Below are 228339 nucleotides of genomic sequence, written 5' to 3' on the forward strand. Positions count from 1 at the left end.
AAGCCGGTAACCGGTGTTCTGCCGCCTTTGACCGAGGCGCAATGGACGGTCGAGTTCGACAAGTACAAGCAGATCCCGCAATACCGTGAGGTCAACCGCGGGATGTCCCTGTCCGAGTTCAAGACCATCTTCTGGTGGGAATGGGCGCACCGGTTGCTGGGCCGGACCATTGGCGTCGTCTTTGCGTTGCCGTTTCTGTTCTTCCTGTGGCGTGGCTGGGTCGGCCCCGGCTTGCGCGGCCGATTGTGGCTGCTGTTCTTTCTTGGCGGCGCGCAGGGCGCGGTCGGATGGTGGATGGTGTCGTCGGGCCTCGCCGAGCGAGTCAGCGTGTCGCAATATCGTCTGGCCTTTCACATGACGCTCGCCTGCGTGATTTATGCGGCCATCATCTGGACAGTGACGCGCTTGAAGCCGATCACACCCGTGACCGCGCCCGCACGCCTGCGCACAAGCGCCGGCTTCCTCGTCGTTCTGACACTGATCCAGATTTATCTTGGTGCGCTGGTCGCCGGTCTTGATGCCGGCATGACCTACAACACATGGCCGCTGATTGACGGCGCGTTTGTTCCCGCGGCAGATCGGCTGTGGTTCGAGACACCGCTCTGGCGCAATCTGTTCGAAAACACGCTGACGGTGCAGTTCAATCATCGCATGATGGCATACCTGCTGCTGGCCTTCGGCATCTGGCATGCGATTGACGTCACGCGGGGAACGAAGGATCGCGCTGCGAAGGGGCTTGCTCATGCCTTTGCGTTTCTGCTCGTCGTACAGGCCGGGATCGGCATCATGACGTTGCTGCTGCTCGTGCCGATGTCGCTGGCTCTTTTGCATCAGGCGATGGCTATTGTGCTGCTGACCATCGCCACCATTCATGCATCGCGATTGCTTGCGCATACACAAGCCGCTGTGCCGCTTGTCTCCGTGAAAGCGGGGACGCAGGGTTAGGGTCAGGACTCATTGATTGATCCAGAAATTACGGATTCTACGATGCAGATTGCTGACATGTAGGTGTGGGCGCAACGGTCATATCCGGTTGCGATAGGTCGCGAGCCTTTCAACTTTGCGAACATGGTCTCGATTTTGTGACGTTGTTTATACAAGGCTTTGGAGTAACGCTTCAGTGCGTTCTCTTCTGCGGCCCATAAACTTCCGGCGCCCCAGTCGTTGCCGTTGGACATGCTAAAAGTCATACTGTCAGCATGACGAAGAAGGATAACCATGACGCCTATATAGCCGCCGCACCGGAGCAGTTTCGCGCCATGTTGGGCCGACTGCGCGCACAGCTATCGCGGGCACTCCCAGACGCCGAAGAAGTCATGAAGTATGATATGCCCGGATTTCAGATCGAAGAAACGATCATCGCGGGCTATGCTGCCTTTAGTAAACAATGTGGTCTCTATGTTGACCCGGGTGCGATTGCTGCCCATGCCGACGAGATCGCTTCTTTGAAACTTAAGGCAACCAAGACCGGAGTTACATTCTCGGTGAGTAAGCCGATCACTGATGAACTGGTTGAGAAATTGGCAGTTAGTTCGCGCAGCAAAAAGGGGTTTTAGCGACTGTCTTCGGCAATCCAAAGTTCGGGTTACAAACCGGTGCGAACTCGAAGCGTTCGTCCAAAGCGGACATTAGCTAATCACATTTCGGATGCAGTTTGCGCTCATTGCGTCATTCGATGCTATCGGAATTCATGGGTCCTGACCCGGCGCTGGGTGATCGTGCAATTCGTGCAGCATCTTGCACATCCGCCGGCCAAATTGCAGGCATGGCCGAGTGCCGATCGCGTCGGCTGGCTTGTCTTCATCGCCCGCAACATCGGCGAACAACGCTTTAACACCCTGTCGCTCCCAAAAAGGGGAGGTGGCGATAGAGGATGGGATATATCAGCGTGATACTGCAGTGAGAACTCCGCTCCGCGCCAGAGGATGCGCACTTCTACGAGCATGACAGCGTCGATCCAGGGCACGTATTAGGAATATTTTCACGTGAAACGCGAAGGCAAAGGACTGCATTTTCAATCGTTTTTTGCGCCCTTCGCCCACCCGCAACGACCAAAGCAAAAAGGCCCGGCGGATCGCGCGGGCCTTTTTTCAATCTTTCAGGGCTTTATCCCCACGTCAGAGCGTTTTTGAGCGACGTGAGTGCGGTATGCGGAAAGACAAACGCGTCAAAAAACGAGAGCCCCGGCCTTGATTTCATCGAGGCCGGAAAAGCTTTAGTTATTCAGCGCCTGTTCCAGATCAGCGATGATGTCTTCCTTGTCCTCGAGGCCGATCGAGAGCCGCACCACGTCCGGCCCCGCGCCGGCCTGAACCTTCTGCGCATCGCTCAATTGCCGGTGCGTCGTCGACGCGGGATGGATGATCAAGGAGCGCGTATCGCCGATATTGGCGAGGTGCGAGAACAATTGCACATTCGACACCAGCTTCACGCCGGCTTCGTAACCGCCCTTGAGCCCGAAGGTGAACACCGCGCCGGCGCCTTTCGGGCAATATTTCTGCGCCAGCGAATAATACTTGTCGCTGGCAAGACCCGGATAGCTGACCCAGGCGACTCCTGGTTGCTTTGACAGCCATTCCGCCACTGCCTTCGCATTGTCGCTGTGACGCTGCATGCGCAGCGGCAGGGTTTCAACGCCGGTCAGGATCAAAAACGCATTGAACGGCGACAGGGCAGGGCCGAGATCGCGCAAGCCGAGCACGCGGCAGGCAATCGCAAAAGCGAAATTGCCGAATGTCTCGTGCAGCACGATGCCCTGATATTCCGGTCGCGGTTCCGACAGCATCGGATAACGGCCTTCGCGCGACCAGTTGAACGTGCCGCCATCGACGATCATGCCGCCGACCGAATTGCCGTGACCGCCAAGAAACTTGGTCAGCGAATGCACGATGACGTCGGCACCGTAGTCAAACGGCTTGCAGAGATAGGGCGTTGCCAGCGTGTTATCGACGATCAGCGGTACGCCCGCTTTCTTGGCGATCTTCGACACTGCTTCGATATCGGTGATGACGCCGCCGGGGTTGGCGATCGATTCGATGAAAATCGCCTTGGTCTTCGGCGTGATCGCGCGTTCGAACGAGGGAATATCGTCCGGATCGGCCCACACCACGTTCCAGCCAAAGCTCTTGAAGGAGTGATTGAACTGGTTGATCGAGCCGCCGTAAAGCTTTTTCGAGGCGACGAATTCATCGCCTGGCATCATCAGCGCCTGCATCACCAGCACCTGCGCGGCATGGCCCGAGGCCGTGGCAAGCCCGGCCGTGCCGCCTTCCAGCGCGGCGATACGCTCCTCCAGCACTGCACAGGTCGGATTGCCGATGCGGGTGTAGATGTTGCCGAAGGTCTGCAGACCGAACAGCGAGGCGGCATGATCGACGTCTTCGAACACATAGGATGTGGTCTGGTAAATCGGCGTCGCGCGCGCGCCCGTGGTCGGGTCCGGCTGCGCACCGGCATGGATGGCCAGGGTGTTGAAGCCGGGACTGCGTTCGGTCATCGCAATATCCTTGAGGGTTGGCAGAACGACAGATTGCAGCGCAAAATTCGCGCCTGATTCAAAACTGCCGCTGGTTTATCGAAGGAGCGGGCAGGGTCAAGAAGCGCCGAACGGCGGCTGCTAATGAAGATGGTTTTCCTGCAAAACGTCAATCAGGCAGTCATTCATTCCAAACCAGCCCGGAACTACGCAGGTATTGTTCTTATTGAGAATCGCTGCGCTCGGCCTTTTGTGTTGCGTCGGTCGATCCGCCTGACATCGTCCGGCGCTGCAACGACATGCGCTGGATACCCTTGCCGAGCGGCGCACGTCTGGACGACAGGGTGCGCGAATTCACGCCCATCCACGAAATTTCGGACGACAGCCGGCCATATTCGATCTTCGGGCAGCGGTTCATCACCACCTTCATGCCGCTGGCTTCGGCCAAAGCTGCGGCCTCGTCATTGCGGACGCCAAGCTGCATCCAGATGACCTGCGGCCTTGGCGACAGCGCGACCGCCTCCTGCACGACGCCGAGCGCATGCTCCGAATTGCGGAAGATATCGACCATGTCCACGGGCTCGGGGATGTCCGAAAGCTTCGCGTAAACGAGCTGGCCCAACAGTTCCTTGCCGGCCTGGCCGGGATTGACCGGGATCATGCGATAGCCGCGTTCCAGCAGATATTTGAACGCGAAATAGCTCGGCCGGTTGGTTTTTGGCGACACCCCGACCATCGCAATGGTCTTCACGGTATTGAGGATGCCGCGAATATAGGTGTCGTTGTAAGTGTCGTGGTTCATTGAAAGGACTTTCCTGAAATCCCTATTTAGGAATTTCGCGTCGGACTGCAAAGCTCAAAGGACGGGAATGGCGGCGCGATGGCGGGTCAGCGATCTTCCCACTTGGGTTCGCGCTTTTCGATGAAGGCACAGATGCCCTCGCTGGCGTCGCGGGTCATCATGTTCTGCGTCATGACTTCGGCGGCGTAAGCGTAGGCCTCGGCGAGGCCGAGCTCGGCCTGCCGGTAGAAAGCGCTCTTGCCGATCTTCACTGTGGCTTTCGATTTTGTGGCGAGCTTTCTTGCCAGGGCAAAGGCTTCATCGCGCTCTGTGCCAGCCGGGACGACGCGATTGACGAGACCGATGCGCGCGGCTTCGTCGGCCGAGACCGGATCGCCCGTCAGCAACATATGCATCGCATTCTTTCGCGGTACATTGCGGGTGAGGGCAACCATCGGGGTCGAACAGAACAGCCCGATATCGACGCCGGGAGTCGCAAATCGTGCGTCGGCCGACGCGATGGCGAGATCGCAGGTCGCGACCAGCTGGCACCCCGCGGCCGTCGCTACGCCGGAAACGACAGCGATCACCGGCTGCGGCAATGCAACGATCTTCTGCATCATCGCGCTGCAGATTGTCATGATGTGCTTGAAGTAAGCCTTGCCACCATCGGCATCCGCCCGGCGCGCCGTCAGCTCCTTGAGATCGTGTCCCGCACTGAAAGCAGGTCCATTCGCCGCGATGACCACCACGCGAATGGCGCCGTCCTGCGCGATGGAATCGAAAGCGTCGCTCAGCGCCTTGATCAGATTCTCGGAAAGACTGTTGCGTGCCGCCGGCCGGTTGAGGGTCAGCACGGCGATGTTGTCCCGATCCTCGCGCAGCAGGATGTCAGCCGCTGATGGCGTGTCGGGTTTGGCGTGAACATTCATCACGAATGCGCCTTTGCACCTTTGCATCATTTCATCCGCATTGTATCCGTCCATCGCCGGCATGCGAAGGGCGGGGGGCAGGTAACACCCATGACAAAACCCATCACGGTACTGCAAATGACCAAGGAGGATCTGGAAGGATTCCTTGCAAAAGAGTTTCCGCAAGCCTTCCATGCTGGCAGCGGGCTCTCTATCGAGCGCGTCGATTACGGCGATTGTCGTGTGCGGCTCGCCTATAGCGACAGGTATATAAGGCCTGGTGGCACCATTTCCGGCCCGACGATGATGATGCTCGCCGATTTCGCGCTTTACGTAGCAATCCTGTCGGCGATCGGTCCGGTGGCACTGGCTGTTACTACCAATTTCAACATCAACTTTCTCCGCCGGCCGGAACAGCGAGACATTCTGGCTGACGCGCGGATCATGAAACTCGGCAAACGGCTGGCGGTGATGGAGGTGACACTCTATTCGGACGGGGTGGATGAGCCCATCGCCCATGTCACCTCGACTTACTCAATTCCCCCGATTTCCGCCACTTAAATGAAGGTAATATAAAACCTATTTTATAAGATGCTGTTTCTATTGGGCTATTTCTCCTTCAAGTGCATTGACCAAAAATAGGTGCTCCTTTAGAAGCGCGCCAACGCAACTCTCCGGACAATTCGTCATGAGCACCTTCTCGGCGACACCCGCCGACATCGAAAAGAAATGGATCGTCATTGACGCCACCGGCCTCGTGGTCGGGCGTCTGGCCACGATCGTCGCGATGCGCCTGCGCGGCAAGCACAAGCCGACCTTCACCCCGCACATGGACGACGGCGACAACGTCATCGTCATCAATGCGGCGAAGGTCGTGTTCACCGGCCGCAAGCGCGATCAGAAAATGTATTACCACCACACCGGTTTCATCGGCGGCATCAAGGAACGCTCGGCGAAGTCGATTTTCGAAGGCCGCTTTCCGGAGCGCATCGTCGAGAAGGCGGTTGAGCGCATGATCCCGCGTGGCCCGCTTGGCCGCCAGCAGATGAGCAATCTGCGCGTCTATCCGGGTGCGGAACATCCGCATGAAGCCCAGAAGCCCGAGGCGCTCGATGTCGGCGCTATGAACCGCAAGAACAAGGCAGCCTGATCATGGCCGAATCCGTTCAATCCCTCGAAGGCTTGTCCTCGCTCAAGGCGCAGGCGGTTGCCGAACAGCCCAAGCACGTTCAGAAGCTCGATGCCCAGGGCCGTGCTTATGCCACTGGCAAGCGCAAGAACGCCGTGGCGCGCGTATGGATCAAGCCGGGCTCCGGCAAGATCGTCGTCAACACGCGTCCGGTGGAAGTATTCTTCGCTCGTCCGGTTCTGCGCATGCTGATCCAGCAGCCAATCGTCGCCGCCAATCGCAGCGGACAATATGACGTCATCTGCACTGTTTCCGGCGGCGGTCTGTCGGGGCAGGCGGGTGCCGTTCGTCACGGTATCTCGAAGGCACTGACCTATTTCGAACCGGATCTGCGTTCGCCGCTGAAGCGCGGCGGCTTCCTTACACGCGATCCGCGCGTCGTCGAGCGTAAGAAATACGGCCGCGCAAAAGCCCGTCGTTCGTTCCAGTTCTCGAAGCGCTAATCGCTCACATCGAGACGCTTTTCATTCAAAAGCGAACAAAAGTTGTTTTGAAAAAGGGGCCAAATGGCCCCTTTTTTATTGGCGTTTTTCGAGAAAATGCCGGCGCCTCCAGAAACCATTCCACAACAGGCGCCGATCTATCCTTATGACCGTTCGGTAACACCCCCCGACAACATGGAATAACACATTCTTGTACCGCCGCTTTCGCGGCGGCGGGTTTCTGCGCGCCTGTTGAGGAGCTCTATGTCGATCGACATCCCGACCCTTTTTCTTGTTTCGACGTTTGTCACGAGCCTGCTTGGCATTTTCCTCCTCGTTTTGTGGCTTCAGGATCGCTCTGCGCGTGCGCTCGGTTATTGGGCGGCCGCATATCTGCTCGGCGCTGTCGCCGTGGCTTTGTGGCTCGTGATGCCGAAACAATTGCCGGAACACCGCTTCGATATTGCGAGCGCCTTGCTGTTTCTATGCTGCGGTCTGATCTGGAGTGGCGCACGCACATTCCACGGTCAGACGATAATTCCGATCGCCGCAAGCGCGGGCGCTTTTATATGGCTGATGGTGAGCCAGATACCCGAGATCGTTGAATCAGACAGTGCCCGTGTAATTGTGGCGTCAATCATTATTGCGACTTACGCCGTCTTGACCGCAGGCGAACTTCAACGTGAACGCCGCAAACCAAAGTCGAATATTCGTGCGTTTGTCATTCCGGTTCTGCATGGCGTGATCTTCCTGTCGCCAATCCTCACGACCTCACTTTTTGTCGGCGATTCGTTGGCTCATGCCGGATGGTTTCCGTTGTTCACCCTTCTGATGCTGCTCTATGTCGTCGGCACTGCCTTTATGGTCATGGTGATGACAAAGGAGCACACCGTGCAGCTCCACAAGACGGCAGCCATGACCGATCCCATGACCGGCCTGTTCAACCGCCGCGGATTCTCTGAGGCTGCGGAAACGCTGATCGCGGCACAAAGGAAATCCAGCCAACCGGTCACCGTGATGATGTTCGATCTCGATCATTTCAAATCAATCAATGATCGCTTCGGTCATGATGTGGGCGACGACGCATTGAAAGTCTTTGCCGAAACAGCAAGCAGCAGCATGCGAACGAACGACGTGATCGGCCGACTGGGCGGCGAGGAGTTCGCTGCCATACTCGCAGGCGGTGGCGAGACAGCGCTGATCGTCGGCGAACGCGTGCGCGCAGCGTTCCAGGCGAGGGGCATCGAAATTTCCGGTCATATTTTGAATGCGACGGTCAGCATCGGGGCGATTGAAGCGCCAGCTGAAAATGCCGATGTCTCGGCCATGCTGACGAGGGCCGATGAAGCGCTCTATGCAGCAAAGAAACTGGGACGCAATCGCGTTTGCACCGAAAAGGATATCGTCGAACAAGCGCCACAGGCACGGAAATTATTGCCGATCGCGTTGTTTAGACCGGCGCTGAAAATTCCGAATGCACCGATCCCCGCCATGCCTTGATCGGGCAAAGCAGGGCAAACGAACGTTAACCGTCGGTCGCTATGGTTGCTGCATGGTGCAGGAACGGACTCACCCAGGTTTGGATCATCTATCGCTCCAGGCTGAAATGGCCGGTGCCGCGCTTGGTTGCCATTTTTCATCCTCTGCTGAATACGAAGCCGCACTGATTGCGGAGCGTCGCAAAGCCGGCGCTTACAGGCTGCCCGTATGGCGTCGGGGGGAATTGTGGGTGTTGGTTGCTGTAGCGATCGTTTCCCTTGCGGCGGTTTGGTAGCGAATTCAAAACCGAGGCATCTTCGCCCGAACAGGCATCATTCCGCCCTCGCATTTCCACATCGAACCGTCGAAACAGAAAGCCTGAGGCGCTATCGGCGATGGCCGAGGCCGTCACAACTCAGGTCAGCAAATACCCACCTCTAAGCCGTTTCGTTCGCTTGCGTTGGTGGGGCGCTTCGTATCACTTTGCGCCATTGCGCCGCTGTTGCGGCCCAACTGGAGCAAAGGCTATGTTGAGAATCGCTGTCGCCTGTCTGATGTCCATCGCATTCGCTGCCGGCGCGCAGGCGCAGGACTGGCCGTCCCGTCCGGTCACGATGGTGGTGTCGGCTGCGGCTGGCGGTCCGATCGATGTCTTTGGCCGGGTCATGGCCGAGCGGATGGGGAAAGCGCTCGGGCAGCCGGTCGTGATCGAGAATGTGCCGGGCGCTGGCGGCATGATGGGAGGCCAGCGCGTCGCTAAGGCAGCGCCCGATGGTTACACCGCCATCCTCGGGACGATCGCGACGCATGCACATTCGCAACTGCTGTACAAAAATCCGCTCTACAATGCGGCGACGGATTTCACCCCGGTCAATCTGATCGCCGAAATCCCGCTCGTTCTGATCGTGCGCAAGGACCTGCCGGTAAACTCGCTGGAGGAATTCATCGCCTATGCCAAAGCCAACCAGGGCAAGATGAATTACGGCTCGGCCGGCGCCGGTTCTGCGACCCATCTCGGCTGCATCCTGCTGACCCAAGCCATCGGCACTAACATCCAGCATGTGCCTTACAAGGGCACCGGCCCGGCGATGCAGGATCTGCAGGCCGGGCGCATCGACTTTCTGTGCGAGATCGTCGTGACGGCACTGCCGCAGATCAAGGGCGGTACGGTGAAGGCGCTGGCAACCCTGTCGCGCGATCGCTCGCCGGTGCTTCCCGATCTGCCGACGGCCTACGAGAAGGGCTTCAAGGATATCCAGGCCTACACCTGGACGGCGCTGCTGTTTCCGAAGGACACGCCTGCAACGATCGTGACGAAAATGCACGATGCGGCTTTGCAGAGCATGGCCGATCCAGACATCCGCCGGCAATTGCAGACGCTCGGCGCGACCATCGTGTCGTCTGACAGAACAAGTCCGGATTATCTGCGCCAATTCGTCAAGGACGAGATCACTAAATGGACTGATCCGATCCGCAAGAGCGGAGCCGTGGTCGATTAGTCGAAAGGCTCTTACGGCACGGCATAAGATAGCAAACAAAAGGGCGCCCTTGCGGGGCGCCCTGATAGTTCGCATCGCTTGCGCGATGCCTGCGAGGAACACGTCTTATGCGGAATAGTACATCTCGAATTCCACCGGATGCGGTGTGTGTTCGAAGCGGATGACTTCCGTCATCTTCAGTTCGATATAGGCGTCGATGAAGTCGTCATCGAACACGCCGCCGGCCTTCAGGAACGCGCGATCCTTGTCAAGGCATTCGAGTGCTTCCCGCAGCGAGCCGCACACCGTCGGGATTTCCTTCAACTCCGCCGGAGGCAGATCGTAGAGGTCCTTGTCCATCGCCGGACCGGGGTCCATCTTGTTCTTGATGCCATCGAGACCCGCCATCAGCAGCGCAGCGAAGCCGAGATACGGATTGGCGAGCGGGTCGGGGAAGCGAACCTCGACGCGCTTTGCCTTCGGGTTGGTCGTGTAGGGGATGCGGCACGAGGCCGATCGGTTACGCGCCGAATAGGCGAGCAGTACCGGCGCTTCGTAACCCGGCACCAGACGCTTGTAGGAGTTCGTCGTCGGGTTAGTGAAAGCGTTGATCGCCTTCGCATGTTTGATGACGCCAGCGATGTATTGCAGGCAGGTTTCCGATAGATCGGAATACTTGTTGCCGGCGAAGACAGGCTTGCCGTCTTTCCAGATCGACTGGTGACAATGCATGCCCGAACCGTTGTCGCCATAGACCGGCTTCGGCATGAAGGTCGCGGTCTTGCCGTAGATGTTGGCGACCTGATGGATGCAGTACTTATAGATCTGCAACTGATCGGCCATGTAGGTCATCGGCGAGAATTTGAGGCCGAGCTCGTGCTGGGCCGATGCCACTTCGTGGTGATGCTTTTCAATCTTGGCACCCATCTTTGCCATCGAAGCGAGCATCTCGCCGCGCATGTCCTGTGCGGAGTCCTGCGGCGGAACCGGGAAGTAGCCTTTCTTGGTACCAATGCGATGGCCGAGATTGCCGGCCTCATAATCGGCGTCCGAATTGGTCGGCAATTCAATCGAGTCGAGTTTGAATCCAGTATTGTAGGGGTCGGCGCGGAATTTGACGTCATCGAACACGAAGAACTCGGCTTCCGGTCCGAAATAGACCGTGTCGCCGAGGCCCATCGACTTCACCATGGCCTCGGCCTTCTTGGCGATGCCGCGCGGATCGCGATTATACGGCTCGCCGGTTGTCGGCTCGAGCACGTCGCAGACGAGGACGAGAGTCGTTTCCGCGAAGAAGGGATCGATGCAGGCCGTTGCCGGATCCGGCATCAGGCACATGTCGGATTCGTTGATCGCCTTCCAGCCGGCGATCGATGATCCATCGAACATGACGCCTTCCGCAAAGGTGTCCTCTTCGATCATCGTAATATCGAAGGTTACGTGCTGCCATTTGCCGCGCGGATCTGTGAACCGGAAATCGACGTACTTCACGTCGTTTTCCTTGATCATCTTCATTACGTCTTTAGCGGTCGTCATAAACGCGTTCCCCTTATTTGTACGGGTCGTGAAAACGATAGCGATATCAGATCGCGTCCAATCCGGATTCCCCGGTCCTGATCCGGATGGCTTCTTCGATGGTCGAGACGAAAATCTTACCGTCGCCGATCCGGCCGGTTTGCGCGGCACGGCGGATGGCGTCGACAGCTTTCTCGACCATATCGTCGCCGAGAACGATTTCGATCTTCACTTTCGGAAGAAAATCCACAACGTATTCGGCACCACGATAAAGCTCGGTATGGCCCTTTTGGCGGCCGAAACCCTTGGCTTCGGTGACGGTGATGCCCTGGAGTCCGACTTCCTGAAGCGCCTCCTTCACCTCATCGAGTTTGAACGGCTTGATGATCGCCTCGATCTTTTTCATGCGAATCCTCTCCCGGTCCGCCGGTCAGAATCTGATCGGCGGAGCCCGCCCTTCGTTAGCAGGTCTTATGCCAATCCGTATGAAAACAAAAAGCAGTTCCGCAGCAGCCGTTTGCCCGATTTCGCTTAATTAAGCGGCGAGTGCCAGAGTCATCTCAGATTATAAATTGTGCAATCTGCGCATTTCTTGTTCAGTTTAGGATTGTTCATTGTCCGCAAACGAGGTGCTGCCATAGCTGAAGGTCATGCACGAACTCCTGACCACAAAAGAAATGGCCGAGGCCGATCGGCTGGCAGTCTTGCGCGGCACTCCGTCGATCGAGCTGATGGAGAATGCCGGCCGCGCCGTTGCAGACGCGGTCGGCGCGAATTTTGGCACGATCAGACCGGTTATCGTTATTGCCGGGCCCGGCAATAACGGCGGCGACGGCTTCGTCGCAGCACGATTGCTGGGCGAGCGCGGCTATTCAGTCGATCTCAGGTTGCTGGGCGACATCAGCAAGTTGCGGGGGGGCGCAGCCACAGCAGCCAAACGCTACAGCGGGCCAGTCGGCCCCATGATCGCCGAAATACCGCCTGGAGCTATCGTCGTCGATGCGCTGTTCGGTGCCGGCCTCACACGCAATGTGGACGGGGAGGCCGCCGTAGCGGTTAGCGCGATCAATAATTCCGGTGCCCATGTCGTCGCGGTCGACCTGCCGAGCGGCATCAACGGCGATACCGGAGCGGTTCAGGGCACAGCGATCCGGGCCGCCGAAACGGTGACCTTTTTTCGTAAGAAGCCAGGCCATGTGCTTCTACCCGGGCGGATTTTTTGCGGCATGACGACCATTGCCGATATCGGCATTCCGTCATCGGTTCTGCAGGACATCCGACCGCGGTTAGCACTAAACCAGCCGAGCCGGTGGGCTCATCTTTTCCCGGTGCCTCGGGTGGAAGGTCACAAATATTCGCGCGGGCATACGCTGGTCGTCTCCGGCGGCCTGAGCAGTACCGGTGCAGCCCGGCTGTCCGCGCGCGGCGCATTGCGGGCCGGGGCAGGGCTGGTCACAATCGCAAGCCCGAGAGACGCCTTGGCGGTCAATGCGGCCAGCAATCTGGCGGTCATGGTGCGGGAGGCGGAAGGCGCGGAAGGGCTCTTATCGCTGCTGTCAGATCGGCGGATCAATACCGTTATCCTCGGCCCTGGAGGTGGCATAGGACCGCAAATGCGGGCCACGGTTATGGCTGCCGTCCGCCAGGACCGCACCATGATACTAGATGCTGACGCGCTGACCAGCTTTGGGGAAAAGCCGAATGAACTCTTTACAGAGCTGAAGAATCACCCGGAATCCACAGCGATTCTTACGCCGCATGAGGGGGAATTTTCTAGAATATTCAGTAGAATGTCGAAGATTCCTTCAGTTAAACAAAAACTTGAGGCGACTCAGGCTGCTTCACATGAAACAGGTTCTGTCATCCTCTTAAAAGGCGCTGACAGCATTATTTTTTCGCCTGATGGAAGAGGCGTGATCAGCGAAAACGCGCCACCGTACCTTGCTACCGCCGGCGCGGGTGATGTTCTGGCCGGTATCATCGCTGGTCTCTGTGCACAGGGGATGCCGGCCTTCGAGGCAACTGCCGCCGGTGTCTGGCTGCACGGCGAGGCCGCCAGCGAGGTGGGGCCGGGCTTGATTGCAGAAGACCTTCCCGAGGCACTCCGGCCGGTCTACCGGCGGCTGTATGCGGAACTCGGGGCGGTTCTCAGCTAGGATACCTCGAACCAGGTCAGTGATTCACGGGATGGTTCCGATAAGGACCGGCGTTCGATAGCCCATTTACCGGTGAGGTCGGCGACGAACGCGATCCGCGCCGTCTGCTGCGGACCCACCAAAAGTGTGTCGAGCCAGAACGGTTTCCAGCCGTCGTCCAGATTATCGAGCAATCGGAACGTGTGCCCGTGCACGTGGATCACGTAGGCTTGGTCACCTGGATTGGCGAAGGTCAGTACCACGGGTTGATCTTTCCTGACCGAAAATAGAGGTGCTCCAAGAGAGCTGGAGAGCTGATCCATCGGCATCCAGGAAACGTTGGTTCCTTGGTTGTTCGTCTTTGGGTTTGAGATTTTTTTCCTCTCCACGGAGGGCTTCGCTGGCAGCGGAGCCGCACCGAGCGCAAGCTGGACGCGAAGTGCATTTCGAAGATCGATGCGCGAGGGAAGCGGGTTCTGTGGCAAGGACTTAGGGGCGCCGCGTGATCCATTGCGAGAGGCGCCGCCCTCGATCGCGAACCGTGCAATCTGAACGCTTTGTCCGCCGCCGCTGTCGATCACGATCGGCACGGTGTCGCCTACGTCCTCAGCGATATCAACAAACAGGTCGATCCGATTGCCTGGTGCAATCACGACCTGGCTGTCGCGCGCGATGAAGGGCTCGGCCGGCTGGCCGTCGATTGCCACCACCCAGGCCGTCTGGTTCGACAAACTGACCGGGAGGAGACGGTTCACGGTAGCGTTGATCAGACGAAGGCGTATTCGCTCACCTCGCCGCGCCGGAATGGCAAGGTCACGCAGACCATTGGCGGTGAAGAGGAAGTGCTGTCCTGAGGCTGCAGAACCGCCGATATCACGCAACGATCCATTGTCATCAAGATTCCAGTCGTCGAGCACCAGCAGCACGTCATGGTCGACATCGACCGGTTCGCTCTCATCGACGATCACCGGCCCGTACAAGCCGCGCGCAAGCTGGCCTGCCAGCGCCGCATGATACCAGAAGGTTCCGGCATCCTTCGCGACGAAGCGATAGTCGAAGGATTGAACGGGTGCGACGGGCAGTTGGGTCAGATAGGGCGTCCCATCCATGGCATTCGGCACGCGCAGGCCGTGCCAATGGATCGTGGTCGGTTCAGCTCCATCGTTGATCAGCCGCGCCGTGAACTCCTGGCCGCGTCTGAGGCGTACCGTCGGCCCCGGGACAGTGCCACCATAGCCCATGATATTGGTCGCAGGCTGCTGCGGTCCACGGAGTCTGACTGATCCTGCTTTCGCCCGCAATTCGGCGATAGCCTCGGCTTGGGCCATGGCCTGACTCACGGCGCGTGATCCGCCGAGGATCGTCACCGTGGCCGATAGACTGGCGGCGGACACGAACGCACGGCGGGTGAGAGATTTCTGAAAAAAGGGGACTTTCATCGCCGCTCCTGGATCAACATTGCGAGGGCGGGCATGACCACCCATTTTTCTAGTGCTTGTTTCGACGCACATGTTATAAGCCGCGCCGCTCGGCCCAAACATGACCTGCAGTGCCGCGCGATGCCCTGCGCGCGGGCGTGGCGGAATTGGTAGACGCGCTGGATTTAGGTTCCAGTGACGCAAGTCGTGGGGGTTCAAGTCCCTCCGCCCGCACCAAAGCTGGGAACGGCCGAATTCAACAACATATGCCGCTCCTGCGGCAACGAGGAACGAAGGCGATTACCATGCAAGTGACCGAAACATTGTCCGACGGCTTGCGCCGCGAATTCAGCGTGGTGATTCCCGCCGGCGAGCTCGATAGCAAGGTCAGTGAGCGCCTGGATGCGATGAAGGACAAGGTCCGTATCAACGGCTTTCGTCCGGGCAAAGTGCCGACGGCACATCTGCGCCGCATGTACGGCCGCTCCGCAATGGCGGAGGCGATCGACGCAGCGATGCGCGATGTGAATTCGAAGATTGTTGCCGACAACAATTTCCGTCTGGCGATGCAGCCGAAGGTGAACCTGCCCGAAGACGAGAAGGCGGTCGAGGACGTCATCAACGGCAAATCCGATCTCGCCTACACGGTCGAGATGGAAATTCTCGCGCCGATCGAATTGACGGATTTCAAGTCAATCGATGTTACGCGCCTCGTCACCGCAGTGAACGACGAGGAAGTCGACGAAGGCCTGAAGCGAATCGCAGATCAGAATCGTCCGTTTGCCGCGAAGGCTGAGGGTGCGAAGGCCGAGAAGGATGATCGCGTTACGATCTCGTTCGTGGGATCAATCGATGGCGTGCCGTTCGACGGCGGTTCGGCCGACGATGTTGCCGTGAATATCGGATCGAATACCTTCATCCCAGGCTTCGAAGATCAGCTCGTCGGCATCACGGTTGGCGAGAATCGCAAGATCAACGTGACGTTCCCCGAAAACTATCCAGCCGCTCAATTGGCCGGAAAGGCGGCAGAGTTCGACGTCACTGCAAAGACGCTCGAGGCGCCGAGTGAGGTCAAGATCGACGACGAATTCGCCAAATCCTTAGGGATGGAGTCGCTCGACAAGCTGAAGGATGCCGTGCGCGAACGGATTCAGCGCGAGCACGATTCCGTGTCGAAGCAGCGCGTGAAGCGGGTGTTGTTCGACGCGCTCGACGAGCGTCACAAATTCCCGCTGCCGCCGGCTTTGGTCGAGCAGGAATTCAACAATCTGTGGACAACGGCGACCGAAGAGCTGAAGCAGCAGGGCAGGACCTTCGAAGACGAGAACACGACCGAAGAGAAGGAGCGCGCCGAATATCAGCGCATTGCCGACCGTCGCGTTCGTCTCGGACTGCTCCTTGACGAAATCGCCCGCAGGAACAACATCAACGTGACGGACGAAGAGACGACACGCGCCATCGTGGAGCATGTGCGGCAATATCCGGGGCGCGAGAAAGAACTTTGGGACATGTTCCGCAATAACCCGGAAGCAGTCGCCAGCATTCGTGCGCCGCTGATCGAGAACAAGGTGACGGACTTTATCCTCGCTCTTGCCAAGGTGAGCGACAAGACAGTGTCGCGCGAGGAATTGTACCGCAACGACGAAGAAGCGGCTGCTTGAGTTACGATTGATTAAGTGGGGACGTGCCCTACCTGTTGGGCGAACGTGATCGGAAGATGCGCCGCGATTCGCGGCGCTGGAGATGAAGATGAGAGATCCAGTCAACACTTACATGAACTATCTCGTGCCCATGGTGGTCGAGCAGACCAACCGTGGTGAGCGCTCGTACGACATTTATTCGCGGCTGCTGAAGGAACGCATCATCTTCGTGACCGGTCCGGTTGAAGACGGGATGGCGACGGTGATCGTCGCGCAATTGCTGTTCCTCGAAGCCGAGAATCCGAAGAAGGAAATCTCGATGTACATCAACTCGCCCGGCGGCGTAGTGACATCGGGCATGGCGATCTACGATACGATGCAATTCATCCGCCCGGCTGTCTCGACGCTTTGCATCGGGCAGGCGGCATCGATGGGTTCGCTGTTGCTGGCGGCAGGTGAGAAGGACCTGCGCTTCGCTCTGCCGAATGCACGCATCATGGTTCACCAGCCGTCCGGCGGCTTCCAGGGCCAGGCGACCGACATCATGCTGCACGCTCAGGAGATTCTGAATCTCAAGAAGCGGCTGAACGAGATCTATATGAAGCATACCGGCCAGCCGCTGAAGAAGATCGAGGATGCGCTGGAGCGCGATTACTTCCTGACGGCCGAGGCCTCCAAGGACTTCGGTCTGGTCGACAAGGTCATCGACAAGCGCATCGAGGACCCGCTGGCTGCCCCGGCTCCTAAAAGCTGAGCCGCTGATTTTCCAGGGTTGATCGTTCAGGGTTGAATGACCCGATTAAGCGAATATTTGAGACAGCAGTCCTAGCTTTCAAGCTAAGGCTGGCTTTTGGGACAGTTTCAACACGACAATGGGTTCGGGAGGCGGATCGCGGCTTCCCGAATCGGACCGAAGAGGCCCATCATTTGGCCTCGGAACCGGTTCAAGGGCTCATTATCGTTAATGAATTCTTGATTATCGTGTCGCTAGCATGCTTCGCTAGACTGTCACAGAGGTTCAGGCCGGGGAGGAAGTTTGGGGCGGACTGTGCCCAGGGTGCCACGCTTTGGCCGCCTGACAGGTGTTAGGAAATGTGGGCGCCCGGTCGGTCGTTCACGCGGATGATACGGAGATTGGAATGAGCAAGGTCGGCGGCAGCGATTCCAAGAACACGCTTTACTGTTCGTTCTGCGGGAAGAGCCAGCACGAAGTCCGCAAGTTGATCGCGGGACCGACCGTTTTCATCTGCGACGAGTGCGTTGAACTCTGCATGGATATCATCCGTGAAGAGAACAAATCCTCGCTGGTGAAATCGCGGGACGGCATCCCGACGCCAAAAGAAATCCGCAAGGTTTTGGACGATTACGTGATCGGCCAGGATCACGCGAAAAAGGTGCTCTCGGTCGCAGTCCATAATCACTACAAGCGGCTGAACCATCAGACCAAGCACAACGATGTTGAGCTGGCGAAATCGAACATCCTGCTGATCGGCCCGACTGGTTCGGGCAAGACACTGCTGGCGCAGACGCTGGCGCGCATCCTGGATGTGCCGTTCACAATGGCCGATGCGACGACGCTGACCGAAGCCGGTTATGTCGGCGAGGATGTCGAGAACATCATCCTGAAGCTGTTGCAAGCGGCCGACTACAATGTCGAGCGCGCGCAGCGCGGCATCGTCTATATCGACGAAATCGACAAGATCTCGCGCAAGTCCGACAATCCTTCCATCACGCGCGATGTGTCGGGTGAGGGCGTGCAGCAGGCCTTGCTCAAGATCATGGAAGGCACCGTGGCATCGGTGCCGCCGCAGGGCGGTCGCAAGCATCCGCAGCAGGAATTCCTGCAGGTCGACACCACCAACATCCTGTTCGTGTGCGGCGGCGCCTTTGCCGGCCTCGACAAGATCATCTCGGCGCGCGGCCGTTCGACCTCGATCGGCTTCGGTGCGACCGTGCGCGCTCCGGAAGACCGCCGGGCCGGTGAGATCTTCCGCGAGGTCGAGCCGGAAGACTTGCTGAAATACGGTCTTATCCCCGAGTTCGTCGGCCGCCTGCCGGTTGTGGCGACGCTGGAAGATCTCGACGAAGCGTCATTGAAGAAGATCCTGGTCGAGCCGAAGAATGCGCTGGTGAAACAATACCAGCGTCTGTTCGAGATGGAGAACATCGATCTGACCTTCGCGGAGGAGGCGCTGGGCGCCATCTCCCGCAAGGCGATCGAGCGAAAAACCGGGGCACGCGGCCTGCGGTCGATCATGGAAGGTATCCTGCTGGATACCATGTTCGATCTACCCAGCCTCGAAGGTGTGGAAGAGGTCGTCATTTCCCGCGAAGTGGTGGAGGGCACAGCGCGCCCACTCTACATCTACGCTGACCGCTCCGATCGAGCGGTGGATACGCCAGCGACGGCCTGATTGTTCCAGCCTCGCTGTTGCGATATCCCTTTCAGAATCGCTTAGGCTTGCCGCACGATTGCGACAAGCTGGCGTCTTTCTTGCAAAGTCCGGTGGACGGAGCCGGAACAGCCGCTTCACTTGACACTCCCGCACCGCAGCGCCACCTAATGGAGGCGAACGGATAGCGTACGAAGAGTTCAGACTTTCATTCCGGGCGGGGTTCGTACCCACCCTCGTGTATGGCCAACGTGCCTTGACGGCCATGCTACCCTCCCGGCTCCTCGGCACTCTGGATGGTTGCGCCATGGCGGGCCGTTTGGAGGGGCACAAGAACAAGGAATGACGGGCCATGACGACATCCAACAACAAGCCGCGCCCACCCCTGATCGCCGGAGAGACACGGGCTTATCCCGTGCTGCCTCTGCGTGATATCGTCGTATTTCCGCACATGATCGTTCCGCTCTTCGTCGGCCGTGAAAAGTCGATCAAGGCGCTGGAAGAGGTCATGCGCTCCGACACGTTTATTCTTCTGGCGACGCAGAAGAATGCATCCGATGACGAGCCGGCAACCGACTCGATTTACGAGATCGGGACGCTCGCAAGCGTGCTGCAATTGCTGAAGCTGCCCGACGGCACCGTGAAGGTCCTGGTCGAAGGCGCACAGCGTGCGAAGGTTCTCAAATACACCGACCGCAGCGAATATTTCGAGGCGGACGCGGTCGTGCTCGATGACAACCTCGGCGAGCGCGTGGAAGCCGAAGCGATGGCGCGCTCGGTCGTCACCGAGTTTGAGAATTACGTGAAGCTGAACAAAAAGGTGTCGCCGGAAGTGGTTGGCGTCGTTCAGCAGATCGAGGATCACGCCAAGCTCGCCGATACAATCGCGTCGCATCTGCAGGTGAAGATCGCCGACAAGCAGACGGTCCTCGAAATCATGAGCGTGCCTGAGCGGCTCGAAAAGGTTCTGGGCCTGATGGAGAGCGAAATCTCCGTGCTGCAGGTCGAGAAGCGGATTCGTACGCGCGTGAAGCGTCAAATGGAGAAGACGCAGCGCGAGTATTATCTGAACGAGCAGATGAAGGCGATCCAGAAGGAGCTGGGCGACGAGGACGGCAAGGACGAACTCGCCGAACTCGAAGACAAGATCAAGAAGACCAAGCTCTCGAAGGAAGCCCGAGAGAAGGCACAGCACGAATTGAAGAAGCTGCGGCAGATGTCTCCGATGTCAGCCGAAGCAACGGTCGTGCGCAACTATCTCGACTGGATGCTGTCGATCCCGTGGCAGAAGAAGACCAAGGTCAAGAAGGACCTCAAGGCCGCGCAGGAGATCCTCGATGCCGATCACTATGGCCTGGAGAAGGTCAAGGATCGCATCGTCGAGTATCTTGCCGTGCAGCAGCGGGCCAACAAGCTGACCGGTCCGATCCTGTGCCTCGTCGGGCCTCCCGGTGTCGGCAAGACCTCGCTCGGCAAGTCGATCGCGAAAGCGACGGGTCGCGAATTCGTGCGCGTCTCGCTCGGTGGCGTGCGCGACGAAGCGGAGATCCGCGGTCACCGTCGCACGTATATCGGCTCGATGCCTGGCAAGATCATTCAGTCGATGCGCAAGGCCAAGTCGTCAAATCCGCTGTTCCTCTTGGACGAGATCGACAAGATGGGCGCCGATTTCCGCGGCGATCCGTCATCGGCTTTGCTCGAGGTGCTGGATCCTGAGCAGAACACGACCTTCAACGACCATTACCTCGAGGTCGATTACGATCTCTCGGGTGTGATGTTCGTGACGACGGCCAATACGCTGAATATCCCTGCGCCTCTGATGGACCGCATGGAGCTGATCCGTATTGCCGGCTACACGGAGGAAGAGAAGCTCGAGATCTCGCGCAAGCACTTGATCCCGGCCGCGATTGCCAAGCATGGTCTGACCGCCAAGGAGTGGACGATCGACGATGAAGCTTTGCTTACCGTCATCCGCCGCTACACGCGGGAAGCCGGCGTGCGTAATCTCGAACGCGAGATTTCGACCCTGATCCGCAAGGCTGTGAAGGAACTGACTCTTTCGAAGAAGAAGTCGGTCGCCGTCACCGCCAAGGAGCTGGACGAATATCTCGGCGTGCCGAAGTATCGCTATGGCGAAGTCGAGGACGTGGACCAGATCGGTGTCGTCACCGGCTTGGCCTGGACCGACGTCGGCGGCGAGCTCTTGACCATCGAAGGCGCGATGATGCCCGGCAAGGGCAAGATGACCGTCACCGGCAACCTGCGCGATGTGATGAAGGAATCGATCTCGGCTGCCGCGTCCTACGTGCGGTCGCGGTCCATTGCCTTCGGCATCGAGCCGCCGCTGTTCGACAGGCGTGACATCCACGTGCACGTGCCGGAAGGTGCGACGCCCAAGGATGGCCCCTCAGCGGGCGTCGCAATGGTCACGGCGATCGTTTCGGTGATGACCGGTATCCCGGTTCGCAAGGATGTCGCCATGACCGGCGAGATCACGCTGCGCGGTCGTGTACTGCCGATCGGCGGCCTCAAGGAGAAGCTGTTGGCCGCCTTGCGTGGCGGCATCAAGACGGTGCTGATCCCGGAGGAAAACGCTAAGGACCTCGCGGATATCTCGCAGAACGTGAAGAGCGGACTCGAGATCGTTCCGGTGTCCCGTATGGACGAAGTTCTGGCCCGCGCCCTGGTGCGCAAGCCCGAACCCATCCAGTGGGAAGAGCCCGTGACCAAGCCGGCCGACAAGGTCTCCGAAGACGAAGCTGCGGCCCTCCGAGCTCACTAACTTCGGTTAGCAGGATTTGAGCTACAAACGGCGGCGCCCAAAGCGCCGCCGTTTGATTTTTCTGATCATGCAGCGTATTCAGCCGCTGCGCTGCGCCGGCGAGCCGCCGGACGATAGCTGCCAGGGCGGTTAGCTCAGCTGGCAGAGCATCTCGTTTACACCGAGAGGGTCGGCGGTTCGATCCCGTCACCGCCCACCATTTCCGTTTCACCTCAAAATCTGAACGGCGCTTTTGAGCGGCCTTCCGTCCGAAGGGAATGGCACGCCTGCAACGTAGGGGCCATGCATCTCATATTTGCAACTTTAAATATATGGTGTTAAGGTTTTAACACGCAACAGTTGTGGAGGGATCAAATGACAATTGGCGTTCGTCCAGACCTCGTTACGTCGCTCAGCGTTATCAGGGGCGATGTTGTCCATCACTTAGTGGGAATCAGCCGCTATCGCGCCCTGCGAAGCATTGAACAAACGATGGCGGATATCGCCGAATTTCAGGATCTGGTGACGCCGCTTCGCGACGTCCGGGAAGAGATCGAGCGGCAATTGCAGGAGACCAGGGAATATCGCGCGCTCTGTGCCATCGACAATATCGTCCCCCAACTGGCCGATGTGCTGGCTTTTCTCGATGAAAACTCAAATGTCGACATGCCATCACCCGGCACCGAACAGGTTGTGGCGGAGCCAGATCCCGTAACGTCTTCCGATATACAAATCGTTGCTGCAGACGCGCGCGCTGATGAGTTGGCAGTGGCGGAAGAGATTGTGGAGCTTGTCGATAGCGGACACGTGGTTTCAGAGCCTCAAGGCGTCACCATTAATCCTGTGAGTCGCAATACAGAGCCGTCGGCTGTTCCGCCTGAGGACGTTTCTGAACTGCTGGATGCTCCGTTCCCAATCGCGCGCGACGACATGTCTGAGGATGTCGTGTCTGGGCCGCAGCATGTTCCGGCAACGGCAGACGCCAGCCCGCCAGCTTCGGATCACTCTGCCGAAGAAACGGCATCACCGCCGGTCGCAACGCTCGCCTACAACCTTGCCAATATGCTGGTTCAATCGCTGCCGCCCGCCACAAGCGATGCGAAAACCGCACCGGTTGATACGCAAGCCGGTTTGGCAGCGACAACACATGCCGATCACGCGGTGCAGGAAGGCAGGGCGGCATAAGCCGCCCTGCAGCGCTCGATTGCGTCCGAGTTCACGGATATCAAGAATCGAATTCATGACCTGAAAGCACCGCCAGCGCAGCATGAGTTCAACGAGCCGGCTCCGGCCCCCGACAACGATCGGAATCTGGAGCCGAAATGGCTTGGCGGAATTTTCGGAAACGGGAAGGCTTGATCCTAAGCGATCAAGCAATTGTTGAATGCATCCCGCCGATAGTCGTGGCCTCGCGTATCAATTGAAGCGAATGGCCTGCATGAAGGCGAGGCGTGACTGCGTCACCGCAGCGGGGAAAGCCGGCATGGGCGCTGCACGTGCGATGGTGGCCATCGCTTCGGCATCCACCGCCGAATTGCCGGACGATCGCGCGAGGCTGCGGGAGACCACGCGGCCACTGCGATCGACAACAAAACTGACGACAGCCGTTCCTGAACCAGAAGCAGGGCGCTTGAAGCGGTTGATATGCGCGCTGATCATGCTCTTGTAGGACGGCAAGGCGTTAACCGAGCCGGCATTTCCGGAATTGGGAGCGACAATCTTGCGGGATCGCCGTTGCGTCTTGGGAGCCGCTTGTTGTTTTTTGACTGACTTCTCACTTCGTTCAACCGGCTTCTTCTCGACCGGTTTCGGCTGTGGGGGCGTCGGCTCTTCCTGTTTCTCGACAACTTCTTCTTTCTTCGGCGGGATTACGATCTCCGGCTCGGGCGTTTCCGTCTGTGGAACCTCAATGACCGGCTCCTCTTCGACCTGCTGTTTGACTTCCGGAACCGGTTGCTCCTCGGATTCTCTCGCGTCTTCGCCGGGCGGGAGTTCGTCTTCGGATTCAGGAGCGGCCGCTTCCGGCGCGAAATCGACCAGGATCGGCGGCGTTGTGGCACCGGCCAGTTCGTCCTGCGGCACCACATACAGATAGGCGGCGACAAGGCCGGCATGGGCCGCCACAACGATAGCGCCGGCTGCGATCCAGCGGCGAAGATGCCAATCCTCATCGTGGTCCACGATGCCGGTCCAGGCCGTCACGCTCATTTTTTCTCTTCTCGGGCTTCGAGGCCGACGAGACCAAGCTTGAGATATCCGGCCGAACGAAGGCTATTCATCACTTCCATCACGTCGCCATAGCTGACGGCACGATCGGCCCGCACGAAGATCCGCTCGTCCTTGTTATGGTTTGTTGCGATGTCCAATTTAGAGGCAAAGCCGTCGCGTGACACCATGTCCTCGCCAATTGCAACCTGCATGTCGGCTTTTACGGTCACAAACACGGGCTTGTCGGGCCTGCGCGTTTGCTGGGCGGTTGAAGTCGGCAGATCGACGGGAATATCCACCGTCGCAAGCGGCGCCGCGACCATGAAGATGATCAGCAGAACCAGAATGACGTCGATGAATGGGGTGACATTGATGTCATGGTTCTCGACATCCTCATCGTCTTTGCCGAAGTGGACAGCCATGATCTCACTCCGCTGCTTGCCGCGCGGTATGCTGCAACTTCATGTCGCCACGATCGAGATCGCGCGAGGCCAGCCGCAGAACATTGGCTGATGCGTTGCCGAGAATAAGACGGTACCCACCGATCGAACGCGTAAACATGTTGTAGATGACGACGGCCGGTATCGCGGCCACAAGACCGATGGCCGTTGCAAGCAGCGCTTCGGCGATGCCAGGGGCCACGACAGCAAGACTCGTCGTATGCGCCTTCGAAATTCCGATGAAGCTGTTCATGATACCCCACACGGTGCCGAACAGACCGACGAACGGTGACGTCGCGCCGATGGTTGCCAGGATACCCATGCCGTTGCTGATGCGGCGGCTGGCGCTCGCTTCGACCCGCTCCAATTGCAGAATGATACGCTCTTTCACGCCTTCCGCGGGGAGCGCCTGGGAGAGCTCGACTTCATGCGCGGCGGCGCGCACGAGACGCGCAACCGGGTCCTTCTCCTTGGCGAATGCACGCTCTGCTTCGTCCAATGATTTGGCTGTTTCAAGCCAACGATTTTTCTTCCGGGCGCGGCTCTTTTCAAATCGAATTTCGAAGCTCTTTGCGAGCCAAACCGTCCATGTGACGAGTGACGCAAAAGCAAGTCCAACCATCACCGCCTTCACGACGATGTCCGCCTGCATGAACATGCCCCACGGCGTCAGATCGTGCGGCAGCATGCTTGCGGGGATCGAGCCCGCTTGCTGCGCGACGTCGGGCATGGCTGTCGATGAAGCAGGATCCGGCAGCACGCCGGATGATGGAACCACATCGGAGGGGGTGGCTGCCGGCGCTGCGGAGTCTGCTGACGCCGCGGGTGCGGCGGATTCTGCCGGCGCAGTGCTTGGCGCTTGCTCGGTTGCTGTTTGCGCAAATGCCGTCTGCGTGGACACGAAAACCGATAACGTCAGCGTGGAGAATAGGCCGGATATCGCAGCGAGCGATTTTGAAAGCGAGATCATGGTTCGATCCTTCGCGCGATGCTGCTTCGAAACGCGCGCTTGATGTGAGGCGGCGACAGGCCATCGCCGCAAGAAGAGTCGTGATCGCTTTCAATCGCAAACCACACAGATAAATCAACCGCCATACTTTGGAAATTGTCCAAAGCTTAGCCCGGACTCATTCCAATTCGTGAATTGGCAGCCATGCGGTGACGTAATTGCTCATCGCGCAAGTATTCGAGTAGCTAAGGCACTGAAACACAACAAGTTTTTACTTGTTCTAAGGAATGGGACTTCGGGGGCTGAAATGGTGATTGGTGCAACGGGTGACGTGCGTCTGCGTGAGACTTGTGACGATTTAATCGAGCAAAAATCAGGCGGCCGTATCGGCGTTCGCTCAAGCGCGCGCAAACCGTTGGTGCATGCTGCGATCGGTCTTGCTTCTGTCGCCATGGCAGGCGGTACAGCGGCTCAGGAGGCACTTCCGACCATCGACGTTTCGGGACAGGGGGGGCAGGCCGAAGATACTGGTTATCGCGCGACGTCCACAGGTGTTTCGCGCATTCCTACTCCGTTGCGCGATACGCCACAGACGATCAACGTGGTGACACAGGAAGTCATCCGCGATCAGGGCGCACGCACGATGGAAGATGCGTTGCGCAACGTCCCCGGCATTACATTCTCCGCCGGCGAAGGTGGCACGCAGGGCGATGCGCCGCTTATCCGCGGCTTCAGCGCACGGACCGATATCTTCCGCGACGGCATCCGCGATCCTGGCTGGTATACGCGCGATGTATTCGCCACGGATTCTGTGGAGGTGTTCAAAGGGCCGTCGGCTTTCGCTTTCGGCCGCGGCTCGACCGGCGGCGCCATCAACCTGACCTCCAAGCAGGCCACGGGCGCCAAGTATTTCGAAGGCACTTTGACGGGCTCCACGCCAAAAGGCGTTCGGGCTGAAATCGATGCCAGCGGTCAGATCAATCCCAACATCGATGCCCGTATTGCCGCGCTCTGGCAGGATGTCGATACCCCTGATCGCGACAATATCTGGACCAAGCGCTGGGGTGTCGCGCCGTCGCTGAATGTCCGACTGAACGAACAGGCTCGGGTCAAGCTTGGTTATATCTACCAGGGTGAAGAGGGCGTGCCTGATTATGGACACCCATATTTGCCGCAACCGGCACGTTCCAATGTCACCGGTAATTTGACCAACCCAGGCTATTACGGAAACGGTCAACCGGTTGGACCGGTGCCCGTCAATCGCAGCAATTTTTACGGCGTGACCGGAGGCCCGCTGGCCGATCGCACGACGACGGAAACCCATATTCTGACCGGGCGGTTCGAGTACGATATCACCAATCAGCTGAAGTTCGCGAATACCACGCGCTATTTCGCTGTAGATCGTTCGTCGCGGCCAACCGCGCCGCGTAGTCTGGGGCGAGCTGACAACACGCCCTTTGCGGCTCCAACGCCGTTTGATCAACCCGACTACAACTATCCCGTCGGCGACATGACGGTCGGGCGGCAGCATTTCTGGACCGAGACCAACAACAACCTGCTGGTCAATCAGAGTGAGATCACAGGCAAGATCGACACCGGTCCGCTCCAGCATACAGTCGTGGTGGGCACGGAATACGACAAGGAAAACCGTTGGCAGCATCGCGCGATTGGCATGGGTAATTCCAGTAATCTCTGCAACCCGGCGCTTCCGGAATGTCGTACCGATCTAAACAACCCTCAACAAACGGGCTTTGGTGGAGAATTCCTCGGCTGGAACAAACCCCAGACAACGGTGGCCGACACCTACGCCGTGTACGCATCGGATTCGATCAAGCTCAATCGATACTGGGATATCTTGGGCGCGATCAGGTATGACATGTTCAAAACGAGCTACACCGATTTAACGCAAACCAACCCGGCGAACCGTTTCAGTCAGCGCACAGATAACATGTTGAGCTATCGCTTTGGTGCAGTGTTCCATCCGACGACGAATTCGAGCATCTACGGTGCTTATGGTGTTTCCTATAACCCGTCGGCCGAGGCCGGAACACTGTCATCGAATCCCAACGCAACCAATGGTGTGTTGCTCGCACCGGAGAAGAACACTGTCTGGGAGGTCGGCGCAAAGGTTGACGTGCTCGACAACCGGGTGACGCTGAGTGCCGCCTACTTCAATATTGAGAAGACGAATTTGCGAATTCCGACCGATCCAAACGACTCAACATTGCCACTTATCCTTGATGGCTTGGCTGTATCGAAGGGCGTGGAGTTTGGCCTCGTCGGTCGTATCACCGACAAGTGGCAGATGACGGCAGGTTATTCGTACAACGAGACCGAAATCGTCGAGACGACAAATTTAGGCGAACTCGGTCGGCGTCTGCCCAATACGCCGCTCAACAGCTTTACCTTGTGGACGACCTACGACATCACACCGCAATTGACTGTCGGCGGTGGCGCCCTCTGGCAGTCGGAAGCTTACGTCAACACGGCCAACACCGCATTCGTGCCCGACTTCTGGAAGTTCGACGCGATGATGGCCTACAAGGTCGACAAGAACTGGACGCTGCAGCTCAACGTCTACAACCTGACCAACGAACTTTATTATTCGCAGTATTACGGGGGACATGCCGTGCCGGCGGCCGGCCGCTACGCATCGCTCTCCGTTCGCGCCCGCTGGTAATGCTTCGCGCCAAGCAAACAGATCCCGCCGCAGCGATGCGGCGGGATATTCTTTTGGAGTGCTGCCAATGATGGTTCACATCCCGGGCATCCTTTCGGCAAAGGAAGTCGCCGAATGCCGCCAGATCCTGGAATCATCTGAGTGGGTCGACGGGAAGGATACAGCCGGCGACCAAGCGGCAAAGGCAAAGTACAATCTGCAAATTCCAGAAGGATCGCCGACCGCTATTGAAGCCGGGAGCATCATTCTTCACGCGTTAGGCCGCAGCCCTCTTTTCAGTTCTGCTGCGCTTCCACATCTGGTGTTGCCGCCGTTATTCAATCGCTATGACGCCGGCATGCAGTTCAGTGCCCATGTCGACGGGGCGATCCGCATGGTGCCTGGTTCTGGAGGCGTGCGGATGCGTGCGGACGTTTCGTCGACGTTATTTTTGACCGATCCGGCGGACTATGATGGCGGTGAACTCGTCGTCGAGGACACGTATGGGTCCCATCATGTCAAGCTGCCGGCCGGCGACATGATTCTCTATCCGGCGACCAGCTTGCATCACGTGACACCGATCACTCGCGGCAGTCGCTGGTCGTCGTTCTTCTGGACTCAATCGATGATCAGGGACGATGGCCGGCGAACCATGCTCTACGATCTCGACATGGCGATCATGGAGGTTCGTCGTAGGCTGGGTGATGACGAACGCGCGTCAGTGGCTTTGGTCAGCCACTATCACAATCTTCTGCGTCACTGGGCTGAGCTATGAGGCATGGCCGGATTTCCGATGTGAGGACAGAGCCGGTCTATTACACGTCGCTCCTGAAGCTCTCTGCGGAGGATATCGGCGACAGGCTCGCGGCAGGCGCGGAAGAGGCGGCACGCATTGCCTATGCTGCAGCTGTCGGGGGAAGCAAGGTCGCCCAGGTCGTGTACGGACAAATGCTGCTCGACGGGCATGGTGTCGCACGTGATCTGCAGGCCGCGTGTCGCTGGTTTGGCATCGCCGCCAAGGCGGGCGATATTGATGGGATCAATATGCTGGGCCGCTGCCATGAACTCGGCTGGGGCACGGTGATCGACCTCGATGCAGCAAGAACGTGTTATCAGCGTGCCGCTGCGAAAAACCATCACTGGGCGCAGTTCAATCTCGCGACGCTAATGCTGCGGGACGAGGGGACGCCCGGCGCTGTTGCCACGGCGCTGACATTACTGGTTCGGTCCGCCCGGCAAGGCAACGCCAAGGCCATGAACATGATCGGCCGTTACCGGGAGTTTGGTTGGAGCGGGCCCGTCAATATTCCATCGGCCATTCGCTGGTATCGCCGCGCCGCCGAGCGAGGATGCTTCCGTGGCGCCGCTCATTTTGCGCGCTTCATGCTGGAGCAGAATCGAATCGACGACGCTGTTTCCTGGTATCGCCGGTCAGCTGAATGCGCTCCCGTCGATTTTTGCCGCGACCTCGCGGCTCACTTGTTCAAAAATCGGCGCTCCGACCTGCACGCTGTTGCGCGCCTTGCGCTCAGGCGTGCGGCGGAAGGCGATGCGGCCGAGGATCTGTTCGCTTATGGCCATGCGCTCGCCTGCGGGCGGGGAGGGCCTGCAAACGTCAGCGAAGCTGCGATCTGGCTAGCCCGCGCACAGGCCAAGGGATTTCCGGGTGCGCTCGCGTTGCTTGATGATATCAGCCGACAACATGCCCTATTGTAATCGCTTATCAAAAAGAACAGGTGATCCAAACGAAAAACGCGCCGGTCATGGCCGGCGCGCTTTTCTTACGCAAGAACAGGGCTGATCGCGCCAAAGCGCGATCAGATCGCGTCCTTCAATTCCTTGGCCGGACGAAAGGCGACCTTCTTCGATGCCTTGATCTGAATCTCTTCGCCGGTCGCGGGATTGCGGCCGGTACGGGCCGCGCGCGAGCGGACCTGCAGGATACCGAGACCGCCGATGCGGATCCGATCGCCTTTCTTGAGGTGATCCGTGATCTTGGTCACGAGGTCCCCGAGCATCGCTTCGCTCTGTTTCTTCGACAACTGATGATCCTCGGCCAAACCAGCCGCGAGATGCTTCAGGGTAATGGTGGGAGCTGTCGCCGGCTTTGCATCAGCCATAAGGGGGGCCCTCCTTTTCATCAGGCGCCGTAACGGAACCACAGACTGTGGCGTTTAGACGATTCGGCCCAGGCCGAAAACGCATTGAATATGAGGCTCAAGAGCATTTTTGCGGGCATGACGCAACGGGAAAGGCGGACCGCGCTTGACTTGCCTCCGGCTGAGATTTAAGTCCGCGTCATTCCCTGCATGGGGGCGTAGCTCAGTTGGTTAGAGCGCCGGCCTGTCACGCCGGAGGCCGCGGGTTCGAGTCCCGTCGCTCCCGCCACGCAAGTGGTTGATTTTACTTTGAAAATCCGCAGGTTTGGTGTTTTTGCGCCGCATTCTCACAGCTTTGATCGTCTCTCGAAATTTCAAATCGTCCGATTCCGAAGTCGTTAAGCTTTGCGAGGGCTATTCGCCGCACGGCCATGTCGCGCGTGTGCAGCGGTGGGCAAAAAGCCGCCGGGTGGGCGGCTGATCAACTCCCATTGACCTAATCGATTTTGGCTGCAAGCGCATCACGCTCCTTCTTCAGCCGCTCAAGTTCCTCGGTCTGCTGCGCAATCCGGTCGGACGCCAGCGCTTCGTCTGCCGCCCCTGATTGAGCGGCTGCCTGCTCCATCAGTTGCGTCAGATTGGCTCGGACGATGGCAATACGCCGATCGAGTTCCGCAATTGAATTTGATCCAGCCATTGACCGTCTCCAAATTTTGTCGGCGCGCACGATACTCTGCCGCTAATATAGAAATCATCATAACTCCGGTAATCGGCAAGATCGATCCGTCTGATCTTTTGAAAATACGCAACAGAACAGAATGGTGCGCTTAATCAATTCGGAGCCTCCACCCACATAATTTCTGCATTTCTGCGCAAAATTTCAGATGCGGGTCGAACACCTGCCCACGTTGGACCGAGGCAAGAATGGATGACGTCCAAACCATTCATTACAAGGGGCGTAACCTTCGCCTCGTTTACGACGATGGCTTTCGAGTCGTGGTTTTCCACAACGATAAGGAAATCTACTCGACCTCCGCCAAGTTCGAACATCGCGACGATGCCATTCGCTCGGCGAAAGACCTTGTGGACGTCGAGTTGGACGGTCGAATGGTTACGCCACCCACCGGCGACCGGCTGGGATAGGTAAGAAGGCGCGCTCGGGCAGGTGGCCTTTTGTCGTTCTCAGGTTAGATCGCCGACAACCGATAGGCACTGCCATAGCGCCCGAAATCATGGCTCGTCACGCCGTTTCTGACGCAGCCTTGATATTCCGGCAGGGGTGCCACGGTCGTCACTTTCAGCACGGCCGTTTGTCCGACTTTCAGCAAGCCAGCATGCACGGCAGCGGCTGAAAGTGTCGAATCCCCCGTGTAGATATCGGTACCCCAGAGCGGGCCCTCGGATTCGCCACGCACACGGAAATAATAGGTCGCGCCCACAGTACCGGCCAGTTCGAGCATGTTTGCCGGCGCGTCGGACGCGAGATAACCCTTGTCAAGCAATTGCCGCACCTGCCGCTTCGACAATTGTCCGCGCCGGTCGAAATAGGCAACCAGTTCCTGCACGACTTTCATGGCCGGCTCCCATCCATCGCAATGACACGCCCGTAAGGCGGGTTGAAACGACCGGCTTGGCGCACGGGCAGAACCCACAGCACGCCATAGGGCATTGGATCGGACGGAAACGCGATCTCTCCGTCGGTCACGATCACGGCGGCGGTGACTTGCGGGTCTTCGGCAAGCGCGGCCATCGCAGGCGAAAGATCGCTGCCGCCGAATCCGCTCACGGAAAATACTGCCAGCTCTTCGGGAGAAACGGTCTCGTCAGACGTCACGGCCGTATCGCATTGGATGATGCGGATCTGATCGACACCGGCCGCGTCGCAAAAATCGGCGATTGCGCCAAGGGCCAAAGGTATTTCGTCTGTCATCGAGCCACTGGTATCGAGCACGACATTCAGCATCCATGATTCCCGCTTGCGTCCCGGCAACACGATCTCGCTGCATTCAGCGCCGCGCCGCGATAGCCGCGTGAATGTGCGTTCGCCCGGCGACGATGACTCGATCCATTTCTGCAAGGCGCTTTGCCACGCTGGGCGGAGTTCGCCGCGCAACGCAGTGATCGTGGCATTCATCGTGCCGCCATTGTCACCGCGACCTCTGAACGCTTTCATTGCCTCTGCGAGAGATAGGCCCCGTGCGGTGACCTCATCGATCTTTGCTTTTTGCTGGGCCTGATCTTGCGCGTCTGCGGGAAACATGTCGCGTTCTTTTTTGTCCGCGAGCACGTCGCCGGCATCGTCATCCGGCTGTCTGCTTTCATTACCAGGTTGACCGCCGCCAAAAATCTGGCGAATGGATGCCTGCGCACCTTCGAACACTTGCGTGCGCGATGGCATCAGATCGGCATTGCGCCGCATCTCGATGACGATGTCTTCTGCCGACCGTTCGCGCGCGCCGGGCATGTCGAGACCGCCAGCCGGGATCGACGCAAAGCCCAGTTCGGCCCGCAAGATGTCGTTGATGATGTAATCGTGCGCGTAATTGAACTCGAGGCGGCTGCTGCCCCGCGCGCGATCATGCGTCCGCAAAGCCAGATGCAACAATTCATGGGCCAACACGAAGACGAGTTCGTTGTCTTTCAGACGAGCAGCAAAGCCGGGATTCACCAACAGCCGCCCCGACGCAAAAATGCCCATCGTTGGCACGCGCCAGTCGAGATTGGTCCGCACGGCCGCAGCGAGTCCGGCAAGATGCGGCAATGGCACCGTCACCATGCGCAGACCGTTTTCGATGCGCTTCAATGTCGCGCGGTCGCTGTTCGCCTCATTGGCAACGGCAACGCTCATGATTTCGTCACCGTCTTGAGCAGTTCGAGCATCGCCTTGTCGGCGCCGAGTGCACCCCATTGCTCGACAAGATCGGTTAAGAGTGTGAGTGCGCTTTCCGGCGGCAGGCTGCGCAGGAAGCGATTGACGGCGTGTGGCTTCACGGTCGTCAATCGGCCGGCCTGCACTCTCTGCCGGATGCAGTTGAGGATGAACCAGCGTGCCGTTTCGCCCTTCGGCAAGGTACCCGGTTTTTCGACATAGCTTTCGATCGGCGCCATTGCGCCAAGGGATTCCTCGGCCAGCGCGCAGAACACAGCCGCGTCTTCCGCCGACAACCGGCCAAAGGCGAGGGCACGGCGTGTTTCGCGGCTCAGGATGCCGGCGCTTTCCGCCATGTCGAGCGATTGGGAGAACAATGACCAGGCCCGCGGCGTCGAGAACGGGGTCGGTTCGTTCGGCACATCGCGCATCAGCGCGTCCGGCATGAAGGAGATGTAGCTGCGGATGTCAGCGCGAATGCCGTTGCGGCGAGCCCAGTCCTGCCATTCGTCGGCATCGACCCGCAGATTGAGGATGGTGACACGATTGACGAGAGCCGAACTCATCGCCCGCACAAGCGCACGGTCCTGCTGGCGATTGCCGGCGGCGACGACCCAGGTGCCGGCGGGCAGGGCGTGCTCACCCAGACGGCGCTCCAGCAGTAAGGAGTAAAAGGCTTTCTGCACGTCGGGTGCGCAGGCCGGCAGTTCATCCAGAAACAGACAGAACGTCTGCGCAATTTCGGGCAGAAGAATCCGGGGCGGGCAGAACACCGACCGCTCACCAACGATTTTAGGCACGCCGCTGACGTCTTCCGGGGCGATCTGCGTGCCGAGCAGCGAGCGGCAGGGCAAACCGGCCTCAGCCGCCGCCTGCATTACCATCTCGGATTTGCCGACGCCGGGCGGCGACAATAACAGGAAGCTCTGTTCGTGCGCCATGCACTGAACCAGCTTCTTGGCCTGTTTGAGGGTGATGGTTGGCTGAAGAGCGCTTTGCGCTGCGGCGTCCATGGACGGCTCCTGGGTGAAGAACGCTGCGTTCCCTCACCAGGAACAAGCTCAATGTAGGCCCGTCGCGGGCGCTATTCCACCGGCGCCACAAAGAAAATTTTCATGGGCGCCCGCAACGGGGTCCCGCCCTGCGGCAACGACCGCTCTTGCAGTGACGCTTTTATTACAGAATGATGACAACTTGAGGGACGCCGGGTTCCGGCGTGAAAAAGCGGCCTAACCGGCTATGTTGATTACAGATTTTCTACGTTCGTCCCGCCGGTTTTCGGGCCTGCATGCAGCATCCGGAGGGTTCTGGCCGACTGCCATTCTGACGGCGACCTTCCACCTCATCGCCCTTGCCCGCATAGCCCAGACCGAAACCAACCTTTTCGCGATCAGCCTCTCACTGCTGACCTGGATTTTCCTGAATTGTCTCTGGCTGTTGATCCTGCGCCGGCCGGCGGTCGCAGCGGCTCTGTCGCTGGGAATGGTCGAGCTTTTGATCCTTGTTTCTCAATTCAAGTTCAAGATCACCTGGATGACGGCGACCTTTCTCGACATCATGGTGATCGATCCCGACAGCGTCGCTTTTCTGTTGTCGGTGATGCCAGGTCTGCGTCTTGCGGTCGGTGCCTCTGTGTTGGCCGGCCTTGTTCTGCTGGTTCTGCTCTGGAAATTTGACCGGTTCCGGATCAACCGCCTCGTGTCGGCGATCGCCGGCATTGTGGTCCTCGGCGGTATTGTCGGCCTGTCGAATGCCGTGCCCGAACAGCCGTGGGAGCCGTTCCAGGGCGTCAATCATGTGTCCAGTTTCACGCGCTCGACTGTCGTATCGCTCGCCGAATTCACCAATGGCGGATGGCTGGAGATTGATCGCGCCGTCGCCAGCAAGCTGAAAGCCGTGCCGGCGGACGACACCTGCACACCAGCAGGACGACGACCTCACATCATCATGGTGCTGGACGAATCGAGTTTCGATATCCGCAAGGCGCCCGGCATCAACGTGCCTGACAATTACGGCCGTCATTTCGAATCCATTGACGGCAAGTCTCGCACGCTGATCACGGAAGCGGCGGGCGGACCGACCTGGTACACCGAGTACAATGTGCTGACCGGCCTATCGGCGCGATCCTATGGCCGCATGATGTTCCATGTCACGCGGCTCGCCGCCGGACGTGTAGAGCGCGGCCTGCCGCAGGCCTTGCGGCGCTGCGGCTACAAGACCTTCACGCTTTATCCGGCCTATGGCGCTTTCCTCAGTGCCCGCCGCTTCCAGAAAACCGCCGGCATCGATCGCATGATCGACTCACACGAGATGAAGGCGGGCGATGTCGAGCCGGACAGCTTCTATTATGGCAAAGCCGTAAAGCTGATCGAGAAGGAGCGCGGCAGGGATCCGCTATTCCTGTTCGTCTATACCGCCGCCAATCACTTTCCCTGGGACAAACGCTACCGGCCCGATCTCACGCCGCGATGGAAGCCGCTCAACGTCAATGCCGAAGTGGATGAATATATCCGCCGGCAAAGTATGAGCGCACGCGATTATGAGGCCTTTGTCGCGCGCCTGAAACGCAATTATCCGGACGATGCTTTTCTGATCGTGCGGTTCGGCGATCATCCGCCAGCGATTGCACCGCGCCTGCTCGAACCGAAATGGACCGATGAACAGATCGCCGAGCGGATCATGAACCAGGATCCGCGCTTCTTCTCTGCGTATTACGCGATCGACAGCATCAACTTCAAACCGGTCGATCTGTCGTCGGCCCGCAATAGGCTCGATGCGCCGTATCTGCCGCTCGTGGTGCAGGAGGCGGCGGGCCTGCCGCTCGATTCATCCTTTATCGAACAGAAGAACATCCTGCAGCGGTGCGATGGCATGTTCTATCGCTGCAAGGATGGCGCCGAAGCGCGCCGCTTCAACCGGCTGCTTGTGGATTCCGGCGCGATCAAGGGTTTCTGACGCCACTCACTCTTTCAGGATTGGCTTCAGTATCCGGTCAAATGACCAGATGACAATGCCGGCGAAAGTGGCGATGGCCGCGATCATCATGAAGAAGAGGCTCTTGTCCATCGCGCTCCAGAAGCTGCCGAGCCATCCGCTGATGAAATTGCCGACGAAGCTGGTTGCGAGCCATATCCCCATCAGCATCGAGACCAGCCGCCCTGGCGCGATCTTGGTGACAAGCGACAATCCTATGGGCGAAATGTAAAGCTCGCCAATCGTGATGACCGCAAAGAAGGCGAGCAACCACAACCAACTCGCCTTGTCGGCGCCGGAGTGCCACGCGGCCAGCACCAGGATAAGATTAGCCAGCGCAACACCGAAACAGCCGAGCGCCATCTTCACGATCGTCGACGGCTCGCTGTTGCGTTTCGCCTGCCACGACCACAACGCCACGATGAGCGGCGTGAAAGCAAAGATCATGAAGGGATTGAACGCCTGAAACCATGTGGTCGGGATCTCGCCGCGCCAGACCAGCAGATTGATCGAGCGATCGGTATTGACGTTGGCCCACAGCGCGATCGTGTTGCCCTGCTGCTCATAGGTGGCCCAGAACAGCGTGACCGGCAGGAACAGCATCGCCAGCGCCATGATCGCGCGCCATTCGTCGCGATCGAGCGGCTTTCTTGGCTCATCGCAGCGTAACCGCACGCGGTCATGTGGCAAATTCGGCAAACCAATGAGATAGATGGCGAGTCCGAGCATCATGCCGACGCCAGCGGCGGTGAAGCCGTAATGCCAGCCATAGTTTTCGCCGAGCGTGCCGCAGACGAGCGGTGCCAGGAACGCGCCGAGATTGATGCCGACATAGAAGATCGAAAAGGCGCGGTCGCGCCGGCGATCGCCCGGCGCATAAAGCCCGCCAACTTGCGTCGAGATGTTCGGCTTGAATGCGCCGCTGCCTAGAATGAGAACGACAAGCGCCAGCAGGAACAGCGTTTCGAACGCCATCATGAAATGGCCGATGGCCATCAAGGCAGCACCAAGGATCACGGTCCGCCTTTGGCCGAGCCAGCGATCGGCAATCAGCCCGCCGAGGATTGGCGTCAGATAAACGAAGGCGGAATAGAGCCCGTAAATATGCGAGGAAAACGGCTGCACGCCGAGCGGGCCGAATAATCCTTCCAAAACGCTTTTCAGCGTGGTGTAGCCGACGACGTTCTGCGACCGGTCTTCCAACAAAAGGTAATGGACCATGTAGAGGACGAGCAGCGAGCGCATTCCGTAATAGGAAAAGCGCTCCCACATCTCGGTCGCGAACAGGAATGCAAGTCCCTTGGGATGACCAAGGACGGCTTGTTGTTGGGTAGGGGCCGTTGCACCGGCCGGCGCTGATCTCATGTCGAAATCTCGCGAGATGCGAGAAGTCTAGAACATGATCGGGCAAAGAGGAGACCGGTTTTCCGGCAAGTGCACGGTCCACCGGCGCGCAGATAGGCAGCCGGACTTATGCCTTGTTCTTTTCGGCCTGTTCGGCGCTGCGGATGATGCCGCCAGCAACTTCCGTCAAGGTCGGCCGCGGAAGCGCTGCAAAGGGCAGGGGCCGGGTCACCTCGATCGCGGCGATGCCAAGCCGGGCCGTCAGCAAGCCGTTCAAAACACCTTCGCCCAGCCGCGCCGACAGCTTGGCCGCAAGACCATGGCCGATCACCTGCTGGATCAGGCTGTCGCCCGCCGCCATGCCGCCGGTAATGGTGAGATGCGCAATCACGTGGCGCATCAGCCGGAACAGGCCAAGCGTTCCCGGCCGGCCGCCATACAGCAGTGCAAGCTGCCGGCAGAGCCCCAAGGCGGTGATCAAAACGAAGAAGATATCGATCGCCGCACGCGGCGATACCGCCGTGACGATCGAAACCCGCTTGGCCGCATTGCTGACGAGCTGACGCGCCTCGCGATCGAGCGGTGTCATCAATTCACGTTCGGCAAGGCGGATCAGATCGGCGCCGTCGATGATCTCGCCGAGATGGGCCTGGAGTTTCGTGCGGCTTCGCGCCAGATGCGGCGCCTTGCTCTCGATGGCCAAAAGGTCGCGCATGATCGCCTGACCTTCGGTGCGATTGTCGTTGAGCAGCGTTTGCGTCGCGCGCTCGCGCAGTTTCTCGATGGTCGCGAGGCGCGACAGGCCGGCGAGTTCGCGGATGATGATGGCGAGCAAGGCCAATAATCCAAGCCCGGCCAGCACCAGCGCGACCCAACCCAGCAGTTCGAAACGTGCAAATAGGTCTTCGATCAGCCGGGTGACGGCCAGTCCTATCCCAAGCGAGATCAGGCCGCCGACCGCACCGAACAGGATCTTGCGCCATGGCACCCGACGTTTCGACTTCGTCGCAGATGCCAGCGCCGGCAGTTGCTGATCTGCCTCGGTCCCCGACGCGATATCCAGCAACGGATCGTCCTTCGGCGCTGTCATCACCACATTGGGATCGTCCGGCGAGAAGATGGCTGGCTTGCGCGGGCGTGGTGAACTCATCGCAGACGATCTCCGATCAGGAATTCCAGCGCGCGATCGAGACGGATATGCGGCAGGGCCGGAATGCCAGCTTCGGTGCGTTCCAAGAGCGGCGGGCGAAAGCGCAGGAAACGATAATCGGCATCGTCGGACGAGGCGGATGCAAGGCCGCGGAAGCCGCCATCGCCGCCGTTGAAGATCCTCTCGGGATCGTCCGGCAGGTCGCCCGGATGGATCACAATCTCCGACTGCCCGTCAAACACACGCCCGCCCGCCTGTTCGCCGGCGAGAGGCGTGCCGACAATCGCCTGCAAAGACCCGCCGACATTGGCTTCGCGGGTTGCGCGCACCGAAGCCATGGCGATGGCATCGATCTTTGCGCCGGTAAAATCAGCTCGCTTTGCAGCATCGCTCACCAGCCGCTCCAGAATACGCTCGAGTTTGTCATGCGAGGTGTGATGGAGGAGGTCCGCTTTGGTTGCAGCAAACAGGATCCTGTCAATGCGCGGCGAGAACAGGGCGGACAGGATGCTGTTGCGGCCGATATTGAAGCTGTCGAGAATGGCAATCAATGCGCGTTCGAGATCGTGCACGGCATCCGGCCCGGCATTGAGCGCGGTCAGCGCGTCGACCAGCACCACCTGGCGATCGAGGCGGGCGATGTGATCGCGATAGAATGGACGCACGACGGCGTCCTTGTAGGATTCATAGCGCCGCCGCATCATCGCCCAGAGCGAGCCGGACGGCGCGCTGCCGTCCAGCCGGTCGAGCGGCGCGAAGGTGAGGGCCGGCGAATCCGCCAGCTCACCCGGCATCAGGAAGCGGCCTGGCGGCAGCAAGCTCAATGCGAACCGCTCGTCGCGACAAGATCTAAGATACTGGGTGAAATGCTGCGCCGCAACTTGTGCAGCCAGCTCGTTTTCGGGCGCCAACGGGTCGAGGATGGCGAGATCGCGATGCCAGTCGGCGGCAAGGTGCGCGCGATCCTTTTGCTGCGACAGGTGGATCGTCTGCCGCGACCAGTCCTCGTAGCTCAAATTCAACAGCGGCAGATCGAGCAGCCATTCACCGGGATAGTCGACAATGTCGAGCGTTAGTTCGCGCATCGATCCGCTTTGCGACTGATAATCGATCACAAGGCGCAGTTCGCTGATTTGCTTGGTCGATTCCGGCCACTCACGGCCCTTCAGGAGCGCATCGAGATGCGCCTCATAGGCAAAGCGGGGAATGGTATCATCCGGCTGTGGCGACAATCGCGCGCCGGCGATCCGTCCGGATGCCAGAGCCTCGAAAACGGGAAACCGTCCGCCGCGCAGCAATCCATGCACAAGGGCGGTTATGAAAACCGTCTTGCCCGCGCGGGACAGGCCGGTGACGCCGAGCCGCACCGTCGGCTCGAACAGGTTGTTGCCGTATTCAAGCAAGGCCTGCGAGGTCAGGCGAGCCTGTTCGAGAAAATTGGAAAAAACGTTTGCCATCTGAAGCGCGCCGGCCGCATCCGCAAAGGCCACGCGGCAAAAGCCGCGCGGGCATAACCGGTTACAGATAAGCCGGATTGGCGTCTATGCCAGCATTGCGCTGAGAATCTAGTTTAACTGAAAAACCTTAGATGCCGTCCCTAAGCTGCTGTTCTGCATAGAATCCAGACCATCGGCATGGATTTCGTTGCTAACTAGCTGCCGCGACGCTCCGCCTGCCATATGCCTGAGCATTCGCCCTTGGAGGACTTCCAGCGTCCGGCGCCGACATTGCGGTTGATCCGGCCGCTGCCATTGGCGCTCTGATCGCCCCGCGCGACACTGACCCGCGTGGCGCCGTTGCCGCTGACGCGGCCGTTGATGCGAAAACTGGAATTGGCTGGATCCGCGTGCGTGACTTTGCCGCCCTTGATGCGTATGGCGTATCGATAGCCACGGTCACAGGTGCCTTGTTCGGTAATGATCAACACGCTCCACAGTCCGTCATAGGCGGCTTGTGCTTTCACAGGGGTTGCGATGCCGCTCGACAGAGCGGCGGCCAGCAAAACGCCGGCAAGCCCAGTCTTCACCTTCGTCATAATACCACATTCCCTTCCGGGCCCGGTTCACCGGGCTGCCTTCCTTGGTTGATCCGAGAAGTCCGGCGGTTCACGTAAAAATGGATCGGGGCCGCTGCCTTTGGCAAAACCGGCCTCATAAAGGGTTTTCATATAATCGGTATCGAATGGCCCCCGCGCAGGAGCCGAAAAGCTCTGATCGACGAAGGCGAGATAAAATCCAATGTTGTTGCGCTTCGCTGTCTCGTAGACGCGATCGATGGCGTTGCGGATAACAATCCTGATCGCCGTAGCGACGGTGCGGCCAAGAATGCCGAGTGTGTTGCGCTCGGTGATCTCGAAATCGGAGCCCAGCTTCATGTTGGCAATGACATAGATGTCGCTCGCGCGCAGGCTGGCCGTGCTGGTGCTGACGAGCATGGAATCAGGCGCGACATAGAACTGGGCGCCCAGACCACCATCGACATGCATTTCCTGAAATTTGCGTCCATTCGCCTCGACATCGATGAGCACGGGCGGGAAGGCACCGGGAATGCTGATCGAGGCGAGCATGACCTTGCGGACAAGCGCCACAGCCCGATCGCCACCGTCAGCCGCGATGGCACCGATATCCCAGACCACCGGCCGTCCGGCATCGAGATTGGTGGTCGTGATGAAGAGCTTGCGCCCGCGCGCATGCTCGGCGGCAATGGCCTGGATCAGGTCGGGAGTGACGCGCTTGGCGATCAGGTCTCGCAGCGGCCAGGTATCGAGGAAGCTTTCCCCCTTGCCGCCCACCTCGAAAATGTCGATGGCGCCGATGGTGGTGTAGGCGTCGTGCAACGCGTCGTCATACTTTGGGCCAAGGAAGGCAAATGGTGCAATCAGGGCGCCGGTGCTCGTTCCAGTCACCAATGTAAACTCAGGACGTGTGCCGGCCTTGGTCCAGCCGTTCAGCAGGCCAGCGCCGAAAGCCCCGTCGGACCCGCCGGTGGAGAGAATGAGCCACGGACCACGCGCCTGCGGCAGAGCGCGCAGATATTCCTTTTCGGAATCGGCCCAGAACCGCGCGTCGGGAATGTTCGGGATCGCCGCGGCGTCCTGATCGGTGGCTGTGAAGGGAATGCGGGCTGGCAATCCTTCCGGTTTGGCGGATTTGGCCGGCCTCGCTTTCTTCTTGGCGGCCTTTTTTTTCTTCGACTGGCTGGAGACCGACACGGAATGATCGGCCGCCGCTGGCAACCGTGCCGCTTCGATGATGCCGGAGGATAAAAAAAAGAGAGCCAGCGCAATCGCGCCGGCGAATCGAATCCGGTTTTTTGCGTTTGGATTCATCGCTGTCATTTTGTCGTAGGCCCGGGGTGGTGGCAATTCACAGGCCGGCCGCGATCAATTTGATTCACATAGGAAATTTATGTGACGCGGGTTTCACGCCGATACTGTGCTCAATTCGTGCGCATCCAATCATCGCGTGGGACTCCGGGTTTATGGCTCATGCCCTCCAAATGCGTGTTTGGCACGGCTCACGCGCGAAATTGCGGCAATCGTCCTTATCTGTTCCGTGTCGCGCGGGCGTCGCACAAACCCCAGATATCTCCTTGAGACCGCGATCCCGGGGAGAGTAGAAGGTCTTGTGTTTTCCGACGCTTGCGGGCGCGGAATCCCTGCGCTAAGGCTCCCCGAACTTCTTTCTTGGAACGAATCCGAGCTAGTTTGGGGGCTTGCGGAGGGCATCGGGTGGCGATCACGCCATCAGATGGTCGGGGGACAGGGTTTGACCGGTTCCAACCGGTTCCTTGCCCCGCATGAGGATATGATGAGCGATCTGCTGCAGGACTATCTTCCGCTCGCCGTGTTCATTGCCGTGGCCCTCGGCCTGAGCGCGGTGCTGCTGATCGTGCCCTTCATCGTTGCCTACCAGCAGCCGGATCCGGAGAAGATGTCGGCCTATGAATGCGGCTTCAATGCGTTCGACGATGCGCGCATGAAATTCGACGTCCGCTTTTATCTGGTAGCCATCCTTTTCATTATCTTCGATCTCGAAGTGGCCTTTCTGTTCCCTTGGGCCGTGGCATTCGGCCAGCTCGGCGTCTTCGGCTTCTGGTCGATGATGGTTTTCCTTGCTGTTCTGACCATCGGCTTTATCTACGAGTGGAAGAAGGGGGCGCTCGAATGGGATTAGCGAGCGAACCATGACCGCTGTTACATCACCAGCCGCCACCGGCATTCTCGATCCGCGCACCGGCAAGCCGATCGGTTCGGACGATGCGTTCTATACCGGCCTGAATGCCGAGCTCGCTGACAAGGGCTTCCTCGTCACGACGGCGGACGATCTCATTACCTGGGCGCGCACCGGCTCGCTGATGTGGATGACCTTTGGTCTCGCCTGTTGTGCGGTCGAGATGATGCAGATGTCGATGCCGCGATATGACGCGGAGCGGTTCGGCTTTGCGCCGCGCGCGTCTCCGCGCCAGTCGGATGTGATGATCGTCGCCGGCACGCTGACGAACAAGATGGCGCCCGCGCTCCGCAAGGTCTACGACCAGATGCCGGAGCCGCGTTACGTGATCTCGATGGGTAGCTGCGCCAATGGCGGCGGCTATTATCATTATTCGTATTCTGTGGTGCGCGGCTGCGACCGCATCGTGCCGGTCGACATCTACGTGCCGGGCTGCCCGCCGACAGCGGAAGCGCTGCTCTATGGCGTGATGCTGCTGCAGAAAAAGATCCGCCGCGTTGGAACGATCGAGCGCTGAGCATGAGTGAGAAGCTTCAGGCGATCGGTGAGGCGATCTTGGGCGGGCTGCCGGGCAGCGTCACCGGCTTCGACATCGCTTATGGCGAGTTGAATGTCGCGGGACAGGCCGCAGACATCGTCAAGATCGCGCGTTTCCTGCGTGACGATCCGCGCTGCCAGTTCTGGAATTTCATCGATGTCACCGCGGTCGACTGGCCGCAGCGCGAACAGCGCTTCGACGTCGTTTATCACTTCCTGTCGCCCAAACAGAATGCACGCGTGCGGGTGAAGGTTATGACCGACGAGGCGACGCCGGTGCCCTCGATCATTTCCGAATTTCCAGGCGCCGACTGGTTCGAGCGCGAGACCTATGATCTCTACGGCGTGCTGTTTACGGGCCATCCGGACATGCGCCGTCTGCTGACCGATTACGGTTTCGAGGGCCATCCGCTGCGCAAGGATTTCCCGCTCACCGGTTTTGTCGAAGTGCGCTGGGACGATCAGCAGAAGCGCGTGGTCTATGAACCGGTGCGGCTCAATCAGGAATTCCGCAACTTCGATTTTCTGTCGCCGTGGGAAGGCACCGACTACACGCTGCCCGGCGACGAGAAAGCGAAAGGGTGAGGAGCCGCGTATGGGCCAAGCATCCTCGACCGGCATTGCGGGCGGCTGTCTCTGTGGCGCCGTGCGTTTTACAGCTGCCCCACGCGACAAGAACTTCGGTGTCTGTCACTGCAGCATGTGCCGCCGCTGGACGGCCGGCCCATTCCTTGCGTTGGAGTGCGGCGCGACCGTTGAGATCGACAACACCTCGAACCTTGGCATCTACCGGTCGTCGGAATGGGCGGAGCGCGGCTTCTGCAAGGCTTGCGGCACGCCGCTGTTCTATCGGCTGATCGACAGGGATTTTTACGCCGTTTCGGTGGAAGCCTTTGACGATCGCGGCGGCTTCTCGATGAACAGTCAGATCTTCATCGACGAGCAGCCAAATTATTACGAGTTCGCCAACGATACCAAGATGATGACGGGCGCAGAGGTGTTTGCAGCCTTTGCTCCGCCCGATGCCGGCCAGGCAAAAGAGTGATCATGTCTGACACCGCCGAACGTAATTTTACGATCAATTTTGGGCCGCAGCACCCGGCGGCGCATGGCGTGCTGCGCCTCGTGCTCGAGCTGGATGGCGAAATCGTCGAGCGCGTCGATCCGCATATCGGCTTGCTCCATCGCGGCACCGAAAAGCTGATCGAGCAGAAGACCTATCTGCAGGCGATCCCGTATTTCGATCGGCTCGACTATGTCGCGCCGATGAATCAGGAGCACGCTTTCTGTCTTGCCGCGGAAAAGCTGCTCGGCCTCGAAGTGCCGCGGCGCGCGCAACTCATTCGCGTGCTGTATTCCGAGATCGGCCGCATCCTGTCGCATCTCTTGAACGTGACGACGCAGGCAATGGACGTCGGCGCGCTGACTCCGCCGCTCTGGGGATTCGAGCCGCGCGAACAGCTCATGGTGTTCTATGAGCGCGCGTCCGGCTCGCGCATGCATGCGGCGTATTTCCGCGTCGGCGGCGTGCATCAGGATCTGCCGCAGAAGCTGATCGACGATATCGACAATTGGTGCGACCCGTTCCTGAAGACCGTCGACGACATCGACAAGCTGCTCACCGGCAACCGCATCTTCAAGCAGCGCAACGTCGATATCGGCGTCGTTTCGCTGGAAGATGCCTGGAAATGGGGTTTTTCCGGCGTGATGGTGCGCGGCTCCGGCGCTGTCTGGGATTTGCGCAAGAGCCAGCCCTACGAATGCTATGCCGAGATGGATTTCGACATTCCGATCGGCAAGAACGGCGATTGCTACGACCGTTATCTGATCCGCATGGAAGAGATGCGCCAGTCGGTGCGGATCATGAAGCAATGCATCGACAAGTTGAATGCGCCGGACGGCAAGGGCCGTGTCAGCGTCGACGACCAGAAGATCGTGCCGCCCAAGCGCGGCGAGATGAAGCGTTCGATGGAGGCACTGATCCATCACTTCAAGCTCTACACCGAAGGTTTCCACGTGCCGGCGGGTGAAGTCTATGCCGCCGTCGAAGCGCCGAAGGGCGAGTTCGGTGTCTATCTCGTCGCCGACGGCAGCAACAAACCCTACAAATGCAAAATTCGCGCACCCGGTTTCGCGCACCTTCAGGCCATGGATTTCCTCTGCAAGGGCCACATGCTGGCTGACGTCTCCGCCGTGCTCGGCTCGCTCGATATCGTATTCGGGGAGGTCGATCGCTAATGGCCGTCCGTCGTCTTGCTCCGAAAGAGCTGCAGCCGAAGGAATTCTCCTTCACGCCCGAGAACCTCGCATGGGCGAGGGGGCAGCTCGAAAAATACCCCGACGGCCGTCAGGCCTCGGCGGTGATCCCGCTGCTGTGGAAGGCGCAGGAACAGGCTGGCGGCTGGGTGCCGGAAGCGGCGATCCGTTATGTCGCCGAATTCCTGAGCATGGCGAATATCCGCGTGATGGAGATCGCCACCTTCTACACCATGTTTAATCTCGCGCCGGTCGGCCGCCATCACGTGCAGCTCTGCGGCACGACGCCGTGCCGGCTGCGCGGCGCGGGCGACCTGATCGATGTCTGCGAAAAACGCATCGGCCATCAGTTCGATGTGACGCCCGACGGCGCACTGTCATGGGTGGAAGTCGAATGCCTCGGCGCCTGCGTGAATGCGCCGATGGCGCAGATCAATTACGATTATTATGAGGACCTGACGCCTGAGAGCTTCGCGCGCATTCTTGATGACCTTGCCGCCGGCAAGGAGGTCAAACCGGGCCCGCAGGTGGAGCGTCCATTCTCAGGCCCGGAAGGCGGCTTGACGGCGCTGCGCGAACCGCCGGTGCGCGGGACCCGCGCGCCGAAGGCCGCAGGTCCGGCGCTGACCGACAGCGACGCCAAAAAGCCCGGCGCGGCGGCGAATGTCCGCGAAGCGGCGGTGCCGAAGGCTCCGATTGCCGATTCCTCAGACAAGAGGACAAAGTGATGCTGGCTGACAAGGACCGCATCTTTCAAAACCTCTACGGCCAGCACGACTGGGGCCTGAAAGGCGCGATGGCCCGTGGTGCATGGGATGGCACCAAAGCGATACTGGAACGCGGCCGCGACGGTATCATCAATGAGATGAAGTCATCGGGCCTGCGGGGCCGTGGCGGCGCCGGCTTTCCGACCGGTATGAAATGGTCGTTCATGCCGAAGGAGAGCAAGGACGGACGGCCGAGCTATCTTGTCGTCAATGCCGACGAGTCAGAGCCCGGCACCTGCAAGGACCGCGAGATCATGCGGCACGATCCGCATCTGCTTGTGGAGGGCTGCCTGATCGCCGGTTTCGCGATGGGCGCGGTCGCAGCCTACATCTATGTGCGCGGCGAATTCATCCGTGAGCGCGAACGTCTGCAGGCCGCCGTCGATCAGGCTTACGAAGCCCGGCTGATCGGCAAGAACAACGTCAATGGCTACGACTTCGACATTTACGTGCATCACGGCGCTGGCGCTTACATCTGCGGTGAAGAAACCGCTTTGCTCGAAAGCCTTGAAGGCAAGAAGGGCATGCCGCGGCTGAAGCCGCCATTCCCGGCCAATGTCGGTCTCTATGGTTGCCCGACAACCGTGAACAACGTGGAATCGATTGCGGTTGCACCCGACATCATGCGGCGCGGCGCAGCCTGGTTCTCGTCCTTCGGTGCGCCGAACAATGCCGGCACCAAGCTGTTCTGCATTTCCGGGCACGTGAACCGGCCCTGCAATGTCGAAGAGGCGATGAGCATCCCGTTCCGGGAGCTGATCGAAAAACACGCCGGCGGCATTCGCGGCGGCTGGGACAATCTGAAGGCGGTGATCCCGGGCGGCTCGTCCGTGCGTATGGTGCCGGCCGAGCAGATCATGGACTGCCCGATGGATTTTGACTCTCTATCGAAGTTGCGCTCCGGTCTCGGCACCGCGGCGGTGATCGTGATGGACAAGTCCACCGATCTGATCCGCGCGATCGCGCGTCTGTCCTATTTCTATAAGCACGAAAGCTGCGGCCAGTGCACGCCGTGCCGCGAAGGGACCGGGTGGATGTGGCGGGTCATGACCCGCATGGCTGAAGGGAGAGCGCAGAAGCGCGAGATCGACCAGCTGCTTGAAGTCACCAAGCAGGTCGAAGGTCACACCATCTGCGCGCTTGGCGATGCAGCAGCCTGGCCGATCCAGGGCCTGATCGCGCATTTCCGCCACGAGATCGAAGAGCGGATCGATCAATACGCGGCCAATCCGCATCCCGATCCTGTGCTGGTGGCGGCGGAGTGATGATGACAGGACAAACGATTTTGCAGGAGTGCGCGCGGTGAGCAAAATCATCGTCGACGGCATCGAGGTCGACGTCCCCGCAGAATACACGCTGCTGCAGGCCTGCGAGGCCGCGGGCGCCGAGATTCCGCGTTTCTGTTTCCACGAGCGGCTGTCGATTGCCGGCAATTGCCGCATGTGTCTTGTCGAGTTGAAAGGCTCGCCCAAGCCAGTCGCATCTTGTGCCTGGGCTGTGCGCGACTGCCGTCCGGGCCCCAATGGTGAACCGCCGGTCGTCAATACGCGCACGCCGATGGTGCGCAAGGCGCGCGAAGGCGTGATGGAATTCCTTCTGGTCAACCACCCGCTCGATTGCCCGATCTGCGATCAGGGCGGCGAATGCGACCTGCAGGATCAGGCGATGGCCTATGGCGCCGACACGTCGCGCTATATCGAGAACAAGCGTGCGGTCGAGGACAAGTATATCGGCGCGCTGGTCAAGACCTCGATGAACCGCTGCATTCATTGCACGCGCTGCGTTCGCTTTTCGACCGAAGTGGCCGGCGTGCCGGAGCTTGGCGCGATCGGCCGCGGCGAGGATATGGAGATCACCACCTATCTCGAACAGGCGATGACGTCTGAGCTGCAAAGCAATGTCGTCGATCTCTGTCCGGTCGGCGCGCTCACATCAAAGCCGTATGCATTTGCCGCCCGGCCATGGGAATTGAACAAGACCGAATCCATCGATGTGATGGATGCTGTCGGCTCGGCCATCCGCATCGATACGCGCGGCCGCGAAGTCATGCGCATCCTGCCGCGCACCAATGAAGACGTGAACGAGGAATGGATTTCCGACAAGACGCGCCATGTCGTCGACGGCTTGCGCGCGCAGCGGCTTGATACGCCCTATATCCGCGAAGGTGGACGTCTGCGTCCGGCGAGCTGGAATGAGGCTTTCGCCTTGGTCGCGCAGAAGGTGAAGACGACGTCGCCTGATCGCATCGGCGCCATTGCCGGTGATCTTTGTGCTGTCGAGGACATGTATGCGCTGAAGGACCTGCTGACGCGACTGGGTTCTAAGAACGTCGATGCACGTCAGCGCGGTTCGATGATCGATCCGCGCTGGGGACGGGCGGCCTATCTGTTCAACGCGACCATCCCCGGTATCGAGCAAGCCGATGCGCTGCTGATCATCGGCGCCAACCCGCGCAAGGAAGCTGCGATCATCAATGCGCGCATTCGCAAGCGCTGGCGCGCCGGGCATTTCCCGATCGCGCTGATCGGCGACCACGTCGATCTGACCTATCCGTATCATTATCTCGGCGCCGGCCCGGAGTCGCTGGCTGAACTCGCGGCCGGAAAGGGCGACTATGCCGAGATCCTGCGCAAGGCCGAGCGTCCGCTGGTCTTGGTTGGCGCATCGATCTTTACGCGCAACGACGGCGCACGTGTCGCGGCGCTGGCGGCGCGTGTGGCGATGGAAATCGGCGCTGTGAAAGACGGCTGGAACGGCTTTTCGGTTTTGCATTATGCGGCCTCGCGCGTTGGGGCGCTCGATATCGGCTTCGTGCCGGGCGAGGGCGGGCGCACCGCGCTGCAGATGGCCGCTGGCGATATCGACGTGCTGTTCTCGCTTGGTGCCGACGAGATCGATGTCGAACGCGGGCCTTTCGTCGTTTACATCGGCACGCATGGTGATGCCGGCGCGCACCGTGCCGACGTGATCCTACCGGGCGCGGCCTATCCGGAAAAATCCGGCATCTACGTCAACACCGAAGGCCGCGTGCAGATGGCGGCCCGTGCGTCCTTCCCGCCCGGCGATGCCCGCGAAGACTGGGCGATCATGCGTGCATTGTCGGACGTCTTGGGTGCGCGTCTGCCTTACGACTCTCTGGCGCAATTGCGGCAGGCGTTGTTCGCGGCCTATCCGCATCTGCAGCGGATCGGCGAAATCACGCCAGCCGATCCGTCAGATTTGAGGCGGCTCGCGCAATTGTCCGGCACGCCGGACAAAGCGCCGTTCACATCGGTGATCGATGACTTCTATCTGACAAACCCGATCGCGCGCGCCAGCGCGGTGATGGCGGAATGTTCGGCACTGGCCGAGCAGCGTGCCATCATGACAGCGGCGGAGTAAGGCGTAATGGTCGAGTTTTTCTGGAGCTGGATTTGGCCGTTGATCATCATGGTGGCGCAGAGCCTCCTGCTGATGGTGATCCTGCTCGTTGCTATCGCCTATGTGCTCTATGCCGACCGCAAGATCTGGGCGGCGGTGCAAATCCGGCGTGGTCCAAACGTCGTTGGTCCTTACGGCCTCCTTCAATCCTTCGCGGACCTGCTCAAATTTGCATTGAAAGAGCCGGTGATCCCGGCCGGCTCGAACAAGGGGATCTTCCTGCTGGCGCCGCTGGTGACTTGCGTGCTCTCGCTCGCAGCCTGGGCGGTGATCCCGGTCAATGCCGGATGGGTGATCGCCGACATCAATGTCGGCATCCTCTATATCTTCGCGATCTCCTCGCTCAGCGTCTATGGCATCATCATGGGCGGCTGGGCCTCGAACTCGAAATATCCGTTCCTTGCTGCGCTTCGCTCCGCCGCGCAGATGGTGTCCTACGAAGTCTCGATCGGCTTCGTGATCATCACCGTGCTGCTTTGCGTCGGTTCGCTGAATCTGACCGACATCGTCGATGCGCAGAATGGCAAATACGGCTTCCTCAACTGGTTCTGGTTGCCGCTCTTGCCGATGTTCGTTGTGTTCTTCGTGTCGGCGCTGGCGGAAACCAACCGCCCGCCGTTCGATCTGGTCGAAGCGGAATCGGAACTCGTCGCCGGCTTCATGGTGGAATACGGTTCAACGCCGTACATGATGTTCATGCTGGGCGAATATGTCGCCATCGCCACCATGTGTGCGATGGGCACGATCCTGTTCCTCGGCGGTTGGCTGCCGCCGGTGAATGTCGCGCCCTTTACCTGGGTGCCGGGCGTGATCTGGTTCACGCTCAAGTGCCTGTTCATGTTCTTCCTGTTCGCAATGGTCAAGGCGATCGTCCCGCGCTATCGCTACGACCAACTGATGCGGCTCGGCTGGAAAGTGTTCCTGCCGATCTCGCTGGCGATGGTCGTGATCGTCGCCGCCGTTCTCCAATTCGGGGGGCTGGCGCCACAATGAGATATGTGAGGCCGCTATGAGACTCGATCAGGCCGCACGGTCGGTTTTCCTCGCCGAATTCGTTCAGGCGTTCTTCCTTGGCATGCGCTATTTCTTCAAGCCCAAGCCGACCATCAACTATCCTTTCGAGAAGAATCCGATCTCGCCGCGCTTCCGTGGCGAGCACGCGCTACGCCGCTATCCCAATGGGGAAGAGCGCTGCATCGCCTGCAAGCTCTGCGAGGCCATCTGCCCGGCCCAGGCGATCACCATCGAGGCCGGCCCGCGCCGCAACGATGGTACACGCCGCACCACGCGTTATGACATCGACATGGTGAAGTGCATCTATTGCGGCCTGTGCCAGGAAGCCTGTCCGGTGGATGCGATCGTCGAGGGACCGAATTTCGAATTCGCCACCGAGACCCGCGAAGAATTGTATTACGACAAGGAGCGGCTGCTCGCGAACGGCGATCGCTGGGAGCGGGAAATCGCCCAGAACATCCGGCTGGACGCCCCTTACCGGTAACACCCATGATCCTGCCTGCGCTCTTCTTCTATCTCTTTGCGGCGGTGTGTATCGCCTCGGCGCTGATGGTGATTGCGTCGCGCAATCCCGTGCATTCGGTGCTGTACCTGATCCTGGCCTTCGTCAATGCGGCCGGCCTGTTCCTTTTGCTCGGCGCCGAGTTCCTGGCGATGATCCTCGTCGTCGTCTATGTCGGCGCGGTCGCGGTCCTGTTCCTGTTCGTGGTCATGATGCTGGACGTCGACTTCGCCGAATTGCGCGAGGGCTTTCTGCAATATCTTCCGGTCGGCGCGCTGATCGGGGTGATCCTGCTGGCGGAAATCCTGATGGTGGTCGGCGCCTGGACCATCGGCGGCGGCACGCCGCGCGTCATCGCCGCGCCGACACCGACCGACATCTCGAACACCGAAGCCATCGGCCTCGTGCTCTATACGAAGTATCTCTACTTCTTCCAGGCGGCGGGGCTCGTGCTGCTGGTGGCGATGATCGGCGCGATCGTCCTGACGCTGCGGCACAAGGAAGGCGTCAAGCGCCAGAACATTTCCGATCAGGTTGCGCGCACGCCGGCGACCGCCATCGAAATCCGCAAAGTGAAATCGGGGCAGGGGCTCGAAGTATGATCATTGGGCTGGGCCATTACCTCTCGGTCGCTGCGATCCTGTTCACGCTCGGGATCTTCGGCATCTTCCTCAACAGGAAGAACGTCATCATCATCCTGATGTCGATCGAACTCATTCTGCTGGCGGTCAACATCAACCTGGTCGCATTTTCCAGCTTCCTCGGCGACATTTCTGGGCAAATCTTCGCGCTGTTCGTGTTGACTGTGGCCGCAGCGGAAGCCGCCATCGGCCTTGCCATCCTCGTTGTCTATTTCCGCAACCGTGGCTCGATCGCGGTCGAAGACGTCAATCTGATGAAGGGCTGACGCATGATTCCGAAAAGTGGCATCCGGTTTTCGGATCAGATCATGCGTTGGAAGAGATAACCAATGTATCAGGCCATCGTCTTCCTTCCGCTCATTGGCTGTCTGATCGCCGGCCTGTTCGGCCGCATCATCGGCGCGCGCCCGGCCGAGCTCGTCACCACGCTGCTGCTGTTCGCGTCGGCGGCGTTGTCCTGGTACGCCTTCGCCCGCGTCGGCTTCGGCCATATCGACGAACGCATCGTGCTGTTCCCCTGGATCCAGTCCGGTGACTTCAAGGTCGACTGGGTGATCCGGGTCGACACGCTGACCGCCGTGATGCTGGTCGTGGTGACGACGGTGTCGTCGCTCGTGCATCTCTATTCGATCGGTTACATGCACGAGGATCCGCACCGCCAGCGGTTCTTCGCCTATCTGTCGCTGTTCACCTTCGCGATGCTGGCGCTGGTCACCGCCGACAATCTCGCTCAGCTCTTCTTCGGCTGGGAGGGCGTCGGTCTCGCCAGTTATCTCCTGATCGGCTTCTGGTACCAGAAGCCGGAAGCCAATGCTGCCGCCATCAAGGCCTTCGTCGTCAACCGCGTTGGCGATTTCGGCTTCGCGCTCGGCATCTTCGCGCTATTCATGATGACCGGCGCGATCGATTTCGACACCATCTTCGCGCAGGCGCCCGCCCTGACCGGCAAGACCATCGATTTCTTCGGCTGGCATGCCGATGCGCTGACGCTGATCTGCCTGATGCTGTTCATGGGCGCGATGGGCAAGTCGGCGCAATTCCTGCTGCACACCTGGCTGCCCGATGCGATGGAGGGCCCGACCCCGGTCTCCGCGCTGATCCATGCCGCGACCATGGTGACCGCCGGCGTGTTCATGGTGGCGCGCCTGTCGCCGCTGTTCGAATTGGCGCCGGTGGCGCTGATGGTGGTGACGCTGATCGGCGCGACGACGGCGATGTTCGCCGCCACCGTAGGTCTCGTCCAGAACGACATCAAACGCATCATTGCTTACTCGACCTGCTCGCAGCTCGGCTACATGTTCGTCGCCATGGGTGTCGGCGCCTGGTCGGTCGGCATGTACCACCTGTTCACGCATGCCTTCTTCAAGGCGCTGCTATTCCTTGGCTCAGGCTCGGTGATCCATGCCATGCACCATGAGCAGGACATCCGGCATATGGGCGGGCTGAAAAACAAGATTCCGCTGACCTATTGGCTGATGATCATCGGCACCCTGGCCTTGACCGGCTTTCCGTTTACCGCCGGCTATTTCTCCAAGGACGCCATCATCGAGGCCGCCTATGCCGGGAAAAATCCATTCGCCGTCTATGGCTTTGCCTGCACCGTGCTCGCGGCCGCGCTGACGTCCTTCTATTCATGGCGCCTGATCTTCAAGACCTTCCATGGCGAGCCGCACGACCGCCATCATTACGAAGAGGCGCATGAAAGCCCCATGGTGATGCTGGTGCCGCTGATGGTGCTTGCGGCGGGCTCGATCCTCGCTGGCTATCCGTTCTATGAGTATTTTGCCGGCCATCACGTCGAGGAATTTTTCCGCAATTCGCTGGCTTTCTCCAAGACCAACACCATCCTCGAAGACATGCATCACGTGCCGGCGCTGGTCGTCTGGACCCCGACCGTCATGATGGTGCTCGGCTTTGCGATTGCCTACCTGTTCTATATTCGCGATCCGCGCATTCCGGTCGAGATGGCGCGCAACCATCAGCTCCTGTACCGCTTCCTGCTCAACAAGTGGTATTTCGACGAGCTGTATGACCTGATCTTCGTGCGTCCGGCCAAGTGGCTCGGCACGACGCTGTGGAAGCGCGGCGACGGCTGGCTGATCGACGGCTTCGGGCCTGACGGGGTCTCAGCCCGCGTGCTCGATGTGACGCGCAATGTCGTCCGCTTGCAGACCGGTTATCTCTATCACTATGCGTTCGCCATGCTGATCGGCGCCGCCGCGCTCATCACCTGGTTCATGTTCGCAGGGGCGCACTGAACATGACCACCTGGCCCATCCTGTCCGTCACGACGTTCCTGCCGCTGGTCGGCGCGCTGTTCATCATGCTGCTGCGCGGCGACAACGATGCCGTGAAGCGCAATGCCCGCTGGGTGGCGCTGTGGACCACGCTCGTCACCTTTGCGGTGTCTCTGGTCCTCGTCTGGCGCTTCGATGCCTCGACGGCGGATTTCCAGTTCGTCGAGAAGATGCGCTGGCTGTCAGGCTATGCCTCCTATTCAATGGGTGTCGACGGCATTTCGCTGCCGCTGGTGATCCTGACGACCGCGATCATGCCGATCTGCATCATCGCGAGCTGGGATTCGATCCAGAACCGCGTGAAGGAATACATGATCGCCTTCCTCGTCCTCGAGACGATGATGGTCGGCACCTTCTGCGCGCTCGATCTCGTGGTGTTCTATCTGTTCTTCGAGGCCGGCCTGATCCCGATGTTCCTGATCATCGGCATCTGGGGAGGCCCGCGCCGGGTCTATGCCAGCTTCAAGTTCTTCCTCTACACGCTGCTCGGCTCGGTGCTGATGCTGCTGGCCATCATGGCGATGTACTGGAGCGCCGGCACAACCGACATCCCGACGCTGCTCAAGCATTCTTTCCCGCGCGAATTGCAGACCTGGGCCTGGTTGGCCTTCTTCGCATCCTTCGCCGTGAAGATGCCGATGTGGCCGGTCCATACCTGGCTGCCCGACGCGCACGTGGAAGCGCCGACGGCCGGCTCCGTCGTGCTGGCGGCGATCCTTCTGAAGATGGGCGGCTACGGGTTCCTGCGGTTCTCCATCCCGATGTTCCCGCTGGCTTCGGCCGATTTTGCGCCGCTCATCTTCGCGCTGTCGGTCATCGCGATCGTCTATACGTCGCTGGTCGCGATGATGCAGGAGGACGTGAAGAAACTGATCGCCTATTCGTCGGTCGCCCATATGGGCTTCGTGACCATGGGCATCTTCGCCATGACCGCGCAGGGTGTCGGCGGCGCCGTGTTCCAGATGATCTCGCACGGCATCGTCTCCGGCGCGCTGTTCCTTTGCGTCGGCGTCGTCTACGACCGCATTCATACCCGCGAGATCAAGGCGTATGGCGGCTTGGTCGAGCGAATGCCGCTCTATGCAGCGATCTTCATGCTGTTCACGATGGCCAATGTCGGCTTGCCCGGCACGTCCGGATTCGTGGGTGAATTCCTGACGCTGCTCGGCACCTTCAAGGTCAATGTGGCGGTGGCGACGCTGGCGACGCTCGGCGTCATCCTGTCGGCCTGTTATGCGCTGTGGCTCTACCGGAAAATGATCTTCGGCAAGTTGGACAAGCCGAAGCTGCAATCGATTCAGGACGTCAACTATCGCGAAATCCTGATTTTCACGCCGCTGGTGATCCTGACGCTGTTGTTCGGCTTCTATCCAAAGCCCGTGCTCGATATGTCGTCGACATCGGTCAACGCGCTGGTGTCGCAGTATCAGCAGGCTGTGAACGATAAAAATCCCGGCGCGAAAAAGGCTGCCTCGATCGATCAGCGCATGACGGGCGAAAGCAAATGACAATTCCGATGCCCGATCTCATTCCGGCGATCCCTGAACTCATCCTTGCCACGGGCGCGCTGGCGCTGCTGATGGTCGGCGCCTATGGCGGCGAGCGCTCGAATTTCATCGTCAGCGTGCTGTCGATCATCCTGCTGGTCGCGGCCAGCGCTGCGGTCGTGTTGTTGCCGGCCGGCAGGCTGTCGACTTTTAACGGCAGTTTCGTCGTCGACGATTTCGCGCGCTTTGTGAAAGTGCTGGCGTTTGGCGGCACGGCAGCCGCGATCCTGATGTCGTTCGACTATGTCAAACGCGCCGGGATGCGGAAATTCGAATATCCGGTGCTGATGCTGCTGTCGGCCGTCGGCATGGGCATGCTGATCTCGGCGACAGATCTGATCGCGCTGTATCTCGGCCTCGAACTGATGAGCCTGTCGCTCTACGTGATCGCGGCGATCGACCGCGATTCCGCGAAGTCGACGGAAGCGGGCCTGAAATATTTCGTCCTCGGTGCGCTGTCGTCCGGCATGCTGCTCTACGGCGCCTCGCTGATCTATGGCGCGACCGGGCAGATCAGCTTCGCCGGCATCGCCCAGGCGGCGCCGCAGGGCGGCCTGCCGCTGACCTTCGGTCTCGTCTTCCTGCTCGCAGGCCTTTGCTTCAAGGTTTCGGCGGTGCCGTTCCACATGTGGACGCCGGACGTCTATGAAGGATCGCCGACGCCGGTGACAGCGTTCTTTGCCGGTGCCGCGAAGGTTGCCGCGATGGCCATCTTTGTGCGCGCGACCATGACGGCGTTCCCGACCATCGTGCTGCAATGGCAGCAGATCCTCGTCTTCGTCGCCATCGCCTCGATGGCGCTCGGCTCCTTCGCGGCGATCGGCCAGACCAACATCAAGCGCCTGTTGGCCTATTCGTCGATCGGTCACATGGGTTTTGCGCTGGTCGGTCTCGCCGCTGGAACGGAAGAGGGCGTGCAGGGCGTCCTCATCTATGTCGCCATCTATATCGCGATGACACTCGGCACCTTCGCTTGCGTCCTGTCGATGAAGCGCGACGGCCGCTTTGTGGAGTCGATCTCCGACCTCGCCGGGCTGGCGCGGACCTCGCCGATGATGGCCTTCCTGTTCGCGATGCTGCTGTTCTCGCTTGCCGGCATTCCGCCGCTCGCCGGGTTCTTTGCGAAGTTCTATGTGTTCCTGGCGGCCATCAAGGCCGGGCTCTATGCGCTGGCGGTGATCGGCGTTCTCACCAGCGTGATCGGCGCCTATTACTATCTCGCCATCGTCAAGACGATGTATTTCGACGAACCGCACAAGAGCTTCGAGCCGATGTCCGGTGAGCAGGTCCTGGTGCTGGGCCTTGCGGGCTTGTTCAACCTGTTGTTCTTCGTCTATCCCGCGCCGCTGCTCGATGCTGCGACGGTCGCGGCCAAGTCGCTGTTCTGATGGTGTTTGCGGTCGGGCCGCGGGCGAAAGAGGCTGGCTATCGCGTTCGCAGCTTCGACCGGCTCGATTCCACCAATAGCGAAGCCATGCGCCTGGCCCAGAACGGCGAGCGCGGCCCGTTGTGGGTCGTTACGGAAGAACAAACTGCGGGGCGAGGTCGGCAGGGCCGCGAATGGCAATCGTTTATCGGCAACCTTGCGGCCAGCCTGCTGATTACCAACGATCTCAAGCTGTCCGATGCCGCCACGCTCGGCTTCGTCGCGGGCCTTGCCGCGCATGAGGCCTGCGCCGTCGCGGCGCCGGGCCTGTCGCTCTCGTTGAAATGGCCAAACGATCTTCTCGCCAATGGAGCGTTTTCAAGCGACGTGGATTCCGGTTCGCGTGAGGAAAACGCGCCAAGGCGAAAAAAGACCGGCAAGCTCGCCGGATTGCTTCTGGAGTCGCAGAACCTCGGCGATCGGCTCGCATTGGTGGTTGGGATTGGCGTCAATGTCGCTGCAGCGCCAGAGGGGATGGGCTATCCGGCGGTATCGCTGGCGGGTCTTGGCTACCCGGTACAGGCGTCCAACTTGTTCGCCAGCTTGACCGAGGCCTTCGTCAAATACGATAGCCTATGGAACAGGGGGCGCGGATTCGCCGATATCCGGCGGCTCTGGCTCGAACGGGCGCATGGCGTCGGAAAGTCTGTCTCGGTTCATATGGGCGATCGCATCGAACACGGAATTTTTGAAACCCTGGACGAGCACGGGTGCCTCATCCTGCGCAAGCCGGACGGCACAGCGTGCACGATCGCAGCCGGCGATGTCTATTTCGGCGATGCCCGGACGGTGCAGGCAGGAGTTTCGAAATAGTGGCTTTGCAAGAACAATCGGCGCCAGGGCAACTCGTATTCGGACCACTCGGCGGCATCGGCGAGATCGGCATGAACCTGTCGATTTATGGCCTCGGTGATCAGCGCCGCCGGCAATGGCTGATCGTCGATGTCGGCGTGTCGTTCGCGGCGGAAGAGCATCTGCCTGGCGTCGATCTGATTTTCCCGGACATCCGCTATCTGGTCGAAGAACGAAAGAACCTCGTCGGCATCGTCTTGACGCACGCACACGAAGATCATTTCGGTGCGCTGTTCGACCTGTGGCCGAAACTGAAAGTGCCGGTCTATGCGACGCCGTTCACGGCGGCGCTGATCGAAGCCAAGCGGGCCAGCGAGCCGGGCGCGCCTGAGATCGACGTCAAGATCATCCCGCTTGGCAGCCGCTTCAATGTCGGCCCATTCGACATCGAGCTGGTGTCGATGGCGCATTCGATCCCGGAATCGAATGCGCTGATCCTGCGCACGCCGCACGGCAATGTTGTGCATACCGGCGATTGGAAAATCGATCCAACGCCAGTTGTTGGTTTGCCAACCGATGAAGCCAAGCTCCGCCGGCTGGGCGAGGAGGGCGTTCTCGCCGTCATCGGCGATTCCACCAATGCGGTGCGCGATGGCCGCTCGCCATCGGAAACCGACGTGGCGCGCACGCTTGCGCAATTGATCGCCGCCGCACCGGCGCGCGTTGCGGTGACGACCTTCGCCTCCAACGTGGCGCGCATTCGCGCCGTGGCGGATGCCGCGAGGGCCGTAGGACGCGAGGTCGTGGTGGTTGGGCGCGCCATGGACCGGATGGTCCAGGTGGCGCGCGAGACCGGTTATCTCGACGGGGTGCAGGATTTTCGCGGGCCGGACATGTATGGCTATCTGCCGCCCGACAAGGTGGTGGCGCTTTGTACCGGCAGCCAGGGCGAGCCGCGGGCCGCGCTGTCGCGCATCGCCAATGACGATCATCCCGACATTACTCTTAGTCCGGGAGATCAGGTGATCTTCTCCTCGCGGACTATTCCCGGCAATGAGAAGGCGGTTTCTACGATCATTAACGGGCTGATTGATCAGGGCATCGAGGTCATTACCGACCGCCATCACCTCGTTCATGTGTCCGGCCATCCGCGCGTCGCCGAAGTCGAAGAACTGCTGAATTGGCTGAAACCTCAGATACTTGTGCCGGCCCATGGCGAAGCTATGCACCTGCATGACCACGCTGCGATCGGCCGGCGGCTCGGCATCAAGACCATCGTCAGATGCCGCGATGGCGATCTCGTCCAGCTTGCCCCCGGAGCCCCTGGAATCATTGACGAATTGCCCCACGGCCGCGTCTACAAGGACGGTATTGTCATGGTCGGCGCCGACAGCCGCACCATTGCTGATCGCCGCCGCCTGAGCTTTGTCGGGATGGTGACGGTGGCGCTGGCGGTGACTGAGAAGGGTGCGCTGGCCGCCGATCCCGAGGTCGAATTGTTGGGCATTCCGGAGCTCGGCCGGGACGGAAAATCCCTTGCGGACCACGCCGAGGACGCAGTCCTTGACACGTTCGAAAACCTGCCGCGTCCGAAGCGGCGTGATCCTGACAGCATCGCGGAGTCGGTGAGGCGAGCGGTGCGCAGCGCAATTGCCGCGCAATGGGGCAAGAAACCCATCTGTTACGTCCACGTTCTCACGGTATAGTCGCTCCATGATCGGACGATTGAACCATGTGGCGATCGCCGTTCGCGATATCGCGAAGGCATCGGAAACCTATCGTGCAACGCTTGGCGCGGAAGTATCGGACGCCGTTCCGCAACACGCGCATGGCGTCACGACGGTGTTCATCACGCTGCCCAATACCAAGATCGAATTGCTCGAACCGCTCGGCGCGGATTCTCCGATCGAGAAATTTCTTCAGAAGAATCCCGACGGTGGCATCCATCACATCTGCTATGAGGTGGATGACATCATTGCCGCACGCGATGCTTTGAAAGGGAAGGGCGCCCGCATTCTTGGTGACGGTGAGCCGAAGATCGGCGCCCATGGAAAGCCGGTGCTTTTTCTGCATCCCAAGGACTTCAACGGCACGCTGGTCGAGCTCGAGCAGGCGTGAGGTGAGTTTGTGACTCTCACGACCGCGCTTGCGATCTATTTCCTCGTCTGGTGGCTGACACTGTTTGCTGTGTTGCCTTTCGGTATCCGGTCACAGCACGAGGAAGAAACAACCCCCGGAACTGATCCCGGTGCCCCGGTTCTGCCGCGAATTGCCTCCAAGCTGATTTGGACGACGCTCGTTTCCGCCGCAATCTTCGCGGTCATGTATGTCGCATACGTGTATCGGCTGGTCGATCTGGACACCATTCCAGGCCTGCCGAAGCCCACCTGAGAGCGGTTGTTGGTGTGCCTCTGACCTAGCGTATCTGGCGTATCTTTTTACCTGAAACTGGGGAACTTTGGTGGCGGGTCACCGTTAGTCCGCCGCCTATCGGGAACTTAGGCAAAGACTGGGGAACATAACATGCCGAATTCACGCTATTTCATCGTTCAAAAAGACGACGGCTGGGTGATCCAGTTTGGCGGCGATGATTTCGGACCTTACCAGACGCGCCGAGAGGCCATGCTTTTCGCGGTGGATGCCGCCCAGAAGCTCGGTGAAAAGGGTGAAAACGCGGAAGTTTGTCTGCTTGGTGAAAATGGCCACTTCCTGCCGCAATGGACTTTTGGGCGTGATGCTTACCCACCCCGGCTTTAGGTCAGCAACAAAGCTAAACCCGGATGGCCGCGAATTCTGGGCCGCCCCTGGTGGGGTGGATCGGAAGTCCGCTTCATTGTTGCGGCACTCTCGTCAAGCGGATTTCCGATCCAAACCACAGTAGAATCAATACGTTGCTAGTGTCCCTTGAATCCGAAATTCGCAAAAGAGGTGCGGCATAATCGTGCGAATTTCGGATTCAGGTTAATCGCTTGTACACCTCGTTTTATGCGGTGCTAGCGCCGGACAACTTACGGGCGTCAACAGATGGTCCACAGACGTGGCGTTTACGCTTGCGGAAATAAAAAAGAGCAGGGTAACTGACCCTGCTCAATATTGATGCAAAACGCTTCCGGCGTGCGTTGATCTTGCTTGTATGAAGCGTCGGCGACACCCTTCGGTGTTCGCCCAGTCCTCCCAAGACTTGGACCTGTCAGGCTCCTGCCCAACGTTGAGGCGGAGGCTATATCATCTCGCTGTCACACGGCAAGAGGTTGCGGAAAAAAGGTGACACACCTGCCCACACTTTGGGCTCCTTCTTGACCTCTCCTTGAAATTTCCTCGCCGATCCGGTTTCTCTCATGGTTGAGGCCTTTGCGCCCGATTCTCCTCAAAGAGCGATTACCCAATGCGACTGTCGCGTTATTTCCTGCCGATCCTTCGCGAAACACCGAAGGAAGCGGAGATCATTTCTCACAGATTGATGTTGCGCGCCGGCATGATGCGGCAGGAGGCGGCCGGCATTTATGCCTTTCTGCCGCTTGGCCTGCGCGTGCTCAACAAGATCAATACGATCGTGCGTGAAGAGCAGAATCGCGCCGGCGCTATCGAACTGCTCATGCCGACCGTTCAGTCCGCCGAGCTATGGCGGGAAAGCGGACGCTACGATGCCTATGGCAAGGAAATGCTGCGGATCAAGGACCGTCATGCTCGTGAAATGCTGTATGGTCCGACCAACGAGGAGATGATCACCGATATTTTCCGCGCTTATGTGCGCTCCTATCGCGATCTGCCGCTCAACCTCTATCATATCCAGTGGAAATTCCGCGACGAGGTACGGCCGCGTTTCGGCCTGATGCGCGGGCGCGAATTTCTGATGAAGGATGCCTATTCCTTCGACCTCGACCAGGCCGGCGCGCGGCATTCCTACAACAAGATGTTCGTCGCTTATCTGCGGACTTTCGCGCGCATGGGCCTGAAGGCGATCCCGATGGTCGCCGAGACGGGGCCGATCGGCGGCAATCTCTCGCATGAATTCATTATTCTCGCGTCGACCGGCGAAAGCGAGGTGTTCTGCCATCGCGATTACCTCGAATTCGACGTGCCGGGCGAGGATATCGATTTCGACAACGTCGATGCACTGCAGAGCACAGTCGACAAATGGACATCGCTCTATGCGGCAACGTCCGAGATGCATGACGCAGCCGCCTTCGAAAAATTACCGCAAGGCTCACAGATGTCGGCGCGCGGCATCGAGGTCGGTCACATCTTCTATTTCGGCACCAAATATTCGGAGCCGATGAAGGCTGTCGTGACCGGACCCGACGGCACCGAGAAGCCGGTCCACATGGGCTCGTACGGAATCGGCCCCTCGCGCCTTGTGGCTGCCATTATCGAGGCCTCGCATGACGATGCTGGCATCAAGTGGCCGGAGGCTGTGGCACCGTTCAAGGTCGCGATCCTCAACCTCAAGCAAGGTGATGGCGCAACCGACGCAGCCTCCGAAAAACTGTACGCTGCGCTGCAGGCAAAGGGGGTGGATGTGCTCTACCACGATCTCGACGAGCGGCCGGGCTCCAAATTCGCCACCGCGGATCTGATTGGCATTCCCTGGCAGGTCCTGATCGGTCCGAAAGGACTGGCGGCCGGGCAATTTGAGTTGAAGAAACGGGCCGATGGGAGCCGGGAGATGCTCAGTCCGGATGACGTTTTGGCCCGACTAGTGCCGCGATTTTGAAGGTCCTGAACTATTTGCAGCAACCTCTGTCAGGAACTTCAAAATCAAAAGCGGCACTAGAATCATAGACTTACCCGTGCACTTGGTTTCCGAAGTTCGTGTATGAGATTGCCGCAGATACCGCACGAACTTCGGAAACGGTGCACGAGCGTAGCTTTATGCACCGGTTTTTGCGGAAAGCCGGTGCCATTTCCTCGAAATCCTGCTCAAAACGAAATTATGTGTGTCGTCACCCGCACGGTAATCCGGGATGGCTTGAAATGGCCAGAATCGGGTGAAATCCGGGGCCCGGGAGATTAAATGAGCGAATCAACCGCGACCCGCCCCTTTGCGCCGTTCGAATGGCTGCTTTCGCTGCGCTATCTGCGTGCGCGGCGGAAGGAAGGCTTCATCTCGATCATCGCCGGCTTCTCGTTCCTCGGCATCATGCTGGGCGTGGCAACGCTCATCATTGTCATGGCGGTGATGAATGGGTTCCGCAAAGAATTGCTCGACAAGATCCTCGGCTTGAACGGACACCTGTTGGTGCAGCCGCTGGAGTCCCCGCTCACGGACTGGGATGCGGTGACGCAGCGGATCAGCGGCATTCCCGGCATCCGTCTTGCGACACCGATTGTCGAAGGTCAGGCGCTGGCGTCGTCGCCGTTCCATTCGACCGGCGTCCTCGTGCGTGGCATTCGCGCCGCCGACCTCGAGAAACTGACGTCGATTTCACAGAACCTGAAGCAGGGCAATCTCGACGGCTTCGACGAGGGGCAGGGCATCGTCATCGGCCGCCGGCTTGCGGACGCTTTGTCGGTCAGGGCCGGCGACAACATCACACTCGTTGCGCCACGCGGCGCTGTGACACCGATGGGAACGACGCCGCGGATCAAGGCTTACAAAGTCGCGGCTGTGTTCGAGATCGGCATGTCCGAATATGACAGCGCGTTCGTCTTCATGCCGCTTGTCGAGGCGCAGGCCTATTTCAACCGTTCCGGGGACGTGACGGCGATCGAGGTCTACCTCAACTCCGCCGATAAATATCGCGAGTTCCGCAAGCTGGTCACCGATGCCGCGCAACGGCCGATCTTCATGGTCGACTGGACTCAGCGCAATGCGACCTTCTTCAATGCGCTGCAGGTCGAGCGCAACGTGATGTTCCTGATCCTGACGATGATCGTATTGGTCGCAGCCCTGAATATCGTGTCAGGCCTGATCATGCTGGTGAAAGACAAGGGCAGGGACATCGCGATTTTGCGCACCATGGGCGCGACGCAAGGCGCGATCATGCGCGTGTTCCTGATCACGGGCGCATCGATCGGCGTTGTTGGGACGCTGCTTGGCTTTCTGGTCGGGCTGGTGGTCTGCGCAAATATCGAATCGATACGCCAGTTCGTTTCGTGGATCACCGCGACTGAATTGTTTTCACCCGAATTGTATTTTCTGTCCCGCCTACCGGCCGAGATCGATCCCGGCGAGACCACAGCCGTCGTGGTGATGGCTCTGGCTCTGTCGCTGCTGGCAACACTCTATCCGTCATGGCGCGCTGCCCGTCTCGATCCGGTCGAGGCGCTTCGTTATGAGTGAGCCCGCCATGAACGAGCATGTCAGGACGGACGATCAGATGGCCGCAGCGCAACCCGCGCCCGGACCTGCGCTCTATCTGAATGCGGTCGAGCGACGCTATCGGCAGGGTGACAATACGCTCGAAATCTTGCGCGGGGCCGAGCTTGGCTGCTGGCTTGGCCAGTCGATCGCCCTGATCGCGCCGTCAGGCGCCGGCAAATCGACCTTCCTGCATATTGCCGGATTGCTCGAACATCCCGATGGCGGGGAGGTTTATGTCGACGGCCAGCCGACATCCTCATTGTCGGACGCAGCGCGCACGCAGATCCGCCGCACCGAAATGGGGTTTGTCTACCAGGCGCATCATCTGCTGCCGGAATTCTCGGCGGTCGAGAATGTCATGCTGCCGCAGATGATACGCGGATTGTCGCGTTCGGAATCGCATAGACGCTCGGCGGAATTGCTGACTTATCTTGGTCTGAAGGCGCGGCTCGATCATCGGCCGTCGGAATTATCGGGCGGCGAACAGCAGCGTGTTGCGATTGCCCGGGCGGTCGCCAATGCGCCGCGCATCCTTCTGGCTGACGAGCCCACTGGCAACCTCGATCCGCACACCGCAGACCACGTATTCGACACGCTCAACCAGCTCGTACGTGCGTCGGGACTGGCAGCGATCATTGCCACTCACAATCTTGATCTTGCACGCCGCATGGACCGCCGCGTCACCATTCGCGAGGGTGTGGTCGTCGAACTCGATTGATCTATTACTTTCGTACGCGGTGCCGTGTCGCAGGGCGCAATAAACTTGGTCGCAAAACTGCCATCGAATGCGGCTGAAAGCACGCCTGACTGCACGCGCGATCCTCAAGCCCCTTCCATTCCAACAGCAACATCTGAAATCATCCCATGACCGAGCCCACACCGTCTGTCGATATTGTCGGCAGAGAACTGCGTCCGCTTCCGGCACTGATCTTCGGGTCCCGCTGGCTGCAATTGCCACTTTATCTTGGGCTGATCGTCGCCCAGGGCGTTTATGTTGTCCTGTTTCTGAAAGAGCTATGGCACCTGATTTCTCACGCCACGGATTTTTCCGAGCAGCAGATCATGCTGGTGGTGCTGGGTCTGATCGACGTGGTGATGATTTCAAACCTGCTGGTGATGGTCATTGTCGGCGGCTACGAAACCTTTGTGTCGCGCCTGAAGCTGCAGGGCCATCCCGATCAGCCGGAATGGCTCAGCCACGTCAATGCCAGCGTGCTGAAGATCAAGCTGGCGATGGCGATTATCGGCATTTCCTCCATCCATCTGCTGCGCACATTTATCGAGGCGGGCAATCTCGGCAGCGACAAGGCAAATTACACCGAGGCCGGCGTCATGTGGCAGACGATCATCCACGTCGTTTTTATTCTGTCAGCGATCGGCATCGCCGCGGTCGACAAGATGGGCCAGAATCCGAGCGGACATTCCAAACAACATTAGTCAGGTCCGCCCGGATGGTTACTCGGCGGCTTCAGCGAGCGCAGGATAATCGGTGTAGCCTTCCTGATCCGGCCCATAAAAAGTCGCGCTGTTCCACGCATTGAGCGGCGCGCGTAGTGCAAACCGGCGGGGAAGATCGGGATTGGCGATGAACAGCTTGCCAAAGGCCACCGCATCGGCTTCTCCGGTGGCAAGTATCTTCTCGGCGCTTTCAAACGTGAAGCCTTCATTGGCGATATAGACACCGCCGAACGCCGCTTTCAGTTTCGGGCCCAAACGCGGCTCGGCCAAGGATTCGCGTGCGCAGATAAAAGCGATCTTCCGCTTGCCGAGCTCGCGCGCGACATAGCCGAACGTCGCCGGCAGATCGCTGTCGCTCATGTCATGGGTGTCGGCCCGCGGGGCGAGATGCGCGCCAACGCGTCCCGGACCCCAGACCGAAACTGCAGCATCGATCACTTCAAGCAGAAGCCGCGCACGATTCTCGATCGAGCCGCCATAGCGATCGGTGCGCTTGTTGCTGCCATCCTGCAGGAACTGGTCGAGCAGATAGCCGTTGGCGCCATGCACTTCGACACCGTCGAAGCCTGCCGCCTTCGCATTCTCCGCTCCCTTGCGGAAGGCCGCGACGACGCCGGCGATCTCTTCGGTCTCCAGTGCGCGCGGGGTCACATAGGGGCGCTCGGGACGCAGCAGACTCACGCGGCCCTTCGGTGCGATCGCGCTTGGTGCCTCGGGGAGGGCACCATTCAGAAAACTCGGATCGGAAATGCGGCCGACATGCCAGAGCTGCGACAGTATCCGGCCGCCAGCCTTGTGTACGGCATCGGTGATCATGCGCCAGCCGTCGATCTGTTCCTGCGACCAGATCCCGGGCGTGTGCGGATAGCCGACGCCCATCGAGGTCACCGATGTAGCTTCGCTAATGATCATGCCGGCCGATGAGCGCTGGACGTAGTAATCGCGCATCATCTCGTTCGGGACGCGGCCAGACCCGCTGGAGCGATTGCGAGTTAGCGGCGCCATGAGGATGCGATTGGGCAGCTTCAGATCGCCGATCGCGATCGGATCGAAGAGGGTGACCATAAAGCGAAGTCCGACTGTGATGATAACGAGAACAGTGATTTAGGCGCTGGGTGCAGCGCAGCAAGCGCAGCCGCTGCATTGCTGGCACACGGCTTTAACCCTTTTTATCGCTCCCGCGCGTGCCCATGTTCCGCCGCTTGACATAGAACGAATGCAGAACTATGTTCTCTGTACGTTCTCCACTAGAGAAGACCAAGGGGGTCCGCCATGCTACGCGCTGTTGTTGAAGAGGCCGCCGCCTTGGCTTCGTTATCGCTGTTTCTGGGAATGATCGCCATCTGGGCCCAGGTTCTGGGCGGTTTGTAAGTTGCGTCGGTTGCGTTAGCACGATGTCCATATCGTGTCCCAGTGAGTGTGCGTTTGTAGCGTCCGCGGGACGCAGTTTCGGCCGGGCCGCCGGAAAGTGTGAATGCGTTTCCTGCGCCCGGCTGCTTCTCTCTTGTTACAGAACCCAGCGGCGTGCGGTTGCTGGGGAAAACCGGTGCACATTGTAGGCTTGCCGGCTTAGGGGTAGACATCGGCAAGGGCGGTCCCCACCATCGCGTCTGACCAACAGATTTGCCGACAGATTCGCGAGGCCCTCGGTGTCGGATGCACCCTTTGTGCACCTGCATGTGCATTCTTCCTATTCGCTGCTTGAAGGCGCGCTGAAGATCGGGCGACTGGCCGATCTCGCCAAGGCCGACAAGCAGCCGGCGCTCGCCCTGACCGACACTGACAACATGTTCGGGGCGCTGGAGTTTTCCGAAAAAATGGCGTCGTCCGGCGTGCAGCCGATTGTCGGCACCTGTTTATCGATCGATTTTGGCGACCAACCCCGCGATCCCCGTAATCCCCTGCAAAACAAGACATTGCCGCGCATCGTGCTGCTTGCCGCCCGCCAGGACGGCTACCGCCGGCTGATGCGCCTGTCATCGCGAGCCTTTCTTGAGACACCGTCGAATGAGGCGCCGCATATCCATGTCTCATGGCTGGACCAGGAAACCGACGGCATCATTGCACTCACCGGAGGCGGCCTTGGCGTTCTCGACCAGGCGATTGTTGCGGGGCGTCTCGATCTGGCGCAGCAGCGCAGCGAGCAATTGCGCGTGCTGTTCGGCAACCGGCTTTATGTCGAAATCCAGCGTCACGGCCTGCCTGAGCAACGTCTGACCGAAGGCCATCTTCTGGACATTGCCTATGGACAATCGCTGCCGCTGGTCGCGACCAACGAGCCGTTCTTTGCGACACCCGACGATTACGAATCCCATGACGCGCTGATTTGCATCGCCGAAGGCCGCATCATCGCCGAGAACGAGCGGCGCAAGCTGACGCCCGAGCACTATTTCAAAAGCCGCAAGGAGATGGCGAAGCTGTTCTCCGATCTGCCGGAGGCGATCGCCAATACCGCCGAGATCGCGCAGCGTTGCTCGTACCGTCCGCGCAAGATGAATCCGATCCTGCCGCGCTTTTCGACTGCCGAAGCCGTCGTTGCCGATGAAGCGACCGAACTGCGGCAACAGGCCGAACAGGGGCTGGAGCGGCGCATCGCCGCGCACGGGATGGCGCGCGGTTTTTCACGCGAGGATTACGCCCGCCGGCTCGACATCGAACTCGGCGTCATCGAGCGGATGAAATTCCCCGGCTACTTCCTAATCGTGTCGGACTTCATCAAATGGGCGAAGTCGCAGGACATTCCGGTTGGGCCGGGCCGCGGTTCAGGCGCTGGCTCGCTCGTTGCGTATTCGCTGACCATCACCGATCTCGATCCGATGCGGTTCGGCCTGCTGTTCGAGCGTTTCCTCAACGAGGAACGCATCTCGATGCCGGACTTCGATATCGACTTCTGCCAGGACCGCCGCGACGAGGTGATCCGCTATGTGCAGGAGCGTTACGGTCGCGATCAGGTCGCGCAGATCATCACCTTCGGTACGCTGCAGGCGCGCGGCGTGCTGCGCGACGTCGGCCGTGTGCTGGAAATGCCGTATGGCCAGGTCGACAAGCTGTGCAAGCTGGTGCCGCAGAATCCCGCCAATCCGGTCACGCTGGCGCGCGCGATCGATGACGAGCCAAAACTGCAGGCCGAACGCGACGCCAATCCTACCGTGCGTCGCGCCTTCGACATCGCCCGCAAGCTGGAAGGATTGACGCGCCACGCCTCGACCCACGCCGCCGGCATCGTCATCGGCGACCGGCCGCTGGCCGAACTGGTGCCGCTTTATCGCGATCCGAAATCGGATATGCCGGTTACGCAGTTCAATATGAAATGGGTCGAACCGGCCGGTCTCGTGAAGTTCGACTTCCTCGGCCTGAAGACATTGACGGTGCTGAAGACTGCCGTCGATCTGCTGAAGCGGCGCGGTGTCGAACTCGATCTGGCGGCGATCGCGCTCGACGATAAGAAGACCTATGACTTGCTGGCCAGGGCGGAGGCGGTCGGCATCTTCCAGCTGGAAAGTCAGGGCATGCGCCGGGCGCTGCTCGACATGAAGCCCGACCGGTTCGAGGACATCATTGCGCTTGTGGCGCTCTACCGGCCGGGTCCGATGGCGAATATCCCGACCTATTGCGCGCGCAAACACGGCGACGAGGAGCCGGATTATATCCATCCCAAGCTCGAGGAGGTGCTGAAAGAAACTTTCGGCGTCATCGTCTACCAGGAACAGGTGATGCAGGCCGCCCAGCTTCTGGCCGGCTATACGCTCGGCGAGGCGGACAATCTGCGCCGCGCCATGGGCAAGAAGATCCGCTCGGAAATGCAGGCGCAGCGCGAGCGCTTCGTCACCGGTTGCGTCGCGCGCGACATCGCAAAGTCGCAGGCCGATGCCATCTTCGACCTGCTCGAACGCTTTGCCGAATACGGCTTCAACAAGAGCCACGCGGCCGCTTATGCGCTGGTCGCGTATCAAACGGCCTATATGAAAGCGAATTACCCGGTTGAGTTCCTCGCAGCTTCAATGACGCTTGATATGGGCAATACCGACAAGCTGTCGGAATTCCGCGGCGAGGCCGAGCGGCTCGGCCTCAAACTCGAACCGCCATCGATCAATCGCTCACGCGAATATTTCGATGTTGAGGGCAGCACGATTTTCTATTCGCTTGCGGCCCTGAAGGGCGTCGGCAAGCAGGCTGTGGAATCGATCGTCGCATCGCGTGGCGACAAGCCGTTCCGCGATCTGTCCGACTTCGCCTCTCGCCTCAACCCACGAGCGGTGAACAAGCGCGTTTTGGAAAGCCTTGCGGCGGCCGGCGCCTTCGACAAGCTGGACAGCAATCGCGCCGGCGTGCATGCAGCGGTCGAGACGATGCTGTCGACCGCGACCCGCACGCATGATGCAGCGGTTGTCGGTCAGAACGAATTGTTCGGCGGCCCATCGCATCGCGAAACGCTGCGCATTCCTGCGGTCGAACCGTGGATGCCGTCTGAACGGCTGCAGCGCGAATACGAAGCGATCGGTTTCTTCCTGACGGGACACCCGCTCGACGATTACGCCAACGCGCTCAAGCGCATGAAGGTGCTGAACTGGTCAGAATTCTCAAAGTCTGTACTGGCGGGCGCCAATGCGGGGCGAACGGCCGCGACCGTCGTGTCGCGCATGGAACGCCGCACCAAGACCGGCAACAAAATGGGAATCATCGGCCTGTCGGATCCGACCGGACAATATGAGGCGATCCTGTTCCAGGAAGGGCTGCAGCAATATCGCGACTTGCTGGAGCCGGGCAGTGCGGTGTTGTTGTTCCTGACCGGCGAAGCGCAGGGCGAAGAGGTGCGGGCCCGCATCCAGTCGGTGGAACGGCTCGATCAGGCTGCCGAGAAGGTCCAGAAGAGCCTGCAGATCTTCCTGCGCGATCCGGCACCGCTCGACCACATCACCAACCGGCTGGAGCCAAAGGGCGACGGCGAGGTGCGGTTCGTACTGATGCTGTCCGATGGCGGCGAGGTCGAGATCAAGCTGCCGGGCCGCTACAAGGTCTCACCACAGATCGCTGGCGCCATCAAGGCGGTACCCGGCGTCGTCACGGTAGAGGCGGCCTGAGCGGGTTCTCAGGCTTTCCTTGCCTTTTTGGCGCAACGCGGCTATATGCCGCCCATCTCACACGCGGATATTGGTTTCCGGCCCCGACAATGGGCCATTGAGGCCGTCCGGTAGCGGCAGGCACTTAGGCTTGCCGTTCACGCATCCGCGGAGGACAAACCGGAGAAGTTTACTATGGCGCTGCCCGATTACAGCATGCGTCAGCTCTTGGAAGCTGGCGTTCACTTTGGCCACCAGGCCCACCGCTGGAATCCGAAGATGGGGAATTACATCTTTGGCGTCCGCAACAACATCCACATCATAGATCTCGCCCAGACCGTGCCGATGCTGCATCAGGCGCTGCAGGCGGTGTCCGACACGGTTGCCAAGGGCGGCCGCATTCTCTTCGTCGGCACCAAGCGTCAGGCCCAGGACGGGATCGCCGAAGCCGCCAAGAAGTCGGCTCAGTATTACGTCAATTCCCGCTGGCTCGGCGGCACGCTGACCAACTGGAAGACCATCTCCGGATCGATCCAGCGCCTGCGCAAGCTTGAGGAAATGCTCTCCTCGAATGAAGCGCAGGGCTACACCAAGAAAGAGCGCCTTGACCTGCAGCGCGAGCGCGACAAGCTCGACCGCTCGCTCGGCGGCATCAAGGACATGGGTGGCATCCCGGACATGTTGTTCGTGATCGACACCAACAAGGAAGACATCGCGATCAAGGAAGCGCAGCGTCTGAACATCCCGGTCGCCGCGATCGTCGATACCAATTGCGATCCGAACGGTATTACCTTTGCCGTACCAGGCAACGACGATGCCAGCCGCGCGATTTCGCTGTATTGCGACCTGATCGCCAAGGCCGCCATTGATGGTATCTCGCGGTCGCAAGGCGAACGCGGCGTCGATATCGGCGCTGCCGCCGAGCCTGTCATCGAAGAGCTGCCGGCCAAGACCGACGGCCCTGGCTACGAAGTGCTGCCTGGGCCGCGCGGTGTGGCCGACGACCTGAAGAAGCTGCCGGGCGTATCGCCTGCGATCGAGAAGCAACTCAACGATCTCGGCGTATTCCACTACTGGCAGATCGCAGATCTGTCACATGATGCAGCGCATAAGCTCGGTGAAAGCGTCGGGCTTCCGGGCCGCGCCGATCAATGGGTCGCCAAGGCTAAGAGCTTCACCGCCGAGGCGGAATAATCTCTACGGCGCGGGACAATCCCGCGCCGCCCACACACAGCACGTTCGGAATATTGACATGGCAGAAATCACCGCTTCACTCGTGAAGGACCTGCGCGAGCAGACCGGCGCGGGCATGATGGATTGCAAAGCGGCGTTGACCGAAACCAAGGGCGACGTTGAAGCGGCGATCGATTGGCTGCGCAAGAAGGGCCTCGCCAAAGCCGCGAAGAAGGCCGGCCGCGTCGCGGCAGAAGGCCTCGTTGGGATCAGCACCGCACCGCAGAAAGGCGCCATCGTCGAGGTCAATGCCGAAACCGATTTCGTGGCCCGCAACGATCATTTCCAGGGTTTGGTGAAGTTGATTGCCGACGCCGCGCTGTCTACCGGCGGCGATATCGAAAAGCTGAAGGCGGCCAAAGTCGGCACCATGACGGTGGACGAAGCCATCGCGCATGCCATTGCCACGATTGGCGAGAACATGTCGCTGCGCCGCACTGCCGCGCTGTCGGTCGGGCAGGGCGTGATCGGCACCTACATGCATAATTCGGTATCTGAAGGCCTCGGCAAGATCGGCGTGATGGTTGCGCTGGAATCACCGGGCGATGTTCAGGAGTTGTCGGCATTCGGCCGTCTTGTCGCGATGCATGTCGCAGCAGCGAACCCGATCGCTGTCGATCCTGCCGGCGTTCCGGCCGATGTGATCGAGCGCGAAAAAGCCGTGCTCGCCGACAAAGCCAAGGCGCAGGGCAAGCCGGCCAATGTGGTCGAGAAAATCGTCGAATCCGGGCTGAAGACCTACTTCAAGGAAGTCTGTCTGCTCGATCAGCCGTTCATCCACGAGACCGACAAGACCGTTGCTCAGGCCGTCAAAGCGGCTGAAAGTAAGGCCGGCGGTCCAATCAAGGTTGTTGGCTTCGTGCGCTATGCGCTCGGCGAAGGTATCGAGAAGCAGGAATCTGATTTCGCGGCGGAAGTCGCGGCGGCTGCAGGAACGAACTGAACCGAACGCGTGAACAAGGACGATCGCAGCATGACCGAAGCGGTCTATGGACGTGTGATCGTCAAGCTGTCGGGCGAGGCTTTGGCTGGTTCGGCCGGCTTCGGCGTCGATCAGTCGATTGTCGAAGCGATCGCTGCTGACATCGTTGCCGCGCACCGCATGGGTGTCGAGCTCGGCATCGTTGTCGGTGGCGGCAACATCTTCCGTGGTGTCGAAGTCTCGGGCCGGGGCGTCTCGCGCCCGACCGGCGACACGATGGGCATGCTGGCCACGGTGATGAACAGCCTCGTTCTCGAGGCCGCCATCACCCGCAACGGCGCTCCCGCCAGCACCTTGTCGGCGGTCCCGCTGCCAACCGTCTGTGATCATTTCTCCCGGCAACGAGCGCTCGACCTGATCGCCGGGGGCAGGGTGGTCATCCTCGCCGGAGGCACCGGCAACCCGTATTTCACCACTGACACGACGGCGGTGCTGCGGGCGGCCGAACTCGATTGCCAGGCAGTCCTCAAGGCGACCAACGTCGATGGCGTCTATAGCGCTGACCCAAAGCAGGACAAATCGGCGGTCCGGTACGACCGGTTGAGCCCGCGCGAGGCGATGGAGCGCAACCTGAAGGTGATGGATACCACAGCGTTCGCGCTTGCCCGCGAAAATGCTATGCCTATCATCGTCTTTTCGATCCGCGAACCGGGCGCGATCGAGGCCGTCTTGCGCGGAAAGGGCCGCGCGACCATCGTTGCCGAATGATGCGCCTCGCGGATTCGGCGAGGGTATAACGACAACAAGCGGTTTTGAAATTCCGGCGCATTCAAGAGAGCAGCGAGATGGCAGCAACGACGCATGATATCAATGACCTGAAGCGCCGCATGCAGGGCGCGCTCGGCGTCCTGAAGCACGAATTGTCGGGTCTGCGGACCGGCCGTGCGAGTGCGAATCTCCTCGAGCCGGTTCAGGTCGAAGCCTACGGCACCCATATGCCGCTGTCGCAGGTCGCCACCGTCAGCGTTCCAGAGCCGCGTCTTCTCAGCGTCCAGGTCTGGGACCGGTCGATGGTGCATGCGGTGGAGAAGGCGATCACCGCTTCCAATCTCGGCCTTAATCCTCAGACAGAAGGCCAGGTCATCCGGCTGCGCATTCCGGAGTTGAACGAGGAGCGCCGCAAGGAACTGGTCAAGGTTGCCCATAAATACGCGGAAGCGGCGAAGGTTGCCGTGCGGCACGTACGGCGCGACGGCATCGACGTTATCAAGAAGCTCGAAAAGGACCACGAGATCAGCAAGGACGACCACGAGCGCTATTCGGCCGACATCCAGAAGGCAACCGATCAGATGATCCAGGAAGTCGACCAGATGCTGGCGCATAAGGAAAAAGAAATCTTAACGGTCTAGAATTTGTCCGCCTCAGGCGCGAACGGATCCTTTCGATGTCGATGCCAAAGGTTTCATTGGACGGGACTTCGGGTTTCGAAATCCCCCGCCATGTCGCTATCATCATGGATGGTAACGGCCGATGGGCAGCGGCGCGCAGCTTGCCGCGTGCTGAAGGGCACCGCCGTGGCGTTGAGGCCTTGCGGCGCACCGTGCGCATTGCCGGCGAACTCGGCATCGGCATTCTGACCATATTCGCATTCAGTTCCGAAAACTGGTCGCGTCCGCAATCGGAAATACGCGATCTTTTGGGGCTGTTACGCCTGTTCATCCGCCACGACCTCGCCGATCTGCATCGCAACAACGTCAAGGTCCGCATCATCGGCGACCGCAACGGTCTCGAAGGCGATGTCAGTAGTCTTCTCAATGAAGCCGAGGAGAAGACACGCGACAACGACGGGCTCACCCTTGTCGTCGCATTCAACTACGGTGCACGTCAGGAAATCGCGCGCGCCGCACGGCGTCTTGCCGATGAAGTCGTGGCAGGCCGTCTCGCGGCTACGGACATCACCGCGGAGCGTCTGTCCAATTTTATGGATGCACCCGATCTTCCAGATCCCGATCTGATCATCCGCACCAGCGGCGAACAGCGGCTGTCGAATTTCTTGCTCTGGCAGTCCGCTTACAGCGAGCTCGTTTTCGTTCCGACCTTCTGGCCCGATTTCGATCGCGCGGCTTTTGAACAGGCAATCTCCGAATATTCACGGCGCGAACGCCGGTTTGGCGGTTTGGCTGCGGCAGGGTCATGATCATGCCGAGCCACGATCCCGCCATGCCCGTGTCGGAGACAACGAGCACGCCCTCGGCGCGCAATCTGTGGCTGCGCATCGCGTCGGCGGCGATCCTTGCGCCGCTTGCGGTCGGCGCGGCCTATCTTGGCAGTTGGCCTTTCAGCATTTTCTGGCTGGTCGCTGCTATTGCCGTCTGGTGGGAGTGGGTCGGCCTCGTCGACCCCGCTGGCCGTCACGTCGTGCTGGCAACCGGCGCCTGCGCGCTGATCTTGCAGGCGATCCTGATCGAGACGGGCCACGCTGCCATTGCAATCATGGTGATCGCACTGGGTGTACTCGCTGCCGTTGTTACCGCAGGCCGTCAATCGCCGCTGGTCGCCGGCGGTATCGTCTACGCCAGCGCACTGCTGGTTGCCCCCGTGATCCTGCGCGCGGATGAAGCCTTTGGCTTTGCGGCCATCCTGATGCTCTTCGCCGTTGTCTGGGGAACCGATATTGGTGGTTATTTCTCCGGCCGGACATTTGGCGGACCAAAGCTCGCCGCAGCGATCAGCCCCAAGAAAACATGGTCCGGCGCAATCGGCGGCACGATAGTCGGCATCGCGGCCGCCATCGCGATCTGCCAGCTTTTCGGCATCAAAAACGTCGTGTCGATCGGGCTGATCGCACTGGCCCTGTCGATCGTGTCGCAGGCGGGCGATCTGTTCGAATCCTGGCTAAAGCGCCGCGTTGATGCCAAGGATGCCAGTGGACTGATACCCGGCCATGGCGGTGTCATGGATCGGCTGGATGGTTTCATTTTTGCCGCAACTGTCGCGGCGCTTCTCGGTGTCGTTCGCGGCGGCCTTGAAACGCCGGCAAACGCGCTTCTTATCTGGTAGATCATATTGACCACCACAGCATCACTCAAGCAACGCAAGGCAAAGGCGCCAGCGCCCCGCAGCGTCAGCATTCTCGGCGCGACCGGCTCGATCGGCACAAGCACGATCGATTTGTTGCTGCGTCAGCCTGATCGATACAAGGTTGAAGCGATCACCGCTCAACGCAACGTCGAAGCACTTGCGAAAGCGGCCATCGCGCTCAACGCGAAATTCGCCGCCGTGGCGGAGCCCGACAAACTTTCCGCCCTCAAGGATGCATTGGCCGGCACTGGAATTTCGGCAGGGGCGGGTGAAAGTGCCGTGATCGAGGCCGCCGCACGCCCGGCCGACTGGATCATGGCTTCGATCAGTGGCGCCGCCGGTCTTGCACCAACGATGGCTGCGGTTGAGCGGGGCGCCTCCGTCGCCATCGCCAACAAGGAATGCCTTGTCTGTGCTGGCGGCTTGTTCATGCGCCGCGCCGCGGCCCGCAACACGACAATCCTGCCGGTAGATTCGGAGCACAACGCGCTGTTTCAGGCGATGGCGGCCGGCTTACGCGGCGACGTGCGGCGGCTGATCCTGACGGCCTCCGGCGGACCTTTCCGAACCTGGACCGCCGATGCCATCAACGCGGCTTCACCCGAACAGGCCTTGAAGCACCCGAACTGGTCGATGGGCGCCAAGGTCACGATCGATTCCGCCACGCTCATGAACAAGGGCCTGGAACTGATTGAGGCCCATCACCTGTTCCAGATGCCGGCCGCCAGCATCGATGCCTATGTCCATCCGCAATCTATCGTTCATGGCATCGTCGAATTCCGCGATGGCTCGTTCATCGCCCAGCTCGGGGCGCCTGACATGCGGATTCCGATCTCGCATTGCCTCGGCTGGCCCGACCGGATCGATGAGCCGGCACGCCGCCTGACGCTCGAGGAGATGTCCAGCCTGACCTTCGAGGCGCCCGATCTTGTTCGCTTTCCGGCCCTGCGCCTCGCACGCGAGGTGATTGAGGCGGGCGGAGCCGCGCCCACTATCCTCAATGCCGCCAATGAGGTGGCCGTGGCCGAATTCCTCGATCGCCGCCTCGGATTTGCCGCCATTCCGGCGCTCGTAGAAGCGACACTGAATGAGGCTGCTCGGACCGGCATGGTCAACGAGCCGGCAAGCGTCGAGGAGGCTCTTGCCATCGACAAAACCGCACGATCGATGGCCAGCGCATTGCTGCCGGTCGTTTCAAAAGGTTAGAATCCAGCTCTAACGGGATAGAATTCAATGGGTTTTCTGGAGCATTTCAGCTTGTGGGGCGGCGGTTTTACCGGCGCGCTGCTTCCGTTCCTGTTCGTGCTGACCATTGTGGTATTCTTCCACGAACTGGGGCATTTCCTGGTTGCGCGCCTCTGCGGCGTCCGCGTTCTGACATTCTCGGTGGGCTTCGGGCCGGAAATTGTCGGCTTTAACGATCGGCACGGCACGCGCTGGAAGATTTCAGCCATCCCGCTCGGCGGCTACGTCAAATTCTTCGGCGATGAGGATGCCGCCAGCACACCGGACCAGTCCTCGATTTCAGCCATGACCCCCGCCGAGAAGCGGGAAAGCTTCCATCATCAACCGGTTGGAAAGCGGGCGGCGATCGTCGCGGCGGGCCCGATTGCCAATTTCATCCTGGCGATCCTGATTTTCGCGGCGATCTTCACCTTCTACGGACGGCCATCGACCTCGGCCCGGATCGACGCGATCCAGCCGGAAAGCGCGGCCGCGCAGGCCGGTTTTGCGGCCGGCGACGTCGTCGTGGCCATCAATGGACGGCCGATCGAGACCTTCGCCGAGATGCAGCGCGTGGTCAGCACCAATGCCGGGCAGCAGCTTTCGGTCACCATCGATCGCGGCGGCGCGCAGATGGATCTCAAGGCGACCCCGGCCTTGCGCGAGGTGAAGGACAATTTCGGCAATGTCCACCGCATCGGCGTGCTCGGCATCACCCGTTCGATGGGGGCCGCCGATTCACAGCTTGAGACAGTTTCAGCACCTCGGGCTCTCTGGATGGGCGTCGAGGAGACCTGGTTCGTTATCGATCGGACGCTGTCTTATATCGGCGGCATCGTTGTCGGGCGCGAATCCGCCGATCAGCTCGGCGGCCCCATCCGGATCGCTCAAGTCTCGGGGCAGGTGGCGACCGTCGGCTTTATCGCCATCATGAATCTGGCCGCGATCCTGTCCGTCTCAATCGGGCTTTTGAATCTGTTTCCGGTTCCTCTGCTCGATGGCGGGCACCTTTTGTTCTATGCAATCGAGGCGATCAGAGGACGACCGCTATCCGAGCGGGCGCAGGAAATGGGCTTCCGGATCGGTCTCGCGCTTGTCGTCATGTTGATGATTTTTGCAACTTTTAACGACATCATTCACCTTACGGCCTCATAGCACCGCCTGCCGCGCAAAAAACGTGTGGCGATGAGGCAACGTGCGGGGGTTCGGTTAACGAACGACCATAGTTTCGTTTGCACCCTTGGCTTGAGCCTGTAAAAGCTAATGGTGTTAGACACTTGTTTACGATTCTGACCGCCAAAGGGGCAGGATAAAGGGCGTGGTAGTGGGAATGGCTGGCCGGGTATTGCGGGGAGCAGGACTAGCGGTTCTTCTCCTTGGGGGAATCGTTTCGGGCATCGCCGCTGTTGCGGTGCCGACTGGTTATGCGTTTGCTCAATCTGCGAGTGTCGTCGTCGAGGGTAACCGGCGTGTCGAAGCCGACACCGTCCGTTCCTATTTCAAGGGTACGAGTGCCGCTGCGATCGACGAGGGGCTGAAGGGCCTTTACGCCACCGGCCTGTTCCAGGACGTCAGGATTCGTCAGGCCGGCGGGCGGCTAATCGTGACTGTGGTGGAAAACCCGGTCATCAACCGCATCGCCTTCGAAGGAAATATCAAGGCTAAGGACGAACAGCTTACCGCCGAAATCCAATCGAAGCCGCGCGGGACGCTGTCGCGGCCGATCGTGCAATCGGACACGCAGCGCATCATCGAAACCTATCGCCGCAACGGACGCTATAATGTTCGAGTGGTGCCAAAGATCATCGAGCTCCCCAACAATCGCGTCGATCTGGTTTTTGAGATCACCGAAGGCAAGAAGACCGGCGTCAAACAGATCCGCTTTATCGGTAACCGTTATTACAGCGATTACCGGCTGAAGGACGTCATCAAGACGTCAGAGTCCAACTTCCTGAGCTTTTTGAAGACCTCGGACGTCTACGATCCGGACCGGATTGAAGCGGACCGCGATCTTCTCCGTCGTTTCTATTTGAAGCACGGCTTTGCCGATGTGCGCATTGTGTCGGCGATCAGCGAATTCGATCCGACGCAGGACGCCTTCATCGTCACCTTCACGATCGAAGAGGGCGATCAGTACACATTTGGCCAGGTCGATGTTCAGTCGAATGTCCGCGCCGTCGATGCTGTCACCGTCGCCGACAAGCTGAAAGCCAAACCCGGCGCGACCTATAACGCCGAAGCTGTCGAGAAATCGGTCGAAGCGCTGTCGGTTGAGGTGGCGCGGCGCGGTTATCCGTTTGCCGTGGTTCGCCCGCGAGGCGACCGCGATTTCCAAACGCGCAAGATCAATCTCGTTTTCACGGTCGACGAAGGCCCGCGGGCTTACATTGAGCGCATCCAGATCCGCGGCAATACGCGGACACGTGATTACGTCATCCGCCGTGAGTTCGATCTCGCCGAGGGCGACGCTTACAATCGTGCGCTGATCGACCGCGCCGAACGTCGGCTGAAGAACCTGAACTACTTCAAGAGCGTGAAAATCACCAACGAGCCGGGCTCGTCGCCAGACCGCGTGGTGGTGAATGTCGAAGTTGAAGAAATGTCGACCGGCGAATTCTCGATTTCCGGCGGCTATTCGACCCAGGACGGATGGCTTGGCGAAGTTTCGGTCGGCGAGCGCAATCTGCTCGGCCGCGGCCAGGCTGCTCGCGCGTCGGTTCAGTATGGCCAGCGCGCACGGGGCTTCGAATTGTCTTTCGTCGAGCCCTATTTCCTCGATTACCGCTTGGCTCTCGGTCTCGACTTCTTTGCCAAGGAGACCAACGGTCAGGAATATACGTCATACGACACGCAGACCATCGGTGGCGCCGTGCGCCTCGGCTTCGAGCTGCGCGAGGATTTGACCCTGCAGCTCCGCTATTCGCTCTACCAGCAGGAACTGTCGTTGCAGGACGGCTACTCGAACTGCTTCGCGACCGTGCCGTGGATTCCAAGCGCCAAGCCAAAAGATTGTAATGACATTAACATCGTGCCGTCGCTTCCGGTTCGTCTGAGCCTCGATCAAGGCGCCGTGCTGACATCGCTCGCCGGCTACAGCCTGATCTACAACACGCTCGACAACAACCGTAACCCCACTCAGGGCATCCGCGCCGAGTTGAAGCAGGAGCTGGCCGGTCTCGGCGGTGACGTCAACTTCATCCGCAGCACGGGCGACGTCCGCTTCTACCACGAGGTTGTGCCTGACTATATCGCCCTGCTGCGCTTGCAGGCCGGCAATATCACAGGCTGGGGCGGTAAGGATCTGCGCTTTATCGACATGTTCCAGGGCGGTCCGAACCTCGTTCGCGGCTTCCGCCAGAACGGTTTCGGTCCGCGCGATCTGACGGATTGGACGACGCACGACGCACTCGGCGGCACCAATTACTGGGCGGCAAGCCTTGAGCTGCAGATCCCGCTCTATTTCGTTCCGAAGGATGTCGGCATTCGTGCAGCGATCTTCGCCGATGCCGGTTCGGTCTGGAATTACAAGGGACCGACCGCCGTCCCTGGCGAAACCATGACATTCTCAGATACCAATGCGGTCCGTTCGTCGGTCGGCGCGGGTCTGGTGTGGGATTCACCGTTCGGTCCGCTACGGTTCGACTATGCGATCCCGCTGACCAAGCAGAGCTACGACATCGTTCAGGAATTCCGCTTCGGCGGCGGGACACGGTTCTGATCCGCGCTGCCGATTTCACCAAGTTGTTCACCGCAGTGTCGGCGGGATGACCGATCCGGTATTTTTCAAGCGAGATGGCGATCTCTCCGTTGGCGAGATCGCTGCATTGACCGGTGCGACGCTATCCGACCCGTCGCGGGCCGATCTGCGCATCAACAATGTTGCGCCGATTGATCGGGCCGGTCCGCATGATCTGACCTTTCTTGAAAACCTGCGCTATTCCAGCGGCCTCGCCTCAACCAGAGCCGGCACCTGTCTGATTGCCGAACGCTATGTGAAAGATGCTCCCGCCGGTCTTCTTCTGCTGATCACGCGCGATCCCTATCGCGGCTTCGTCGCGGTCACGCGCAAATTGTTTGCCGATGCGCTGCGTCCATCGTCGCTGTTCGAAGCCGAGGGCATCACCCACGGCGCATCGGTTCATCCCAAGGCCCGCATCGAGGACGATGTCACCATTGAGCCCGGCGCCGTCGTCGGTCCGCGGGCCGAAATCGGCTCCGGCACGTTGATCGGGGCCGGCGCTGTGATCGGGGCCGAAGTCCGCATCGGTCGCAATTGCAATGTCGGGCCACACAGTTCGATCATGCATGCCTTGATCGGCGACCGCGTGATCCTGCATCCGGGCTGCCGGATCGGTCAGGACGGTTTTGGCTTTGTCATGAGCCCGCGCGGCCACACCAAGGTCCCGCAGGTCGGACGGGTTATTATCCAGGACGACGTCGAGATTGGCGCCAACACTGCAATTGACCGTGGCGCCATCCGCGACACGGTGATCGGCGAGGGGACCAAAATCGACAATCTTGTCCAGATTGGCCACAATGTCTTGATTGGCCGGCATTGCATCATTGTCGCTCATTGCGCGATCGCCGGCAGTGTGACGCTCGAAGATTTTGTGGCGCTCGGCGGCCGCGTGACCATCAACAATCACGTCACCATCGGAGAGGGCGCGCAGGTGGCGGGTATGAGCGGGGTGAATAACGATATTCCGCCCGGAGGACGCTACGCAGGTCTTCCGGCCAAGCCGGCCAAGCTCTGGATGCGCGAGGTTGCCTGGCTTGAGCGCGCCGCAAAGAACTATAGCGGTGAAAAGAACAAAGCTGGGACCGAGGGCTAAATCCCATGAACGACATGCCGACCAGACTGGAAACGGCGGATATTGCGAAAATCCTGAAAGCGTTGCCGCACCGTTATCCGTTCCTGATGATCGACCGTGTCGTCGACATGCGGGCGGATGAATTCGCCATCGGCATCAAAAACGTAACCGCCAACGAGCCGCAATTCATGGGGCATTTTCCGGAGAACCCGGTTTTCCCCGGCGTGCTGATGATTGAAGGCATGGCCCAGACCGCAGGCACCTTGTGCATCTGCTCGGGTGCGACAGGTGGTGAAACGAAAAGTGTCTTCTTTCTGACCATCGACAAGGCCAAGTTCCGCAAGCAAGTGCAGCCTGGTGACACGATCGAGTATCACGTCACCAAAATCGCGCGGAAGAAGATGATGTGGTGGTATCGCGGCGAGGCCAAGGTCAACGGCATATTGGTCGCCGAGGCCGAAGTCGGAGCGATGATTGTCAATGCCTGAAATGCCTGAGCCGTCTATCGATCCGACTGCGCGCATTGCTTCCGGCGCGATCATCGGCAAGGGCGTTGCGATCGGTCCGTATTGCGTTGTCGGTCCCCATGTCGTGCTGGGCGATTACTGCCGGCTCATCAGCCATGTCTCTTTGACAGGCCATACGACGGTGGGCGATCGCACGGTGATTTATCCTTTCGCCTCACTCGGTACGCCGCCGCAATCGGTCAAGTATCGTGGCGGCCCGACGCGATTGACGATCGGTGCGGATTGCGAGATCCGCGAACACGTCACCATGAATACCGGTACGGAGGATGACGGAGGTCTCACCGCAGTCGGCAGCAAATGCATGTTCATGGTCGGCTCGCATGTCGGCCACGACTGCAAGGTCGGCAACAACGTCACGATGGCCAACAACGCGGTGCTCGGCGGTCATGTCGTCGTTGAGGATCATGTCTTCATGGGCGGACATTCGGCTGCGCATCAGTTCGTCCGCATCGGCGAAAGCGCGATGATCGCCGGCGTGACGGGTCTTGGCGCCGACGTCATTCCATTCGGCTTTGCCATCGGTCAGCGCGGTGAACTCGACGGCCTTAATGTCATCGGCATGCGCCGTCGCGGTTATTCACGCGCCGATATCCATGGACTTCGTCAAGCCTATCGTGCGCTGTTTCTTGTCCGCGGCCATTTCAAGGAGCGGGTCGATGCGGTCGAGCGCAGCTTTGCCGATGATCCGGTTGTTGCGAAAGTCATTGCCTTCATCCGGGCCGGCGGCTCGCGTCCCCTGATGAAAGCGAGCAAGACCGGACTGGCCGGAGAAGGAAGTCCGGCAACAGAGTCATGACGACGACGGATCTGGCGGCAGGCGAGGGCCCGGTCGCCATCATCTGCGGCGGCGGCACCTTTCCGTTCACGGTTGCGGACGCCTTGCTGCGAAACAACCGTCAGGTCGTTCTGTTCGCCTTGACCGGCTGGGCTGACCCCGAACGCGTCAAGAATTATCGGCATCACTGGGCACATGTCGTGCAGCTTGGCCGCTTCCTGCGGCTGGCACGCCGCGAAGGCTGCCGCGATGTCATTTTCATCGGCACGCTCGTGCGGCCGAGTTTGCGGCAACTGATCAATTTCGATCTTGCGACATTGCGCGTATTGCCCCGTGCGGTCCGCCATTTCTACGGCGGCGACGATCATCTCCTCAGCGGCATGGCCCGCATGCTGGAGGACTATGGCTTCCGCCTGCTCGGCGCACACGAAGTCGCGCCTGAAATTCTGGTGCAGGAAGGCGCGCTCGGGCAATTCGGCCCTTCCGAGAATGATTTAACCGACATCCGCCATGGTTTCGAAGTTCTGCGGGCGATGGGGCCCTTGGACATCGGCCAAGGCGTTGTCGTCGCCAATCGGCACGTCATCGCGGTAGAAGCTGCAGAAGGTACCGATCAGATGCTGGCCCGCGTGGCAGAGCTTCGGCGGAGCAAACGCTTCCGTGCGCCGCTTGGCACCGGCGTCCTCGTCAAGGCGCCCAAGCCCGGACAAGATCGCCGGTTCGACCTGCCGTCCATTGGTCCGCGCACGATCGAGGAAGTGGCTGAGGCTGGGCTCGCGGGCCTCGCCGTGATCGCAGGCGGCACCATCGTTGCCGAACCGCAAATTGTGGTTCAGAAAGCCGACCGGGCGAAGGTGTTCGTGGCCGGGTTTGGCGAAACCGCATGAAGGTCTTTCTGGTTGCGACGGAGGAATCCGGCGACAGGCTTGGCGCCGCATTGATACGGGCCCTGAAAGCAAAGCTTGGCGCGTCGGTCGAATTCCGCGGCGTTGGCGGCTACGAGATGGCTGCCGAAGGGTTGCCGTCGCTCTTTCGCATCGACGATCTCGCCATTGTCGGCATCTCTGGCATCGCCCAGGCGCTGCCGATGATCCTCAGCCGCATTCGCGAGACGGTCCGTGCGGCGCTGCAGGAGCGCCCCGACGTCTTGGTCATCATCGACTCGCCGGACTTCACCCATCGCGTCGCCCGCCGTGTCAGAAAGGCCAACCCCGCCATTCCGATCGTCAATTATGTCTCGCCCTCGGTCTGGGCGTGGCGGCCGGGCCGGGCACGCGCCATGCGCCGTTATGTCGATCATGTGCTGGCGCTGCTGCCGTTCGAACCCAAGGTGCACAAGGAACTGGGTGGTCCGCCTTGCACCTATGTTGGCCATCCGCTGGTTGAACAAATTGACGAACTGCGCCCCAACGCGGCCGAGGCGGAGCAGCGGAATACCGGAACGCCGTTGCTGCTGGTTCTTCCGGGCAGCCGCAAGAACGAGATCAAGCGCCTGATCGAACCGTTCGGACGCGCCGTGGAGCGGCTTGCCAAGACCGTATGGCCGCTGGATATCGTCATTCCGACCACGCCCCATCTCCAGGACACCGTCGTGCGGGAAACCGCCCACTGGCCCTTGCGGCCAAGGATCGTCGTCAAACGCGAGGATCGCCGGGCGGCGTTCCGCCGGGCGCGTGCCGCCCTGGCCAAATCCGGCACGGTGACGCTGGAGCTTGGTATATCGGGCGTCCCCATGATCACGGCCTACAAGGTGTCCAGTCTTGAGGCCGTGATCGCGCGGCGGCTGATCCGCGTGCCGTCCGTGATCCTGACCAATCTGGTGCTGGGCGAGAATGCAGTCCCTGAATTCATACAGACCGACTGCACCCCGGAGAAGCTGTCGGCGGCGCTCGCACCGCTCCTGCGCAATTCCCCCGAACGGCAAAAGCAACTGATCGCCTTGGCCCGCCTCGATGGGCTGATGGAAATAGGCACGGCCCAGCCGGCACGCCGGGCAGCCGATATCGTGGAGCAAGTTGCGAGCAAATCCAGGCTTCCGGCCTGACAAATGTCTCGAAGGCTGGTATCAGCCCCTGAACTGCCTCATTTGCGGCTTCCCCTTGCCGTCCCATCCCACCGGCGAATTTTCATGCGCAACGGCCATCTGAAAACACCAGCAATAACAGGCGTTTGCGGTTACCTTCCCGATTACGTTCTCAGCAATAGCGAACTGGCCCAGATGGTCGATACATCCGACGCCTGGATCATGGAACGCACGGGAATTCGGGAGCGGCGGATCCTCAAGGGCGAGGGCCTCGGCACATCGCATATGGGTGCAGAGGCGGTGCGGGGGCTGCTCAAGCGGACCGGCAACAGGCCGGAAGACATCGATCTTTTGATCTGCGCGACCACGACGCCGGATTTCGTCTTTCCGTCCACGGCCAACCTGATATGCGACATGGTGGGCGTCGGCCCGATCGGGTCGTTCGATGTGCAGGCGGCTTGTTCGGGCTTCATCTATGCGATCACCATCGCCTCGCAATTCGTAGCCAATGGTCAGTGCAAGAAGGTAGTCGTCGTCGGTGCCGACAAGATGTCGGCGATCATCGACTATACCGACCGCGCGACCTGTGTGTTGTTCGGCGACGGTGCAGGCGCCGTGCTCATCGAGCCGAGTCCGAACGGCGAGGGCATTCTTGACACGTTGATCCGGTCGGATGGTTCAGGCATGATCCATCTGCATCAGAAAGCCGGTGGCAGCCGCATGCCGCCCAGCGCAGAAACGGTGGCAAAGCGTTTGCACTATGTGCATCAGGAAGGCGCTGCGGTTTACAAATTTGCCATCGCGAAAATGGCCGAAGTCGCCGGCGAGATCATGACGCGCAACAATCTTCGCGGCGACATGATCCACTGGCTGGTGCCGCATCAGGCCAATCGCCGCATCATCGAATCCACGGCCGAGCGCATGGGCTTGCCGATGGAACGCGTCATGATGACGATCCAGAAATATGGCAACACCACTGCCGCAACTATTCCGCTCTGCTTGTGGGATTATGAGAGCAAGCTGAAGGCCGGCGACCGGCTTGTGCTTGCGGCATTCGGCGGCGGTTTCACCTGGGGCGCAGCTTATGTGACCTGGGCCTATGACGGAGCAAAGCAGGCGGCAGCTTAGCTGTCGCACTGCGCTCCGTATTCAGCGCGATCTAGTGGTCCGATTCTAACGCTCGCATCCTGTTCAGCGGGCACCGTTGCGAACGTCAGAATCAAGGGACCACTAGCAAGTATACTTGCTAGTGGAGTTTTGGATTTGACATTCGCTTTGCGAGTCTGCGGTTAACGGGGTAGCGAATGTCAAATCCACTCCACCAGAGTCATCTCAGTGTGGTTTGCTAAAGGTCTGCCACAGCCACAACGCGATTAGCACGATCAGCGATCCAACCAGCGCGGCAACGATGTCGCGTAGTGAAATTGCGATCTTGTCGAGATCGGGGAACAGCCCAAAAATTCGGAAAAGGAAGCCGCCGACCAGCGCGCCGACAAGGCCAAGACCGATATTGCGCCAGAGTCCGAAGCCCTGGCGATGCCAGGTGATGATCAGACCGGCAAGGCTTCCGCCGATCAGTCCAACAACGATCCATACAACGAATTGAGCGAATGTCGGCATGGCCGTCTTCCATCTCTTTGTTTGAGCTCAAACCTTCGGCTGTGATTCGATCAGGATCATCTCATAGCATATCCAGATACGATATCCCGGCAACATTTCACCAACTGATTGCAGTGCATTGCGGCATCCACAAAAATTGCAAGATGCAAACGCGACGTTCAGCGATGTTGCGCCGCCGCGCAGGCCTTTCTCTTTTTGTCTGTCGTCGTGCTGTCGCACGCTTTCCTTCCTGATTTTTGAGGAATACGATTGTTGAAAATGGCGGCTCGTTCTGTGATTGACCGCTCAATGTGCCTGCGATGCACGTAAACTTTTCAACGCATCGGCCGCCATTTTCGTTACGCCATCGAATTAAAAGAGCACAGTCGGCTTAATCGAAAGCGGAGAGGTCACAGAACACAATCAGTGTGAGATGAGGGAGAGCTGTCATGACGCACAGATGCCTCACAATTCGACTGAGCGTGTTGAGCCTCGCAGACGGGGCCTGTGGTAGGTTTGCTGCCGCGACAATTGTCATCATGATCTATTCGGCATAGCTCGAATCAAGCGAAACCAGTCAGGGGGAAAACACTTCAATGTAATTGCGTTGCGGAGCGCGAGGAAGATTCCTTGATACTCCGTCTGTGCTCACGGAGGGCACCATGACAATTTTGTATTTGCGTATCGCCTTCGTTTCAGTTCTCTTTCTGACGTCGTATCACCCGGCAACAGCCTGCGAATATCGCGCCGAAAACAAAGTAAGTGCCTCGCTCCAACGCTCGGCCGATGTCATATCGGCCCTCCGCGAGGCAACGATCGCAGGCATTCTCCCGACCAATGCTGCTGATCCGAAAAACGGCGACACTGACGACCACAAATCCACAATCGGACGGATGCAGCGTTTCGGTAACGCACTGGCTTCGTCCGGCGCTGAAGCGGCGTCCGGTCTGTCGATGCTCTTGGTCGAAGAGGGGCTCTGGAGCCGCTATCGCGCGATGCAGGACGGCGTCGCCTTCCAGATTCAGACCAGTGGGGCTCAAGCCGATGACACCGTCGTCATCACCGGCGAAGCTGTCCTCGCCGCGATGGAAGAGGGAACTCTCTCGTCCGACGAGGCCATCGCGCGCGGGTTGATTGTGATCGTGCCGGGCGACTCGATTGATGATGGAAAAGTTTTGTCCGCTTTCGCGTCATTCGCAAAAGCGGACAATTTCACTCAACCGATAGCGTTCAAGAAACAACGCGTATTGCGCTGGCGAGAATAATTCCGGCCAGACTGATTTCTGGCCTTAAGCCTTGCGGGTCGAGAGCGGCACGTAATCACGGCGTGTCGCGCCGGTGTAAAGCTGACGTGGACGGCCGATCTTCTGCTGCGGGTCTTCGATCATTTCCTTCCACTGTGCGATCCAGCCGACTGTACGGGCGACGGCGAACAACACTGTGAACATCGAGGTCGGGAAGCCCATCGCCTTCAGGGTGATGCCCGAATAGAAGTCGATATTCGGATACAATTTCTTTTCGATGAAATACTCGTCGCTCAGCGCGATACGCTCGAGCTCAATCGCCACCTGCAGCAGCGGATCGTCGCCATGGCCGACTTCCGCCAGCACTTCATGGCAGGTCTTCTGCATGATCTTCGCGCGTGGATCGTAGTTCTTGTACACGCGATGACCAAAGCCCATCAGGCGGAACGGATCGTTCTTGTCCTTCGCCCGCTTCACATATTCCGGGATGCGGTCAACGGAGCCGATCTCGGCCAGCATCTTCAGCGCCGCTTCGTTGGCGCCGCCATGCGCCGGCCCCCACAGGCAGGCGATGCCGGCAGCAATACAGGCAAACGGATTGGCGCCGGACGAACCGGCGAGGCGCACAGTCGAGGTAGACGCGTTCTGCTCGTGATCGGCATGCAGGATGAAGATGCGGTCCATCGCCCGCGCCATCACCGGATTGGCCTTGTATTCCTCGCAAGGCACCGCGAAGCACATCTTCATGAAGTTCGACGAATAGTCGAGCGCATTGGTCGGATACACGAAGGGCTGGCCGACCGTGTATTTGTAGGCCATGGCGGCCAGCGTCGGCATCTTCGCGATCATGCGGATCGATGCAACGAGCCGCTGATATGGGTCAGAGATATCGGTCGAGTCATGATAGAAGGCGGAGAGTGCGCCGACCGATCCAACCATGACGGCCATCGGATGCGCGTCACGGCGGAAGCCCTGAAAGAAGCGGCTCATCTGCTCGTGAATCATGGTGTGATTGGTCACACGCCGGTCGAAATCGGCCTTCTGCGAAGCGGTCGGCAATTCACCGAATAGCAGCAGATAGCAGGTCTCGAGGAAGTCGCCGTGCTCGGCGAGCTGTTCGATCGGATAGCCGCGGTAAAGCAGGATACCCTCGTCACCATCGATATAGGTGATCTTCGATTCGCAGCTCGCAGTCGACGTGAAGCCGGGATCGTAAGTGAACATCCCGGTTTGTGCGTACAGCTTAGCGATGTCGATCACGCTGGGACCGATGGTCCCGTCTTGTATAGGGAGGTTCCAGCTTTCGTCGCCGATGGAGACCTTTGCGGTCTTGGCATCCGTCTTCGCGTCCATAATCGTTCCTTTGCGCGGGGACGGCCGCCGAGTCCATACCGGTCATTGACCGGCCAACGGTGTTCGGCGACCGACGAATTGGTCCTGTGATTGTGGCGTAACCCATCCCTTTCGGCATCGCAAGATGGGCCGCCTCAGGGGATGAGACCCATGCGAAAGGATAAGAACGTCACCGTAAAATTCGCAAAAAAAGCGACTGGACGGCGAGACTTACGGCGCAACTGGAGCGGACGTTTTGGCCTGGTCGCGCATGCGAGAGAGGGATTCAGACTTCCCGAGCACGGCCAGGACATCGAAAATGCCGGGTGAGGTGACACGCCCGGTCAGCGCCGCACGCAACGGTTGGGCAATCGTGCCGAGTTTTACATTGGCGGTGTCGGCATAGGTCCGGACGGCCGCCTCGGTCGTTTCCGCCGACCAATCTGAGATCGCATCGAAGGCGGGAAGCAGCGCGGCGAGCACCGCTCGCGCCTCCGCGGTCAGGATCGTTTTCGCTCGATCCTCAAGCCGCAGCGGCCGGTCCGCCCAGATGAAACGCGAATGTTCGAGTAACTCCACCAGCGTCTTTGCACGCTCCTTCAAGCCCGGCATCGCTTTCAGCAATTTGCCACGCAGCGTGTCGTCGAGTTTTGATGCAAGTTCACTGCCATGGGCAATAAAGGGCAGGGCCTTTTCCAGTTCGGCCAGCAGCGCGGCGTCATCGGTCTGCCGGATATAATGGCCGTTCAGGCTTTCGAGTTTGACGAAATCAAACCGCGCCGCCGAGCGGCCGATCTGCGGCAAGTCGAATAGCTTGAACATTTCCTCGGTTGAAAAGATTTCCTGATCGCCATGACTCCAGCCGAGCCGCACCAGATAATTGCGCAACGCTTGCGGCAGATAACCGAGCGCGCGATAGGCATCGACGCCGAGCGCACCATGACGCTTCGACAACTTTGATCCGTCCGGACCGTGGATTAGCGGAATATGCGCCATCGTTGGCACCGGCCAGCCGAGCGCATCATAGATCTGTTTCTGCCGGGCAGCGTTGGTCAGATGATCGTCGCCACGAATGATATGCGTCACGCCCATGTCATGATCGTCGACCACAACGGCGAGCATATAGGTGGGATTGCCGTCTGACCGCAGCAGCACGAGATCGTCGAGATCCTCGTTCTGCCAGACCACGCGACCTTGAACCTGATCCTCAATCACCGTCTCGCCGGTGGAGGGCGCTTTCAGCCGGATGACCGGTTTGGCGCCCGCCGGCGCCTCGGACGGATCGCGGTCACGCCAGCGGCCGTCATACATGCGAGCCCGGCCCGCCTTGCGGGCAGCCTCGCGCATCGCGGTGAGTTCCTCCGGCGTCGCATAGCAGCGATAGGCGTTGCCGGAAGCCAGCAATTGCTCGGCCACCTCGCGATGGCGGGCGGCGCGCGCGAATTGATGAACGGCGTCCCCGTCCCAGGTGATGCCGAGCCAGGTTAACCCGTCGAGAATGGCGCTGATTGCAGCCTCGGTCGAGCGCTCGCGGTCGGTGTCCTCGATCCGCAGCAGCATCTTGCCGCCGCGCCCGCGGGCATAGAGCCAGTTGAACAGCGCTGTGCGCGCTCCGCCGATATGGAGGAAGCCGGTCGGGGAAGGCGCAAAGCGGGTGACGACGGGGTCGGACATCCTAGGCTCGGTCAGCGTCAGCGGTTGTTTCGGTCGGAATCAGCCCATCTATCATGTGATAATGCGGGCGGAAACAGCGCATTGCGCGGCAATAAGGCAAGGGCGCGGCAAGGTTTACAGTGTCTGGACCTTGGCGCTCGGGAACGAATTTGGCAGATAGGCGCGTCGCGGACGGCTGCGGCACAGCAGAGGCTAAACGAATGGCGGTTGACGAGACTTCAACGACGGAAGCAGGGCGCGACTTCATTCGCGACATCGTGCAGGCGGACCTTGATTCCGGCCGCCATAAATCGGTCGTCACCCGCTTCCCGCCGGAACCGAACGGCTATCTGCATATCGGCCACGCCAAGTCGATCGGCCTGAATTTCGGGATCGCACAGGAATTCGGCGGCCGCTGCCACCTGCGGTTCGACGACACCAACCCCGCCAAGGAAGAGCAGGAATATATCGACGCCATCAAGACCGACGTGCATTGGCTCGGTTACGATTGGGGCGACAATCTGTTTCACGCGTCGGATTATTTCGAGCAACTCTACGAATGGGCCGAGCTGCTGATCCGCGACGGCAAGGCCTATGTCGACGACCAGACGCCCACACAAATGCGCGAGACCCGCGGCACGTTGACCGAGCCCGGTGTGAACTCACCTTTCCGCGACCGGTCTGTCGAGGAGAATCTGGATCTGTTCCGCCGCATGCGCGCCGGTGAATTCCCGAACGGCGCCCGCGTGCTGCGGGCCAAGATCGACATGGCGTCCGGCAATATCAATCTGCGCGACCCGGTGCTTTACCGTATCCTACACGCGCATCATCCGCGCACCGGCGACGCCTGGAAGATCTATCCGAGCTACGACTTCGCGCATGGGCAGTCGGATGCGATCGAACACATCACGCATTCGATCTGCACGCTGGAATTCGAGGACCATCGTCCACTCTACGACTGGTTCATCGAAAACCTGCCGGTCCCGTCAAAGCCGCACCAATATGAATTCGCACGGCTGAATCTCAGCTACACGATCCTGTCAAAGCGTGTGCTGACGCAGCTGGTGCGCGATGGCCATGTGTCGGGCTGGGACGATCCGCGCATGCCGACGCTGGCCGGTCTGCGCCGGCGCGGCGTGCCGGCGGCGGCTTTGCGCGATTTCATCAAGCGCATCGGCGTCGCCAAGGCCAACAGCGTCGTCGATGTCGCGATGTTCGACTTTGCGATCCGCGAGACGTTGAACAAGACCGCCTTGCGGCGCATGGCCGTGCTGCGCCCGCTGAAAATCGTGATCGAGAATTATCCGGAAGGGCAGAGCGAGGAGCTGGAGGCGGTCAATCATCCGGATGACGAGAATGCCGGCACCCGCCGCATCCGCTTCGGCCGCGAAATCTATATCGAGCAGGAAGACTTCATGGAGAACCCGCCGAAGAAATTCTTTCGGCTATCTCCGGGGTCGGAAGTGCGGCTGCGCTACGCCTATTTCGTCACCTGCCGTGAGGTGGTGAAGAACGATGCCGGCGAGATCATCGAGCTTCGCTGCACCTATGATCCGGCCACCAAAGGCGGCAATGCGCCGGACGGCCGCAAGGTGAAGGCGACCATCCACTGGGTGTCGGCCGCCGACGCCGTGAATGCCGAGGTTCGCATCTACAATCCGCTTTTCACCAAGCCGGATCCGGACGCGTCGAATTTCGCGGCGGAACTCAATCCGCAATCGCTGGAAGTGCTGCCGGACGCCAAGCTGGAGCCGGTCCTGGCCGGCGACAATTCCGACGAGCCGGTGCAGTTCGAGCGCCAGGGCTATTTCGTCCGCGACCGGGACTCCAAGCCTGGCCATTTGGTGTTCAGCCGTACCATCGGCTTGCGCGACACCTGGGCCAAGGTGTCCGCGGGCGGGTAATGGCTTCGTCATTCCAGGACGCTGCGGGGAGCAGCGGACCCGGAATCCAGAGCCCATCCATTGAACTGGATTCCGGGCTCGCTCGCACGCAGCCAAGTTTACGCTGGCTGCGTGCACTTGCCAGCGATGCGAGCGCCCGGAATGACGTGGAGGCGGGCTTTGATGTAACCTGCTACCGCGGTAATGGCCGGGGCGGGGGCTCATGGCGGAGCAGGGCAAGGCGAGGAGCCGGGCGCGGGCGCGCACGTGGCCATTGGGCCACCGCGCGGCTGGCCAAAACCTTTCGCCCGGCTGGCTCGACGATCTCTCGCGTCTATCGCAAACAGCCGGCGCCCGCATCGGCGACTGGATTGCGTCCGACGTCGCACCCGGTCGCCTTGTTCCATGGCTGCCGGTGGCATTCGGGCTTGGGGTCGCGCTTTATTTTTCGGCCGATTACGAGCCGTCTCTTTGGGCTGGAGTCATCGCAACAGCGATTGCCTTGGCCATCTGTATTGCCACGCGAGCAAGACCGGTCGCTTGGCCGTTGATGATCGGCTTCACCGCAATCGCGGCGGGCTTCACGTTCGCGACATGGAAAAGCGTTCGCATCGCGCATCCTGTCCTTACCACGCCAGCTTACAACGTCACACTCACGGGCTTCGTCGAACGTCGTGAAGAACGCGAACGTAACGATCGGATCGTCATCCGCGTTCATAACATGAGTGGTGCGCGCGCGAATGAAAAACTCGAACGTGTCCGCGTCACGGTCCGCAAGGGCCTCGCTCCCGCTGTCGCCTCATTTGTCGAATTGCGCGCGCGGCTCAATCCGCCGCTCACACCGTTGCGTCCAGGCGGTTATGACTTCGCGCGCGATTATTATTTTCAGCAACTCGGCGCAACCGGATTCGTGCTTGGTCAAATCAAGCATGTCAGTGCGCCTGAATCGCCGAGCGTCTGGCTTCGTTATACGGCCGCAATCAGCGGTTTACGCGATGCCATCGACGCGCGCATTCGCGCGGCCGTGCCAGGAGACAAGGGCGCCATCGCATCGGCGCTGATCACCGGAAAACGCGATGCGATTTCCGCTCCCGTCAACGACGCCATGTATATCTCGAGCCTTGCGCATGTGTTGTCGATTTCCGGGTATCACATGGCCGTCGTCGCCGGCGTCGTGTTCTTCGTCGTCCGTGCCGGCCTCGCCTTGTTTCCAATCGTCGCCAGCCGCTATCCTATCAAGAAATGGGCGGCGGGCGCGGCGCTGATCATCGCGGCGTTCTATCTCTTGTTGTCGGGCGCAGAGATCGCGACGCAACGCGCCTTCATTATGACGGCCATTGTGCTGATCGGAGTCATGTTCGATCGGCCGGCGCTCACGTTGCGAACGATCGCGGTTGCCGCGCTGGTGCTGCTGGCGATTGCGCCAGAATCGATCGTCCATCCGAGTTTTCAGATGTCGTTTGCGGCAACACTGGCGCTGATCGCCGTCTATGAGCGCGGGCTGCCGTGGCTGTCCAATGTGCCCGACAAATCCTTGAGCGCACGCACTGCGTTATGGGGAGGCCGGGAGATCGTCGCACTCATTCTCGCATCGCTGGTCGCGGGGCTCGCGACCACCTTGTTCGCCGCTTATCACTTCCATCGCCTCGCACCCTATGGCGTTCTCGCCAATCTCTTGGCCATGCCGGCGGTCTCGATCTGGGTGATGCCCGTGGGTCTTCTGGCACTCGTCGCTTTGCCGTTCGGATTCGACCGGCCGTTCTGGTGGCTGATGGGCGAGGGGATTGAATGGATCATCGTGGCGGCAACCTGGGTCGCCAGCTTGCCTGGCGCTGTTGGCCGCATTCCCGCTTTTGGCATCGGCCCATTGCTGATCGGCACGGCAGGCCTCGTCGTTGTATGCCTCTTGCGTTCCCCGCTGCGCTGGACAGGTGCCGGCTTGGGCGCAGCTTGCATCGGCTTCATTCTAATCACGCCGCGTCCCGACATGTTCGTCTCCGCGGATGCGGGCATGGCAGCGGTGCGTGACGCGGGCGGCGTCTTGCGGATCATTGCGAGCCGACGGGACGAATTCGTGCTTGGCGAATGGCTCGCCGCCGATGGGGATTCACGATCTGCCAAGGATTCGTCGCTTGCGGAAAGCACACGCTGCGATGAAAACGGTTGCGTTGCCCGCCTGGCCGATGGGCGGCCCGTAGCATTGTCGCTTACGGCGGAAGCCGCAGCCGAAGATTGCGAAATCGCAGCCTTCGTCGTGACGAACAGAACGATTCCGCCGCATTGTGCCGCGCCGGCTATTGATCGCAACGTCGCACGGGCCAATGGCGCGAGCAGAGCACGATGGAACGGCTCTTCGTTCGCGATCGATTCAGCGCGACCGACAAACTATCAGCGCCCGTGGACGGCGAAGCCGGTGCAAACGGCAACGTCCGCGCAGCCGCAAGCACCACCGCGTGATGCGACGCCGCGTCTACAGGATCTGGATGTCGAAGATGCCGTGTCAGTACCGGCGGATTAGGCCGATCAGCTTGCCTTGGATGCGCACGCGTGTTGGCGGCAGGATGCGCACTTCGTAGGCCGTATTCGCCGGCTCGAGTGCGATCGACGCGCCTCTACGGCGGAAACGCTTCAGCGTGGCTTCCTCTTCGTCGATCAGTGCAACAACGATGTCGCCGGTATCGGCGCCGTCGGACTTGCGGATCAACGCAACGTCGCCGTCGAGGATGCCGGCTTCGATCATCGAATCGCCGCGGACTTCCAGCGCGAAATGTTCGCCCGATGCCGAGAGCATGTCCGGCGGAATATTGATGGTTTGAGTCTTGGTCTGGATCGCCTCGATCGGCGTACCGGCGGCGATCCGGCCCATCATCGGCACGGCCACGGGGCGATTGCCGCTGCTGCCATTGCCGTCGTCCTCCGAAGAGACGGTCCGGACACGGCCGAGATTGCCTTCGATGACGCTGGGCGTGAAGCCGCGGCGGGCGCCTGGTCCCTGGACGACGGAATCGGGCAGCTTGATCACCTCAATCGCCCGGGCGCGGTTGGGCAGGCGGCGAATGAAGCCGCGCTCCTCCAGAGCCGTGATCAGCCGGTGAATGCCGGACTTGGAGCGCAGGTCGAGCGCGTCCTTCATCTCGTCGAAGGAGGGTGGCACGCCGGCTTCTTTCAGCCGCTCGTTGATGAAGCGCAAAAGCTCGAACTGTTTCCGCGTCAACATCGATCGTCTCCCCCGGCAACCGGCACCTCAAGGGGTGCGAAACAAATCATGAACGGACACTATATGTTCGATATGTGTTCTGCAAGCCCTTAATTTGGAGTGAAGAAAGCGAAGGGATTTCAAAGGGGAAGTTTCAGGATCGTGCAGATCGAGCCAACCGCGCCCCGCGGTGCCAGCGGCTCGCGGAGGACGAGGCAATCGGCATGGGCCAGCACCCGGCCCATCGACGAATCCTGCAGCGGAAACGGCGTCGCCACCAGGGCTCCGCGGACCGACCGCGATATCCGGGCACGCAGATAATCGGCCCGCTCGTCATTCTCCGGCAGGTCGGAGCCCAGCAAAGCCTGCTCGGTCGGGTTCTCGACATCATGCCGCCCGGTCATCTTCCGCAGCAGCGGTCCCAGGAACAGGAAGGCGCAGACATAAGCCGACACGGGATTGCCCGGCAGGCCGAGCACCTGCATTTCGCCCAATTGTCCATGCATCAGCGGGCGGCCCGGTCGCATCGCAATCTTCCAGAACGACAGATCGATGTTTTCGGCCGAGAGCGCCTTCTGCACGAGATCGTAGTCGCCGACCGAGGCGCCGCCCATCGTCACCAGGACATCTACATTTGCATCGCGCGCGCGGCGGATGGCGGAGACTGTGTCTTCAAGACGATCCGCTACAATGCCGAGATCGATGACCTCAGCGCCCAGCCGCCGCGCAAAGGCCATGATCGAAAAGCCGTTCGAATAGATGATCTGGCCGGGCCCCGGCGTCTGCCCCGGCAACACGAGTTCATCGCCGGTCGCCAGCATGGCAACGCGCGGCTTGCGATGGACCGGCACCAGCGGATGGTTCATCGCCGCGGCGAGCGAAAGATCCCGGTCGGTCAGCACGCGGCTACGGACCAGCAGGATATCGTTGTCGAAAAAATCGAGCCCTGCTTTTCGGATATGACGCCCGGCTTGCGGCAATGTCGCGAAGATAATTTTGTCGCCCTCGCGGCGAGTATGTTCCTGCACGACGATGGTGTCGGCGCCGGCAGGCAATTCTCCGCCGGTGAAAATGCGCGCGGTCTGCCCAGCCTCGATCGCGCCGGTGAAGGGACGCCCGGCCGCAACCTCGCCAATCAGCGTCAGTTCGGTCGGCACCGTTGTGATATCTTCCGCGCGCACGGCGTAACCGTCCATCGCCGACACATCGACGGGCGGCTGTGTCCGCAGCGCGCGAAGATCCTCGGCCAGCACACGGCCATACGCTTCGTTCAATGCCACGTGCTCCGCCGGCAAAGGCCTAGCCTTCGCCAGCACGCGTTCGAGGGCGTCAGCAACCGGAAGCAATGACACAACACCTAATCCTTTGCGCGGAATAGACCGGACTTGCCGCCCGATTTCTCGATCAACCGAATGCCTTCGATGCGCATCTCGCGTTCGGCCGCCTTCACCATGTCATAGACGGTGAGACAGGCGACGGAAACAGCCGTCAGCGCTTCCATCTCGACGCCGGTCTGTCCCTGCACCTTGACGGTGGCGCGGACTGCGATGCCAGGCAATTGCGCATCAGGCGCAAGATCGACGGTCACCTGCGAAATCGCCAGCGGATGACAGAGCGGGATCAGGTCATGCGTCCGTTTCGCCGCCATGATGCCGGCAATGCGGGCCGTACTGAGCACGTCGCCCTTCTTGGCATTGCCGGAGACGACCAGATCGAGCGTCGCTTTCGACATGACGACCCGGCCTTCGGCAACGGCGACGCGTTCGGTCGATGCCTTCTCGGACACATCGACCATCCGTGCTTCGCCGGACGCACCAAGATGGGTGAGTTTGCCTGCCATGCGCCGTCAGCTCGCAGCGTCCTGCGGCCGTGCCAGCAGCGTGCGGGTTGCAGCAGCGACGTCATTCGCGCGCATCAGGCTTTCACCGATCAGGAAAGTGGAAATACCGACGTCCGATAATACAGCGAGATCCTCGGGGGTGAAGATACCGCTTTCACCGACGATAATCCTGTCGCGCGGCACTTTCGGGGCAAGTTTGCGGCTGACCTCGATCGAGGTTTCGAAAGTGCGCAGGTTTCGATTGTTGATTCCGATCAGCGACGAACGCAGTCGCAATGCGCGCGCCAGCTCGGCTTCGTCATGGATTTCGATCAGCACATCCATGCCGAGCGCAATAGCCGCGTCTTCAAGATCGCGCGCCAGCGCATCGTCGATCGCCGCCATGATCAGGAGGATACAATCGGCCCCGACACTGCGTGCTTCAGCCACCTGATACACATCGAACATGAAGTCCTTGCGCAAAGCGGGCAGGGTGGTCGCCGCACGGGCCTCGGTCAGATAGGACAGTTGGCCCTGGAAGGACGGCGCGTCGGTCAGGACCGACAGGCAGGTTGCGCCGCCGGCTTCATAAGCTTTGGCGATCGCCACAGGATCGAAATCGGCGCGGATCAATCCCTTCGACGGACTGGCCTTCTTCACTTCGGCGATCAGTGCATATTGCCCCGCCGCAAGCTTGCGTCTGATGGCGTTAGCAAAACCGCGCGTCGGCGCAGCTGCCCGCGCTTCACGTTCAAGCGTCGCAAAAGGCACGCGGCTTTTCGCAGCCGCGATTTCCTCGCGTTTATAGGCCTCGATCGTCTTGAGAATATCGGCCATCATCATTCACGCGTTGGACACGGTGATCAGGCGATCGAGCCTGGCGCGCGCCGCGCCTGACGACAACGCCTTGCCCGCCAGTTCAGCACCGTCCTGCAGCGTTTTTGCGGCGCCGGCGACCACGAGCGCAGCGGCGGCGTTGATCAGGGCTACATCGCGATAGGCGCTCGGTTTGTCATTCAGCACATCCTGCAAGGCGGCGGCATTGTGATCGGCGTCGCCGCCGCGCAGGGCTTCCGGCTTGGCCAGCGCAATGCCGATATCGGCCGGCGAAATCTCGAAGGTGCGCACCTTGCCGTTTTCCAAAGCCGCGACGGCGGTCGGACCGGAGGTTGTGATTTCATCGAGACCGTCAGAACCGTGGACCACCCAGGCGCACTCGGACCCGAGATTTTTCAGCACCAAAGCCAACGGCTCGATCCATTGCCGCGAGAACACGCCGACAAGCTGCCGCTTCACATTGGCCGGATTGGAGAGCGGTCCCAGAAGATTGAAGATCGTGCGCGTGCCAAGCTCGACGCGCGTCGGTCCGACATTCTTCATCGCCGGATGATGCGCGGGAGCGAACATGAAACCGATCCCGGCATCTGAAATGCATCGGCCGACATCGGCTGGCGTGAGGTCAATGTTCACGCCAAGCGACATCAACACATCGGCTGCGCCCGACTTCGACGACAGCGCCCGGTTGCCATGCTTGGCAACGGGAACGCCGGCGCCGGCGACAATGAACGCCGCGCAGGTCGAGATATTGTAGGAGCCGGATGCATCGCCGCCGGTGCCGACAACATCCACCGCATTCGCTGGTGCGTCGACCTTCAGCATCTTTGCGCGCATCGCCGCCACCGCACCCGTGATCTCGTCAACCGTCTCGCCGCGGACACGCAGCGCCATCAGGAGGCCACCCATCTGCGAGGGCGTCGCTTCGCCCGACATCATGCGGTCGAAGGCATGCGCAGCTTCGTCACGTGACAATACGGCACCTGTTGCGGCCTTGCCGATCAACGCCCTTAAATCGTCCGTCATGCCGCCCTCAATGAATGCGTTGTCGCGCCGCACCTTGATTCCAGGCGGCGGCAAGATCGAGAAAATTCTTCAGGATCAGATGCCCGTGTTCGGATGCGATGCTTTCGGGATGAAACTGCACGCCATGGACAGGCAACGTTTTGTGAGACAAACCCATAACGATCTGATCGTCGGTCTCGGCGGTGACCTGAAGCGCATCGGGCATCGTCTCGCGTTTGACCACAAGCGAATGATAGCGCGTCGCCTTGAATGATCCATTGATGCCGCGGAATACGCTGCCGCCGTCATGCCGGATATCACAGGTCTTGCCGTGAACCTGCGAGGGCGCGCGCACGACCTCGCCGCCAAAGGCCTGTCCGATCGCCTGATGACCAAGGCACACGCCGAGGATTGGAATCCGGTTAGACGCCCTGGCGATCAGATCGAGACAGATGCCGGCGTCATCGGGGGTGCGGGGCCCCGGCGAGAGCACGATTGCCTCGGGCTTGGCCGCGATGACATCGTCCACCGAGACCGCATCATTGCGGTGTACGACGATGTCGGCACCCAACCCGCCCAAGTAATGCACGAGGTTGAATGTGAAGCTGTCATAGTTGTCGATCAGAACGATCATGGCGCCCGGCAATCCATGCGCTCCCGGGCGAACGCAAATCCGAATACGCAATCTGCGCAAGCTTTGATTGCGTCGCAAAACCGGTACCGCGCTTGCTGACTGCGCGGCAGCCGCCGCGGGTTTAGACGGGGGTTCCAGGAGGGTCAAGCCGAGCGGCATTGGCCACAGGCGACGAGCCCGGCACGGCTGCGGTCATCGCCGTCGCCGCAGCGACGATGGTGCTCCGCAACCAGATGTGCCGGGGGTCGTGCTGGTGGCGCGCATGCCAGAGAAGGCTCATCGTGAAGCTGCCGAGATCGATAGGCGGGGCCAGCGCCACCAAACGTCCCATGCCAGCCGTCGTCTTGGCCAGGCTGGACGGCAGGGTCATGACGAGGTCCGAGCGTGCCGCAATCTCTACCGCGGCGAAGAAGCTTGGCACACGTACGTTCACCCGTCGTCGGCGGCCGATGGCATTCAGCGCGATGTCCACGGGCGCAGGTCCAATGCCGGTGACGCTCACCACGATATGGCCAAGCCGAAGATAGTCATCGAGCGTCAGTTTTTTGCCGGCATCAGGGTGTTCAGCACGCATCAGCGTGACGAACCCGTCGTCAAAGAGGCGGCGTCGATGAATACCCGCCGGCGCGTCATCGAACACACCGACCACAGCGTCCACGACATCATTCTCCAGCATTTCGATCGCCGTCGCGCTGGGTGGCAGGATGTCGAGGTCGAGCCCGGGCGCCTCATTGGCAAAGCGCTCCAGCAGTAAAGGGACCAGCGAGGCGGCCTCAAGGTCGAGCATCGCCAGCCGCATCTGGCCCGTTGCCGCAGCCGGGTTGAACGGCGTTGCCAACAGCATGTCGCCGACGCCGGCCAGCGTTCTGCGCAGCGCCGGTCGGATCTCCTCGGCGCGGGTGTTGAGAATGTAACCGGCCCGGCTGTCGACCAGCAGCGGGTCTGAAAACAAGGCGCGCAGGCGCGACAAGGCGCGGCTGACGGCGGGCTGGCTCATGTTGAGACGGCGGGCGGCGCGGGTGACGCTTTTTTCCTCCAGCAGCGCGTCGAGCACCACCAGCAGGTTTAAATCGACGCCCCTCAAATCCACTTCACGCATACTGAAAATATAAACCATGCATTGGATGCATGGAAGGGCTCCCTGTATTCCGCTCGACATCGACAGCAGCCAACAATGGAGACAGGTCATGCATGTGGTTTTTGGAGCGAATGGCAGGGCCGGCGGTGAAACCGCGCATGCCCTGATCGAACGCGGCGAAGCGGTGCGTGTCGCCGTACGCCGCCCTGAACAGGGTGAAGCATGGAAGGCGCGCGGCGCAGACGTCGCCGTCGCCAGCATCGACGATGCGAACGCGGTCTCGGCCGCTTTGGAAGGGGCGACAGCCGCGTTCCTGTTCAATCCGCCTCCGGTGGCGGGCGACCCGTTCGCGCAGGCCACACAAGTCGGTTCGGCGTTGGCAGAGGCCGTGCGGCGTACGCACCTACCCAGGGCGGTCGTGCTGTCGTCGGTCGGCGCCCAACACGAAACAGGTACCGGCATTATTGCCACGCTGCACCAGATGGAAGGCGCGCTGGCTGGCGCGGCGTCGGCGACAGTCTTTCTGCGGCCGGGCTATTTTGTCGAAACCTGGTCCGAGGTTGCCGAAGCTGCTGTCGCAGGCGGCACTCTTCCGACGTTTCTGGAGCCTGACCAGAAGATACCCATGGTCAGCACGATCGATGTCGGGCGGACGGCCGCCCAACTGATGTGCGAGAACTGGTCAGGACCGCGCGTGGTGGAATTGGGCGGCCCCGAAGACTGGAGCGCCCGGGATGTGGCGATGGCCTTTGCCGACGTCCTCGGCCGCCCGGTCGCACCGGCATTCGTTCCGCCTGAGCAACGCGCGGCCGTTCTCGCCGAAGTCGGACTTCCGGCAACCGTGGCAACGGCCCTTCTCGGCATGTACGAGGGGATCGCAAGTGGCCGCGTTGCGCGTGCGGACGGCACCGAACACCGGCGCGGGACGACATCGCTCGCCACAGCAGTCGCGCGCATCATCACGAAAATTCAGGCGGCTACCTGATCGCCAAGTCTGGCATTTGATGAGGCCGTGGCCTTACGAAAGGGCTACGGCCGCCCCGGCGGGTTTGCATGTCACTGACCGCGCCGTGAGCCGCTGGCAAAGCGCCGCGCTTCCTCCGCCGCGCGGAACAAAGCCTTGGCTTTGTTGATGCATTCCTGCTGTTCGAACACAGGGTCGCTGTCAGCCACGACACCTGCGCCAGCCTGCACATACATGGTGCCGTCCTTGATCACTGCCGTCCGCAGCACGATGCAGGTATCCATTTCCCCCGCAGCGGAGAAATAGCCGACGCAACCGGCATAGATGCCGCGTTTTTCTTTCTCGAGCTCGTCGATGATCTGCATCGCCCGAACCTTAGGCGCGCCGGACACCGTGCCGGCTGGAAAGCCGGCAATCAGCGCATCGAGAGCATCGCGTCCCGCCGCCAATTCGCCTTCGACATTCGAGACGATATGCATCACCTGACTGTAGCGCTCGATGAAGAATTTGTCGGTGACATCGACACTGCCGATGGTCGAAACTCGCCCAACGTCGTTGCGCCCAAGATCGAGCAGCATCAGATGCTCGGCGCATTCCTTCGGATCAGCGAGCAATTCACGTTCCAGCGCGGCATCTTCGTGCGGCGTTGCGCCGCGCGGCCGCGTGCCGGCAAGCGGACGGATGGTGACACGCCCGTCGCGCACGCGAACAAGAACTTCCGGGCTCGATCCGGCGATCGAGAAGCCGTCGAAATCGAGGAAGTAAAGAAACGGCGCCGGATTGACACGGCGAAGCGCGCGATAGAGCGAGAACGGCGACAAGTCGAATGGTGAAGAAAATCGCTGTGACAGCACCACCTGGAAGATATCGCCGGCGGCGATATATTCCTTGGCGCTGCGGACCATCGACGCATATTCATCTGGCGTCGTGTTCGAGACCTGCGGTGTCGCAATGGCGTCTGGCGCGTCGTGCATCGACTTTGGCAGCGGCGCATCGAGCGCATCGACAATCGCCGTCAGGCGTTCAGTGGCGCGCGCCAACGCCGTCTTTGCCGATACACTTCGTTCGGGGCGGACCGGCGTGATGATGGTGATCGAATCCTTCACCGCATCGAAGACGATCACAATGGTTGGACGGATGAGGATCGCATCCGGCGTGCCGAGCACATCCGGATTGATATCCGGCAACCGCTCCATTTGCCGCACCATGTCATAGCCGAGATAGCCAAACAGACCGGCCGAGGGTGGCGGCAATTCCGGCGGCAGTTCAATCCGGCATTCAGCGATCAGCTCGCGCAAGGCATCGAGCGGAGGGAGCGGGCAGGGTGAAAACTGCTCCGGCGCCCGGATCGCGTTGCGATTGGTCTCGGCATGATTGTCACGCACGCGCCAGACGAGATCGGGCAATAGTCCGATGATGGAATACCGGCCGCGGACGGCACCGCCTTCAACCGACTCGAACAGGAAGCTCATCGGCTTCCCGCTCGCAATCTTCAGAAAAGCGGAAACCGGCGTTTCCAGATCGGCAACGAGCGTCGTCCAGACGACTTGCGCAGCGCCACGGTCATAGCGTTCGGCAAAGGCATCGGCAGTCGGTTCGATGAGCATGGGACATTCACAACAACAAAGTGGCCAAGTCAGTTGAAGCGGATGTCCTATTTCCGTTCGTCCCCGCGAAAGCGGGGACCCAGAGGCTGGATTCCGCGTTCGCGGGACGTGAGCGGAAAGAGTGCTCTCGCGCTAATTCGTGGTGCCGCCGATCACCTGGTTCAGCGCAGCCTCATTGATGGTCGCACCGAGATCGTTCTGAATGCTGGTGATGTATTGCGCGATCAGGTCTTCCGAATAGGCATTCGTGAGATTGCCTTCCAGTCGGCGCGCTTCGGGCGAACCGGGAGCGACAGGCGGCACGGTGACACCGGTCACACGAAATACGATCCACTGTGTCGGCTCATCGCCCTCCGACGATCCGGCCGAATCCTTCGGAGTCTGGAACACGGCTTCGAGCGCGTTCGCGGGGAAATTGCCCTGCGTGCGATCGCGGCGCAGCGACGCGATGAATTGCGGCTTGGTGTTGAAGGCCGCGGCCGTCTCGCTGATGCTCGAGACCTTTAACTTTTCGACCGCTTCCTTGGCCTTTTCCTTCAGCTTCTCGACGACCTGATCATTGCGCCAGCGTTCGACAACACGGTCGCGCACTTCATCGAGCGGACGTTCGCGCGAGGGCGTCACCGACAGCACTTCGAACCAGACATATCCGGCGCCATTTGGAAGCTGGATCGGATCGTTTTCCACGCCGGGCTCGGAGGCAAAGATCGCGGAGGGCAGGTTGGCGCCAGCCGGCAGATCGGCGACAGGATTACCGTCGGGACCACGACCTGCGCGGTCGATCGCATCGATGGTACGAACCGGCAGATTGAGCTTCTTGGCAAGATCGGCAATGGAGCCGCCCGAAATCCGTTCGTCTTCCATCTTGTCGAAGAGCGTACGCACTTCGCGGCGTGCGCGTTCGTTTGCCAGGTCACGTTTGATCTCAGCCATGACCTCGGACATGTCGCGTTTGACCTCGGCTTCGACCTTGCCGACGCGGACCAGCGCCGTGCCGAAGCGACCCTTGACCGGCTCGCTGACTTGGCCCGATTTCAACGAGAAGGCCGCATCGGCAATGGCCGGGTCGAGGATCTGTGACTTGCTGACAAGGCCAAGATTGAAATCGCCATCCTTGAGACCGCGTTCTGAGGCAAGTTGCTCGAAAGTCGTGCCCTGGGTCAGCTTCTGCGCAGCCGCCCGTGCATCGTCCTCATTCGGAAAAACGATCTGCTGCACCTCGCGCCGCTCCGGCGTGGTGTAACGCGTGGGGTCGGCGTCATAAACCTTCTTGGCATCGGCGTCGCTGACCTCGATCGTCTTTGTAACCTCATCGGGGGACAGGACGATCAGATCGGCTTTCCGGAATTCAGGTGCACGGAACAGCGTCTTGCGCTCGTCGAAATACTTGGTGAGCTGCTCTGGCGTAGGCTCAGGGATATCGCCAGCCTGTTCCGGCCCCAGCACGATATAGTCAAGCGAACGCAACTCATTAAGATAGCGGTTCTGCGCATCGACGGTGACGGCGGGCGGTGCGAGATCGCTTACCAGCGCGCGGACGATTTGCTGGCGTAGGAGCTGCTTGCGCTGCTCGGCAACATAACGGCCTTCGGTATAACCGGCCTGGCGAATGATCGCCTCGAACCGTGCGCGATCGAACTGGCCGGTGATGCCGCGGAATGACGGATCGTTGCGGATGCGGTCCGCGATCACCTCATTCGGCAGATTGAGACGGAGCGTGCGGACATTTTCATCGACTGCAGCTTCGGCCAGCATCTGGCCAAGCATCTGCCGGGGCAGGCCGAGTGCGCGTGCCTGGTCGGGCGGAATCGGACGGCCGACCTGGCGGATGAGCTGCTGCAGCCGGTCATTGTAGTTTTGCCGGAATTGCTCGACGCCAATTTCGGTGCTGCCGATTTTCGCAACAGTCGATTGTCCGAAGCCGCGGAAGATATCGCCGACGCCCCAGACCGCGAAACTGACCGCGATCAGGCCGAGGAGTAGGCCGGTAACGAGCCGGCCGAGCCAGTTACGGGTGGCTGTGTGCATTCCTCGAAGCATGGGCGGACAGAATCTCTTTTATGGGGAAGGGGTGTTAAAAGGCCGCGCATCATAGTGATGGCGCCTTTACGCTGCAACTCACTGACGAGTAACGGGAAAGCGTTGGCACGCGGTGGATCGGTTTGGTAACCGCAGAATCACGACGTTTAAAGCAAGAGGAAACCTGATTGATGGCAAACGATCCGCGTCCGCTGGTCGCAGGCAACTGGAAGATGAATGGTCTGCGCGGGTCGATTTCAGAACTCGAAGCGATCATCGCCGATGCTCAGGCCAGACCATGGCCGGTTGACCTGATGATCTGTCCGCCGGCGACGTTGGTCTGTGCTTTCGCCAAGGCTGCCGCAGGAGCGAAGATCGCCATTGGCGCCCAGGACTGCCACGCCGAGGTCTCCGGCGCCTTTACCGGGGATATCTCGGCGGAGATGCTGAAGGATGCGGGCGCAAGCGCTGTTATCGTCGGACATTCCGAGCGGCGGACCTATCACGGCGAAACCGACGACATGGTGAAAGCCAAGGCGAAAGCAGCGAACCGGGCCGGCCTGACCGCCATCGTCTGCATCGGTGAGACCTATGAGGAGCGTGAGGCTGGAGCCACAATTTCAAGGATTGAGAGGCAGTTAGCGGGATCTCTTCCGGAAACGATCGATGCCGTTAAACTGGTTATTGCATATGAGCCGGTCTGGGCGATCGGCACCGGGCTGACACCGACGCCGAAGGATGTCGAACAGGTTCACCAGACGATCCGGAAGCACCTGGTTTCGCTTGATAAATCGTCCGGACCGACGGTGCGGATCCTGTACGGCGGCTCCGTTAAACCGTCGAATGCCAAGGAGCTGATGGCGGTCCCGAACGTCAATGGCGCATTGGTCGGCGGCGCCAGCCTGACCGCCAAGGATTTCCTCGGCATCGCAGCGGCTTATGCCTGACCGCAAAGGGTAGAATTTTCCAACCCGGTCGTGTACAGACGCGGCCGCATTCCCTATATGGCGGCGTGACGCACCGGCCCGGCCCGGCGAACATCAGGTTTTTGACGCATGCATACGGTCCTTATCGTCGTTCATCTGCTCATCGTTCTGGCGTTGATCGGGCTTGTTCTGCTGCAGCGTTCCGAAGGCGGCGGACTTGGCATGGGCGGCGGCGGCGGCGGCTTCATGACCACCCGCGGCACCACCAATATTCTTTCCCGGACAACCGGATTCCTGGCAGCGGCCTTCTTCGCGACCAGCCTCCTGTTGTCGATCATTGCCGGCATGGACCGCGCACCGTCGTCGATCCTGAATACCGGCGCACCGGTGGCCCCGGGCGCGCCGACTGCGCCGCTTGGCACGGGCTCCGGCGGCGTCCTCGACGCGCTGAAGCAGCAGGGGGGCGGGCAGCCGCCCGCGGCGCCGCAGCCATCCGGGCCGCAGGTGCCGCAATCGCAGTAACCCTTAGGGAGGGCCGGGAAACCGGCCCTTCGAATTTGTGGGGGCAGTTATCCAACGCCGAGGGGGCCATAGCCCTCGTCGAATCGAAACCGGGTGTCTAAAGGTTAAGTCCCATGGCGCGGTACATATTCATCACCGGCGGCGTGGTTTCCTCGCTCGGCAAAGGTCTCGCTTCGGCGGCGCTCGGCGCGTTGTTGCAGGCGCGTGGCTACAAGGTCCGGCTGCGCAAGCTTGACCCGTATCTCAATGTCGATCCCGGTACCATGTCGCCCTATCAGCATGGCGAAGTCTTCGTCACCGACGACGGCGCTGAAACCGATCTCGATCTCGGCCACTACGAGCGCTTCACCGGCCGGCCGGCGACCAAGCGCGACAGCATCACCACCGGCAAGATTTACCAGGACATCATCACCAAGGAACGGCGCGGCGACTATCTTGGCGCGACCATCCAGGTCGTCCCGCATGTGACCAACGCGATCAAGGACTTCATCCGCGACGGCAACGAAGACTATGACTTCGTCCTATGCGAGATCGGCGGCACCGTCGGCGATATCGAAGGCCTGCCATTCTTCGAAGCGATCCGCCAGTTCGGCAATGAAGTGCCGCGCGGCCACGCCGTCTATATCCACCTGACGCTGCTGCCGTTCATTCCCAGCGCCGGCGAACTCAAGACCAAGCCCACCCAGCACTCGGTCAAGGAATTGCGCTCGATCGGTATCCAGCCGGATATCCTGTTGTGCCGCACCGACCGCGAGATCCCAGCAGAGGAACGCCGCAAACTCGCCTTGTTCTGTAACGTGCGCGAAAGCGCTGTGATCGAGGCGCGCGACGTCGACAACATTTACGCCGTGCCCGAGGCCTATCATGCCGCCGGTCTTGACCGGGAGTTGCTGGCAGCGTTCGGCATCGACAATGCGCCGGCACCGGATCTTTCGGTGTGGCGCAACATCAACGAGCGCATCCGCAATCCGGAAGGGCAGGTGACAATCGCCATTGTCGGAAAATATACCGGCATGAAGGACGCCTATAAGTCGCTGATCGAGGCGCTCTCGCATGGCGGCATCGCCAACAAGGTGAAGGTCAATCTCGACTGGATCGAAAGCGAAGTGTTCGAGCGCGAGGATCCGGCGCCGTTCCTCGAACACGTCAATGGCATCCTCGTGCCCGGCGGCTTCGGTCAGCGCGGCGCCGAAGGCAAAATCCGTGCGGCACGATTCGCGCGCGAACGGGCCGTCCCTTACTTCGGTATCTGCTTCGGCATGCAGATGGCCGTGGTGGAGGCAGCCCGCAATCTCTGCGGCATCGAAGAGGCGAATTCGACCGAGTTTGGCGAAACAAAAGAGCCGGTTGTCGGTCTGATGACCGAATGGATGCGCGGCAACGAACTGGAACAACGCAAGGCCGGCGGCGATCTTGGCGGCACGATGCGGCTTGGCGCCTACAAGGCGGCGCTCAAGCGCGGCAGCAAGATTTCAGGCATCTATGACGGCGAGACGGAAATCTCCGAACGCCATCGTCATCGCTACGAAGTGAATGCGCGCTACAAGGATCGTCTCGAACAGCACGGCATGCGCTTTGCCGGCATGTCGCCGGACGGCCTGCTGCCGGAGACGATCGAATACGAAAACCATCCCTGGTTCGTCGGCGTGCAATTCCATCCCGAACTGAAGTCGCGCCCCTTCGATCCGCATCCGTTGTTTGCGTCATTCATCGAAGCGGCGGTGGAGCGCAGCCGGCTGGTGTAATGAACCCGCTCGTTCCCGCGAAAGCGGGATCCAAGTCTTCGCGCAGGGGGCCAACCTTGCGTGGATGGGTGGACAATTGGACCTTAAAGCATGTCTCGCGGCCTCGACCATATCGTTCACGCCGTCCGCGATCTTGATGCGGCCGCCGATTTCTATCGGCGGCTCGGCTTCACCATCGGTGCCCGCAACCGCCATCCGTGGGGCACGCACAATCACATCGTTCAGCTACCGGGCGTCTATATCGAGCTCCTGACGGTTGCCGAGCCGGAAAAAATCGAACCACATAATGGGCGCTTTTTTTCTTTCGGCGCCTTTCATCGTGATGTTCTGTTGCACGAACAAGGGCTCGATATGATTCTTCTCGATGGACGAAATGCGGAAGCCGATGCGGCTGCTTTTCGGACGGCAGGAATCGGTGATTTCGAGATTTTCAATTTTGAGCGCGAGGGCAAACAACCCGACGGGAGAATCGTGAAGCTTGCCTTTTCGCTCGTCTATGCGCGCGACCCCAAAGCGCCCGATGTCGGTTTTGTCACCTGCCAGCATCATTTTCCGGAAAATTTCTGGAATCCCGCCTTCCAGCAGCATGCAAACGGCGTGACCGATATTGCCGGTGCCGTCATGATCGCGGACAATCCAAGCGATCATCATATCTTTCTGTCGGCGTTCACCGGCGAGCGCGATCTGCAATCGACATCGACCGGCATTACCGTGACCACACCGCGCGGCGACATTCAGGTCATGACGCCGGCGTCCTATACGGATCATTTCGATCTCGCCGCGCCCGATGTTGCTCGTGGCGCGCGCCTGGGCGCGCTGCGCCTGACCTGTCCGGATCTGTCGGTCGTTGAAGCCTGCCTTTCGGCTGGCAGGGTCGAAGCGAAACACCACATGGGCCGCCTGATCGTGCCGCCCAGTCTTGCGCATGGCGCCGCCATGATCTTTGAAGCGGCAACGGCACGATGACCACGGCAGATGCAGTGACAGCCATTCGTGGGCCGCTGGTTTACTGCCGCGACGATCCGTTTCTCACCGATCCGGCCACCGCCTTCGTGCATGAGCCGGATGGTCTCTTGATCTGCCGTGGCGGCAAGTTTGAAGCGGTCGGGGATTTCCAGACGCTGCGAGATCAAATCCCGGCCGGCAGCACCGTCGCGCATTATCCCGATGGCCTGATCGCACCGGGCTTTGTCGATACGCATGTACATTACGTGCAGACCGGCATCATTGGCTCCTATGGCCAGGGCCTGCTCGGTTGGCTCGATGACTATACGTTTCCGGCAGAGCAGGAACTTGCCGACGAGAGCAGGGCGCGGGCGATGGCCTCGGTCTTCTGCGACGAGCTTCTGCGCAACGGCACGACCACCGCGATGGTGTTCTGCGCCGTCTATCCGCAATCGGTCGATGCGCTGTTTGCTGAAGCGCAGAGGCGCAACATGCGGATCATCGCCGGCAAGGTGCTGATGGACACCAATGCGCCCGACGCTTTGCGTGATACGCCGCAGACCGGCTACGACCAGTCGAAATCATTGATCGACAAGTGGCACAAAAGGGGGCGCAATCTCTACGCCATCACGCCGCGCTTCGCCGGCACATCGAGCCGCGAGCAGCTCGCCATGGCTGGCGCGCTCTGGCGTGAGCACAAGGATGTCTTCGTTCAGACCCATATCGCCGAGAACAGGGATGAAGTCGCCTGGATGCAGAAGCTGTTTCCCGAGCGGCGCGACTATCTCGATATCTACGATCACGCCGGGCTGACCGGTCGGCGTGCGGTGATGGCGCATGGCATCTATCTCGACGAGGATGCGCTCTGCCGCTGCCATGAGAGCGGAACCGCGCTGGCCCATTGTCCGACATCGAACCTGTTCCTCGGCAGCGGGCTGTTCCGCACGCGCGATGCCAAGGACCCGCGCCGGCCGGTGCATGTCGGCATGGGAACCGACATTGGCGCAGGCACCAGCTTCTCGATGCTGGCGACGCTGGGTGAGGGCTACAAGGTCTCCCAGCTTGGCGGCGCGCCGGTCTCGGCGATCGAGGGTTTTTTCCTGGCGACCCTGGGCGGGGCGAGGGCGCTCGATCTCGATGACAGGATTGGAACGTTCCGGGCCGGCAACGAGGCCGATTTTGTGGTGCTCAATCCCAGGGCAACACCGATCCTCAAATTCCGGGAACAGCGTTCCCGCTCGATCGAAGAAACGCTCTTTGTGCTGATGACAATGGGCGACGACCGGGCTGTGACGGCGACCTATGTCGCAGGACGGCCGGCGCATGCGCTCTCATCCGTTGATTCCTGAGACCGCCCGGCGCATGGTCCGGCCGCGAGGAGAATTGTGGATAAACGCTTGATTCCAAACCCAGTCGTGGATCTCGGCGGGGCGCGCTTCGGCAACGATTTACCGTTGGCGCTGATTGCCGGCCCATGCCAGCTTGAGAGCCGCGACCATGCCGTCGAGATGGCCTCCGCGCTGAAAGAGATCGCGGCCCGGCTCGGCATCGGCCTCGTCTATAAAACCTCGTTCGACAAGGCGAACCGCACCAGCGCCCGGGGCGCGCGCGGCCTTGGCCTTGAAGCCTCGCTGCCGATCTTTGCGGATATCCGCTCGTCGCTCGGCCTGCCGGTGCTCACCGACATTCACGACATCTCGCAATGCGCCCCGGTCGCGCAAGCGGTCGATATCCTGCAGATCCCCGCGTTCCTGTGCCGCCAGACCGACCTTCTCATTGCCGCGGCAGAGACCGGCCGCGTCGTGAATGTGAAGAAGGGGCAATTCCTCGCACCCTGGGACATGAAGAACGTGGTCGAAAAGATCACCGGCGCCGGCAATGCCAAAGTGCTGGTGACGGAACGCGGTGCCTCGTTCGGCTACAACACGCTCGTCTCCGACATGCGCGCCTTGCCCGAACTCGCCAAGACCGGCGCGCCGGTGATTTTCGATGCCACCCATTCGGTGCAGCAGCCCGGCGGACAGGGCACGTCATCCGGCGGTCAACGCGAATTCGTGCCGGTGCTGGCACGCGCGGCTGTCGCGGTCGGCATTGCCGGTGTGTTTATCGAAACGCACCAGGACCCCGACCACGCGCCATCGGACGGGCCCAACATGATTGCCCTCAAAGACCTTGAACCCCTCCTGACAAAATTGATGGCGTTCGACCGCCTCGCAAAAAGCTGACGCGGATGGCGTGCAAAACGCACGCTGGTTCGACAACTTGATTCTCCGACATGAATAACCGCGAACTCGCCGTCATCGCTCTGCTCGTCTTTGTGACGTCGCTGTTCACGCGTTCGGTCGACCCCGTCATTCCGCAAATCGCCGATGGACTGCTGGTCAATGTCGGCACGGCGGCGTTGCTGTCGACGGCGTTCGCGCTGCCTTATGCGATCGTACAACCAGTCCTCGGTGCGCTCGCCGACATGATGAGCAAGACGCGGCTGATGAGTATCTGTCTCGTGTTGCTGGTCTTGTCCGCCGTGGTGAGCGCTCTCGCACCGAACTTTACGGTGCTGGCGATCTCCAGAGTCGCGGCAGGCATCGCCTCGGGCGGTATTTTTCCAACCTCGCTGGCCCTGGCAGGCGATCGCATTCCGGTGGCGCAGCGGCAGGTTGCGATTGGCCGGCTTTTGGCCGCGACCATGACCGGCAATCTTCTGGGTGCGTCGCTGGCCGGCGTCGTCGGCGATCTGGCCGGCTGGCGTGCGGTGTTCGTCGTGGTCGGCTCGATGGGCGCACTTTGCATCGTCGCGATTGTGATCGGATTTCGCAGCAGCCCGCCGGAAACAACGAAGGGCTTCGATTTGTCGACGCTTGGTCCAAACTACCGGGCCATTTTCGGCAATCCACTCGCCAAATATTGCTTCGGCGCAGTGTTCATCGAAGCCCTGGTGGTGTTCGGCATCTTCCCGCACATGGCCGCGCTGCTGCATGAGGCCGGCGAAAGCCGCGCCTCGATCGCTGGTATCGTGCTTGCGGGGTTTGGTATCGGCGCCGTCATTTACACTTTCTGTGTGGGCTGGCTGTTGTCGTTATTGGGCGAACGGAAGATGATGATCGGGGGCGGGCTGATCATGGCGGCCTTCTGCCTGATCCTGACCTGGCGTCTGCCCTGGCCGCTGGAATTTGCCAATTTTGCGATGCTCGGCTTTGGCTTTTACTGGCTGCATGGCTGCATCCAGGTTTATGCCACCGAACTGGCGCCAACAGCGCGCGGCTCGACCATGGCGCTGCATTCGGCGGCCTTCTTTTTAGGGCAGGCGGTCGGACCGGTCGTTTACGGTCTCGGCTTTTCCCGCGTGGGCACGACGCCGATGCTGGTGGGCGGAGCGATCATCATTGCTGCGGTCGGATATATCTGCGCGCGGCGTCTGTACCACCCGAAACCGAAAACCTAACCGCGGCCTCGATAGGGCGCGACGCCCTGATCCGGCACCCAGACGCCATTCGGTAATTTTCCGGCCTGCCAGAACACGTCGATCGGCATGCCACCACGCGGATACCAGTAACCGCCGATGCGGAGCCAACGCGGTTTCAGCAGCGAGACCAGTCGCTTGCCGATAGAAACGGTGCAGTCTTCGTGGAACGAGCCGTGATTTCTGAATGAGTTCAAGTAGAGCTTTAAGGACTTCGACTCGACCAGAAACTTGTTCGGCACATAGTCGATGACAAAGTGCGCGAAATCCGGCTGGCCGGTAATCGGGCACAGCGCGGTGAATTCCGGCATCGTGAAGCGCGCGACGTAATTCGTATCCGGATGCGGGTTGTCCACCCGGTCGAGCACCGCCTCATCCGGCGATGCCGGCAGCGCGGTCGCACGGCCGAGTTGCAGGGCGGGGTTGGGCAGAACCTGTGATGTCTTCTTTCGGGCCATAGGGGCTCTTAGCGCGCTCCTTCCGGCCGCGCCAGCACCTCCCTTCTTGGTGCTCGCAACATCGATCTTGGCCTGTTTCACGGTATGCAGGCACTCTTGCGTGAGCGCTTTGATGCTGTACAAGCGGCGCGAATTCCTTCCATCCCCGCAACGCCGGAATCCTGAATGACTGCGATCGTCAACATCGTCGGCCGTGAAATCCTCGACAGCCGTGGCAATCCCACCGTCGAAGTGGATGTGTTGCTGGAAGACGGCTCGCTCGGCCGCGCGGCGGTACCGTCCGGTGCCTCTACAGGCGCGCATGAGGCGGTCGAATTGCGGGACGGGGACAAGGCCCGCTATCTCGGCAAGGGCGTCCGCAAGGCGGTGGATGCGGTTGATGGTGAAATCTTCGACGCCATCGGCGGTATGGATGCGGAAGATCAGGTCCAGATCGACGAGACGATGATCGCGCTCGACGGCACGCCCAACAAGGCGCGGCTCGGCGCCAACGCCTTGCTCGGCGTTTCGCTGGCGACGGCCAAGGCGGCGGCAATCTCCAGCGGTCTGCCGCTCTATCGTTACGTGGGCGGCGCTGCGGCGCGCGTTCTGCCGGTGCCGATGATGAACATCGTCAATGGCGGCGCGCATGCCGACAACCCGATCGACTTCCAGGAATTCATGGTGATGCCGGTCGGCGCGAATTCATTCGCCGAAGCTTTGCGGATGGGTGCCGAGATTTTCCACACGCTCAAGGCGGCGCTGAAGCAGGCTGGTCACAATACCAATGTCGGCGACGAGGGCGGCTTCGCCCCGAACCTGCCAAGCGCGGAAGCGGCGCTCGATTTCGTCATGCAGGCGATCACCAAGGCTGGCTTCAAGGCCGGCGACGATGTGTTGCTAGCGCTCGATTGCGCTTCAACCGAATTCTTCAAGGATGGCGCCTATCACTACGGCGGCGAAGGCAAAGTGCGCAGCATCCAGCAGCAGGTCGATTACCTGGCCCAGCTTGTCTCGAAATATCCGATCGCCTCGATCGAGGACGGCATGGCCGAAGACGATTTCGACGGCTGGAAGCTGTTGACCAAGACCATCGGCGCGAAATGCCAGCTCGTCGGCGATGACCTCTTTGTCACCAACGTCACACGGCTGGCCGACGGCATCGCCCAAGGCATGGCCAACTCGATCCTGGTGAAGGTCAACCAGATCGGCACGCTGACCGAAACGCTCGCCGCCGTCGAAATGGCGCACAAGGCCGGTTACACAGCGGTGATGTCGCATCGTTCGGGCGAAACAGAAGATTCGACCATCGCCGATCTCGCCGTCGCCACCAATTGCGGACAGATCAAGACCGGTTCGCTCGCGCGCTCCGATCGTACAGCGAAGTATAATCAATTGCTGCGCATCGAGCAGGAACTTGGCCCGCAAGCAAAATATCCTGGCCGCGCGGCGCTGAGGGCGCGTGCTTAACGTACTATCTTAATAGCGCCTTAAGAGCCTGCGGGCATGTTGCTGCAATGGTCTCACGCAGACGCGCACGGGGAATTCTGACCGCGCTCGGCCTTTATGTCTTGGCCGCGGCGATGATCGGCTATTTCTGGATGCACGCCTATAGCGGCCAGCGCGGCTTGCATGCCAAGCACGAGATCGAACAGCAGATGTCGGAGCTGACCGCCGAGCTGGACCGCCTGAAGGTTGAGCATGGCCAGTGGGAGCGGAAAGTGGCGCTGCTGCGGCCCAGCGGTATCGATCCGGACCTGCTGGACGAGCGCGCCCGTACACTTTTGAACCTCTCGCATCCGAACGACTTGATCATGATGGTCAAGGGCAAATAAAGGCGAGTCACTGGCAAAGTGGACCGGTTCTGTGCTCGAACGGGCGCAGATGAGAAAAAAGATATTCCTGCCACCTCAGGCATTTGGCCGCATATTCAGCATTGCGGACAGCGCATGGCGCGTGCTTTTAACCGCCATGAAATTCGGCTAAGGGTCTGCGTCGAACCGCTGTGCGGAACATTTTAGGGAGCGTCATGGCCGTAGCCAAAAAGTCGCCGGCGGTATCTGCCGATACACCCACGAAACCCGTCGAATTCAGCAAGGAGCAGGAGCTCTCTGCCTACCGCGACATGCTGCTGATTCGCCGCTTTGAGGAAAAGGCCGGCCAGATGTATGGCATGGGCCTGATCGGCGGCTTCTGCCACCTCTATATCGGCCAGGAAGCCGTCGTGGTGGGCATGCAGATGGCCCTGAAGGACGGCGACCAGGTCATCACCGGTTACCGCGATCACGGCCACATGCTGGCCTGTGGAATGGACTCAAAGGGCGTGATGGCCGAACTGACCGGCCGCCGCGGGGGCTATTCCAAGGGCAAGGGCGGCTCGATGCACATGTTCTCGGTCGAGAAGTCCTTCTATGGCGGCCACGGCATCGTTGGTGCGCAGGTCTCGCTGGGAACGGGTCTGGCCTTTTCCAACCGCTATCGCGGCAACGATCATGTCTGCCTGACCTATTTCGGCGATGGCGCGGCCAATCAGGGGCAGGTCTATGAGAGCTTCAATATGGCGGAGCTCTGGAAGCTGCCGGTAATCTACATCATCGAGAACAACCGTTACGCCATGGGCACCTCGGTGCAGCGCTCGTCAGCCCAGCAGGATTTCTCCAAGCGCGGCGCTTCTTTCAACATTCCCGGCGAACAGGTCGATGGCATGGATGTGCGCGCGGTCAAGGCCGCAGGCGACAAGGCTGTCGCGTGGTGCCGCGAAGGCAACGGTCCATACATCCTCGAGATGCAGACCTATCGCTATCGCGGTCATTCGATGTCGGACCCGGCAAAATATCGCACCCGTGACGAAGTCGAGAAGGTGCGGTCGGAACAGGATCCGATCGAACAGGTCCGTCAGCGTCTTTTGAAGAACAAATGGGCAAGCGAAGACGACCTGAAGCAGATCGATGCCAAGGTGCGCGCCACCGTCAATGAAGCGGCAGAATTCGCAACGCACGATCCCGAACCCGATCCGTCCGAGCTTTACACCGATGTCCTTCGTCAAGCGTCCTAACATTGCCGTTGGTTGAATAGAGAGCGTCCATGCCGATAGAAGTCCTGATGCCCGCGCTCTCGCCCACGATGGAGAAGGGCAACCTTGCCAAGTGGCTGAAGAAGGAAGGCGACACGGTAAAGTCCGGCGATGTCATCGCCGAGATCGAAACCGACAAGGCGACGATGGAAGTCGAAGCCGTCGACGAGGGTAAACTCGGAAAGATCCTTGTCGCCGAAGGCACGCCCGATGTTGCCGTGAATACGCCGATCGCCGTTCTCCTTGGCGAAGGGGAAGACGCTTCCGCGATCAAGATCGATGCTGTCCCGGTGGCGAAAGCCGACCGTGCGAACGATCAGCAGCGGTTCGATGAATCCGACGCACCCGATGCGCCGAAATCGGAACAGCTAAAAGACAAGGACGAACCGGTTTCCGCCGTCGCTTCCCCGCCGAAGGTCGAGGTTTTGCCCGAACCCGACGTGCCCGAAGGCACGGAGATGGTGACGCAGACGGTGCGCGAAGCCTTGCGCGACGCCATGGCCGAAGAGATGCGGCGCGACGAAAAGGTCTTCGTCATGGGCGAAGAGGTCGCCGAATATCAGGGCGCCTACAAGGTGACGCAGGGTCTATTGCAGGAATTCGGCGCACGGCGCGTCGTCGATACGCCGATCACCGAGCATGGCTTTGCCGGTCTCGGCGTCGGTGCTGCACTCGCGGGCCTGAAGCCGATTGTCGAATTTATGACCTTCAACTTCGCCATGCAGGCGATCGACCAGATCATCAATTCGGCGGCGAAGACGCTTTACATGTCCGGCGGCCAGATGGGCGCCTCGATCGTGTTCCGCGGACCAAATGGTGCCGCCGCACGCGTTGCCGCGCAACACAGTCAGGATTACTCGTCCTGGTATTCACACATTCCGGGCTTGATCGTGATCGCGCCTTATACGGCGGCGGATGCGAAGGGTCTTTTGAAGGCCGCGATCCGCAATCCGAACCCGGTCATCTTCCTGGAAAACGAAATCCTCTACGGTCATTCGTTCCCGGTTCCCAAGCTCGACGATTATGTGCTGCCGATCGGCAAAGCCAAGGTCGTGCGTCCAGGCAACCATGTCACCATCGTTTCTTTCTCCATGGGCATGACCTACGCACTCAAGGCCGCCGAAGAACTCGCCAAGAAGCACATCATGGCGGAGGTGATCGATCTGCGCACGCTGCGTCCGCTCGACGATGCAACGATCATCGAGTCGGTGAAGAAAACCGGACGCCTGATCACGGTGGAAGAAGGTTGGCCGCAATCGGGCATCGGCGCGGAGATTTCCGCCCGCGTGATGGAAAAGGCGTTCGATTATCTCGATGCGCCGGTGATCCGTATTTCCGGCAAAGACGTGCCGATGCCTTATGCCGCCAATCTCGAGAAGCTGGCGCTGCCGTCGGTCGATGAGATCATCGAGGCGGCCAAGGCCGTCACGTATCGCTGATCGGAGCTAAGCCAACATGCCGATCGACATTCTCATGCCCGCTCTGTCGCCGACGATGGAAAAGGGCAATCTGGCCAAGTGGCTGAAGAAAGAGGGCGACGCGGTCAAATCCGGCGACGTCATTGCGGAGATCGAGACCGACAAGGCGACAATGGAAGTCGAAGCGGTCGACGAGGGGACCTTGGCGAAAATCGTCGTGCCCGAAGGCACGGCCGATGTGCCGGTCAATCAGGTGATCGCGGTCCTCGCCGGTGAGGGCGAAGATGTGAAGGCGACAGCATCGGGCGCGAAAGCGGCTCCGGCTGCTGCTCCAAAGCCGCAAGCGAAGACCGACGAGACGCCGAAGGCCGCGCCTGCACCACAAGCCGCGCCTGTCGCAGCTCCCGCTGCATCGGCCAAGCCGGCTGCTGCACCTCAGCCTGCCGAACCTTCCGGTAGCAATGGCCGCGTTTTCTCGTCGCCTCTGGCGCGCCGACTGGCCAAGGAAGCCGGGATCGACATCGCCGCCGTCCAAGGATCGGGGCCGCATGGCCGCGTCATCGCCCGCGATATCGATTCCGCAAAATCCGGCAAAGGCCTGAAGGCCCCGGCACAACCCGGTGCCGCGCCTGCGCCGCAGATCGCACCCGCCATGGGCGACGACAAGATCCGCGCGCTCTATGCCGACGGCACCTACGAAGTCATCCCGCACGATAATATGCGCAAGGTGATCGCGCAGCGGCTGACGGCCTCGACGCAGACCATTCCGCATTTCTACCTGACGATCGACTGCAATATCGGCAAGCTCACCGCCGCGCGCGAAGAGATCAACGCGCAGGCGCCAAAGGACAAGGAAGGCAAGCCGGCCTACAAGCTCTCGGTCAACGACTTCGTCATCAAGGCGCTGGCGCTGGCCTTGCAACGCATTCCGGATGCCAATGTGAGCTGGACCGAGTCCGGCATGCTCAAACACAAGCATTCCGATATCGGCGTCGCGGTCGCGCTGCCGGGCGGCCTGATCACGCCGATCGTGCGCAATGCCGAAACGAAATCGCTGTCGACCATTTCGAACCAGATGAAGGACATGGCGGCGCGGGCTCGCAATCGCAAACTCAAGCCGGAAGAATACCAGGGCGGCACCAGCTCTGTATCCAACCTCGGCATGTACGGCATCAAGGACTTCACCGCGGTGATCAACCCGCCGCACGCGACGATCCTCGCCGTCGGCACGGGCGAGGAGCGCGCGATCGTCAAGAACGGCAAGATCGAAGCGGCGATGATGATGAGCGTCACGCTGTCCTGCGACCACCGCGCCGTCGATGGTGCGCTCGGCGCGGAATTGCTGGTCGCGTTCAAGACGCTGATCGAAAATCCAGTGATGATGGTTGTCTAGTTCAAAAATGAAAATCCGGACACAAGATCCGAGCTAAACGGGAGAAAACGCTTCAACGAGGGAGGGCCTTAAAGTGAGCAACGAAGGCGTTAAAGTCGTTCGTGAGCCGCACAAGAAAAAGACTACACTGCAAAAACTGAAGTCCCTGACCCGCCGCGCGATCCTGCACCGCGGGGCTCTGGCCGGCCTTTTGGCACTGACGCCAGTGCCGTTGCTGGCACAGGCCGAATATCCCAACAAACCCATCCGCGTCGTCGTGCCATTCCCGGCCGGCGGCACAACCGACATGCTGGCGCGGCTCCTGACACAGAAGATGGGAGAGTCGCTTGGCCAGTCATTCGTGGTCGAGAATGTTGGCGGAGCCGGTGGTTCGCTCGGTGCCGAGCAGATCGCGAGAGCTGCGCCCGACGGCTATTCGCTGCTGTTCCACAATCTGACCTTCTCCACAACGACGTCGTCGCTGCAATATGCGGGGCGCTCACGCCACGACATCGAGAAGGATTTCGTGCCGATCTCGGTCGGCGCCTATGTGCCGATGCTGCTGCTCGCGCATCCTTCGGTGCCGGCCAAGGACCTGAAGGAGTTCGTCGCCATTGCCAAGACATCGAAAGACCCGATGTTCTACGGCTCGACCGGGCCGGGCAGTGTGATGAACTTCTCCGGTGAACTCTTGAAGCGGGACGCCGGCATCAAGCTCGACCACGTCCCGTTCAAGGGCGCCGCCCCCCTGGTGCAGGAGCTTTTGTCCGGCCGTATCCAGTTCGGTGGCGATCAGCTGTCGACCTCGTTGCAACATGCCAAGGCTGGCGCGTTGCGACCGCTTGCTGTTCAAAGTGCAACGCGTTCGTCGGCCTTACCGGATGTGCCGACGGTGCGCGAACAGGGCTTTGCATTCCTAGAGCTGCAAGGCTGGAATGGCTTCTTCGCGCCGGCCGGTACACCCGATGCGATCGTCGCCCGCCTTCACAAGGCGATCGTCGCGGCATCACAGGCGCCCGACGTCCGTGCGAAGATGGCGATGGTCGGCGCTGAGCCTGGTGGCTCATCGCAGGAAGAGATGCGGCAAATGCTGCGCGAACAGGTTTCGAAGGTGAAGCCTGTGATAGAGGATTTGAAACTTATCGTGCAGTGATCTTTCGGAGTTGATGCCGGGCAACCCTCAGCCCGGCGTTAACCCTTTGGACTTGATGACGGTTTGCGCTTCGGGCGATTGCAGATAGGTCAGCATCGCCTTGACGAGGTCCGGCGCGCTGTTGCGAGCCACCGCACCCATGGAGAATTGCGTCACCTGATCGAGTTCTGCCGGCAGCGGGCCGACCAGCTCGGCGCCTTCGACTGCGATCAATTCGGGGATCTGCTGGACCGCGATATCGGCTTCACCGCGCACGACAAAACCAGCCGCGGGAGAGCCATTCCTCGCCTTGGCCTTGATCTCGTCGGTGATGCCGAGTTTCGTCAAAACATTCTCAAAAGCATTTCCGCTCAAGCCACCGGCCGAATAGGCAACCGCCTTGGCATCCAGCAAGGCCCGCTTGACGGCGTCCGGGGTGGAAATGTCCGGCTTGGGCGTTCCCGCCTTGATCGAGAGGCCGACCTGTGCCCGCGCGATGTTGACCCTGGGGCCCGAGACCTTGTCGGCCTTGATCAGCGCATCGATGTTATCGGCATTGGCAATGATCAGGTCGGCGGGCTCCCCATTGGCAAGCCGCTTCACGAGCTGGCCGGATGGCGCAACGGCAATGACGACGGTATGACCCGTGGCCTTCTCGAAGCGCGGGCCAAGCTCCTGCAACGAGGTCCGCAGCGCCTGCGTGCAAAAGACCCGGATCTCGCCGGCCGTGGCCGGCTGAGGCGACAGTCCAGCCATCAAAGATATTCCCAGTAAAAGGGCCACAGGTGCCCGGTGCATTGAAACCTCCCGGAATGTTTTCTTTGCAGCCTAGACCTGCTATCCGGCGGCCTCAATAACTCTCGTCGAAAGCCGGCCAGCGACTAGATCTTTGGTCGCCCGCACCGCCGGACCAGCAAGGAGCCCGATCGCCGCATGACCGAAAGCAATTTCGATATCATCATCATCGGCTCTGGCCCGGGCGGTTACGTCACCGCCATTCGCGCTGCACAACTTGGCTTCAAGACGGCGATCGTCGAGCGCGACTTCCTGGGCGGTATTTGCTCGAACTGGGGCTGCATCCCGACCAAGGCGCTGCTGCGCTCTGCTGAAATTTACCACTACATGCAGCATGCCAAGGATTACGGGCTGTCGGCCGACAATGTCTCGTTCGATGCCGCCGCCGTCATCAAGCGCTCGCGCGGCGTCGCCGGCCGGATGAATTCTGGCGTTGGCTTTCTGATGAAGAAAAACAAGGTCAGCATCATCTGGGGCGAAGCCACGATCGATGCGCCGGGCAAGATTACCGTCAAGGCCAGCAAGACCGAGGCGCCGAAAGGCGCGCTCGGCCCCGGCACCTATCAGGCCAAGCATATCATCATCGCTACCGGCGCGCGGCCGCGCGTGCTGCCGGGCCTCGAGCCGGACAAGAAGCTGGTCTGGACCTATTTCGAGGCGATGAACCCGGACAAGATGCCGAAGTCGCTGCTGGTCGTCGGCTCGGGCGCGATCGGCATCGAGTTCGCGAGCTTCTATCGCACCATGGGCGCCGAGGTGACGGTCGTCGAGGTGCTGCCGCAGATCCTGCCGGTCGAAGATGCCGAGATCGCGGCCTTCGCACGCAAGCAATTCGAAAAGCAGGGCATGAAGATCATGTCCGGCGCCAAGGTGACCAAGCTCGACAAGAAGGCCGACAGCGTCACCGCGACCATCGATGACGGGAAGGGCGGAACGCAGACGCTAACCGTCGATCGCGTGATCGCCGCCGTCGGCGTCGTCGGCAATATCGAAAATATCGGCCTGGAAAAACTCGGTGTGAAAACCGACCGCGGCGCCATCGTCATCGACGGAATGTGCCGCACCAATGTGCCGGGCATCTACGCCATCGGTGACGTGGCCGGTCCGCCCATGCTTGCACACAAGGCCGAGCATGAAGGCGTGATCTGCGTTGAGGCGATCAAGGGCCTGCATCCGCATCCGATGGACAAGCATCTCATTCCCGGCTGCACCTATTGCTCGCCGCAGACCGCCTCGGTCGGTCTGACTGAACAGGCTGCCAAGGACAAGAAGCTCGATATCCGTGTCGGCCGTTTTCCCTTCATCGGCAATGGCAAGGCGATCGCACTCGGCGAGGATCAGGGCCTCGTGAAAGTCATCTTCGACAAGAAGACCGGCCAGCTTCTCGGCGCGCATCTCGTCGGCGCCGAGGTGACCGAATTGATTCAGGGCTTTGTCGTCGCGATGAACCTGGAGACGACTGAAGAAGAATTGATGCATACTATCTTCCCGCACCCGACCTTGTCGGAAACGATGAAGGAAGCGGTGCTCGACGCCTATGGGCGTGTGTTGAACATGTAACACCGGTGCGCCATTGGCGCGATCATTACCGGAGAGAATAAAGGGGAGGGCGGATCGAAAGATTCGCCCTTTCTCGTCAGTGATCCTTTCTCGTCAGTGAGGTACCAATCTCCGAACTTCTCTTCAGCACGATGATGACCAAGGCCGCCGATTCTCTTCGTTAGCGCAGATCGATCCTGAGCGGTGCGGACGAAGGAGACTCCGACCACACCCGTTCAAACGACACGCCTCGAAGGCCGCTGTGGCGGATGTCCTCAATCAAGTCCCGCGTGAGAAAGACAGGAGAGCTGCGGCCCGGAAGCTTAAAGATTGCGTGTCCGGCCAGCACATCGCGCTTAAATTCATAGACTTCGACAGCCAGGATCGCTCCGTCGTCGAAACGCACGATCTTCGACTTCTGCTCGTCCAACGCATCGAGCACGCACGTGACATTGAGCAGCCAGTGGTGTTCACCGCGAAGCGGCAATAATTGTCCATAGGGCGCCAGTGTCTTCTTCAGCGCTTCGGCGGCCGTCGTCGTGAGCATGGGGGCGTAAGCGCCCAGCCACGGAAAGTCCGAATAAGATCGCTCATGGCCATCTTCGTCCTCTCGAAGCAGTTGCATCACCGGCTCAGGCCAATTCGTTTGAGGTGAGCCGTCGAGAGCGGAAAAGAGCTCGAAGTCATTTGGGTCTGAAGGCAAAATCCATTCTTGTCCTTCCAGCACAGTCAGACAATAGACGTCCATTCGCCGCGCCACTCACTGCTGATTCAGTCAGTCGTCATGATATACAGCGGGCGAGAAATGGGCATCGCGGGCATCTGCAAATTGGCTGTCCGCAAAAAAGCGACCGCCATCGCCACTCAGGCGGGGAATCACCGCTTGCTTGAACGGAGCCAGCGCATGAAGGCTTGGCCAAGCGTGCGGATGACGATCGCCAGAACGGCGGCGATGAGGCTTTGCAGGGCGCTCGGCGCATTGCCGGTCGGCGCTGTTGGACTGCTGGCAACCGGTCCGGGCGCGGCGGGTGTTACATCGCTGTCCGCATTGCCAGCATGTCTGGCATAGGCAGCAGCCAGCTTCTGGTCGTAGGCGTTTCTGGCATAGGCGGGACCGTTATAGCCCCGGGCGAAGGCCGCCCAATTCTGGGTTTGCAGATAGACGTTCAAACCCTTGGCGCAGATGAAGCGGGCCATGGCGGCAATTTGCTCATCCTCTCCGTCGCAGAATGCGGCGACCATGGTCTGCGGCGTGGTGTAGCCGGCAGGCATGTGGTTCTCGCCAAGGATCTGCGGCAGCCCCCAGGAGCAGGAATTCAGCGCCGCGTCTTCATTGATCTGGAGCGCCTTGTACAAGCGAGGATAGCTGTCAGGCGGATAGTCGGGCTTCCACGCGGGGTAGGCCAGGTCCTCCTGTGCCGCGGCATCCCGTTCGGCACCCGACAGGTTCTGCCAGAAGATATGTGGCTCGAACAGCATCTTCGGCCGGCCGGCATGGTCGAAGCCGAAGCCCGCGGCCTCGACGTCGATCACAGCTTCGATCGCAGCGATGTCGCAACCCAATTGCTCGGCCGCAGCGCGAAGGGCGCCGGCCGAGCGTGGACGCGCTGCGCCCGTGAACGCAAGCATGATTGTGCTCCTCGATCATGCGGCTCCGCAGCCGATGCCGGACGATCGCGAACGCTAGGTGGAGCAGGGAAACAAAATCCAAAGCCGAATGGCATAATTCGAATCGACAATGCGCTATAGCTTTGGCTTGGGCATCCGCAATACAACGCGACAGCCGGGCTGTGCGTCCTCATATACAAGCGCACCGTTCAGCTGTTGAGCCAACAGCTCGACAACCTTCGACCCAACGCCCTTCCTCACGTGCTCCGATCCAGGCATTCCGACGCCGTTATCGGAGACCGACAGCACCAATTCATGATCAGCGTGCAGCGTTATGAGAATCTGACCTGGTTGATCGTCGGGAAAGCCGTACTTGATGCTATTTGTCACCAACTCGTTGATGATAATGGCGATGGGTACGGCGACCTCACTATGCGCATAGGCTTCATCTAACTCGCAGCGCACCGCCACTGACTTATCGCCACCGAACACCATCAGCCGGCGCACGATATCGCCAATATACTCCTTCAGATCGACGGTCTTTGTTTGTTCGCGCAACATCAGATGATCGTACACCTCGGCCATCGTCTGAATGCGTTGCGATGTCTTTTCCATTGCATTCGATGTTTCCGGTCCGAGGGAGCGCGCTTGCAAGCGCACCATTGCGCTGAGCATCGCCAGGTTGTTCTTGGTGCGATGCGCGACCTCCTGCAGCAAAAGTGTCTTGGATTGCTCTGAGGCGACAACCTTTTCCATTTCCTTGCGAAGCACCTCGGCAAGCGTGCCGAAGGCGAGCGCTACGAAAGTGAAGAGAATGAGCGGAAGCGCCAACGTCGAAGTCCACTGCGGGTGCAACAGCCACAGAACGCCCGCCACCGCCAATCCTGTCGCAAAAAATGCGCTGCCGCGATCGAACATCAAGCCCGCCAGAAAAATCGCCGGCAGCAGAATAAACAGGCCGATGAAGTTGCTTTGCGTCTGCATTGCGGCAAAAAGGCCAAGACCAATCGCCACGAGGACTGCCGAAACGCCGTAGCGGACGCCGAGCGGCTGTGCCTTTGAAGGCAAAAGATAAAGGAGACTTTCCATCAAAAAGAACCATTGAGGGGCAACAAAGTTCCACTGCATGAGCAAGGTTGATGCGCAATCCTGCCCATCGCTGAGCGCCAGCGTTCTGCCTTTCTCACGAGACTGCGGGCGCTCAATCAGTTGTCGTGAATTGCGTTTCGTTTCTTCCGCAAATCATGATTTCCCTTAATTTTGATTTGGCCTTGGCCAAGGATTCAAATTCTCCAAGAACGGTTTGCTCGTGCGTCGTGGTGGCCCTGTGGGTAACGATTCTGCACCTGCTCGTCTTCACATCTTGAACGATCGAGAACGCCGTCCCGTTTTGCGCGCCGGCATGATGAGATAGGAAGAGAGCCAGACTTAAGGCGCACAAAACTCTCCCGACTGACATAGGTTTTACCTGAGGGGTAAAAAGGGGATTGGACGACGAACGATTGTCCCACACATGCTTTCCACTCGGCCGGGAATGCAGATGCCTTGCCAAGCGGATTTCACAGAACCTCGTTGTTTTGTACCACCCTTCAATGACCCCGGACCATCCGTCCCATTGTCCAACCTTCTTCAAAATTTTTGTCAATTTCCTCTAGCTCGGATTGCGGGCCGAGAGGAGAAGCGGCCATTCTTAGGGATTGACGCAGGGAGGCGTTCGCCGATCCGACGCTATGCTTGTGTGACGGTTCACATCATGCCTGTCCTGAAACCATGGCTCGCGGTCCTGATGCTGCTCGGTGCCGCCGTCCAAGGTCATGCGCAAAGTTTCGATTGCCGCAAGGCCGAAAGCGACACCGAATGGGCCATCTGTGCAACGCCCGAACTCGGGCAGTTCGACAACGAAGTGTCGGCAACCTATCGCAGGTATACCGATCCCTCTGTCACATCGTCGGCCGTGAGGGCAAAAGCCGAGCGGATGCAGGCCGCCTGGATTCATGGCCGGCGCGATTTATGCCGCGGCGACGTTGCCTGTCTGACCAAGGCCTACGGCGAGATCTTGGGCGCGCTGCGGGCGCTGCCCTATACCGAGCCAACCGCTCAGACAGGCGCACTGACGAAGCTCGCTCCGCATTGCGCCGCGCCGACCGAGATAACGGCCAACGCCCCGCCGTCCCGGCAATTCGCGAAAGCACTTTGCGACGACAAGAACCTGCTCGAGAAAGCGCGCCAGATCGATTCCATCGCAAGCGAATTGCAGGATCGTTTGTCTCCGGCCTGGCGTGCGGCCTTCGACATGCAGCAAGCCGCCATTCCGCTGACACCGAACAATTGCCCGCCTGCGAAAGTCTCCGACTGCGTGGCGCGGGTGATCGATCAGCGGCTGCAGGACGTGCGTGACTTGTCCGCCAATCTCGACAAGCCGCTCCCTGATTGCAATCCTGCCGACATCGCGATCAGAGACAGCAGCGTGGGCGATGCCGGCATGTCGCACACAATCTCTGCCTATCTGATCGACTATAGCGGCACGGCGCCGTGTCGCCTCCGCGGCTACCCGACGGCTCTCGTCTATGACGCAATGAACAAACCGCAGCCGGACGATGTCGTCTATTCGAATGGAACCTATTTCGCACGATCGACCGGTGTGCCGTTGCCGGTGACGCTTTCGCCACAGAACAGAACCGCCTGGTTTGCCATCGAAACAGCATCCGCCTGCGACGGGCCGGGCGAACGCAGCGTCAAAGTCGCTCTGCCGCTTCAACGCGCATGGCTTCGCACCATCAAGCCGCCCAACGCTAATTGTCGGCAAGTCACGGTCACGCCGGTTGCCATGATCTCGACCTTGTTGTCGTCGATCTATTAGACCAGTGGCGCAGAGCGTTGGGGCCGTCATCGCTGATCGGGCCTGCAAGCTCCATGGCAGCACTTGCCAGTGGTGACCGAACCGGCAGATTAGCTGTCACGGCGCAGCCGAGGGTGGAAGCCGAAATGTATTCCGTTTAACCGGGCCGGCATTCGCGCGGCGCCAGTGCTTTGACTAGATGTCACGCAAGTCCCTCTCGGGGCTAACCGTCGCGTTTCCGGGAGCATCGGACAACTGCGACACGTCACTACGCGTGCGATCAGGAAAATTCACATCAGCTAAGAAGTCTCAGTGCTCGTTGACAGCAACGCCGAGCATGATCAGGCTCAGCGTGCGGTTCGCGGTCTCCCGCAGGCGGCAGTAGCTCGCACCAGCAGGGTATATACCGGGCTCGATTTTGTCGAATACCGCACAGAAGCGATCGCGCGACGCGGCGAAAGTTTTCTGCGACGCTTCGATGATGTCTTTGAAGCCGCCGGACTGCACATTCTTCAACGCCTCGCGCATCTTCACGGTCCAGATGGCGAGTTCGCGCTCCGCACAGGCATTCTTCCGGGCTACGTCGTCGTTCTTCCCAGCCGCCTCCTTTATGCAAGGGTGGGCGACAAGCCCCACGCACTCAGCGCCAAACCCGCCCGATTTCTCAGCGGCCGTGAGGCACGTGTTGATCGCGGCGACATCGGCGGGCGCAGTACTCTGTGGCTTGCCGCCTTTATTTTGCGAAGCAGCGTTTGCGCTCGCGCTCAGCGCGATAGCAAGGCTGGTAGCCAATAGAAATCTTGTCACAGTGTATCTACCCAATTGCAGGTCGGTATGTAGTGCGATCACAAGTATCTCATTCAATGATTCTTGGTGCAAATTGCTATCTAGGTGTTAGCGAACTAGCGCTATCTGCTCCGGCGAATAGATGTGAAGTGCGCAACTATAGATTTCCCCTAACTGCTCATTATCGGATGCCGCCGCGGCGCAAACTCCACCCAAACTTATCCCCGCACGCCAAAACTGGATTATATCTCCTCTCATAAAGCGCAGCCGTCTCATGAACGTTTGCGCCGATGGAGCGCCGGGAGGCGCAGCCCCTTCGCGCCAGAAGGGGCGCGCGCCTCGCGGGCGGGTCTCGCAACCCCGCCCGGGTGAGGTTTGCTGACGAGAGCAGACTTGCGGCGCGCGGACGGACCCTCGCAAGGTCCGTTAAAGGGCCTCGCAAGCCCTTGGCGCCTCCCGGCGCTCCATTCCTGCTTCGGCAGGGAAGGAAAATGGGAAAAGACGTGGCCCGCGTCTTAAAACAACAGGGCCGGCGCAGCGTTGACTGAAAGCGATTGCCCAGGCGGAATGCCAAGACGCGGAGGAACATCATGCAGGATCATATCTACAAGGTGGTCGAACTGGTGGGCTCGTCGGACAGCAGCATCGAGGATGCCATCAATGCCGCAATCGCACGCGCTCACGGCACGCTCCGTCATCTGCGCTGGTTCGAGGTGGTGGAGACACGGGGCCATATCGAGAACGGCAAGGTGGCTCACTATCAGGTCAGGCTGAAAGTGGGTTTCACCATGGAAGATGCCGGATAGAACGCGGCAAGCCTCCGGCTACGCCCCGTCGCGATGTGATATTTCGATCACGCGCGCTGCGGCGAAGGATTCCAATCTGGCGTGTTTTCGCCGCCTTGCGGTTGCCCTGCAGAATCCGTAAGTAACGACCTTAAGTGCTTGATGCAGCATCCCGTTTGGGGCACCCGTGACCGTCATCATCGATACCATTTCCCGGCCAAGGCCGCGGCACCCGGAAAAGGCCGGCCGGCCCGACAGCCCGCTGCTGCGCAAGCCGGACTGGATCCGGGTCAAGGCCCCGGTGTCGCGGGGCTATAACGCCACGCAGGCGATCGTGCGGGAAAACAAACTGGTCACGGTCTGCGAGGAGGCCGGCTGCCCGAATATCGGCGAGTGCTGGGAGAAGAAGCACGCCACCTTCATGATCATGGGCGACACCTGCACGCGCGCCTGTGCCTTCTGCAACGTCAAGACGGGACTGCCCGGCGCACTCGATGCGGACGAGCCGGAGCATGTCGCCAGCGCCGTCGCGAAGCTCGGCCTGTCGCATGTGGTGATCACCTCGGTCGATCGCGATGATCTCGCTGATGGCGGCGCCGACCATTTCGCCCGCACCATCCGCGCCACCCGCGCGCAATGCCCAACGACCACCATCGAGATCCTGACGCCGGATTTCCTGCGCAAGCCCGGCGCACTGGAACATGTGGTCGCGGCAAAGCCCGACGTGTTCAACCACAATCTCGAAACCGTGCCGTCGAAATATCTCACCGTGCGACCGGGCGCGCGCTACTTCCATTCAATCCGGCTGTTGCAGCAGGTGAAGGAGCTCGATCCGACCATGTTCACCAAATCCGGCATCATGGTCGGCCTCGGCGAGGAGCGGAACGAGGTGCTGCAATTGATGGACGATCTGCGCACTGCGGAGGTCGATTTCATCACCATCGGGCAATATCTGCAGCCGTCGCGCAAGCATCATCCGGTCGCGCGTTTCGTCACGCCGGATGAGTTCAAGTCCTACGAAGCGGTCGCCTATGCGAAAGGCTTCCTCATGGTGTCGTCATCACCGCTGACGCGCTCGTCGCACCATGCGGGAGAGGATTTCGCGCGCATGAAGGCGGCGCGCGACGCGCAATCAAGCACCTGAGTGCGGGCGAGCGATGCCCGAATTCTCCACCACCCGGCGTGTGCGCCACAATGCCTCCGACATGTTCGATCTGGTCGCGGATGTCGAAAGCTATCCGCAATTCGTGCCGCTCTGTAACGCGCTGAAGGTCAGAAGCCGAAAGGAAACACCGGAAGGTGTCATCACCATCGTCGCCGACATGACGGTAGCGTACAAACTGATCCGCGAAACGTTCCGCAGCCGCGTCACGCTCGACCGTGCGAATCTTCAGATCCTCGTCGAATATCTCGATGGTCCGTTCAGCCGCATGGAAAACCGCTGGGAGTTTCACCCGGTGCAGGACTGGCTGTGCGACGTGAAGTTCTTCATCTCGTATGAGTTTCGCAGCCGCATGCTCGGCATGCTGATGGGGACGATGTTCGATACAGCTTTCCGCCGTTTCTCGGCCGCGTTCGAGAAGCGGGCCGATGTGGTTTACGGCCGAAAGACCGCCTGACGCTTACGCGCCCCGCGGCGGCTGCGCCGCTTCGCCTTCCGCGAGATCATGCAGCATCCGGAACGCCTGTAAAACCGATTGTTTGCGGATCTCGGGCCGGCCGATATTGCCGAACCGTTTCTCGGCATGCACGAGTCGTCCCGACCGCGACGCTACGGCAAAATGGACGAGGCCGACCGGCTTTTCTTCCGAACCACCGTCCGGCCCGGCAACACCCGTCACCGATACAGCAAGATCGACCGGTGCATGGGCGAGGGCGCCGCACGCCATTTCTTCTGCGGTCTCACGGCTGACGGCTCCATGCTTGTCCAGGGTCGTCGCCGACACGCCGAGCATGTCCTGCTTGGCTTGGTTGGAATAGGTGATGAAGCCGCGGTCCAGCATGCTGGAGATGCCGGGCACATCGGCGAGCGTCCCAGCGACGAGACCGGCCGTGCATGACTCTGCCGTCGCCAGAATGAGATTCTTGCGCTTGCAGATATCGAGCAGGCGCTTGGCGGCTTCAACGATGTCGTCATCCAGCATGGGCGCTTAACTCGCCGGCAGGCGGATGGTTGCCATCGCGTAGGCGACGATGCCCTCGCGACGTCCGATAAAGCCCATGCCTTCGTTGGTGGTGGCTTTCACGCCGACGCGGTCCGGCGTGATCCCGGCGATCTCGGCAATGCGCGCGCGCATCGCGTCGCGATTGGGTCCGATCTTCGGTGCCTCGCTGACCACGGTGATGTCGAGATTGGCGATGATGCCGCCACGCGCCTTGAGACGCTCGACAGCGAATTTGAGGAAGCGGTCGGATGAGGCGCCGCGCCATTGCGGATCGCTCGGCGGAAAATGCGCACCGATATCGCCATCGGCCAGCGCGCCGAGAATGGCATCGACCAAAGCATGCAGGACGACGTCCGCATCGGAATGGCCCGTCAGACCCTGATCGTGCGGAATACGCACGCCACCCAGCGTCACATGATCGCCGGGGCCGAATGCATGCACGTCAAAGCCCATGCCGGTTCGAATGTCAGAAAGATTGTCACGCAGCATGGCTTCCGCTCGTTTAAAATCGTCAGGGGTGGTGAGTTTGATATTCGTCGCTTCACCGGGGAACGTCGAAACCGTCAATCCGGCCCATTCCGCCAGTGCGCCATCGTCGGAGAAGTCGTTCCGGCCATCGCGCTGCGCGCGCCGATGCACGTCGAGCAATGTCTTGAATGCGAAGGCCTGCGGCGTCTGCACCGCCCGCAGCTCGTTGCGATCGACTGTCCGAACAATCGCGCCCGCAGTGTCGACCGCTTTGATGGTGTCGACCACCGGCAGGGCAGGGAGGGCCGCTCCGGTGTCTCTGCCCGCTTCTATGGCACGGCGGATCAGTGCTGGCGTCGCAAAAGCACGCGCTGCATCATGGATCAGCACGTAATCCGGGTCTGCCGCTTCCAGCGCCATCAGCCCGGCCAGCACGGATTCCTGGCGGGTGGCGCCACCGAATACCGGCGCCGGGAGGTCAAAACCGGCTGCGGCATCCCGATAGAACTCCAGGTCGTCTGGGTGGATCACGACCTGAATGGCCTTCAGCTCAGGAATGCCGGATAGCAGTTCGAGGCTCCGCCGGAGCGCCGATTGCCCGGCTAACAGCCTGTATTGCTTCGGGATTCCTTCTCCGCTGCGGCTTCCACGACCGGCCGCGACCACCAAGGCCACACAATTCAGAGACATCGCCGCACCGCGTTTCGAAACCATGCTCGGGATCTATGCATAGAAAGTAGTTCTTTTTGCACTGCAACACTTGTGTAAAGGTCGGATTTGGCTAAACTCTATGCACCACATGATTGGCCTATTTTTTATGCAGAACGTGCCATTATGAGTAACATTGCGAACGGCACGACGATCAGTGTCGGCAGTAAGGTCCTTCCGAACGGAGTGGTCCTGGCTCCGATGTCGGGAGTCACCGATGCTCCTTTCAGGCGGCTGGCGGAAACGCTGGGCGCGGGACTTGTCGTATCCGAGATGGTGGCAACGTCAAAGCTTGCCGAGGGCCGGCGGGATGCCGTTTTGCGCGCCGATGGCAAAGGCGTCGCCATCCACGCACTCCAGTTGGCCGGCTGCGAAGCGCACTGGATGGCCGAGGGGGCACGGATGGCTGAAGCGTCGGGAGCAGACATCATCGACATCAACATGGGTTGCCCGGCCAAGCACGTGATCAACGGACAATCGGGCTCCGCGCTGATGCGCGATCTCGATCACGCCTTGACCTTGATCGAAGCCACGGTCGGAGCCGTGTCGGTGCCGGTGACCTTGAAGATGCGGCTTGGCTGGGATCGCGATTGCATCAATGCGCCCGAACTGGCGCGCCGCGCCGAGCAAGCCGGAATCAAACTCGTCACCGTCCATGGCCGCACGCGCAATCAATTCTACAAAGGCCATGCCGACTGGGCTGCGGTGAACGCGGTCAAACAAGCGGTGTCGATCCCGGTCGTCATCAATGGCGACATCACAAGCGTCGACGACGCACGCGTCGCGCTCGCTCAATCGGGCGCCGATCTTGTGATGGTGGGGCGCGCGGCGCTCGGCCGCCCTTGGCTTCCCGGCGCGATCGCACGGCAGCTTGCCGGCAGCGCCAGGGAAGGCGATCCGCCACTGCAACAGCAGCGGGACATCGCCGCAAAACTCTACCAAGACATGGTCGAACATCACGGCACCGAAATCGGCCGCCGTCACGCCCGCAAACATCTCGCCGCAGCCATCGATGTCGGCGGCGATAATGCCGGCGCAACTGCCGAGCAGATCAAGGCGGGGCGCACGCGGGTGCTGACAGCCGAGACACCGAAAGAAACGCTGCGGCTCTTGCAAGATGTTTTCGACGTCTTTGAAACAATGGCGGGGCGGCCCACAGATTCATGGAGGGATGCGGCATGAAACTCGAATCCGCCATCCGGAATACATCGGGATCGCCGGATGCCGTCGTCAACGCACTGCCTCTTCCGGTCGTGGTGGTGGCGTCTGATGGCAAGATCGTCGATGCCAATGTCGCCGCCGAAGCGTTCTTCGAGGTCTCTGTGCCGGTGCTGAAACGGCATTCGCTGCGTGAGTTGATTCCGTTCGGCAGCCCGCTGCTGTCGCTGGTCGATCAGGTGCGCGAGCATGGCGGCGCTGTGAACGAATATCGCGTCGACCTTTCGACACCGCGCAATCCCGGTGAACACATTGTGGACCTCTATGTGGCGCCGCTGAATGAACGCGCCGGCCATGTGGTCGTGATGCTTCAGGAGCGGACGATCGCCGACAAGATGGACCGTCAGTTGACCCATCGGGGTGCGGCCCGCTCGGTCAGCGCGCTTGCGGCGATGCTGGCCCATGAGATCAAAAACCCGCTGTCCGGTATCCGCGGCGCAGCCCAGCTCCTCGAACAATCGGCCTCAGATGACGATCGCAGCCTGACGCGCCTGATCTGCGACGAAGCTGACCGGATCGTGAAACTGGTTGACCGGATGGAAGTCTTCGCCGACGAGCGGCCGATCGAGCGGGAACCGGTCAACATTCACGCCGTGCTCGAACACGTGAAGCGTCTGGCCCAATCGGGCTTCGCCCGGCATATCCGGTTCCTCGAGGAATACGATCCATCCTTGCCGCCGGTGCTCGCCAACCGCGATCAGCTTGTGCAGGTGTTTCTCAATCTTGTGAAAAATGCCGCAGAGGCGATCGGAGAAAATGCCATCGACGGCGAGATCCAGATGACCACGGCCTTCCGGCCCGGTGTCCGCCTGACCCTGCCGGGCAGCCGCTCACGCGTATCGCTGCCGATGGAATTCTGCATCAAGGATAACGGCCCAGGCGTTCCGACCGATCTGCTGCCGCATTTGTTCGATCCATTTGTCACGACCAAGGCCTCCGGATCTGGCCTCGGACTTGCATTGGTTGCCAAGATCATTGGCGACCACGGTGGCATTATCGAATGCGAATCCCAGACCCGGCATACCGTTTTTCGGATTCTCTTGCCGATGTATGCGGGAAACGGTGCTCAGGCCCGGACAGGGGCAAGGGAAACCGCGATGGAAGCCCAAACAATATGAGCGAAAGCCAACGGTATAAAGGCTGACGATGCCCATGCCCGCCGGAAACATTCTCGTCGCTGACGACGACGCCGCGATTCGAACCGTGCTCAACCAGGCGCTGTCGCGCGCCGGCTACGAAGTGCGCTCGACAAGCAATGCCGCAACACTTTGGCGCTGGGTCAGTCAGGGCGAGGGTGATCTTGTGATCACCGACGTCGTGATGCCCGACGAAAACGCATTCGAACTCATCCCACGGATGAAAAAGCTGCGGCCGGAGCTGCCCATTATCGTCATGAGCGCGCAGAATACGTTCATGACAGCGATCCGGGCGTCGGAACGCGGGGCCTACGAATATCTGCCGAAACCGTTCGATCTGAAGGAATTGATCGGCATCGTCGGCCGGGCGCTGTCGGAACCCAAGGACAAGCCGCGGAACGCGGCGCGCCCGGAGGAAGTGGATCAGATTCCGCTTGTTGGCCGATCGGCGGCGATGCAGGAAATCTATCGGCTGCTCGCGCGGCTGATGCAGACCGATCTAACGGTCATGATCACCGGCGAGTCCGGCACGGGCAAGGAGCTCGTCGCCCGCGCATTGCACGATTACGGCAAGCGCCGCGGCGGTCCATTCGTCGCCATCAACATGGCGGCGATTCCACGCGACCTGATCGAGTCCGAATTGTTCGGGCATGAGAAGGGCGCTTTCACGGGCGCCAATACACGCAGCACCGGCCGTTTCGAGCAGGCCGAGGGCGGCACGTTATTCCTGGATGAAATCGGCGACATGCCGATGGAGGCGCAGACGCGGCTTCTGCGCGTGTTGCAGCAGGGCGAATATACGACCGTCGGCGGCCGCACGCCGATCAAGACGGATGTTCGCATCGTCGCAGCCACCAACAAGGATTTGCGGATCCTCATCCAGCAGGGCCTGTTCCGCGAGGATCTGTTCTTCCGCCTCAATGTCGTGCCGCTGCGGCTGCCGCCGCTGCGCGAACGCGCCGAAGACGTGCCCGATCTGATCCGGCATTTCTTCATGCTGGCGGAGCGCGAAGGTCTGCCGCGCAAACAGATCGATCCGGCTGCGCTGGAGCGTCTGAAAAAGTATCCTTGGCCGGGCAACGTACGTGAGATCGAAAACCTCGCCCGCCGTCTTGCCGCGCTGTATCCGCACGAGGTGATCACGCTTCCGGTCATTGAAGCCGAGCTAACCCAGCCGGCTGTCACGCCGGAGATCGACACCACCGCACCCGACAACCTGTCGGCTGCGGTCGAGCGCAACCTGGCCCGGTATTTCGCTGGCTTCCCGGATGGCCTGCCACCGCCAGGCCTTTATCACCGCATCTTGCGGGAAGTGGAGCATCCGCTGCTGACTGCGGCACTGACCGCCACGCGTGGTAATCAGATCCGCGCTGCCGACCTTCTCGGCGTCAACCGCAACACGCTCCGCAAGAAGATCCGGGATCTCGATATTCAAGTCATCCGCACCACGACCTGATCCTCTCGGTTATTTCCCCGTCGGCTGCCGCGGAATTGTCGCAATTTCGCAACAATGTTGTATAAATACATCAACGAATCCGGTCAGCCGACCGATCGCCAGTTCGCACCGGGGGGCCGATGGCCAGCGCTGACCAATCGTTGCCGCTCGACAGGTCGGCAGGTATGCCGATGGGCCGCCGCTTGTCCTTCCGGTGGATCAGTTCGACCGCCGTTGGCGCAGCGCTGTTGTCCGCATTGGCAACATTCCTGGTCCTGTCCGGACTTACGCCGCTTCCACCGACGCATAACGTCGTCGTCAGCCTGCTTGGCATCAATGCCATTGCGGCGCTCATTCTGATCGCCGTTATCGCGCAGGAAGCCTATCAAATCGTACAGGCCCGGCGGAGAGGGCGGGCGGCCGCCCGGCTGCATGTCCGCATCGTCGGCCTGTTCGCCATCATCGCTGCGGTCCCGACCATCCTCGTTGCTGTTGTCGCGACGATCACGCTCGACCGCGGCCTCGACCGTTTCTTCTCGGTCCGAACGAAAGCAATCATCGAAAATTCACTGCTGGTCTCCGAAGCGTATCTGCGCGAGCACGCGCAGATGATTCAGGGCGACATTCTCGCCATGGCGCAGGACGTTGCACGCGCCAAGCCATTGTTTGATTCCGACCGCGAGCGCTTTCAGCAATTCCTGACGGCTCAGGCAACAATCCGCGGCCTGCCGATCGCTGTTATTCTGAACGGCGAACTCGAAGTGATCGAGCGCACCAATCTGCGGGTGACGCAGGACTTTGCGATTCCGAACAAGGAAGCTCTGAAAACGCTCAGCGAGACCGAGCCGCAGATCGCGTTGCTTCCCGACACGAACTACGTTGCCAGCGTGATCAAGCTGCGCGGCTACGACTCGATGTATCTCTATGTCGCTCGGCTGCTCGATCCGCGGGTGGTATCGCAACTGCGGGAAACACGCGCCAGCGTCAGTGACTATGCCCTGATGGAGGCACGCCGGCTCGGCGTCACCGTGGCCTTCGGACTGATGTACACCGTTATCGCGCTGATCGTGATGCTGTCTGCCGTGCTGATCGGACTGAATTTCGCCAACCGGCTGGTCGCGCCGATCCGCCGCCTGATTGGTGCGGCCAATGTGGTCGCGACAGGTAATCTGCATGTGCAGGTGCCAGTGCATCGGTCCGAGGGCGACCTCGGCCAGCTTGGCGAAACTTTCAACCGGATGACGCACGATCTGCGCACGCAACGCGACGACCTCGTCAATGCCCGCGATCTGATCGACAGCCGCCGCCGCTTCAGCGAAGCGGTGCTGGCCGGCGCCAGTGCCGGTATCATCGGCGTTGATCACGACGGCCGGATCAGCATCCTCAACCGTTCGGCTGAACAATTGATCGCCTCACCCGGCAGTGACGTCATGGGCAAACCATTGCTGGCGGTTGCTCCCGAACTTGCCGAACTCGTTCGGCAGGCCATCGACAACGGCCAGAGGCTGACGCAAGGGCAGGTGACGCTGAGCCGCAAGGGTCGCGAACGCAATCTGTCGGTGCGGGTAGCGAGCGAGCAAACGGCTGAAGCCGAACACGGCTATGTGGTGACGCTCGACGACATCACCGAACTGGTTTCCGCACAACGCACCTCGGCTTGGGCCGATGTCGCGCGCCGCATCGCGCATGAGATCAAAAATCCGCTGACACCGATCCAGCTTTCGGCCGAGCGCCTGCGCCGTAAATACGGAAAAGTGATCACCGAAGATCGCGCTATCTTCGAGCAATGCACAGATACGATCGTGCGGCAGGTGGACGACATCCGCCGCATGGTCGATGAGTTCTCGCGCTTCGCACGAATGCCGAAGCCGGTCATGGAGCGCGAGGATGTTGCCGATACAGTCCGGCAGGCTGTGTTTCTGATGCGTGTCGGGCACCCCGATATCGATATCGAATTGTCGATGGTCGAAGATCCGATGCCGGCGCGCTTCGATCGCCGGCTGGTGTCGCAGGCGCTCACCAACATCATCAAAAACGGGACCGAGGCGATCGGCGTGTTGCCGGAAGGATCGCCGAAAGGCCGCATCGAGGTAACGGCCACGCGTGTCGGCGATCTCGTCAATATCGACGTCATCGACAATGGCATTGGCCTGCCCAAGGAGCATCGCTCGCGTCTGCTCGAACCCTACGTGACGACGCGCGAGAAGGGCACGGGGCTTGGCCTTGCGATCGTCGGCAAGATTCTCGAAGACCATGGCGGTGGCATCGAATTGCACGATGCAGCCGAGAAAGAGCCGGGACGACATGGCGCGTGGATACGTCTGCGTTTTGCCGTCAATCCGCCGCAAGCAAGCGGCACCAGTTCGAATGAAGACAGCAAAACAAAGCGTACAAGCAGTGTGGCGACATGACGGCTGAGATTCTTATTGTCGATGATGAACCTGATATTTGCGAGCTCGTTGCCGGCATCCTGCAGGATGAAGGATACACGACGCGCACGGCACGCGACGCCGATGGCGCGCTCAACGCGATCAAGGCGCGGCGGCCGAATCTTGTCTTTCTGGATATCTGGCTGCAGGGCTCCAAGCTTGACGGGCTGCAATTGCTCGATGCCGCCAAGCAGGAATTTCCCGATCTCCCGGTTGTCATGATTTCGGGCCACGGTAACATCGAAACCGCCGTAGCGGCGATCAAGCAGGGCGCCTACGATTTCATCGAGAAGCCATTCAAAGCCGACCGGCTCATCCTTGTTGCTGACCGCGCGCTGGAAAACTCGCGGCTCAAGCGTGAGGTCAAGGAACTGAAGGCGATTTCGCCTCAGCCATCGGCGCTGGTCGGTAAATCGCCGGCGATCAATCAGCTCCGGCAAACGATCGAGAAGGTGGCGCCCACCAACAGCCGCATCATGATCATCGGCACCTCCGGTTCCGGCAAGGAATTATGCGCGCGCACGCTGCATAATCTCTCTGCACGTGCCAATGGGCCTTTCGTGGTCATCAACGCCGCCGCGATCACACCGGAATCGATGGAGATCGAGCTGTTTGGCATCGAGCAGAGTAACGGCAGCCAAAGCCGCAAAGCCGGCGCGCTCGAGGAGGCGCATGGCGGCACGCTGTTCATCGACGAAATCGCTGACATGCCCAGAGAAACCCAGAACAAGATTCTGCGTGTCTTGGTGGATCAGACCTTCCACCGGGTCGGCGGCACCTCCAAAGTCACCGTGGATGTCCGCGTTATCTCTTCGACCGCTCGCAATCTCGAAGCGGAGATCGCGGCGGGCAATTTCCGCGAGGATCTCTACCATCGGCTGTCGGTCGTGCCGATCCGCGTGCCGCCGCTGGCCGAACGGCGCGAGGATATCCCGCTGCTGGTCGATTATTTCATGGAGCAGATTTCGCTCGCCACCGGCTTGCCCAAACGCACGATGGGCGATGACGCGATGGCGGTATTACAATCGCATGACTGGCCCGGCAACGTGCGCCAGCTCCGCAACAACGTCGAACGCCTGATGATTCTCGCCGGCGGCGATCCGAACGCGGTGATCAATTCCAGCATGCTGCCGCAGGATGTCGGCTCGATGGTACCGTCGATGCCGAACGGCAATGGCGGCGAGCAGTTGATGAGCTTGCCGCTGCGTGAGGCGCGCGAGATGTTCGAGCGAGAATACCTCGTTGCGCAAATCAGCCGCTTCGGCGGCAACATTTCACGGACCGCCGAATTCGTGGGCATGGAGCGCTCGGCACTGCATCGCAAGCTGAAGGCGCTGGGGATTGGCTGATCGCAGCACGGAAAACAACTCAAGAGAAACGCCCGTGTCACGCATCGCCTATGTCAACGGTCGCTACCTGCCGCGGAGCGAAGCTGCGGTTCATATCGAGGATCGCGGCTATCAGTTCGCCGACGGCGTCTACGAAGTCTGCGAGGTGAGGGGTGGCCACCTCATCGATGAACGCCGCCACATGGAACGGCTGTTGCGTTCTTTAAGTGAATTGCGAATTCCGCTGCCGATGCCACTGTCGGCGCTCAGCATCGTGCTGCACGAGGTGGTCCGGCGAAACGGTGTCCGCGACGGTATCGTCTATCTGCAAATCACACGCGGTGTCGCCAAACGAGACCATGCTTTCCCGCCGGCCGGGACGAAACCCGCCTTGGTGGTCACAGCAAACCGTATCGACCCGGAGAAGACCGAGCGGCTCGCCGCAGACGGCATCGCGGTCATCACACTGCCGGACAATCGCTGGGACCGGGTCGACATCAAATCAATCGCACTGCTGCCGAACGTCATGGCGAAACAGCAGGCGCGAGAGCAGGGCGCTCGCGAAGCGTGGTTTGTCGCTGCCGACGGTACGGTGACCGAAGGCTCGTCCTCGAACGCCTGGATCGTGACGGGGGACAACGAGGTGGTGACCCGGAAGGCCGACCGGACGATCCTGAAGGGCATCACCCGCACGGTCCTGCTCGAGGTTCTGAAATCGGAGGGCCTGACACTGACGGAGAGGGCCTTCACGGTCGAGGAAGCTCAGGGCGCCCGGGAGGCGTTCATCACCTCGGCGAGCCAGGCCGTGATGCCGGTGGTCAGGATCGACGGCCGGCCGATCGGTAATGGTGCACCCGGCCTGCTGGCGACCGCCCTGCGCCGCGATTTCCACCGCTTTGCGGAGGAATCCTGACAATTCGCCGCGCTAAGGCTTTGACCAGCGTGCAAGTTGGGCTTGCGCGGAATCCCGCCGTGCCATCTAATGCATCGCCCCAAGTCCTCGTTGGGTAAGAAGAACGAGGGACAATGATACTTGGCAATCACTCTAAACTGATCATCTAGCAGAAACGTCTCGCGGCATCGGGAGCTGCGGGCAAGAAAATGGAAAGCACGGCCATGGCAGCCGAACGAACTCAAAATCTCCAGGACACCTTCCTCAACCACGTCCGCAAGGCCAAAATTCCGCTCACGATATTTTTGGTGAACGGCGTGAAGCTGCAGGGCGTTGTCACATGGTTCGACAACTTTTGTGTGTTGCTGCGACGGGATGGGCATTCGCAGCTTGTCTACAAACACGCCATCTCCACCATCATGCCGGGCCATCCGGTCCAGCTTTTCGAGGGTGCGGAAGAGGGCGCAGGAGAAAAAGGCTAGTTGCAGCCGCGTAAACGCGATTCAGCTTCCGACCGCCTGAGCCCGGATCGTTCGGGCACCACTGGGCGTGCGCTGGTGGTCGGCCCCTATCTGCGCAGTCATTCGTCACGTGCGCTTCGCGCCGAGCGATCGCCCCAGGCGCGGATCGAGGAGGCTGCCGGCCTTGCGCTCGCCATCGACCTCGATGTGGTTGAGACCGGGATCGTCTCGCTGAGCGAGATCCGGCCTGCGACCTATATCGGCAAGGGCAAGGTCGACGAGCTTGCGGGCCTGATCAAGGCGCGCGAGGTCGATCTCGTCATCATGGATTGCGCATTGTCGCCGGTACAGCAGCGTAACCTTGAGAAAGCGTGGTCGGCCAAGGTGCTGGATCGCACCGGCCTGATCCTGGAAATCTTCGGCAAGCGCGCCCAGACGAAGGAGGGCGTGCTGCAGGTCGAGCTTGCGCATCTGACCTATCAGAAGAGCCGGCTGGTGCGCTCATGGACGCATCTTGAACGGCAACGCGGCGGTTTCGGCTTCCTCGGCGGCCCAGGCGAAACGCAGATCGAAGCCGACCGGCGCATGATCGAGGAGCGCATTGCGCGCATCGAAGCCGAATTGGAAAAGGTCAAGAAACGGCGCAAGCTGCATCGGGAGAGCCGGCGGCGCGTGCCATATCCCATCGTCGCGTTGGTGGGCTACACCAACGCCGGCAAATCGACGCTGTTCAACCGCATGACGCGCGCGCAAGTGCTCGAAGCCGACATGCTGTTTGCGACGCTCGATCCGACATTGCGCGCGATCGAACTTCCGCATGGCGCCAAGGTGATTTTGTCCGATACCGTCGGCTTCATTTCCGAGCTGCCGACCATGCTGGTGGCTGCGTTCCGTGCGACGCTCGAAGAAGTCGTCGAGGCCGACGTGATCCTGCATGTGCGCGACGTTTCGCATGAAGACAGCGACGCCCAGATGCAGGATGTGCAAGACGTCTTGAAAGCGCTCGGCATCGACGATGAGCGGCGCGATCGCGTGATTGAAGTCTGGAACAAGATCGACCAGCTTGCCCCCGATGATCGCGCTGGCCTGGAGAATGCCGCGGCGCGTATCGCGCCGGATCATCATCCGGTGCTGGTGTCGGCCTTGACCGGCGAGGGCATCGATACGCTGTTGGCGGCGATCGAAGAACGGTTATCCGAAACGCGCATCGTCCTCGAACTCCTGCTCGACGGGTCGGATGGCGCCGGCCTGTCATGGCTCCATCGCAATACGGAAGTGATCCGGAAATCCGTTTTGGACGAGGGCAAGATTGCGATCAGCGTGCGGGCCGATCCGGCCAAGGCCGGTCAGGTGCGGGCACGTTTCAGCGAGGTTGCATCCGCCTCCTGATGACGGTTTTCACTGGCCGGTCTTTCGTCGTTTTTGGCCTCGTCCCAGAGCGCGTCCATTTCGGCCAAAGTCGCTTCTGACGGCGTCCTGCCGATCCGCGCCAGCGCGGCCTCGATCGCGGCGAAGCGGCGTTCAAACTTCGCATTAGTGCCACGCAAGGACGTATCGGCATCGATGTCGAGATGGCGTGCCAGATTGACCAGCGCGAACATCAGATCGCCGATTTCATCAGCCGCCGCCGCATTGTCGGCTGCATCCAATGCGCGTTCGATTTCCGCGGTCTCTTCCTTGATCTTGTCGAGCACGGCACGCGGATCATTCCAGTCGAAGCCGACTTTCGATGCCTTCTGCTGCAGCTTCAATGCACGCGTCAGCGCCGGTAAACCGGACGGAATGCCGGCGAGGGCGCCCGCGTCCTCATCAGCACCACCACGCCGCTGCCGTCGCGCAGCCTTTTCCTCGGCCTTGATCTTGTCCCACAGACCTTTGACTTCATCGGGCGTCAGATGCCGCGTATCGCCGAAAACATGCGGATGCCGCCGGATCAGCTTTTCGGTGATCGACTGCACGACATCGCCAAATTCGAATACGCCTTGTTCCTGCGCCATGCGCGCGTGAAAGACGACCTGAAGGAGCAGGTCGCCCAGTTCGTCTTTCAGATCGTCGAGATCGTTGCGTGTGATCGCGTCAGCGACCTCGTGCGCTTCCTCGATGGTGTAGGGCGCGATGGTCGCGAAAGTCTGTTTCAGGTCCCAGGGGCAGCCGGTTACAGGCGTACGAAGCGCGGCCATAATCTCGATAAGACGGTGAATGTCGCGTGAAGGTTTCAACGGCTCTTTACTGCAATTTGAATGATTGAGTTTGTCCATACACGGCAATCATCCCGGCCAAAAGGATTATGGCCCAAAACCTTGCCGTTTCGTCCGTGCCTAGCTGTGGATAGTCACAAGGCATCCTTACCACAATTGCGCCACCGAATTCGCAATTTCGCCATCGAAAATGATCTGTTTTTGCAGCAATAGCACACGCTTATACACCCGTTTTCTTGGCAATTCCTGATCCATCTACATGCTTCAAGCAGCAATTGGAGGAAGGAACATGGCTACCAATCTCATCTCTTCAGTTATGCAATTCGTAACGCCGGACCTGATCGCAAAGATTGCTGCGGCAATCGGTCTTGACCGCAACACCGCACAAAAGGCGACCAGCGCGGGAATTCCAGCCATTCTTGCAAGCTTGGCAGGCCTTGCGTCCAAGCCAGGCGGTGCACAGCAATTATCCAGCGCGCTGGAACAAGTGACGCCGGGCGGACTGAACAATTTCCTCGGCGCCATCGGCAGCCCGACGCAAGCAGCGCGGTCTGAAGAGGGCACCAATTTGCTGTCTTCACTGCTGGGAAGCGGGCCCCTGAATGCACTCACATCCGCCATCGGCAGCCATGCTGGAATCAATGCCAGCAAAAGTGAATCGCTGCTGGGATTGCTTGGTCCCATCGCAATCGGGGCGCTCGGCCAGCAACAGGCTAAGACAGGTCTTGATCCGAAAGGCGTTGTGAATCTTCTCGCATCCCAAAAAGATCAGATCGCTGCGGCATTGCCATCCGGTCTTTCCAGCTATCTGCGCGACAGCGGGTTGGCGGGCGCGCTCGATGGGACGATCCGGCAAGGCGCTGCAGCGGCTTCCGCCGCCGGACGACGCACCGCCGACATCGGCGAGAGCGCCATGCTTGCGTCAAGACAAGCGGCAGCCGCGACATCACAACAGATGGCAACCTGGCCGTTCTGGCTGGCCGGCTTGGCTATTTTGACGGGCCTCGGCTGGATGTACATGGCCAACCGGGACAACACCCAGGTGGCAGAGCAAACCAGCCGGCCGGCCGCGACAAAAACCGAGACAATGGGCGCTGGAACGCCAAGCCAGACGGCAGCCGAACTGACGGGCCAACTAACCCGCTCCGTCGACGGCATGCGGACCACGCTGCAGGGCATCACCGATCCGGCCTCCGCGCAGGCGGCTATGCCAAAACTGCAGCAGATGACCACCGACCTCGACAAACTCAGCGCAGCGACAAACCAGCTTTCGCCTCAGACACGATCGCTGGTCGCAGCCGAACTCTCGAGTGCGATGCCGGCGTTGAATCAGCTCTTCGACCGTGTGCTTGCCATCCCGGGCGTCGCCAGCATTGCGCAGCCGCTCATCGAGACCATGCGAACGAAACTCAACGCGATGTCACGTGCCTGAACGCGACACAAGCAACGCATAGCGAGGAGTGTCAGGAATGGTCGACAAGACGAATTTCACGTCTGACGAATGGACGCTGCTGCTGGAAAGCGTGATGATGGCGGGCATGGCCGTCACAGCCGCCGAGCCCAGCGGCCTCTGGGGCTTGCTGAAGGAAAGCTTTGCCAGCGCCGAGGCGCTGGCAAAGGTCAAGCTCGATAACAACAGCGATCCACTGGTCAAGGCCGTGGTCGACGATTTCGGTACATCCACAGGACGCAGCGCCGCCCGCGACGGTCTCAAAGCCAAGCTGGCCGGTGCCAGCCCGAGCGAAATCAAGGCGCGCTGCATCGAGACCTTGAGTCAGGTCTCGACATTGCTGGACACCAAGGCGCCGGCCGATGCTCCGGCCTTCAAAGCCTGGCTCCGGCAGATCAGCCAAGGCGTGGCAGAAGCTGCGTCCGAAGGCGGTTTCTTCAGCAGCGGCGTTCAGGTCAGCGACGCCGAGAAGGCGACGCTCACCGAGATCTCCAGTGCCTTGAAGCTGGCGGCCTGATCGAGATGACAGAGGACAGGCTGCGGGTGTCGAAAACCGACATCTGCAGCCGGAGTACTGCAGCCCGGCCGGAACGGGCATATCCGATTCGCATAAGACATATTATGGAACATATTTAGATGGGCATTTTGGCTGGGATTATTGCTAGCTGACGCTTCGACCCAAGCCTTCACCCGAGCCGCATGCCGGCCTTATTCAGCAAAATCAAAATGATGCCAGAACTTTCAGACACGCCATCTGATCAACCTCACACCGTAATCCGCATGCCATCGAAGGCCGGCTCGACATGCGGCGGCAAGCTCGCGCGCAGCACGGCGTAATCCAGATCGACATGCATGTTGGTCAGCACAGCCCGTTTCGGCCTCAGCCGCTCGATCCAAGCTAGGGCCTCCGCCAGCGAAAAATGGCTCGGATGCGGATGATGCCGGAGTGCATCGACGATCCACAGATCGAGCCCGGTCAGCGCCGCGGCGGCTTCGTCGGACATATTGTTGAGGTCCGCCGAATACGCGATGTTGCCGAACCGGAAGCCCAGCGCCGGGATATCGCCATGCTCGAGCAGCACCGGCAGCGCCGTGACCGGACCGCCATCGCCGTCGACGGTCACAGGCTTGCCGGGAACGATCCGATGCTCATTGACGATCGGCGGATAAGCGCTGCCGGGCGGCGTCATGAAGCAATAACCGAAGCGGCCATGCATCGCGCGCGAGGTCGGCTCATCCAGATAGACGTCGATCTTGCGGCGATGAAAGATAAACAGCGGCCGCAGGTCGTCGATACCATGCGTATGGTCGGCATGCTCGTGCGTGAACAAAACACCGTCGAGCTTCGTGACGTTGGCATCCAGCAATTGCTCGCGCAGGTCCGGCGACGTATCGACCAGCACCATTGTCTTGCCGCTCGGGCCTTCGCGCTCGACCAGGATCGAACAACGGCGCCGGCGGTTCTTCGGATTGTCGGGGTCGCAGGCGCCCCAGCCAAGCGCCGGGCGCGGCACGCCGCCGGACGATCCGCAGCCCAGGATCGTGACCGTCAGTACCGTCATGCCGCCGCCGAAAGCTGGCGTGGCACCTTGCTGAACAGCCGGAAGAAGTTCTCGGTCGTCTGGTTCGCGATCTCGTCGAACGATACGCCGCGCGTCTCGGCCAGCACCTTGGCGGTTTCGACGACATAAGACGGTTCGTTGCGCTTGCCGCGGAATTTGCCCGGCGCCAGATACGGCGAATCGGTTTCGACCAGAATGCGGTCGGCTGGCAATTCCGCTGCGATCGCGCGCAAGGCATTCGAAGTTTTGAACGTCAGGATACCGGTGAAGGAAATCGAGAGCCCAAGCGCAATCGCGCGCATCGCGAGATCGCGGCCGCCGGTAAAGCAATGCAGCACGGCAGGGAAGGCCCCCTTCCCCGTTTCCTCCTCCAGGATCCGCGCCATATCGTCATCGGCATTGCGCGCATGGATCACCAGCGGCAGACCGGTTTCGCGGGCAGCGGCGATATGCGCACGGAAGCCTTGCTCCTGTGCATCGCGCGGGCTCGTATCATAGAAATAGTCGAGGCCGGCTTCGCCGATGGCGACGACCTTCGGATGCGCCGTCTTCGCAACGAGATCAACGGTGCCGATATCCAGTTCCTCATGGGCGTTGTGCGGATGCGTGCCGACCGAGCAGAACACGGCATCGAAGCGCTCGGCGATCGCCAGCAGCTTCGGCAATTCGCGAGCACGGGTCGAGATCGTGACTATGCGGCCAACGCCTTGCGCACGCGCACGATCGACAATGCCGTCGAGATCGTTCGCAAAGTCGGGAAAATCGAGGTGGCAGTGGCTGTCGACGATCATGTTCTGCAATGTCATTGTCCAGGCGCTAATTTTCAAGCCGCCAAAGCCGTGATGGCGGCCATGTCGGCCCGCTCGGCCTGCAGATCGGCAACGAATGGCAGCCGTCGGCCGGCAACGCGCAGGGTGATCCAGACCGGTTTGCCGGCGCCCGTATTGTTTCTGTCATCGGTTTGCGTCTTGGTCGCAACAATGGCCGATTGCGGGACCTGATAGACGCGCGGTGAAAACACGCCAAGCGTCGTCAGCGTCACGACATCCTGCGCACGCTCGATGCGGATCAGATAGATGCGGCTATAGAAGAGCAAACCGACGAACGGGGCGATGCCAACAAGAAACATCAGCGCAGCCAGACCGGGCCGTGAGCCGGACGCGCCGACAGCCTCACTCCCCGGAAGCGCGCCGAAGACATGCGCCATCACCATCGCCCAATAGAACCAGCCCACAGCCCAGACAACCGCTGCCACAACGGCTTTGCGCGTCTTTCCGGCCTGCCGCTCGTTTTCAAACAGCACGGTCATGAGAAGCGCTCCGTCACCTCTGTCAGGCCTTATCCGCTTCCGGCTCGACATAACGCGGAAACACTGGCGTCGGCGCCGGCAGCATCGTGCCGCCCGCGAGACGATGTGCGCCACCGAGCCGAGAGAAGTCGCGTTCGTCTGGCGGCACGCCAAGCAGGTCGAGAAACTTGCCGGACGAAACCGGCATGAAGGGCTGCGCCAGAATTGCAATCTGGCGGATCACTTCGGCGGTGACATACAGCACGGTCGCCTGCCGTGCCGGGTCAGTCTTCGCCAGCGCCCACGGCGCCTCGCCCGCGAAATAGCGATTGGCGTCGGCAACCACGGCCCAGACCTGAGTCAGCACCTGATGCAGCTGTTGCGTCTTCATCGCCTCGCGTGCGCCGTCGATCATCGCATCGGCGGATGCAAGGATTGCCTTGTCGTTATCCGAAAAAGCACCGGGGTTAGGCAGCACGCCGCCGAGCTGTTTGCCGATCATGCTCAGCGAGCGCTGCGCGAGATTGCCGAGATCGTTGGCAAGCTCCGCATTGATGCGGTTGACGATCGCCTCATGGCTGTAATTGCCATCCTGGCCGAACGGAATCTCGCGCAGGAAAAAATAACGGAACTGATCGACGCCATATTCGTCGGCCATCGCGAAGGGATCGACGACATTGCCGACCGACTTCGACATCTTCTCACCGCGGTTGAACAGGAAGCCGTGGCTGAAGATGCGATGCGGCACGGCAAGTCCCGCCGACATCAGGAAAGCCGGCCAATAGACCGCATGAAAACGCACGATGTCCTTGCCGATCACGTGCAGATTCGCCGGCCAGTATCGGTTGAACATCTCATTGTCGTCAGGAAAGCCGATGGCGGTGATATAATTCGTCAGCGCATCGACCCACACATACATGATGTGCTTGTCGTTGCCCGGGACGCGGATGCCCCAGTCGAAGGTCGTGCGCGAGATCGATAAGTCCTGCAGGCCACCGCGCACGAAGCTTGCCACTTCGTTGAGGCGTTCCTTCGGCAAAACGAAGTCCGGGTGTTGGGCGTAAAGGTCGAGCAGCTTGTCCTGATAGGCGGACAACTTGAAGAAATAGCTCTCCTCCTCGACCCATTCGACCGGTGTGCCAGATTTGGTCGCGAGCCGCACCTTGTGCTCGTTCACATGGGTTTCGTTCTCGGCGTAATAGGCCTCGTCACGAACCGAATACCAGCCGGCATATTTCGACAGATAGATGTCGCCCGCCTTCTCCATCCGCTCCCAGATCGCCATCGAAGCCTTGTGGTGGCGATCCTCCGTGGTCCGGATGAAGTCATCGTTCGAGCAATTCATGCGCTCGACCATTTCGCGGAAGCGCTGCGCATTGCGATCGACAAGATCCTGCGCACTCATCCCCTCTTTCGTGGCCGTCTGCTGGATCTTCTGGCCGTGCTCGTCGGTGCCGGTCAGGAAATAGACGTCGTAGCCGTCGAGTCGCATGAAGCGGGCGATCGCGTCGGTCGCAATCGCCTCATAGGCGTGGCCGATATGCGGTACGCCATTGGGGTAGGAAATCGCAGTGGTCAGGTAATAGCTGGGCTTGGCCGGCATCGGATGCGTTCAATCTGGTCTATGGGGTTGGCAAGATTCAAGATTTAAGTCCGCTTGCCCGGATCGGAAACCCGGCGCAACCGGAACCGAGTAGCGCGGGCAGGATCGGCCGACAGGGCTATCAGTCGCGAGCGGCCTCGGCAAGACGGGCGAAGGCCCGGAAAATCAAGGGCTTGCGGTCAAGATTGTAGATATCGGTGGTGCGCGCAACGCTATTGATCTCCTGCCAGACATCGGCGAGGCGCGCAGCCTTTGCCTTGTCATGCTGAACGATGTTCAAACGCGCCGTCATCCAGTCGTTGATGGCATCGAGCGCCACTTCGAAAGCGCGCAGGTCGCTGATCGCCAGCGCGTCGGCCAAGGCGTGCAGCTCGCGCGGGTCGGTGACCGGCAACCGCTCCAGCAGTGCCGCAGTCTGCCGACGCAACTTGAAAGCCGGGCCATCCAGCAGTGACAAGGCGCGGCCGACACTGCCCTCGGCCGCCTCGATCACATCAGGCTCGACACTCTCTCCCGTCGTCTGCGCCAGCGCCTGACGCAGATCGCTGGTCGCGAGCGAACGCAGCATCAGCCGATGACAGCGCGAGCGGATGGTCGGCAGGACGGAGCCAGGCGCGTGACTGACAAGAAGAAACAGCGACCGTGACGGCGGTTCCTCAAGGCCCTTAAGCAGCGCATTGGCACTTTCGGCATTGAGATCGTCGACCGCATCGACAATCACAACACGCCAGCCGCCAAAGCCTGCAGTCGAGCCGAGAAACATCGCGACCTTGCGCGCATCCTCGACGCGGATGATGCTGCGCAGTTTACCGGTGTCGCCGACCGTACGCTCCAAAACCAGCAGATCGGGATGCGACTGCGCCGTGATTAATCCTGCCGTTGGATTGTCTGGTGAGACAGCAAGCGATCTTGCCTCTTGAACCACAGGTGCCGCCGGATCGGGATGCGCTAGCACGAAACGGGCCATGCGAAAGGCCAGTGTCGCCTTGCCGATCCCCTGCAGGCCGCCGATCAGCCAGGCGTGCGGAATGCGCCCGGATCGATAGGCATCGAGCAGCGTCTGCTCTGCTTCGCTATGCCCGAACAGAACCGAGGTCTCGCGCGGATGGCTGATACCATCCTCATCCGCTGCACCGGCAACGCTTTTCACTGGCCGAGATCCTCGATCGAAAGCGGCGTTGTGGCCGGATCGAGCTTGCGCGACACCGCAGCCCAGATGTCATCGGCGACCGTGTCCTGCGGGCGGCCGGCATCAACCAGGACGCAGCGATCCGGTTCGCTGCTCGCGAGCTGTCGAAAGGCTTCACGCAGACGCTCGTGGAATGCGAGATCCTCGCTTTCGAAGCGATCGCTCTCCGCATTGCCACGCCGCGATTTGGCACGAGCCAGACCGATTGTGGCCGGCACATCAAGAACGAATGTCAGATCGGGCTTTGTGTCGCCAACCGTGATCTTCTCCAGCCGCTTGATCAGTCGGGAATCAACCTGCCCCAGCACGCCTTGGTAAACACGCGTCGAATCCGAAAAGCGGTCGCAGACGACCCACTCGCCGCGTTCAAGCGCCGGACGAATCGTTTGCGTCAAATGATCGTCGCGGGCGGCGGCGAACAGCATCGTTTCGGCCTCGGCACCGAGCGGCTTTGCGGCACCCGACAATAGGACATGGCGAATGATCTCGGCGACGGTCGAACCGCCGGGTTCGCGGGTCAGGATCGAGGCGATGCCGAGCGTCTTCAGGCGCTCGGCCAGGCGCTTTGCCTGTGTCGATTTGCCGGTGCCCTCGCCACCTTCAAAGGTGATGAACCTGCCGCGCATGAAGCTCTCGTTTGTTGCAGGCGGCGTTATAGCTTTTTCAGGCCGGCCCGAAACCAGCCGCCGAAGATTTCAGTGACCGAATCCACCGCACGACGATGGATCGGGCCCTGCATCACGCTTTCAGCGGTCTGCAGCGGAACCTCCAGCGCAACATTGTCGCCGCGCCAGACCTTGAGCGTTCCAACCTTGGCCCCCTGCTCGACCGGCACCCGCAGCGGCCCCTGATAGACGACGCGCGCAATGATCCGCTCGGTACTGTTCTTCGGCACCAATATCCGAACCGGTATTTTGCCTGCGGCTTCGAGCGGAACGTAACGCTGTTCGCCGCCGAACACACGCGCGTCGCCGATCTTCTGGCCTTCGGCGAACAAGAGACGCGACTCAAATCCATTGAAACCAAAATTCAAAAGCTTGCGTGCTTCGTCCGCGCGCTCGTTCGCGGTCTTGAGGCCGTTCACGGCGACGATCAGGCGCATGTTGTTCTGCACGGCCGAACCAACAAGACCGTAACCGGATTCTTTTGTGAAACCGGTCTTCAGACCATCGGCGCCGATATTCATCGCCAGCAGCGGATTGCGGTTCGACTGCCGGATCTTGTTCCAGGTGAAATCCCTCTCGCTGTACCACTTATAAAATTCGGGATAGGTCGCAACGATGTGGCGGGCGAGCCTCGCCAGTTCTCGCACGGTGACGCGCTGGTCTGGATCGGGCAGCCCGGTCGGATTGGTAAAGTTCGATTGCGTCAGCCCAAGCTCGCGCGCCCGCGCATTCATCATCCGCGCGAAGTTTTCCTCGTTACCGGCGATCCCTTCGGCGAGTGCAATGCAGGCGTCATTGCCGGACTGGATGATAGCTCCCTGCAAGAGGTCCGAGACCTTGATGCGGCTATGGATCGGCGCAAACATCGTCGAGCCGCCGGAGGGCGCCCCGCCTTTGCGCCATGCGTGCTCGCTGACGACATATTCCTCGTCGAGCTTGACGTTGCCTTCCCTGATCTCGTTGAACACCGTCTCGGCGGTCATCAGCTTGGCAAGGCTGGCTGGCGCGACCAGCGTGTCCGCGCTCTTCTCGAACAGGACGGTGCCGCTTTCCGCCTCGATCAGGATCGCGTACGGCGCCGCGGTCTGGAAACCGCCCTCATCCTTGGTCTTGCCGCCGGCCATCGAGGCGGGCGCCGCCTGCAAAGGACTGAGCGCGCTGCCGACGAGCGACACGGCAACCAACGTCGCGAGAGCACGATACCGAAAAATGCGAAACGGTTTTCGGACGACATCGCGCTCCAATTGATCGAGCGCGCCTTGAACGAGCGATTTCAGATTCATCGGACCGACAACATTCCCGGCGCGGACCCCGCGCAAACGACGCCCCCAAGCGACGATCGGATTGTCAGGCGGGATTGCTAGTAAAGGCCGCGGCCGCTCACGTATCCGACAGGGCTATCATAGCGCAGCGATGCGGAACCGGAAACCGCCCCACGCGGCCTATCCGCAACCGCTTGATACGTCTGGCGGCGCTCTGCGGCTGTCACATCGGTCAGGGATGCGGAGGACGCATCCCCCAGATTGTAGGGTCGGCCAGCCGGAACCGGGACCGGACCGCTAATACCGCCACGCGCTTCCGGCAGGTTGAGCCCGGTTCGTCCGGCTGATGCCACAAGAATCGGCGTTGGCGCCGGCTCGCCCTGACGCAGGGTCGCCATCAGGCGCGAATCATCGGAGCCTTCAAGCGCCGCGCGGCCGATATACTCGACCTTCACCCGCGCCACGCCGGCTCCTTTGAAGCCGAGAAGTTGCGCGCTCTTGTGTGAGACATCGAGCACGCGATTACCATGGAACGGCCCGCGATCGTTCACGCGTACGACCAGCGATTTCTTGTTCGCCAGATTTGTGACGCGAACATAGGACGGCAGCGGCAGCGTCGGATGCGCGGCGGTGATCGATTCCATATCGAAAACTTCGCCATTGGCGGTGAGTCGGCCGTGGAAATCCGTGCCGTACCAGGATGCAAGACCCTCGGCCTTGTAGTTGGTATTTTCTTCCGGATTATAGGTGCGTCCGGCCACGACATAAGGCTTGCCGACGCGATAGACGCCGCCGCCCTTCGGCGCGCGCTCGCCGAGCTGCACAACGCGCGGGCTGGCGGAAACTCCATATTTCGGGTCGACTTTGCGGGCGAATTTGTCCGAGGCGGCGCAGTTGGCCAGCAACAGACAGGCTGCGACAGCAGCGACCGCGCGAACCGCGCTCTTCCCCCGAATTGACGGCATTCCGTCCCCAAATCACGTCCCAGGCATCCCCTGCCCGCGATTCACCATAGCGTGACCCGCGCGACACGCAAATGGTCCGCATGATCAGTTGGTTAATATGGTATTGTTATCAGGTTGGGATGACCTCTGCCGTGACGCTTGCAATGGTCGCGAGCATCCCCCATTGAAGCCGCAACGGAAGGGTGGCCGAGTGGTTTAAGGCACCGGTCTTGAAAACCGGCGTGCCCGCAAGGGTACCGTGGGTTCGAATCCCACCCCTTCCGCCAGAAATTTGTTGCAACTATTTGATATATATAAATATTTATAATTTCAATCTGAACCGGCCCCAGGCTCGGCCCTAGGCTCCCAATCTCTAAATTCGTGAGAGAAATGTGCCGGAAAATCGGGGTCGCTAACGGCGGGATTTAGCCGGAGGTTCTTGTACGTCGAGAACACAATGAACACGCTCGCATGACGTGTCATCGTGAGTAGGTACTGACCGCGGGGCCCACCCGCTCCCTTGGTTATTCGGAGATTGTTGAGCCAATCTTTGATCTGCTGGTCTTCAAAAGTGAGCGGGTCTATTGAGTGCGCGAACTTGTTTCTAACCTTGCGGATTATGTGAAGGTCATGGTGCGCGTCAAACGGCATCAACCCAACGGCTAAGGCCAAATCAATCTTCGACGCAAAAGTCTCGCAGAACCCCCCTGTTCCAAAAACTCGCTTCTGCACGACTGGATCCAAAATTAATCTGTGAGCCAATGCGACAGTGAGTAGTTCTTCTAGAATCGCGCCTCCAATGATGGCAGCGCCCCGATCACTTTGCGATGTGACCTCTGAAAGTATCTCCTCCATAGTGAACTTCGTTTTTATGGCGGACAGCGGGTCGCTCATTTGTCCTCCGAAAAAGCTTCAAGACTGCGATTTAGTACTTGCGAGGCGAGAATGGTGTCATATGCTTCCACACTCAATAGTTGAGGGGAAACATGGCCAAGAAACCGTCCAAAGGTGAAACCACCAGCAACAAAGTCGCGACAATCGCCTCAAAGGGACTCAAAACTCCTAGCAAGCTAACAAACAAAGAAATTAAGACGATTGCCGCCAGTGCGCTAACGCAGGCTCCCAACAAGAAATAAAAAGAGCCAGCCACCCTGCGGATGACTGGTCCCACATGCGACGGCTCCTGAGAGAACGACCGACGCAATCTCTATTCTTTGTCAGCCCAATCGAGCAGCGCCAACGCCGGCTTCGGATCAACGCCGGCTTCCTTGGCCATGGCCAGGCCTTGAATCAGCGTTGCGAATGCACGAGCCGATCCGCCAGCATCGAACGCCTGCAGCGGCGTCATGAGATCAATCGTGACGGTACCGCCGAGTTTGTCCGATGCTTCCTCGGCGAGTAGCGCGCCGATCGGCTGCAGTGTCCATTGAGCAAGGTGGCGTTGACCTTCCCGAATAAGCGGACCGGTCGTCGCACTGGAAAACATCGCAGGCAGCACACCGAACGCCATGGCCACGGTGTCGCGTGCCGCGTCGAGCGTTTCCTTGGTCATCGACTTTTCGAGGTCCGGCGACAGGCTCGCGGGCTTCCAATCCGATACCGGAGCGGGTCCGCCCGCGGCCGACACCTGTACGCTCTCGCGCAGCAGCACCCTGCCCCGTTGACCACGGAATGAACGGCTTAATTTCGAATTGTCCGTATCCGGGGATTCCGGCATCGGCACGACTTGCGAACCGATCGGCGCATTCTCGAACACCTCAGCGAGCGCGGACTCGACCGCGTTTAACATGCCGGCCGTCAGATTGGCGCGCTTCAATGGCGCTGTTCCGTAATAAGGCGCGGCGGGATCCGCACCGGTCCGAAGGTGCAGCACCTCGCCAGCAAGCGCCGTTTCGGTCGTGCCGCCGCCGGCTTCCGGAATGGAAACGCGATAGGCGGTCGGCCTCCCATAGCGGGTCCGCAAATCCCAATCGCTGCACGGCACCAGCATGTCGTCGCGGATCAGGAAGACCGACTCCCCGCGAAGCGCCAGCGACCGGCCGAGCAGTGCCAGCGCCCGCCGATCGAGCATGTCGGTGCCGTCGACATCGGCCAGCGTGAAGCCATTTTCCCATAGCGAGACGCACGATTGTGCGGTCGCTGTCAGTTCGGCGATACCGCGCCGGCCGGATATGTAAGCTTCGCGCGCCTGGATAATTTCAGCCGTGAAGCCGCTGCCGGCACTACGCTTTTCGATTTTTTGAAAACGCTTTAGCCACTTAAACTCAAACATGACGATAAGCCCTCAACAGGTCGGCAGCGCCCGAATTGGCGATTGCACCGGCCAACCAGGATTCGGAGCGCCGCGAGGCAATGGAAATTGATCCGGCCGTGACAGATTCGGACGTGGCGCCGGGCTTGCCGGGTTTCGCGGCCATGTATTCGGCCAGCCGGCGATAGGCTTCGGCTACCGTAGCAGGCACGTCAGCAGCACCGACCGTTGCTGTGAATTGGTAAGGGCCGCTGCAAGGCAAGCAGTAGCCGCCGAGCGGCGATGCCGTGAGCGTGACGGTCTCCCATTCCCCGGCCCGCGACCACACTTGGACGGTGCTAATAGTTGCCGGCGTGAGCGGCGGCACCCACTCCCCCGGCCCTTCCACGACCCAGGTCACTGGCCGCTCCGCCCACCGATGCGCGCACCAGGATTCAAGCCGGTCCCAAACGATCGCCGACGCAAGTGCCTCGGCGGCAGCGGAAAGGCCCGAAGGTGCGTCCGGGTACTCCGCAGGCTCGCTTTCGATTTGCTGAATTGTTGTGGCCATTTCACAGCCTCCATCGGTGCAATGGGTGCGCAGGCACGACCAGACCGGATCCGGTCTGTTCCCAATTGCGCTTGTCCGCCTCGATTGGGCTGCCAAAGTCATCAAAAGAGACATTTGCATCATCAGAGGAGACATTCGCCTCTTCGTAAGCAGGCCGGGTCACGATCGAAAGTTCGAACAAGATCGCTGCAAAAATCGTCCGGATAAGTGCGCGGCCTATCCGTGGATCTTCTTCCTCGATCTTTTCAGCCTGGTCCGACGGCACCGCGGACGGCGGCGGAATACGAAAGCCGGGTGACAATCCGACAGACAGCCCGGCGGAAATCATTTTCAGAATGTCCGAGCCGTAAGACGTGTCCGCGATCTCTGGCAAAACAGTAGCGTCGAACGTCAACACTTCGCTGGTATCATTGAATACCAGCGTGCCGGTTTTCTTGCTGGCAAGCGGACGATCGAACGAATGGCCGACCAGCAGCGCGATATCTTGCTCGACGCTATCAAGCGAATGCGAGAACGCACCCGGCATGAACTGCTCTTTCTTCGGGCGTCCGCGTTTTCCGCCGTCTGAAAGCACAGCCTTCTTTCGGTATGGAAATCGGCCTCGAATTACGCGCCGCCCCTTGGCAGCGCGCAACTCAATTTCGCCGATCAAATTGTCGGCGGTCTCCATCACTGAATCCCGGTCAGGATTTCGAGCTGTACAGCTCGGCTTACTGTGACGTCGGCTGTCGCCAGTGCAGTAAGGCGGAGACCGCCCGACGCCGCGTCGCTGTAAACGTCGCGGATCAAATCGATCGCTCCCCATGTGCCAACAAAGATCGGAGCCACGCCGCCTACACTCGTCGTCAGCAACGCCTTGGTTGCGAGCGGCGAACCAGCCGCGGCAGCGAGTGCGTTCGACGACATGACGATGTTTCCGGCCGGAATGTTCTTGACCAGTCGGTCCCATTCGGAAACAGCGGTGCCCTCGATCAAGGTGTCATCCATGTCGGACCACACCTCCGGACGAATAAGCAGTTTCACCGCAGCAGGACCATTGGCTGCATTGGCCGTAAGGAAGCGCGTCACAGCGGCACGGAATGCGGACCACGATGCGGCCGCGGTCACAGCCGTACTGGTGATGCCATATGAGCCGACAAGCACGCCGCTCGGCTGACCGTTTGCGCCGGTGCCGAGGAAAACCGCCTTGTCCAGCGCAACGGAAATCGCGCCGTTCATGTCACGGCGCACCGCCTGCTCCAGACCATCGCCCGACTGCTTCAAGGTCTTGCGGGTGATTTTCATCTGGATCCCGAGCGTCGAATTCGGAGCGAGCATGCGCTCGCTGGTCGAATAAACGGTCGGCCCCGGTACGTTGGCAGTCTCGCCATCGGCCCATCCGGCAGTCACGCTGCCCGATGCAATCGGGTATTCGTTGCTGCCTTGGCCAATGTTGACCATGCTTGCGCCCATACGCACCGCAGCGGAGTCTGCGAAAATTCGATCGATAATCGGTGCGGTAGTCACCGGCGACGGCGTGCCCGAAGCGATGGTTTCACCAGCGCGCTTTTCGAGCGCCTGCCACGGCACCGGAACTCCGCGATAGCCACCCTGTGAGCGAAGTTCCTCGACGATCTCCGCAGTGGCACCGTCGATCTTGCGGCCTTCGTCCAGGTGCAAGGCAACCTGCCGAAGCTCGAATTTGCCGATCAGTTCGGCGTATTCCCGGTCTGATCGCGTTTCCAGGTCGGCGCCTGCCTCGCGACGCTCCGTATCTTCGACGATAAGCGAAGCGCGATAGCGCGTCTCATTGCCGCGATATTCGGTGTCGAGCGTTTCCATCGAACGGGTTTCGTCTTCGGTTGGCTGCGACTTGCCAACTAGGCCCGCGAGCGCCTGCCGAATTTCCGACTGACGACGCGAGATTTTTACAGACTCAAGCATAGTGACTCCTTGGGTTGAGGTTTCGCCATCGTGGCGAGCAAATCGCGCCACGCGGCGCGAGCGGGTGAGACTTCGTTTCCGAAGCCGCATTCGATTTTCGTTTTCGCGGAATGACACGGCACGCAAAGCGTCTGCAGATTGGTCAATTCGAACGCGAGTTCGGGATCGGTGCGCACAGGCTTGATGTGATCGACTTCAAGGCGACCGACCGCGCTGCACTTCACACATTTGAATCCGTCGCGGCGCTTTGCAGCCAGGCGCAAGGCTGGCCAGCGCTTGTCACGAATGACTGCAGCGGAGTGTCGAAAATACTCGTTCAAAGCCATACCGCCTCGCGTGTTTTCTTCTGACCGCGACCGGAAATCCGAGCGCCTTCGGCAACAGCGAGCACCGTCGCCGATGCCGCATCAATGCGACCGGTCGAACGGGCCTTTGCCATTTTCATATTGTTGGCGGGATCGCGGAGCGTCACCGCGTCGGCAAATGCGCTGCGTAACAGTAGCGACGGTTTCGACTTCACCTGACCATCAAAACACGCACGTTTAAAGCGGTCGCAATCCTCGTTGCCGTCCTTAAATCCGAAACCGCGCCATACGATCGGAACGCGAATGCCCGCGCGATCGATAGCCTCCCCCAATTCGGACTGCTTGTAGCGATCCATAATCAGGCCGGCGATCGGCTCCCCTTGCACATGCCGCATGACTTCGCCAAGCCACGGTGCAACCGGCACCGTCGCATCGCCGAGTACCGACAGTTCGCCGCGGCGCTGCATTTCGTTGTAACGATCGCCAACACCGTCAGCCGCGCCGCGGTCGGTGAGGTTCGGGCGTGACGGGAATGTTCCAAGGCATTCGAGCCGTCCGGTCGCCGGCCAGTAAAAAGCCGCGGCCGTCATGCTGGCGCTGCCGCCGAGATCGATGCCGATGACCACGCTGCCCTCACGGGGAGGCAGATCGGCAGTCTCACAATTCAGCCACTCGTCGACCGTCAGCAATACGTCTCGCGTTTCAGCGCTGACTCGTTCATTGCGGTTGTAGAGTCGGAATGTCGTGAGGCTCGATCCGCCTCGTGCAATTGCTCGACGCGCCTGCGCTTGCAGCCATTCGACCGACGATCCGATACCGTGCATCGCGCCAGGATTGGCGAGTAGCAGCGACTCCAGATCGTCGACGGGCAGACCCGGCGGCGGCCGATGCTCCTGCCGATAGACGCCCTCTTGTTCCTCATCAAGCCACTTGCTGAAAGGGTGCGCGTCATCAGGGGCGGACGTCGAAATAATCAACGCGCGACCGTCGCGTTTTCCAAGGCCGGACAGCAGAGCGTGTTCGAGCGCATCCCCGCTGTCACGCTCCCAATGTCCGCGCTCGTCCAAGATCGCCAGTGTCGGCGCACCGCCCAAGGATGACTTGGCGTCGGACGACAGACAGCGAATGAGATGGCCGCCACCATCGCCAGCGAATTCAATCTCCAAGCGTGGCGCCCGGCGGAACGTGATTTGCTTTTGGATTTTCTCAGGGAGGAACTGCGCAAATCCCTGCACGAAATTGAAACAGATACGGGCTTGGTCGCGCGTGCGCGCAGCAATCGGAATTTCGCGTTTCGGCTGTGCGTCCCATGCGCCAAGCAGCGCACCGAGTCCTACTCCGGCCGAAAGCGCCGTCTTGGCATTACCCCGTCCGATCGATAGGCACGCAACACTGACGTCCTTTGCCAGCGCGCCCATCACAAATTGCTTTTGGAAAGGCGCCAGCCGCATCGGCTTTCCAGCCATGGGGCCTTCTGGAATCTTGAGGGTCTGAAGGAATTTGACGGCTTTTTCGGTCATGCGGGACCGGAGCGCGAGACAGCGAAACCCCACCCCTCCGTACAGGTTCCCCGCCCGAAAGCCGGGCATTGGGACCGCAATCGCGCAGCGCGCGCGGCTGATGCGCAGAATGCAAACGGACGAAGGGAGATAGCGGTCATCATGTGCGCGCTTGCAGGACGAAGCATGCGCCAGCGGGATCACGCTCTACATTGATGACCGTGTACGTGCTGCCGTTGATTGTGATGGTGTTGCCAGCAACAGGCGTAACGCTCAGTGACGAGGCAACGACATAGACCTTGCGATCATTGCGTAGAATGCTCGTGCCATCGACCTGGCTTGCCTCGTAGTCATCCACCCAAGCAGCGCAGATGTGCGGCGTGTCGATGACAGTCGGTTCAAGCGCCGTGCCACCAATGGTCTGCACAGTAAGAACAGCAGCGCCGGGAATGCCTGCTGCATACAGAGCATCGACGAGTTCGGGTGCGAGGTCGAATACTGACAAGGGTTGCCGGCCCAATAAAAAACCCGCGCCGGCGGGTGAGCCAGACGCGGGTTGATGTTTATGTAACCAGGTAAGATAGAGCGTAAAGCTTAATATGTGGTTTCTGATCGAGAAGGTCCGGAAACTGAGAGCAAGCGCTCGCCCGCGAGCAAGCGTCGGATCTGATCAGCAGGGACACCAAGCTCGAATAGCTTTTCCCTCAAAGATACTACGTCCAGTTTGCCCGCGAAGAACGCATCGATCGCAGAGGTGAAACGATCGAGATCATCTTCATGATCGAAGATGACGAAATCAGAGCCGTAGCTCTCTCGAATAATTTCGCCAAGTCTGGATGCCATAAACACACTCTATATGATTATCTATTGACATGCTCGATGCATCTGGCCAGCGCACGACAATGATACGTTAGCTCTACCATAAGTCAAAATAAGCCTTTGATTTTATTAGCAATTGTTGATTGTACGATATTAAATTCAAGGGTGTCACACCGTCACGTCATCGTCACACCGCGTCACATGTGACACGCCCTTTGCCGTCACGTCACGTCACACAACCCTATAGGGGTGTGACGGTGTGACAGGGTCAACCTGGTAATTGACCAATAAGAGGTGAAGGTCCGAGCGTCGGCATTCCAATCCTCACCATGCCATCGCTTTCCGCAATTCGCTGTGATCTTGCCAGCGCATCCCGCAGTCGCCTAAACGGCTCTCGTGGATTCTTCGCCTCGATATCGAGTACCCCTATTCGGAATAATTCGTCGCGCCACCGATCGACCGCAACCGCACCAGCCTGACCATGTTCTTTGATGGCTGTTTTCAATGCGTCCAGTGCGAGCACCTGCCGGTCACTGAGGCGTGACGTAGCTTTCGGCGCTGCAACAGCCGCCATCGACAGGATGAACGCCGTAACCGCGTCGCCGTCCTCATCGACACCCAGATTCACAACTTCGCCAGCAAAGCTCGTAAGCGCTCCCTCGGGCTGATCGTTCGCCTTGATGACTGTCGCCGTTTTCACAGCGTCGCCGGTGATGTGGATTTGCAGGTCAACGTCACCCTGCCGGGCATTGCTGCCACGCTCGCCCCGCGTCTCGTCCTTGCCGCTGTGACCGACGCCGGCAATGTGGACGTCCAGCAATTCATGGATCCGACGAAGATTCGCCGCTACAATGTTCTGATCGCGCGCCTTGTCCTCGTCACCGCCACCGGCCGCGATACCTTTTGACCATGTGTCAATCACGATCACGCCGACCGGCATGCCGAACCGCGCCTCGGCCGCGCGGACAGTCTGCACGATGATATCGACGCAACTCGGATTGAGCATGTCAACGATTTGCCCTGTCACCGCCATCGGCAAGCCAGACATGCCGTCTCGCTTCGCGTAGGCCGACAGTCGGCGTCGCACCTGATCGGCACGTTCAAAGGCGAAATAGACAACGCCAGCGCGCTCCTTGTGCTTGAAACCGCGCCAGTCCTTTCCCGCTGCCGTGTGGACCGCAATATCAGTCAGCATCGCGGATTTAAGCGAACCAGGCGCGCCGAACACGCTGGAGTTTTCGCCTTTCGCAACGACACCCTTCACCAGCCATTTCTTTGGCGTCGGGGTGCTGCATTCATCGAAGAACGTCAGCGGAAGCGCTTGTTCGGCCGATTGCGTTGCCGGAACGGGAAAAGGGATGACGGACAACGGAATTTCCTTTCTCGAATATTTGAACTGCCATGCATCTTGTTCGGACACGCTGATCCAATGATGCGGCCAAGCGCAATCAATCTCGTACAGCGAGGGGAAGTGATGGCCGTACTTCGATCGCCACTCCGCTTTTTTGGCGGCGTATTGAGCGAAAGTTACGTCACTTTCGCGATCTGGCTGCGCGTCGAACCAAGCCTCAATCGCCTCTGCCTCAAGCCTGATCGCCTGGCGAATTTTGTGGCGTTCTCTCTTCTGCTGATGCGCTTCGTAATCGATAATCTCTGCAAGTGCAGTCATTCATGGACTCCAATGTCGATGGAGCCCGACGAGATTTTTCTTGAAAGATTCAGCGAGTGTGCTATTCCGATGGCACCACCCAATCGAAATAGAACCGCTCGGCTGAGTTCACCTCGCCGGGCGGTTTTTCGTTACTCGTCGCGTTTGCTTGTCGGCTGGATTTGAGCCAACGCCTCGTCGATTTCGTGCAGTCGATGGCGCAACGTCGCGTTGGCGTCGTCCGCTTTTTTGCGAGCAACCTTTGCGTCGTTAAGAATGGCCATAAGGTTGTCCAAATCGGCTTTCGTCATGCCGCCACCTCCTGCCCGCCCATGGCCAGAAATTTCGAATAAGCCGCCACCGCCAATTGCTTGGGAATGTCCCCATCGAGAAAATGGACCAGCCGTCTGCCATCGCCGAATGTGTCGATCTTCGGTGCCGAGACGACCAAATCGCCCTTCGCCTTTCGGATCAGCAAACACTCGTCAATTCCCACGAGTCCGATTTCGCAGTCGAAGTGACAAAGAAGCTTATCGCCGTTTTGCCATTCCCTGACCTTGCGGGATCGGATGCCGACAACCCGAATACTGGTCATGCTGCGACTCCTTCGCGAGCACGTACCCATTCCTCATTTGCCTGGGCGCTGATGCGAACACAGCGTCCAACTTTGAACGCCCGCGGTGCTTCACCACGTGCCTGCAATGCGTAAAAGAACGAACGCGAGAGGCCGTGGGCTTTGCACCATTCCTCAATGCTTTGGGACTTCATGTCGTAACCTCCAACAAAAAACCCCGCTGCGACCAGTCAAGGTCGAAGCAGGGTGCGGGTACAAAAAAAGGCGCCGCCGCGGATCACCGCAGAAGCACCTCAAACAAAAACTCCGTTTCCGGAATCCTTCAGATTTCCCTTTGTAGCATGTTCGCTGTCCCCGCGCAAGCTGACGTGCGCTAGTGGACGTTAACGGAATCTTTCTCGCAGTAATTTGTCCAAGCGGTCATTAACTCGCGTCGCTTTTCCAATGCGTCGCCGCGTCGATAAGCGGCTTCGACTTCATTCTTGTTCGTGTGAGCCAATGCTGCTTCCGCAATCTCGCGTGGAAAATTTGTCGCCTCACCGCACCAATCGCGAAAACTCGAACGGAATCCATGCGCAGTGATGGCGCACTTCATGCGCTTTAACACGGCCGTCAACGTCATATCGGACATTGGTGTCTTGCCGTTGCGACCAGGAAAGACGAATTCGCTCGTTTTAGCCTCTTGAAGCTTCTGAACAATTGCCACCGCACGACGCGATAATGGCACCCGATGCACAATGCCCGCTTTCATTCTCTCAGGCGGCACCGTCCAAATCGCTTTGTCAAAATCGAATTCGTCCCAACGCGCTCCGCGCACCTCGCCCGAACGGGCGGCGGTCAGGATCGCGAATTCCAGCGCCAGCGCCGCCACGCCTTCCCTGCTCCGAAGGTCGGCCATGAATGTCGGTATGTCAGCGAACGGCAGCGCCGCGTGATGACCGCGGGTCAGTTTCTGGCGCTTGGGTAGCAGGTGGTCTAGGTGACCACGCCAGCGAGCCGGATTTTCGCCGGAGCGCAGCCCTTTCGCCTTTGCGGCGTCAAGGATTGCCTCGATCCGGCCGCGCAGACGAACGGCGGTTTCGTTTTTGCTGGTCCAGATCGGCTTGAGCACGCCGAGCACATCGTCCGTGTCGATGGCGTCGATCGGCCTGCCCCGCATCGGCTTGGCGTATTCCCGCAGCGTCATCCGCCACTGATCCAGATGCTTCGCATTCCGCAGGCTCGGCGCCACCTTGTGTTCGATATGGTCGTCGGCGAATTCACCAAATGTCACCGGTGAAGCTACCCGCCGAACCGATCGCGGATCCTTGCCATCGCGCAGCGCGGCCCGCATTGCGGCGGCAATTTCGCGGGCCTTAGCCAGGGTCACGTCTCGCGCGCCGCCGAGGCCGATTTCGCTCTGCTTCGTTCCGCGCGCAAACATGAACACCCACCGGCGCCGACCATAGCTGGAAATCGAAAGATACAGCCCGCCCCCGTCAGCGTGGCGGCCGGGCTTAGTTTGGGTCCGAACGGCGTTCGGGCTTAATCTATGAAGAGTTCGAGTCCCCACCGTCCGCCTAACTCCCGGCCCTAGTTACGGCCCTAGTTTGTAGCGTGGATACGGGCGCTCACGCAAGCACGGTGGTGGACGGAGCGATGTATTATTATCTGTTGAATCAATCAGATAGGTTTCATTGATGGACGCCGGAAGACATCAAAAGACACCGGTTATGATGACACCCCTTCCGCCAGCCCCGCCGATTTGTGCGATACTCAATCGGCAGCGTAGACAGCGTCGTATGCCCACTCTTGCCTGCTCTCAACCTTCGAGGGTGAGACCGCTTTCAGAGAGAGCGCCAGGCAGCTTTCGCTCGTCTACCGCCCACAGGAATAGGCCGCAGGGACCACACATCGGCGCTTGACTCACGTCAACGCCCCCTACCCGGTCCCGCGATATGCAGACATTATAAGTCACTCTGCGAAGAAATCGCCGCCATGCGGAATATCAAGCGCGCCTTTTGGGGCATGTTGTTCGTGTTGACCATCTTATGGCTGATCGCAGAGCCACAGGTGTTCCAGCCAGCGAACTTCTTCGCCCTTCGGTCAAGCATGGTCCAATACAGCGGGCTCATCGCCATGGCTGCCATGAGTGTCGCGATGGTTCTGGCGCTGCGGCCGCGCTGGCCAGAGCAGTGGTTCGGCGGGCTGGACAAGATGTATCGCCTGCACAAGTGGCTCGGCATCGCGGCTCTCGTCGTCGCAGTGATCCACTGGCTGTGGTCCCAGGGACCGAAATGGGCGGTGGGATGGGGCCTGCTTGAGCGGCCGGCACGGGGGACAAGGCCGCCTCTGGAAAACCCGATCGAGCAATTCTTCATGACCCTGCGCGGTTCGGCGGAGGGGCTGGGCGAATGGGCGTTCTATGTTACGGTCTTGCTGATCGCGCTGGCACTCATCAAGTATTTGCCGTATCGCCTGTTTTACAGAACGCATCTCCTGCTGGCGATCGCTTATCTGGTGCTCGTATTCCACACGGTGGTGCTGACCAATTTCGGCTATTGGGTATCACCGATCGGATGGGCAATGGCCTTGCTTCTGGCCGCCGGGACATACGCAGCGGTCGTCGTCCTGCTTGGCCGTGTAGGTGCCGGACGGCAAGTTCAAGGCAGGATTACTTCGCTTCACTATTATCCCGGCGTGAGAGCCCTAGAGACTGAGATTGAAGTGCCGCACGGCTGGCCCGGCCACAGGCCTGGCCAATTCGCCTTCGCGACTTCGGATCGCTCCGAAGGGGCGCATCCGTACACGATCGCGTCTGCATGGAACGACAAGGATCGGCGCATTACCTTCGTCACCAAGGAACTGGGCGATCATACCAATCACCTGCACGGAAAGCTGCAGATCGGGCAGAACGTGAAGATCGAAGGGCCGTATGGCTGCTTCGACTTCGACAATGGCCAACCGCGGCAGATTTGGATCGGCGGCGGCATCGGCATCACGCCGTTCATCGCGGGCATGAAGCATCTCGCGCAGGAACGGCATACACATCCGGATCAGCCGCGCCCGATCATCGACCTGTTCCACACTACCGCCGACTACGACGAGAACGCCCTCGCTAAACTGAAGGCGGATGCGGAAGCCTCGCACATCCGCTTGCATCTGCTGATCGACTCGCGAGACGGTCTCCTGACAGGAGATCGCATTCGAGCCGCTGTGCCGAAGTGGCGCGAGGCCAGCATCTGGTTCTGCGGTCCGGCGGGTTTCGGTGAGGCCCTGCGGCACGACTTCGATGCACAGGGACTGCCCGTGGCGGAGCGTTTCCATCAGGAACTGTTCGCAATGAGATAAAAAGCGCTTTTAGGACGAACGACATGTCCGGGAGCTTCTTCAAAAGAACGCCATCCAAGCTGCAGTACACTGTATGATGCACCATCACAGGTGACCGCGAGCGCTCCCATGACCTTCTTCTCCCTTCTCCTCAACATCCTCTGGATCGTCTTTGGCGGTCTCTGGATGGCGGCCGGCTGGCTGATCGCGTCGGTGCTCATGGCCATCACCATCATCGGCATTCCCTGGGCGCGCGCGGCGTTCAACATCGCCTTTTACACGTTGCTGCCGTTCGGGCAGACGGTCGTGTCGCGCGATGCTTATTTCGGCAGGGAAGATATCGGTACCGGCCCACTTGGAATGCTGGGCAACATCATCTGGTTTGTGCTGGCCGGCTGGTGGCTGGCTTTGGCGCACGTCATCACCGCGATCGGACTTGCAATCACGATCATCGGCATTCCGTTCGCATGGGCGCATCTCAAGCTGGCGGGCCTGGCGCTCTGGCCGATCGGCAAGATGATTGTTCTGAAAGAATAACGATGGCGGACAGCGCCTCACCGGCAGACACCGTCCGCCGGCTTCGCCTGACAAAAGATGTCTCGTCCGCGTAGCGCGCTTACGCAGCCGCCTTGTTCTTGATCGCACCGATAATCGCCGTCAGGATCGCGCCACCGGCACCGCCCGCGATGATATGCGAGATGATGCTGCCGATGCTCAGATTGCCCGACTGCGCCGCAGCCGTCACAGCCGGTAACGCCAGGGTCACGATCTGCCCCAGCACACCGCCTCCGACAAGTCCTGCGATGATATTACCGACCGTACCGAGGTCGAACGTGGGTGAAGACTTGCCGGCACCAGCGCCGCCCAGCGCACCCGCGATCAGATTAATAAGGATCTGCTCCATGTCAGTCTCCCGTTGCCAATCACGATTCCAAAAGCCTATGCCCGGAATGGGATGTGGGTCGAGATCGCGGTAACGACGTTGCACAGCTTTGAAGCAACGAAGCAGCAAACAATATTGCACCGCGTCGTCATCATCGATCTCAACCGTCTCCCTTCAGGGCGACTCAAAGATCGCGGGTGCGGATTAACAACGCCACAAAAGCATCGGTCGATTTAATGTCGCACGATCACGTATAAAAAGCGGCAAATTTGTACGCGATTTGAACCGTTTGCTCACGGCTCCGTGCAACTGACGCGGCCCGTGAGGACCTTGCCGGCGGTGACTCCCACAGCATTGGCCAGCACCGGATTGGGTACGCCGCGTCCACGTTCGACGATCCAGTAAAGACCGATCCGTCCGCCAAGGACGATTGACACCAGCGCAATAACCGAACCGACCGACAGCGTCGAAACGCCGGTCACGCCCTGCCCGATGGTGCAGCCCAGAGCGGTGATGCCCCCAAATCCCATCATAAAAGCGCCAAGCAGCCGGCGCTTGAGCTCTGCCGCATTCGCCGGGATCTGCCAGCGGAAGGTGCCATCGGTCACGGCTGCAGCAAATGCACCGGCAACGAAGCCGATGACGGCCCCGATCGGGAAGTCGATCTGCAATGCCGTGGACAGCATGAAGTACAGCACGGTCTCGCCGAGCGGACCGACAAAGGTGAACGATTCAATCCGGCGGGTATCGAACGAGTCATAGCCGACAATGCCGGTCGCCCACCAGCCGAGCACCACGATCAAGCCGATCAAGGCGCCGGTAATGGCGAAGCGTGGCGTCGCACGAAAGCCGCGATGCATGAACGCGAAAGCTGCAATGGCAAGGCCGATCGCGACAGCCGCAATCGTCGTGGCATGGCCGCTCAATCCGGCCAGTTCCGGCAAACGCTGCGTGCCGGACGCGCCGAGATTGACTGCCAGCGGGTCAGTCACCGCAACGCGCACGACACCAGTCAGACCGCGCATGGTCATCATCGCGGTCACGCCCATGACCAGGAAGGTGATGACCGCCCGCAAATCGCCACCGCCGATCTGACGCAGCGTACCCATGCCACAAGTGCCGTTCAGCGCCATGCCAAAGCCGAAAACCAGTCCGCCGATGATCAGCCCGCCAAGTTCAAGACGCGAACCGGTGTAGATCGACTTTGTCAGATCGAGTTCGCCGAACACTTCGAGCGCATGCACGCCGATGATCGCGACGCCGATCGCCAGCAGCCAGGTGCGCAGACGCCGCGTGTCATTGGCGTAAACCGAATCCTCAATCGCGCCCAGCGTGCAGAAGCGTCCGCGGCGCGCCACAAAGCCGAACGCAAAGCCCAGGCCGAGCCCCAGCAACAGGCGCAGCACGTTCAGCGGAAGATCGTCAAACATCTTAAAGCCCCGTCAGCGCGCCAAATTCATCAACGTACAGCCGGCGCGCAGAATGCCGCATGAAGTGCCTGGATCACCTGCTTCACCTCAGGGCGCGCAAGCGAGTAGTAGATGTTCTTGCCGTCGCGGCGCGTTTCGACCAGATCGTCGGCACGCAACCGTGCAAGTTGTTGCGACACCGCTGGCTGCCGGAGCTTCAGCAATTGCTCGATCTCGGTGACCGATTTTTCTCCTTCGGTCAGAAGGCATAGGATCACCAGCCGCGCCTCGTGCGACAGCGCTTTCAGAAATTCGCTCGCCGTCCTGGCGTTCTGCAGCAGCTCGTCGATGTCGAGATCGGGCTTCTTGGGCTTACGGGCCAAAGTCGCAGTGACCATTACGATCGCTCCAAGTTATCGAGGCGAATACATGCGCCATCTTGCAAGTATTTGAAAGGGATGGAACTTTCAAAGTCGGCGGGCGCTAGAGCATAAGCTTTTCCAGAACGCCCCAAAAAAAGAATTCTCCCGGATAGCCCTCGATCCGGGCCTTCTCCTTACCGTTTTCGACGACGACGAATGTCGGCGTGAACCGCACCGGGCTTTTCAGCTCGACCGAGGTATCCTTGCCGCGGTCGAGATGCACCTGCCGCAGCGGCAGCTGTTTGCCAATGTCGGTCTTTGGATAGATCGGGCCAATCTCCCGGTCCCAGGCCTCGCAGTATGGACAGCCGGCCCGCCGGTACATCACGAGTTCGGCCGATAGCGCCGGCGGCACCGATGCCATCAATGCGAAAACAACAAGCAAGCCCTTCAGGATGCGCACGTGAGCCCCTTTGCAGCACAAGTTTGCTGACCATATAATTGCAAGATATCGAATGTCATGGATTCTCAAGAGTTGGCGGCAACACTGATGATCTCACGTAGGACCATGCTGGCAGGATCGGCGGCTTTGCTCGCCCCCTTCCCTCGCCTCGCGGCGGCATCCGAACTGAAGCTGAACGACGACGGGCTCTACACCAAGCCGTGGTTTCTGGAGAGCTTCCTCGAACTGCCCGACGACCTGAAGGAAGCGGCCGCCAAGAACAAACGCTTCGTCATCATGTGGGAGCTGAAGGGCTGCCCTTATTGCAAGAAGATTCACGAGATCAACCTGGCCGATCCGACGATCGAAAATTTCATCAAGGACAGGTTCCAAGTCCTGCAGCTCAATATCATCGGTTCACGGGAAGTGACGGATTTCGACGGACAGAAACTGCCGGAAAAGCAGTTCGCGCAAAAGTATGGCGTCCGCTACACACCGACCTTCCAGTTCTTCCCGGACAGCATCGATGGGCTTGCGCAAAAGACACCGACTGCACGCGAAGTCGCGCGCTGGCAGGGCTATATGGAGCCGAAGCCGTTTCTGTCGATGTTTCGCTTCGTGGCCGACAAAGCCTACGAGAAGATGAGCCTAAACGATTTTCTGAAGGCGAATGGTTGATTGTCATTCCGGGCGCGGAATCCACACTGCCTATCGCGGTTATGGATTCCGGATAGCTGCCTCGTAGCCTCCCGGATGACGACGTTTTACCCCACCTTCAAATACGCAAACCCCTTCGACTGAAGCTCGGCCACCGTCGCAACACCGGACGGCACGAATTTCAGGAAAGCATCGTTGCGCGTCTTGTTCAGGTCGATGTTGCTGCGCTTGTAGGTGATCTCGCAAAGATAGGCCTCGACTTCGAATTTCGCCAAGCCCGCGAGACGCTTGTAGATATCCTCGTCGATCTGGTCCTTCTCCCACGGCGTACCGCTGCGATCGGCGAGAAAGAACTTGATGCCCGCACCATGCGCGACGATCACGAGCTTGATCCGCATCGGATCGAACTCATACGCCGACAGATGATTGTTCATGTTGGTCAACATTTGCGAAAAACGCTGCGGATCGCCGAAATCGCAGTGATAGAGACAGGCGAGATCGGTGTCCTTCTTGATGTCGCCCATCGTGAGTTTGGCCGGAGCCGCGTTCACACCTGATGCACCGAGCGCCGCACCGGACAAGGCGAGCGCACCAATGAAGCCGCGTCGGCTGGTCGTGCTGGTGGATTTGGTCATATTCCGTCTCCTCGATACGATAGAACGTGATGTCGTCCGAAAACCACTTCGTACTTTTCGGCATCATGCTCTGGTCGTCTTGCGCGACGGCCGGCGCGCATACGCACCGGCCTCAAAATTCAAGGATGACCCGGAGCAATCAGTCCTTATTGGCGGGACTGTCCGGGCTCATCAGCAGCGCCACCGCATCCTTGATCTGGTCGATCGTCAATACTTTATTCGCACCGAACCGTGGCATATTCGAACACGGAAGCGCCGAATGAGAGTTATATATTTTCTCATACGTCGCTTTCACGTCGGCCTCAGCAAAATTGCGAAGCTTGCCGTATTGGTAAAGGCTCGGCCCGAGGGTGCCGTAGCTGACCTCCTGTTTCGATATCTGATGACAGGCATAGCAATTGCCACCATTCGGTCGGCGCGCCGGATAGTCGGTGAAGCGTAGCCCATAGCCGCTCTGCGCCAGCGCCTCGCCCTTCTTCCAGTCACCCAAAAACTTCCCATCGGCCGGATATTCGATGGTCGCCTTCTCGCGTTTCTGGATCTCGTCGGCGATCGCCTTGGTCGGATTGTTGTGGCTGGCCGAGCATTGCTTCATCGTCTCGTCCTGCGAGAGGCGCGGGATGAATTCCTCGGGCGCCCCGGGGAAGGCCGCCTTGATCACCGCATCGGCCTTGCCAGCCGGCACGGTTGATTTTTGCTGCGCGAACACAGCGGTGGATGCCAGGAGCGCGGCAACGACAATGAAAGGACGCATGTTCATGAGTTGGTCCTTCCGTTCAGCGCTTCAGGCCGGGAGCAGCGATCTCACCGCCCTGCGCCGTTTTCACAAGATAAGCGATCAGCGCGATGCTGGCGTCCGATCCGAGTTGCAATTGCGGCATTCGCATCTGCCAGTAACAATCATACATGCGGTGCTGCAGCGTCATCACATGTGTCGTTGAAACGCGATAGGCCGGCCACTCGCCGACGACTTTGCGCGCCTCTTTCGGCTCGGACAGATACGGCAATCCCTGCAGACGAATGCGCAGCCCTTCCGCCGCATGGCAGGTGGCGCAGGAGAAATCCATCGGGCCAGAACGGCGGTTGAACAGATCCTCACCGAGCGCAACGACTTCCCTTTCCTGTGGCAGATCCAGCTTGGCCGCAAATTTCTCGCCCGAAGACTGGTTGGCGACATAGGTCGCGATGGCACCCAGTTCTTTCACCGGCTGGCCGCCGCCCGGATGCGGACGTTTCACGAGATCAGCGGTGTTAAAGCCTTGTAGCTGCTCCATGCACCAGAGGATTCGGGTTTCTGCGTCCATGACACGGTCGGCGTCCTTGAAGTAGCGCGGCAATTCTGCAAACGCGCCTTCGACCTTGCCGGGCCCTTTTCCGAGATCGCACTGCTCAAGACTGACGTTTTTCGGGCCGCGCGGCGTCTTCCATAACGCTTCGCCGCGATCGGAATCGAGAAGACCCGGATTGCTCCATGGATCTTCCTTCAGCATCTGCCGGTAGCGTTCGATGGCTTTTTCGGTTTCAGCGTCCTGCGCGGCAACGCCAAACGCGAACAACGTACCGAAACCAACGACGATCAAAAATAAGTTGCGAACTCTCACTCGGCATCCTCCCGCGCTGGCGTTTCTTCGCCTCATATCGCTGTACGAAGCATCGGCCTTAAAGATCAAGTGGCCGTTGCCTTAAACAATACATGCATTTCTTCGCATGAGAAGACTTTGCTGTTTGTGCGCTGCAACGGAGAATATTCATTGCTTCATGCCCACGAATTCGGTAATCACTTTCAACAGAATGAATATGTTCCGTGCTATAAGCGGACGCGAGCGAGGAAGCGCGAGGTCGCTGGAGGTGGACGCAAAGCGGCTTGCAGCCGTGTCCCCGCCATGTCATCGAAGCCTTCTTCGGATTGCATTTGAAGATCGACCGCGCGTCGCCAAATATGCGCGACCGATTGAAGAGAGGAACGATATGAGCGCTTTTATCACCCGCAGGCAGGCATTCATGGCCGGCGCCGCTGCCGTTGCTGCCGCCACGCTGGGACAGTCGATTACGCCCGCCTTTGCAGCCAACAACATCGATGAGATGACAAAGGCATTCACCGGTGGCGCCAAGCCCGTCGCGGGCAAGGTCAAGCTTGATCTTCCGGAAATCGCCGAGAACGGCAACACAGTTCCGATCACCGTATCGGTCGACAGCCCGATGACCGACAAAGACTATGTCAGCGACGTCATCATCCTGGCGGATGGCAATCCTAATGCCGGTGTTGCGACGTTCCACTTCTCCCCGGCGAGCGGCGTTGCCGAAGCGAACACGCGCATCCGGCTGGCCAATACGCAGAACATCGTCGCCATCGCAAAAACGAATGACGGCAAGTTCTACACCGCATCGAAGGAAGTCAAAGTCACGATCGGCGGTTGCGGCGGCTGATTGCCCGCGCACACATCGTTGACGAGAGCGTTTTCGAGCGAAGTGGATACCGGTTCGCGTGAAGAAAACGCGTCAAAACAAAAAGGAACCAGGAGTTCATCAATGGCCACATCGTCCGTTAAGCCGCGCATCAAGCTCGACAAGAAGGAAGCCAAGCAGGGCGACATCGTCGAGGTGAAAGCGCTGGTCTCGCACGTCATGGAAACCGGTCAGCGCAAAAGTGCCGACGGCAACGTGATCCCGCGCAAGATCCTCAACAAGTTCACCTGCACCGTGAACGGCAAGGAAGTTTTCTCAGCTGATTTCGAGCCGGCGGTGTCCGCCAATCCGTATATCCAGTTCAAGTTCAAGGCGACCGAATCCGGTCCTGTTGTCCTGACTTGGATCGACGACGACGGCTCCAAGATCGTCGGCGAGGATTCAATCAAAGTCATCTGACCTTTATCGCCATTGCTCTGAGCCTGTTCGACCAGACGTTCTGCATTGGCCGGGGTTGTTCGGTCCACTTTGCTTGTGCTGAGGAGCGCAGATGATTTCACGGCGCGATTTCATCCAGTTGGCGGCCGCGACAGCCGCCATTCTCCCGGCCGGCTGGAGCCGCGCCCTCGCCCAGCAGAAGCTGACGCAAGCGGACCTTCTGCGTTTCGAGCAGCTTGGCAACGTAACGCTGGTGCACGTCACCGACATCCACGGCCAACTGCGCCCGGTCTATTTCCGCGAGCCCTCGATTAATCTCGGCACCGGCGATGTGAAGGGCCTTGTGCCACACATCACCGGCAAGGCGTTGCTCGATCACTACAAGATCCCGCAAGGCTCTGCTGAAGCCTATGCCCTCGCCTATCCGGACTTTGCAGCATTGGCCAAAAGCTATGGCCGGCTCGGCGGGCTCGATCGCATTGCCACTATCGTCAAAGCCATCCGCGCCGAGCGCGGCGACCGCACCGTCTTCCTCGACGGCGGTGACACCTGGCAAAACAGCTTCACCTCGCTGACCACCAAGGGGCAGGACATGGTCGATTGCATGGCGCTCTTGAAGCCCGATGCCATGACCGGTCACTGGGAATTCACGCTCGGCACCGATCGCGTGAAAGAACTCATCGGCCAGCTTGAGTTTCCGTTCCTCGCCCAGAACGTGCGCGATACGGAGTGGGACGAACCGGCATTCGAGGCGATGCGGATGATCGAACGCGGCGGCGTCAAGATCGCCGTGATCGGTCAGGCTCTGCCCTACACCGCAGTGGCCAATCCGCGCTGGATGATCCCGAACTGGTCGTTCGGCATTCGCGAAAACGACCTGAGGGCCAATGTTGAAAAGGCGCGCAAAGACGGTGCCCAGCTCGTCGTGCTGCTCTCGCATAACGGCTTCGATGTCGACCGAAAGCTGGCGTCGCGAGTCTCCGGCATCGATGTGATCCTCACCGGCCACACGCATGATGCGCTGCCGGCCGTCGTGAAGGTCGGCAAGACCCTGCTGGTCGCCTCCGGTAGTCACGGCAAGTTCGTTTCGCGCCTCGATCTCGATGTCCGCGATGGCGAAGTAAAGGGCCATCGTTTTCGGTTGATTCCGGTCTTCTCCGATGTGATCGCACCTGACGCCGAAATGGCGACAAAGATCGATACGATCCGCAAGCCGCACGAAAAGATGCTCGGTGAAACGATCGGCCGCACTGAGACGACCTTGTATCGCCGCGGCAATTTCAACGGCACGCTGGATGACGTGATCTGCGACGCGCTTCTGTCCGAACGCGATGCGGAGATCGCGCTGTCACCGGGCTTCCGCTGGGGCGCTTCGCTGCTGCCAGGCCAGGATATTACCCGCGAGGATATCTATAACGCCACCGCTATCACCTATCCGAATGCTTACCGGATGACGATGAATGGAGCGCGTTTGAAGGACATTCTGGAGGATGTCGCCGACAACCTGTTCCACCCCGATCCTTATTATCAGCAAGGCGGCGATATGGTGCGCGTCGGCGGCCTCTCCTACACGATCGATGTCGGCAAGCCCGGCGGCCAGCGCATTTCCGACATGACGCTGCTCCGAACCGGCAAGCCGCTCGAGCCCGCGCGCGATTACACCATCACCGGCTGGGCGAGCGTCAACGAGGGCACCGAAGGGCCGCCGATCTGGGATGTTGTGACCAACTACATCACCAAAAAGAAAGTCGTCGCGCCGAAGGAGCTTCAGAATGTGCGCGTGATGGGCGTGTAATTTTTTTGCCCAAACACATGCAAATATAAGAATGAATGAAGTTGAGGAATGGGAGCCTCACGATGAAAGAAGAAACGCCAAAGCCGAAAGGCATCATGTCACGCCGCGCCTTTCTGCGCACCGGCCTCGCCGCCGGCGGCGCCGTCGCAGCCGGCGGCGCGAATGCGATGCCGCCGCAAGGCAATCCCGCCAATCAGCCGCCCAACGTCCCGGATTGGACGCGTTCGCTTGGTGAGGGCGTTGTGGCCCGCCCCTATGGCAAACCATCGTCTTATGAATCCGTCGTCATCCGTAGAGACGTCGAGTGGCTGACAGCCTCGCGCGAAAGCTCTGTCAGCTTCACGCCGTTGCATGCACTCGACGGCATGATCACGCCGAACGGCCTGTGCTTCGAGCGTCACCACGCCGGCATCGCCGAAGTCGATCCGGCCGATTATCGGCTGATCCTGCATGGCCTTGTCGACAAGCCGCTGATCTTCACACTCGATGACATCAAGCGCATGCCACGTGTCAGCCGCGCCTATTTCTGCGAATGCGCCGCCAATTCAGGGATGGAGTGGCGCGGCGCGCAGCTCAATGGCTGCCAATACACGCACGGCATGGTCCATTGCGTGATGTATACCGGCGTGCCGCTGAAGACCCTGCTCGACGAAGCGGGCGTCAAGCCGAATGCAAAATGGCTGTTGCTCGAGGGCGGCGATTCAGCGGCGATGACGCGCTCGCTGCCAATGCAGAAGGCGCTGGACGACGTCCTGATCGCCTATCGCATGAATGGCGAGATGCTTTATCCGGAGAACGGCTATCCGGTGCGCGCGGTCATTCCTGGCTGGGAAGCCAATATGTGGGTGAAGTGGCTGCGCCGCATCGAACTTGGCGATCAGCCGTGGCATCATCGCGAGGAGACGTCGAAATATACCGACCTTCTGGAGAACGGAAAGGCACGGCGTTTCACCTATGTGATGGATGCGAAGTCGGTTATCACCAATCCCAGTCCGCAAGCACCGATCAATCATAAATCTGGCTTCACCGTGCTATCGGGTCTCGCCTGGTCCGGCCGCGGCAAGATCGCGCGAGTCGACGTCTCGCTCGATGGCGGCCGTAACTGGCAAACGGCCAAGCTTGACGGGCCGATCTTCGACAAGGCCCTGACCCGCTTCTACTACGAATTCGATTGGGACGGCCGCGAGTTGCTGCTGCAGTCACGCGCCATGGACGAGACCGGTTACGTGCAGCCAAGCAAGAGCGAATTGCGCAAGGTTCGCGGTGTCAATTCCATCTATCACAATAACGGCATCCAGACCTGGCAGCTGCACAAAAATGGCGAGGTGGAAAATGTCGAGATTTCTTAAACGCCACGCCGCTGATGTGTCCGCTCGTCCCCGCCAACGGGTCCGCGCATCGCGCGGCCCGATGACAGGCTCCGGCGGAGACCCAGCAAAAGTAGAAAGACAGGGCTCCCGCCGTCGCGAGAATGAGCGGAGATTGGGACTTCTTGCCGCGCTTCTCGCGGCATCACTTGCCGCGTTGCCTTCTGGCGATATCCAAGCTGCGCCGAAGAAAGCCGAGGCAGCGCAGACTGCACCCATCGCTCAGGCCAAGCTCAACATCGGCCGTTCAGCCACGCCTGAAGAAATCTCCGGTTGGGACATCGATATCCGCCCCGACGGCCACGGCCTCCCCATCGGTAAAGGTACGGTGAAGGAAGGAGAACCGCTTTACGTCGAACGATGCGCGGCATGTCATGGCGAATTCGGTGAAAGCGCCGGACGATGGCCAATCCTCAGCGGCGGCAACGATTCGCTCGCCAGTCACGATCCGATCAAGTCGGTCGGCTCATACTGGCCCTATGCATCGACATTGATCGACTATATCCGGCGGGCGATGCCGTTTGGTGCGGCGCAAACGCTGACGAACGACGAGCTCTACGCCATCACGGCCTACGTTCTTTTTCTCAATGACGTCATCAAAACGGAAGATTTTGAACTCAGCGACAAGAATTTTGGAACGATCAAACTTCCCAACGAAAGCAATTTCTTCGATGATGACCGCGAGACTTCAGAGAAGGCGTTTTGGCGGAAAGATCCTTGCATGAGCAATTGTGCCGCAGGCCACGCGACGGTCACCGGGCGCGCCCGTGTGATCGATGTGACACCTGAGCAGAGCAAAGGACCAAAGGTGGAGTGATGGGTGCGGCAACGCGACCTTTCGTTTGGAATCCAGACGCCCTCCTGACCTTTGCTGCCCTTTTCCTTCTGCCTGCGACAAATGTGCATGCATCAGGCGACCGCGCTCTCGGCCAATATCTGTCCTCGGAATGTGTGACGTGCCATCAACTGTCCGGCCGCTTCGACGGGATACCGCCGATCATTGGCTGGCCGGATGACGCCTTCGTGCAGATCATGAATGAGTATCGCAACAAGGAGCGGCAAAACCCGGTGATGCAGACAATCGCAGGACGATTGTCACCGGACGAGATCGCAGCTTTGGCGGCCTATTTCGGCAGCCTGAAAGCCGCAGAGCCGCCGAAGCGCAAGGGAGGAAAATCGTGAGATCCAATCGCAGACAATTCTTGGGTGGCGCAGGTGCGCTCGCAGCGTCCGGCATGCTGGCGATGCCGGCGATTGCACAGGCGAAGCCGAAAGTCGTTGTTGTCGGTGGCGGCCCAGGTGGCGCCACTGTCGCCAAATATGTCGCGCAGGATTCCAAAGGCGCGATCGAGGTCATCCTCGTGGAGCCGGCCAAGCAATTCGTCACTTGCTTTCACTCCAATCTTTATCTCGGTGGCTTCCGCGATCTGAAATCGATCACGCACGGTTACGGCGACCTCGCGAAGAAACACGGCGTGAAACTCGCCAATACCAGTGCCGCCTCGATCGACCGCGACAAGAAAGTCGTCAAGCTCGCCAATGGCGCCGGCGTCAATTACGACCGGCTGGTCATTGCACCGGGCATCGATCTGAAATTCGATTCCGTGCCAGGCTATTCGGAAGCCGCGAGCCAGCAGATGCCGCATGCCTGGAAGGCCGGACCGCAGACGCAGCTTCTCAAGACGCAACTCGATTCCCTGAAAGACGGTGCGCTGATCGTGATGGTGGCGCCGCCCAACCCTTATCGCTGCCCGCCTGGCCCCTATGAGCGCGCATCGATGATGGCGCATGTACTGAAAGCCAAGGGCCACAAGAAATCAAAAATCGTCATTCTCGACACGAAGCCGAGTTTCTCGAAGCAGGCGCTGTTCGTGCAAGGCTGGGAACGGCACTATCCCGGCATGATCGAGTGGCAGGACCCGAAGATGCATGGCGGCATCAAGAACGTCGATCCGAAGACGCTGACGGTCAAGACCGACCTCGGCGAATACAAGGCGCAGCTCGTCAACGTCATTCCGGCCCAGATGGCCGGCAGGATTGTGCGCGACGCCGGTCTCGCCAACGACACCGGCTTCTGTCCGATCAAGCCGGAGAGCATGCAATCGGCGATGGATGTCAACATCTACATCGTCGGCGATGCCTGCATCCCGGGCGACATGCCGAAATCGGCCTTCTCGGCCAACAGCCAGGCCAAGGTCGCGGCGATGATGATCCGCGGCGAATTGATCAAGTCACCAACCTTCCCGGCCCGCTACACCAATACCTGCTGGAGCCTGATCGAGACCGACGACACGGTGAAGATCGGCGGCCGCTATGAACCCAAGGACGGCAAGATCGCGGCCGTGGAGACGTTCCTTTCCAAGACCGATGAGCCCGCCGCCCTGCGCAAGCAGACGCAGGAAGAAAATATGGGCTGGTACAAAGGCATCAGCGCGGACATCTTCGGGTAATGGACGAACAACATCATCTGTCTTCTCAACCGGCGATGCGGCTCACCCCGCATCGCCGTGCTGTTTTGGGGGCCTTGCTGCCGCGGCGGTCGCCAGGATGATTAGACCGGACCGCGCATGGGCGGCCATCGCCCCCGTCGCGCACAAGGTCGGCAATATCGAAGTGATGATCGTCAGCGACGGCGTCCTCAATGTGCCGCTGTCCTTCTCACTGCCGGAGACGCCGCTGTCCGAAGCCGCGGCCTTGTTCAAGGCGCATGGCATGCCCGAGGGCGGCGAGCCTGTGCAAACCAATGTTGTGCTGGTGAAGACCGGCAACGACACGGTGCTGATCGATGTCGGCTCCGGTGCGAACTTCCAGCCGACCGCCGGCAAGCTGCAGGAGAATCTGGAGGCCGCCGGCATTGCGCCGGACACGATTACCAAGGTGGTCTTCACACACGCACACGCCGATCACCTCTGGGGCGTGCTTGACGATTTCGACGACGCCGAACGCTTCCCCAATGCGAGCTATGTGATCTCGGCCCCCGAATGGGATTTCTGGAGTAATCCGGCGACAGTCGAAACCGTGCCCGACTGGTTGAAGGGCATGGCGCTCGGCACTGCCCGTATTCTGAAGAAAATCGAAGACAAGGTGGAAAGGCGAAAAGCGGGTGATACCGTAGCGCCCGGCCTGACCTATGCCGCGACGCCTGGCCACACCCCGGGACACATGTCTGTCATGATCGAAAATGGCGGGCAGCGGTTGATGATCGGCGGCGACGTGCTCGCCAACAATGCCATTTCATTCGCCCGGCCGGACTGGCGGATCGGCAGCGATTTCGACCGTGATCGCGCAGCGGCGACCCGCAAATCCCTGCTCGATCAACTGGCAGCTGGTAAAATACCGCTGGTCGGATTTCATCTTGCATGGCCGGGGCTCGGTATGGTGGAACGCGCCGGTAACGCTTATCGTTTAGTGCCGCTCTAAGTTTCGTCCTGCCGTCGAGGGTCCCATGAAATCATTCGTTGTTGCCGCCGCACTGTCGCTTGCTGCTCTTACCTCTCAGGCGCAGGCCCAAGATGCCGCCGCCGGAGAGAAGGTCTTCGTGCAATGCCGTGCCTGCCATCAGGTCGGCGAGACGGCAAAAAATGGCGTTGGCCCGGTGCTGAACGGCTTGTTCGGCCGCAAGTCCGGGACGATCGAAGGATATAATTACAGCGACGCCAACAAGAATTCGGGCATCACCTGGGACGAAGCGGTGTTCGCTGAATATATCCAGAACCCACGTGCCAAAATCCCCGGCACCAAGATGATCTATGCCGGCCTGAAAGACGAGAAGCGGATCGCCGACCTCACAGCTTACCTTAAGCAGTTCGGCAAGGACGGAAAGAAAGCGCAGTAAGAGGCGAAGAATCCAGCACGCGCGGTCAGCGATGACCGCGCGTTTTCGTTGTTACAATTGCGCTCTATACTGCGGCGCCAGGTGCGTTGGCAGCCTTGCCATGATCCGCTCCCTTTGGCGCGCAAGCGCTTTCGACCGACCTCAGATAACGCTGCGAAACAGGCGCTTTGATGCCGCCGTTCAAGTGAATCTGGCCGGTGCGACCGATCCGCTCGAAACGGTCAATAGCATCGTCAGCGACCCACCAGGACCGATGCACTTGGCGCCCCGACGTGGCGGCTTGCGCCTCCGCGATCGCGTCGCTCAGTCGCAGCAGCACCAGCGCCGAACCGCGGTCGGTGTGCACCCGGACATAATGGTCTTCCATCTCGAGGCATAGAATTCGGCCGCGCACCTGCAAAGGAAGGCGACTCAACAGCCGATTATTGACCGCGGACAATGTATCTTGAGGACGAATGACAGGGGATGAAGATTCCTCGCTGATCCAATCGCGCATGATCGGCGAGAACGCCATGGCATTTCCGGACGTCGCCGGCTCAAATCGCCGAACGAACGTCGCGACAGCAATAAGAGCGACGCCGGAGCCGATCAGGATGATCTGCAGATAGAGTTCGATGATCTCATAGGGCGTGATTCTCCAGCCCTTCAGAGCGTGGATCCCTGCCCCCGCAATCAGAATCATCGGAAGTGCGGCAACGGCAATCACCGTTGCCCGGCGCCACACGGGAGATATCCGGCGAAAGAAATCAAACGCACTCAACAGGCGTTCGACGATCGCCATCGTCACAAACCAGCACGCCAGCACCGCGCCCCAAAAGCCGACGAGCGCCAGAAAGGGCTGCTTGCTCGAAAAAAAAGGATTCATCCAGGCAAATGCCGGGGCTAATGCCAGTGCGAGCAAAACCTCCGCAGCGCGCGCCCTTAGCCACTGATCAGTCCGCAAGCTTGCGAAATCACGCATCGCGAATGGTCCATTTCATACCGGCGATGCAAATTAACGGAGAATTTGGCGCAATTGCGAAGACGCGCTCAAGCTGCGAGGACAATGCCCTCTAAGCCCCTGCTCATCCAATTCCGAGCAAGGGTTAACCATGCTGAAGGCTCCGCTGAGAGTTTCCTCTTCCCGTCCCAAGCCTTTGGAAGAGGTCGGGAGAGGAGCATTCGAGACCAAGCCCCAAGTCGAGAATGCTCCTCACCCCGCACGTTTACAAACAAAGACCGCCTCTGCCGGTCGGCCGCATCTTCCCCTTTTGATTATGATTGCGGCGTTTCCGCCGCTTTCCACCTTCGCTCACGCCGCCGATGTCGTTCCGCCGGGCAGCCAATCCGCGCCTGTTGCGCAGTTTCCAACGACACCGAGCCTGAACCAGTTTGCCTTCGTCACCGAAAAGCTGAGCCAATGGAATGTCGTCCTCGGCGGCGGGGCAATGATTGCGCCCAAGTATGAAGGTTCTGACGAGTTTGAAATAAAGCCGGTGCCATTCGTCACCGCGTCATATGGCGACTGGCTGAGAGTCGACCCGCGCGGCGCTACGGTCAGCCTCTACAGCTTCGGCGATCTGCATCTCAGCGCGAAGCTGGGTTACGATCTTGGCCGGAAAGAAGACAAATCCGTCCATCTAAGGGGATTGGGCGATATCGATCCCGGGGCCGTCGTCGGGGCAGAACTCGCTTATAAATTCGGCGCGCTCAAAGTCTTTGGCGAGCTCAACCGCACGATCGGCGGAAGTGACGGCCTGCAGGCCAGATTTGGAGCCGAGCTGGGATACAAATATGAGCGCTGGCTGTTGACCGCCGGGGCATCCGCCACATGGGCGGATGCCAAATACATGAGCACGTATTTCGGTGTGACGCCGACGCAGTCCGCCAATTCCGGCCTTCCCGTGTTCGACATCGGGGCCGGCCTGAAGCGTGTCGACGTCAGTGCTTCGGTCACTTACGCCATGACCGAAAACTGGCTGATCCGGGCGCAAGCCGGATACGGCTTTCTGGTGGGCGACGTCGCCAACAGCCCAATCGTGCAACGGGAAGCACAGCCCTTTGGCATGCTTGCCATTGGCTACAAATTCTAGCCTCGCAAAATGTGCAAAAAGGATAACGCATACCGCCGTTCGATCGGAGGGCATGCAAGTGTTTATTACGACCAGCGATGGCGTCTTTACGCATTGCGATTGTTCGGGTTGGCGACCTTCATCCTCATTCTGATTGCCGATCCGGTCTGGCAAGATCATCCGATCATCCAGAAAAGCATTCAGTTCATCGGGGCGACGCTGATTGTCGGCGCTGTGCTGGGACGCCTTTGGTCAACTCTCTACATCGGCGGCCGGAAAAACATCACGCTGATGACCAAGGGCCCCTATTCGATCACACGCAACCCGCTGTATTTCTTCTCGACGATCGGCAGCGTTGGAGCTGGACTCGTCTTCGGCAGCGTCGCACTGGGAGCGCTTGCGGGCGTTGCCGTCGGCGTCATCCTATATGCGACGTCACGCGGAGAGGCTGCCTTGCTCAGTTCACACTTCGGAAGCAGCTATCGGCACTACGCCGCACGGGTGCCCCTGTTCTGGCCACAGCCCGGGATTTACGAGGAAGCGAGCGACACGACCTTTGATCCGCGTGCCTTGAAGTGGGCGCTGGGTGATACGATCCTATTCCTGCTCGTCATTCCCTTTGCAGGTGCCGTTGACCTGTTGAGGCATTCCGGCCTGTTGCCACGCCTGATCATGCTCTTTTGACGAAGACTTGTGAACGAGGCGCCGCTTACACCCCAACCTAATGCCGCTGCGGTGCGTAACTGATCAGCGGCCCCGCGATCATCGGTGCCGTCTCCAGATAGCGCGGCACGACCAGACGCTTGCCTGGCTGCAACGATGTATTCGCACCGACATTGTTGAGCTGCGCTACCACCCAGACCGGCACGCTATAACGTTGCGCAACGGTGCGTGCCGTGTCGCCAGGCTCGGTCTGGATCGCGATCCCGGAATCCCACAACTCGATCTTCTCGCCGCGCGGCATCACATAGCGGATCGGCACCGTCGGACCTTCGAGCACTGGCGGCATGGTCGCGATCTGCACCACCTTGGCGATGATCTGATCCTGTAGGCCGCGGATCTTGACCATGTTGACGTGCAGCACTTCCCAGTAACTGCGCAGATCGACGGTCGCAAAATGACCACGGAAATCTGCAGACGCGCGAACATAGCCACCGCCGAAGAAGTTCATCGACTGATACATGTTGATGAAGCGGTCGACATTGTTGGGCACATTGGCCGCCTTGCGGGTCGGATCGAAAGCGACGATCAGGCTGACTGGCACACCCGCCTGTTTCAGCTTCCAGGCGAAACTGATCGCGGCGTCGCCGCCGGCGGAGTGGCCCATTGCCATGATCGGCTGCGGATTTTTCTTGTAGCGGGCGATCGCCTCCTCGGCCGGCCCGTACCAGTTCATGTGATTGTAGGTCTCAGATTCAACGACGCCACTCTCTCTGATCTTCTCGGAAAGGTGGTCCATCTCCATGGAGGCAAAGCGTCCTCCCATGCCGCGGAAGACGTAGGCCTTGCCCATGGCCATCCCGGTTTTCTGCGCGGCGAGTTCACCGGTTGGCGAAAGGAACCCCTCGAACACGGAGAGTGACCCGCAGCCGGACAGGCTGGCAGCGACCACGGCCATGGTCGCAAGGCGCGGCAGGTTGAACATGCGCTTTCAAAGCCCCTTGCTCATCTCGCCGCTTGCACTGCTGAAGGGCGAAGACGCACGCCACCGGCGTTGCTCGGGATGAAATGCGGATTTCCTTAAAATTTTCCGAAGATTGCAGATATTACCGGCCAACCCTTTGATCTATGACACTTTTCTGACCGCCTACGCGGAGCGAAATTGTCATTACCTCCGCCTTGGGCCATGAAGAATCACGCAAATGTTAGGTCTGCTGACGGCGCGCCTTAATTAGCGGTTGACCCTTAGGGCCGCCTGCCCTAACGCCCCGCTTTCAGCCCCCTTTCGAGACCGTCGATGACCGCCGCGCCGCGCATTTCCTTTGTTTCCCTCGGCTGCCCAAAGGCGCTGGTCGATTCCGAGCGCATCATCACGCGCCTGCGCGCCGAGGGCTATGAGCTGGCTCGTGGCCATGCCGGATCGGACGTGACCATCGTCAACACCTGCGGCTTCCTCGACTCCGCCCAGGCGGAATCTTTGGCCGCCATCGGCGAAGCGATGAAAGAGAACGGCAAAGTCATCGTCACCGGCTGCATGGGTGCCGAACCCGAGAAGATCACCTCGCAATTTCCGAAGGTGCTCGCGGTCACCGGCCCGCAGCAATATGAAAGCGTGATGGACGCGGTGCATCGCGCTCTGCCGCCGATGCATGAGCCTTTCGTCGATCTCGTGCCACCGCAGGGGCTGAAGCTCACGCCGCGCCACTATGCGTATCTGAAGATTTCCGAAGGCTGTAACAACCGCTGTTCCTTCTGCATCATCCCGAAGCTGCGCGGCGATCTCGTTTCGCGTCCCGCCGCCGATGTGCTGCGCGAAGCTGAGAAACTGGTCGCGGCGGGCGTGAAGGAGTTGCTGGTGATCTCGCAGGACACGTCGGCCTACGGCGTCGACGTGAAATATGCGGCGAGCCAGTGGAAGGATCGCGAGGTCCAGACCAAGTTCATTTCGCTCGCGCGCGAACTCGGCGAATTCGGCGTCTGGGTGCGCCTGCATTATGTCTACCCCTACCCGCATGTTGATGACGTCATCCCGCTGATGGCGGAAGGCCAAAAGACTGGTGGAGTACTGCCCTATCTCGACATTCCATTCCAGCATGCGAGCCCGGATGTGCTCAAGCGCATGAAACGGCCCGGCGCGCAGCAGAAGACACTCGACCGCATCAAACAATGGCGCGAGATCTGCCCGAGCCTCACCTTGCGATCGACCTTCATTGTCGGCTTCCCCGGCGAAACGGATGCCGATTTCGAGTTCCTGCTCGACTGGCTGGATGAAGCCGAACTCGATCGCGTCGGCTGTTTCAAATTCGAGCCGGTGGAAGGCGCACCGGCCAACGATCTCGACGGCGCCGTCCCGCAAGAGGTGAAAGAAGACCGCTGGAACCGCTTCATGCAGAAGCAGCAGAAAATCTCGGCCCGGCGACAGAAGAAGAAGGTCGGCACGCGCCAACAGGTGCTGATCGACGAGTTGACGCCAACAGGTGGCAAAGGCCGCAGCAAGGCCGACGCGCCGGAGATTGACGGCACCGTGCATGTCGTCAGCCGCCGCCCGCTGCGCGTCGGCGAATTCGCCAATGTAAAGATCGAGCGTGCCGACGAGTATGATTTATTTGGAACTGTGATTGGATTTTAAGCTTTTCAGAAGCTGTTGAGTTCGCACTTCTTAGCATCCCCATTCTACACCGCGCCCATCCAAGCTTTCTTGACTCTTGCGCGGCATCGCGCGTGTTGGATGGATGTTAAGGATGCAGCTATTCCGCACCCTCTTTCAAAGACTCTTTCCGGGCAAGGAGTCGGACAATGTGATGTCCAGACCGGAGCCAGATTTCCGCACGATTGCCGAAAACAGCTCCGATATCATCATTGATTTAGGCCCGGACAAACGAGCTGCATATGTTTCGCCGTCCTGCACCCGCCTTCTGGGGTGGTTGCCCGAGGAATTGATTGGGCGCGGTCCGGAAGTCTTTATTCTGCCCCAATATATCGCCGCGATCGAAGAGGACATGGCCGCGTTTGCTGACGGCAAACAGGACGAGGGAAAACTCGTCATGCAGGTCCGCGCCAAAGACGACCGGCTGCTCTGGGTCGAAGCGAGAGCACGGGTCGTCCGGGACAGGAAAACCGGCCAGATGAACCGACTGATCGTCACCATGCGTGACATCGATGACCGCAAGCAGTTCGAAGATCAAATGGCCGCCCTGGCCATGACCGATGGACTGACGGGTGTCTTGAATCGTCGTGCCTTTGACGAATCTCTCGCGCGGGAATGGGAGCACACTGTCCGAACGAGCGGGCAGATGTCGCTCCTGTTGCTCGATATCGACCATTTCAAGGACTTCAACGACACTTACGGACATCAGGCTGGGGACGATTGCCTGCGAGTCGTGGCGGCTGCGATACGCAGTGGTCTTAAACGTCCAACCGACATTCTTGCGCGATATGGTGGTGAGGAATTTGCTGTCATCCTTCCCGATGTCGACGCATCAGGCGCGGTGGAGATTGCCGGGCGCATTCGTCAGGCGGTCGCGAACATGAAAATTCCGCACCTCAAAAGCCAAACGGGACGCGGCAAAGTAACAGCGAGCATCGGAGTCGCGACGGCGCTTGCACGGAATGGTGGCACGATCCGAATGCCGGAGGGTTTGTTGCTTGCGGCTGATACCGCGCTTTACAAGGCGAAACGAAATGGCCGTAACCGCGTGGACACCGCGCTTTTGTTGGCGCCGGGAGGGTCAACGAACGTGGCCTGACCGAAGTTCAGGATCTTTCCGTTGACGCGTAGGCCTCCACAAAATCCGTCAGCGCAATAACCGCAAGCCCCATATCGCTCTCGCTCGCGAACTCCGCCGGATTGTGACTGATGCCGCCGCGGCAACGCACGAACATCATGGCGGTTGGGCAAAAGCCTGCCATCACCTGCGCATCATGACCCGCACCGGACGGAATGCGCATCGGCTTGTGGCCAAAGGTCGTGATCACGTTCTCCAGCATGTCCTGCATGACCGGCGTGCAAGCGGTGGTCTCCGTCTCATAAAACGACTCGAACGCGACTTCCAACTTGCGACGCAGCGCCATGCGTTGTGCATCGGCCTTCACCTGCTCGATCGCAGCCTTGCGTTTCGCATCGTTGACGGAGCGAAATTCGAGCGAGAAACCAACACGGCCTGGAATAACATTGGTTGCGCCGGGCGATGCTTCGATGCGACCGACTGTTGCCACCATGCCGTCGGCTTCGTTGTCCAATGCGGTCCGCTCGATCGCAAGCATGAGTTCGGATGCACCCGTCAGTGCGTCATGGCGCATGCGCATCGGCACCGTCCCGGCGTGGCCTGCAGCGCCCAGAACGACCACACGCATACGGGTCTGCCCGATGATGCCGGTCACGACACCCAGCGGCAGATTCTCCGCCTCCAGCACAGGTCCCTGCTCGATATGCACCTCAAGAAATCCTGCGACGTTGGCCGGATCGTAAGCGGCGGCCGTTATCTCATCGATACGCTTGCCATAGGCAACAATCGCATCCGCAAGCGTCACCCCATTGCGATCATGGTCGGACAAGGTCGCGCGATCGAACTTGCCGACACAGGCCAGCGACGACGACAGCGTCGAGCGAAAACGCGAACCCTCCTCGTCGCCGAAGGCCAGCACATCGATCCCGAATGGCAGGTCGAGGCCGCGCGCTGCGATTTCCTCGATCGCCAGAATGCCGGCAACGACACCAAGCGGCCCATCGTATTTGCCGGCATCGATGACCGTGTCGATGTGCGAGCCGGTCAGGAATCGCTTCTTCAGTTCGGGTCGCCAGTGACCGCGTACCGTGCCGAGCGCATCCTCGGTCACCGTCATGCCAGCGTCGCGCATCCATGACGCAACGAGATCGGCAGCGCGGCGATGTTCGGGCGTCAGGAACAGACGGACGAGGCGATTGGGATCGGACGAGATCGCGCCGAGTTCCGACAACATCGCCTCGGCTCGCCGGCCGAGCCGCACAACATCAGCACCAATGTCGGCTGCTTTCGTCATCGTCAATGCGCACGCAGCCAGCGGCCAAGCTGTTCGCGCTCCTCATCGGTCATGTGCGTCTGGTTACCGAGCGGCATGGCCTTATTGCGAACGGTCTGGATCATAATGAGCTGAGAGTAACGCTTGAGATCGGCCAGCGTTTCCAGCGTCACGTTCTTCGGCGGCTCCTTGAAGCTTTCATGTGTCGGCCGCCGCGCATGGCACATGGTGCAGTGCTTGGCCGTCATCGCCAGCACCTCGGAATCGGAAATCACAGGACCGGTATCCGCCATCTGGCGCGGTGCGGTAACGAAGATGGCGCAGATCAATGCGAATGCAGCCATTGGCGCCGCCCAGCCGTATTTCTCCCATGGCTCGCCGATGTCGATGCGGTTCAGGATGTGCCGGAATAATCCGCCGACGATCAGGATCAGCGCCACCACCATCCAGGCATGCGGATGCGCCGACAGGAACGGATAATGCGGCGACACCATCATCAGCAGCACAGGCAGCGTCAGATAGTTGTTGTGCAGCGAGCGCTGCTTGGCAACCTTGCCGTATTTCGCCTCAGGTTCTTCGCCGCGCAGCAACTGCCCGACCATGATGCGCTGGCCAGGAATGATCGTCACAAACACGTTGAAAGCCATGATGGTGCCGATGAAGGCGCCGACATGGATGAAAGAACCGCGTCCGGAAAACACCTTGGTGTAAAGCACCGCCGCCAGCAGGATCAAAAGAAACACAGAGGCCGCAAGCGGCACAGTACGGTCGCCGAAGAAGCGGCACAGACCATCATAGATGAACCAGCCGACTAGCAGCGACGCGATCGAGATCGCGATCGCCTGCCATGGCTCAAGCGGCATCACTGCTGGATCGATCAGATAGGCGCTGGCATGAAAATAATACTGGATGATGAGGAGGCCGAAACCGGTGACCCAGGTGAGATAGGCCTCCCACTTGAACCAGTGCAGATGTGGCGGCAGGTTCGGTGGCGCGACGGTGAACTTCTCGACGTGATAGAAGCCACCGCCATGCACTTGCCAGGCCGTGCCGAACACGCCGGGGCTTTTGCGCTCCTGCTGGTTCAGCGAATAATCGAGGGCGATGAAATAGAAGGACGTGCCGATCCAGCCGATCCCCACGATCATGTGGGCCCAGCGTAAGAGGAGATTGCCCCATTCTCCGATGAAAACGTCCATAAGTCGCTCTATCGTACAATTCCGACTATTTATCCGGCCTCATCCTGAGGAGCACCCTGCAAGGGCGCGTCTCGAAGGACAAGGCCGGGCCCACCCTTCCAGACGGCTGCTTCGCAGCCTCCTCAGGATGAGGCCGAATAGACATTTCGGAATACTAGCAAGCCATGTGCCGTAAAGCTTACGGAACCAGGATCGACGATCCCGTGGTCTCGCGGCTTTCGAGATCCCGGTGCGCCTGCTGCGCATCCTTCAGGGCGTATTTCTGGTTGATCGGGATTTTCACCGCGCCGCTGGCAATGACATTGAACAGGTCGTTGGCGGTGGCAAGCAGATCCTCGCGCTTGGCAACATAATTGTTCAGCGTCGGCCGGGTCGCAAAGAGCGAGCCCTTGGTCTGCAGGATATTGATGTTGAAGGCGTCGATCTGACCGGAGGCCGAGCCGAAGCTCGCGAACATGCCGAGCGGGCGAATGCAGTCCAGCGATGCCGGGAAGGTGGTCTTGCCAATGCCGTCATAGACGACGTCGCACAGCTTGCCGTCGGTGATCTCCTTCACCCGCGTCGGGAAATCCTCATCGCGATAATAGATCACGTGGCGACAACCATTGGCCTTGGCGATCTCGCCTTTCTCTTTCGATCCGACGGTGCCGATCACGGTGGCACCAAGGTGGTTCGCCCACTGGCACAGGATCTGGCCGACGCCGCCGGCTGCGGCATGCATCAGCACCGTCGAGCCCTTGGTGACCTTGTAGGTGCGATTGACGAGATATTGCGCGGTCATGCCTTTCAGCATCATGCCGGCAGCCTGTTCGTAGGAAATGTTGTCTGGGATTTTCACCGCACGATCGGCCGGCAGCAGCCGCTCCTCGGCGTAACCACCCAGAGCGGTGACATAAGCCACCCGATCGCCGACCTTGATATCGGTGACGCCAGGACCGACCGCAACGACTTCGCCCGCGCCCTCATTGCCCGACACGAACGGCAGGCCGACCGGTGACGGATACATGCCGATGCGGAAATAGGTGTCGATGAAGTTCACCCCGCAGGCATATTGCTTGATCCGGATCTGTCCCTGCCCGGGCGCCGCGACTTCGATATCCTCGAATGTCAGCACCTCGGGACCGCCATGTTTATGTACCCGGACCGCTGCAACCATCATCGTTCTCCCATCAGCGCGTGCGCTCCCGGCACGCTCAAATCGGGGCGGATCATAGGGGCCGAAAAGGCCGACGCAAGCGGAGACGCGACATATCCATCAAGCGTCATTCCGGAAGCCGCGGAGCGGCTATCCGGAATCCAGTCCGTGGCTGGATTCCGGGCCCACAGGCTTACGCCTGCCGGAATGACAACAAAATCGTTCTACCGCGCGCCCGATACGGTCAGGATCGTACCGCTGGTGTAGCTGGCCTTGTCCGAGATCAGGAACAATATCGCCTCCGCCACCTCCTGTGGCGTGCCGAACCGTCCGGTCGGAAGCATCGGGGAGACACGCTCCTTCCGGCCAGGTTCATGGATCTCCGTATCGATCGGACCGGGTGAGACCGCATTGACACGGATGCCCTCGCCCGCCAGTTCGCGCGACAGCCCAATGGTCAGCGAATCCACTGCCCCCTTGGTCGCCGCATACCAGGCATACTCTCCGGCCGCACCGAGCCGCGATTGCACCGATGACAAAAACACGATCGAACCGCCGCGGCCACCATGCTTTGTGGAGATCCGCGGGATCGCCGCACGGGCCGTAAAGAATGCACCCATGACATTGACATCGACATTCTCGCGCAGCGTCTGCGTCGACACCGCTTCGAAACGCGAATTCTTGCCGGTGACACCGCTGTTATAAACGAGATGGCGCAGCGGCCCGAACGCATCGACCTCCTTGAACAGGCGCTCGACATCGGCCTCCTGCGCCATGTCGCCCTGGACCGCGATCGCGCGGCCACCGCTGCCTTCGACATCCTTGACGACGTTTGCCGCCGCATCCGCATTGCTCTTGTAGTTGATGGCGACATCGTAGCCGCATTGCGCGGCAAGCCGTGCGGTTGCGGCGCCGATGCCCCGGCCACCGCCGGTGATGAGAACAATCTGTCTGTCGGTCATTTGTTACTTCCGGGTCAGTGTTTTTGGTCGTTTACGCCGGTTGCGAAGCGCGAGCACGTTAAACACCTCGACCGCACCCGCAAAGGCCATTGCGAAGTAAATATAGCCGCGCGGAATGTGGAAACCGAGACCGTCGGCCACCAGCGCGACGCCGATCAGCAAGAGGAACGACAGCGCCAGCATCTTGGTGGTCGGATATTTCTGGATGAAGGCCGAGACCGGCACGGCGGCGAAATACATCACCAGCATCGCGATCATCACCGCTGCGATCATGATTTCGACATCCTGCGCAAGGCCGATCGCGGTGATGATGGAGTCGAGCGAGAAGACGAGGTCGATCGCAACCAGTTGCGCTATGACCCAGCCAAAACCATTGCTACCACCGCTGGATTGCTCCTCTTCGTATTCGGCCTCGACCTCTGCGTGGATTTCGCTTGTGCCCTTGGCGAGCAGGAACAAGCCGCCGGCGATCAGGATCAGGTCGCGCCAGGAAAACTCGTTGCCGAGGATCGCAAAGACCGGCGCGGTGAGCCGCATGATCCAGGTCAATGTCAGCAGCAGCGCGACGCGAAAGATGAAGGCAAGGCCGAGCCCGATCTGTCGCGCGAGCTTGGCCTGCCGCTTCGGCAACCGCGAAATCAAAACGGAGATAAAGACGATGTTGTCGATGCCGAGCACGATCTCGAGCACCGAGAGGGTCACCAGCGCAAGCCAGGCATGTGGATCGGTCAACAAGTGAAGCATCTTTGTCCAGTATTCCGTTCAGTCATCCGCCGTCGCCAACCCGATCGTCAGGAAATACACCGCCAGCGCGGCCAAAGACCATGCGATAATCGTTCCGGGATCGAGCGCGGCCACAAGAGCATAGGCGCCAAGTACACACCACAAGGCCATCACCGCGAGATTGACCACGCGAAGCTGAGTAACGCGAAAAGGATGAAGAACCCGCAGCGGCATGAAGGTGAGACAGACGAGAGTTGCCACAATGGCGGCTGCCACCCAATCCGGCAGCTTCAAGATAAACAGATGAAAGGCGGCAGCGTTCCACAGGGCGGGAAAGCCGCGGAAGTAATTGTCGGCCGTCTTCATCTGCTGATCGGCGAAATAAAGCGCGCTGGTCACGACGATGGCGATGGCCAGCGGAACGGCGACAGGCGATGGCAGCAATCCGCCGGTCGCGAACGCAAAGGCCGGCACGAACACATAAGTGGTGAAATCGACCACGAGGTCGAGCGCATTGCCGGACCAGCGCGGCAGCCTTTCCGCAACCCGAAAGTGCCGTGCCAAGGTCCCATCGACGCCATCGATCAACAGCGCGATCGCCAGCCACACGAACATCGTCACCCAGTCGGCGCGCGCCGCGGCCAGCAGCGCCAGCAGGGCGCAGCCGGCGCCACAGGCGGTAAAGATGTGAACGAGAAAAGGACGCATCGGCGCTACCCGATCGATCGGCCGGTTCGCGCTGTCGTTGGCATCATGCATGGAATGGAGGGTCCCGGATCGGCCCAGCATAAACGAGCCGGACTGATCATGAAATTCCACCTCTCGCCAGAGAGGTATCACGGCGCTAAGTAGTCGCTGGAAAGGCGCATGAAGGATGAATGCAGGATCATTAACGGCAGATGTCGCGGTCGTCGGCGGCGGGCCGTCGGGGCTCACGGCGGCCTTGGCTCTCGCGTCGGCGGGCCTCGATACGGTGCTGGTGGCCCCTCCTGCACCATCCGACAATCGCACCACGGCCCTGCTCGCCAGTTCCATCGCAGCGCTTGAAACACTCGTCGTCTGGGAGGCCTGCCGCGACAAGGCCGCGCCGCTTCGCACCCTGCGCATCGTCGACGATACCGGGCGGCTGTGGCGTGCGCCGGAGGCGCGGTTTGAGGCGGACGAAATCGGTCTTGAGGCCTTCGCCTATAACATCGAGAACCGGCATCTGATCGCGGCGCTCGAAACCGCCGCCGCGCATCGGCTGAATTTGCGCGTGATCGAAGATGAAGCCGCCATGGTCAGCGCCAGCGATGATCTTGCGCATATCCGCACCGCTCGCGGAACCGAAATCGACGCCCGGCTGGTCGTTGGCGCCGATGGCCGCCATTCGATCTGCCGGGCCACAGCCGGCATCGAGATGCATGCTCAGCGCTATCCGCAAATTGCGCTAACCTTCAACATTGCGCATAGCCGTCCGCACCACGACATCTCGACCGAATTCCACACCGAAGCCGGGCCCTTCACCACCGTGCCGTTGCCGGGCAACCGCTCCAGCATTGTCTGCGTGGTGACGGAGAAAGATGCGCACCACCTGCAGACATTGTCTGGCGAGACGCTCGATTGCGAGCTTGAACGCCGCTCGCATTCGATCCTCGGCAAGGTGAAGACGGAGCCCGGCTACGGCATTTTCCCGCTCGCCATTGAGTCCGCCAGCCTCGCTGCCGCGCACCGGATCGCGTTGATCGGCGAAGCTGCGCACCGCATTCCCCCGATCGGCGCGCAGGGGCTCAATCTCGGCCTGCGCGATGCCGCGGCCATTGCCGAAGTCGCCGCCGACCATCGCGACGATCCCGGCGCGCCGGACGCGCTCAGCCGCTATGAGAACATGCGCCGCGCCGACGTGATGAGCCGGACGCTGGCGGTCGATCTTCTCAACCGTTCGCTGCTCTCCGGTTTCCTGCCGATCCAGGGGCTGCGCGGGCTCGGCATGCACGTGTTGAACACCGTTGGCCCGTTGCGCCGTGCCGTGATGCGCGAGGGCGTGATGCCGCGCGGTTCGCAGCCCCGGCTGATGCGCGGTGAAGCGTTGCGCTGATCAGAACAGTTTTTATCGACGGAAATCGAGACGCCCCCCAGCAAAGCGCCCGTCTATTCTCTTTTCGCTGACGATCAATCCGATCCAGGGCCGTGTTATTTTCGGGTCGGTCAGATTGATATATTTGCCGATCAGCTTTTCTTCACCTTCGCGCCGAGCTTCAATGAGGCCTCTGCGACGGCCGTGATCCCAATCGAACAAAACAAACAAACGCTCGCCCGCGACCCTGACCTCGGCTTGCCCCTGTTTCCACTTGTTTGCGGCGTCGCCCGGAATGGTCGGGTCCGCGCCGCCATTCCATCGGCTGGACCAGTGTCCTTCAATCCCGTCCGGATCGCGCTCGGCATCGGCGCACCAGACCTTGGCATTGTCATCGTCATCCGATCCCGACAGTTTCGCGCCGCGCGCAAACTCCATGACCTCTTGATCGTTCGGGCCTGGAACATCCAGGACGCCAAATGGATTTCGAATTTCGCTGCGCAGGTCGAACGCGCGATGTGTCTGGTTTTCCGTCTTCATCTTGCTGCCTCCACTTAGCCTCCGTATCCGGTTCTTGCCGGCTGGAGTCCGCATCACCACCCGGTTTCTGCCTGGGAAAGCGGCGGCACCGGCTTTTCATCGTCCGCCGGACCGCGGAATTGCGGAGCGATGGGCAGCGGAAGGGCCGGCATCGTACCGCCGTCGAGGCCACGGAGACGCCGGCTGAACAATCCTCGTTGGATGAAGTGCGGATCGCTCAACGCATCGTCGAGCGAGCGCACGATGGTCAGGCAGCAATCGGCCTTGGCGAAAACAGGCTCCCACTCGGCGGCGCTCCGCGTGGCGATCAATGCGGCCACCGCCGCCATTGTTGCAGCGGGATCGCGGCGGTCATCGGTGAGTGTTGGATCGAGACCGATGACGGAAGCAAAACGCCTCCAGAAATGATCCTCCAGGGCGGCGCAGGCAATGAGGCCACCGTCCTTTGCCGGATAAAGCTGATAGCGCGGCGAGCCGCCGCACAATTCGCTTTCACCCGGCGCCGGACACCGCTCCGTAGCAAAGCGGCGCGCCAACGCATGCCAGGCGAAGGTGAACATCGCATCCGTCATCGCGATATCGAGATGGCACCCCTGCCCCGTCAGGTCGCGCTGTCGGAGCGCCAGCAGGATGTTGATCACCGCCGGAAAGGTGCCGCCACCGATATCGGCGATCAGTGCCGGCGGCACCACTGGGCGGTCCGTGGGGCCAGGTTGCAGCGCCAGCAGCCCGGTATGGCCGATATAATTGAGATCGTGCCCGGCCTCCTGCGCACGGTGGCCGGATTGGCCGTATCCGGTAATCGAGCAATAAATCAGGTGCGGATTCACTTCGCGCACGGCGGCATATCCGAAGCCGAGCTTGTCCATAATGCCTGGGCGGAATTGCTCAACCAATACGTCAACATCCTGAAGCAGCAAGCGAAGACGATCCGCACCCTTCTCCGACTTCAGATCGAGGATGAATGACTTCTTGCCCCGGTTAAGAAGGCCAAAGGCCGCTCCGGTGCCATTCCATTCCGGCTGATAGCCGCGCATGTCGTCGCCACCGGGCCGTTCGATCTTCAACACCTCCGCTCCAGCTTCCGCGAGCATGAGGGTCGCGAGCGGTCCCGGCAGCAGGTTCGTGAGGTCGAGCACCTTGATGCCGGACAAGGGTTGCATAATGGCGCCTTTTCGTCCCGACAGGCCGAACGTGAGCGAGGTTAGAACGGGGTCGCCGGAAGCACACCGGCCTTGATCATCCACATCATGCCGGTGAGCGTCACCACCGATACCAGCGTGCCGATCAGCACCGAACCCGACGCCTCCTCGACCCAAACATCATACTGCCGCGCCAGAATGAAGACGTTGAGCGCCGGCGGCAATGCCGCCATCAGCACAGCGGCATAGGTCCACGACGCGCTGAAAGGTCCGAACCAGCCGAGCACAAAAAACACGATCAACGGATGCAGGATCAGTTTGATCGGGACGATGGCCGGAACATCCCAGTGCAGCTTCGGGAACGGCCGCAGCGCCACGGTGACACCGAGCACAAACAAAGCACAGGGCGCGGACGCATTTTGCAGAAACTGCATCAACCGGTCGAGCGCCACCGGCGGCTCGAAATGCACGGCAGCCGAGGCCACGCCGAGCACCGTCGCGATGATGAAGGGATGCAGCACGATGCTGCGGATGATATGCAGGGCCGATCGCCAGAAGCCACGCCGGTCGCTGCCGCCGATCGCCATCAAGAGCGGCACCAGCGAAAATAACAGGATGCTGTCGAAGCAGAAGATCAGCGCCACAGGCGCGGCCGATTCAGTGCCGAGCGTCGATAGCGCCAGCCCCGGACCCATGTAACCGATATTGCCATAGCCGCCGGCAAGGCCCGCGATGGTCGCCTGCGGCATGGTCCGCCGGCCGATCAAGGCGATGGCAAGGGCCAGCGTGAAGGCGATGAGCGTGGACAAGGTCGTGCCTAGCACGAACGAGACATTGGCCAATTGTTCCAGCGGAGTCTTGGCCACGATCCGGTAAAACAGGCAGGGCAGCGCGACATAGACGATGAAGAAATTCATCCAGGCTAGCCCGGTATCCGGGATCTGCTTGATCCGCCCGCAGGCATAGCCAAGCAGGATCAAGCCGAAATACGGCAGCGCCAGGTTGAGGACTTCGATCATCGAAGAATAGGTTTGAGACGGGAAAGGCTGCTCGAAAGAGCGGCTTGGCGGGTCGCGGTGTTCTAGATCATATTGGGGCCACCTGTTCTACGGCGAACCGCGCATACCATCCGCGACGTTCCGGAGCCCAAATCGGAGCCTGTCTGTCCATGAAGCTGCCTCGCAATTTCTTCAAGCCACTCGCAGCCGGCGCCCCTGCTCCCACGCGCGAATTGCCGGTGCGGCTTGAGCGCATGATCCATTTCGTGCCACCGCATATCGAGAAAGTCACCGCCAAGGTGCCGCAGCTCGCCCGCGAGGTCGATGTCGTGCTCGGCAATCTCGAGGACGCGATTCCGGCCGACGCCAAGAAGGCGGCGCGCGACGGCTTCATCGCCATGGCCAAGGCAACAGATTTCGGCACGACCGGATTGTGGACGCGCATCAATGCGCTCAATTCGCCCTGGGTGCTGGACGACATCACCGAACTCGTCGCCGCCATCGGCAACAAGCTCGATGTGATCATGCTGCCCAAGGTCGATGGCGTCTGGGACATCCACTATCTCGATCAGCTCCTGGCACAGCTCGAAGCGAAGCATCAGGTGAAGAAGCCGATCCTCATTCACGCGATCCTTGAAACGGCGGAAGGGGTGATGAATGTCGAGCAGATTGCCGCATCGTCACCGCGCATGCAGGGCATCAGCCTCGGACCGGCCGACCTCGCCGCATCGCGTGCGATGAAGACGACCCGTGTCGGCGGCGGACATCCGGAATACAAGGTGCTGGCCGATGCGAAAGCCGATGGCGGCGCGCGCGCGGCCTACCAGCAGGATCTGTGGCATTACACGCTCGGCAAAATGGTCGACGCCTGTGCGGCTGCCGGCATCAAGCCGTTCTATGGCCCGTTCGGGGATTTCTCCGATCCCGAAGGTTGCGAGGTGCAATTCCGCAATGCGTTCCTGATGGGATGCGCCGGCGCCTGGTCGCTGCATCCGACACAGGTTGCCATCGCCAAGCGGGTTTATTCGCCCGATCCCGACGAGGTCGCATTCGCAAAGAAAATTCTCGATGCCATGCCGGACGGCACCGGCGCTGTGATGATCGACGGCAAGATGCAGGACGACGCCACCTGGAAACAGGCCAAGGTCGTGGTCGACCTCGCCCGGCTGGTCGCCGGCAAAGACCCCGACCTCGCCACACGCTATGGTTTCTAGGGGGAACGGCTGCAGCCGCTATCATTCAGCCATGCTGGCCAGTCCAGGGCCGGGCTCGCTCATCAATTGACAAGGCTTTTCTGTAAGAATAGCGGCGTTGCGGGCACAATGGTATTTGCGACTGCGTCGGTTCCGTTATCTGAAGGCATTGAGTAATGCGTCGATCATTGTACGATTCCATCGGGGGCTTCGGCACCATTTCCAAAATCGTCCTGAGTTTCTATGGGAAGGTGCTCGAATCCGAAGACGCCGCGCCGTATTTCGCCGACGTCGATATGCAGCAACTGATCGATCACCAGACCAAGTTCATCTGTTCGCTGCTGGGTGGCCCGGCCAGTTTCACCGACGATCAGATCCGCCTCGCCCATCGCTCCATCAATGTAACGGACGATGCGTTCAACCATATCGCCGCGCTATTCGTAGAAGCGCTCAACGATGCCAAACTGCCGGCGGCGGATATCGATGCCATAGCAAAAGCTTTTGAAGCCAAGCGCCCGCTGATCGTGCCGCGATGACAATTACCCGGTCCTCTTCCGCCTTCGATTGTCTGCGCGATCTGACAATCGGCATCATGATTTGCGAGCCGCAATCAGCCAACATCGTGTACGCCAATGAGCAAGCCGAGAAGTGGTTCGGTCGTGGCCTTGTCGGGCAGTCCCTTCCTTCGGCCGTTGCCGCTGTCTCGCTCGACGATCTGAAAGCGCGCGTTGCGTCCAGCAAACGCTATTCGGTCGCAGGAGAAATCGCGCCCGCGACCGGCCGCCGGATCGCCTACCGGCTGTCAGCCAATGAGCGCAGCTTCGAGAACGGGACATTCATCGTCAGTGAAATCGAGAATATCTCGACACAGAAGGAGCAGGAATATCTGCTGCAATCCTATTCCGGCCTGATCGAACGCAAGAACCGCGAGATCGCGAAAGAGCAGGAACGGACCGAACGGCTGCTGATGAATGTCTTTCCGTTCAAGGTGCTTCAGGAATTCAAGGAATTCGGCACGACCACTCCGTCATTCTATGACGAAGTGTCGGTCATGTTTCTGGACTTTGTCGGCTTTACACGTATGCCGGTCTCCAAAGACCCCAAACGGCTCATTTCCGAGTTGAACGAAATCTTCTCGACATTCGACCAGATCATCGAACATCACGCCTGCGAGCGCATCAAGACCATCGGCGATGCCTATCTCGCTGTCGCCAATATGCCGAGCGCCAATCCCGACCATGCGACCGATATCGCCACCGCGGCGATCAAGATCCTGCGCTATCTGGAGCGCCGCAATGCGCAGCACGATATCCAATGGACCTGCCGTGTCGGCATCCATACGGGAAGCGTGGTCGGCTCTGTCGTGGGGGTCAGGAAATACATCTACGATGTATTCGGCGACGGCGTAAACACGGCGAGCCGGATGCAGAGCCTTTCGGAACCCATGAAAATCACTGTTTCGGAGCCAACCTGCAAACTGATCTGCAGCACGATTCCCTGCATGCCGAGAGGAGAGTTCGAGATCAAGGGCACCGACAAGATGAACGTCTATTTCATCGACACCGGCCTATCTGACTGAGCACAGTTGCGGGCACGACAACCACTGGCACAAAGCCGATTTTGCATTATGTTCCCCTTGTTATGATCAAATCAGCATTGGACGCCCGCGTCGCAAAATTTCGTATCGGCCAAGTGGTGAAGCACCGGATTTTCCCATTCCGGGGTGTGGTTTTCGACATCGACCCGACATTCAGCAACACCGAGGAATGGTGGGAAGCGATCCCGGCCGAGGTCAGGCCCGATAAGGATCAACCCTTCTATCACCTGTTCGCCGAGAACGAGGAGACGGAATACGTGGCCTATGTTTCCGAACAGAACCTGCTGGCCGACGATTCGGCGGAACCGATCCGTCATCCGCAGGTCGCCGAAACTTTCGTGAAGGACAAGAAAGGCGCCTATCGCCCGCGCGATCTTGTCGTCAACTGACCAGGCATTCTTTCGAACTGGATCAAATAAAAAAAGCGCGCTGTACAGCGCGCCTTTTTGGCATTCATTTGCTGAGAGCTATTGCGTCTTGCCCTGCTGCTGCTCAAGCTTCTGGCGCGCTTCCAGCGCCCGCTTCTGCAATTCGTCCTGCAGCTTCTTGTTCTTTTCTTCCAGTTCCTTCGGATCGGTCGGTGGACCGTCATAGGCCTTGGCGAAATCGCCGAGCGGCAGCGCCAGCGTCATGACGTTCTGCGCCATGTTGTAGGCCTGCACATAGAGATTCTGCCCCTTCTTCAGCTTGGCAATGATGTCGGCATTGGCTTCGAGCTGGGCGATGCAGCCGCCATTGGCGCAGACAAGGAACGATCCCACAACAGCCGAGGGCTCGTCCTGGTCGACGACCACGCGCGTGCCGCGCGGCAACAGGACGCCTGGCGGCAACGTAACCTGAAGGACCTTCTTGGCTTCGCCATCCATCTCGATGATGACGGCAGCGACCACAGGCTGGCCCGATTCGAGACGGCCGTCCTTGCCGGTCTGGCACACCTGCTTGGCGCCCGCTTCCGGACCCTTGCCGCAGATCTTGGTCCAGTTGGAGTAAATCAGCGGCGGAATCGCCTGCTCGCCGCCCGCCTGGGGCGCTGCGGCCGGGGCGGGAGCGCCACCCTTCTGGGCCGGAGCCGATTTCTGGGCCGGAGCCTTCGGGGCGGCCTTCGGTGCTGCAGGCTGCTGCGCGAAGGCGCCAACAACACCGGCAGCCGATAGCGCGGCGACCGCGACAAACGTTGCGAGCGTCCGGGCCACCGGCCGGGCCGGCGCGGTCGCGAACCGATAAGTCATATCTCTACATATCCTCGTTAGCGCCGCTGAACGGCGGTGAGCCCACAGGCCGCCTGCCGCTGTCTCAATGCCAAAAGAGGCGACAGCGTGACGCCGGGTGCCGCCTGATACCCGAAATCGCCAGCACAATAAAGCACGATGCCCAAAAATGCTGGCATGCGACCGGCCGCCGCCGCGCCGGAACCTTATTTGGACCTCATGTGAACGGCTGGCGGCGGGCCGGACTATGTGAGAATTTTTGTAATCTGCGAATCGGACCGCATCGTGATCGCGTTGGACGTCCTCCGCCGGAATCTTGAACGCAGCCGCCTGCGCCGATGGCGCGCGCTCGCTGTCTGGATGATTGCCTTTGGATCCGCAATCGGATGCCAAGCTGCGAATGCCGAACCGCAGCACGCCATCGCCATGCATGGCGCTCCGGCGATGCCGCGCGATTTTTCCGCGATGCCGTATGTGAATCCCGACGCGCCGAAAGGCGGACGTATTGTCCACGGTGTACTCGGCACTTTCGACAGCCTTAACCCGATGATCGTGAAGGGCCTTTCGATCCCGCAAATCCGCGGCTATGTGATCGAGGGCCTCATGGCGCGTGGCTACAACGAACCGTTCACGCTTTACGGTCTGGTCGCCGAAACCATCGAGACCGACGACAAGCGCAGTTTCATCACCTTCAACCTCAATCCGAAGGCCCGCTTCTCCGACGGTCACCCCGTGACGCCAGACGATGTTGTGTTTTCGTGGCAATTGCTGCGCGACAAGGGCCGTCCCAATTACCGCACCTATTATTCGAAAGTGTCGCGCGTCGATATCACTGGCCCGCATTCGGTTCGTTTCGATCTGTCCGGCAGCGAAGACCGCGAATTGCCGCTCATTCTCGGGCTGATGCCGGTGCTACCGAAACATGCGATCGACGTCGACCGGTTTGAAGACACGACATTCACGCCGCCGATCGGCAGCGGTCCCTATATCGTCAAGACTGTCGATCCCGGCCGCAGCGTCACGCTGGTCCGCAATCCCGATTACTGGGGCGCGAAGCTGCCGATCAATCGCGGCCTGTGGAATGTCGACGAGATCAAGGCCGATTTCTATCGCGACGACAATTCATATTTCGAGGCGTTCAAAAAAGGTCTCTACGATATGCGTGCGGAGACCGATCCGACCCGCTGGCAAACCGGATATGACACGCCCGCCTACCGCGCCGGCCGTTACGTCAAGGAGGCGTTCCACGATGGCCTTCCGAAGGGCATGAATGCCCTTGTCTTCAACACGCGGCGCCCGGTCTTTGCCGATATTCGCGTGCGCGAAGCAATCGCGATGCTGTTCGACTTCGAGTGGATTAACAAGAACTTCTTTTTCAACCTTCAGAAACGTACCGGAAGTTATTTCGAAGGCTCGGAATTGTCGTCCCTGGGCCGCCCGGCCGATGAGCGCGAACGGGACTGGCTGAAGAGCTATCCCGGTGCCGTCCGTGACGATGTCCTTGAGGGCCGCTACATGCCGCCCAAGACCAACGGGTCCGGCCGCGACCGCGAAGTGCTCAAAAATGCACTGACGCTGTTTGAAGAGGCCGGTTACGAACTTGACGGGACTGTTCTGCGCAAGCGCGATACCGGCCAGGCGCTGACATTCGAAATCCTCGTCACCAGCCGCGATCATGAGCGGTTGGCTCTCGCTTTCGCGCGCGATCTCAAGCGCGCCGGCATCACCGTGCAGATCCGCACTGTCGATGCCGTGCAGTTCGACCGGCGCCGCCTGACCTACGATTTCGACATGATCCCCTATCGCTGGGATGAATCGCTGTCGCCCGGCAATGAACAAAGCTTCTACTGGGGCTCCGCCGCCGCCGATATCGACGGCACACGCAATTACATGGGTGTGAAGAGTCCCGCCATCGATGCGATGATCGCGCATCTGCTGCAGGCCCGCGAAAGAGACCATTTCGTTTCCGCGGTCCGGGCCCTCGACCGAATCCTGATTTCGGGCTTCTATGTCGTCCCCCTGTTCCACCTGCCCGATCAATGGGTGGCCCGATGGACCAGGATCGAACATCCAAAGACAACGCCGCTCTTCGGCTATCTGCCGGAGGCGTGGTGGCACAACCCGGGAGCTCGATGATGCACGCTCCGATTTCGATGGCGGGGCGCAGTGTACGAAGCGCTGCAACAACCATCGATTCCCTCTTCCGTGCCAATGCGGCCCGCAGGCCTGACGCGGATGCCGTCATCGATTCACCTGACCGGGAACGCGTCATCGGACAACCGCCGCGCCATTTGACTTATGCGCAAGCCGATCGCGCGGTTGAGGCGATTGCCACAAGGTTGCGCCAGATCGGCTTGCCGGCCGGAACGGTTGTTGGCCTGCAGATGCCGAACATCGTTGAAAGCGTCCTCACGCTTCTGGCGATCACCCGTGCCGGCATGGTGCCGGCCCCACTGCCGCTGTTGTGGCGGCGGGCAGATTGCGTCGCGGCATTGTCGCGCGCCGGTGCGCGAGCCATCATCACCTATGGGCATGTCGATGACATGGATCACGCGCAACTCGCGCTGGGTATCGCAGCCGAGCTGTTCCCCATCCGGGTGGTCTGCGGCTTTGGCTGCGGCCGTGTTGATGGCATCGTGCCATTCGACGATTGCCTGAGCGCCGATATCGAATCCACGCATGAGCTGGATGTGTCGCTCAGCGAGTCTTCGCCCGCCGCCGCCATCACTTTCGACATGACGGCGGACGGTCCCGTTGCGGTGCTGCGCGATCATGCGCAATTGCTGGCAGGCGGCGTGCTGGTGCAGCATCGCGCCACGATCCAACCTCGCGCCGCCATCGTCTCGACGATCCCGGCAACATCATTCGCGGGCTTGGCGACATCTTTCGTGCCGTGGCTCCTCTGCACCGGCACATTGATCCTGCATCATCCGTTCGATCCCGATGCGCTCGCAAGGCAGATCGCAGAGCATGACGGCAACATCCTGGTGGTTCCCGACGCGCTTCTGTTGCCACTGACGCAATCTGAAACGCTCGACACAACGCGCTCGCTCAAAAGCATTATCGCGCTCTGGCGTTCGCCGGATCGTGTTGCCGCGTCATCACAATGGCCGGCCGATGCGCCAAATCTCGTCGATGTAGCTGCGTTTGGAGAAGCAGGGCTTTTGGCGTCAGTGCGGGCGGCGAATGGACGCGCTGCACCGTGGCCGACTGGCAATATCGTTGTCGCCGAGAATGGACACGACATAACACTCGGCAGGGTTGCACAAACGGTGACAGGAACGCTCGGCCTCGGTGGCCTCCTCGCGGCATCCCCGCTTCGCCTTTATGATCCAGAACCAACGGAAGCACCCGACACCGGGGCTGATCTCGTCGATACCGGTTATTCCTGCCGTCTGACGCCAAACGACGAAACGCTCGTCATCACAGCCTCACCGGTCGGCCTCGTTAATGTCGGCGGTTACCGCTTTGCGATGCACGACCTCCAGTTGCACGTGCGTGATATCGACGACAATGGCGTCATCGCCGCCTTTCCTCATGCACTAACGGGCTATCGGCTCGCAGGACATGCAACAAATTCTGAGGTCGTGCGCGCAAAACTTGAAGAGAGCGGATCGAACCCGCTGATCAGCCACGCATTTCACGATCGTTTACCGTCCTGACGTTAAGGGAGTTTCCGAAGTCGCGTTGACGGCGTGTTAAATCGCGAAGCGCTATCCATTCCGTGTGATTGAAATACGGGATGAGCGTTGATGTCGCTGCAGGGACCAATCGTTGTCGTGGCGGAGAAAAGGTCCTCCAAGCTGCTCGAGGCGATATCGATCGCTGGCGCCTTCCCTGTCATTGAAGCGTCCTGTGAAGATGCAGCCGCGGCGATTGCTGCAGCCGATCCAACCGCCATCATTCTCGCCGATAGCCGCGCCGCCACCGATCCCGCGCTCGCCGAATGCCTGTCGCGCGACATCACCCGCAAGAGCCCGATTGTTCCCGTTGTCGCCTGTGCGGGTCCCGAAGATACACTTTCATATCGTGAAGCCCTGATGATCGGACGGGAAGCGACACCCGCGGCTGTGACCGCGCGCGTTGCCTCGGTGCTGCGCGTTCGCACGCTGCATGCAAGCGTGTTGCGCCGGGCCGAAGCGGCTCAGGCCGCTGGAAAGACCGTACCGACGACGTCGACCAGCGATCCCATTGAAGATGCCACGGTTATCCTTGCCGGGCGCGGGCGCACCTATCCGGAGCTTTCGGTCGGCATCGGTGAACATACCGGTCTGATCGGCGTCCTCACCATCGAAGCCGCAGCCCGCTTTCTGAAGACGCGCGATGCCGACGGCCTCGTGATCGGCGATGGCTTCCGCCCGCAAAGCGTCGAAGCCATTCTGACCATCGTGGCCGAAGACTCGCGCTTTCGCGATCTGCCAATCGGCGTCATCGGCCATCAATTGTCGATCGACGAACGTGAATTGCCGCATCTGGTTTTCGCCGACGATCCACGGAGCCTCGTCACCAAGATCTTGCCGCTCGTCCGTCTGCATGCCTTCGAACGGAGACTGCGCCGGACGCTGCAAAATTTCGATCAGGACGGCGTTGTCGATCCGGCGACAGGCCTCCTTCATCAGGCGGCCTTCATCGCCGAACTCGATCGCGTCATACGCGATGCAGACCAGCACTCATCAGGACTGTCGCTTGCCCGCTTCACCTTCGACGCCAGTTTCGACAATCGCGCGATCAATGATGCCGCGCGCATGATCGGCAAGCTCAAGCGGACCGCCGATTTTGGCTGCCGCGACGATGACGGAACAATTCTCCTGGCCTTTGCCGAGACCGACATGCGCCGCGCCCAGGCGGTGACGCGCCGGTTCACCAACGTGCTCAAGCACACAATGCTGCTGCCGGAAAACCCGCGCGCACCGGCGACACCGCGCGTCATCCTCACCCGCCGCAAGCCGGCCGATACGGTGGCGAGCCTACTCTCCCGCGTGACGATCCCGGCAGTTGCGGCGGAATAGCGGCAGGCCTACATGGTGCGGACAGGAGATGTCCGCATGACCAGCACCAAGACCCCCGTTCGTATCGACGTCGTTTCCGATGTCGTCTGCCCATGGTGCTTTATTGGCAAGCGCCGGCTTGAACAGGCCATCGCCCTCAATCCCGACATTCCGGTCGAGGTGCACTACCACCCCTTCTTCCTGAATGACTGGATTCCGGCGGAAGGCATTTCCCGCGAGCAATATCTGACGACGAAATTCGGCTCGCCTGAGCGCTACAAGGACATTGCCCAGCGTGTCTCAGCCGCTGCCGCCGAGGACGGCCTCGTCTACGCCATCGACAAGGTGAGCCGCCAGCCCAACACGACCGATAGCCACCGCCTGATCCACTGGGCTGCACTCGAAGGCAAAGCCCCCGAGATGAAGCAGCGGCTGATGGAGCTTTATTTCTCCGAAGGCGCCGACCTCTCCGACAAGGCGGTGCTGGTGAAGGCGGCGGCCGATATCGGGCTCGATGCCGATGCCGTCGCAAAGAAGCTGGACGGTAACGAGGACCTCGATGCCGTGTCGCAGCGTGTCGAGGCGGCCAAGTCCGCGGGCATTCAGGGCGTGCCGTTCTTCATCGTCGATAACGCCTTTGCCCTGTCGGGCGCACAGGCCCCCGATCAACTCGCCGCCGTGATCCAGCGCGCAGCGAACGAGAGGGCGCAGAAGGCGGCGGGTTAAATCGCGGCCGCTCCACAAACTCCGTTCATTCCCGCGCAAGCGGGAATCCAGACCTTCAAGCGCTGGGTCCCCGCTTTCGCGGGGACGAACGGATGAATAATCGAGTCGCCTCACGCCGCCTTCTGGTTCTCCGCGATCTTCACCAGGTTGCGCAGGATTTTGGTCGTCCCGAGCAGACGCTGCACCGGCTTTGGCCAGTCATCCAGGAACACGACCTTCTGGTCCGGCCGCACCTTGGCGATCGGCGCCTGGCTCGCGATGTAACGCATCAAGCCTTCCGGATTGGCGAAGCTGTTGTCGCGGAATTGCAGAACCGCACCCTTCTGGCCGGTGTCGATGCGCTCGACATTGGCGCGCTTCGACAAGAGCTTGATCACCACGATCTGCATGAGATGCTTGACCTCGTCCGGCAGCGGACCGAAGCGATCGACCATCTCGGCCGCGAAGCTTTCGATCTCCTGCTCGTTCTCAACGGTCGCGATACGACGATAGAGACCAAGCCGCACCGACAGATCGGCGACATAGTCGTCGGGGATGAGCACCGGTGTACCGACGGTGATCTGCGGCGACCACTGATCGGCCACCGGCTCGGTGATGCCGGCTTTGAGGCTCGTGACCGCCTCCTCCAGCATCTGCTGATACAGCTCGAAACCGACTTCCTTGATGTGACCCGATTGCTCCTCGCCGAGCAGATTGCCGGCACCACGGATGTCGAGATCGTGCGAGGCGAGCTGAAAGCCCGCACCCAGCGTGTCGAGCGATTGCAGCACCTTCAGCCGCCGCTCCGCCTGCGCGGTGATGCGCTTCTCGGCCGGCAGCGTGAACAATGCATAAGCGCGGATCTTCGAGCGTCCGACACGGCCGCGCAACTGATACATCTGCGCAAGACCAAACCGGTCGGCCCGATGCACGATCAGCGTATTGGCGGTCGGAATGTCGAGACCGGATTCGACAATGGTGGTCGAGATCAGCACGTCGAACTTGCCGTCATAGAAAGCCGACATGATGTCTTCCAGCATGGTCGGCGGCATCTGGCCATGCGCGACCGCGACCTTCACCTCAGGCACCGCCTTGTCGAAGAATTCCTTCGCACCGGCCAGATCCTCGATGCGTGGGCAGACGTAGAAGGACTGGCCGCCGCGATAGCGTTCGCGCAGGATCGCCTCGCGCACCCCGAGTGGATCGAATGGCGAAACGAAGGTACGAACCGCAAGACGATCGACCGGAGGCGATGCGATCAGCGACAGATCGCGCACGCCGGTCAGCGCAAGTTGCAAGGTACGTGGGATCGGCGTCGCGGTCAGCGTCAGCATGTGCACTTCAGCGCGCAGCGTCTTCAGCTTCTCCTTGTGCGCAACGCCGAAATGCTGCTCCTCGTCGACGATGACCAGCGCCAGGTCCTTGAATTTCACGTTCTTGCCCAGCAGCGCATGGGTGCCGACCACAATGTCGAGCGTGCCATCGGCGAGCGCCTTGCGGGTCTGCGTCATATCCGCGGCGCTCACCAGGCGGGAGGCCTGACCGATCTTGATCGGGAAGCCGCGGAAGCGTTCAGTGAACGTCTTGAAGTGCTGGCGCGCCAGCAATGTCGTCGGCACGACGACCGCAACCTGCTTGCCGTTCATCGCCGCGACAAAGGCCGCGCGCAGCGCCACTTCGGTCTTGCCGAAGCCGACATCGCCGCAAACCAGCCGGTCCATCGGCCGACCCGAAGCGAGGTCCTCGATCGCCGCATCGATCGCATTCTGCTGATCCTCGGTTTCCTCATAAGGGAAGCCGGCGCAGAATTCGTCATAGGCGCCTTCGGGTACGGTGAGCCTCGAAGCCTCACGCAGCTTGCGCTCGGCCGCCACTTTCATCAGTTCATGGGCGATCTCGCGGATGCGGTTCTTCATCCGCGCCTTGCGCGTCTGCCATCCGGTGCCGCCGAGGCGGTCGAGTTCGACTTCCAAGTCTTCCGAGCCGTAGCGCGACAACAGGTCGATATTCTCGACCGGCAGGTACAGCTTGGTGTCGCCGGCATAATGCAGCTCGAGGCAATCATGCGGCGCACCCGCCGCCTCGATGGTCGAGAGGCCGATGAAGCGGCCGATGCCGTGATCGACATGGACGACGAGATCGCCGGCCGACAGGCTGGTCGCCTCGGCGATGAAGTTCTCCGCGCGTTTCGAGACCCGGCGCGGCCGCACCAGACGATCGCCGAGGATATCCTGCTCGCCAATGATCGCGACCCGGTCAGTCTCGAAACCGGTTTCGAGGCCGAACACGGCCAGCGACACATCCGTCCTCGGCCGCGCCAAAGCCTCCTGCCAGGTGGCCACATTGGTCAGGTTGGCAATGCCGTGGTCGCGCAGCACGTGCCCCATGCGATCGCGTGCGCCCTCGCTCCACAGCGCGATGACCACATTCTTGTTGTCGCGCTGCAGCCCTGCGACATGCCTCGTCACGGCGTCGAACACATTGGCATTCTGCTCGGCGCGCTCGGCCGCGAAGTTATGCCCCTGCCGCGTACCGATATCGACAACAGAATCCTGTTCGGGCACAGCGAACGGCGTCAGCCTTGCGACCTTCGATCGCTCCAGCCTGTCGCGCCATTCCTCTTCGGTGAGATAGAGCCGCTGCGGCGGCAGCGGCTTGTATGGCACGCCGCCGGCATCGGCCGGCACATTGTGGCGCGCATCGTAATAGTCGTTGATCAGGCTGATCCGCTCATGCGCGACATCGTCGGCGAGCGGTTCCAGCGCGATCGGGGTGCCATCGAGATAATCGAGCAGCGTATCGAGGTGGTCGTGGAACAGCGGCAACCAATGCTCCATGCCGGGATAGCGGCGGCCTTCGCTGACCGATTCATAGAGCAGGTCGTCCCGGGTCGCGGCGCCGAAGGCTTCGACATAGCCCAGCCGGAAGCGGCGGATGGTTTCAGTCGTGAGCTGGAATTCCGACACCGGCACGAGATCAAGCGCGCGCAGATCGTATTGCGTGCGCTGCGTTTCGGGATCGAAGGAGCGGATCGTTTCGAGCTGATCGCCGAAGAAGTCGAGCCGCACCGGCATGTCCATGCCCGGCGCAAAGAGATCGAGAATGCCGCCGCGTAGCGCATAATCGCCCGGCTCGCGCACCGTCGAGGCCCGGGTATAGCCGTTCAGTTCAAGCCAGCTCGCCACGCGTTCCATGGGAAGCACATTGCCCGGCGCCGCCGACAGCGATTTCCCGGCGACGAAGTCGCGCGCCGGCACACGCTGCAGGATTGCGTTGACCGTGGTCAGCACCACCGATGGCTTGTCGCGGGCCTCGACATTGGCGAGTCGCGATAGCGTCGTCATGCGCTGCGCCAGCACGGCCGCATACGGCGACACACGGTCATACGGCAGACAGTCCCAGGCGGGGAATTCAAGCCGCTCGATATCGGGGGCGAAGAATGACAGGCCGCGGGCCAGCGCAGCCAGACGCGTCGCGTCGCGGCACACCACCAGAAGACTGACCGACGGCGCATGCGGCCGCGCCGCGATGGCGCGCGCGAGATCGGCAACAACCAGCCCTTCGGCGCCGTCAGCGACATTCGACAGCGTGATCGGCTTGCGTGGCCGCAGCAGCTCGGCCGGGCCCTTGATCATCAGTGTGTCCGCCATCAGCGAATCTCTCCGCTCGTGGCGTGGAAGGTCCGGATGCGATCGAGAAGACCGGTGTGATGCGAAGTCGGAATGGCAATTTCGCCGGTCACCCAGCCATAAATATCGTGATCCGGCACGTCCAATAGCCTCTCATATTCGTCCAGGTCGCCATCGGTCATGTCGCCGATATGCGCATCGGCAAAACGGCCGAGCAAAAGGTCGGTTTCGCGGATGCCGCGATGCCAGGACCGGAACAGCAGCCGCCGCCGCCGCTCACTCAAGTCCGCGCTCGATCGTGTGGTCCCGGTCATCTTCGCTCCAACGCCAAAAGCCCGGACGGGCCGGGCGCGGCTGATATAGGCCGCGGACGCGCGTCTGTCAGCCCGTTCGTGTTATGCGTATCTGCATGAGGCCCAATCTGCTCGACCCGTTCTTTGCATCGATCACGTCGCTGGCCGGGATCGGCCCGAAGGTGGAGAAACTGTATCGTCGGCTGCTTGGCCGCGATGACGTGCCGCGTCTGGTCGATCTCTTGTTCCACATGCCGACCGGCGCCATCGACCGCCGAGCCCGGCCGAAACTGCGCGACGTCCAGCCGGGCAGCGTGGTGACGGTGAAGGTCACGGTGGATCGTCATCGCCCGGCCCCGCCGGGCCGCGATCGCGTGCCGCATCTGATCTATGCCAGCGACGACACCGCGGATCTTGTGCTGACCTACTTTCGCCCCCGCAAGGATTACCTCGAAAAGCTCTTTCCGGTTGGCGAGACGCGTTACGTCTCCGGCACCACGGCCTTCTATGACGGCATGCTGCAGATGGTGCATCCCGACCGCGTGGTCGACGAGAAGGGTCTCGCCGCCCTGCCCGCCATCGAGCCCGTTTATCCGCTGACCGAAGGGCTCTCCGAGAACATGATCACCAAGGCGATGGAGGCCGCCTTGTCGAAGGTACCGCAGCTTCCCGAATGGCAGGACGAGGCCTGGCTCAAACGTAACGGCTTTCCCGCCTTCAGCAATGCGCTGATCGCGGTGCATCGTCCCTCTGACATCGCCGGCATTGAGCCGGACAGCCCCGCCCGTTCGCGCCTGGCCTATGACGAATTACTCGCCAGCCAGCTTGCGCTCGGCCTCGTTCGCGCCAGCAACAAGCGCAGCAAGGGCCGCGCTCATGCTGGCGACGGGCATTTGCGCCGGGCAATCATTGCCGCTCTGCCCTACTCGCTGACGCTATCCCAGCATCGGGCGCTCGATGCCATCGTCGCCGATCTCTCAAAACCCGAGCGCATGGTGCGTCTGCTGCAAGGCGATGTCGGTTCGGGCAAAACCGTGGTCGCGTTGCTCGCCTCCGCCGCTGTGATCGAGACGAGGCGCCAGGCCGCGCTGATGGCGCCGACCGAAATCCTCGCGCGGCAGCATTTCAAGACCATTGCGCCGCTGGCCGAAGCCGCCGGCGTCCGCGCCGAAATCCTGACCGGCCGCGAGCGGGGCAAGGAACGCGACGAGAGACTGGCGCGGCTCGCCAAGGGCGAGATCGACATTCTCGTCGGCACCCATGCGCTGTTTCAGGACGAGGTTGTCTTTCGCGATCTCGCCCTCGCCGTCATCGACGAACAGCATCGCTTCGGCGTGCACCAACGCCTTGCCCTCGCCAACAAGGGCGAGGCCGTCGACATGCTGGTGACAACCGCGACGCCGATCCCGCGCACGCTAGTGCTGACCTATTTCGGCGACATGGACATTTCCGAACTCCGCGAAAAGCCCGCCGGGCGCCAGCCGATCGATACCCGCACCATCCCGCTCGACCGCATCAACGACGTCGTCGAGGCGGTCGGCCGCGCGCTGGATGACGGGCAGCGCGTCTACTGGGTCTGCCCTCTCGTGGAAGAGTCGGAGAATGTCGACCTCGCCGCCGCCGAGGACCGCTTCAAGACGCTGCGCAAGCGCTTTGGCGGCATCACCGATCTCGTCCATGGCAAGATGCGCGGCGCCGACAAGGACGAAGCGATGCGCCGGTTCGCTGCCGGCGAAACGCGACTGCTCGTCTCGACAACGGTGATCGAAGTCGGCGTCGATGTGCCGGAAGCGACCGTCATGGTGATCGAACATGCCGAGCGCTTCGGCCTTGCCCAGCTTCACCAGTTGCGCGGGCGGATCGGCCGCGGCAGCGGCAAGTCGACCTGCCTCCTGCTCTATCGCACGCCGCTTGGCGAGATCGCCAAGGCACGGCTCACGGTGATGCGCGAGACCGAAGACGGATTTCGCATTGCCGAGGAGGACCTGAAGCTGCGCGGCGAAGGCGACGTGCTCGGCACGCGGCAGAGCGGCATGCCGTCTTTCCGCATCGCGTCACCGGAGGCGCACGGGCATCTGCTGCCCGCCGCCCGCGACGACGCGCAGCTAATTCTCGCGCGCGATCCCGTGCTCGCAAGCGAGCGCGGGAAGGCTCTTCTGTGTCTGCTCTATCTGTTCGAGCGCGACGACGCCATTCGCCTGATCAAGGCGGGATGAGTTACGCGCCGAGAGGATTGGGGCCGTATGTGTTGGTGCCCGCTTCGCCCTGCTGGATGAACCAGATCAAGAGGATGATGAAGCCGATGATCGGCAGAAACCACAGGAGCTGCCACCAGCCGGAACGGCCGGTATCGTGCAGGCGGCGCGCGCCGACCGCAAGGTTCGGCAGGATCGTTCCCAACGTGAAGATCGAACTCAGCGGGTAGATCGAGTCAGATCCGAAAACGGCCATGTCCAGTATGCTGGCCGCAATTCCTGCGAGCCACACGAACAGAATCCAGTACCAAAAGGCCGACCGTTGCGCGCGGCCGTTGAAGTTCACGTAGTTATTGAAGCCCGATTGGATCGCCTCGGAAAAGTTCATCGCCCCGTCTCCTGATTGCAAAATCAAAAAAACGCATAGGTTACAAACAACACTGGACTAAAACACGCGACGTGTGACGGCTATTTGATCCGTTCTTTCGTCGTCTCGCTTGCGTTCGTCGTCTCGCTTGCAGCCTGAGCCGCACGCGCGGCGGCGGCAATCGCGGCAAAACCGCCTTGTCCGTTACCATTGGATGCACCGGGCTGAATCATGCCGGCCGACATAATCAAAGTGGCCGCGGCTTCGACGGGAATGTCGAGTTCGATAATCTTCTTGCGCGGCAAATAGAAAAAGAAGCCCGTTGTCGGGTTGGGCGTACAGGGCAGAAAAACTGAAATCTGGTCGTCGTCGCCCGGCAACCGGCTCGCGACATGGTCGCTCGGCGGCTGCGACAGAAACACCAGCGACCACATCCCCGGCCCCGGGAATTCAACCAGACCGACTTTGCGGAAGCTCGTTCCCGATTTCGAGAACAGCATCTGGAAGACCTGCTTCACCGTCCTGTAGATCGGACGCACGATCGGCATGCGATCGATCAGGTGATCGCCGAGCTGGATCAGCGAGCGGCCGACGAGATTGGCGGTCAGGAAACCAAGCAGCGTCAGTGCGACCAGCGCGATAATCAGGCCGGAGCCCGGAATGTTCCACGGCAGATAGGTTTCCGGCCGATACGCATCGGGGATCAGCGGCCGCACCCAGTCGTCGACCCAAGTGACAAAGGCCGTGATCAGCCAGGCGGTAATCGCCAGCGGCCCCGCCACCACAAGGCCGGTCAGGAAATAATTGCGCAGTTTGGCGCCCAGACCTGATGGCGGCAGGTCTGTTTCGATGAGATCCGGAGGTGGCGACTGTTCGTTCATACGTGTTTTCGGGCGATTCAGATCGTCCATTATAGACGCATTCCGCTATAAACGCATTCCTTGCCGGTTACAGCGGAATGTCTTGGTTTAAAAGTTCCGCATTAAAAGTATTGGATGAAGAATATGGACTTATTCCACGGTCACTGACTTGGCGAGGTTCCGCGGCTGGTCGATATCGGTGCCCAGCGCCACTGCCGTGTAATAGGCCAGGAGCTGCACCGGCAAGGCATAGACCAGCGGCGTCACCGAGGATGGCATGTCCGGCAAGGTAATGATGGTCACACCCGGCATGGTCGCCTCGGCGGCGCCCTTGGAGTCGGTCAGGAGGATGATCCGGCCGCCCCGGGCCGCCACCTCCTGCATGTTCGAGACCGTCTTCTCGAACACCGAGTCATAAGGCGCCGTCACGATCACCGGCATGGTCTCATCGATCAGGGCGATCGGACCGTGCTTCAGTTCGCCGGCGGCATAGCCCTCGGCGTGGATATAGGAGATTTCCTTCAGCTTCAGCGCCCCTTCCAGCGCCAGCGGGTAGCTGGTGCCGCGGCCGAGATAGAGCACGTCGCTGCTTTTGCCGAGATCGCGCGCCAGCGCCTCGATGTCACCTTCGAGCGTCAGCGTTTCGTTCATGTGGCGCGGCACTTCGATCAAGGCCCTGACCAGCTTGCGCTCCTCAGCGTCGCTGATCGCTCCGCGCGCGCGGCCGGCGGCGATGGCGAGACAGGCGAGCACCGACAACTGACAGGTAAAGGCTTTGGTCGAGGCGACGCCGATTTCCGGGCCGGCCAGTGTCGGCATGATGACATCGCTCTCGCGGGCGATGGTCGATGTCTGCACATTCACCACCGACAGCACATGCAGGCCCTGCTCTTTCGCGTAACGGAGCGAGGCCAGCGTGTCGGCAGTTTCGCCCGATTGCGAAACGAACAAGGCCAGATCGCCCTTGCGCAAAGGCGCCTCGCGATAGCGGAATTCAGATGCGACATCGATTTCGACCGGCAGCCGCGCGTAGCGCTCGAACCAGTATTTGGCGACAAGCCCCGCATAATAGGCGGTACCGCAGGCCGAGATTGAAACGCGCTCGATCTTGTTCCACTCGAACGGCAGCTCGCCCGGCAGGACCACGCTTTCCTTCGCCATGTCGATGTAATGCGACAGCGTATGGGCGACCACTTCCGGCTGTTCGTGAATCTCCTTCGCCATGAAGTGACGATGGTTGCCCTTGTCGAGCAGAAAGGCCGAACTGCTGGTCTTGATGACGGGACGCTTCACCGCGTTGCCGGCAACGTCGAAGATCTGGACGCCGTCACGGGACATGACCGCCCAATCCCCTTCATCGAGATAGGAAATGGCATCGGTGAAGGGCGCGAGCGCAATCGCATCGGAACCGAGATACATCTCGCCGCTGCCATGACCGATCGCCAATGGCGATCCCTTGCGCGCGCCGATCATCATATCGTCTTCGCCGGCGAAGATGAAGGCGAGCGCGAAAGCACCGCGCAAACGCGGCAGCGCCGCGCGCACCGCATCGACCGGCGAACGGCCCTTCTTCATTTCCTCGGTCACGAGATGGGCGACGACTTCGGTATCGGTTTCGGTGCCGAAGGTTGCGCCCTCTTTTTCAAGCTCCTCGCGCAACTCGCGGAAATTCTCGATGATGCCGTTATGCACGACGGCGAGCCGCTCGGTCGCATGCGGATGCGCGTTGTTCTCGGTCGGCTTGCCGTGTGTCGCCCAGCGGGTATGGCCGATACCGGCGAGGCCCGACAAAGGCTCGCGATTGAGGCGCTCCTGCAAATTCTTCAGTTTACCTTCGGCCCTTCGGCGTTCGAGGTGACCGTTCTCGACGGTGGCAATACCCGCTGAATCATAGCCGCGGTATTCGAGACGCTTCAGCGCATCGACTAGCTGGCCGGCGACCGGCTCACGTCCCAGAATTCCAACAATCCCGCACATTCGTGCTCATCCCCCGCCGACGACCCTAGAGCATGATGCCGAAAAGTGTGAAGCGGTTTTCGGACGACATCATGCTCTAACTTATTAGAATCGATCACGTTTATGACTTTGGATCGATTCGATCCAAAGTCATCGTGATCTATGGGTCGTTAGACCGGCATCTTATGGTTAGCGGAAATCAAAAAGCGTTTCCGCGTGTGACAGATAGGGTGCGCGACGGTACGCTCAACTGTGTTCTTTTTTGCTTACCGTCTTCAGGCTGCGCAGGCGGGATACCCAGCCTTCCTTAACGACTTGTCGCACGCGGCCCAATGCCAGCGAATCCGGCGGCACGTCCTCGGTGATCACCGAGCCTGAGCCGACATAGGCGCCGTCGCCGATTGTCACCGGTGCGACCAACGCTGAATTGGAGCCGACGAAAGCTCCCTTGCCGACATCCGTGCGCTGTTTTGACGTTCCGTCATAATTACAGAAAATCGTACCGGCACCGATATTGGCGCCCTCGCCGACGCGCCCGTCACCGATATAGGCGAGATGATTGGCCTTGGCGCCATCTTCCATTGTGGCTTCCTTCACCTCGACGAAATTGCCGACGCGCGCCGCCTTGCCGATTTTCGCGCCGGGCCGCAGCCGCGCATAGGGACCGATCGATGCACTCTCGCCGACATGCGCGCCGCTGAGATTCGAGAAGGCATGAATGACGGCTTTCGATTCCACCGTCACGCCAGGGCCGAACACGACATAAGGTTCGACCGTCACATCACTTCCGAATGTGGTGTCGGCGGACAGAAACACCGTCTCCGGCGCGATCATGGTCACGCCGGCATCGAGCGCCGCCTTGCGCAGACGCTGCTGCAAGACCGCTTCCGCTTCGGCAAGTTGCGTCTTGGTGTTGATGCCGCGCACATCATCCTCGTCGACTTCGACCGCAACCGCGCGCAACCCGGACTTGGTGGCGAGCGCCACGGCATCCGTCAGGTAGAATTCCTTCTTCGCATTGTTGTCGTCGATACCATCGAGCAATGCGAGTGCGTGCCGGCCATCGAGCGCCATCAAGCCGCCGTTGCAAAGCCGGATCGCACGTTCGGCTTCGCTCGCATCATTCTGCTCGCGGATGGCAACGAGTTGACCATCTTTCACAATGAGGCGGCCATAGCCGGTCGGATCGGCCGGCGTGAATCCGGCAACCGCGACCGCGGCGCCGCCCTTCAATGCATCGCGCAGCTTTTGCAGCGTTTCGGTCCGCACCAACGGCGTATCGGCAAAGACAATCAGAATGTCGTCGAAGCCGCGCTCGAGAACCGGACGCGCGGCCAGCACCGCATGCGCTGTCCCAAGCCGCTGCATCTGCCGCGCCATCTCCGCATTGGGGATAATGCGCTTGGCTTCCTTGGCCACGGCATCATGATCCGGGCCGACGACAACCGCGCACGCTTTTGCGCCCGCTTGCCCAACGGCGCGCAAAACATGACTGAGAAGCGTCTCGCCGCCGATCGCATGCAGCACTTTTGGGAGCGAGGAACGCATCCGCGTCCCCTCACCGGCCGCAAGCACAACTGCAAGGCATGTCCGTTCCGCCATCTCGTCTTTCCCGATTAAATCAGCACTCGTGTCCTGTCTTCAACGCTTCGTATCCCTTGCCGCGATTTCTTGAACGAAGCGTTGGAGACAAAAGGACACTAGCAACTTTTGATTCTCGTGCGGTTTGTTTCTGACGTTCCGATGGAAGAGATGACCGCGAGGGCGATCGGAACGTCAGAAACACCGCGCCAGGTCTTAGCCGAGCATCATGGCGCGGAAAAGCCGCAAGCGCCCGACTTGAAACCAAGTCTTAACGACGGCTTCCTGCTAGCATTTGCGGAACATGATTCGTGGCGGGAAGATGCCGAAGCAAGCTATAAGACGCGCCAATCCCGTGGTTTCCCATCTGCGCCTCGATTTGCGCGGATTGGCGCGCCCCGCCCTCTGGGGGAGTGCGGCTGTCGCATCCCTGCTTGTGGTGGCCTTTGCGACACAGACCGCGACCGGCAAAAATCGCCTCGCCACGGCTTACAGCACGATCACGGGGGCGTCCGAGGTCGCCGCCCTGGAGCGGGAACAAAAGTCGGCTCAACGGGAACACGTCCTGCAGGTCGAGACACGGAATCTGACCGAGACGATGCGCAACCTTTCGGCAGATCGCGATCAATTGCTGGCGCGCATGGCTGTGCTCGAACGTAATTATGAAGACGTCGTCACCGGTTCGATCGGCCGGCTGACCCATCCGCCGCAATCATCCACTGAACAGTTGTTTCCGATTGCGCCGTCGACCGAACTCGCGCCGGTGATCCCGCCGCCACAACCGATCGCAACGATCCCGGTGGACCGCGACGGCGCGGCCGCACCCCAGACGGAATTGGCCGATACGACATCGGCCCGTACCGATTTCGGCGTCGATCTCGGCGGCGCTCCGACGCTCGCGTCCATCCGCACGGCCTGGAACCAGATTCGCCGCAATCACGCCTCGCTGCTTGACGGCTTGCGGCCGGTCATTGGTGTCCGCGACGGCAAAGGCGGACAGGTGGATCTGCGCCTCATCGCCGGTCCCATCGCCAATGCCGCGACCGCTGCCAAACTCTGCGCTTCGCTCGCCGCGTCCAATCAGCCGTGTCAGCCGGCGACGTTCGACGGACAACGGCTCGCTCTGCGCTGAGCAACAGCATATCTACGAGCATTGCCCAGCCCGTTTCTCCGCGCCATATTGGCGATATGACAGCGCGCCCCCTCTTCCGCCCGACCGCCCAGCAAACCTCCTGGCTGATCACGCTTGGCTTTCTCGCGCTCGGATACGCGCTTTATATGCGGTACATGGCGATCGAGCTGACCAGCGTGGGTCTCGCCTGTCAGGCCGGCGCGCAAACCTGGCTGTGCTCCACCCGTCAACTCGTGATGGTGCTGTTCAATAATTCGGTGTTCGGCTGGGTGGCGCTGGCAGCGGCCCTACTTAATCTGATCCGGCCATCGCTGTTTCTGTTCGGCATCGCATTGGCGGCCGGCGCCGCCGGCGTCGTGCTTTATAACGCCGGCTTGGCCGGCCTCGCCCTCGCCTTGCTGGTTATCAGCTTTGCGCGCCCGGCACCGATCGGCGCAGAAGAAGACTGAGCGCCAGAGCCGCGAGCAAGGCGCAGAACCAGAGCGATTGCCAATTGGCGAAGCTCTCGTTGAAGACGATGTAAATCGCCGACAGCACCAGCACAGAAGCCGCGGTGCGTTCAGCCAATCCAGGCTTGCTCCAGCGGCTGAACAGCGCCAGCACCACGACTGGCACGATCGCCGCCGTCAGCGGCGCGTAGGTGAAGTCGCGATAGCGCGGATCGAAGACGAGGCCGAGCGCGATTTGGATCGCAAGGACCGTCACCGCGACAACCAATAGGCCGGTGACAATATCCGGCCGCGCGGGCATTGCCGCCTCCCCGCGTGCAAGGCTGCCCGCGAATGATGGAACGGTCGCCCGCCGCATGACTGTACTGGCCGTGGCGATCGGCACGAAAGCCGCGAGCGCGACCAGCGCACCCGACCGCAGCCATGCGCCGAGACCGAGGCTTTCATAGACGGTCTTTTCAACCGCCAGGCCGAGCATCGTGCCGCCGGCCAGCGCGATGATGGCGACAGCCAGCCATGACATCACCGAAGAGTCAGCTTTGGCATCGGACCGCCGGGTCCATCCCGCAGCGGCAAAAATGATCGCGACGAAAGCAATACCGGCGCCCGCCTGCGACAACCAGTGTGGGTGGTTGGAGACGGGCGCACCCCACTGAAATTTTGGCTGGCGCGTGGCGTCGTCGAACAATCCCCAATAGCCGCCGACCGTGCCTTCCAGCCGCCGCTTCCAGGGCTGGTCGAAAGCCTCGATGACGTTGACGCGATAGCCGCGCTGATTGGCCAGCGCCAGGATCTCCTGAAGGATCAGCGCCTCATTGACCAGTGACGGCAAGGCGCCCTCGCGCATCCGCCCCTGGCTCGGCCAGCCGGTCTCGCCGATCAGGATATCCTTGTTCGGAAAGGCCGCCGCCATCTTCTCACGGATGGCGCCGACATGCGCCGCCGCGTCCTTCGCCGGGATCGGATAATCCTCCCAGTACGGCAGGATATGAATGGTAACGAAATCGACGGCGTCATAGACCTCGCGATGGCGCAGCCAGAATTCCCAGACGTCGGCATATGTCACCGGCATCGAGACCTGCTTCTTCACCTGGCGGATGAAGTTGGCGACATCGGCTCCCGATAATTCGCCGCGCAGAAGTACTTCGTTGCCAACCACCACTGACTGGATCACGTCCGGAAAGCGCTTGGCCAAAGCCACCACGCTCTCGACCTGCTGTCGGTTCTTCTCAGGATGGCTGGACAGCCAGAGCCCCTGGATCACCTTCAGACCGACGCGCTGGGCGATGGCCGGCACCTGATCGAGCCCATGCTCGGTGGAATAGGTGCGGATACAGTCGGTCAGTTGCTTGAGACGGGTGAGATCGTCCTCGATCTGCGCCGCCTGGATAAAAGTCCCGGCGCTCAATGGCGACTGCTCGCCCCGGAACGGGGCGTAGGATACGCATTGCAGCTTGTCGCCCGCGGCGGCCGCGGCCGGCATCGGCACAGGCTTGCCGAGCCACCACCACGTGAGGGCAACGAGAGCCGAAACGGCAACAAAAAATAAGGCCGGGACCCCGGCGCGGCTTAACGATTGTTCATGCATGATCTGCGGACGCTGTACCATCATCTACCGCAATGGCACGAACTACCGCTCCGCGACAAATGCGCTCTCTTTTGTTTCGAAACGGCGGCACTAACTTACCGGATGTGCTGGACAAATCCCGCGAAAGGCGGAAATCTTGGAGCATTGGAAACCGGGCCGCATTGCTGACCGGATTCCCATGCAGATAGGTCTTTCAACAGCCGCTCGAAAACTTTGGATTAGCCGCCATCATGTCGTTCCGCCTTGCTCAAGCTCTACCAGCTCTCTGCCTCGCCCTCTCGTTCGCGGCAGGGCCCGCCTTGGCGCAAAGCGATCCGAATCAGGGCGACAAGGCCAAGCAGCAGCAAGGCGAGCAGAAGAAGGACGCGCCACGCGTCAACGAACTGCTCGAAGTCTCGAAGCAATTGACCGGACCTGCCGGCAATCCGGAATGTGTTTGGGTGGGCCGAAATATCGTCGGCCGCCTCTATGCGAATGATCTCGACACCGCTTTTCGCCATCTCGATCTTTACGACCGTTTCGGTTGCCCGGGCGGCCATGTCCAGGCAGCGTTTCGCTGCGTTTTGAAACAGACGCCAGCCGAACCGCAGAAGCAGGATAACGTTAACGCGCGCGTTCATTCATGCTGGGTTAATCCAGCGGCGCCGCCTACCGCTGCGGCGGTGGTAACGACACCTGCGACGACGCCGACCGGAACAACAACGCAGTGACGGAAATTATGATTTCGCTAAACGACGTCATCAATTCGCCACGGCTGACTGCAATTAAAAATTAGCCTCTTCGGAGGTAGTTGATCGTCGTAGCAGGCGTTGCTCCAGGGGACGGGGCGATGTCCTTCACCTCGCCCCGCTCGGTTACGCGTTTCATGCGCCTCGTCGCAATTGTCGTCGCGCTCGTTGCCTGTGTGCATACAGGTCTGTGGGCCCTCTCCGAAAAAAAGGTCTCTGCGCCTGACATCATTGGTCCGGTGGCGAGCATGTCGTATGCACCGTTCCAGGGCGCGACACACGCCGACAAGGCAAGAACCAGCATTGCACAGATCAGGTCCGACCTGCGGACGCTCTCGCCGCAGACGCGGGCGGTCCGTACTTACTCGGCGACGGGCGGTGTCGAACTCGTGCCGCAAGTCGCCGCCGAGTTCGGTCTGAAAGTCACAGCCGGCGCCTGGCTCGATAACGATCCGGAGCGTAACGAGCGCGAACTTCGCTCGATCATCGACCTCGCCCGCAAGAATTCGAATATCTCCGGCATCGTCGTCGCCAACGAGTCCGTTTACCGCGGCGAAACCATCCTGGTCGGCAAAGACGACAAGCTGACCAAGGAAGAGCTCGACCTGATCAGTTCGGCCCGCAATGCGGACGAGCAGACCAAGATCAAGGAAAAGGTCAACGTTGCGCGTCTGATCAAAACGATCCAGCGGGTGAAGCGCGAAGTTTCGATCCCGGTTACCACCGGCGAAATCTGGAGCGTCTGGCGCGACCACCCTGAACTCGTCGCTGCCGTCGACTACATCGCCGTCCATATCCTGCCCTACTGGGAAGGCGTACCAAACCAAGCGGCGGTCGACGCAGCCATGGGCGGCTACCACCAGCTGCGCGAGATGTATCCCGGCAAGCGCATCGTCATCGCGGAATTCGGCTGGCCGAGCGCGGGTTATAACTTCAAGCTGGCCAAGCCCGGCTTGTTCGAACAGGCGGTCGTGCTGCGCGATTTTATCTCGCGCGCTGAGGCGATGGGCATCGACTACAACATCGTCGAAGCCATCGATCAGCCATGGAAGATCTTTGAAGGTAGCGTTGGTCCCTACTGGGGCATGTTCAACGACGCCCGCGAGCAGAAATTTGCGTGGAGCGGCCCCGTTACCGATCCCGAACATTGGAAGCTGGCCATTCTGTCGGTGCTGCTCGGCCTCCTGCTGTCACTGCCGCTCCTTGGTATGACGGTGACGATGACGCAGGGTATGGTGCTGGCCACCGCGGCCAATGTTGTCGGTGCCTGGTTCACCGCGGTCTTTGCGTTCTGGAAGGGCCATTACTTCGTGCCCGGCGCGGCCGCTGCATTGGCTGTCGGCGTCGTGCTGCTGGTGCCGCTGGTGCTGATCGCGCTCGCCCGCATCGAGGAAATCGCCGCCATCGCCTTTGGCCGCAAACCGCGCCGCCTCTTGCAGGTGGCGTCGCCGTCGATTGCGCCGGACGCCCTGGCGTCAGGCTATGCACCGAAAGTGTCGATCCATATCCCGGCCTACAAGGAACAGCCGGATATGCTGAAAGCCACGCTCGATGCGGTGGCCGGTCTGACCTACCCGAACTTCGAATGCATCGTTATCATCAACAACACGCCCGATCCGGTCTATTGGCAGCCGATTGAAGAGCATTGCCACACGCTCGGCGAGCGCTTCAAGTTCCTGCGTGAAGACAAGGTTGAAGGTTTCAAGGCTGGCGCGCTGCGCATCGCGCTTGAGAAGACCGCGCCCGACGCCGAGATCATCGGCATTCTCGATGCCGACTATATTGTCGCGCCGGGCTGGCTGACCGACCTCGTCCCGACCTTTGCCGATCCGAAGGTCGGCCTCGTCCAGGCACCGCAGGAGCATCGCGATGGCGACCGCAGCGTGATGCATTATGCGATGGCGGGTGAATATTCCGGCTTCTTCGACATCGGCATGGTGGAGCGCAACGAGAAGAACGCCATCATCGTCCATGGCACGATGTGCCTGATGCGCCGCACCGCCCTCGCCGCCGCCGGCAACTGGTCGAGCGACACCATCTGCGAGGATACCGACCTCGGCCTGACCATGATCGAGCTCGGCTGGAAGACGCATTATACCAACCGCCGCTATGGCTTCGGCCTCTTGCCGGATACATTCGGCGCGTTCAAGAAACAGCGCCATCGCTGGGCCTATGGCGGCGTGCAGATCGTCAAAAAGCACTGGCGCCGTTTCCTGCCCGGTGTCTCAAGCCTGACCCGCGACCAGAAGCGCCAATTCATGCTCGGCTGGTTGAACTGGCTTGGCGCCGAAGCGCTTGGCGTCGTGGTGGCGATTTTCAACCTGCTCTGGGTGCCGGTCGTGGCCTTCGTTGGCATCGCCATTCCGGACACGATCCTGACCATTCCGATCCTCGCCGCCTTCGTCGTATCGCTTGCGCATTTCGTCGTGCTGTATCGGTTGCGCGTTGCGATCCCGAAGAAGCAGACCTTCGGCGCGATGTTCGCGGCCATGTCCCTTCAGCTCACCGTTGCGCGCGCTGTCGCCGACGGCCTGATCAAGGAGCACCTGCCTTTCGCCCGCACAGCGAAAGGCAACCGTGCCCGCAAGCCGATGCAATTCGACGGTTTCTGGGAGCTGATCCTGGGCAGCCTGTTGATCATCGGCGCGATCACACTGGTGGCAACCAACACCCTGCAGATCACGGAGATCTACATCTTCGCGGCCGTGCTGGTGGTCCAGAGCCTGCCGTTCCTCTCGGCTGCCGGCCTTGCCGCCCTCGAAGGGCGCCAGATCAACGACTTTGCCTTCTGGGCCGAGCTGCAGCCGCGTCTCGTCTCAGCCTGGCGGCGCGCTCCGGCACTCACCGCCGCGAAAGCGCCGGGGCTCGCCAATGCCATCGTCGAGGTGCCGGCCGCGACGACTGGCGAAAAGCAGCCCGAGATCGTCCAGTAAACTGATCCCTATTTCGAAAAGAAAAAGGACCGCGATCTGCGGTCCTTTTTTATTGGCCATTCGGCCGTGTCCGAGGTTATGCCGGCAGCGCCTTCTCGACCAGCTTCACCCAATAGGACGATCCGATCGGGATGACGTCGTCGTTGAAATCGTAAGCGGGGTGATGCAGGCCGGCGCTGTCGCCATTGCCCACGAAGATGAAGGCACCCGGCCGCGCATTGAGCATATAGGAGAAATCCTCCGCGCCCATCATCGGCGGCAGTTCGTCATTGACGCGATCCTTACCTGCGACTTCCGAAGCGACGGACGCCGCGAATGCGGTCTGGTCGGCGTGATTGCGGGTGACCGGATAACCGCGGTGATAGCTCACGCGCGCCGTCGCGCCGTGAAGTCTCGCGACACCCTCGACCACTTCGCGCACGCGCTTCTCCAGAAGGTCGCGCACCTCATCGGTCAGGCTGCGGATCGTGCCGGCGAGCTTTGCGGTCTGCGGAATGACATTGTTGGTCGTGCCGGCCTGAAACACGCAGATCGATACCACACCTGACTCCAGCGGATCGACATTGCGTGAGACGATCGACTGCAACTGGTTGACCATCTGCGCGCCGACCAGAATGGGATCGATGCCCAGATGCGGCCGCGCCGCATGCGCGCCTTTGCCCTCGATCTCGATCGAGACATAGTCGGCCGCCGCCATCATCGGACCGGCCCGCATGCCGAACTGCCCGACCGGCATGCCGGGATAATTGTGCATCCCGTACACCTCCTCGATGCCGAACCGGTCCATCATGCCGTCGGCCACCATCTCCTTGCCGCCGCCACCGCCCTCCTCGGCGGGCTGGAAGATCACAACGGCGGTGCCGCCAAAATTGCGGGTCTCGGCAAGGTATTTGGCAGCACCCAGCAGCATGGCGGTGTGACCGTCATGGCCGCAGGCGTGCATCTTGCCCTTGATGGTGGATTTGTAGGCCAGCCCGGTCGCCTCCTCGATCGGCAGCGCGTCCATATCGGCGCGCAGGCCGATGACCGACGCCCGGCCGCCGGAAGCCGGTTTATTGCCTTTGATGACGCCGACAACGCCAGTGCGGCCGATCCCCGGAACCACCTCATCGCAGCCGAAGGCCTTCAGCTTCTCGGCTACCGACGCCGCCGTGCGGTGAACATCGAACAGGAGTTCCGGATTGGCATGGATATCGCGCCGCCAGGCCGTGATTTCCGGGTGAAATTCGGCAATGCGGTTCACGATCGGCATATTTCTGGCTCCGGAGGCGGGTGTTTCAGCTTGATTCACATAGTAAATCGCGGCGACGACATCAGGGCAACAGCAGGTTCTCGCGACGATTTTGCCCTTGTTAGCCGCATTCGGCTGCTTCGCCCACAGGGATAGGAATTTTTCGTTGTCCTGCCGTCAATCTCGGCTTATGTGTCCGCCCTGCCGTTCGCGGCATGGCTGCGCGGCCGATCTCTATCGTCCCTGCCAGCCTATTCCGGATCGCTCCGGGAGCCTGTAGCTCAGTCGGTAGAGCAACTGACTTTTAATCAGTAGGTCATGGGTTCGAATCCCATCGGGCTCACCAATACAAATCGCGGATCTTGGGACGGGAAATGACGCGCCACCGAGGCGCTTTTTCCGTTCCTGGCAACAAGCTGGCAACACGACGCGGCGGGCTTCGCGCAAATTGCAGCGCGCCGTGTCAGCCTCCCCCATGGATGCTCACTGACAAGCCGGCAACCTGGCCGCAGCAGGGTGTGCCGAAAAGAAAAGGCCCGGCGCGTGATCTCACGGCCGGGCCTCGAAGTCAGTCTTGGGACGAAGTTCGTCTTGGGACTAAGACGTCAGTAGAAACGATAGTTGATGCCGAACTTAACGGTCGAGATCTGAGCGTCGACATCTGCGGTGAGCGGAACTCCGCCGACGTTACCGAACTCCTTGCTCTTCTGACCGAAGTCCATGTAGGTGCCTTCGATCTTCGCTGACCAGTTGCGTGCAAATGCCCATTCCACACCGCCACCAACGAGCCAGCCGGTGTCTGTGTCCGAGCCCGTAAACGAAGCAGCGCCGGGGATACCGAGATTCAGAGTGTAGTCGTTGTTCGCCCAGGCAACGCCCGCCTTGCTGTAAATAAGCACGGTGTCGAAGGCGACGCCCAAACGGGTCGAAAGCGTTCCGGTCCAGTTGTTTGAATATGATGCGATAAACGGAACCAACAGATTGTTGCTTTTACTGCCATCGAGGTCGGACCAGTAAAACTCGCCTTCGGTACCGAGCACGAGATTGCCCTGCTGATAATTGTAACCGATGGTGCCACCAGCAAGCCATCCGTCGGGCTTGGTCTTCACTGAAGGAAATCCTGTAAGAGCGCCGGTGGGGTTGATATTGGCCTCTCCCCAAGCGTAGCCAGCAACGGCACCGATGTAAAAACCGGTCCAGCTGAACGCGGGAGCGACCATCGGAGCCTTGTAGACCGGCTGCGCGATGTCAGCCGCACTTGCAGAGCCTGCCGAAAAGCTGATCGCGGTGGCAGCGACCAATGCAGCGAAGCCAATCTTCAAACCCATGATCAATACTCCCCAGCAATATCCATCCACGCCTTATGCGTGTATCCATGAGCCAGTCATAGACCGCATTCGGACTTTGTCCAGCGAGCGGGAATGATGTTTTTGGAACGTGTTAGAAATGCACCAGATCAGGTGTGCACCATTAAGGGAGCAAATAAGCCATTACTTCGAGCTCGGCTCGGGAGGTGTTATCCAACCGCGAGCTCCGAAATTTGATGTTCGGCGCGCTTTATGGTTGTACGGTTTTCGATCCCACGGAGCGTCTCTTGTCGGACTTCGACAGGGCGAGTCGCTTCAGCGCTACGGGCCCGCCCCCTCCATCGCCCGCGCCACAAATCGTGCCGCTGGAGCCGCCGACGGCAGATAAAGCGGCGTGATAATCTTCAGCTCCTTGGCAAGATCAATGGCCTTGAGCGGCAAGGCAACGAGCTGACCTGCGGCAACTTCATCCACGACCGTTGCCGCCATCACGATCGATAGACCGCGTCCCGCCCGCACCGCCCGCTTCACCGCTTCGGTGCTGCCGAAACCGCCAACGGCTTTGAATTGACCCGACACCCGTCCGAGTTTCGCTTTCAGCAAGGTCATCGTGCCGGTGCCGGTCTCCCCGCCCAGCAATGACTGCGTCGCGAGTTCGGCCGCCTCGATCTCCGCGCGCTTCGCGAAAGGGTGCTCCGGCGCAACGATCACCACCAGCTTCTCCTTGCGCCATGTCTGCGCCGAGAATCCCGGGCGCTCGTCCCACCATTCCATCAACGCGACATCGGCATTGCCGGTGGCAAGCCGCTCAGCCACGGCCGCGTTGGCGCCGATCCACAGATCGGTCGGACAGGGATCGTTGGCCTGAAACGATGCGAGTTGCGGCTGCAGAAGATAAGTGCCGATATTGCTCGATGCGGCGATGCGCAGCGGCGCATTCGCGATCAATGTCCGGCTGCGTGCCGCCGTCTCCAGCATCGCCCGCGCCAGCGGCACGAAAGCGGCGCCATGCGGGGTGGTCTCGACCGCACCGCGCCGGCG

Annotated in this window: 216 protein-coding genes and 5 tRNA genes (2 of these 221 running past the window's edge); 128 read left to right on the forward strand and 93 right to left on the reverse strand. The window is 60.4% G+C overall.

Going from position 1 to position 228339, the window contains the following annotated elements:
- From CAK95_RS22615 to CAK95_RS29725, 4 genes are all read left to right on the forward strand, one after another.
- A protein-coding gene (locus CAK95_RS22615) for a COX15/CtaA family protein (RefSeq protein ID WP_086091590.1) crosses the window boundary here: on the forward strand, positions 1-945 show its 3' portion. Its footprint begins 138 nt before the window's first position; only the last 945 of its 1083 coding nucleotides appear in the window; the start codon falls outside the window, past its left edge; its stop codon occupies positions 943-945.
- Positions 946-1199: 254 nt separating this feature from the next.
- Entirely contained in the window at positions 1200-1556 is a 357-nt protein-coding gene (locus CAK95_RS22625) for an iron chaperone (RefSeq protein WP_086089975.1), read from the forward strand.
- Positions 1557-1595: 39 nt separating this feature from the next.
- The gene (locus CAK95_RS30510) at positions 1596-1892 is read left to right on the forward strand and encodes a GTP-binding protein (protein ID WP_157699706.1); all 297 of its coding nucleotides are present in this window, start codon (positions 1596-1598) and stop codon (positions 1890-1892) included.
- 93 nt (positions 1893-1985) lie between these two features.
- A complete protein-coding gene (locus CAK95_RS29725; RefSeq protein ID WP_157699707.1) occupies positions 1986-2132 on the forward strand; it encodes a hypothetical protein in 147 nt (48 codons plus the stop codon).
- Between the two features lie 83 nt (positions 2133-2215).
- Here the strand turns inward: CAK95_RS29725 and CAK95_RS22635 are convergent, their stop codons facing one another.
- From CAK95_RS22635 to CAK95_RS22645, 3 genes are all read right to left on the reverse strand, one after another.
- Positions 2216-3496, reverse strand: coding sequence for an O-acetylhomoserine aminocarboxypropyltransferase (locus CAK95_RS22635; RefSeq protein WP_086089977.1), 1281 nt, complete (start codon positions 3494-3496; stop codon positions 2216-2218).
- 202 nt (positions 3497-3698) lie between these two features.
- On the reverse strand, positions 3699-4277 hold the full coding sequence (locus CAK95_RS22640) for a CoA-binding protein (RefSeq protein WP_086089978.1): 579 nt from the start codon (positions 4275-4277) through the stop codon (positions 3699-3701).
- 86 nt (positions 4278-4363) lie between these two features.
- A complete protein-coding gene (locus CAK95_RS22645; RefSeq protein WP_086091591.1) occupies positions 4364-5188 on the reverse strand; it encodes an enoyl-CoA hydratase in 825 nt (274 codons plus the stop codon).
- Positions 5189-5278: 90 nt separating this feature from the next.
- Here CAK95_RS22645 and CAK95_RS22650 point away from each other — a divergent pair, with 90 nt between their 5' ends.
- The 5 genes from CAK95_RS22650 (at position 5279) to CAK95_RS22670 (ending at position 9756) form a co-directional block, all read left to right on the forward strand.
- On the forward strand, positions 5279-5728 hold the full coding sequence (locus tag CAK95_RS22650; protein ID WP_086089979.1) for a PaaI family thioesterase: 450 nt from the start codon (positions 5279-5281) through the stop codon (positions 5726-5728).
- A 127-nt stretch (positions 5729-5855) separates the two neighbouring features.
- The gene (gene rplM, locus CAK95_RS22655) at positions 5856-6317 is read left to right on the forward strand and encodes a 50S ribosomal protein L13 (protein WP_086089980.1); all 462 of its coding nucleotides are present in this window, start codon (positions 5856-5858) and stop codon (positions 6315-6317) included.
- Between the two features lie 2 nt (positions 6318-6319).
- Positions 6320-6799 (forward strand): 30S ribosomal protein S9, encoded by a 480-nt coding sequence (rpsI, locus tag CAK95_RS22660; RefSeq protein ID WP_086089981.1) that lies wholly within the window; start codon positions 6320-6322, stop codon positions 6797-6799.
- Positions 6800-7042: 243 nt separating this feature from the next.
- Positions 7043-8278 (forward strand): GGDEF domain-containing protein, encoded by a 1236-nt coding sequence (locus tag CAK95_RS22665; protein WP_086089982.1) that lies wholly within the window; start codon positions 7043-7045, stop codon positions 8276-8278.
- A gap of 506 nt (positions 8279-8784) precedes the next feature.
- A complete protein-coding gene (locus CAK95_RS22670; RefSeq protein WP_157699708.1) occupies positions 8785-9756 on the forward strand; it encodes a Bug family tripartite tricarboxylate transporter substrate binding protein in 972 nt (323 codons plus the stop codon).
- Between the two features lie 105 nt (positions 9757-9861).
- Here the strand turns inward: CAK95_RS22670 and glnA are convergent, their stop codons facing one another.
- Together glnA and CAK95_RS22680 are read right to left on the reverse strand one after the other, a co-directional pair.
- Positions 9862-11271, reverse strand: a complete 1410-nt coding sequence (gene glnA / locus CAK95_RS22675) for a type I glutamate--ammonia ligase (RefSeq protein ID WP_086089984.1) — start codon at positions 11269-11271, stop codon at positions 9862-9864.
- Positions 11272-11317: 46 nt separating this feature from the next.
- Positions 11318-11656 carry a P-II family nitrogen regulator gene (locus CAK95_RS22680; RefSeq protein WP_086089985.1) on the reverse strand — a complete coding sequence of 113 codons (339 nt, stop codon included), beginning with the start codon at positions 11654-11656 and terminating at the stop codon, positions 11318-11320.
- 244 nt (positions 11657-11900) lie between these two features.
- On the opposite strand from CAK95_RS22680, the gene CAK95_RS22685 reads away from it, so the two are divergent.
- Complete coding sequence (locus CAK95_RS22685) at positions 11901-13406, forward strand: NAD(P)H-hydrate dehydratase (RefSeq protein ID WP_086089986.1); 1506 nt, start codon at positions 11901-11903, stop codon at positions 13404-13406.
- On the opposite strand, the gene CAK95_RS22690 is transcribed toward CAK95_RS22685, so the two are convergent.
- Positions 13403-14824, reverse strand: a complete 1422-nt coding sequence (locus CAK95_RS22690) for a multicopper oxidase family protein (RefSeq protein WP_183044170.1) — start codon at positions 14822-14824, stop codon at positions 13403-13405. The genes CAK95_RS22685 and CAK95_RS22690 overlap by 4 nt on opposite strands.
- A gap of 131 nt (positions 14825-14955) precedes the next feature.
- On the opposite strand from CAK95_RS22690, the gene CAK95_RS22695 reads away from it, so the two are divergent.
- The 7 genes from CAK95_RS22695 to CAK95_RS22725 all read left to right on the forward strand — a co-directional run bounded on the left by CAK95_RS22695 (position 14956) and on the right by CAK95_RS22725 (position 22782).
- Positions 14956-15040 (forward strand) — tRNA-Leu (locus CAK95_RS22695).
- A 68-nt stretch (positions 15041-15108) separates the two neighbouring features.
- Positions 15109-16464 (forward strand): trigger factor, encoded by a 1356-nt coding sequence (gene tig / locus CAK95_RS22700; RefSeq protein ID WP_086091592.1) that lies wholly within the window; start codon positions 15109-15111, stop codon positions 16462-16464.
- 88 nt (positions 16465-16552) lie between these two features.
- The gene (clpP, locus tag CAK95_RS22705; protein ID WP_086091593.1) at positions 16553-17197 is read left to right on the forward strand and encodes an ATP-dependent Clp endopeptidase proteolytic subunit ClpP; all 645 of its coding nucleotides are present in this window, start codon (positions 16553-16555) and stop codon (positions 17195-17197) included.
- 385 nt (positions 17198-17582) lie between these two features.
- On the forward strand, positions 17583-18857 hold the full coding sequence (gene clpX, locus CAK95_RS22710) for an ATP-dependent Clp protease ATP-binding subunit ClpX (protein ID WP_086089988.1): 1275 nt from the start codon (positions 17583-17585) through the stop codon (positions 18855-18857).
- A 331-nt stretch (positions 18858-19188) separates the two neighbouring features.
- On the forward strand, positions 19189-21618 hold the full coding sequence (lon, locus tag CAK95_RS22715) for an endopeptidase La (RefSeq protein ID WP_086089989.1): 2430 nt from the start codon (positions 19189-19191) through the stop codon (positions 21616-21618).
- A 123-nt stretch (positions 21619-21741) separates the two neighbouring features.
- Positions 21742-21817 (forward strand) — tRNA-Val (locus CAK95_RS22720).
- Between the two features lie 155 nt (positions 21818-21972).
- Complete coding sequence (locus CAK95_RS22725; protein ID WP_147413506.1) at positions 21973-22782, forward strand: hypothetical protein; 810 nt, start codon at positions 21973-21975, stop codon at positions 22780-22782.
- Positions 22783-23013: 231 nt separating this feature from the next.
- Here the strand turns inward: CAK95_RS22725 and CAK95_RS22730 are convergent, their stop codons facing one another.
- The 3 genes from CAK95_RS22730 to exbB are packed head-to-tail and all read right to left on the reverse strand — an operon-like array spanning position 23014 to position 25215.
- On the reverse strand, positions 23014-23805 hold the full coding sequence (locus CAK95_RS22730; protein ID WP_086089991.1) for a TonB family protein: 792 nt from the start codon (positions 23803-23805) through the stop codon (positions 23014-23016).
- Positions 23802-24227, reverse strand: coding sequence for a TonB system transport protein ExbD (gene exbD, locus CAK95_RS22735; RefSeq protein ID WP_086089992.1), 426 nt, complete (start codon positions 24225-24227; stop codon positions 23802-23804). The genes CAK95_RS22730 and exbD overlap by 4 nt, the downstream gene beginning before the upstream one ends.
- Positions 24228-24231: 4 nt before the next feature.
- The gene (gene exbB, locus CAK95_RS22740; RefSeq protein ID WP_086091594.1) at positions 24232-25215 is read right to left on the reverse strand and encodes a tonB-system energizer ExbB; all 984 of its coding nucleotides are present in this window, start codon (positions 25213-25215) and stop codon (positions 24232-24234) included.
- A 286-nt stretch (positions 25216-25501) separates the two neighbouring features.
- Between exbB and CAK95_RS22745 the strand changes: the two genes are divergently transcribed.
- The 3 genes from CAK95_RS22745 to CAK95_RS22755 all read left to right on the forward strand — a co-directional run bounded on the left by CAK95_RS22745 (position 25502) and on the right by CAK95_RS22755 (position 29569).
- Positions 25502-27874, forward strand: coding sequence for a TonB-dependent receptor (locus CAK95_RS22745; RefSeq protein WP_086089993.1), 2373 nt, complete (start codon positions 25502-25504; stop codon positions 27872-27874).
- Positions 27875-27941: 67 nt separating this feature from the next.
- Positions 27942-28628, forward strand: a complete 687-nt coding sequence (locus CAK95_RS22750) for a Fe2+-dependent dioxygenase (protein ID WP_086089994.1) — start codon at positions 27942-27944, stop codon at positions 28626-28628.
- The gene (locus CAK95_RS22755; protein WP_086089995.1) at positions 28625-29569 is read left to right on the forward strand and encodes a tetratricopeptide repeat protein; all 945 of its coding nucleotides are present in this window, start codon (positions 28625-28627) and stop codon (positions 29567-29569) included. The genes CAK95_RS22750 and CAK95_RS22755 overlap by 4 nt, the downstream gene beginning before the upstream one ends.
- 101 nt (positions 29570-29670) lie before the next feature.
- Here the strand turns inward: CAK95_RS22755 and CAK95_RS22760 are convergent, their stop codons facing one another.
- Entirely contained in the window at positions 29671-29973 is a 303-nt protein-coding gene (locus tag CAK95_RS22760; protein WP_086089996.1) for an HU family DNA-binding protein, read from the reverse strand.
- Positions 29974-30164: 191 nt separating this feature from the next.
- Here CAK95_RS22760 and CAK95_RS22765 point away from each other — a divergent pair.
- Positions 30165-30241, forward strand: a tRNA-Asp gene (locus CAK95_RS22765).
- Between the two features lie 207 nt (positions 30242-30448).
- Here the strand turns inward: CAK95_RS22765 and CAK95_RS22770 are convergent.
- The gene (locus CAK95_RS22770) at positions 30449-30649 is read right to left on the reverse strand and encodes a hypothetical protein (protein WP_086089997.1); all 201 of its coding nucleotides are present in this window, start codon (positions 30647-30649) and stop codon (positions 30449-30451) included.
- A gap of 227 nt (positions 30650-30876) precedes the next feature.
- Here CAK95_RS22770 and CAK95_RS22775 point away from each other — a divergent pair, with 227 nt between their 5' ends.
- Positions 30877-31095 carry a hypothetical protein gene (locus CAK95_RS22775; RefSeq protein WP_086089998.1) on the forward strand — a complete coding sequence of 73 codons (219 nt, stop codon included), beginning with the start codon at positions 30877-30879 and terminating at the stop codon, positions 31093-31095.
- Between the two features lie 44 nt (positions 31096-31139).
- On the opposite strand, the gene CAK95_RS22780 is transcribed toward CAK95_RS22775, so the two are convergent.
- From CAK95_RS22780 to CAK95_RS22790, 3 genes are read right to left on the reverse strand one after another with little or no spacing between them, the layout of a single operon-like run.
- Positions 31140-31526, reverse strand: a complete 387-nt coding sequence (locus tag CAK95_RS22780; RefSeq protein WP_086089999.1) for an LCCL domain-containing protein — start codon at positions 31524-31526, stop codon at positions 31140-31142.
- Positions 31523-32800: a vWA domain-containing protein gene (locus CAK95_RS22785; protein ID WP_183044171.1), complete on the reverse strand. Its 1278-nt coding sequence runs from the start codon at positions 32798-32800 to the stop codon at positions 31523-31525. The genes CAK95_RS22780 and CAK95_RS22785 overlap by 4 nt, the downstream gene beginning before the upstream one ends.
- Positions 32797-33834, reverse strand: coding sequence for an AAA family ATPase (locus tag CAK95_RS22790; RefSeq protein ID WP_086090001.1), 1038 nt, complete (start codon positions 33832-33834; stop codon positions 32797-32799). Before CAK95_RS22790 ends, CAK95_RS22785 begins: the two co-directional genes overlap by 4 nt.
- A gap of 226 nt (positions 33835-34060) precedes the next feature.
- Between CAK95_RS22790 and CAK95_RS22795 the strand changes: the two genes are divergently transcribed.
- The gene (locus tag CAK95_RS22795; protein ID WP_086090002.1) at positions 34061-35776 is read left to right on the forward strand and encodes a sulfatase-like hydrolase/transferase; all 1716 of its coding nucleotides are present in this window, start codon (positions 34061-34063) and stop codon (positions 35774-35776) included.
- Positions 35777-35782: 6 nt separating this feature from the next.
- On the opposite strand, the gene CAK95_RS22800 is transcribed toward CAK95_RS22795, so the two are convergent.
- The 5 genes from CAK95_RS22800 to CAK95_RS22820 form a co-directional block, all read right to left on the reverse strand.
- On the reverse strand, positions 35783-37159 hold the full coding sequence (locus CAK95_RS22800) for a peptide MFS transporter (protein WP_086090003.1): 1377 nt from the start codon (positions 37157-37159) through the stop codon (positions 35783-35785).
- A 106-nt stretch (positions 37160-37265) separates the two neighbouring features.
- Positions 37266-38288 carry a YcjF family protein gene (locus CAK95_RS22805; RefSeq protein WP_086090004.1) on the reverse strand — a complete coding sequence of 341 codons (1023 nt, stop codon included), beginning with the start codon at positions 38286-38288 and terminating at the stop codon, positions 37266-37268.
- On the reverse strand, positions 38285-39745 hold the full coding sequence (locus CAK95_RS22810; protein WP_086091595.1) for a YcjX family GTP-binding protein: 1461 nt from the start codon (positions 39743-39745) through the stop codon (positions 38285-38287). Before CAK95_RS22810 ends, CAK95_RS22805 begins: the two co-directional genes overlap by 4 nt.
- 194 nt (positions 39746-39939) lie before the next feature.
- Complete coding sequence (locus CAK95_RS22815; RefSeq protein WP_086090005.1) at positions 39940-40323, reverse strand: hypothetical protein; 384 nt, start codon at positions 40321-40323, stop codon at positions 39940-39942.
- A gap of 27 nt (positions 40324-40350) precedes the next feature.
- A complete protein-coding gene (locus tag CAK95_RS22820; RefSeq protein WP_157699709.1) occupies positions 40351-41616 on the reverse strand; it encodes a patatin-like phospholipase family protein in 1266 nt (421 codons plus the stop codon).
- A gap of 481 nt (positions 41617-42097) precedes the next feature.
- On the opposite strand from CAK95_RS22820, the gene CAK95_RS22825 reads away from it, so the two are divergent.
- The 24 genes from CAK95_RS22825 (at position 42098) to CAK95_RS22940 (ending at position 65460) form a co-directional block, all read left to right on the forward strand.
- Complete coding sequence (locus CAK95_RS22825; RefSeq protein WP_086091596.1) at positions 42098-42463, forward strand: NADH-quinone oxidoreductase subunit A; 366 nt, start codon at positions 42098-42100, stop codon at positions 42461-42463.
- A gap of 10 nt (positions 42464-42473) precedes the next feature.
- Positions 42474-43037, forward strand: a complete 564-nt coding sequence (locus tag CAK95_RS22830) for a NuoB/complex I 20 kDa subunit family protein (RefSeq protein ID WP_086090007.1) — start codon at positions 42474-42476, stop codon at positions 43035-43037.
- A 2-nt stretch (positions 43038-43039) separates the two neighbouring features.
- Entirely contained in the window at positions 43040-43642 is a 603-nt protein-coding gene (locus tag CAK95_RS22835; RefSeq protein ID WP_086090008.1) for an NADH-quinone oxidoreductase subunit C, read from the forward strand.
- 10 nt (positions 43643-43652) lie between these two features.
- A complete protein-coding gene (locus CAK95_RS22840) occupies positions 43653-44102 on the forward strand; it encodes a GFA family protein (RefSeq protein ID WP_086090009.1) in 450 nt (149 codons plus the stop codon).
- Positions 44103-44104: 2 nt separating this feature from the next.
- The gene (locus CAK95_RS22845; RefSeq protein ID WP_086090010.1) at positions 44105-45295 is read left to right on the forward strand and encodes an NADH-quinone oxidoreductase subunit D; all 1191 of its coding nucleotides are present in this window, start codon (positions 44105-44107) and stop codon (positions 45293-45295) included.
- On the forward strand, positions 45295-46041 hold the full coding sequence (nuoE, locus tag CAK95_RS22850; protein ID WP_086090011.1) for an NADH-quinone oxidoreductase subunit NuoE: 747 nt from the start codon (positions 45295-45297) through the stop codon (positions 46039-46041). Before CAK95_RS22845 ends, nuoE begins: the two co-directional genes overlap by 1 nt.
- On the forward strand, positions 46041-47345 hold the full coding sequence (nuoF, locus tag CAK95_RS22855; RefSeq protein ID WP_086090012.1) for an NADH-quinone oxidoreductase subunit NuoF: 1305 nt from the start codon (positions 46041-46043) through the stop codon (positions 47343-47345). Before nuoE ends, nuoF begins: the two co-directional genes overlap by 1 nt.
- 37 nt (positions 47346-47382) lie before the next feature.
- Positions 47383-49461, forward strand: coding sequence for an NADH-quinone oxidoreductase subunit NuoG (gene nuoG / locus CAK95_RS22860; protein WP_086091597.1), 2079 nt, complete (start codon positions 47383-47385; stop codon positions 49459-49461).
- A 6-nt stretch (positions 49462-49467) separates the two neighbouring features.
- Positions 49468-50493, forward strand: a complete 1026-nt coding sequence (nuoH, locus tag CAK95_RS22865) for an NADH-quinone oxidoreductase subunit NuoH (protein WP_086090013.1) — start codon at positions 49468-49470, stop codon at positions 50491-50493.
- Positions 50494-50509: 16 nt separating this feature from the next.
- Entirely contained in the window at positions 50510-50998 is a 489-nt protein-coding gene (gene nuoI / locus CAK95_RS22870) for an NADH-quinone oxidoreductase subunit NuoI (RefSeq protein WP_086090014.1), read from the forward strand.
- Positions 50999-51003: 5 nt separating this feature from the next.
- Positions 51004-51618 carry an NADH-quinone oxidoreductase subunit J gene (locus CAK95_RS22875; protein WP_086090015.1) on the forward strand — a complete coding sequence of 205 codons (615 nt, stop codon included), beginning with the start codon at positions 51004-51006 and terminating at the stop codon, positions 51616-51618.
- A complete protein-coding gene (gene nuoK / locus CAK95_RS22880) occupies positions 51615-51923 on the forward strand; it encodes an NADH-quinone oxidoreductase subunit NuoK (protein ID WP_086090016.1) in 309 nt (102 codons plus the stop codon). Before CAK95_RS22875 ends, nuoK begins: the two co-directional genes overlap by 4 nt.
- Before the next feature lie 63 nt (positions 51924-51986).
- Positions 51987-53915: an NADH-quinone oxidoreductase subunit L gene (nuoL, locus tag CAK95_RS22885; protein WP_086090017.1), complete on the forward strand. Its 1929-nt coding sequence runs from the start codon at positions 51987-51989 to the stop codon at positions 53913-53915.
- A 2-nt stretch (positions 53916-53917) separates the two neighbouring features.
- Positions 53918-55462: an NADH-quinone oxidoreductase subunit M gene (locus tag CAK95_RS22890; protein ID WP_086090018.1), complete on the forward strand. Its 1545-nt coding sequence runs from the start codon at positions 53918-53920 to the stop codon at positions 55460-55462.
- A complete protein-coding gene (nuoN, locus tag CAK95_RS22895) occupies positions 55459-56889 on the forward strand; it encodes an NADH-quinone oxidoreductase subunit NuoN (protein ID WP_086090019.1) in 1431 nt (476 codons plus the stop codon). The genes CAK95_RS22890 and nuoN overlap by 4 nt, the downstream gene beginning before the upstream one ends.
- The gene (locus CAK95_RS22900) at positions 56889-57740 is read left to right on the forward strand and encodes a biotin--[acetyl-CoA-carboxylase] ligase (RefSeq protein ID WP_086090020.1); all 852 of its coding nucleotides are present in this window, start codon (positions 56889-56891) and stop codon (positions 57738-57740) included. Before nuoN ends, CAK95_RS22900 begins: the two co-directional genes overlap by 1 nt.
- 71 nt (positions 57741-57811) lie before the next feature.
- The gene (locus tag CAK95_RS22905; RefSeq protein WP_086091598.1) at positions 57812-59425 is read left to right on the forward strand and encodes a ribonuclease J; all 1614 of its coding nucleotides are present in this window, start codon (positions 57812-57814) and stop codon (positions 59423-59425) included.
- Between the two features lie 7 nt (positions 59426-59432).
- Positions 59433-59837, forward strand: coding sequence for a methylmalonyl-CoA epimerase (gene mce, locus CAK95_RS22910; protein ID WP_086090021.1), 405 nt, complete (start codon positions 59433-59435; stop codon positions 59835-59837).
- Between the two features lie 9 nt (positions 59838-59846).
- Entirely contained in the window at positions 59847-60110 is a 264-nt protein-coding gene (locus CAK95_RS22915; RefSeq protein WP_086090022.1) for a DUF1467 family protein, read from the forward strand.
- A gap of 132 nt (positions 60111-60242) precedes the next feature.
- Positions 60243-60476, forward strand: a complete 234-nt coding sequence (locus CAK95_RS22920) for a DUF2188 domain-containing protein (protein ID WP_086090023.1) — start codon at positions 60243-60245, stop codon at positions 60474-60476.
- 628 nt (positions 60477-61104) lie between these two features.
- Complete coding sequence (proS, locus tag CAK95_RS22925; RefSeq protein WP_086090024.1) at positions 61105-62433, forward strand: proline--tRNA ligase; 1329 nt, start codon at positions 61105-61107, stop codon at positions 62431-62433.
- Positions 62434-62733: 300 nt separating this feature from the next.
- Complete coding sequence (locus tag CAK95_RS22930; RefSeq protein WP_086090025.1) at positions 62734-64002, forward strand: lipoprotein-releasing ABC transporter permease subunit; 1269 nt, start codon at positions 62734-62736, stop codon at positions 64000-64002.
- A 37-nt stretch (positions 64003-64039) separates the two neighbouring features.
- Positions 64040-64741: an ABC transporter ATP-binding protein gene (locus CAK95_RS22935; RefSeq protein WP_086091599.1), complete on the forward strand. Its 702-nt coding sequence runs from the start codon at positions 64040-64042 to the stop codon at positions 64739-64741.
- Between the two features lie 146 nt (positions 64742-64887).
- Positions 64888-65460 carry a TIGR00645 family protein gene (locus tag CAK95_RS22940; RefSeq protein ID WP_086090026.1) on the forward strand — a complete coding sequence of 191 codons (573 nt, stop codon included), beginning with the start codon at positions 64888-64890 and terminating at the stop codon, positions 65458-65460.
- A gap of 18 nt (positions 65461-65478) precedes the next feature.
- Here CAK95_RS22940 and CAK95_RS22945 read toward each other — a convergent pair whose 3' ends face one another.
- On the reverse strand, positions 65479-66546 hold the full coding sequence (locus CAK95_RS22945; protein ID WP_086090027.1) for an alkene reductase: 1068 nt from the start codon (positions 66544-66546) through the stop codon (positions 65479-65481).
- Between the two features lie 584 nt (positions 66547-67130).
- Between CAK95_RS22945 and dnaE the strand changes: the two genes are divergently transcribed.
- The 16 genes from dnaE to CAK95_RS23025 all read left to right on the forward strand — a co-directional run bounded on the left by dnaE (position 67131) and on the right by CAK95_RS23025 (position 86265).
- Positions 67131-70562 (forward strand): DNA polymerase III subunit alpha, encoded by a 3432-nt coding sequence (gene dnaE, locus CAK95_RS22950; RefSeq protein WP_086090028.1) that lies wholly within the window; start codon positions 67131-67133, stop codon positions 70560-70562.
- Positions 70563-70736: 174 nt separating this feature from the next.
- Positions 70737-71735 carry a 30S ribosomal protein S2 gene (locus CAK95_RS22955; protein WP_086090029.1) on the forward strand — a complete coding sequence of 333 codons (999 nt, stop codon included), beginning with the start codon at positions 70737-70739 and terminating at the stop codon, positions 71733-71735.
- 58 nt (positions 71736-71793) lie between these two features.
- On the forward strand, positions 71794-72717 hold the full coding sequence (tsf, locus tag CAK95_RS22960; RefSeq protein ID WP_086090030.1) for a translation elongation factor Ts: 924 nt from the start codon (positions 71794-71796) through the stop codon (positions 72715-72717).
- 30 nt (positions 72718-72747) lie between these two features.
- Positions 72748-73464, forward strand: a complete 717-nt coding sequence (gene pyrH, locus CAK95_RS22965; protein ID WP_086091600.1) for a UMP kinase — start codon at positions 72748-72750, stop codon at positions 73462-73464.
- 77 nt (positions 73465-73541) lie between these two features.
- On the forward strand, positions 73542-74105 hold the full coding sequence (gene frr, locus CAK95_RS22970; protein WP_086090031.1) for a ribosome recycling factor: 564 nt from the start codon (positions 73542-73544) through the stop codon (positions 74103-74105).
- Between the two features lie 35 nt (positions 74106-74140).
- Entirely contained in the window at positions 74141-74893 is a 753-nt protein-coding gene (locus CAK95_RS22975; RefSeq protein ID WP_086090032.1) for an isoprenyl transferase, read from the forward strand.
- Between the two features lie 2 nt (positions 74894-74895).
- Complete coding sequence (locus tag CAK95_RS22980; RefSeq protein ID WP_157699710.1) at positions 74896-75756, forward strand: phosphatidate cytidylyltransferase; 861 nt, start codon at positions 74896-74898, stop codon at positions 75754-75756.
- Between the two features lie 6 nt (positions 75757-75762).
- Positions 75763-76983: a 1-deoxy-D-xylulose-5-phosphate reductoisomerase gene (dxr, locus tag CAK95_RS22985; protein WP_086090034.1), complete on the forward strand. Its 1221-nt coding sequence runs from the start codon at positions 75763-75765 to the stop codon at positions 76981-76983.
- Between the two features lie 27 nt (positions 76984-77010).
- Positions 77011-78156: an RIP metalloprotease RseP gene (rseP, locus tag CAK95_RS22990; protein WP_086090035.1), complete on the forward strand. Its 1146-nt coding sequence runs from the start codon at positions 77011-77013 to the stop codon at positions 78154-78156.
- Positions 78157-78331: 175 nt separating this feature from the next.
- Positions 78332-80719, forward strand: a complete 2388-nt coding sequence (bamA, locus tag CAK95_RS22995; protein WP_245303496.1) for an outer membrane protein assembly factor BamA — start codon at positions 78332-78334, stop codon at positions 80717-80719.
- A 46-nt stretch (positions 80720-80765) separates the two neighbouring features.
- The gene (gene lpxD, locus CAK95_RS23000; RefSeq protein WP_086090037.1) at positions 80766-81833 is read left to right on the forward strand and encodes a UDP-3-O-(3-hydroxymyristoyl)glucosamine N-acyltransferase; all 1068 of its coding nucleotides are present in this window, start codon (positions 80766-80768) and stop codon (positions 81831-81833) included.
- A 5-nt stretch (positions 81834-81838) separates the two neighbouring features.
- Positions 81839-82300, forward strand: a complete 462-nt coding sequence (gene fabZ, locus CAK95_RS23005; protein ID WP_086090038.1) for a 3-hydroxyacyl-ACP dehydratase FabZ — start codon at positions 81839-81841, stop codon at positions 82298-82300.
- A complete protein-coding gene (gene lpxA, locus CAK95_RS23010) occupies positions 82293-83135 on the forward strand; it encodes an acyl-ACP--UDP-N-acetylglucosamine O-acyltransferase (protein ID WP_245303497.1) in 843 nt (280 codons plus the stop codon). Before fabZ ends, lpxA begins: the two co-directional genes overlap by 8 nt.
- Positions 83132-84001 (forward strand): LpxI family protein, encoded by an 870-nt coding sequence (locus tag CAK95_RS23015; protein WP_086090040.1) that lies wholly within the window; start codon positions 83132-83134, stop codon positions 83999-84001. Before lpxA ends, CAK95_RS23015 begins: the two co-directional genes overlap by 4 nt.
- Positions 83998-85158, forward strand: a complete 1161-nt coding sequence (gene lpxB, locus CAK95_RS23020) for a lipid-A-disaccharide synthase (RefSeq protein WP_086090041.1) — start codon at positions 83998-84000, stop codon at positions 85156-85158. Before CAK95_RS23015 ends, lpxB begins: the two co-directional genes overlap by 4 nt.
- An 84-nt stretch (positions 85159-85242) precedes the next feature.
- The gene (locus CAK95_RS23025) at positions 85243-86265 is read left to right on the forward strand and encodes a beta-ketoacyl-ACP synthase III (protein ID WP_198343754.1); all 1023 of its coding nucleotides are present in this window, start codon (positions 85243-85245) and stop codon (positions 86263-86265) included.
- A gap of 204 nt (positions 86266-86469) precedes the next feature.
- On the opposite strand, the gene CAK95_RS23030 is transcribed toward CAK95_RS23025, so the two are convergent.
- The gene (locus CAK95_RS23030) at positions 86470-86757 is read right to left on the reverse strand and encodes a GlsB/YeaQ/YmgE family stress response membrane protein (RefSeq protein ID WP_086090042.1); all 288 of its coding nucleotides are present in this window, start codon (positions 86755-86757) and stop codon (positions 86470-86472) included.
- Positions 86758-86784: 27 nt separating this feature from the next.
- Entirely contained in the window at positions 86785-86976 is a 192-nt protein-coding gene (locus CAK95_RS23035) for a hypothetical protein (protein ID WP_086090043.1), read from the reverse strand.
- A gap of 422 nt (positions 86977-87398) precedes the next feature.
- Here CAK95_RS23035 and CAK95_RS23040 point away from each other — a divergent pair, with 422 nt between their 5' ends.
- Positions 87399-88001 carry a hypothetical protein gene (locus tag CAK95_RS23040; RefSeq protein ID WP_086090044.1) on the forward strand — a complete coding sequence of 201 codons (603 nt, stop codon included), beginning with the start codon at positions 87399-87401 and terminating at the stop codon, positions 87999-88001.
- Between the two features lie 24 nt (positions 88002-88025).
- Here CAK95_RS23040 and gltA read toward each other — a convergent pair whose 3' ends face one another.
- Both gltA and gltX read right to left on the reverse strand, forming a co-directional pair.
- On the reverse strand, positions 88026-89333 hold the full coding sequence (gene gltA, locus CAK95_RS23045) for a citrate synthase (RefSeq protein WP_086090045.1): 1308 nt from the start codon (positions 89331-89333) through the stop codon (positions 88026-88028).
- A 210-nt stretch (positions 89334-89543) separates the two neighbouring features.
- Complete coding sequence (gene gltX / locus CAK95_RS23050) at positions 89544-90986, reverse strand: glutamate--tRNA ligase (RefSeq protein ID WP_086090046.1); 1443 nt, start codon at positions 90984-90986, stop codon at positions 89544-89546.
- 200 nt (positions 90987-91186) lie between these two features.
- Between gltX and CAK95_RS23055 the strand changes: the two genes are divergently transcribed.
- Positions 91187-92869 (forward strand): glutamine--tRNA ligase/YqeY domain fusion protein, encoded by a 1683-nt coding sequence (locus tag CAK95_RS23055; RefSeq protein ID WP_086090047.1) that lies wholly within the window; start codon positions 91187-91189, stop codon positions 92867-92869.
- 202 nt (positions 92870-93071) lie between these two features.
- The gene (locus tag CAK95_RS23060) at positions 93072-95366 is read left to right on the forward strand and encodes a ComEC/Rec2 family competence protein (RefSeq protein ID WP_086090048.1); all 2295 of its coding nucleotides are present in this window, start codon (positions 93072-93074) and stop codon (positions 95364-95366) included.
- On the opposite strand, the gene lexA is transcribed toward CAK95_RS23060, so the two are convergent.
- From lexA to CAK95_RS23095, 7 genes are all read right to left on the reverse strand, one after another.
- The gene (gene lexA / locus CAK95_RS23065) at positions 95349-96065 is read right to left on the reverse strand and encodes a transcriptional repressor LexA (RefSeq protein ID WP_086090049.1); all 717 of its coding nucleotides are present in this window, start codon (positions 96063-96065) and stop codon (positions 95349-95351) included. The two genes, CAK95_RS23060 and lexA, sit on opposite strands and share 18 nt — an antisense overlap.
- A 119-nt stretch (positions 96066-96184) precedes the next feature.
- Positions 96185-97396, reverse strand: a complete 1212-nt coding sequence (locus CAK95_RS23070) for a molybdopterin molybdotransferase MoeA (RefSeq protein WP_086090050.1) — start codon at positions 97394-97396, stop codon at positions 96185-96187.
- 5 nt (positions 97397-97401) lie between these two features.
- Entirely contained in the window at positions 97402-97884 is a 483-nt protein-coding gene (moaC, locus tag CAK95_RS23075) for a cyclic pyranopterin monophosphate synthase MoaC (protein WP_086090051.1), read from the reverse strand.
- Between the two features lie 6 nt (positions 97885-97890).
- Entirely contained in the window at positions 97891-98700 is an 810-nt protein-coding gene (trpC, locus tag CAK95_RS23080) for an indole-3-glycerol phosphate synthase TrpC (RefSeq protein WP_086091602.1), read from the reverse strand.
- 6 nt (positions 98701-98706) lie between these two features.
- The gene (gene trpD / locus CAK95_RS23085; RefSeq protein ID WP_086091603.1) at positions 98707-99723 is read right to left on the reverse strand and encodes an anthranilate phosphoribosyltransferase; all 1017 of its coding nucleotides are present in this window, start codon (positions 99721-99723) and stop codon (positions 98707-98709) included.
- 7 nt (positions 99724-99730) lie between these two features.
- The gene (locus CAK95_RS23090) at positions 99731-100336 is read right to left on the reverse strand and encodes an anthranilate synthase component II (RefSeq protein ID WP_086090052.1); all 606 of its coding nucleotides are present in this window, start codon (positions 100334-100336) and stop codon (positions 99731-99733) included.
- Between the two features lie 121 nt (positions 100337-100457).
- The gene (locus CAK95_RS23095) at positions 100458-101435 is read right to left on the reverse strand and encodes a LysR family transcriptional regulator (protein WP_086091604.1); all 978 of its coding nucleotides are present in this window, start codon (positions 101433-101435) and stop codon (positions 100458-100460) included.
- Positions 101436-101523: 88 nt separating this feature from the next.
- Here CAK95_RS23095 and CAK95_RS23100 point away from each other — a divergent pair, with 88 nt between their 5' ends.
- The gene (locus CAK95_RS23100; protein ID WP_086090053.1) at positions 101524-102399 is read left to right on the forward strand and encodes an NmrA family NAD(P)-binding protein; all 876 of its coding nucleotides are present in this window, start codon (positions 101524-101526) and stop codon (positions 102397-102399) included.
- 71 nt (positions 102400-102470) lie between these two features.
- On the opposite strand, the gene trpE is transcribed toward CAK95_RS23100, so the two are convergent.
- Together trpE and CAK95_RS23110 are read right to left on the reverse strand one after the other, a co-directional pair.
- The gene (gene trpE, locus CAK95_RS23105) at positions 102471-103985 is read right to left on the reverse strand and encodes an anthranilate synthase component I (RefSeq protein WP_086090054.1); all 1515 of its coding nucleotides are present in this window, start codon (positions 103983-103985) and stop codon (positions 102471-102473) included.
- A gap of 132 nt (positions 103986-104117) precedes the next feature.
- Positions 104118-106013, reverse strand: a complete 1896-nt coding sequence (locus CAK95_RS23110) for a SurA N-terminal domain-containing protein (protein WP_086090055.1) — start codon at positions 106011-106013, stop codon at positions 104118-104120.
- Positions 106014-106195: 182 nt separating this feature from the next.
- Here CAK95_RS23110 and tpiA point away from each other — a divergent pair, with 182 nt between their 5' ends.
- The 7 genes from tpiA (at position 106196) to CAK95_RS23145 (ending at position 113584) form a co-directional block, all read left to right on the forward strand.
- Positions 106196-106951 carry a triose-phosphate isomerase gene (gene tpiA / locus CAK95_RS23115; RefSeq protein ID WP_086090056.1) on the forward strand — a complete coding sequence of 252 codons (756 nt, stop codon included), beginning with the start codon at positions 106196-106198 and terminating at the stop codon, positions 106949-106951.
- 108 nt (positions 106952-107059) lie between these two features.
- A complete protein-coding gene (secG, locus tag CAK95_RS23120) occupies positions 107060-107452 on the forward strand; it encodes a preprotein translocase subunit SecG (RefSeq protein ID WP_086090057.1) in 393 nt (130 codons plus the stop codon).
- Positions 107453-107565: 113 nt separating this feature from the next.
- Positions 107566-109197 carry a CTP synthase gene (locus CAK95_RS23125; RefSeq protein ID WP_086090058.1) on the forward strand — a complete coding sequence of 544 codons (1632 nt, stop codon included), beginning with the start codon at positions 107566-107568 and terminating at the stop codon, positions 109195-109197.
- A 90-nt stretch (positions 109198-109287) separates the two neighbouring features.
- Positions 109288-110163 (forward strand): VOC family protein, encoded by an 876-nt coding sequence (locus CAK95_RS23130; RefSeq protein ID WP_086090059.1) that lies wholly within the window; start codon positions 109288-109290, stop codon positions 110161-110163.
- Entirely contained in the window at positions 110160-111491 is a 1332-nt protein-coding gene (gene guaD, locus CAK95_RS23135) for a guanine deaminase (protein ID WP_086090060.1), read from the forward strand. The genes CAK95_RS23130 and guaD overlap by 4 nt, the downstream gene beginning before the upstream one ends.
- Before the next feature lie 48 nt (positions 111492-111539).
- Positions 111540-112367: a 3-deoxy-8-phosphooctulonate synthase gene (kdsA, locus tag CAK95_RS23140; protein WP_245303499.1), complete on the forward strand. Its 828-nt coding sequence runs from the start codon at positions 111540-111542 to the stop codon at positions 112365-112367.
- Between the two features lie 50 nt (positions 112368-112417).
- The gene (locus tag CAK95_RS23145) at positions 112418-113584 is read left to right on the forward strand and encodes an MFS transporter (RefSeq protein WP_086090062.1); all 1167 of its coding nucleotides are present in this window, start codon (positions 112418-112420) and stop codon (positions 113582-113584) included.
- On the opposite strand, the gene queF is transcribed toward CAK95_RS23145, so the two are convergent.
- Entirely contained in the window at positions 113581-114060 is a 480-nt protein-coding gene (queF, locus tag CAK95_RS23150; protein WP_086090063.1) for a preQ(1) synthase, read from the reverse strand. The two genes, CAK95_RS23145 and queF, sit on opposite strands and share 4 nt — an antisense overlap.
- A 165-nt stretch (positions 114061-114225) precedes the next feature.
- Here queF and eno point away from each other — a divergent pair, with 165 nt between their 5' ends.
- The 6 genes from eno (at position 114226) to CAK95_RS23180 (ending at position 121055) form a co-directional block, all read left to right on the forward strand.
- Positions 114226-115509 carry a phosphopyruvate hydratase gene (eno, locus tag CAK95_RS23155; protein ID WP_086090064.1) on the forward strand — a complete coding sequence of 428 codons (1284 nt, stop codon included), beginning with the start codon at positions 114226-114228 and terminating at the stop codon, positions 115507-115509.
- Between the two features lie 47 nt (positions 115510-115556).
- Positions 115557-115874 carry an FtsB family cell division protein gene (locus CAK95_RS23160; RefSeq protein WP_086090065.1) on the forward strand — a complete coding sequence of 106 codons (318 nt, stop codon included), beginning with the start codon at positions 115557-115559 and terminating at the stop codon, positions 115872-115874.
- Positions 115875-116068: 194 nt separating this feature from the next.
- Positions 116069-117094, forward strand: coding sequence for a pyruvate dehydrogenase (acetyl-transferring) E1 component subunit alpha (gene pdhA / locus CAK95_RS23165; protein ID WP_086090066.1), 1026 nt, complete (start codon positions 116069-116071; stop codon positions 117092-117094).
- A gap of 29 nt (positions 117095-117123) precedes the next feature.
- Positions 117124-118551: a pyruvate dehydrogenase complex E1 component subunit beta gene (locus CAK95_RS23170; RefSeq protein ID WP_086090067.1), complete on the forward strand. Its 1428-nt coding sequence runs from the start codon at positions 117124-117126 to the stop codon at positions 118549-118551.
- Between the two features lie 16 nt (positions 118552-118567).
- Positions 118568-119923 (forward strand): pyruvate dehydrogenase complex dihydrolipoamide acetyltransferase, encoded by a 1356-nt coding sequence (locus CAK95_RS23175; protein WP_086090068.1) that lies wholly within the window; start codon positions 118568-118570, stop codon positions 119921-119923.
- Positions 119924-119996: 73 nt separating this feature from the next.
- On the forward strand, positions 119997-121055 hold the full coding sequence (locus CAK95_RS23180) for a Bug family tripartite tricarboxylate transporter substrate binding protein (protein ID WP_198343755.1): 1059 nt from the start codon (positions 119997-119999) through the stop codon (positions 121053-121055).
- Positions 121056-121082: 27 nt separating this feature from the next.
- Here CAK95_RS23180 and modA read toward each other — a convergent pair whose 3' ends face one another.
- Positions 121083-121790: a molybdate ABC transporter substrate-binding protein gene (gene modA, locus CAK95_RS23185; RefSeq protein WP_157699711.1), complete on the reverse strand. Its 708-nt coding sequence runs from the start codon at positions 121788-121790 to the stop codon at positions 121083-121085.
- 177 nt (positions 121791-121967) lie between these two features.
- On the opposite strand from modA, the gene lpdA reads away from it, so the two are divergent.
- Positions 121968-123389 (forward strand): dihydrolipoyl dehydrogenase, encoded by a 1422-nt coding sequence (gene lpdA / locus CAK95_RS23190; RefSeq protein WP_086090070.1) that lies wholly within the window; start codon positions 121968-121970, stop codon positions 123387-123389.
- A gap of 160 nt (positions 123390-123549) precedes the next feature.
- Here lpdA and CAK95_RS23195 read toward each other — a convergent pair whose 3' ends face one another.
- The 3 genes from CAK95_RS23195 to CAK95_RS23205 all read right to left on the reverse strand — a co-directional run bounded on the left by CAK95_RS23195 (position 123550) and on the right by CAK95_RS23205 (position 126104).
- Positions 123550-124116, reverse strand: coding sequence for an imm11 family protein (locus CAK95_RS23195; protein WP_086090071.1), 567 nt, complete (start codon positions 124114-124116; stop codon positions 123550-123552).
- 128 nt (positions 124117-124244) lie between these two features.
- Positions 124245-124997: an N-acetylmuramidase family protein gene (locus CAK95_RS23200; protein WP_086090072.1), complete on the reverse strand. Its 753-nt coding sequence runs from the start codon at positions 124995-124997 to the stop codon at positions 124245-124247.
- A gap of 114 nt (positions 124998-125111) precedes the next feature.
- On the reverse strand, positions 125112-126104 hold the full coding sequence (locus CAK95_RS23205; protein WP_086090073.1) for a sensor histidine kinase: 993 nt from the start codon (positions 126102-126104) through the stop codon (positions 125112-125114).
- Positions 126105-126729: 625 nt separating this feature from the next.
- Here CAK95_RS23205 and CAK95_RS23210 point away from each other — a divergent pair.
- Entirely contained in the window at positions 126730-127836 is a 1107-nt protein-coding gene (locus CAK95_RS23210; RefSeq protein ID WP_157699712.1) for a lysozyme inhibitor LprI family protein, read from the forward strand.
- A 288-nt stretch (positions 127837-128124) separates the two neighbouring features.
- Here the strand turns inward: CAK95_RS23210 and CAK95_RS23215 are convergent, their stop codons facing one another.
- Entirely contained in the window at positions 128125-128664 is a 540-nt protein-coding gene (locus CAK95_RS23215; RefSeq protein WP_245303500.1) for a lysozyme inhibitor LprI family protein, read from the reverse strand.
- A gap of 527 nt (positions 128665-129191) precedes the next feature.
- Here CAK95_RS23215 and CAK95_RS23220 point away from each other — a divergent pair.
- The 3 genes from CAK95_RS23220 (at position 129192) to CAK95_RS23230 (ending at position 131005) form a co-directional block, all read left to right on the forward strand.
- Entirely contained in the window at positions 129192-129407 is a 216-nt protein-coding gene (locus CAK95_RS23220) for a dodecin (protein ID WP_086090075.1), read from the forward strand.
- Between the two features lie 166 nt (positions 129408-129573).
- Positions 129574-130530, forward strand: a complete 957-nt coding sequence (lipA, locus tag CAK95_RS23225) for a lipoyl synthase (RefSeq protein ID WP_086090076.1) — start codon at positions 129574-129576, stop codon at positions 130528-130530.
- A gap of 13 nt (positions 130531-130543) precedes the next feature.
- Positions 130544-131005: a type II toxin-antitoxin system RatA family toxin gene (locus CAK95_RS23230; protein WP_086090077.1), complete on the forward strand. Its 462-nt coding sequence runs from the start codon at positions 130544-130546 to the stop codon at positions 131003-131005.
- A gap of 3 nt (positions 131006-131008) precedes the next feature.
- Here CAK95_RS23230 and CAK95_RS23235 read toward each other — a convergent pair whose 3' ends face one another.
- Both CAK95_RS23235 and CAK95_RS23240 read right to left on the reverse strand, forming a co-directional pair.
- A complete protein-coding gene (locus tag CAK95_RS23235; protein ID WP_086090078.1) occupies positions 131009-131530 on the reverse strand; it encodes a CinA family protein in 522 nt (173 codons plus the stop codon).
- A gap of 6 nt (positions 131531-131536) precedes the next feature.
- Positions 131537-132733: a bifunctional 2-C-methyl-D-erythritol 4-phosphate cytidylyltransferase/2-C-methyl-D-erythritol 2,4-cyclodiphosphate synthase gene (locus CAK95_RS23240; protein WP_245303501.1), complete on the reverse strand. Its 1197-nt coding sequence runs from the start codon at positions 132731-132733 to the stop codon at positions 131537-131539.
- A gap of 120 nt (positions 132734-132853) precedes the next feature.
- Between CAK95_RS23240 and dusB the strand changes: the two genes are divergently transcribed.
- The 8 genes from dusB to hflX all read left to right on the forward strand — a co-directional run bounded on the left by dusB (position 132854) and on the right by hflX (position 143015).
- Positions 132854-133909, forward strand: a complete 1056-nt coding sequence (dusB, locus tag CAK95_RS23245) for a tRNA dihydrouridine synthase DusB (RefSeq protein ID WP_086090079.1) — start codon at positions 132854-132856, stop codon at positions 133907-133909.
- Complete coding sequence (locus CAK95_RS23250; RefSeq protein ID WP_245303502.1) at positions 133906-135063, forward strand: two-component system sensor histidine kinase NtrB; 1158 nt, start codon at positions 133906-133908, stop codon at positions 135061-135063. Before dusB ends, CAK95_RS23250 begins: the two co-directional genes overlap by 4 nt.
- A gap of 34 nt (positions 135064-135097) precedes the next feature.
- Complete coding sequence (gene ntrC / locus CAK95_RS23255; RefSeq protein WP_086090081.1) at positions 135098-136537, forward strand: nitrogen regulation protein NR(I); 1440 nt, start codon at positions 135098-135100, stop codon at positions 136535-136537.
- A gap of 119 nt (positions 136538-136656) precedes the next feature.
- Positions 136657-138927 (forward strand): sensor histidine kinase NtrY-like, encoded by a 2271-nt coding sequence (locus tag CAK95_RS23260; protein WP_086090082.1) that lies wholly within the window; start codon positions 136657-136659, stop codon positions 138925-138927.
- Positions 138924-140294, forward strand: a complete 1371-nt coding sequence (ntrX, locus tag CAK95_RS23265; RefSeq protein ID WP_086090083.1) for a nitrogen assimilation response regulator NtrX — start codon at positions 138924-138926, stop codon at positions 140292-140294. Before CAK95_RS23260 ends, ntrX begins: the two co-directional genes overlap by 4 nt.
- Positions 140295-140328: 34 nt before the next feature.
- Entirely contained in the window at positions 140329-141186 is an 858-nt protein-coding gene (locus CAK95_RS23270) for a D-amino-acid transaminase (protein WP_086090084.1), read from the forward strand.
- A 203-nt stretch (positions 141187-141389) separates the two neighbouring features.
- Positions 141390-141647 carry an RNA chaperone Hfq gene (gene hfq / locus CAK95_RS23275; protein ID WP_086091608.1) on the forward strand — a complete coding sequence of 86 codons (258 nt, stop codon included), beginning with the start codon at positions 141390-141392 and terminating at the stop codon, positions 141645-141647.
- Positions 141648-143015 carry a GTPase HflX gene (hflX, locus tag CAK95_RS23280; RefSeq protein WP_086090085.1) on the forward strand — a complete coding sequence of 456 codons (1368 nt, stop codon included), beginning with the start codon at positions 141648-141650 and terminating at the stop codon, positions 143013-143015.
- Here hflX and mazG read toward each other — a convergent pair.
- Complete coding sequence (gene mazG / locus CAK95_RS23285) at positions 142973-143845, reverse strand: nucleoside triphosphate pyrophosphohydrolase (RefSeq protein ID WP_086091609.1); 873 nt, start codon at positions 143843-143845, stop codon at positions 142973-142975. The two genes, hflX and mazG, sit on opposite strands and share 43 nt — an antisense overlap.
- 268 nt (positions 143846-144113) lie before the next feature.
- Between mazG and CAK95_RS23290 the strand changes: the two genes are divergently transcribed.
- Positions 144114-145256 (forward strand): DUF937 domain-containing protein, encoded by a 1143-nt coding sequence (locus CAK95_RS23290; protein ID WP_157699713.1) that lies wholly within the window; start codon positions 144114-144116, stop codon positions 145254-145256.
- Positions 145257-145293: 37 nt separating this feature from the next.
- Positions 145294-145791, forward strand: coding sequence for a hypothetical protein (locus tag CAK95_RS23295; protein WP_086090087.1), 498 nt, complete (start codon positions 145294-145296; stop codon positions 145789-145791).
- Positions 145792-146038: 247 nt separating this feature from the next.
- On the opposite strand, the gene CAK95_RS23300 is transcribed toward CAK95_RS23295, so the two are convergent.
- The 8 genes from CAK95_RS23300 to CAK95_RS23335 form a co-directional block, all read right to left on the reverse strand.
- Positions 146039-146836, reverse strand: a complete 798-nt coding sequence (locus CAK95_RS23300; RefSeq protein ID WP_086090088.1) for an MBL fold metallo-hydrolase — start codon at positions 146834-146836, stop codon at positions 146039-146041.
- The gene (locus CAK95_RS23305; protein WP_086091610.1) at positions 146833-147627 is read right to left on the reverse strand and encodes a TatD family hydrolase; all 795 of its coding nucleotides are present in this window, start codon (positions 147625-147627) and stop codon (positions 146833-146835) included. Before CAK95_RS23305 ends, CAK95_RS23300 begins: the two co-directional genes overlap by 4 nt.
- 32 nt (positions 147628-147659) lie before the next feature.
- Complete coding sequence (locus tag CAK95_RS23310; RefSeq protein WP_086090089.1) at positions 147660-148145, reverse strand: TMEM70/TMEM186/TMEM223 family protein; 486 nt, start codon at positions 148143-148145, stop codon at positions 147660-147662.
- A gap of 22 nt (positions 148146-148167) precedes the next feature.
- Positions 148168-149727, reverse strand: a complete 1560-nt coding sequence (gene metG / locus CAK95_RS23315; protein WP_086090090.1) for a methionine--tRNA ligase — start codon at positions 149725-149727, stop codon at positions 148168-148170.
- Positions 149728-149848: 121 nt separating this feature from the next.
- Positions 149849-150877 (reverse strand): DNA polymerase III subunit delta', encoded by a 1029-nt coding sequence (locus CAK95_RS23320; protein ID WP_086090091.1) that lies wholly within the window; start codon positions 150875-150877, stop codon positions 149849-149851.
- The gene (gene tmk, locus CAK95_RS23325; protein ID WP_086090092.1) at positions 150874-151542 is read right to left on the reverse strand and encodes a dTMP kinase; all 669 of its coding nucleotides are present in this window, start codon (positions 151540-151542) and stop codon (positions 150874-150876) included. The genes CAK95_RS23320 and tmk overlap by 4 nt, the downstream gene beginning before the upstream one ends.
- Before the next feature lie 26 nt (positions 151543-151568).
- Positions 151569-152864 (reverse strand): D-alanyl-D-alanine carboxypeptidase family protein, encoded by a 1296-nt coding sequence (locus tag CAK95_RS23330; RefSeq protein ID WP_086090093.1) that lies wholly within the window; start codon positions 152862-152864, stop codon positions 151569-151571.
- A 77-nt stretch (positions 152865-152941) separates the two neighbouring features.
- A complete protein-coding gene (locus CAK95_RS23335) occupies positions 152942-153808 on the reverse strand; it encodes a septal ring lytic transglycosylase RlpA family protein (protein ID WP_086090094.1) in 867 nt (288 codons plus the stop codon).
- 176 nt (positions 153809-153984) lie between these two features.
- Between CAK95_RS23335 and CAK95_RS23340 the strand changes: the two genes are divergently transcribed.
- Positions 153985-154074: transfer RNA gene (locus CAK95_RS23340), tRNA-Ser, on the forward strand.
- A gap of 43 nt (positions 154075-154117) precedes the next feature.
- On the opposite strand, the gene CAK95_RS23345 is transcribed toward CAK95_RS23340, so the two are convergent.
- A complete protein-coding gene (locus tag CAK95_RS23345; protein ID WP_086090095.1) occupies positions 154118-154681 on the reverse strand; it encodes a hypothetical protein in 564 nt (187 codons plus the stop codon).
- Positions 154682-154773: 92 nt separating this feature from the next.
- Between CAK95_RS23345 and CAK95_RS29655 the strand changes: the two genes are divergently transcribed.
- Positions 154774-154923 (forward strand): hypothetical protein, encoded by a 150-nt coding sequence (locus CAK95_RS29655; RefSeq protein ID WP_183044172.1) that lies wholly within the window; start codon positions 154774-154776, stop codon positions 154921-154923.
- Positions 154924-154994: 71 nt separating this feature from the next.
- Here CAK95_RS29655 and CAK95_RS23350 read toward each other — a convergent pair whose 3' ends face one another.
- The 12 genes from CAK95_RS23350 to CAK95_RS30520 all read right to left on the reverse strand — a co-directional run bounded on the left by CAK95_RS23350 (position 154995) and on the right by CAK95_RS30520 (position 164908).
- Positions 154995-156059 carry a phage portal protein gene (locus CAK95_RS23350; protein ID WP_086090096.1) on the reverse strand — a complete coding sequence of 355 codons (1065 nt, stop codon included), beginning with the start codon at positions 156057-156059 and terminating at the stop codon, positions 154995-154997.
- Positions 156052-156588, reverse strand: coding sequence for a hypothetical protein (locus tag CAK95_RS23355; RefSeq protein ID WP_086090097.1), 537 nt, complete (start codon positions 156586-156588; stop codon positions 156052-156054). The genes CAK95_RS23350 and CAK95_RS23355 overlap by 8 nt, the downstream gene beginning before the upstream one ends.
- A gap of 1 nt (position 156589) precedes the next feature.
- Positions 156590-157258, reverse strand: a complete 669-nt coding sequence (locus tag CAK95_RS23360) for an HK97 family phage prohead protease (RefSeq protein ID WP_198343756.1) — start codon at positions 157256-157258, stop codon at positions 156590-156592.
- Entirely contained in the window at positions 157258-158511 is a 1254-nt protein-coding gene (locus CAK95_RS23365; RefSeq protein WP_086090098.1) for a phage major capsid protein, read from the reverse strand. The genes CAK95_RS23360 and CAK95_RS23365 overlap by 1 nt, the downstream gene beginning before the upstream one ends.
- Positions 158496-158837 carry an HNH endonuclease gene (locus CAK95_RS30515; RefSeq protein WP_086090099.1) on the reverse strand — a complete coding sequence of 114 codons (342 nt, stop codon included), beginning with the start codon at positions 158835-158837 and terminating at the stop codon, positions 158496-158498. The genes CAK95_RS23365 and CAK95_RS30515 overlap by 16 nt, the downstream gene beginning before the upstream one ends.
- Positions 158828-160282, reverse strand: coding sequence for a terminase large subunit domain-containing protein (locus tag CAK95_RS23375; RefSeq protein ID WP_245303503.1), 1455 nt, complete (start codon positions 160280-160282; stop codon positions 158828-158830). Before CAK95_RS23375 ends, CAK95_RS30515 begins: the two co-directional genes overlap by 10 nt.
- A gap of 193 nt (positions 160283-160475) precedes the next feature.
- On the reverse strand, positions 160476-160820 hold the full coding sequence (locus CAK95_RS23380) for a head-tail joining protein (RefSeq protein WP_086090100.1): 345 nt from the start codon (positions 160818-160820) through the stop codon (positions 160476-160478).
- An 89-nt stretch (positions 160821-160909) separates the two neighbouring features.
- Positions 160910-161158 carry a hypothetical protein gene (locus CAK95_RS23385; RefSeq protein ID WP_086090101.1) on the reverse strand — a complete coding sequence of 83 codons (249 nt, stop codon included), beginning with the start codon at positions 161156-161158 and terminating at the stop codon, positions 160910-160912.
- Between the two features lie 244 nt (positions 161159-161402).
- A complete protein-coding gene (locus CAK95_RS23390) occupies positions 161403-162803 on the reverse strand; it encodes an AAA family ATPase (RefSeq protein ID WP_086090102.1) in 1401 nt (466 codons plus the stop codon).
- 131 nt (positions 162804-162934) lie between these two features.
- Positions 162935-163093 (reverse strand): hypothetical protein, encoded by a 159-nt coding sequence (locus tag CAK95_RS29365; protein ID WP_157699714.1) that lies wholly within the window; start codon positions 163091-163093, stop codon positions 162935-162937.
- Entirely contained in the window at positions 163090-163377 is a 288-nt protein-coding gene (locus CAK95_RS23395; RefSeq protein ID WP_086090103.1) for a hypothetical protein, read from the reverse strand. The genes CAK95_RS29365 and CAK95_RS23395 overlap by 4 nt, the downstream gene beginning before the upstream one ends.
- A gap of 352 nt (positions 163378-163729) precedes the next feature.
- Positions 163730-164908, reverse strand: a complete 1179-nt coding sequence (locus tag CAK95_RS30520) for a tyrosine-type recombinase/integrase (protein ID WP_086090104.1) — start codon at positions 164906-164908, stop codon at positions 163730-163732.
- A gap of 425 nt (positions 164909-165333) precedes the next feature.
- On the opposite strand from CAK95_RS30520, the gene CAK95_RS23405 reads away from it, so the two are divergent.
- Positions 165334-166686, forward strand: a complete 1353-nt coding sequence (locus CAK95_RS23405; protein ID WP_086090105.1) for a ferredoxin reductase family protein — start codon at positions 165334-165336, stop codon at positions 166684-166686.
- A gap of 108 nt (positions 166687-166794) precedes the next feature.
- Positions 166795-167202: a YccF domain-containing protein gene (locus CAK95_RS23410; protein ID WP_086090106.1), complete on the forward strand. Its 408-nt coding sequence runs from the start codon at positions 166795-166797 to the stop codon at positions 167200-167202.
- Positions 167203-167281: 79 nt separating this feature from the next.
- Here CAK95_RS23410 and CAK95_RS23415 read toward each other — a convergent pair whose 3' ends face one another.
- The 4 genes from CAK95_RS23415 to CAK95_RS23430 all read right to left on the reverse strand — a co-directional run bounded on the left by CAK95_RS23415 (position 167282) and on the right by CAK95_RS23430 (position 169782).
- On the reverse strand, positions 167282-167569 hold the full coding sequence (locus CAK95_RS23415; protein ID WP_086090107.1) for a hypothetical protein: 288 nt from the start codon (positions 167567-167569) through the stop codon (positions 167282-167284).
- Between the two features lie 272 nt (positions 167570-167841).
- On the reverse strand, positions 167842-168978 hold the full coding sequence (locus CAK95_RS23420) for a YeeE/YedE family protein (protein ID WP_086090108.1): 1137 nt from the start codon (positions 168976-168978) through the stop codon (positions 167842-167844).
- A gap of 29 nt (positions 168979-169007) precedes the next feature.
- Positions 169008-169355 (reverse strand): ArsR/SmtB family transcription factor, encoded by a 348-nt coding sequence (locus CAK95_RS23425; protein WP_086090109.1) that lies wholly within the window; start codon positions 169353-169355, stop codon positions 169008-169010.
- A gap of 85 nt (positions 169356-169440) precedes the next feature.
- Positions 169441-169782, reverse strand: coding sequence for a thioredoxin domain-containing protein (locus tag CAK95_RS23430; protein ID WP_245303504.1), 342 nt, complete (start codon positions 169780-169782; stop codon positions 169441-169443).
- Positions 169783-169869: 87 nt separating this feature from the next.
- Between CAK95_RS23430 and CAK95_RS23435 the strand changes: the two genes are divergently transcribed.
- Positions 169870-170439 carry a thioredoxin family protein gene (locus CAK95_RS23435; protein WP_086091614.1) on the forward strand — a complete coding sequence of 190 codons (570 nt, stop codon included), beginning with the start codon at positions 169870-169872 and terminating at the stop codon, positions 170437-170439.
- An 86-nt stretch (positions 170440-170525) separates the two neighbouring features.
- Here the strand turns inward: CAK95_RS23435 and CAK95_RS23440 are convergent, their stop codons facing one another.
- From CAK95_RS23440 to soxA, 3 genes are all read right to left on the reverse strand, one after another.
- Positions 170526-171053, reverse strand: coding sequence for a DsrE family protein (locus CAK95_RS23440; protein ID WP_086090110.1), 528 nt, complete (start codon positions 171051-171053; stop codon positions 170526-170528).
- A gap of 139 nt (positions 171054-171192) precedes the next feature.
- Entirely contained in the window at positions 171193-171813 is a 621-nt protein-coding gene (gene soxX, locus CAK95_RS23445) for a sulfur oxidation c-type cytochrome SoxX (protein ID WP_086090111.1), read from the reverse strand.
- 16 nt (positions 171814-171829) lie between these two features.
- Complete coding sequence (soxA, locus tag CAK95_RS23450) at positions 171830-172654, reverse strand: sulfur oxidation c-type cytochrome SoxA (protein WP_245303505.1); 825 nt, start codon at positions 172652-172654, stop codon at positions 171830-171832.
- A 367-nt stretch (positions 172655-173021) separates the two neighbouring features.
- On the opposite strand from soxA, the gene soxY reads away from it, so the two are divergent.
- From soxY to CAK95_RS23495, 9 genes are all read left to right on the forward strand, one after another.
- Positions 173022-173480, forward strand: coding sequence for a thiosulfate oxidation carrier protein SoxY (gene soxY / locus CAK95_RS23455; RefSeq protein ID WP_086090112.1), 459 nt, complete (start codon positions 173022-173024; stop codon positions 173478-173480).
- Positions 173481-173582: 102 nt separating this feature from the next.
- On the forward strand, positions 173583-173918 hold the full coding sequence (gene soxZ, locus CAK95_RS23460; protein ID WP_086090113.1) for a thiosulfate oxidation carrier complex protein SoxZ: 336 nt from the start codon (positions 173583-173585) through the stop codon (positions 173916-173918).
- 91 nt (positions 173919-174009) lie between these two features.
- Positions 174010-175692 (forward strand): thiosulfohydrolase SoxB, encoded by a 1683-nt coding sequence (gene soxB / locus CAK95_RS23465; protein ID WP_086090114.1) that lies wholly within the window; start codon positions 174010-174012, stop codon positions 175690-175692.
- A gap of 62 nt (positions 175693-175754) precedes the next feature.
- Entirely contained in the window at positions 175755-177041 is a 1287-nt protein-coding gene (gene soxC, locus CAK95_RS23470; protein ID WP_183044174.1) for a sulfite dehydrogenase, read from the forward strand.
- Between the two features lie 133 nt (positions 177042-177174).
- A complete protein-coding gene (locus CAK95_RS23475; protein WP_425349632.1) occupies positions 177175-177876 on the forward strand; it encodes a c-type cytochrome in 702 nt (233 codons plus the stop codon).
- Positions 177876-178241, forward strand: a complete 366-nt coding sequence (locus CAK95_RS23480) for a c-type cytochrome (protein ID WP_086090116.1) — start codon at positions 177876-177878, stop codon at positions 178239-178241. Before CAK95_RS23475 ends, CAK95_RS23480 begins: the two co-directional genes overlap by 1 nt.
- Positions 178238-179509, forward strand: coding sequence for an NAD(P)/FAD-dependent oxidoreductase (locus tag CAK95_RS23485; protein WP_086090117.1), 1272 nt, complete (start codon positions 178238-178240; stop codon positions 179507-179509). The genes CAK95_RS23480 and CAK95_RS23485 overlap by 4 nt, the downstream gene beginning before the upstream one ends.
- Positions 179510-179606: 97 nt before the next feature.
- Positions 179607-180479, forward strand: a complete 873-nt coding sequence (locus CAK95_RS23490; RefSeq protein WP_157699715.1) for an MBL fold metallo-hydrolase — start codon at positions 179607-179609, stop codon at positions 180477-180479.
- A gap of 25 nt (positions 180480-180504) precedes the next feature.
- Positions 180505-180894 carry a c-type cytochrome gene (locus tag CAK95_RS23495; RefSeq protein WP_086090119.1) on the forward strand — a complete coding sequence of 130 codons (390 nt, stop codon included), beginning with the start codon at positions 180505-180507 and terminating at the stop codon, positions 180892-180894.
- Between the two features lie 64 nt (positions 180895-180958).
- On the opposite strand, the gene CAK95_RS23500 is transcribed toward CAK95_RS23495, so the two are convergent.
- Positions 180959-181795, reverse strand: a complete 837-nt coding sequence (locus tag CAK95_RS23500; RefSeq protein WP_157699716.1) for a LytTR family DNA-binding domain-containing protein — start codon at positions 181793-181795, stop codon at positions 180959-180961.
- 190 nt (positions 181796-181985) lie between these two features.
- Between CAK95_RS23500 and CAK95_RS23505 the strand changes: the two genes are divergently transcribed.
- Complete coding sequence (locus tag CAK95_RS23505; protein ID WP_086090121.1) at positions 181986-182966, forward strand: MipA/OmpV family protein; 981 nt, start codon at positions 181986-181988, stop codon at positions 182964-182966.
- A 108-nt stretch (positions 182967-183074) separates the two neighbouring features.
- Positions 183075-183629: a methyltransferase family protein gene (locus tag CAK95_RS23510; RefSeq protein WP_157699717.1), complete on the forward strand. Its 555-nt coding sequence runs from the start codon at positions 183075-183077 to the stop codon at positions 183627-183629.
- Between the two features lie 37 nt (positions 183630-183666).
- Here CAK95_RS23510 and CAK95_RS23515 read toward each other — a convergent pair whose 3' ends face one another.
- Positions 183667-184590: a LysM peptidoglycan-binding domain-containing protein gene (locus CAK95_RS23515; protein ID WP_086090123.1), complete on the reverse strand. Its 924-nt coding sequence runs from the start codon at positions 184588-184590 to the stop codon at positions 183667-183669.
- 312 nt (positions 184591-184902) lie between these two features.
- Here CAK95_RS23515 and rimO point away from each other — a divergent pair, with 312 nt between their 5' ends.
- Positions 184903-186234 carry a 30S ribosomal protein S12 methylthiotransferase RimO gene (gene rimO / locus CAK95_RS23520; protein WP_086090124.1) on the forward strand — a complete coding sequence of 444 codons (1332 nt, stop codon included), beginning with the start codon at positions 184903-184905 and terminating at the stop codon, positions 186232-186234.
- A gap of 112 nt (positions 186235-186346) precedes the next feature.
- The gene (locus CAK95_RS23525; RefSeq protein ID WP_198343757.1) at positions 186347-187351 is read left to right on the forward strand and encodes a sensor domain-containing diguanylate cyclase; all 1005 of its coding nucleotides are present in this window, start codon (positions 186347-186349) and stop codon (positions 187349-187351) included.
- Positions 187352-187358: 7 nt separating this feature from the next.
- Here the strand turns inward: CAK95_RS23525 and CAK95_RS23530 are convergent, their stop codons facing one another.
- The 6 genes from CAK95_RS23530 to CAK95_RS23555 form a co-directional block, all read right to left on the reverse strand.
- Positions 187359-188624, reverse strand: coding sequence for an allantoate amidohydrolase (locus CAK95_RS23530; RefSeq protein WP_086090125.1), 1266 nt, complete (start codon positions 188622-188624; stop codon positions 187359-187361).
- 2 nt (positions 188625-188626) lie between these two features.
- On the reverse strand, positions 188627-189802 hold the full coding sequence (locus CAK95_RS23535) for a urate hydroxylase PuuD (protein WP_086090126.1): 1176 nt from the start codon (positions 189800-189802) through the stop codon (positions 188627-188629).
- A 178-nt stretch (positions 189803-189980) separates the two neighbouring features.
- The gene (locus CAK95_RS23540) at positions 189981-190958 is read right to left on the reverse strand and encodes a quinone oxidoreductase family protein (protein WP_086090127.1); all 978 of its coding nucleotides are present in this window, start codon (positions 190956-190958) and stop codon (positions 189981-189983) included.
- Positions 190959-191161: 203 nt separating this feature from the next.
- Positions 191162-191899 carry an SDR family oxidoreductase gene (locus tag CAK95_RS23545; RefSeq protein ID WP_086090128.1) on the reverse strand — a complete coding sequence of 246 codons (738 nt, stop codon included), beginning with the start codon at positions 191897-191899 and terminating at the stop codon, positions 191162-191164.
- Positions 191900-191902: 3 nt separating this feature from the next.
- Entirely contained in the window at positions 191903-192643 is a 741-nt protein-coding gene (locus CAK95_RS23550) for a TerC family protein (protein ID WP_086090129.1), read from the reverse strand.
- 18 nt (positions 192644-192661) lie between these two features.
- Positions 192662-193381 carry a CDP-alcohol phosphatidyltransferase family protein gene (locus tag CAK95_RS23555; RefSeq protein WP_157699718.1) on the reverse strand — a complete coding sequence of 240 codons (720 nt, stop codon included), beginning with the start codon at positions 193379-193381 and terminating at the stop codon, positions 192662-192664.
- 115 nt (positions 193382-193496) lie between these two features.
- Between CAK95_RS23555 and CAK95_RS23560 the strand changes: the two genes are divergently transcribed.
- Positions 193497-194699: a UbiH/UbiF family hydroxylase gene (locus CAK95_RS23560; RefSeq protein WP_086090131.1), complete on the forward strand. Its 1203-nt coding sequence runs from the start codon at positions 193497-193499 to the stop codon at positions 194697-194699.
- A 12-nt stretch (positions 194700-194711) separates the two neighbouring features.
- Here the strand turns inward: CAK95_RS23560 and CAK95_RS23565 are convergent, their stop codons facing one another.
- Genes CAK95_RS23565 through CAK95_RS23575 form a run of 3 tightly spaced genes read right to left on the reverse strand, consistent with a single transcriptional unit; the run spans position 194712 to position 197379 of the window.
- The gene (locus tag CAK95_RS23565; protein ID WP_086090132.1) at positions 194712-195218 is read right to left on the reverse strand and encodes a hypothetical protein; all 507 of its coding nucleotides are present in this window, start codon (positions 195216-195218) and stop codon (positions 194712-194714) included.
- A gap of 53 nt (positions 195219-195271) precedes the next feature.
- Entirely contained in the window at positions 195272-196381 is a 1110-nt protein-coding gene (locus CAK95_RS23570; protein WP_245303506.1) for a CaiB/BaiF CoA transferase family protein, read from the reverse strand.
- Positions 196382-196422: 41 nt separating this feature from the next.
- A complete protein-coding gene (locus CAK95_RS23575) occupies positions 196423-197379 on the reverse strand; it encodes an AEC family transporter (RefSeq protein WP_086090133.1) in 957 nt (318 codons plus the stop codon).
- 149 nt (positions 197380-197528) lie between these two features.
- On the opposite strand from CAK95_RS23575, the gene CAK95_RS23580 reads away from it, so the two are divergent.
- The 4 genes from CAK95_RS23580 (at position 197529) to hspQ (ending at position 200537) form a co-directional block, all read left to right on the forward strand.
- Positions 197529-198572, forward strand: coding sequence for an HpcH/HpaI aldolase/citrate lyase family protein (locus CAK95_RS23580; protein WP_086090134.1), 1044 nt, complete (start codon positions 197529-197531; stop codon positions 198570-198572).
- Positions 198573-198727: 155 nt separating this feature from the next.
- Complete coding sequence (locus CAK95_RS23585) at positions 198728-199087, forward strand: truncated hemoglobin (protein WP_086090135.1); 360 nt, start codon at positions 198728-198730, stop codon at positions 199085-199087.
- The gene (locus CAK95_RS23590) at positions 199084-200130 is read left to right on the forward strand and encodes an adenylate/guanylate cyclase domain-containing protein (RefSeq protein WP_086090136.1); all 1047 of its coding nucleotides are present in this window, start codon (positions 199084-199086) and stop codon (positions 200128-200130) included. Before CAK95_RS23585 ends, CAK95_RS23590 begins: the two co-directional genes overlap by 4 nt.
- Before the next feature lie 62 nt (positions 200131-200192).
- The gene (gene hspQ, locus CAK95_RS23595) at positions 200193-200537 is read left to right on the forward strand and encodes a heat shock protein HspQ (protein WP_086090137.1); all 345 of its coding nucleotides are present in this window, start codon (positions 200193-200195) and stop codon (positions 200535-200537) included.
- A gap of 78 nt (positions 200538-200615) precedes the next feature.
- Here the strand turns inward: hspQ and CAK95_RS23600 are convergent, their stop codons facing one another.
- Positions 200616-201377 (reverse strand): invasion associated locus B family protein, encoded by a 762-nt coding sequence (locus CAK95_RS23600; RefSeq protein ID WP_086090138.1) that lies wholly within the window; start codon positions 201375-201377, stop codon positions 200616-200618.
- A gap of 17 nt (positions 201378-201394) precedes the next feature.
- Positions 201395-201535: a hypothetical protein gene (locus CAK95_RS29370; RefSeq protein ID WP_157699719.1), complete on the reverse strand. Its 141-nt coding sequence runs from the start codon at positions 201533-201535 to the stop codon at positions 201395-201397.
- Between the two features lie 181 nt (positions 201536-201716).
- On the opposite strand from CAK95_RS29370, the gene CAK95_RS23605 reads away from it, so the two are divergent.
- The 4 genes from CAK95_RS23605 to CAK95_RS23620 all read left to right on the forward strand — a co-directional run bounded on the left by CAK95_RS23605 (position 201717) and on the right by CAK95_RS23620 (position 207070).
- Positions 201717-203492, forward strand: coding sequence for an extracellular solute-binding protein (locus CAK95_RS23605; RefSeq protein ID WP_086091619.1), 1776 nt, complete (start codon positions 201717-201719; stop codon positions 203490-203492).
- Positions 203492-205018 carry an AMP-binding protein gene (locus CAK95_RS23610; protein WP_157699720.1) on the forward strand — a complete coding sequence of 509 codons (1527 nt, stop codon included), beginning with the start codon at positions 203492-203494 and terminating at the stop codon, positions 205016-205018. Before CAK95_RS23605 ends, CAK95_RS23610 begins: the two co-directional genes overlap by 1 nt.
- A 90-nt stretch (positions 205019-205108) precedes the next feature.
- Positions 205109-206365, forward strand: coding sequence for a hypothetical protein (locus CAK95_RS23615; protein WP_086090140.1), 1257 nt, complete (start codon positions 205109-205111; stop codon positions 206363-206365).
- Between the two features lie 36 nt (positions 206366-206401).
- Positions 206402-207070, forward strand: coding sequence for a DsbA family oxidoreductase (locus CAK95_RS23620; RefSeq protein WP_086090141.1), 669 nt, complete (start codon positions 206402-206404; stop codon positions 207068-207070).
- A 110-nt stretch (positions 207071-207180) separates the two neighbouring features.
- Here CAK95_RS23620 and mfd read toward each other — a convergent pair whose 3' ends face one another.
- Together mfd and CAK95_RS23630 are read right to left on the reverse strand one after the other, a co-directional pair.
- Positions 207181-210699, reverse strand: a complete 3519-nt coding sequence (gene mfd / locus CAK95_RS23625; RefSeq protein WP_425349633.1) for a transcription-repair coupling factor — start codon at positions 210697-210699, stop codon at positions 207181-207183.
- Positions 210699-210992: an FAD assembly factor SdhE gene (locus CAK95_RS23630; RefSeq protein ID WP_086090142.1), complete on the reverse strand. Its 294-nt coding sequence runs from the start codon at positions 210990-210992 to the stop codon at positions 210699-210701. The genes mfd and CAK95_RS23630 overlap by 1 nt, the downstream gene beginning before the upstream one ends.
- Positions 210993-211087: 95 nt before the next feature.
- Between CAK95_RS23630 and recG the strand changes: the two genes are divergently transcribed.
- Entirely contained in the window at positions 211088-213187 is a 2100-nt protein-coding gene (recG, locus tag CAK95_RS23635) for an ATP-dependent DNA helicase RecG (protein WP_086091621.1), read from the forward strand.
- 1 nt (position 213188) lies between these two features.
- Here the strand turns inward: recG and CAK95_RS23640 are convergent, their stop codons facing one another.
- The 4 genes from CAK95_RS23640 to glmU all read right to left on the reverse strand — a co-directional run bounded on the left by CAK95_RS23640 (position 213189) and on the right by glmU (position 217951).
- Complete coding sequence (locus tag CAK95_RS23640; RefSeq protein ID WP_086090143.1) at positions 213189-213554, reverse strand: DUF805 domain-containing protein; 366 nt, start codon at positions 213552-213554, stop codon at positions 213189-213191.
- 80 nt (positions 213555-213634) lie between these two features.
- Positions 213635-214414, reverse strand: a complete 780-nt coding sequence (locus tag CAK95_RS23645) for a DUF502 domain-containing protein (RefSeq protein ID WP_086091622.1) — start codon at positions 214412-214414, stop codon at positions 213635-213637.
- Between the two features lie 129 nt (positions 214415-214543).
- Positions 214544-216370, reverse strand: a complete 1827-nt coding sequence (gene glmS, locus CAK95_RS23650) for a glutamine--fructose-6-phosphate transaminase (isomerizing) (protein ID WP_086090144.1) — start codon at positions 216368-216370, stop codon at positions 214544-214546.
- Positions 216371-216595: 225 nt separating this feature from the next.
- On the reverse strand, positions 216596-217951 hold the full coding sequence (gene glmU / locus CAK95_RS23655) for a bifunctional UDP-N-acetylglucosamine diphosphorylase/glucosamine-1-phosphate N-acetyltransferase GlmU (RefSeq protein ID WP_086090145.1): 1356 nt from the start codon (positions 217949-217951) through the stop codon (positions 216596-216598).
- 301 nt (positions 217952-218252) lie between these two features.
- Between glmU and CAK95_RS23660 the strand changes: the two genes are divergently transcribed.
- Together CAK95_RS23660 and CAK95_RS23665 are read left to right on the forward strand one after the other, a co-directional pair.
- A complete protein-coding gene (locus tag CAK95_RS23660) occupies positions 218253-219062 on the forward strand; it encodes a hypothetical protein (RefSeq protein WP_147413512.1) in 810 nt (269 codons plus the stop codon).
- A 56-nt stretch (positions 219063-219118) separates the two neighbouring features.
- Complete coding sequence (locus CAK95_RS23665) at positions 219119-219511, forward strand: hypothetical protein (protein ID WP_086090147.1); 393 nt, start codon at positions 219119-219121, stop codon at positions 219509-219511.
- Here CAK95_RS23665 and CAK95_RS23670 read toward each other — a convergent pair.
- Positions 219468-221123 carry a glycoside hydrolase family 17 protein gene (locus CAK95_RS23670; protein WP_086090148.1) on the reverse strand — a complete coding sequence of 552 codons (1656 nt, stop codon included), beginning with the start codon at positions 221121-221123 and terminating at the stop codon, positions 219468-219470. The genes CAK95_RS23665 and CAK95_RS23670 overlap by 44 nt on opposite strands.
- 206 nt (positions 221124-221329) lie before the next feature.
- On the opposite strand from CAK95_RS23670, the gene CAK95_RS23675 reads away from it, so the two are divergent.
- Together CAK95_RS23675 and CAK95_RS23680 are read left to right on the forward strand one after the other, a co-directional pair.
- Entirely contained in the window at positions 221330-221809 is a 480-nt protein-coding gene (locus tag CAK95_RS23675) for a beta-1-3, beta-1-6-glucan biosynthesis protein (RefSeq protein ID WP_147413514.1), read from the forward strand.
- 155 nt (positions 221810-221964) lie between these two features.
- The gene (locus CAK95_RS23680) at positions 221965-224760 is read left to right on the forward strand and encodes a glycosyltransferase (protein ID WP_086090150.1); all 2796 of its coding nucleotides are present in this window, start codon (positions 221965-221967) and stop codon (positions 224758-224760) included.
- 76 nt (positions 224761-224836) lie between these two features.
- Here CAK95_RS23680 and CAK95_RS23685 read toward each other — a convergent pair whose 3' ends face one another.
- Positions 224837-226012, reverse strand: a complete 1176-nt coding sequence (locus CAK95_RS23685; RefSeq protein ID WP_086090151.1) for a M20 aminoacylase family protein — start codon at positions 226010-226012, stop codon at positions 224837-224839.
- Between the two features lie 249 nt (positions 226013-226261).
- Between CAK95_RS23685 and CAK95_RS23690 the strand changes: the two genes are divergently transcribed.
- Positions 226262-226337 (forward strand) — tRNA-Lys (locus CAK95_RS23690).
- Positions 226338-226596: 259 nt separating this feature from the next.
- On the opposite strand, the gene CAK95_RS23695 is transcribed toward CAK95_RS23690, so the two are convergent.
- Both CAK95_RS23695 and CAK95_RS23700 read right to left on the reverse strand, forming a co-directional pair.
- On the reverse strand, positions 226597-227319 hold the full coding sequence (locus tag CAK95_RS23695) for an outer membrane protein (protein ID WP_086090152.1): 723 nt from the start codon (positions 227317-227319) through the stop codon (positions 226597-226599).
- Positions 227320-227619: 300 nt separating this feature from the next.
- Positions 227620-228339, reverse strand: the 3' portion of a protein-coding gene (locus tag CAK95_RS23700; protein ID WP_183044175.1) for a LysR family transcriptional regulator. It continues 150 nt past the right edge of the window; the window shows 720 of its 870 coding nt (coding positions 151-870); its start codon lies off the right edge, out of view; it ends in the stop codon at positions 227620-227622.

Origin of the sequence: Pseudorhodoplanes sinuspersici, from assembly GCF_002119765.1 — a bacterium.
In the GTDB taxonomy this organism is placed as follows: Bacteria; Pseudomonadota; Alphaproteobacteria; order Rhizobiales; family Xanthobacteraceae; genus Pseudorhodoplanes; species Pseudorhodoplanes sinuspersici.

What these genes read in the sequence shown, in the direction of transcription:
- CAK95_RS22625 (WP_086089975.1), top strand. Translation starts at nt 1,200, where the DNA reads ATGACGAAGAAGGATAACCATGACGCCTATATAGCCGCCGCACCGGAG.
- CAK95_RS22635 (WP_086089977.1), bottom strand. Translation starts at nt 3,496, where the DNA reads ATGACCGAACGCAGTCCCGGCTTCAACACCCTGGCCATCCATGCCGGT.
- CAK95_RS22640 (WP_086089978.1), bottom strand. Translation starts at nt 4,277, where the DNA reads ATGAACCACGACACTTACAACGACACCTATATTCGCGGCATCCTCAAT.
- CAK95_RS22645 (WP_086091591.1), bottom strand. Translation starts at nt 5,188, where the DNA reads ATGAATGTTCACGCCAAACCCGACACGCCATCAGCGGCTGACATCCTG.
- CAK95_RS22650 (WP_086089979.1), top strand. Translation starts at nt 5,279, where the DNA reads ATGACAAAACCCATCACGGTACTGCAAATGACCAAGGAGGATCTGGAA.
- rplM (WP_086089980.1), top strand. Translation starts at nt 5,856, where the DNA reads ATGAGCACCTTCTCGGCGACACCCGCCGACATCGAAAAGAAATGGATC.
- rpsI (WP_086089981.1), top strand. Translation starts at nt 6,320, where the DNA reads ATGGCCGAATCCGTTCAATCCCTCGAAGGCTTGTCCTCGCTCAAGGCG.
- CAK95_RS22665 (WP_086089982.1), top strand. Translation starts at nt 7,043, where the DNA reads ATGTCGATCGACATCCCGACCCTTTTTCTTGTTTCGACGTTTGTCACG.
- CAK95_RS22670 (WP_157699708.1), top strand. Translation starts at nt 8,785, where the DNA reads ATGTTGAGAATCGCTGTCGCCTGTCTGATGTCCATCGCATTCGCTGCC.
- glnA (WP_086089984.1), bottom strand. Translation starts at nt 11,271, where the DNA reads ATGACGACCGCTAAAGACGTAATGAAGATGATCAAGGAAAACGACGTG.
- CAK95_RS22680 (WP_086089985.1), bottom strand. Translation starts at nt 11,656, where the DNA reads ATGAAAAAGATCGAGGCGATCATCAAGCCGTTCAAACTCGATGAGGTG.
- CAK95_RS22685 (WP_086089986.1), top strand. Translation starts at nt 11,901, where the DNA reads ATGCACGAACTCCTGACCACAAAAGAAATGGCCGAGGCCGATCGGCTG.
- CAK95_RS22690 (WP_183044170.1), bottom strand. Translation starts at nt 14,824, where the DNA reads ATGAAAGTCCCCTTTTTTCAGAAATCTCTCACCCGCCGTGCGTTCGTG.
- tig (WP_086091592.1), top strand. Translation starts at nt 15,109, where the DNA reads ATGCAAGTGACCGAAACATTGTCCGACGGCTTGCGCCGCGAATTCAGC.
- clpP (WP_086091593.1), top strand. Translation starts at nt 16,553, where the DNA reads ATGAGAGATCCAGTCAACACTTACATGAACTATCTCGTGCCCATGGTG.
- clpX (WP_086089988.1), top strand. Translation starts at nt 17,583, where the DNA reads ATGAGCAAGGTCGGCGGCAGCGATTCCAAGAACACGCTTTACTGTTCG.
- lon (WP_086089989.1), top strand. Translation starts at nt 19,189, where the DNA reads ATGACGACATCCAACAACAAGCCGCGCCCACCCCTGATCGCCGGAGAG.
- CAK95_RS22725 (WP_147413506.1), top strand. Translation starts at nt 21,973, where the DNA reads ATGACAATTGGCGTTCGTCCAGACCTCGTTACGTCGCTCAGCGTTATC.
- CAK95_RS22730 (WP_086089991.1), bottom strand. Translation starts at nt 23,805, where the DNA reads ATGAGCGTGACGGCCTGGACCGGCATCGTGGACCACGATGAGGATTGG.
- exbD (WP_086089992.1), bottom strand. Translation starts at nt 24,227, where the DNA reads ATGGCTGTCCACTTCGGCAAAGACGATGAGGATGTCGAGAACCATGAC.
- exbB (WP_086091594.1), bottom strand. Translation starts at nt 25,215, where the DNA reads ATGATCTCGCTTTCAAAATCGCTCGCTGCGATATCCGGCCTATTCTCC.
- CAK95_RS22745 (WP_086089993.1), top strand. Translation starts at nt 25,502, where the DNA reads ATGGTGATTGGTGCAACGGGTGACGTGCGTCTGCGTGAGACTTGTGAC.
- CAK95_RS22750 (WP_086089994.1), top strand. Translation starts at nt 27,942, where the DNA reads ATGATGGTTCACATCCCGGGCATCCTTTCGGCAAAGGAAGTCGCCGAA.
- CAK95_RS22755 (WP_086089995.1), top strand. Translation starts at nt 28,625, where the DNA reads ATGAGGCATGGCCGGATTTCCGATGTGAGGACAGAGCCGGTCTATTAC.
- CAK95_RS22760 (WP_086089996.1), bottom strand. Translation starts at nt 29,973, where the DNA reads ATGGCTGATGCAAAGCCGGCGACAGCTCCCACCATTACCCTGAAGCAT.
- CAK95_RS22770 (WP_086089997.1), bottom strand. Translation starts at nt 30,649, where the DNA reads ATGGCTGGATCAAATTCAATTGCGGAACTCGATCGGCGTATTGCCATC.
- CAK95_RS22775 (WP_086089998.1), top strand. Translation starts at nt 30,877, where the DNA reads ATGGATGACGTCCAAACCATTCATTACAAGGGGCGTAACCTTCGCCTC.
- CAK95_RS22780 (WP_086089999.1), bottom strand. Translation starts at nt 31,526, where the DNA reads ATGAAAGTCGTGCAGGAACTGGTTGCCTATTTCGACCGGCGCGGACAA.
- CAK95_RS22785 (WP_183044171.1), bottom strand. Translation starts at nt 32,800, where the DNA reads ATGAGCGTTGCCGTTGCCAATGAGGCGAACAGCGACCGCGCGACATTG.
- CAK95_RS22790 (WP_086090001.1), bottom strand. Translation starts at nt 33,834, where the DNA reads ATGGACGCCGCAGCGCAAAGCGCTCTTCAGCCAACCATCACCCTCAAA.
- CAK95_RS22795 (WP_086090002.1), top strand. Translation starts at nt 34,061, where the DNA reads ATGTTGATTACAGATTTTCTACGTTCGTCCCGCCGGTTTTCGGGCCTG.
- CAK95_RS22800 (WP_086090003.1), bottom strand. Translation starts at nt 37,159, where the DNA reads ATGAGATCAGCGCCGGCCGGTGCAACGGCCCCTACCCAACAACAAGCC.
- CAK95_RS22805 (WP_086090004.1), bottom strand. Translation starts at nt 38,288, where the DNA reads ATGAGTTCACCACGCCCGCGCAAGCCAGCCATCTTCTCGCCGGACGAT.
- CAK95_RS22810 (WP_086091595.1), bottom strand. Translation starts at nt 39,745, where the DNA reads ATGGCAAACGTTTTTTCCAATTTTCTCGAACAGGCTCGCCTGACCTCG.
- CAK95_RS22815 (WP_086090005.1), bottom strand. Translation starts at nt 40,323, where the DNA reads ATGACGAAGGTGAAGACTGGGCTTGCCGGCGTTTTGCTGGCCGCCGCT.
- CAK95_RS22820 (WP_157699709.1), bottom strand. Translation starts at nt 41,616, where the DNA reads ATGAATCCAAACGCAAAAAACCGGATTCGATTCGCCGGCGCGATTGCG.
- CAK95_RS22825 (WP_086091596.1), top strand. Translation starts at nt 42,098, where the DNA reads ATGAGCGATCTGCTGCAGGACTATCTTCCGCTCGCCGTGTTCATTGCC.
- CAK95_RS22830 (WP_086090007.1), top strand. Translation starts at nt 42,474, where the DNA reads ATGACCGCTGTTACATCACCAGCCGCCACCGGCATTCTCGATCCGCGC.
- CAK95_RS22835 (WP_086090008.1), top strand. Translation starts at nt 43,040, where the DNA reads ATGAGTGAGAAGCTTCAGGCGATCGGTGAGGCGATCTTGGGCGGGCTG.
- CAK95_RS22840 (WP_086090009.1), top strand. Translation starts at nt 43,653, where the DNA reads ATGGGCCAAGCATCCTCGACCGGCATTGCGGGCGGCTGTCTCTGTGGC.
- CAK95_RS22845 (WP_086090010.1), top strand. Translation starts at nt 44,105, where the DNA reads ATGTCTGACACCGCCGAACGTAATTTTACGATCAATTTTGGGCCGCAG.
- nuoE (WP_086090011.1), top strand. Translation starts at nt 45,295, where the DNA reads ATGGCCGTCCGTCGTCTTGCTCCGAAAGAGCTGCAGCCGAAGGAATTC.
- nuoF (WP_086090012.1), top strand. Translation starts at nt 46,041, where the DNA reads ATGCTGGCTGACAAGGACCGCATCTTTCAAAACCTCTACGGCCAGCAC.
- nuoH (WP_086090013.1), top strand. Translation starts at nt 49,468, where the DNA reads ATGGTCGAGTTTTTCTGGAGCTGGATTTGGCCGTTGATCATCATGGTG.
- nuoI (WP_086090014.1), top strand. Translation starts at nt 50,510, where the DNA reads ATGAGACTCGATCAGGCCGCACGGTCGGTTTTCCTCGCCGAATTCGTT.
- CAK95_RS22875 (WP_086090015.1), top strand. Translation starts at nt 51,004, where the DNA reads ATGATCCTGCCTGCGCTCTTCTTCTATCTCTTTGCGGCGGTGTGTATC.
- nuoK (WP_086090016.1), top strand. Translation starts at nt 51,615, where the DNA reads ATGATCATTGGGCTGGGCCATTACCTCTCGGTCGCTGCGATCCTGTTC.
- nuoL (WP_086090017.1), top strand. Translation starts at nt 51,987, where the DNA reads ATGTATCAGGCCATCGTCTTCCTTCCGCTCATTGGCTGTCTGATCGCC.
- CAK95_RS22890 (WP_086090018.1), top strand. Translation starts at nt 53,918, where the DNA reads ATGACCACCTGGCCCATCCTGTCCGTCACGACGTTCCTGCCGCTGGTC.
- nuoN (WP_086090019.1), top strand. Translation starts at nt 55,459, where the DNA reads ATGACAATTCCGATGCCCGATCTCATTCCGGCGATCCCTGAACTCATC.
- CAK95_RS22900 (WP_086090020.1), top strand. Translation starts at nt 56,889, where the DNA reads ATGGTGTTTGCGGTCGGGCCGCGGGCGAAAGAGGCTGGCTATCGCGTT.
- CAK95_RS22905 (WP_086091598.1), top strand. Translation starts at nt 57,812, where the DNA reads ATGAACCTGTCGATTTATGGCCTCGGTGATCAGCGCCGCCGGCAATGG.
- mce (WP_086090021.1), top strand. Translation starts at nt 59,433, where the DNA reads ATGATCGGACGATTGAACCATGTGGCGATCGCCGTTCGCGATATCGCG.
- CAK95_RS22920 (WP_086090023.1), top strand. Translation starts at nt 60,243, where the DNA reads ATGCCGAATTCACGCTATTTCATCGTTCAAAAAGACGACGGCTGGGTG.
- proS (WP_086090024.1), top strand. Translation starts at nt 61,105, where the DNA reads ATGCGACTGTCGCGTTATTTCCTGCCGATCCTTCGCGAAACACCGAAG.
- CAK95_RS22930 (WP_086090025.1), top strand. Translation starts at nt 62,734, where the DNA reads ATGAGCGAATCAACCGCGACCCGCCCCTTTGCGCCGTTCGAATGGCTG.
- CAK95_RS22935 (WP_086091599.1), top strand. Translation starts at nt 64,040, where the DNA reads ATGGCCGCAGCGCAACCCGCGCCCGGACCTGCGCTCTATCTGAATGCG.
- CAK95_RS22940 (WP_086090026.1), top strand. Translation starts at nt 64,888, where the DNA reads ATGACCGAGCCCACACCGTCTGTCGATATTGTCGGCAGAGAACTGCGT.
- CAK95_RS22945 (WP_086090027.1), bottom strand. Translation starts at nt 66,546, where the DNA reads ATGGTCACCCTCTTCGATCCGATCGCGATCGGCGATCTGAAGCTGCCC.
- CAK95_RS22955 (WP_086090029.1), top strand. Translation starts at nt 70,737, where the DNA reads ATGGCGCTGCCCGATTACAGCATGCGTCAGCTCTTGGAAGCTGGCGTT.
- tsf (WP_086090030.1), top strand. Translation starts at nt 71,794, where the DNA reads ATGGCAGAAATCACCGCTTCACTCGTGAAGGACCTGCGCGAGCAGACC.
- pyrH (WP_086091600.1), top strand. Translation starts at nt 72,748, where the DNA reads ATGACCGAAGCGGTCTATGGACGTGTGATCGTCAAGCTGTCGGGCGAG.
- frr (WP_086090031.1), top strand. Translation starts at nt 73,542, where the DNA reads ATGGCAGCAACGACGCATGATATCAATGACCTGAAGCGCCGCATGCAG.
- CAK95_RS22975 (WP_086090032.1), top strand. Translation starts at nt 74,141, where the DNA reads ATGTCGATGCCAAAGGTTTCATTGGACGGGACTTCGGGTTTCGAAATC.
- CAK95_RS22980 (WP_157699710.1), top strand. Translation starts at nt 74,896, where the DNA reads ATGCCGAGCCACGATCCCGCCATGCCCGTGTCGGAGACAACGAGCACG.
- rseP (WP_086090035.1), top strand. Translation starts at nt 77,011, where the DNA reads ATGGGTTTTCTGGAGCATTTCAGCTTGTGGGGCGGCGGTTTTACCGGC.
- bamA (WP_245303496.1), top strand. Translation starts at nt 78,332, where the DNA reads ATGGCTGGCCGGGTATTGCGGGGAGCAGGACTAGCGGTTCTTCTCCTT.
- lpxD (WP_086090037.1), top strand. Translation starts at nt 80,766, where the DNA reads ATGACCGATCCGGTATTTTTCAAGCGAGATGGCGATCTCTCCGTTGGC.
- fabZ (WP_086090038.1), top strand. Translation starts at nt 81,839, where the DNA reads ATGAACGACATGCCGACCAGACTGGAAACGGCGGATATTGCGAAAATC.
- lpxA (WP_245303497.1), top strand. Translation starts at nt 82,293, where the DNA reads ATGCCTGAAATGCCTGAGCCGTCTATCGATCCGACTGCGCGCATTGCT.
- CAK95_RS23015 (WP_086090040.1), top strand. Translation starts at nt 83,132, where the DNA reads ATGACGACGACGGATCTGGCGGCAGGCGAGGGCCCGGTCGCCATCATC.
- lpxB (WP_086090041.1), top strand. Translation starts at nt 83,998, where the DNA reads ATGAAGGTCTTTCTGGTTGCGACGGAGGAATCCGGCGACAGGCTTGGC.
- CAK95_RS23025 (WP_198343754.1), top strand. Translation starts at nt 85,243, where the DNA reads ATGCGCAACGGCCATCTGAAAACACCAGCAATAACAGGCGTTTGCGGT.
- CAK95_RS23030 (WP_086090042.1), bottom strand. Translation starts at nt 86,757, where the DNA reads ATGCCGACATTCGCTCAATTCGTTGTATGGATCGTTGTTGGACTGATC.
- CAK95_RS23040 (WP_086090044.1), top strand. Translation starts at nt 87,399, where the DNA reads ATGACAATTTTGTATTTGCGTATCGCCTTCGTTTCAGTTCTCTTTCTG.
- gltA (WP_086090045.1), bottom strand. Translation starts at nt 89,333, where the DNA reads ATGGACGCGAAGACGGATGCCAAGACCGCAAAGGTCTCCATCGGCGAC.
- gltX (WP_086090046.1), bottom strand. Translation starts at nt 90,986, where the DNA reads ATGTCCGACCCCGTCGTCACCCGCTTTGCGCCTTCCCCGACCGGCTTC.
- CAK95_RS23055 (WP_086090047.1), top strand. Translation starts at nt 91,187, where the DNA reads ATGGCGGTTGACGAGACTTCAACGACGGAAGCAGGGCGCGACTTCATT.
- CAK95_RS23060 (WP_086090048.1), top strand. Translation starts at nt 93,072, where the DNA reads ATGGCGGAGCAGGGCAAGGCGAGGAGCCGGGCGCGGGCGCGCACGTGG.
- lexA (WP_086090049.1), bottom strand. Translation starts at nt 96,065, where the DNA reads ATGTTGACGCGGAAACAGTTCGAGCTTTTGCGCTTCATCAACGAGCGG.
- moaC (WP_086090051.1), bottom strand. Translation starts at nt 97,884, where the DNA reads ATGGCAGGCAAACTCACCCATCTTGGTGCGTCCGGCGAAGCACGGATG.
- trpC (WP_086091602.1), bottom strand. Translation starts at nt 98,700, where the DNA reads ATGGCCGATATTCTCAAGACGATCGAGGCCTATAAACGCGAGGAAATC.
- trpD (WP_086091603.1), bottom strand. Translation starts at nt 99,723, where the DNA reads ATGACGGACGATTTAAGGGCGTTGATCGGCAAGGCCGCAACAGGTGCC.
- CAK95_RS23090 (WP_086090052.1), bottom strand. Translation starts at nt 100,336, where the DNA reads ATGATCGTTCTGATCGACAACTATGACAGCTTCACATTCAACCTCGTG.
- CAK95_RS23095 (WP_086091604.1), bottom strand. Translation starts at nt 101,435, where the DNA reads ATGCGTGAAGTGGATTTGAGGGGCGTCGATTTAAACCTGCTGGTGGTG.
- CAK95_RS23100 (WP_086090053.1), top strand. Translation starts at nt 101,524, where the DNA reads ATGCATGTGGTTTTTGGAGCGAATGGCAGGGCCGGCGGTGAAACCGCG.
- trpE (WP_086090054.1), bottom strand. Translation starts at nt 103,985, where the DNA reads ATGCTCATCGAACCGACTGCCGATGCCTTTGCCGAACGCTATGACCGT.
- CAK95_RS23110 (WP_086090055.1), bottom strand. Translation starts at nt 106,013, where the DNA reads ATGCACACAGCCACCCGTAACTGGCTCGGCCGGCTCGTTACCGGCCTA.
- tpiA (WP_086090056.1), top strand. Translation starts at nt 106,196, where the DNA reads ATGGCAAACGATCCGCGTCCGCTGGTCGCAGGCAACTGGAAGATGAAT.
- secG (WP_086090057.1), top strand. Translation starts at nt 107,060, where the DNA reads ATGCATACGGTCCTTATCGTCGTTCATCTGCTCATCGTTCTGGCGTTG.
- CAK95_RS23125 (WP_086090058.1), top strand. Translation starts at nt 107,566, where the DNA reads ATGGCGCGGTACATATTCATCACCGGCGGCGTGGTTTCCTCGCTCGGC.
- CAK95_RS23130 (WP_086090059.1), top strand. Translation starts at nt 109,288, where the DNA reads ATGTCTCGCGGCCTCGACCATATCGTTCACGCCGTCCGCGATCTTGAT.
- guaD (WP_086090060.1), top strand. Translation starts at nt 110,160, where the DNA reads ATGACCACGGCAGATGCAGTGACAGCCATTCGTGGGCCGCTGGTTTAC.
- CAK95_RS23145 (WP_086090062.1), top strand. Translation starts at nt 112,418, where the DNA reads ATGAATAACCGCGAACTCGCCGTCATCGCTCTGCTCGTCTTTGTGACG.
- queF (WP_086090063.1), bottom strand. Translation starts at nt 114,060, where the DNA reads ATGGCCCGAAAGAAGACATCACAGGTTCTGCCCAACCCCGCCCTGCAA.
- eno (WP_086090064.1), top strand. Translation starts at nt 114,226, where the DNA reads ATGACTGCGATCGTCAACATCGTCGGCCGTGAAATCCTCGACAGCCGT.
- CAK95_RS23160 (WP_086090065.1), top strand. Translation starts at nt 115,557, where the DNA reads ATGGTCTCACGCAGACGCGCACGGGGAATTCTGACCGCGCTCGGCCTT.
- pdhA (WP_086090066.1), top strand. Translation starts at nt 116,069, where the DNA reads ATGGCCGTAGCCAAAAAGTCGCCGGCGGTATCTGCCGATACACCCACG.
- CAK95_RS23170 (WP_086090067.1), top strand. Translation starts at nt 117,124, where the DNA reads ATGCCGATAGAAGTCCTGATGCCCGCGCTCTCGCCCACGATGGAGAAG.
- CAK95_RS23175 (WP_086090068.1), top strand. Translation starts at nt 118,568, where the DNA reads ATGCCGATCGACATTCTCATGCCCGCTCTGTCGCCGACGATGGAAAAG.
- modA (WP_157699711.1), bottom strand. Translation starts at nt 121,790, where the DNA reads ATGGCTGGACTGTCGCCTCAGCCGGCCACGGCCGGCGAGATCCGGGTC.
- lpdA (WP_086090070.1), top strand. Translation starts at nt 121,968, where the DNA reads ATGACCGAAAGCAATTTCGATATCATCATCATCGGCTCTGGCCCGGGC.
- CAK95_RS23195 (WP_086090071.1), bottom strand. Translation starts at nt 124,116, where the DNA reads ATGGACGTCTATTGTCTGACTGTGCTGGAAGGACAAGAATGGATTTTG.
- CAK95_RS23200 (WP_086090072.1), bottom strand. Translation starts at nt 124,997, where the DNA reads ATGCTTGCGTTCACGGGCGCAGCGCGTCCACGCTCGGCCGGCGCCCTT.
- CAK95_RS23205 (WP_086090073.1), bottom strand. Translation starts at nt 126,104, where the DNA reads ATGCAGTGGAACTTTGTTGCCCCTCAATGGTTCTTTTTGATGGAAAGT.
- CAK95_RS23210 (WP_157699712.1), top strand. Translation starts at nt 126,730, where the DNA reads ATGCCTGTCCTGAAACCATGGCTCGCGGTCCTGATGCTGCTCGGTGCC.
- CAK95_RS23220 (WP_086090075.1), top strand. Translation starts at nt 129,192, where the DNA reads ATGCAGGATCATATCTACAAGGTGGTCGAACTGGTGGGCTCGTCGGAC.
- CAK95_RS23230 (WP_086090077.1), top strand. Translation starts at nt 130,544, where the DNA reads ATGCCCGAATTCTCCACCACCCGGCGTGTGCGCCACAATGCCTCCGAC.
- CAK95_RS23235 (WP_086090078.1), bottom strand. Translation starts at nt 131,530, where the DNA reads ATGCTGGATGACGACATCGTTGAAGCCGCCAAGCGCCTGCTCGATATC.
- CAK95_RS23240 (WP_245303501.1), bottom strand. Translation starts at nt 132,733, where the DNA reads ATGGTTTCGAAACGCGGTGCGGCGATGTCTCTGAATTGTGTGGCCTTG.
- dusB (WP_086090079.1), top strand. Translation starts at nt 132,854, where the DNA reads ATGAGTAACATTGCGAACGGCACGACGATCAGTGTCGGCAGTAAGGTC.
- CAK95_RS23250 (WP_245303502.1), top strand. Translation starts at nt 133,906, where the DNA reads ATGAAACTCGAATCCGCCATCCGGAATACATCGGGATCGCCGGATGCC.
- ntrC (WP_086090081.1), top strand. Translation starts at nt 135,098, where the DNA reads ATGCCCGCCGGAAACATTCTCGTCGCTGACGACGACGCCGCGATTCGA.
- CAK95_RS23260 (WP_086090082.1), top strand. Translation starts at nt 136,657, where the DNA reads ATGGCCAGCGCTGACCAATCGTTGCCGCTCGACAGGTCGGCAGGTATG.
- ntrX (WP_086090083.1), top strand. Translation starts at nt 138,924, where the DNA reads ATGACGGCTGAGATTCTTATTGTCGATGATGAACCTGATATTTGCGAG.
- hfq (WP_086091608.1), top strand. Translation starts at nt 141,390, where the DNA reads ATGGCAGCCGAACGAACTCAAAATCTCCAGGACACCTTCCTCAACCAC.
- CAK95_RS23290 (WP_157699713.1), top strand. Translation starts at nt 144,114, where the DNA reads ATGGCTACCAATCTCATCTCTTCAGTTATGCAATTCGTAACGCCGGAC.
- CAK95_RS23295 (WP_086090087.1), top strand. Translation starts at nt 145,294, where the DNA reads ATGGTCGACAAGACGAATTTCACGTCTGACGAATGGACGCTGCTGCTG.
- CAK95_RS23300 (WP_086090088.1), bottom strand. Translation starts at nt 146,836, where the DNA reads ATGACGGTACTGACGGTCACGATCCTGGGCTGCGGATCGTCCGGCGGC.
- CAK95_RS23305 (WP_086091610.1), bottom strand. Translation starts at nt 147,627, where the DNA reads ATGATCGTCGACAGCCACTGCCACCTCGATTTTCCCGACTTTGCGAAC.
- CAK95_RS23310 (WP_086090089.1), bottom strand. Translation starts at nt 148,145, where the DNA reads ATGACCGTGCTGTTTGAAAACGAGCGGCAGGCCGGAAAGACGCGCAAA.
- metG (WP_086090090.1), bottom strand. Translation starts at nt 149,727, where the DNA reads ATGCCGGCCAAGCCCAGCTATTACCTGACCACTGCGATTTCCTACCCC.
- tmk (WP_086090092.1), bottom strand. Translation starts at nt 151,542, where the DNA reads ATGCGCGGCAGGTTCATCACCTTTGAAGGTGGCGAGGGCACCGGCAAA.
- CAK95_RS23330 (WP_086090093.1), bottom strand. Translation starts at nt 152,864, where the DNA reads ATGAATCTGAAATCGCTCGTTCAAGGCGCGCTCGATCAATTGGAGCGC.
- CAK95_RS23335 (WP_086090094.1), bottom strand. Translation starts at nt 153,808, where the DNA reads ATGCCGTCAATTCGGGGGAAGAGCGCGGTTCGCGCGGTCGCTGCTGTC.
- CAK95_RS23345 (WP_086090095.1), bottom strand. Translation starts at nt 154,681, where the DNA reads ATGAGCGACCCGCTGTCCGCCATAAAAACGAAGTTCACTATGGAGGAG.
- CAK95_RS29655 (WP_183044172.1), top strand. Translation starts at nt 154,774, where the DNA reads ATGGCCAAGAAACCGTCCAAAGGTGAAACCACCAGCAACAAAGTCGCG.
- CAK95_RS23350 (WP_086090096.1), bottom strand. Translation starts at nt 156,059, where the DNA reads ATGTTTGAGTTTAAGTGGCTAAAGCGTTTTCAAAAAATCGAAAAGCGT.
- CAK95_RS23355 (WP_086090097.1), bottom strand. Translation starts at nt 156,588, where the DNA reads ATGGCCACAACAATTCAGCAAATCGAAAGCGAGCCTGCGGAGTACCCG.
- CAK95_RS23360 (WP_198343756.1), bottom strand. Translation starts at nt 157,258, where the DNA reads ATGGAGACCGCCGACAATTTGATCGGCGAAATTGAGTTGCGCGCTGCC.
- CAK95_RS23365 (WP_086090098.1), bottom strand. Translation starts at nt 158,511, where the DNA reads ATGCTTGAGTCTGTAAAAATCTCGCGTCGTCAGTCGGAAATTCGGCAG.
- CAK95_RS30515 (WP_086090099.1), bottom strand. Translation starts at nt 158,837, where the DNA reads ATGGCTTTGAACGAGTATTTTCGACACTCCGCTGCAGTCATTCGTGAC.
- CAK95_RS23375 (WP_245303503.1), bottom strand. Translation starts at nt 160,282, where the DNA reads ATGGCTGGAAAGCCGATGCGGCTGGCGCCTTTCCAAAAGCAATTTGTG.
- CAK95_RS23385 (WP_086090101.1), bottom strand. Translation starts at nt 161,158, where the DNA reads ATGGCATCCAGACTTGGCGAAATTATTCGAGAGAGCTACGGCTCTGAT.
- CAK95_RS23390 (WP_086090102.1), bottom strand. Translation starts at nt 162,803, where the DNA reads ATGACTGCACTTGCAGAGATTATCGATTACGAAGCGCATCAGCAGAAG.
- CAK95_RS29365 (WP_157699714.1), bottom strand. Translation starts at nt 163,093, where the DNA reads ATGACGAAAGCCGATTTGGACAACCTTATGGCCATTCTTAACGACGCA.
- CAK95_RS23395 (WP_086090103.1), bottom strand. Translation starts at nt 163,377, where the DNA reads ATGACCAGTATTCGGGTTGTCGGCATCCGATCCCGCAAGGTCAGGGAA.
- CAK95_RS23405 (WP_086090105.1), top strand. Translation starts at nt 165,334, where the DNA reads ATGCGGAATATCAAGCGCGCCTTTTGGGGCATGTTGTTCGTGTTGACC.
- CAK95_RS23410 (WP_086090106.1), top strand. Translation starts at nt 166,795, where the DNA reads ATGACCTTCTTCTCCCTTCTCCTCAACATCCTCTGGATCGTCTTTGGC.
- CAK95_RS23415 (WP_086090107.1), bottom strand. Translation starts at nt 167,569, where the DNA reads ATGGAGCAGATCCTTATTAATCTGATCGCGGGTGCGCTGGGCGGCGCT.
- CAK95_RS23420 (WP_086090108.1), bottom strand. Translation starts at nt 168,978, where the DNA reads ATGTTTGACGATCTTCCGCTGAACGTGCTGCGCCTGTTGCTGGGGCTC.
- CAK95_RS23425 (WP_086090109.1), bottom strand. Translation starts at nt 169,355, where the DNA reads ATGGTCACTGCGACTTTGGCCCGTAAGCCCAAGAAGCCCGATCTCGAC.
- CAK95_RS23435 (WP_086091614.1), top strand. Translation starts at nt 169,870, where the DNA reads ATGATCTCACGTAGGACCATGCTGGCAGGATCGGCGGCTTTGCTCGCC.
- CAK95_RS23440 (WP_086090110.1), bottom strand. Translation starts at nt 171,053, where the DNA reads ATGACCAAATCCACCAGCACGACCAGCCGACGCGGCTTCATTGGTGCG.
- soxX (WP_086090111.1), bottom strand. Translation starts at nt 171,813, where the DNA reads ATGAACATGCGTCCTTTCATTGTCGTTGCCGCGCTCCTGGCATCCACC.
- soxY (WP_086090112.1), top strand. Translation starts at nt 173,022, where the DNA reads ATGAGCGCTTTTATCACCCGCAGGCAGGCATTCATGGCCGGCGCCGCT.
- soxZ (WP_086090113.1), top strand. Translation starts at nt 173,583, where the DNA reads ATGGCCACATCGTCCGTTAAGCCGCGCATCAAGCTCGACAAGAAGGAA.
- soxB (WP_086090114.1), top strand. Translation starts at nt 174,010, where the DNA reads ATGATTTCACGGCGCGATTTCATCCAGTTGGCGGCCGCGACAGCCGCC.
- soxC (WP_183044174.1), top strand. Translation starts at nt 175,755, where the DNA reads ATGAAAGAAGAAACGCCAAAGCCGAAAGGCATCATGTCACGCCGCGCC.
- CAK95_RS23480 (WP_086090116.1), top strand. Translation starts at nt 177,876, where the DNA reads ATGGGTGCGGCAACGCGACCTTTCGTTTGGAATCCAGACGCCCTCCTG.
- CAK95_RS23490 (WP_157699715.1), top strand. Translation starts at nt 179,607, where the DNA reads ATGATTAGACCGGACCGCGCATGGGCGGCCATCGCCCCCGTCGCGCAC.
- CAK95_RS23495 (WP_086090119.1), top strand. Translation starts at nt 180,505, where the DNA reads ATGAAATCATTCGTTGTTGCCGCCGCACTGTCGCTTGCTGCTCTTACC.
- CAK95_RS23505 (WP_086090121.1), top strand. Translation starts at nt 181,986, where the DNA reads ATGCTGAAGGCTCCGCTGAGAGTTTCCTCTTCCCGTCCCAAGCCTTTG.
- CAK95_RS23515 (WP_086090123.1), bottom strand. Translation starts at nt 184,590, where the DNA reads ATGTTCAACCTGCCGCGCCTTGCGACCATGGCCGTGGTCGCTGCCAGC.
- rimO (WP_086090124.1), top strand. Translation starts at nt 184,903, where the DNA reads ATGACCGCCGCGCCGCGCATTTCCTTTGTTTCCCTCGGCTGCCCAAAG.
- CAK95_RS23525 (WP_198343757.1), top strand. Translation starts at nt 186,347, where the DNA reads ATGCAGCTATTCCGCACCCTCTTTCAAAGACTCTTTCCGGGCAAGGAG.
- CAK95_RS23530 (WP_086090125.1), bottom strand. Translation starts at nt 188,624, where the DNA reads ATGACGAAAGCAGCCGACATTGGTGCTGATGTTGTGCGGCTCGGCCGG.
- CAK95_RS23535 (WP_086090126.1), bottom strand. Translation starts at nt 189,802, where the DNA reads ATGGACGTTTTCATCGGAGAATGGGGCAATCTCCTCTTACGCTGGGCC.
- CAK95_RS23540 (WP_086090127.1), bottom strand. Translation starts at nt 190,958, where the DNA reads ATGGTTGCAGCGGTCCGGGTACATAAACATGGCGGTCCCGAGGTGCTG.
- CAK95_RS23545 (WP_086090128.1), bottom strand. Translation starts at nt 191,899, where the DNA reads ATGACCGACAGACAGATTGTTCTCATCACCGGCGGTGGCCGGGGCATC.
- CAK95_RS23550 (WP_086090129.1), bottom strand. Translation starts at nt 192,643, where the DNA reads ATGCTTCACTTGTTGACCGATCCACATGCCTGGCTTGCGCTGGTGACC.
- CAK95_RS23555 (WP_157699718.1), bottom strand. Translation starts at nt 193,381, where the DNA reads ATGCATGATGCCAACGACAGCGCGAACCGGCCGATCGATCGGGTAGCG.
- CAK95_RS23560 (WP_086090131.1), top strand. Translation starts at nt 193,497, where the DNA reads ATGAATGCAGGATCATTAACGGCAGATGTCGCGGTCGTCGGCGGCGGG.
- CAK95_RS23565 (WP_086090132.1), bottom strand. Translation starts at nt 195,218, where the DNA reads ATGAAGACGGAAAACCAGACACATCGCGCGTTCGACCTGCGCAGCGAA.
- CAK95_RS23570 (WP_245303506.1), bottom strand. Translation starts at nt 196,381, where the DNA reads ATGCAACCCTTGTCCGGCATCAAGGTGCTCGACCTCACGAACCTGCTG.
- CAK95_RS23575 (WP_086090133.1), bottom strand. Translation starts at nt 197,379, where the DNA reads ATGATCGAAGTCCTCAACCTGGCGCTGCCGTATTTCGGCTTGATCCTG.
- CAK95_RS23580 (WP_086090134.1), top strand. Translation starts at nt 197,529, where the DNA reads ATGAAGCTGCCTCGCAATTTCTTCAAGCCACTCGCAGCCGGCGCCCCT.
- CAK95_RS23585 (WP_086090135.1), top strand. Translation starts at nt 198,728, where the DNA reads ATGCGTCGATCATTGTACGATTCCATCGGGGGCTTCGGCACCATTTCC.
- CAK95_RS23590 (WP_086090136.1), top strand. Translation starts at nt 199,084, where the DNA reads ATGACAATTACCCGGTCCTCTTCCGCCTTCGATTGTCTGCGCGATCTG.
- hspQ (WP_086090137.1), top strand. Translation starts at nt 200,193, where the DNA reads ATGATCAAATCAGCATTGGACGCCCGCGTCGCAAAATTTCGTATCGGC.
- CAK95_RS23600 (WP_086090138.1), bottom strand. Translation starts at nt 201,377, where the DNA reads ATGACTTATCGGTTCGCGACCGCGCCGGCCCGGCCGGTGGCCCGGACG.
- CAK95_RS29370 (WP_157699719.1), bottom strand. Translation starts at nt 201,535, where the DNA reads ATGCCAGCATTTTTGGGCATCGTGCTTTATTGTGCTGGCGATTTCGGG.
- CAK95_RS23605 (WP_086091619.1), top strand. Translation starts at nt 201,717, where the DNA reads ATGATTGCCTTTGGATCCGCAATCGGATGCCAAGCTGCGAATGCCGAA.
- CAK95_RS23610 (WP_157699720.1), top strand. Translation starts at nt 203,492, where the DNA reads ATGCACGCTCCGATTTCGATGGCGGGGCGCAGTGTACGAAGCGCTGCA.
- CAK95_RS23615 (WP_086090140.1), top strand. Translation starts at nt 205,109, where the DNA reads ATGTCGCTGCAGGGACCAATCGTTGTCGTGGCGGAGAAAAGGTCCTCC.
- CAK95_RS23620 (WP_086090141.1), top strand. Translation starts at nt 206,402, where the DNA reads ATGACCAGCACCAAGACCCCCGTTCGTATCGACGTCGTTTCCGATGTC.
- mfd (WP_425349633.1), bottom strand. Translation starts at nt 210,699, where the DNA reads ATGGCGGACACACTGATGATCAAGGGCCCGGCCGAGCTGCTGCGGCCA.
- CAK95_RS23630 (WP_086090142.1), bottom strand. Translation starts at nt 210,992, where the DNA reads ATGACCGGGACCACACGATCGAGCGCGGACTTGAGTGAGCGGCGGCGG.
- recG (WP_086091621.1), top strand. Translation starts at nt 211,088, where the DNA reads ATGAGGCCCAATCTGCTCGACCCGTTCTTTGCATCGATCACGTCGCTG.
- CAK95_RS23640 (WP_086090143.1), bottom strand. Translation starts at nt 213,554, where the DNA reads ATGAACTTTTCCGAGGCGATCCAATCGGGCTTCAATAACTACGTGAAC.
- CAK95_RS23645 (WP_086091622.1), bottom strand. Translation starts at nt 214,414, where the DNA reads ATGAACGAACAGTCGCCACCTCCGGATCTCATCGAAACAGACCTGCCG.
- glmS (WP_086090144.1), bottom strand. Translation starts at nt 216,370, where the DNA reads ATGTGCGGGATTGTTGGAATTCTGGGACGTGAGCCGGTCGCCGGCCAG.
- glmU (WP_086090145.1), bottom strand. Translation starts at nt 217,951, where the DNA reads ATGGCGGAACGGACATGCCTTGCAGTTGTGCTTGCGGCCGGTGAGGGG.
- CAK95_RS23660 (WP_147413512.1), top strand. Translation starts at nt 218,253, where the DNA reads ATGCCGAAGCAAGCTATAAGACGCGCCAATCCCGTGGTTTCCCATCTG.
- CAK95_RS23665 (WP_086090147.1), top strand. Translation starts at nt 219,119, where the DNA reads ATGACAGCGCGCCCCCTCTTCCGCCCGACCGCCCAGCAAACCTCCTGG.
- CAK95_RS23670 (WP_086090148.1), bottom strand. Translation starts at nt 221,123, where the DNA reads ATGATGGTACAGCGTCCGCAGATCATGCATGAACAATCGTTAAGCCGC.
- CAK95_RS23675 (WP_147413514.1), top strand. Translation starts at nt 221,330, where the DNA reads ATGTCGTTCCGCCTTGCTCAAGCTCTACCAGCTCTCTGCCTCGCCCTC.
- CAK95_RS23680 (WP_086090150.1), top strand. Translation starts at nt 221,965, where the DNA reads ATGCGCCTCGTCGCAATTGTCGTCGCGCTCGTTGCCTGTGTGCATACA.
- CAK95_RS23685 (WP_086090151.1), bottom strand. Translation starts at nt 226,012, where the DNA reads ATGCCGATCGTGAACCGCATTGCCGAATTTCACCCGGAAATCACGGCC.
- CAK95_RS23695 (WP_086090152.1), bottom strand. Translation starts at nt 227,319, where the DNA reads ATGGGTTTGAAGATTGGCTTCGCTGCATTGGTCGCTGCCACCGCGATC.